The following is a 230,686-nucleotide window of genomic DNA, read 5'->3' as shown; positions in this document are numbered from 1 at the left end:
CGCCGCGATTGGTACTCCTACCTCTCCACCCAAACCTCGTGGAAAGTCCCTTGGGTGGACACCAGGTAAAGCCCGTAACCGGAAAATACGATATCCAATTGTTAAAAAGACTGCTTCTAAACCACGCAAAGAGGAACAAAAATCTGCTTAATCTCAAATATCTTCATTCTTGAAGGTTGTGTTTTATGAACTCAGCACTGCTGGGTCATTTGTTGCTGTCTAGTCTAAACTCAAATGTATAAGCAACTGAAATTTATCCCACAAAGGCTGTCAAAAAATGTGAAAATTTTAATTGATATGGTTTTGGGTACTTTCTAATCATGTTGAATATCAAAGATATTGAAATCAAGAATATTGACCATTTGGGTATAGTGGCAGGAATCGTAGACTCAATTGGTTTGGTGTCAATAATTAATAATTTAATAGGGTCAGAAGCCGGAGAAAAAGTTAGTGCTGGACATGTAGTAAAAGCAATGATTTTAAATGGATTGGGGATGGTTTCAAAACCATTATATATGTTTCCAAAGTTTTTTGAATCGATAGCTTGCGAGCATTTAATTGGAGCCGGAGTCAAACCAGAATATCTGAACGACGATAAACTCGGCAGAGTGATGGATAAATTATTTATAAAAGGTCTAGATACAATATTTTTAGCAATTAGTTTAAATGTGGTGAAAAAATTTGAAATATCTTTAGGGTCATCGCATTTAGACTCATCATCATTCCATCTACATGGAGAATATAAAACTAGTTTACCACAGGTGATATTTCCAAGAATTGGTGATATTCAGTTTCCCGAAGAATCAGAGACAAAATCACCGGAGGCTATAAAAATTACATATGGTTATTCTCGTGACCATAGACCAGATTTAAAACAATTTATTATGGAATTGGTATGCTCCGGAGACGGAGATATACCAATATTTTTGAAAGCAGCATCCGGAAACCAAGCTGACTCAGCATGTTTTGGAGCAATTGCCGTGGAATATCTCAATCAAATAAAAGTCGATAGTTTGATGGTGGCAGATTGTGCATTATATACAGAAGAAAATATCAAATTAATGTCTAATATTAAGTGGTTGTCTCGAGTGCCTTTAACTCTAAAATCAGCAAAATCTTTAGTCACAACCTTAGCAGAATCAGAATTCATTAAAAGTGAACTAGATGGATATTCATATGTTGAAAAAAAAGTCAGCTACGCAGGCATAGCGCAAAGATGGTTAGTAGTACAAAGTCATGCTAGAAGAAAATCAGACTTACATAAATTATCACAAACTATTGAAAAATCTCTCTCTAGTTCCAAAGCCAAGTTAAAAACCTTGTCACAAGAGAAGTTTGCATGTTCATCTGATGCCATGAAGGCATTATCAAAAATATCTAAACAATTTAAACACCATCAAATAGACAAGATTGAAATCACTGAAAAAACACCCGATGCCAAAGATGAAAGGATAGACAAATATTATCAAATTTCAGCAACTGTCTCACAAAACGAAAATGCAATTGCTCTCGAAACCAAAAGTGCTGGGCGGTTTATTATTGCCACAAATGTCTTAGAATCAAAGCAACTTGATAATGCTCAAATGATTAGAGAATACAAAGCACAGCAATCATGTGAAAGAGGATTTGGTTTTTTGAAAGACCCATTATTTTTTACAGATAGTATTTTCCTTAAAGCAAGCGAAAGAATAGAGGCATTGGCAATGATAATGGGGTTATGTTTACTAGTCTATACACTTGCACAAAGACAAATAAGGGCAGCTTTATCAGCGTCAAAATCAACTATTAAAAATCAATTAGGTAAATCGATAAATAACCCCACATTAAGGTGGATATTTCAATGCTTTGAATCAATTCATCTTGTGACCTTAAACCAGGACACAGATATTTCTAATTTAACGAGCGAGAGAAATTTTATTCTGACATTGTTACCAGAAGATTGCCGCCGTTACTACACCTGCATAACTTAATTTTATCTAGATTCTTCAGGGTGCAAGTATGTTTAAATGGACTATCGCTCTTTCATTCTTAGTCCTAAATTATTATGCTGATTTTTTACTTAGTTTTCCCTTTATATAAGTTTTGATTAATAATTTAATGAAAATCATAATATTTGATGATTATCAGTTACTCAAATTGCTTGAATTTTTTATTGCTTCTTATTGAGAATAGTATAAATGCCTCTAAAACTTCTTAAAATATCTTTTTTGCTCATTTAATGTGTTCTTTTATTCTCTATTGATGAATCAACCTCAGTAATAACCGATTGTGACAGTGCTGGGTACGGAAGGAAGGAAACAATTCACTATCAATAAAGATGGAGAACCTGTACTTAAAAGAATTCCATCCCTAGCTCAAACGCATGAAGTGGAAGAATTAGAATCAAAAATTCGGGCTTTAATGCCGGAACGTAGTATCTTAGAAATCCTTTGTAATGTTGAGCATTGGTTGAACTGGACAAGGCATTTTGGTCTGTTTTCAGGAAGCGAACCCAAAATATCTGAGCCTGCTGAACGTTATATTTTTACTACGTTTAGCTATGGCTGTAATCTTGGCCCAAATCAGATGGCTCGTCATTCCCAAGGTGCAGTGACTTCTCACATGATTTCTTATACAAACCGTCGCCATATTAGTGCTGCCAAAATTGAAGCGGCAATTCGGGATATTATCAATACGTACAATCGGTTTAGTTTACCATCTTGCTGGGGTACAGGGAAAAAGGCTGCTGCTGACGGAAGCAAGTTTGAGATATACGAGAATAATTTACACAGTGAGTATCACATCCGCTACGGTGGTTATGGTGGTATTGCTTATCACCATGTCTCTGATAAATATATTGCTTTGTTTACCCACTTTATCACCTGTGGTGTGTGGGAGGCTGTCTATATTTTGGATGGGTTGTTGAAAAATCTCTCAGATATTCAACCGGATACTTTGCACGCAGATACTCAAGGTCAATCTGGGCCTGTGTTTGCTATTTCCTACCTTCTTGGTATCAAATTGATGCCACGTATCCGTAACTGGAAGGATTTAACTTTTGTTCGCCCCAGCGTAGATGTTACCTACAAGCATATTGAACCGTTGTTTAAGGGCGTGGTCAATTGGAATTTAATCAAGACTCATTGGTATGACATGATACGTGTAGTACTGTCAATTAAGGCAGGTAAGGTGATGCCCTCGACGCTTCTACGTAAGTTGGGTAGTTATAGTAAGAAAAATCGACTTTATCAAGCTTTTCTTGAGTTGGGTAAGGTAGTACGGACTATGTTTTTACTCGACTATGTTTCTAATGTGGCTCTTCGCCATGAGATTACAGCGATAACCAATATTGTGGAGATGTACAATGCCTTTCTGGACTGGGTATTCTTCGGTAAGCTGGGAGCGATTACTGAAAATGATCCTATTGAGCAGGAAAAGCGGCTGAAGTATCTTGATTTGGTAGCAAGCGCAGTTATTTTGCAGAATACGGTTGATATGTCGTTGGCTATCCAAACGTTAATGTCACAGGGAGAATTGATTCCTATGCGACACCTTGCAGCAATGAGTCCATACATCACAAGACATATCAAAAGATACGGTGATTATGTGGTGAATTTACATAATATTCCCCAACCATTGGAAGCTGCTATTGATCTGCCACCAGAAATCTTTGAAACTTAGATATATCAAAGGTTTCCAGACCATCTTGCAGGTTTTTACACGTATCTCGGCTCAATACCGTTATGAGTTTGCAGCTGGTTTAAATGCTTGTTTGAATCAGATAAATCAACTGATAACGACGAGTACAGCTGATTTAGTCAACAAAGAAGACCTCGCAACATTGCAAAAGCTACAAGAAGAATATACAGCTGAACTGCAAACTGTACGGGGTCGAGTTGATGCTCTAGAAGCTCGTACCGCAACATTAGAATCACAGCAATTCTCGACAACTACGACACTGCGAGGAGAAGCAATTTTTGCCTTAGCTAGTGTGTTTGGCTCTGATAGAGCAATCAATACCGATGCTCAAAATGCTGGTAATACCAGACAAGGACTTAATGAAAATGCAATTTTAGCCGATCGCGTTCGCTTGAATTTTGATGCCAGCTTTACTGGTAAAGACCGCCTCAGAGTGAGGTTACAAGGGAGAAACATTACTTCATTTAACACAGGTGTGACTGGTACTAACCAAACTCGTTTAGGATTTGATGGCAATGAATCCAACAATGTTAGCATCTCAGCTCTGTATTACCGTTTCCCCATAGGTAACTCTACGATGGCCGCTATAGCTACTGAAGGGTTGGAATATATTGATGAAGTACCTCCCCTCAGCCGCAACTTTGATGCTAGTGGTTCAGGTGCGTTATCTCGTTTTGGACGTTATAACCCCATTTATCGGGCAGCAGAAGGGCCAGGTATCATCGTTAATCACAAGTTCAACAGTGCTTTAACTCTCACTGCTGGCTACGTTGTACCATCTGGTGTTGGTAACGATCCTAATAATGGTAGAGGTCTTTTTAATGGTGCTTACTCCGCATTAGGTCAAGTGACTTTTCAGCCCATCTCTCCATTGAGTTTGGCTTTTACTTATGTCAATGCTTATTACACTGATGGTAGTGGAGTCTCTGGTACAACTGGCACTGGTTTTGCCAATAACCCATTCAACGGTGCGCGCACTTCTGTGAATAACTATAGTTTGACTGCTAACTATAAATTCAGTCCAAAGTTTACCCTGACAGCTTGGGGAGGCTATACCAATGCCAAGGCTGAAAATACAGCCGTTGCTAGAAGTGATGCAGAGATTTGGAACTGGGCGGTTCAGCTAGGCTTTCCCGATTTGGGAAAGAAAGGAAACTTTGGTGGGATTGTGTTTGGTGCGCCACCTTACGTTGCTAGCAATCAATTTGTTAGTGGTGCTAATCGCCGCCGAGACGATGATGTCACCTATCATTTAGAGGCATTCTATAGATATAAGGTGAATGACAACATTGCTATTACCCCAGGATTGATATCCATCTTTAATCCTGAAGGTAACAGCAGTAACCCCAATATATATGTGGGAGTAGTGCGTACTACCTTTACTTTCTAAACCCATCTGCTGATGCGATCGCTTCTCTAATGATAGAGGCGATCGCAATGTGAAAACTCAAGCTAATCTGTGATTGCGTAGATAAGGATCAATAGGCTAGTTCAGCAAATAAAAACACTTTAATACCAATTTAATATGAAGCTGCATATAATGGAGAAAGCAAACTCGGTAAATTAAAATAACCATGAGCCGCCCTTTTAAGATTGAAATCGCAGAGAGCGAAGAAGAACTTAAAAAACGTCTACAAACAGTCAACGTAGGGAACCAGAAAGACAAACTTATGATGCTGTGGTGGATAAAAAGTGGTCAGGTTCAGGAGCAGCAAGACATTGGAAAACGCTTGGCGAAAGATACTTCAACGGTAACAAGGTGGATACAAAAGTATAGGTCAGGTGGGCTAGATGAATTATTAAAAATTAAAAAAGCACTATTGTGCAAAACGCAAAATTAACGAGCTTGCGATCGCAGGACTCTCCGAAGAGTTAAAAACAGGAACGCTCGATACTCCTGAAAGGAGTGGCTGCCGCCATCGCTCCAAATTTTTTCAGGCTTTCGCAAGATGCAGGGGGAGTCGGTTGTAAAAAATAAATTCCAACCACCACCAAGGGAAATATGAAAAGCAGCGATGCTCCAGGGGAGCCGCTACGCGTTCACGAAGTGACTCCGTTGCGTTAGCTTCCCGCAGGGTAGGAGTATCGCCATCTTAGTTTTGAGAACATATAAATTCTAATTTAGGTTAACTTAATATCTTGCACATTTACGTATACATACAGCAAAATCAAACATCTGGGCGATATAGCTACAGTACCTTTGTTTGCTTTTAACACTAAATTACTACTTTTAGCTTTATGCTGAGTATTTAATCTCACCATTTTTGCTTGGAAGATGTGAGGAGTATGTCAGTAGAAAATCCAAGTCCTTTAGAGATCGCACTCACCCTTTGGAGTATTGGCATTGTTTCCGAGCAGAACCTCATCGCTTGGGCTGATGCTCAGATTCTGGCGATTGAAAAACCTGCTGATGATTTACTGGAAATTGCCACTAAAGGTGCTAAAGTGTGCATCAAACAAGGGTTGATTGAAACGCTTCCAATTGCCCTTGGCTACTCAGAGGAATTTTTTATTCGAGCTTATTTGTTGGATATCGAATGCGATACTCCGCAGGAGTCACTTTGCGATCGCGCAACAAAATCTTTCATCGCTTGGGTTGCTCACAACTGCTGTGGGAGTACGGAAATACCTGAAGCTGTACTAGGGTATCATCTAGAACACTTATACTGTGATTGTGAGGATGTTGATGCGGCGATTTCCCTGCTACGGGCTGAACTTCCAAAAATCATGCCTCGTTGTGAATCCTTTGCTACTGTGTTTTTGGAGCAAGTCTCTGGGTTAGAGCTATGCATTTAACCGCCCATCAAACTGCAATGATTGAAGTTGCTAGGGAGATTCGTTTCGCGTTAGATCGCTTGAAATACCTCGATCCAGATGGAATGTGTTTGGCAATAGACTTAAATCCACCGCTTGGCTCAATGGCGATTCTAAAAGCATTGGAAATTCAGCTACCATTCGCCTATGCTGCTTTTTTGCTAGAGGTGGGAAATGGAGGGTGTTGGGATTGTGCCGAGCGCGACTGCTGGATGACAATTGATGAAATCATGCAACATAATTCTACCCAGTTATGGCACCAGTCACCGCCTGATTTCGTTAGTCAATTTCTGTCAACAGGAAAGCAATCTGATGCAGTCGAGTTACCCTATCTCCTGAAGATTAACGCGCTCCCTGGACTATTGCGAATTGGGTTGTATCCTCCAGAGCAAGAGACTTACGGGTTGTTTCTGACGCAAGAAGGACATGAAGTGAAAATTCAAATCTGCTTACAACCGTTGTTGACCTATGTTGTGATGGAACGCTATACACCGAAGCAATGGTTACAAATGCATCTCAATTTTTTAAATAATGAGATTTATGAAATTGAAAAATCTATCTCAATTTTGAATTCTCAGCAAAGTCCGTACCTTCTTTTCAAAGGATATTTCATGGGTTTATCCGAGGCTAGGTTGAAGCTGTTTATTGAAAATTGTCCCGCAATTGTTTTAGAGAGAAAACGAGAATTGCTGGATGAGAGATAAGCATGGAAAAACTTTTGTTCTAATTGATGGGTATACACTAGCGATCGCACAAAGCGATTCAGGTGTGTTATTCTCTGGTCGCCACAGTCGCAAAGCTATAACTAAATATGACGATTCGCTCCTGATTCAGTTTTTGGCACATCATGCCCATCATTTGGATGTTTTTTGATCCACCACTACCTCAACCTGACTTTCATCAGCTTTGCTTACAGCATTTTCAAAAAGCAAAATTGCAGTACCCGTATACAATTCCCTTTGAAGCCGATGGGAAGCAATATCAACTGGTGACAGGAAGTGTATATCACAATGAGATCGGCTTGTTGACGGTTTTAGAAATTACAATGCCGATAAATGCGAATACCTTATTTACCAACGTGAATGAGCCGACATACCTAGAGTTAGTTATCTGGGCTTCGCAGACATCCTGCTTACCTCCGGTTGAAGATTGGGAAATGTCTGTCGATTGGAGAGGACGAGAGGATGAGTTGGTAACTTTAGGAACAGATTCTTCCTTACCCCAAGCTGATTTTTTCTTGAATTGTGTAGCGTCTCACTTAGCAAGATTATGGCAAAATGGCGATCGCGCAGCGTTGAAAAAAGGATTGCTCCCTTTGCGAAGTTATTTCCCCAAAGAAACCTACTTTCTCTACTGTCGAGGTCAGATGCTACTATCCGGGGAACTGCGATTTCACTATGGGGAATGGTTTGATGGGGGCTTTCTCCGGCTTTTTCGGGCAGAACAAGGGGAGTCTTAACAATTCAAAATTCAAAATTCAAAATTCAAAATTCAAAATTAATGGCGATGGCTAGGAGGGCAAGCTACATGGATTGCAAAGCACTAATTTACGACGGGGTAAGGAAACAGGCGATCGCACCAATATACCCCCATTCTTTGATGAAGTGGGATATTTCCCAACAACCCCGGATAATTGGACAAATTGAGTTACCCTATGATTTTGAATCAGTACCAAGTATTGTTTTGTTACCTGATAAAGACAGGTTTGCGATCGCCCCCAGTAATGTTTCCTTAGAGCATGGGATAGAGATTCGTCGCTGGGATGATTTTTCCGTTTTGCAACGAGTTGACTTACCCCATGCACCCTATGAGGAGAATTCCGAGGAGGATGAGTATCATGGACATAGTAAATGTACTCATATTTCCTGGTTGGGATTAACACCTTGCCAGGGCTATTTATTGGTTGGTGAGGGTTGGGGGGATATTTATCTAGTTAATTTAGAAAGCGGTGAGCAAATTCGTTGGTTGCGTCGTTGGCGAGATTATAATGCTGCTTTTGCCATCGATCCACAAATGCAGTTTCTCATTGTTAATTCTGTAGACATGGATGAGTCCCATCAATTTTACAGAATTGACAGTATCCTTGAGGATAAATTGACCTATTTGGGTGAATATTCAGGTGGTGTGCGTTGTCATCGTGGTGGCTTGAGTTTTAGCCCAGATGGTCAGCGTCTGGCTTATACTGCATATCGATATCAAGGTGTTGATTTATTAAGTTTTCGGCTTGAACGCTCGATACTAAGCACTTTATCCCCGAAAACGCAGGAACTGCTCGATCAAGACTGGGACAAATCGGAGCAATATCGGGCGAAAATGTGGGGTCAATTCTTTCGGTTGTACCATGACCATGATGGATTAAATCCTTGGCAAAGTAATATCGTTTGGTTAGATAACAACAGGCTATTGTGTGGTGTAGGGCAAATTCTGGCAGTGCTGTCAGCTCAGACAGGGGAAATAATAAAAACCTATGACGTGGATGCAGTAGTTAATACTTTGGTGTTTGACTACAAATCTTTCCAAGCTATTGTTGCCACCAAGCAAGGGATAAAGGTGGTTGCGATCGCCTAATCAATGTAGCGGGAAAACCCATGATAACAAGTGAAGACATAACTGGCGGTGATTGAGATGGGTGTTTTCAAGGTGAGTAAATGTGGGAATATGTTCAATATCTGAATGCAGAGTTACTCGATCTCAAACTTTGGGGTGAAGGTTGTAGCCTGTATCAGATTCGCCAGATGGGTGATGATGAGATTTGCTTGATTCAAACAGATGATACTCCGCAGGAGTCGCTATGCGATCGCTGGCAAGTGGTTTATACCGAGCGTGGTGCGGTTCAACAACTGCTGTTTGAATTTACGGATGAGGCTGAAGCCTGTGAGTTTATGTATCGGGAGATAAAGAGAATCAAGCATCCCCATCTTGTGGGGCTATTTCCGACTGATGCAGAAGCAGAGCAATTATGTCAGGTGTTGACTCAGTTAGAAATTCAGTTCTCTCACGATCCGAAAAGGAGGGTGACGGTGTACGATCAAGACATTTTTACAGTGGAGCGTCATTTCGGTTGCCAATTACCCCTGCGAAAATGGTTGACCGTTCCCGAACGAATTCACGTCACCCTCGCTCGATTACGAAAATTCGATCCATACAATCGCTATGCCCAAATCACGACTAATCCCCCAATTGCGTCTGAAGCAAAGTTGAGCGCGTTAGAAGCACAACATGGAATTCGACTACCTGACATTTACAGAACGTTTTTGCTAGAAGTCTGCAATGGTGGTAATTGGGAACGACTAGGAAATTACTGGTCGGCTGAGGAAGTTATGGCAAACAATTCTGCCCAAGTATGGAATCAGCCTTTACCTGAGTTCCTCGCAAAGTTGAAAGCGGCAAAGTCGGGGGATTGGCTCAAAAATCCAGAAAGTCGGCAATATCCAGGGTTGTTACGAATTGTCGATTGGGATAATCCTGTGCGGGATTTGTTTCTCACCCAGGAAGGATACGAGGTTGAAATTCAGGGGGATTGGATTCGTTTTTGTGAGTTTTCTCCAGAACAATGGCTCAAGGATTTTCTGGATGATATTCAATATGGGTTATCTACAATTGAAGGATTGCTGGCTTTTCTTCGCTCTGGGGAATTAATTCGAGATTATCCATACTTTCATTCGGTGAATGTTGCCAGACTCCTTGCAGAAACTATCGGAATCAATATCGATCCTGAACTCACAAATGAGCAAGTGAAGATGAGCGATGAAATAGATTATAAAATCAACCAATGGCGAATTGAGAACATGGGTAAGATGCGGTACAACTTTGGCTTTAATGCAGAGCAAGCCGAACTGCGATGCTCCGTAGGAGCCGCTACGCGAACGCAACGAATTTTAGAAAGGTTGGAGTACATATATAATATATTGTATCCCTAAATGACCCATCATCTGGATCTATTTTTCCAGTGTGAGTGTGCTAGACCTGGCGTTCGCTGATTTTTAATTTTTTAATCTGAAAATTTAATTAACCTTTACAGACTTACAATCTAATCTCCGTCGGCTAATTTAAAAATGTGAAACTTGCGCGAAAATAATTATTTTTATGCAGTTGTAGCCACAGTTATATAATTTACGTACAACCACTCATGTCATTTTTTATTTTTCTAAAGTAAAAAATAAATATACATAAAAATGTTGGTGAAAATGGTTTTATAAAAGCTATGAAAAAAATACTTTTATTAGCGATGTTGTCTGCTATCCCAAGCATTATTTTTTCTAGCCCCTCTTGGGCTTCTGTTTATATCAAATATTCCAATAACGACTCGGACAAACATGTAATGAAAGTTCAGATGGATGGTTCAACGAAAGAAGTTACATTCAATGGTCGCACGACTGGAGCCACAACGATACAAGGTAGCGGTAGATCTGCTGTCATTGAAACATCTTGTGGAAAAGTCGAAGTCAAAGATGACTCTAAAATCGAAATCAAAGACGGCTGTATCAAAGTATTATAAACATCAATCTTTAAAATTACATTCATTATCCAAAATCATATTCATATGATGCAGCATCTGTTGTTTGAAATACCTGGATTATACGTTCTATTCTCTTCCTGATAAAAGCTAAATTTTCTTGTTATAAAGTATAGGAATGTAAACAAATCAATTCTTCTAAAATTTTAGGAACATCTTCTACTGAGACGACATTTAAATACCCATCATGAAAATGACTGATTAATTGTAATCCAAGATACTTGCAAGCAGGCAACCAAAATTGGTAAAATATTTCGCTAGTTGCTACAGGAATCACCTCATAATTCCCAGTAGTAATTTGGAGAATTCCCATCTCTATTGTCATCTCATTATCTCGTAATATTTCAGACTCAAAGCTATTAAAAATTATATAATTACTGGGTTGGTTGCCAAATATATTTACCAGTGCGGTCAATATATCCAGATGCTTCTCCAACTTGCACTTCTGCTAACCCATTAGAGAAGGAATAAGCTCTATCAAACTGTGGTGCGATCGCTAATTTTCCAGTGCGGTCAATATATCCCCATTTACCTCCAATTTGTACATCTGCTAATCCCTCGGAGAAATAACCAATTTTATCAAACTTTGGTTCAATCACTAGTTTCCCTGTACGGTCAATATATCCCGATTTTCCGCCAACTATTACTTGCGCTAACCCATTCTCAAAAAGCCAAGTCATATCAAATTGGGGTTTAATGACTAATTTACCAGTGCGGTCAATATATCCCGATTTTTTGCTAATTTGAACTGCTGCTAAATCCTCAAAAAATGACCAAGCGCTGTCAAACTGGGGTTTAATGATTAATTTGCCTTTTGGATTAATAAATCCCCATTTTTTACCAACTTGTACTACTGCTAAACCCTTAGAAAATGACCAAGCAGTATCAAACTGAGGTTTAATTACTAATTTACCTTTATTATCAATAAATCCCCACTTTTTACCAATTTGAACTGCTGCCAAACTCTCAAAGAATGACCAAGCGCTGTCAAATTGAGGTTTGATGACTAATTTACCCTTATTATCAACGAATCCCCATTGTTTACCGATAGCAACTAAAGCAAAACCATTGATCAAATATTCAAGATTATCAAACTGTGGTTTAGCCACAAACTTACTACTACTGTCTATAATTCCCCACTTTTTACCAACTTTGACTCTAGCAAAACCATTCAAAAAGCGATCGCAATTATCAAACTGTGGCTTGATGACCAATTTACCTGTGTGGTCAATATATCCCCATTTCTCACCTACTTGAACTTGAGCTAATCCCTCATAAAACGACGAAGCATAATCAAACTGGGGTTGAACGATTAATTTCCCAGTGCGATCAATATATCCAGATTTTCCGTTAATTTTCACCTTCCATAACTGGGGTAATGAATTCTCCTTTGTAGACTTAACTGTGATAGAAGATATTGATTGATGAGTATCACTAGATATAGATGGTGTTGAAAACAATGTTATCCCAGTTATCGCTACTAGCAAAATCAAGGGATGGTGAATATGAGATTTCATATTTGTGACTGAATAAGTAGTAATGTCACTTATCCATAGCTCAAAACTAGCTAAATTGTCATCCCTAAAAATCATCGGATACACGAAACCAATACCAATCACCGTACAAGTAAAATACTTGGTAATTAGCAGCACCAAATGGACTTCCTTCACGATTAGGTCGATGGACAAAACCATAGGATATGACATCAGGACTTAGAGCATCACCACCCCAGAACACACGAAAATATACACCACCACGAGAATCCATAGCATATTCATCAACTTCATATAAACCGAGTTTGCGGTTTAATGTGATTTTTCCTTTTGCAGAAATAGGAAGTTCCCGAACTTGTTCAAATGCCTGTTGCGATACTATAAATGCTAAACGACGGGGAATGTAGAATTTGAGCAGAACATAACAAACTAAAACTATACCTGCAATGATAGTAACTTCTCTCCAGGGTATAAAAGTGTGCCAGGGAAGCCTAATACTTTGCAAATCCCGTCTTCCTAAAGTTTTCAACCCCCAGAAGAGAATTGCCAATACTGCAAATATTGGTACACAAACAATTGATACCAGCATGACTGGAAAAAAGAAACTATTTAATGCACCAGGATAAATACTGATAATTAGAATTGCGACACAAATAAATAAGGTTATATATATTGCTATTTTGCTAAATATTTTCATAGAACAAGTCATTCATATTTAAAAAATTCATTTTTAGTAAACATTAAATTTTTGTGATATTTCTCCTGAGTTACTATTAGGTTTACTTTGTTTGGGTTCCCAGTTAAAATCATGAGGACAATCGCATTCTTGAGCTTGGTTGCAGTTAATTACCATCATGCTAAAGCAAAAATTTAGGAGAGTCCCGTTGTCAAATTTTACTTGTAAATTGCCTGGACTACGAAAACCAGCACCACCATAACCAATAATTTGATACTTAGAACTTAAGTTTGATACATTAAAGAAATATGGTTTAGGGCTGAAGCTAGAATCACCCTTTAAATCATTTAAACAAAAGGCTTTTGTGATATACCTTTGTGCGATAATTTCTGCTTCTTTTGCAGATGGATCGCCAATTGCACTTATAAAATTATCGGAGATTTTGGTGATTTTATTAGCTTGAGTACAGTCAACTATATAGGTTATTGGAAAAGCAATACGTAATAAATGATATGTCAAACCTAGTGATAGAATTATAATAATTGAGATTTGAATAAGTTTTTTCATTGATGCCAAGGGATAGTGCTGTCCTAACTTTGTGTTGCTGATAGATAAAGTTTGTTCACGAAGTGCTACAGATGATGGTAAGCAAGCTGAATTGTGTATATCCTTCCAAAGAAGACTCTGACAACATCTGGGGTGTATCTGAAACATCCAAACTTACCAATTTATAACGCTTTTTATCAAATTTTAAAGTAATTGCCTCTTGCTTACTCGGATCGTAAATTAGAGTTTTGCAGTTCATCTTGGAATAAATTCGCCAGTTTTTAAGTTAATTTTAATCGTAGATGCTGTTGAATTTCGGTTTGCTTCCAAGGGAATCGTTACCCACTCACCAATGCGATCGGGTGAACCAAAAAGACAATCACAATTAAACTTTGCAATTACAAAAGGAGTAAAACCAAGTCTAAATTTTAATTCCCCGTGGTATGTGTCACATCCTGTAGAAGTATCTGGTGGAGAACATGTATAGTTGTATAAATATACCGTGGTAGGATATTCTTTAGATGTCACAGTTTCAATGTTTGGATCATCAAAAGCAGACGATATCAAAACGATAAATGAGACCAACAAAACTAGCACACTCGATAATAATAAATATAGAGAAATAAAAGTTCGCTTTTTTACAAATGGTAAATATTGAGGCTTTTTAAATAATAAAAACCCAAAAACAAAACTAAGTAACCATGTAATTAGAGAAAATCCCAATTTAACATCTTCCAAAGTTGGAATAATTGGTAAAAATATAATTACAACTGCAATAAATGGGGTAATCAAAAACAGTAGAAAATTAAAATTTCGATGATACATTATCTTACATTTACTAAAATTATTAGCGTAACAGCCACCGCCCTCGCGTCCACTTTCAGGTATGTTTAGGTGCTAACTGCCATGTTTTTTCGACTTACTCACCATGAAAACTAAGCCAGAGGTAACAATTTGATAAGGAATGAGCAAAACTGCCCCAATCATAGCTTTCAAAGTCCACCCAATGCCCATTATCGATCGATAAAGTTGTATAGCTTCGTCTCTGAATTCAGGATCAATCTTTCTGAGTCGATCTTCGTCTGACCAGCCATTAAAATCAAAACCCAGATAATCAAGCCGCATCTGGGCATATAAATCTGGTAAATATGCCAACAAAGTAACTAGAAGTACGCACGTCATAAAAGATAGAAAACTGCTTAATAGCAAACTAGTCACATAACCCTTCTGCCTTAACAGAAAAGGTATTGCAAATGGCGTTATCAAAATTATCGCCAGAATCAAAAAATAAATTCCCGAAGATATATACTGCATTTTTACCAAAAGCGATTCTCTTTCCCAGAGGCTGAGTCGCAAGCGACACGCTACGCGTTTACGCAGTATAGCGAAGCTAACGCCAACGCATAACATCTCCAAAAGGGAAATTGCTTAACACAATCCCACCAATACAAAATAACCACCCCGAAGCAAGGCTTCGGGTTAACCAATAATATTTTTAACTCAGTACACATCCTCAGTTCCACTGAAGTAATAAAACGGCAAGTTTTTACGAATCACTAACTCTACTAGCATTACACCCAGTGGTTCATATTCGTAGTAATATCTAACTTGACTATTGGTTCCAGGAAATGGTGGTTGAGCGCAGGCTGCACCAGGAGAACCGCAAGTTACCTTCACAGGTATAAGTAAAATTCCTACTCCTAATACAAGTATCAATTGTTTCATTGCAACCGTTTACTCATATTGTTTTTAATGTGTTCAAAATTACTATACATATTCTGCTCGCGTAGTTTTATATACTATAAGCTAGAAGACTCCCGCTACATTGCGGAGCAATTAGCGGGGGAGGATGTCAAATGGATAATGTTTAAGTCGCTCGCCTATAAAAATTGGTTATTTTCAGATGGTAGTAGACAGAGCAGTAGTTTCAGTGGTGCAGGGGAGATAACGGTAGTGTGGAGATACATTTTCTTAGCTCTTAAACATCTCCTGTCTACTGGTTTATCAAATCCTTAGTATCTACAATTATGTGCGACTTTGACAAAGGCTTCATTTTATGCACTTGCAAGGACAAAGAAAAACCCATTGTGCATAACAAAAATTCGAGGCGATACAAACAGGAGCAAGCAACGACTCCCAAGGTGTATCGATGGTATTTATCTACATTTAAAAGATATAAAAGCGACGACGAGCCACTGATGGAAGGGCTATACGAATTTCCTGCGGCGGATATAGGCAAGGGACTAACGGACGATTGGGTTTTGCTCAATCTCAATGACAGAAATTGCTTTGATGTTGACTATACACCCCAAGAGGGTGATAACCTTGTCATCCAAGATGCTCATAAGAAATGGATTTATCTATCTTTTATTTTCCAAAATGGAGCCTGGGAAAAAGGACATTACAATCCATTTGATATTATCCAAACTTTAACCATGAACGGAGAAGTAAAACAAATATTTTCCTATTGACATCGACGCATATCTAGCAATCCTAAATAATTCATAATAAAACACCAAATTCATGCAGCTTAGGGAAGTCAAAAATTTGGCAGTTAAGCGACAACTCAAATAAAACCTTGACAATAGAGAAGTAATGACAGAAGAAATAAAACTCTGAAATCAGTCTTTTCCCTGATAAACAAATATCTTCTACAGGGTTCTGTTGGAGTGCATTTGGAGCAAATCTTTCTAGTTGATTTATTAAGTAAATATTAACTTGTAGTGGTAGTTATAGTTTAACTCAAGGCTAGCAGATAAAAATGTATAAATATACTTGGACTATTCTCTGTTTAATCATAATAAATGGTCTATTCGACTCGGATATTCAAAAAGTACAAGCATCTAGTCTTTTTGTTAGACAAAATAAATTAACCAGTCAATCTTCAAAACCTAAACCTGTGACAAGCCCACTATTTCGTATTGTTAAAAATGGCAAGTATGGTTTTATTGACAAAACTGGTAAAATAGTTATCGAGCCGCAGTTTGATTTAGCTTGGAGCTTTATCGACGAGCGAGCGCAGATTAAAATTAATGATAAATATGGGTATATCGAACCTACTGGCAAACTGATTATACCTCCACAATTTCGTTTAGCTTTTGCGTTCTCTAATAAACTCGCCTTAGTTGTAGTTGAAGATAAATATGGCTACATTAATACCAATGGGAAATTAGTAATTCCACCTCAATTTGAGGAAGCTTTAGCTTTTAAGAATGGGTTAGCAGCAGTGAAGATAGATGAGAAGTGGGGTTATATAGACTTGAGCGGTAAATTAGTCATTCAGCCGCAGTATGAACAAGCGCTACATTTTAACGAAGGATTAGCAGCAGTAAAAATTAATAATAGATGGGGCTATATAAATTCTCAAGGACATATAGTTATACAACCCAAGTTTGAAGAAATCTTAGGATTTTCACAAGGATTGGCAGCAGTAAAAATTGGTGATAAATATGGTTATATTAATCAATCTGGTCAAATTGTTATTTTACCAAAATTTGATGAGGCTTGGGAATTTACTGAAAATTTAGCAGTAGTAAAAAGCGGTAATAAATGGGGTTATATTAATCCTAGCGGAGAGAGGGTTATTGCTCCTAAATTTGATATGGTAACCTCATTTTCTGAAGGATTAGCTGCTGTCAAAGTTGATAATAAATATGGCTATATTGATACTCAAGGTAAAATAGTAATTCAGCCACAATTTGATTTGGCTCTGAGTTTTAAAAATGAACTGGCTTTAGTATATCTTGATGGCAAGGCTGGCTATATCAATAAAACCGGAGAGTTTATTTGGACTCCCAGTAATTACTATTACTAAACGACGAGTTTTAATTGCGATTAGTAGTGCTTGTCCTTATAAAGAGAGTTTTGCAACGGTTTATAAGTGTTTATCTCAACTACCTTGTCTTGACTAAAAATGGTCTAATTTAATTAACAAGTAATAACTGAATTATGGTTTTTAATAACTAATTTTTTGGGTTATCTTACTTGATTTAACCCATCAATTGCCATGTCAATTTTTATCACTAAAATTTTTTCGCTTCAGTATTAAGCACTACTAACGTATTTTATCTATCTTCAGGTGCTTCGGCTTTCACCTGAAAATACTCAGGCTGTGAAGGTATTTTGATAATGTATTAATTAAACCATCTTCAATTTGGCTAAACTAAGCGTTTTTTTCCGACTTGTGAGAAATCCGGGTTTACAGTGCCTAAGCTATCTGAGGGTTTTTTTCAACTTCAAATGATTGTTAATAATCTGACTTGCTCAATTTTTCAAAACTTCAATATCCCTTATTTCTATTTTTCCTCTGCCTAGAGTGACAAAAGAGGGTTAGTTCAGGGAATAAGGAAGCTTGATTTTGCAGAATTTCAGTAGACCTAAAAGTTCTGCGATCGCTAAAGAATGGTAGTGTATGATACCGTTTTTTGGAAATGCACAAAAGGTGATTGTGAGATGTGAGTAATAAGATTCACTTATAGATAAACCCCAAAAATCAACCAGATGGTAAACAAACTTCGCAGGCTACCCCATAGTTGCGGTCTACTGTTTGACGTAAAAATTCAAGCATTTGTTTGAGGGTAAATAGATGAGAAAGAACTTGTCTAGAGCTTCTTTTCAAACGGCTAAGATAATGCCATACTAGATAAATCCAAATATTAATAATTAAAAATGATAAAGCTACAAATAAAAGTCGAATAGTAGGATTTTTAATAGTAGTTTTAATTCGACACTGGTTTTTCATCCGATAGCTACTCTCAATCCCAAAACGGAGACGGTAGTCATCATGTATAGAATGTAATGACAGCTTAACTTTATAAATAGCATAAATAAAAAACTCCCGACCATGCGCTCGTCTTTTACCATTTTTATATGTACAAACTATCCACACATTAAAAGTGACTGAGCCATACTTATCGCTGTTTAAAGTATAACTGGTCTTGTAACTACGCCGCCCTCTAATCAATTGTCTAGTCCCGCCATGTTTGCCTCGAATAATTACTGGCATTTCAAAGGGAATGTCGAGAGCTTGCAACCATCTGATGACTGGGACACAGAAGAATTCTCGGTCTAAATACAATCGTTCTACTTTCAGATTTAAAGGTTCAATTAGTGCTAAAAGATAAGTGATAATTGCTGCCGCGCGTATTTTGTTGTTGAACAGCTTTAATAGCTAAAGTGACTCGTTTATTCTTCTTAATTACATAAACAGTAGCGTAAGCATAAAAAGAACAAGTGCCACTTTTAGCTTGACTTCTATAAATATATGGTGCTTCTAATGGTGATGGCTCACCATAATAAGGAATCAAGTTAAAATCGATGGCAATTTTTTGTTGACCTTCTCGGATTGCATCTGGTAAGCGGCTTTGAAGTGCGGTATTTAAATCTAATTCCAGAGAGTTCAAGTCGGAATATTTTTCTAAATGATAACGAATATCGTTACTTGTGGGAACATTTTTTAATACTTTACTCGTGTTTTCTATGCTATCTCTTTGGGTAGCTGCCCTAATTAAAATTTCAAATATATTTTGTTGCTCACACTTACCCTGAGTCTGGATTGGAATGTTTTCAGTTAAACAGTTCACTACTTGGTTCAAGGTTTTACTATCAGTTAAAACCGGCATATTTGCAGTCATAGTCAAATAAATAATCTTTTAAGTCAAAAATTTTGCTTCTTCACTCCAATACTTTACAAAAATTCTAAGACACAGCACCAGAACATACTTCTCCTGCGAGAACTATCCTTAACTTTTTGGCTAATTTATTAGTTTTACTTATATTATATTTACAGATGACTTTTTGAAAAAGCGTATCAAAAATTACAGTTTTTTAGGCAACAATAAGATGTGCATCTATCGATCACAGAGCGATCGCAGAACTTTTAGGTCTACTGAATTTGTATTAGGAATGTGGATTAAAGTAGGGTGTCGTTAGCGAAGCGTAACGCACCATTAAATATTCTTAACTTTGAATAAATTTAGTAAAAATTATTTCTGCTGCTTCTCGCAAGCGATCGCTATTTCCTAGTAATAGTTCGGCATGGATGAATAGCGGGTCTGCAATTTGTTTTTGTTGTGCTTCTAATCGGCTGTAATAGTTTGTATAATTATGAATATTTGCATTTTGATTAACCTGTTCAAAGTTTTGTAAAAAAGTAATATTTCCTTCTGGATTGGGTTTGAGTTTCAGTTTTGCAGCAATTGCGCGATAATTCGCTTGGGGATGAATATGTAAAATTGCGCTAGTAGGAATCAGATAAGATGTTGCGATCGCTGCACCAAGTTCCCCAGCGATTAAAAAATCATATTCGGCTGCTTGTTGAGTAATTTTGTTAGCAATTTCTGTAAATTTACCTGAAAAAACATAGCTAAAACTACCCAATAACAATTTTGGACGTAAACTTTCCGCATAGCCCATTTCCCAGCGTTCCAGGAGTTTTGTATAGTTGCTAATCCGATATTTTCCTTCTGGTTGTTTTTGTAAGTATCCTAATTTGGATAAGTTAGTTAATGTTTTCTTGGTAGTAGCTAATGTCACTCCCGCAGCTTCTGATAAATATTTTTGGGAATCTTTTAATATCTGGGGACATTTGAGCAAAATATAAATAACTTGTAGGCTATTTGCTGTGATTTGGATTAAAGAAGTTTGTTTTTCTTTGATTTATCGTTGACCGCGAATTAAAATATAGACTGCGGGATTATTAAGATAAACATTAACAGCAGCATCAATAAATTCAATCTGGTTTTTAATTAGTTTTTCAATAACTGGTTCGGATAGGTAATTTGTGATTAATACTAATTCTTCGTTTTGCTTCTGTTTATGTAGTTGAAAATAGGCAATTACTAAATCCGCAGTTTTCGCTGTGATATCAGGCTGAATTGTATAGCTGTATTTAATTGATTTTAAGGGACTATGAATTTGAATTATACCGTTTTTATCCGTGTTGATTTGAGTGGGAAGCAGTGGTTTGTAATCAACTTTAATATTTGGTAATGTCTGGAGATTATCTAGACATTGTTGTAATAATTTATCTTCATGTTTCATGCCATTTGTTGAGGTTGTAAAATTTGGCGATCGCAGAAATTATAAAACAAACAAAAACTTAATAATAAGTGCAGTGTGTATAAAAAATAATAAATCTTACTCGTTGTTATCATCGAATAATTGTTCAGGATCGCGTAACCTATCCTGTGAACCATGACGAACCCTATGAATACGAACAATGCCGCTATTTTCGTAAGGATTCAGGTGGCAGAGTATTGACAAAGGGATCGCTTGAGGAGGAGTATCACAGATATGAACCAAAACCTGCCTCAAGATTTAGACCGGGAAAGCTTGAACCAGTTATCGAAACAAGAACTGGTAGAGATAATCATTGAGCAGAGCAAGGTAATAGGTGAATTACAGAAAACAGTATTAGAACTACAGCAAGAAATAGAACGTTTAAAAGTCAGCAGAGATTTAGACAGCAAAACCTCATCTAAGCCGCCATCAGGGGACATCCTCAAAAAGAGTGAAAACAAAAAAGCAGCACCGCAAGAAGAATCAAATCATCCCAAAAGAAAGCCAGGTGGGCAACCAGGGCATCAAGGTAAGACCCGTAAGGGTTTTGGTAGAGTAGATCGTTGTGAAATCTTACGTCCAAGTGATTGTGTCTGTTGTGGTCAAAAAGCGTTTGCGGCTGTGGCAGTAAAAGTAGAAAAACAGTCTGTAGCGCAACTAGTGGAGCGTCCCATTGAAATAGTTGAGTATCAACGCCATACGTGCCAGTGTGAGTACTGTGGCAATATACAAACAGCCTCCTGGTCACAAGATATCATCCCAGGACAGGATTTAGGGATTTCTTTACAGGCATTTTTAGGATGGGCAAATAATTATGCACATATGCCCTATGAAAAACAGCAAGAAATGTTGTGGGAGTTAGGTCAAATTGAAATTGGGCTGGGAACTTTAGTCACCACAAATGAACGAATTCAAACAGCGATTCAACCAAGCATTACTGAGTTAAGTAATTGGGTAAAACAGACACAACCTAACATTCATGTGGATGAAACACCTTGGTCTGTCAAGGGAGTTAAAGAATGGTTGTGGGTAGTTGCCAATTCTGAGTTTTGCCTGTTTACTGCTGCTGACACTCGTTCCAGAGCAGAACTAGAAGCCATTTTAGGGGCTAAATATACAGGGGTAATCAGCAGCGATGATTTTAGTGTTTACAATGGCTATGCGGTGCCTGAGCAGCAGAAATGTTTGGCTCATCTACGCCGTCACTTCAAAAAACTAATTCAACTTCCAGGTCTTCACAACCAAGCTATTGGTGAAGCATTTGTGGATTTAATTGATGAAGCTTTTGGAAATTATGCCCAATGGTTTGAGACTCTTGACTGCGCCAGTTATAACGATTGGGTCAATCAATTCAAATCTAAATTGCAACAAACACTTGATGACTGGATTAACTTAGCCGGAGCTACAGCAGGAAACCTTTTACGTTCCTTGCGCGATAAAGCCTCCCAATGGTGGTATTTCCTTGACAACCCTGAAGTTCCTCCTGATAACAATCAAGCCGAGCGATCGCTGCGTTTGGCTGTGACAAAACGTAAAGTTAGTGGTGGTTCCCGTTCGATGGAGCGGTTTCAACATACTGCCAATTTGTTGACGGTGGTTCAAACCTGTCGTCGTCAAAGTCTGTCTGTTATTGATTTTTTTGTACAAGCACTAATTGCTGACTCTATTAATTCTCAGTCTCGCCCTTCTCTAGTTCCTCAATTTTAGACCTGAATCCTTACGAAATCAAAATGACTCAATATTGCTGATAAATATTCATCAGTCTATTAAAATGCAAAAAATTAGCAATTTTTCATTGATCGAAAATTGCCATGAATTTGCACTAATTTAAAAAACTTTATCTTGTTTTAAACATACTTAAACATACATCGTACTTTATGTTGATAGATTTACCGTATTTAAGACAATATTGATAACCTACCTCTTAAGCAAAAATAAGTCAAGAACCTAGTTGGCTAGCATTAATACTAGTTATGTTGTTATTGTTGACAAATGCTCAACTATTGTGATATGGATGCTTTCTTCTGCCAAGGTTTCTCCTAAAAGCAGCGCTTTTAAATGTTGTTACACATTGTAAGAAAGCGTTAGTGATATGCCATCTCATCTTTAAAAACTTATAGGCGATCGCATTTCAGCGCGTAAATATTATCAAGCAATTTTGCCAGGGATTTCATATTAGAAAATATATGATTTTTGTCCTCTGCTTCTTCACTAGAATATTTCAGAGCATAGATTCCGGCTGAATGTGCGGCTTGAATTCCGACATCACTATCTTCAATCACAACACAATACTCCGGTGGAAATCCCATTTTATTGGCTGCGTATAAGAATAAACCTGGGTCGGGTTTCCAAGAGCCTATCTCATAAGAACTAAACAAGCGCTCATCAAAATAATGCAATAATTTTGTGACATTTAAAGCTTTACGAATTTTTGCTATAGGGGCACTTGAAGCAATACAGAAAGGGTATTCCAAAGTTTTGAGCATCTCTGAAACGCCTGGGATTGGCTGCAAGTTAAATTCAAATAATTCATTCACCCTTTGACGATATGTTGCTTCAAAATCTATCGGCAGCTTTACGCCATATCTTATTTCTATATCCGCTAAAATTAAAGCTAACTTTCTGCCACGATATCGATAAATAAGACTGTCAATTGATTCGTCGATAAAAGGTAGCAAATCGATAAATGCTTGGTTACAAAGCTTCTCACTATCAACTAATGTTCCATCTAAATCAAAAATGATACAAAGATGCTTCATTTATGAAAAACGACAAAAGAAATTATTCCGTTTCAAATTGTTGACGGTTAACAGTTAACAGTCAACCGTCAACAGTGAACTAACTTTGATAAGGGCGTGGTAGTTGGCGCAATTTATGAGCAGTATCTAATTCACTGTTATTTTTTCTGCCATATCCCCAACCTAAAATGCGGCGATATTCACCCATAATCCCACTTTCAATTAAATCATCCTCGTTGACTGCAACATTAGTATGAGATTGGGGTGCAACATAAAGCGCATCTGCTGGACAGTATGCTTCACACATAAAACAAGTTTGACAATCTTCCTGACGCGCGATCGCAGGTGGTTGGTTAGGAACTGCGTCAAAGACATTGGTAGGGCAAACTTGAACGCAGACATTACAATTAATGCAGAGTTGATGGCTGACAAGCTCGATCATGATACTGAAGCTGTAGTTTGAGTTGTTAATACTGGTGCTGTCGTAGTCTCATCTTTAATCCAATCCCGTCTTACCCACAGCTTATCTAAACCGCCAGTAGCTTGATAATAACGCTGATTGGGATCGGTTTCGGGATAATCTATGCGAATATGTTCGCTGCGGCTTTCTGTGCGATGTAAAGCGCTAAAATATCCCCATCTTGCTACAGCCGTCAGCGCAGCAGCTCGTCGAGAAAATTCGATATCGCGCACAGTATCTTGTTTTGGATTCCCTTGTACTTGCTGCCACAATGTTTCTAATTTGGCGAGAGAATCCAGAAGTTTCTGCTCAGAACGCAAATAATTCTTCTCTAAGGGGAATACCTCCGCTTGAACACCGCGCACGATCGCCTGACTATCGAATGTTTCAGAGGTGGAGGATTGGGAACGCATTCCCGCTTGTCCAGTAGGATACACAACTCTTTCATGAGCGTGATCGCCTAAACTTTTTGCAAAGGCGGCTGCACCTTCTCCCGCCCATTGTCCTGTAGAGATTGCCCAAGCAGCATTAGGGCCACCACCCCCAGAAGCTAAACCGGCTAAAAATTCTCGTGATGCAGCATCACCTGCGGCGTATAGTCCAGGTACTTTTGTCCCGCAACTATCATTGATAATCCGAATTCCACCAGTACCCCGAACTGTACCTTCTAAAATCAGGGTTACAGGTACTCGTTCTGTATAGGGGTCAATACCAGCTTTTTTATAAGGTAAATAAGCGATGAAATGGGACTTCTCAATTACTGCTTTAACTTCAGGTGTGGCTCGATCCAAACGAGCATAAACAGGGCCTTTTAAGAGGGCATTGGGAAGGAATGCGGGATCGCGACGACCATTGATATAACCACCTAAATCGTTACCTGCTTCATCGCTGTAACTAGCCCAGCCAAAAGGAACTCCCCTTGTAACTGTGGCATTAAAAGCTGTCGAGATAGCGTAGTGATTGGAGGCTTCCATACTGGAGAGTTCGCCGCCAGCTTCCACCGCCATCAATAGCCCATCACCTGTATTGGTATTGCAACCTAAAGCTTTACTCAAGTATGCACAACCGCCATTTGCTAGAACTACTGCACCAGCGCGAACGGTATAGGTACGATTATTTTGTCGCTGTACGCCTCTAGCGCCAGCTACAGAGCCATCCTCAGCTAATAGCAGTTCTAAAGCGGGGCTTTGGTCAAGAATTTGCACGCCCACACGTAACAGGTGTTTGCGGAGTACTCGCATATATTCCGGGCCATAATAACTTTGGCGCACGGATTCCCCATTTTCTTTAGGGAAACGATAACCCCAATCTTCCACTAAGGGCAAACTTAGCCAAGTTTTTTCAATGACACGTTCAATCCAACGTAAGTTAGCGAGGTTTTTTCCAATGCGGTAACGCTCGGATACAACTTTATCCCAATTTTCTGGAGAAGGGGCCATGATGCCATTACCGCTGGCTGCTGCTGCACCGCTTGTACCCAGAAAACCTTTATCTGCAATGATGACTTTCACACCTTGGGCGGCTGCTGCTGATGCGGCCCATGCTGCGGCGGGCCCCCCACCGATTACCAGTACATCGGCGGTTAGTTGGAGTTCTGTTTCGCTATCGACTGTGAGCAATTGTTTTTCCTCCTTGTTGGTATTTGCACCCTCTTTGGGGAATTCAAAATTAATAACCCCGCAGATGAGTCTGGGGGGTTGAATTTATGTTGTTTGGTAGATTGCGACAGTTATTGATAAACATAAGATTTCAGATATTATGATATCCTAATTATTAGGTTTTCAAAATTAAATATTGCAAATTAATCTCTTATCTCTGTGTTCTCTGCGTCTCTGTGGTTAGATAAATTATTTTTAAACCGCAGAGAGCGCAGAGGCGCAGAGAAAAAACATATTAGACCTCTTGCAAAAGTCCTAATTTTCGCGTTCTTCTTTGCGCCTTTGCGCCTACTCTGCGAGAACGGCTTCGCCGAATGCGTGAGCCTTTCAAATGATTAATCAACAACGCCAAAATATTTATGCAAGAAGTCTAATTTATGACTCACCTGGAAATGGGTGGTTTTAGAGAGGAAGAAGAGAAATCGTAAGTAAAGAGGCGATCGCAATATTTGGCGATCGCCTCTGCAGATTGCAAAAGACCCAAAACCTATTGTTTTACAACCAATTCAGGATTAGTAATCGAAATCGCCACCTAAGCCACCGCCACCGGGTGCAGCAGGTGCAGCATCCTTGGGTTCTGGCTTGTCAACGACAATGGCTTCGGTGGTTAATACCATACCTGCAATTGACGCAGCATTCTGTACGGCGGAACGGGTTACTTTGGCGGGATCAACAATCCCAGCTTCAAACAAATCTACAAAGTCACCGGTGGTTGCATCATAACCAACGTTGAATTCTTTCTCTTTGACTCGTTCTGCAATTACTGCACCGTTTTGACCGGCATTTTCAGCAATCCTCTTTAAAGGTGCAGACAGTGCGCGAGATACAATCAATGCGCCTGTTAATTCTTCATTCACTAGGTTAGACTTTGCCCATTCTTCTAAGCCAGGTGCTAGATGTGCCAATGTCGTACCACCACCAGGAACGATACCCTCTTCCACAGCAGCTTTAGTGGCGTTGATCGCATCTTCCAGGCGTAGTTTACGGTCTTTGAGTTCTGTTTCTGTCGCAGCACCTACCTTAACGACTGCAACCCCACCTGCCAGTTTTGCTAAACGTTCTTGCAGTTTTTCTTTATCGTAGGAAGATTCTGTTTCTTCAATTTGGCGGCGGATTTGTTCTACCCGTGCTTTTACAGCTTGCTCGTTACCTTCAGCTACGAGGGTGGTGCTATCTTTGGTGATGGTGATGCGGCGGGCTTTACCGAGTTGGTCAATTTTAGTAGCATCTAGTCTTAGACCAGCATCTTCGGTAATTAACTGTCCGCCTGTGAGGATAGCAATGTCTTCTAAGATGGCTTTGCGGCGATCGCCAAATCCAGGTGCTTTGACAGCCGCTACATTTAACACGCCACGCAAACGGTTAACAACTAAGGTTGCTAAAGCTTCTTTTTCAATATCTTCGGCAATAATTACCAAAGGACGACCAGCACGGGCTACTTGCTCAAGTACGGGTACGAGGTCTTGTACCAATGCGATTTTCTTATCGGTTAACAGCAAGAAAGGCTCATCGAATACAGCTTCTAAGCGCTCGGCATCGGTGGCAAAATAGGGAGAAATATAACCCTTGTCGAAGTTCAAGCCTTCTGTAACTTCTAGTTCGGTAGTGACTGACTTACCTTCTTCTAAGGAAATTACGCCTTCACGACCAACTTTATCTAAGGCTTCTGCAATTAAAGCACCTACAACTTCATCGTTACCGGCAGAGATTGCCGCAACTTGTGCGATCGCTTTAGAATCTTCCACAGGACGCGCGTGTTCTTTAATCTTGTCCACGAGAAAACCTGTGGCTTTGTCGATACCGCGTTTGATTTCGATGGCATTCGCACCAGCAGCTACGTTCCGCAAACCTTCTTTGACAATGGCGTGAGCCAATACAGTTGCAGTTGTAGTACCATCTCCAGCAGCATCGTTAGTTTTAGAAGCAGCTTGGCGAATTAGAGATACACCTGTGTTTTCCACGTGATCTTCTAATTCAATTTCTTTAGCGATGGTAACGCCATCATTCACGATTTGCGGCGCGCCAAATTTCTTTTCTAAAACAACGTTACGACCTTTGGGGCCAAGAGTAACTGCTACTGCTTCAGCGAGAATATCAATTCCTTTTTCCAAGGCACGACGAGCATTTTCGTTGTAAATGATGCGTTTAGCCATAGTGATGCAAGTTCTCTCTAAATATTGTGTAAGTGAATCAATTTTGTTGACTGTTGATGGTTGACTGTTAACTGTCAACAAGAATAATGTGCAAATGTTTAAACGGATAACTAATACCAATTCTCCAAAATTCAGTAACAGATGCCAACTTAGCCCTGTTTTGTCACTCTGGCAGTAGTATAATAAGGTAAAAATGCTAGAACCAAGACACAGAGCATGGTACAGCCCCGTCCAGCCGCACCAACAGTCAAATTTGTGGACGAATATTGCCAGTGGTATAAAAGTCTGTTTCCAGATGTTAGGAGTTTCGAGGCTTTTAAATATCTCCATGTAGGCTGCATTTCTGATCTAAAACGTAAAACATTGCCAGAAATAGCAAAAATCGTAGGATTAGATAACCAGCAAGGGTTGCATCATTTTCTAACTACATCACCTTGGGATATAGAAAAGTTAAGAACCTTAAGGTTAGAGTTAATTTTACAAGTGCTAAAAGGTAGACCAATCATTTTAATTATTGATGAGACAGGGGATAAAAAGAAAGGGAGCAAGACAGATTATGTGAAACGGCAGTATATAGGAAATTTGGGAAAAACAGATAATGGAATTGTGGCAGTGACAGTATATGGTGTTTTCTGTGGGATGACATTTCCATTACTGTTTGAAGTGTATAAACCCAGGGAAAGATTACAGGCAGGAGATAAGTACCGCACTAAACCAGAAATAGCAGCAATACTGATAAAAAAGCTACAATCAATGGGTTTTAAATTCAACTTAGTACTTGCAGATAGCTTATATGGAGAGAGTGGTAAGAATTTCATATCTGTATTAGATGAACTAAACTTGAACTATATAGTAGCGATTCGGTCAAATCATTATGTAGAAATACTTCCACGACAACATATTCAATATTTAAAGTGGCAGAAGTTTCAAAGGGTATTCTCTGACTTGAGTCGGGAAAATCGATTTATTAGAGAAATTATTCCGGGAAAACGTGGAGAACTTAGATATTGGCAAATTACTACAGATCCAGAAAATTTGCCTGATAACACTACTTGGTATGTGATGAGTAAATATCCAGACATTACGCCAAGAGAAGTTGGAAATTTTTACGGTTTAAGAACTTGGGTCGAGTACGGGTTAAAACAAAGTAAGAATGAATTAGGTTGGTCAGATTTTCGCCTGACTCACTACCCAGATATTGAGCGATGGTGGGAAATTATTTGCAGTGCTTATTTAATGGTTAGTCTGCATTCGGAGCAACTGTTTCAGTCTCCATCACAACGAGAGTCAAAATTTGTTTCACATCCTTGGTGGGATAATGGAAATGGCTGGAAGAACATTCTTAACAATCTTCGTTTGATTATTCAACCTTTTACTTTATTTAATCTGATATATCCCTGGTTAACGGTTTTTCCTATTCCTCAATTAGCTTTGGGTTTTTTTAAACTTCAATCTATTATTTATAGCCTCACCAGTTCAATTTTTATATCCCTGATTCACCCTGATTTCTACTTTTCCTCTGCCTAGAGTGACAAAAGAGGGATAAGCGCCATTGAGTTTCCACGAAGACTTACCCTCAAATGAGAAGTTCTCGTTATCACCCCATAAACGTTGCAGCACTTCGATAAACTCAGCTGCAAGTTCATAACGATGATCATGCTCAATCCGATTCCAACCAAACATTTCATGTTCAACAGCGCGGTGTCCAGTCACCACGTTAATACCCCAGCGCCCCCCTGATATATGGTCTAATGTTGCGCCATATTTAGCTAAGTGCAAAGGATGAATCGGCCCGTACAATATATGAATGGTGGAGATGAGCATAATCTTTTGTGTCACGCTGGTGAGTGCAGCTGTAGTCACAAAAGAATCCAGCGCTTGACCATTAAACACGCCACCATAGCCACCTTTAGGTAACCATTGTGACAGCGCAAATATTAAATCAAAGCCCAGCGCCTCGGTTTTTAGCACCAGATCCTTGTTGTATTCAAAGCTCCAGTCGGTAGTGCGTGGTAATGTAGAAGCACTCCAACCGCCTGCTTGGATGGGGAGAAATAACCCTAATAATATAGGCTGTTGCAACGCTTGGGAGAGCGGACTGTCGGGGAAATCTGTCGGAGCCAAAAAGCGATCGCTTCCGACAATCGAACCAGGATAATGGCTAAGAATCATCGCTCAAATTGGGTAGATAACTAATCTATTGGTTCTGCACCGATCGCACTTAACGCGGCTTTAGCGATCGCAATATCCTGCTCAACAGTACCACCGCCAACCCCAATGGCTCCTACATGAACACCACCAAAGCGAATAGGTAAACCTCCACCGAGATTTGTTAGCAAGTTACCAGAAGCTAGAGGTAACGCCACAGCCAGATGATCGGCAAAGTTTCCTGTAGGGCGACGAATCGAAGCTGCTGTTTGGGCTTTGCGTTTGCTAGTCTCTACGCTGTGAGGCGGTGCGCCATCACCATGTGCAAAGGCTACCAAAGTTAAAAGTGAGTTGTAAACAGCTATCGATACATTAGCGCCTAGATTTTGGCTTTCTTTTAAACCTGCTTTGACTGCGGCTAATGCGGTATCAGCTGTAATTAATTCAACAGTTCTCGTAGATGTAGATGTTTGTACCATAATTGTTATCTCCCAACTGCAACAGCTTGGCGTTCTCGTTTTGCTACTTCTGCACGTACTAGCGGTATGACTTCTCGCCCGTAATCAATAGCATCTTGTAGCGGATCGAAGCCCCGGATTAACAGAGTAGTGACACCTGCGTCATAGTAATCAACTAAAGCCTCTGCAACTTGTTCTGGTGTTCCTACTAGGGCAGTTGTGTTACCTGCCGCACCAGTAGCAGCCGCGATCGGTGTCCATAAACGCTTATCGTAAATCTCGCTTTTAGCTGCAAAATCCAATAACCTTTGCGAACCTACCGCCTGTGGTCTAGCTGGGGGCGCGACTTTTGCACCTCCCCGTTGTTCTTGAATCCGCCCTAAAATATTTCTGGCTTTTTCCCAAGCCTGTTCTTCTGTGACACCCAAAATAGGACGCAGAGATACACTAAAGCGGATAGAGCGATCGGGAGGTAAAGCAGCCTTAACTTGAGCAATTCGTTCTTTAACTGCCGCTATTGGCTCACCCCACAATGCATAAACGTTACTATGCTTGGCTCCTACTTCTACTGCTGCGCCAGATGCGCCGCCAAAGTAAAGGGGAATATGAGGCTTTTGCAGTGGTTTAATGGCAGAGAAAGCATCTTTAACACGATAAAATTCTCCCTCGTAATCGAAGGGTGTATCGCTTGTCCAGACACGACGAACAATTTCTAAATACTCATCTGTACGGCGATAGCGGTTGTCATGGTCGAGCCAGTCACCATCTCTTTGCTGGTCTGCATCACTACCACCAGTGATAATATGCACTGCAATCCGACCATTGGTGAAATGGTCGAGGGTAGCTGCTTTGCGTGCTGCTAAAGTTGGTGCGACAAAACCTGGGCGATGAGCAATCAAAAAGCCTAAGCGCTCTGTAAATGCAGCTGCATGGGTTGCAACGGTAAAACCATCAGGGCTACTAGAGCTATAGCCGATTAGTACTTTATCAAAATCCCCTTTTTCATGGGCTTGGGCAAACTCACGCACATAAGCGGGGTCAATAATATCATCCGCCAAGCTACCTGGCACACTATTTAACTCCGAAGCAGGTTTGGTGCGGATTAAGCCGATAAACTCAACTGGCATGATACATTCTCCTGAACACTACCCTGTTTCCCGTTTCCTTTTAGACTATTTCAACCCTGATACATATAGATTTCGCCCAAGGGCATGGCATTGCCATGCCCCTACCAGCGTCTTTGTATGCATCATAATTAACGTGAAACGGTGTTACTCCAATAAGTCTGGTTGATCGCGGGTAATTTCATCCCATAAATATTGGAATGCGCGCCAACCTGCTTCGTGAGTGCCATTACGTTGTTGAATACTCAAAGCGAGATCATGCTCAATAGGAATGGGTTTACCTACGGATTCGGCTAGCAATTGGGATTTAGTCGCATCTTCTAGCCGGATGAACCACCAAGCCGCTTCATCTACAGTATGTCCTACGGTTAATAATCCATGATTGCGGAGGATTGCCGCTTTTTTATTACCTAATCCTTCAGCAATGCGTTTTCCTTCGCTGGTATCTAACACAATACCTTTGTAATCATCAAATAAAGCATGATCTTGGTAGAAAACCGCAGAATCTTGAGTAATCGGATCGATTAAGCGACCTAGTGCTGACCAAGTTTTACCATAGAAGGAATGAGCATGAGCCGCCGCCACTACATCTGGACGGGCTTCGTGAATTTGGGAGTGAATAGCATAAGCTGCTTGATTGAGTGCGCCGTTACCTTGAACAACTTCACCTTCAGCGTTCACCAAGATTAAGTCAGAAACGCGCACGCGGCTGAAATGAATCCCAAAAGGATTTACCCAAAAATGATCGGTAAGTTCAGGATCGCGGGCTGTGATGTGTCCTCCTAATCCTTGAGCAAAACCTAAGCGGGCAAAAATCCGTAAAGCTGCTGCTAACCGTTCTTTGCGATGACGACGCTCTGTTTCTGTGGAGGTAAAGGTTGGTGGTTTAAGAAGAGTACCATTGCGGACGATGGAAGTTTGTACCATGATTCTCGATTCCTATGAATAGAAGATTATCTAAAATCAATACAGCCATAAAACAGCCTGATATATGAGGCGTAACAATTCAAATGACTGCATCGTCAAACTATTGGCAGAATTATTTGATGAAATTTTTTAACAGACGCGATCGCACTGAATTAATAAAATCTTCCGGCTCATTACTATTTATCCAAAGTTAGGTAGGAAATTATCTAGCACAGCAACTCTTTAAACTCGGTTAGCAACATTTTTTATTAAACTACGGTAAGTCAGTCGAGCTACTGTATTTTATGCAATATGAACCTACCATAGTTCACCTCAAGAAGCAAGCTTAAGAATACTACCCCTTGTTTTTTATCGTCATGTATGCAAATCTCATATTTATAAACTACGGTTTATTGGTCAATTTACCGTATTTTGTGGCTTGAAAAACTCAAGATTAACTGTCACAGACTGGTTACCAAGGTTCTCAAAAACTTTGTCTAAGCCTAGCCATAAGAATTAAATTTCCAATTCCAGGAACTAGGCTCACCTTTTTCTTAAACCCTAGCTAATTATGAGCTAAAGACTATCCCACAGTTGCAGAAAATGTGTGGATAATCACAAATTTTAGATAGCGTAACACATCATTAAATTTTACGAACAGACAAAGAACAGACGCGAAATTACAACTGATAAATTCGCGTTACAAAAATTCAAGATTGGTAGATTAATCGGCTCTGTTCCACATCAGTGAACAACTCACACACAGGAGCAAAATATGACTGCTACTATTAGTCGTCCCGCTTGGACAATTGAATTTGAAAATGAAACAATTGATAGGCTAATTGATAAACACGCGCCCCATATTCCGAAAAAGCGCTTGCAAGAGCCAAAAGCGATCGCCACAGCCGAAGAACTAGAAAATTTCTACCATTTTCGTGTGGGTGGTGCAGCCCATGATTTATTTATTGTGCAAGTTGTCGCCAACGTTATTGATAAAATTCCCGATCCAGAATTGCAGTTATTTTTAAGTCGCCAGTTGGGTGATGATGGCGCACACGCAGAAAATACTCGTCGCCGTGTAGAAGCATTATTTGGTCACGATCCCATTGACGATATTCAAAAGCAAGTACAAAAGCATTGGGATTTTATGGGAGATATACTCCGACGTGGTTGGTTAGGCTTTTTAGCATTTGAACTGCATTATGAACATCATATTGTTGCCATTGGTTCATTAAATCGCCGTTTATCAAGGCTATACGATCCAGAATCCTCCAGCTTTGCAACAGCGAGAATTATCCCAGACGAAACATTCCACCGTGCAGGTGTTGCAGAGTGGTGGTTAGGTAAATTTGACAAAGCTTCGTCAACGGAAAAAGCTGAGTTAGCTGCACAGGTTATCGAAGCAGACGAAGAAGTGCAACGCCGTCGCAATCCCTATTTAAAAGAGCATGAAAAAGTTAGCCGTCGGGCGCTGGGTATTGAAGTTGAGAACACAGGTGTAATTTACGATACTTGGCGACAAGAAGTACTTTCTTACTTCCTAGATATTCCAGTTTCTCAATTACCCAAACTCGTCAGCATTGACGATTAAGACGCAATCTACAATACTTCAAGGAACCTATTATGGCTGCAACTTTAACTCGAAGCTGGAGTGTAGAGTTTGAAAAAGAAAACCTGGAAAAACTCTTTAGCCAGCACGCGCCACACGTACCATTAACTCGCGAACATCCCAGCCGTCCGCCAATTACAGAAGAGGAAAAAGAGCATTTCTATCAATATTGGGCTGCTACTGGTGGTCACGATTTATCTATTGTGCAAGCTGCAAGTAAGGCAATCTTATTGATTCCCGATCCAGATTTGCATTTAATTTTGAGCAGACAAATCGGTGATGACGGCGCACATGCGATCGCTTTTCGGGAAAGAGTCATTGCTCTAACTGGACGCGATCCGATCGACGATATCCGTAAAGAAGCCGAACGCCATTGGGAATTTCTCGAAGATGTACCCTATCGTAACTGGCTAGGATTTATTGCTTGGGAACTGCATTATGAGCATCATATTTTGCCCCAAGTTTGGTTTAATAAGCTGACATCAACAATTGGTGATGCAGTATTAGCCCAACAAAGTAGCGAGGAGGCGATCGCAAAGTATTACCTGTGACTGATGAAGTTCTCTCTGGCTTGCAAAATATGGCAGATAGCTTCTACGAACTCAAAGTTATTCCCAAGAAAATCGATGTCAAAGATAAAAATTTCAATTGGGTTCCTGACCAGAAATGGTAAAGCGTTTCTGAAGTAAAACAATATTCCATTGGTATTTTTGACGGTTGACTCTTCAATATGAAAGGTCAACCGTCAACGACTTTCAGCAGAATAATTTATTTTTTGGAGCCTCCTAACTTGCTTTTTATATTAATTTGTGGGAGATTACTTTTTATAAAATAGCAAATTTCTATCAAGTTACTGTAGTTTAGATAAGTAATTTTCTCGAAACTATGGTCTAGAGGTAGAAATCTGGCTTTTGCTCTGCGAATCAAGTGCTTGCTTATCAAGATTAAAAATGAGCCAAATTGTAGAAGAAGTTCTGACAGCTAATCTTACTTACACTCAAAACTTCGGCGATAAGGGTAATCTCACCATACCGCCAGCTCGTCGGTTTGCAATTCTCACTTGCATGGATGCGAGACTTGACCCAGCTAAATTTGCTGGATTAGCTGAAGGGGATGCTCATGTAATTCGCAATGCAGGTGGACGTGCTAGCGATGATGCAATTCGCTCTTTAGTAATTTCTTACAAACTACTTGGGACTCGTGAATGGTTTGTCATTCATCATACTAATTGTGGGATGGAAACCTTCACTAATGAAATTATGGGTAACTTACTTGCTAGTAGCCTCAAAACAGCCAAACTAGATGAAAATGGTTGGTCTGATATTGGGTCTGAATCAGGATCAAACGAAGGTAAGTTTATCAATTGGTTGACTATTGATGATCTAGCTCAAAGTGTTTACGCAGATGTGCAAAGGATTCGTTTACATCCGTTAGTTCCCCCAGAAATTCCTGTTTATGGTTATATTTATGATGTTAAAACTGGGCAATTAATTGAAGTACCTGAAGCCACAAAAGTTGGTCAAGCTAAGAAATAAATTTAGGGACTTTCAACTAAAAAAATATACTATCATAGTGTGGGCAGAGGGGCAGGGAGCAGGTGAGACCAGCCCCCGTCTTGGCGGTCTCCGTCACGATGGGGGACTGGCGAACCCGAAGGGGAGCAGGGGGAAAAATAAAAATATCTTCTTTCGGAAATGGGATAATTTTTTTCAGAAAATCCCTTAAATAATGTTTGCGGTACATCAATAATATTCTAGAGGGCATGGCATTGCCATGACCCTAAAATTTGTCGCATTCTTTTGTTGAAATTGGTATTAGTATCCTGCTTGTTTATTGACTACATTCCGTAAAGGTTGACCATTTCGGAAACGCTCTAAATTATCCAGAAATAAGGCGGCGATGCGCTCTTTTAATGCTGGGGAAATTGCGGAAGTATGAGGTGTAATTAAAAGGTTAGGTAACGACCATAGAGGGCTGTCTGATGGTAGGGGTTCAATAGAAACGGTGTCTAATGCAGCACCTCCAATCCATCCTTCAGTTAAGGCTTTAGTTAATGCTGATTCATCCACAACCGCACCCCGACCGACATTAATTAAATAACTATGATTAGGGAGCGATCGCAGTACTTTTTCATCAATTAAAGCTTTGGTTTCTGGTGTCAAAGGTGTGGCGACAACTAGATAGTCAACTTCTGGTAATAAGGCGTGCCATTCATTTTGACCAACAATTTTATCAAAATTTGGCAGAGCTTCTGGACGACGACGACCGCCCCAAACTCGCGTTCCGAATGCTTTCAGACGAGATGCGATCGCTTGTCCTATATTTCCAGTACCGAGAATTAATACAGTAGAATTTGCTAACTCTGGTAGTACTAACCAGCTTTTGCGCCAATGCTGCTGATCGTGAGCCGCTTGCAATTCTCGTAACTGCTTGGCGTGATAGAGAATCAAAGTCAAAACAAATTCCGAAATGGGAATTGCATGAACTCCTGCGCCATTAGTCAAGAGAATATCGTGTTCAAGAAAAGTGGGTGTGAGAATATGATTTACACCCGCACTAGGAGTTTGTTGCCAACGTATTCTCGGCGCAGTTTCTAGCACTTTATGTAGAGTCGTGGGCTTTAATTTAAAGCCATTGAGATAAACTTCTGCATCGCTGGGATCGCCATCAAAATTACCATCACTATCTACCCGGACAAATTTTGTATCTGATGGTAACTTTGGCTCAATTTCAGCAGTTAGCTCTATTGGTAAAATTAGTTTTGTCATTTGTCATTGGTCATTTGTTATTAGCTAAACTAGTAGTTCACCACACTAAATCCGATGGGCAAAAAACGAACCGCAAAGGCACGAAGTACACGAAGTGAGAAGGAAAGAAGAGAAATTTAAAATTTGATTTCCCCATCAAAATCAATGTGGTGAACCACTAGGCTGTGAAGTATATCAGCAGCCTAGTTGAAAAATATATGACTTATGAAAGCACGGGTTGTCGCTGTTCGGCTTTGTTTTTCAATACGGTTGGTAATTCGCTAGTTAAAGGCTCACCTTCGACTATTTGCGATCGGAAGCCATCGGGGCCAACGGGGATATCACCAGTAATAGTGGTGCGATAAAGTACGCGCTCGACTTCTATATGATCTAAATCTTGGGGTGCTAAATGTGCGGTGGCGCGGTTGTCCCAGAAGGCAATATCACCATTGTTCCAATGGAAGCGGGTGGTATAAGCAGGCTTTGTGATTTGATTGAAGAACAATTCTAGTAGTAAATCGCTTTCTTGAGGCGATACGTCTAGAATGTGGGAGGTAAAGCCAGGATTCACAAATAATGCACGTTCGCCTGTCTCTGGATGCACCCGCACGACTGGGTGAATGGAAACTTGGGGATTGGCGGCGATGCGTTTTGCAAGTTTGCTGCTGCTGGATAAACGCAAGCGTGCATTGAAGTGATGTTGTGCTTTTAATGTGTCTGCTAGCGCCTTCACTGGTGCGGATAGTCCCTCGTAAGCAGCAACTAAATTAGTCCACTGTGTGTCACCACCAAAGCTAGGGACGTTAACTGCACGCAAAATCGAGCCTGCTGGTGGGTTAACAACTGCTGTCACATCAGTGTGCCAACGGTTTTCATAACTGGAACGACGCAGACCGTTTTTCCGTTCGTAGCGGCTGCGGTCGATTGGTAAGATTTCGGCAAAGCCTTCGATTGGTTCATCCTCGTGGGGATGTGCATAAGTTACTTCGCCAAAACGAGATGTGAAAGCAATCTGTGCTGCGTGGTCAATGTTCTGATTGCGAAAAAATATGACTTTCCACTTCAATAATGCTTGGCGAATTTCGGCTACTGCTTTATCGGATAGAGGACGAGAAAGGTCTACACCACCGATTTCTGCACCGATGTGACCAGCTACTGGTTTGACTTCAATATGCTTGTTGCTCATAAAAATTCTCCAGAGGTTTACCTGGGTTTGTTTGCACTCGTCTACTTCTGTTGCAATACTGCTCGGTTAAGGATTTTTAACTCAGAATTTGGTTTGGGGAAAAGGTGAAAGGGTAAGGGTTAAAGGTTTTTTCTTGCCCCTTTTCCTCTTCCCCTTTTGCCCTTAACCGACAAGTATTGACTTCTGTTGCTATGAAGTGGAAGCGATCATTAGGAAGCGATCGCAACTTTCAATATAATACACTAACTCGATAAATTTACCGTATTATAAAATAATCCAACACAGTATTTCCCCTACCTCATCTCCTCATTCCCCAATTAACTTGGAGTTCACCATGTCAAGACCACGTTATGGTATTTGGGCACCTGTTGGTGGTAACTTTGGCCCTTTAGATACTCAAGAAGAACCCATCGATGCAAGTTATGAGCGATCGCGATCGCTAATTTTAGCAGCTGAACGCTTGGGATACGCTACAACTTTGGTGGCACAGCATCTCGCCAACCCACGCAGTTTAGAGTTAGAGCAGCTAGAAACTTGGACTGCTTCTGCAGCTTTAGCTGAGGCGACAGAAAAAATTGAAATTATCGCCGCCATTAAACCTTTACTATTCCATCCGGCTGTTCTAGCAAAGATGGCATTAGGGATAGATGCAATTAGTCGCGGACGTTTTGCCATCAACTTGATTAGCGCTTGGTTTCGTCCAGAAATGGAACGTACCAATATTCCCTTTCCTCCCCATGATGAACGTTATCGCTATTCTGGCGAATGGTTAAAAGTTGTCAGAGCTTTGTGGAGTGGGGAAAAGGTTAACTTTGAGGGAGAATATTTCAAAATCACAGATTTAAGCTTACGTCCTACTTCCATCGCCAAACCACATCCCCCAATTTACTTGGGAGGTGCATCCGATCCCGCCCAGATTTTAGCGGCTGAACAAGCAGATATATACTTTATCAACGGTCAGCCTATCGAAGATGTACGTCAGGTAATTAAACAAGTATTGAGCCGTCCGCGATTGCTACCTCAACCAGTGCGTTTTGGTTTATCAGCCTTCGTCATTGCTCGACCTACCGACGCAGAAGCCCAAGAGGAACTCCAGCGACTTACAGAACTCCAGAAACAGGAAGAACACTTAAAATTAAGCGTAGCGAAAGGTGTCGATCCAGATGCAGTCATGTTCCGACTCTTCGCTAAAAATCCCGCCGTTGGTGGTAATGGAGGCACAGCCGCAGGCTTAGTTGGCAGCTATGATACAGTTGCTACAAGAATTGCCGCTTTTTCTGATGCAGGTATCGATACATTTATGCTGCAATTCAATCCTTTTGTACGGGAAATGACCCGTTTTGCCGAAGAAATAATGCCACGTGTAAGGCATTTACAGCCTGTATAGGAAAATGGGTAATGGGTAATGGGTAATGGGTAATGGGTAATTGGTCATTAGTTATTTCTCCCTCATCCCCCTCATCCCCCTCATCTCCCTCATCTCTCTCATCCCCAATCCCCAGTCCCCAATCCCCAACCCCCAACCATCTACACAAGGAGACTAAATATTGTCCCAACTGCCAATACAATCTCTGACTTTATCCACCTCTCAAAAATCTTGGGTTTTGTTAGGTGTCGGATTAGGTGTATTCATGTCTACCCTAGATGTGGGCATTATCAATGTGGCATTACCCACTTTGGTGCAAAGCTTTCACACTAGTTTTCCTATGGCCCAGTGGGCTGTATTGAGTTATCAGTTAGTCAGTTCTGGTTTAGTTTTAGGCGCAACTCGTCTAGGGGATATGTGGGGCAAAAAACCCCTATATCAGGCAGGGGTGATTGTATTTACCTTGAGTTCATTGTTGTGTAGCCTTGCACCTAGCATTGAGTGGTTGATTGGCTTTCGGGCACTTCAGGGACTTGGTGCAGTATTTATCTCTGGCCTTGGTTTGGCAATTATCACAGAAGTCTTCCCAGCTTCCGAACGAGGTCGGGCGGTTGGCATTATTGGGAGTGTCGTGTCACTGGGGATTGCTTTTGGCCCTTCTGCTGGGGGGTTGCTGTTGAACTTGTCAGGTTGGCATAGTATATTCCTGATCAATGTCCCTTTGGGGATCATAGCTAGTTTCCTTATGGCGCGGTTAGTACCACCATCTACCCCTAGTGAAAGCAAACAAACATTCGACCCCTTAGGAGCCTTATTAGCTTTATGGACTCTGGGTAGTTTTGGGTTAGGTATGACCTTTGGGCAAAGTGAAGGCTTTAGCAGTATTAACACCATCGTATTACTTGCGATCGCAGCCCTCAGCTTTATCACTTTCCTGGTAGTAGAAGCTATTCTCGAGCAACCATTATTAGAATTGCACCTATTCCGCAATCTTCAGCTGAGTATGAGTTTGCTGAGTGGCTGGCTAGCGTTCACCGTAATTGGCGGTTCACTACTCATTACCCCGTTCTTTTTAGAGCGAGTGAAGAACTACCCAACAGTAAAAGTTGGGTTACTCTTAGCTTTTTCGCCTATACTTAGCGGATTAGTTGCTCCACTTGCTGGTATACTTGCAGACCGCTTTGGTGCAAAATTAATTAGTTCCCTGGGGCTGGGATTGATGATTGGTGGTTGTTTGGGTATCAGTACCTTTGATGCTCAAATTACTGAGTTGGGTTATATATCGCGTTATTTTATTTACGGTATTGGGCTAGGTTTATTTCAATCGCCCAATAACACCACTGTTATGAGTGCAGTATCTCGGGAAAGGCTAGGGATTGCTTCGGGACTACTCTCTTTATCACGCACATCCGGTAATACTGTAGGCGTTTCTCTGATAGGTGCAGTGTTTGGCGGCTTAATCGCCAGTGTAGCAGCAGGTGCAGATGTATCTGTGGCTCCTCCGGATGCGATCGTCACAGGCTTCCAAGCTACCTTTCGGTTTGCAGCGCTAATTCTTTGTATTGCTGCGGCTACTTCTGTGTTGAGATTACGTAATCAAAGTCAGTGAACTCCCCCAGCGTATGAGCAAATGTAGCTTCTAAATTTCTGCTCTAAAATTTTCAATAAGAGTGTTCCAAAAAATAAACGATCCAAAACCTGTCATTGCGAGCGAAACGGAGTGTAGCGTTCGCGTAGCGTCTCGCAGAGAAGCAATCTCAGCCCTTGCGATTGCTTCATTCCGCTTCGCTCCATTCGCAATGACAATTGAGCATTTTTTTACTTGGAGTACTCTAAATACTTTTTTCACTGCTGCTCATCGCCAATGTTTACTCTGAATAACGTATGGGAACCTCAGCATTCAACCATGCTAAAAATTTGTCATTAATATTAGTCGGTGATATCTCCGCAATGAAGTTAGTGTAACTAATGTGCTGGCTAATTAATTGTTCAATTTCATGGCGATAACCTGCTTGAGTTTTGACAATTAGCACGACTTCTGGCTCTTCTGTAATTTCCCCTTGCCATATATAAGCACAGGTAATCGGGAACCAATTAACGCAAACAGCTAGTTTTTGTTCTAACAAAGCACGACCAATCTGGCGAGCTTCATCTGTATTATTTAAGGTGATGTAATATAGTTTCATAGAAAAATATTTTACTATAAAATGCAAAATATAAATTTATTGCTGCGACCCTATCAAGAGCCAGATGAAGAACAAGTAATTAATTTATGGTATCGGTGTAATTTAGTAGTACCTTGGAATGACCCTAAACAAGATATTAAACTTAAAGTGCAAGTACAACCAGAGTTATTCTTTGTTGGGTTAATTGAAGATGAAGTTATTGCCACTCTCATGGCAGGATATGAAGGCCATCGTGGTTGGTTCAACTATTTAGCTGTAACACCAGAGTATCAACGACAAGGTATTGGTAAGTATATGGTTGAGCAAGCAACTATTAAACTCAAGTTATTGAACTGCCCAAAAATTAACATCCAGATCCGTAATTCCAATAAAGATGTTATTCAATTTTATGAGCATTTAGGATTCAAAATAGATGATGTTATAAGTATGGGCAAACGTTTGTAATTAGTAACAAGATTTTGTTGTGTGAATAGCTAAATATATCATCTTATTCAGGAAGTCGTAGAAATCAATATAACTGTATTAAGAAATATAAATGAGCTTGAAATCTTTATACCAATTTGAAAAAGAATGCGACAGATTGTAGGGGCAAGGCACTGCCTTGCCCTCTAGAATATATTGATGTGTCGCAAACATTATTTGAATTGGTATTACCAATGAGGAATGACGAATGACAAATGACTAAACTTACTTAAGGTTTCCAAATAGCATCTTTAACTTGAAATGTTTTAGGAATCAGCTTTTGACTGTAAAACAAATCAACTACTTGTTGTTGTTCAGCAATATATTCATCCTTCATTTCAAAGACACCAAAATAAGGACGATTTTTTAAAGAATATTCCAAAACCTCTGGCTTATATTTAGTTTCTACTGCCAAAAGTTTGGCAACTTCAATAGGATTAGCTTTCGCCCAATCTTCTACTTTTGTTTGTTCTTCTAAAACAATTTTGACTAAATCGGCGTGATTTTTAGCAAAATTTTCTGTGGCAATGTAAAAAGCGCGTTGAGGTGCGACATCAGAACCTCTAACTAATACACGCACGCTACCATTTAATTCTTTAGAAGCCAAATAAGGATCGCCAATAGGTAACGCATCGACATTACCACCTTCAAATGCTGTGGTACTATCGGGAATTTTTAAGTAAACAGGTTGAATATCATTTAGCGTCAGTTTTGCACTTTCTAAAGCTTTGAGGACAAAGTATTGTAGTGCTGTTCCTTTTTGAATTGCTAATTTTTTACCCTTTAAATCGGCAAGGGTTTTAATAGGAGAATCTTTAGGTACAATAATAGCTTGAGCGCCTGCATTTGAACCCGTCGCCGCTACATAGAGGATGGGATTACCACCAGCTTGAGCAAATACAGGCGGTAGATTTCCTACGTTGCCAATATCAACACTACCAGCTGCCATTGCTTCCATCATTGGCGGCCCACCTTGGAAGGATATCCATTTAACTTGGATACCTTCTGGTGCTAGGCGTTTCTCTAATAATCCCTGCGCCTTCAGCAAATTTAGTCCAGGTGTACCGCTTTGGTGACCGATATTAATCACCTTTATCTGTGAACTAGCAGAGGGTTGTGCAACGGGAGAAACTTTACTTTGTGAGGTATTTTGCGAACTACAGCCAGCTAAGGCTAAAAGCCAAGTTAATACACAAGTGGCGATCGCAATTAAAATATAGCGACGGGTTTTCATATTTGCAGATAATTGTAGGTTGGGTAGAGCGATAGCGAAACCCAACAAAGCCGCGATAATGTTGGGTTTTGTTCCTCAACCCAACCTACGTAAAATCATGGTTTTAATGCTAACTGAACCGTATTGAAATATAGCGACGGGTTATCATATTTGCAGTTGAAAAGGTGACAAGTAAATACCCGTCACCGATGAAAATTAATAAAGAGAAGCCAAAACCTTATCAGCAGCAGCGCGGAATGCAGTTGCAGCACCAGCACTCATATCTCTGGGCGCACAGATGCGATTTCGCACATAGGCGAGGGTAATTGCACCAATTGCCGCTATCTTGGGATCGATAGTACTATCTTTACCACCTGTGCGTCCACCTGGTAGGGGTTCACCGTTACCATTGATGAGGTAATCAGCAAGCAATCTCAGGTGGAAATCAACCACCTCTTGTACTGCGGAAACATCACCATCTATAGCTAAAGCTTGAACGCCAGAATTTTTCAAAATATCTGCGATCGCATTTTCTCGATTATCGCTCAATCTTTCCGCCGCTTCTGCACGAAACTCTATAGCTTCGCTTTCTGCTGGATCTAAGGGTAAAGGATTCCCAATCGGTTCTACACCCCATCTGCGGCGTAAAAGTAAATTGTTGGTGATATTATCCGATTTCACCCGATGATAAGCTGGGCGTTGATTGAGTGCGTCAAACCAAGCGTTGATTCGGGGGTAACGGGGATTACCTTTGATATGATACTGTCGATAAACTGGTAAATTAGCCGCCAAGCGATCGAGATGGGGACTGTAGAGGATATCTACCAAGCTAAAGCTGCTGAGAAAATAGGGGCCGGGATATTTAGCTAAAGTTTGTTCAAGTTCATCTAATTTAGCTTCAAATTCTGTTTGTAACTTAACTAATTCATCAGCATCTGTAACTTTTTCTCTGAGGAATTTGTAAGCAATATCTCTAAAACCGTTAGTTTCTGATTCCTCTACCCATTGTCTAGCAACAGCATTTTCTTCTGAATCTTCTGGAAGTAAGGCTGGTGTAGGAAATCGTGCTTCTAAAGCTAAGAGAATATCTTTAGATTCATACACTAACTTGCCTTCAATTTTTGCACCAGGTACAAGGGTAGTCGGTACTAAATCAGTGTACCATTTTGGCTTATTACTTAAATCGATAAACTCTGTCTCAAAAGGAATTTCTTTTTCTTCTAAAGCAAACCAAACTCTCTCACAAAAAGGACACCAAGAATTAGTATCTCGATATAACAAAACAGGTGCTTGAGTGTCTGGGGGAAGTTTATGCAAACTGCTGGGTATAGGTGCAGTAGATGGAGACTGTCCTGGTCTCTTTACCCGGCGCGCTGGGGTATTTTTTCGAGCAGTTTCTAACAGTTGTTCCCAATTAGATACAGCGTCTTGAATAGCCATTTTTGACACCTATTTAAAAATATGTCGGACGACCTCGAAACTTAGAGCAATCCTATTGGATTGGGAAAGGGGGAAAGGTGAAGGGGTAAAGGGATTAAAAATTCGTAATTACGTAATAAATGGTGATTTCAACTGAGGACTCTAACCCTCAATTTAATTACGTAGCGCTTTGCGCTTCCCGTAGGGTATTACGAATTACGAATTACGAATTATCTAGCTTTATGGGGAACGCCAGAAAATACAAATAATTGTTGCTCTTTCGGTGCAGGTAAATTTTCACCAACATAACGATTAATACCTACTCCCATATCTCCAGTGGCGGTGAGTTTAAACTTAACTTCTTCAAATTGAGATGCTTGTAAAACTTTCCGCACAGTATCAGAGTAAGCAGTACCGTTAGAATGTCCGCGAGTCCAGAGAACAAAAGCACCTTTTTTACTGAGAAAACTCAAGTTATCTAGCAAGCGTTTAAGTTCAGCTTCATCAGCTAAATTACCAAACACACCACAGACAATCACAATATCTGCGGGTACTGCGCCTACATAATTAGCGGAGATAGTTGCATCACCGTTGATAAATTCTATTTGCTTGGCTAAACCCAATGATTCTATAGTTGCTTTTCCACGTTCAACTAAATTGGGGTTTAACTCTACCAGTCTTGCATAGACATCTTGGGCGCGGGGGTGATTTGCTAAGGTTCCAAGTAAATCTCTACCATCACCAGCGCAAACACTCACTACACGGATTCTTCCGGCTGGTGATGCATCTAAGCTGTAGGTGATGTATTCCCGCACGATTTCTAGGCGTTGTTGTAATTTTGCTTCCGTATTATAGAGATCGTGCCATTCAAACCAATCTTTTGGCATAAGGGGTGATTCCCATTCCTTGCAAACTGTGGCTTTGCAGCGTACTTGTCACACTGCACAATAATTAACTACGGCAAATCTATCGATTAACAGTATTTTGCAATGAAGGCACAGTATCATAGAAGTAGCTGCAAAATCAAGTCTGCTGACAATACTGTTCCGCGAGCGTATTTATCTTAGTCAGGAGACTTAGTAAGAAAATCTGTTAAGAAATCGTTTCTAAATAAAAGCTGTGAATCAATTGTAGTCTTGTATTGAGTTAACCATTACTGTTCACCCTCCTTGCGAAGCACTGGCTAAGTAAAAAAATGCGATCGCTTTTTTAGGGGCGATCTCGTGGGGGGAGTAGAAAACCGAAGGTTTTAAATAATACTTATGCGTTACGGCGGACGCTTAAGGAAGCATGGCGGTTAGGTTTCTTTACCTTACCTTAATTTCATCTACAAAATATTCTGCTTCCGCAAAATCACTAGTTCGTGGTTACAGCTTTGTAATACACTGATTCTTGTTTTTAAAATTTCTTGCCACATGTTTATTGCACAATAATTTTTGATAGGTTTGTAATAAAACTCATCATCTTCTATTCTGAGAACAACAGCAAAAATACCACCTGGCTTGAGAATCCGAATCAGTTCTTCAAAGCTTTCTAAAGGAACTTGATTGCGAGTAAAAACCCCAGTTGATACTAAAGCATCAAACGTATTATCAGCAAAAGAAAGAGTGCTACCCAACTCTTCCAGATGCAAAGCTTTGTATATATCTAGGTCTTTTAATATGTCTAAAGACTGTTGGCTAATATCAAGACCTTGGAGATTTTTTGAACCGTAAGAAATGAGTTCTCGACCTAATAAACCTGTACCACATCCAATGTCTAAAATTAAATCGTCTTTCTTTAAATACGATATTAAAGTGTAAGCAACATGGTTGAGTAAAATCGTCCAACCGTTATCGTAATGTTCCTGGTCATAAAATGATACCCAATTATCATATTTTCCTCTTACTTCTTCGATATTTTCAAAGTAGTCGGTTAATCCATTTGGATAATCTTGACGATTATCTTCTCTGAGGATTTTATAGATAACATCTTTGATAATATAGCCTATTAAATTGAGATCATTGAAATCAAAAGTTGATGGCAATCTGATATCGCAAGCCGAAGAAATAATCGATTCTGTTTTCTCTAGATTGGGTAATTCTGTAAATGAGTATTGCCAGTTTTTGTAATAGCGAGAATTATCGTCTCTTCCAAAAATTTGGATTGCAACACCCCTCTTGCTAGTTTGCTGAACAAATTCATCAACCTGTGCTGAAGTTAATCCCAAAAGATTAAACTGTAAACTGTCAGGTGCAGGCTTAACTTGTTCTAAAGGCAAGGGAATATAAATATTCCTGACAGAATTGAGAATTTCTACTAACCGATCATACTTTTGTCTGTTTTGAGATATTTTGGTTTCTAAAAATTTTATTTGAGGTCTTAAGACAGAAGCAGTTAGGTTACTCATTCTTAAACTAAAATTGGGAACATAAGGCTTCAGTTTTTCAAATATATTGTCATCCAATGGACGAGCAAGATGTTTCTTGTACAATTTTTCGTAAGAACCAGCCGCTAGAATACAATAAGCTGCCAATTCTTTGTTATTGGTGGCAATCAACCCACCTTCACCAGAGTTAAGTAATTTATAACTTTGGGTACTAAAGCAAGCAATTGCCCCATGATATCCTACTAATTTTCCATCCCATTCAGCACCTAAACTATGAGCGCAGTCTTCTATTAAATAAATTCCCGCTTGCTCGCAAATGTGTTTGATGGTGTCTAAATCTGATATATGTCCTCGCATATGGGACAAAACAAAAAACTTTGCGTCTGGATGAGCTTCTATCTTACGTTTTAAATCTTCAATATCAATTAGATATGCAGAGTTACACTCTACGTAAATAGGGACTCCACCAGCATGAACAATACTACTAGGAACTGCTGTAAATGTAAAAGCATTAGTTAATACTTTATCTCCATACTTTACCCCACCTGCTTTCAGGGCTAAAAAGATAGCACTTCCACATGAATTAACTGCAACAACATACTTGTGTTTCGTGTAAAGACTAAACTCATATTCCAGCTTTGCTACTTCAGTTGCCAATTGATCATCTTGATCATTTAATTCCTTATAATTACTATAATTGATCAAAATATCTGAAAAATTATAACGATAAAGTCTTCCCTTTTGCATCAATTTTATTGCTTGCTCAATACCTTCTTGAGGAATTGGGTCAGGAGTTTTAAAGCTTTTATTAAATTTAAGCACTGATTTTTCTTCGTCTGTTGTTGGGATAGTATTAAATTTCATTGTGAATCATCTTCTGAAGTATAAGTTTCTAATTATTTGAATTCAAGATTTAGGCAAACAATAGCTTAAACCCTGATTTTCCGGTAGAAGCTATTCATCAACTGTCTCTACCACGTTCAGTCTTGCGTAGGAATTTTTTCAATTATTGCTGCCTGCCATACTCTGTTTAAACTTTTCTGGGCTGCTTTCTAATTCCACATATAAGAAATCAATCCCCTCTTTTTGTAGCAATTCTAATATTGCTAGATTTAAGTTTTTCTCAGCATCAAAATAGAGATTATCATCATTCACGAATGCCATCACTTCAATGACACGGGCATTATTTTCAATTTTTTTAAACCGAACCGTACATGATGGAGCAAAACCAGGAATAAATTTAGGCATTTCTTGAATAGCATCACAAATTCTGGCAGTTTGCTGTGCTGAGATACCATCAATTTTCAAAATTAAATTAATTCCCCATATTAATTCTTTGCCAGGATTTTGTGACCAATTTTCAACTACTCCAGAAATCATTTTAGAATTGGGCATTTTCATAATTGAACCCCACTTAGTGATATGCAGGGTTGTGGTTCTGAATCCAATATTGAGTACCTGCACAAAACCATCTACTCCTGATACTCCCACCCAGTCACCTTCTCGATAGAGATTATCTGAGTAGATGATCAATGTACAAAACCAATCATAGACAATATCCTTTAACAACAAACCTAAAGTGATACCAGCACCACCTAATAGACCAACCAATGCAGCCGCAGATTGACCTAAAAATATCTCACTTATCTTGATTGTTAATATAATAATTGCTGCTGATTGAAAAATCTTCGGCATCAAAGGTCTGAGCAATTCATCAAGCTCAGTTTCGGTGTGTAGCACTATGTTGGCTATTAACTGACCCAAAATAGAAGAGCTGCGGTAAACAATGTATGCAACTATAAAAACAACTATTAAATTGAGCGTCTTACCGATTGTTTGGCTCAGTTGCAACCCTAAATTCTCTGCCAGAACTTCCTTGATTAGCCAAAATGCACCAATCTGAATCAGCCAACTTAAAGAAGGCTTGATAACTATTATCAATTCATCATCAAGTGTACTTTTCGTTTTGCTAGTAAAACGCTCAATGCTCTTAATAACGACTCCAACAAAAAATCGTCTCAACAACTGTGTCAGCGTTAGGATAACGATAACAGTAGCAATTTTGGCAACGGGTATGCCAGAGTAGTTGAGATTTTTCAAGGTGTTCCAAAGTGCTTCCATCTATTAGTTAAAAGGTAGGGGAGTATTTTTTATGTCAATCAGTAAATGACATGACTTTTGAATTCTGCTAAATGAAACGTATCCATCAAAAAAACTAAGGGCAAACAATGGTGCGAAAACCGATGTGATTTGTGGAGGTATCAATATCTTCTGGATGTCGGGCGGCGGGACGGTAGCGGGCGCAGTAGTTAGGCGCACAGAGGAAAGACCCTCCTTTGAGGACTTTACGTGGTTTCCGCATTGAGGGTAATATTTTTTGGTCATAGCTATCTTCTTCTGTTCCCCCTTGAGGATTTTTGGGGGTGCAGCAAGCTTTAGCCGGATTTTCTGGATGTTGCTCCCGATACCAATCCTTCGTCCATTCCCACACATTGCCAATCATGTCATAAAGTTCATAGCCATTAGGAGGATAGCTACCAACAGCCTCTGTCCCTGGCGGTTGGGATTTGAGATTTTCTGAGGGAAACCTTCCTTTCCAGATGTTTGCCATTACCTTACCCTTGGGCATAAATTCATTCCCCCAAGCAAATGTAGCTCCTTCTAAGCCACCTCTAGCTGCTAATTCCCATTGAGCTTCAGTAGGCAATTCTTTTCCTGCCCATTGAGCATAGGCCAGAGCATCTTCATACACGATATGCACTACTGGATGATTTTCTCGATTTTTAATGGAACTATTTAGACCTTCAGGATGTCGCCAGTAAGCACCAGGGACGTACTGCCACCAGCATGAAGTTTGGGGATTTACAGGGCGATCTGGTTTAATAAATACTGCTGACCCTGGTACTAACATTTCGGGAGTAGCGTCAGGATAGTGTTCGGCTTTGGGTGGCTTTTCAGCAAAAGTGATGTATCCTGTTTCTTTGACAAATTTTTGAAATTGTTTATTTGTGACTAAATACTTATCCATCCAGAAGCCGCTAACTGTTACGGTGTGAACTGGACCTTCTTCTGGATATTTGCGGCTGTCAGATCCCATCTTAAAGGTGTTACCAGGAATCCATACCATGTCATTGTCAGGTGGCTTACCAGGATTTGAGGAGGCTTTTTTAGATACTTGTGAATTTGAAATCATTGAAATGAATTTCTCTTGATATTTTTAATATTTGTCAAAGGTAAAGTTTGTTTTTTTTAGGGGCAATTTATGAATTAATTACCCCTAAATATAAGTCCTGACAAGATAGTTTTGATTGCAAACTAAGGACTATGCTATCAAATCAAGAGATTAGTCACGCATTAACATACCCATGAATTCTTTATCAGGATCTTGTGCTTCAGCATCATTCTTGATAGTGATTATGACTTTTTTAAGAGTCGCTCCCTCAAACTCATAGGGTATATCTTCTGCGTAGTCTGAAGAAACTGGCTGACCAGCATCTTTACCAATGTTGAATCCTTCTCCAGATAGGGCAAACTTACCTGGTTGAGTCAAGAACTGACCAGAATATTCCTCAAAATCATTCTCAATTAGAGATTTATTTATTGTTTTTCCATTGATTGATAGGGTGATATTTCCAACAGTGCTACTACCAAGTTCTGGATTTGCAACGCCTTCTTTGGGATCTAGTGTCTCTTTTTTGGCAAATTCAACTTTGAGTTTTACCTCATTACTGAACTGTCCGAGAGAACAGGAAATCTTCTGTTCCTGTTGTCCTAGCCAGTTATAGACGTAACAAAGCTGATCTTTATGAATATAGAAACTGTGTCCACCAAAGCGTCCTCCATGTGCCAAGAGAACACCTTTTGGAGTTCCTTTAGCAGAGAAATCAACAGTTGCTTCAATAGCATAAGAACGAGTCCGAATATTGGGTGCTACTGCTTCAGGAATTTCTGATCCTCCTGGGTAGTAGGTATAGCTGAATGTGTCAGTTTCCAGACTATTCTCATTAAATGGAGGTTCTGCTAACTGGGGACGTTCTGAACCCAACACCTCAGCAGTTGAGCGATCGTCAAGGGGAAGTCCATTATACATCCCTGCTTGTAGGAACGTAAGGATTCAGGTCTAAAATTGAGGAACTAGAGAAGGGCGAGACTGAGAATTAATAGAGTCAGCAATTAGTGCTTGTACAAAAAAATCAATAACAGACAGACTTTGACGACGACAGGTTTGAACCACCGTCAACAAATTGGCAGTATGTTGAAACCGCTCCATCGAACGGGAACCACCACTAACTTTACGTTTTGTCACAGCCAAACGCAGCGATCGCTCGGCTTGATTGTTATCAGGAGGAACTTCAGGGTTGTCAAGGAAATACCACCATTGGGAGGCTTTATCGCGCAAGGAACGTAAAAGGTTTCCTGCTGTAGCTCCGGCTAAGTTAATCCAGTCATCAAGTGTTTGTTGCAATTTAGATTTGAATTGATTGACCCAATCGTTATAACTGGCGCAGTCAAGAGTCTCAAACCATTGGGCATAATTTCCAAAAGCTTCATCAATTAAATCCACAAATGCTTCACCAATAGCTTGGTTGTGAAGACCTGGAAGTTGAATTAGTTTTTTGAAGTGACGGCGTAGATGAGCCAAACATTTCTGCTGCTCAGGCACCGCATAGCCATTGTAAACACTAAAATCATCGCTGCTGATTACCCCTGTATATTTAGCCCCTAAAATGGCTTCTAGTTCTGCTCTGGAACGAGTGTCAGCAGCAGTAAACAGGCAAAACTCAGAATTGGCAACTACCCACAACCATTCTTTAACTCCCTTGACAGACCAAGGTGTTTCATCCACATGAATGTTAGGTTGTGTCTGTTTTACCCAATTACTTAACTCAGTAATGCTTGGTTGAATCGCTGTTTGAATTCGTTCATTTGTGGTGACTAAAGTTCCCAGCCCAATTTCAATTTGACCTAACTCCCACAACATTTCTTGCTGTTTTTCATAGGGCATATGTGCATAATTATTTGCCCATCCTAAAAATGCCTGTAAAGAAATCCCTAAATCCTGTCCTGGGATGATATCTTGTGACCAGGAGGCTGTTTGTATATTGCCACAGTACTCACACTGGCACGTATGGCGTTGATACTCAACTATTTCAATGGGACGCTCCACTAGTTGCGCTACAGACTGTTTTTCTACTTTTACTGCCACAGCCGCAAACGCTTTTTGACCACAACAGACACAATCACTTGGACGTAAGATTTCACAACGATCTACTCTACCAAAACCCTTACGGGTCTTACCTTGATGCCCTGGTTGCCCACCTGGCTTTCTTTTGGGATGATTTGATTCTTCTTGCGGTGCTGCTTTTTTGTTTTCACTCTTTTTGAGGATGTCCCCTGATGGCGGCTTAGATGAGGTTTTGCTGTCTAAATCTCTGCTGACTTTTAAACGTTCTATTTCTTGCTGTAGTTCTAATACTGTTTTCTGTAATTCACCTATTACCTTGCTCTGCTCAATGATTATCTCTACCAGTTCTTGTTTCGATAACTGGTTCAAGCTTTCCCGGTCTAAATCTTGAGGCAGGTTTTGGTTCATATCTGTGATACTCCTCCTCAAGCGATCCCTTTGTCAATACTCTGCCACCTGAATCCTTACATATAAAAACAGCCATGTCTTCCATTTTATTTAAGCTTATTAGAAATACAAATAACAAGAGAAAGCAAAACCTTTAGCTATTACCGAATTTGAAATTTTAAATGTTGAATTCAACCTAAAATCGACAATCTAAAATTGATTCCCCAGCATTCATGCATAGGGTTAATCTAAAATCCAAAATCCAAAATTGATTGACCCTTTTCCCTAAATCACCCGCTTAGATGTATTGTAAAAATACTAACCTTTTACAGGGGTGAACCCAGCATGAAACGAAATCGCAAGTCTCTGCTGTTAACCTTGAACTGGGTGTTACTGTCATTTGGCACATCAATATTAATTATTCTTACCCAGCCTACAGCACCCGTCCCTGCACAAGAACCTGCTGCAAATAGCCAACAACAGCTGAGGGAAATACTGCAACGTTCCACTCCCAATCCTACGGAAACGCCAAAGCCTGTAATCATACCACAACCTACACCCAGCCCCAGCCCAGAAGTTACAGAACCAAAAAAGCCAGATGCGGCGACAGAACCAGAACCAACTCCTGAAGAAATTGCGCGTCAGCAAAAATTTATCGAAGCAGACAAGCTTTATCAGGCAGGACAAATTGCAGAAGCTGAGAAAATTTACCGTGAGGTAAAAGAACCTTTTGCGAAAACTAGTCAACCTCAAGAACGTAAAGCAGCTATTACCGATCCAACGCAACTATCCCCAGCAGGTAAGGTATACTGGCGAGAAGCCGAGGCGGGGATAGCGAAGAAGCTAGAATCTCGGACTTTAATCCCACTACAACTATTAGTTGAGCAGTATCCGGAATTTATTCCCGGACATATCAAATTTGCAGAAGTTCTCAAACAATATAATCGCTCTCCACAAGCTTTAGATATTTTAGAACGGGGAGCTTCCCTTTATCCAGACCAACCAGAACTGATTAAAGCCAGAGTTACAGCACTTGCAGAAGCTCAAAAATGGATGGAAGCTTCTTTAGCAGCGCGTCAATTTGCCATTCTCAACCCTAAAGATCCCCAAGCACCAGAGTTTGCTAATTTAGCAGATGTGCATCTCAAGCGTTATAAATCTCATATTCAAGCAGAAATTAGAGGCAATGCGATCGCTAATATTCTCACGGGTGCATTAGGTTATGCTGTTAGCGGTAGTTTGCTGGGGCCGTTTTCGGCACTAGATTCCACGATTATGCTACTACGCGGTGAAGAATCTATAGGAGAATCGGTAGCCAAGCAAGCAAAACAAGAACTCAAACAAATTACCGATGAGACAGTAGTCGCCTACGTCAATGAAATTGGACAGAAACTCGCCAAAGTTGCAGGACGTAACGAATTTAAATACGAATTTTTTGTAGTCCCCCAAGAAGAACTCAACGCTTTTGCGCTGCCTGGTGGCAAAATCTTTATTAATGCAGGTGCGATCGCTAAAACAAACTCGGAAGCTGAATTAGCTGGGTTAATCGGTCATGAGTTATCCCATGTGGTGTTATCTCACGGCTTTCAATTAGTTACCCAAGGTAATCTCGTTGCTAATGTGACGCAGTATATTCCTTTAGGTGGCATCATTGGGCAACTTTCAGCCCTCAGTTACAGCCGCGACATGGAACGTCAAGCAGATAGCCTCGGTACACGTTTGATTGTCGCCACAGGTTATGCGGCTGATGGCTTACGTAATTTGATGGTGACACTAGAAAAACAACAGAAAAATGCTCCTCCTAGATGGTTATCTTCTCATCCTGGCGGTAGTGAGCGAGTCAGTTATCTAGAAGCTATGATTACCAATAGCAAATACAACCGCTACGCCTATGAAGGTGTAGAAAGACACGCACAAATTCAAGCCAAAGTCAAGCAGCTTCTCAAAGAGAAAAAATCACAAGAAGAAAAAAAGCAGCGTTCTTAATGAACCAAAAACAAAATTTTTCGTCACGGAAAGTATCAATATCCCTACAGATTTTCCCTAGAGGATGATTTATGTCATCGCACGCTTTGAAATTCCTGCTTTTAAGTGGTTTAGGTTTATCCTGTTTCTTGGGTAATTCGGTAGCATTTGCCCAAGTTAACGATAGTGTTGTTGTACCCACAGAACCATCGGGTACATCCACAACCACAACTACACCGATACCAACAGGTACAGCAACTAACACTACAACTTATCCTACCGCTGAGGGTACGAGGTTTAGTTGTCAAACATACAACGGTCAATATACCGTGATGTATCAGCCGGAAAGTCAACCAGGTCAATACTTTGCTTGGGCTGCACCTCAGAATTTAGGTGGTGGTTGGGATGTAAACAGACGCTGTCAAACAATTTCCCAACGCTTAGAATCCTATCGTCCAGATGGCTTACAAGAACTCCAAGTTGCTCGGTTAAATAACGAGAACATTGTTTGTGTAACCACTGAGGCTGATCCTAGCTGTCGGATTGTCCTCACAGTACCCCGCGATAAAGACCCCTATACTGTCCGCAATAGCATCTTCCAAAACCTTACCACTGCGGATAGCGGTCAACAAACCATTGCTGTTAACACCTACCGCAACAATCAAAATATATTAGGTGATTTATATAACTTAGGTCGTACAGGAATAGGTGGTAATCGCGCTTCTGCATCTAAAAGTGGTATTAATCTCAAACCTTTCCTCGATCGCAAAGATGGTGGTAATGGTAGCGGGTTAAAAAATGGTGTCGCCTTACGTAACCGTTCCAACACCCAAACCACTGTCCGCCCACAACCAAATGGCGTTCGCCTCGACCCCAATAGATTCCGTCGTTAATTACCGAATTTCAATTTCGTGATTCTCCTTATTCCCCAATCCTTTGAAATTGGGAAATAAGGAAAATCAACTAACGACTAATGACTGTTGAGTACAGACGCGATTAATCGCGTCTCTTTGATTTTTGACGACTCTAGAACCCAATACGCTTGGGTTAAGCTCATTAGTGATTGATTTGTCACTTAATTAAAAAGCCAGATCAATTGGGGGATTCTCCCCCAAACCCCCGATTGGGTGACGGTTGCGTCCCCCAAACCCCCTCCAAAATTATTGTTCTGTTTTTTTTGTTGAGTAACTAGTTTTTTGGTTTTGTGATCAATTAATTTTCTTAACCCAAGCGTATTGCTCTATAACCGTTAACCTATCAATCAATTTGAATTGAAGTTGGTCTACTTGCAGATGAGGTAGTACCAGTTAAGGGTTTGCGGAATTGGGCATAAATGCGATCGCGCCATTCAAAGAACGGTGCATAATCTGGATTATCTCCTAAACCAGGCAAACCTTTACCTTTAAGCTCTGCTGGTAAATCTAAATAAGGCCCTTCGGGAAATTTCAGTAAAATTGATAAACCAGCCACTGCCAGATCAGCTAAACTCGGTTCATCTCCAAGCAAATAAGGGCTATCTGCCAATAGCAGTGTCAGCGCTTCTAAGTCTTGCTTTAAATCTGCGATCGCAGATTTAATTACATCTGGACTATAACCAACTCCCACACCTAAAACCGTTAAGAAATCACGCGGTACTCCCTCAATTAGATTTTTGAGAATATCTGGTGTAGAAGTGGGTAACAAGGATTTACGAAAATTTTGGTCTTGACTAATAGCAGCAAATAGTGCTTTCCGCCCTTTGATACCTATCGATTCATCTGCCCATTCTTCTATTAATAAACATGCACCTCTTTTCTTGGGATCTTTCGGTATCAATGGGCGTTCTGGATACTCTAAGTCTAAATATTTAGCTATTTCTGTTGAATCAGCAATATATCTGCTTCCATCCTTTAAAACTGGTACTTGTCTTTGACCAGTCAGGCGAAACAGTTCTACCTGACCAATTCCTGGTGTAACCTCTATTTTGCGATAATTTAGCTCTTTATAATCTAAAATCAATCGCACTTTTTCTGAGTATTGGGATAGTTCCCATTGGTATAATTCCAGCATTTGAATACCCTATAACTAGTGAATTGAGAAATTGTACTAATTGTATCTTTAGTTGCTGTAATCGTTTTGGTAATTCAATTTTTACTTACGAAGTTCATTGCCAACAAAATTAAATTTTCAGATATTTTTTAGCAAATCTATAAGCTTATCAAAAAAATCTTTCTTTATGGATGCAATTATCAAATAATTAAATTGCTTACCTACTCACGTATAAATTAACTTAACATCTTATTCCTGAGTTTGCACTGATTATTTTAATTTCTCATACTTTAAAATCACTGAAAATCTTTCGTATAAAAAATCACTTTATATTTTACTATAAGTATTGTTTGAATTCCTGCCTTTAGTCAGCTAAACATAAAAATCGTTCTTCTCCAATCCCCAACTCCTAGCCCAGCACGCCAAATTATGTACCTCTGGTTGATAATCCTGCGGGGAAGTGGGGTTATTTTCTCAAAGATTAACTTCTAAGTATGTTGACAAAGTAAAAATAAAATATTCCAGAATTTTTCGCAACTGTTCGCCCAAAACCAGGAACAGATTCAAACTCAGAATTCCTTTTGTTATCTGGCTTTTCTAATTTTGAATTGAAAAATTAGAATATGTATTACCTCTTGCATTGAAATAGGAAACTCTGGAAATAAGCGAGCAAATTTTTTAGCTAGTTTAATCTTACTAAAGATAAAGTATAAAATGTAACAACACTTTGAATAATGATGATTTAAGTTGATAACTAGAGTTGCAAGATTTTTATCTAAAAAATTTATCTCACGACCCACTAGCACCTTTTGGATACTGGCATTGTCAAATGAGTAACTTAATCATCGCACTCAGCAATATTCACTCAGGCAAATAAATTAATTCACTTCATGCACATTATTTGAGCCTGCAAGATAGCTGGAAATTATTACCACAACTATTGTTCACTAATTATGACGTTCTCATGGAATGTGATATTAGATATGTTTGGAAAAAATTTCTTACGTCTTAGATGAGATTTTGTGCGTAGCAAAATGTTATAAGTCTTTATGTAACCTGTGCAAAATAAAAACAAACAAAATTTATGAAGGTCAATTACAGCCAATTGCTAACTAATCTTGCTGGTATAGTAGGAATAGCTGGATGCAGCCTTGTGATTACATTACCTTCACAAGCAAAGGAAGCAACAAATCCTAACCCTAGCATTTTTAGCGAGGCTCCCTATAGCCGTAGTCAACGCATTGAGGCAAACAGTAACTATACACCTGCTCAGGCTACACAAGATACAGCAAAAGGCACAACTGCTAACAGAAATTTGGTAGCACAGAAAACCAAAAAAAGAGGACTCAATCCTAACCCCAGTATTTTCAACGAGCCTCCCTATAATCGCGGTGCTAGCAGTGCAAACACAAGCAGTGGAGAAACTGCACCAACCCCCACCACTCCTGCTGAAGCTGCACCCACTACACCTACAACCGAAGCACCTTCTGCAACACCTACAGCACCTGCAACAGAAACACCTTCTGCAACACCTTCAACACCTTCCAACACAGCTCCTACCCAAACTCAGCCAGCACCAAATTCTAGCAGTACCCAAAACAAGAACTTGGTAGCAATTGCAGAGTCTAATGGATCTTTTAAAACCTTGACTCAAGCGTTAAAAGCAGCTGGATTGACTGCAACTTTAGAAGGAAAAGATAATTTCACGATTTTTGCACCCACCGATGCGGCATTTTCTAAATTGCCTCAAGATGCAGTCCGGGATTTGTTAAAGCCTGAAAACAAAGAAGTTTTGATCAAAATATTAACTTACCATGTAGTACCCGGTAAGGTATTATCTAGCGATTTGAAATCAGGCGAAGTGAAAAGTGTAGAAGGCGGTGCTATCAACGTCAAAGTTGATCCAGCTACAGGTGTGAAAGTAAATGAGGCTACTGTAACTCAGGCCGATATTACAGGCTCTAATGGTGTGATTCATGCAATCGATCAAGTAATTTTGCCTCCGGATTTGTAATGCTGAAGTCGAAGTAAATTCAGAGCCTGCAACTATTTTTATGGGGTGGGTAATGTCTAGTTGCGTTAAGTTTATCTACCCATTCTCAAATAGAAATTAAGCTCATAAAAACCCCGTTAAACGGGGTTTTTATTTCAATTGAAGAAATACTAGTCCATAGCTTCTAATTTCTATAGATATCTGATTTGATTTCTAAAAAAATTTCATACCATTTTAAAAACACAAGGCGACAGTAGATATGGGCACGGCACCAGTAAGATAATTTGACATACCACAAGATTGTGGATGCCGTGCCCCTACAAAGAATTTATTTGTCGCAAATATTATTTGAATTGGTATCAGTACTTAACGCATGATAGGGCTACCGTGATGATGAATTAAATACCATTTACCACCTAGTAATTGAAATATATTTGTGGCGATTGACTGTGCTTCTAGTCTTTGACCCCGAAATACTTGGAGGATATTTTCTCTCAAAATCACATAAGCAATATTGTCAGTTACTTCAGTAGAGATGATATCTAAATTAACTTCTATATAAGCTGTATTTTTAAATATCTGCTCCCAAGAATATTTAACTTCCTTCCAGCCACGCAACGCATTGCGTCCTGGATGAATACAAGTACTACCTGTTCCTTGTGACCAGACTAAACTCATAGCTTCAATATCTTTTTTTTCAAAAGCTCGATAAAAAGCTGTGTTGACTGCTAAAATTTCATCAGATGTCATAAAAAATAGCTAATTAATTCAAAACTAAATGTAGGGTTTTCAACAATTCCTGTACTGTATAAGGTTTAGGTAAAAATGCTGCCTTGGGAACTGTTTGATTGATAGGTGATTTTTCGCGTGTATCTATGCCGCTGACAGCAATAATCGGTAATTTTGGATTCATTGTTTGTAATGTACGAATGGTAGTGGCTCCATCCATATTTGGCATCATCATATCAATAATTGCCGCTTTAATTTTATCTGGATTTTGGGCATAAAGTGCTATTGCTTCAATGCCATCACGAGCTGCAATAATTTGATAATTATGGCTTTCTAAAGATGTTGCTGTTACATCACGAATTGCCGCCTCATCATCTACAATTAAAATCCATTCTCCTCTGCCATGCTCAATTTTACTATCTTCTAATATCTGTGTTGCACTTGTATGTACGGCTGGTAAATATACTTGAAATTCTGTACCTTGATCTATGCAACTTGATACAGTAATAAAACCACCATGTCCTTTAATAATTCCCATCACAGTTGATAAACCTAAACCAGTTCCTTTACCAAATTCTTTGGTGGTAAAAAATGGTTCAAAAATTCTATCTAATACTTCGCTCGGAATACCACATCCTGTATCCGCAACTTTCAGAACTATGTAATACCCAACTTGAGCATCAAGATTCATTCTGGCATAGTTTTCATCAATGTAAATATTTGCTGCTGAAATAGTAATATTGCCACCACTGGGCATAGCATCACGAGCATTAAGGCATAAATTAATTAATACTTGATGTATTTGTGTACTATCACCATAAACAGGTGATAATTCAGCCGTTATTTCTGTAGAGAATGTAATTGATTTAGGAAAAGTTTCTTGGATAATTTCGTTGACTTCTAATAAAATATTTCGCAACTGGATAACTTGGCGATCGCCTTCAATTCCGCGTGCGAAAGATAGTACTTGCTTAACTAAGTTAGCACCACGTTTGACATTATTTTCCACTATCGAGAGCATTTGCGAACTTTGGCGATCGGGTAGTTTATTTTTGAGGAAATGTACCGACATCAAAATTGGTGACAAAACATTATTTAAATCATGAGCAATACCACTAGCAAGAGTGCCAATACTTTCCATACGTTGAGCGCGGAAAAATTGCTTTTCTAGTTGCTTTTTATGGGTAATATCGGTGTCAACAATTAAAATTGATTTGGGTTGAGAATGCTCGTCTAAGACTAGCATCCAGCAACTTTCCACAATAATTTCTCTGCCTGATTTGCTAGTTTTTTGTAATTCCCCTTGCCAAGAGCCTGTTGATAACACAGTTTGACAGATTTCTTGATATTGTAATAAAGGTTCATTATCAAACAGTTGACAAGCATTTTTACCAATAGCTTCCTCTGTCTGCCAACCGTAAAGCTGTTCAGCACTTTTATTCCATAACAAAATATTATTAGATAAATCCCGTAAGACGATCGCATCCGTGGAAATATCCAGCAATGCTGCTTGTTCGCGAATTTGTTGTTCTACCTGTTTGCGGCTGGTAATATCTTCAAAAATATATAAACGTCCAAAATATTGATCATTGCGATCGCGTACTTGGGTAGAGAAGCGTCTAATAGTACGTCCATCGTTAAATTTAATCTCATCTTCGACCACAGCACGGTATTCTTCGCTTTGCAAAGGTTGACATGAAGCTGCAAATGCGGGAATATCTAAGATTAATTTGGCACAATCGGGAATAATATCCTGATTTTGCAATTTTCCCGTTGCCATTTGCGTTTCTAGGTGTTGAATGCCCCAAATCTCGCAAAACTGCTGGTTAAAATAAAGTATATTATCAGTACGGTTATCTACCACATAAAAGGCTAGGGGCGAAACACTAGTCATAGAGCGTAAAAGCGCCTCTTTCCAGCGTAATTCGGCTTCAGCTTGCTGGCGATCGCGCAATGCTGCTTGCTTCTCTTTAATACCGTCAACCAGGTAAGCTAATTGTGGATTTTTCCGGATCTCTAGTTGTCTAATAACTAAGCGACTTAAAGCTTGTAGCGATTCTATTTGTTTCTGGGTTATTTCATGGGGAATGCGATCTACTACACATAAAGTCCCAATCGCTTGTCCTCCTGGTGCGAGCAAAGGAACACCAGCATAAAATCTTACATAAGGTTCGCCAGTGACAATTTCTGAATTAGCAAACTTTGCATCTGCCAAGGTATCAGGAATAATCAAAACATCACACTGTGCTACACAAATTGGACAAAACCCTAAATATCTAGGTAATTGCTCAAAATCCAATCCCACTTTGGCTTTAAACCATTGACGATCAGCATCTACTAAATTAATTACAGCGATCGGTGTATCACAAATCTGCGCGGCTAAGAATACTAAATCATCAAATGTTGGCTCTGGTTTTGTGTCCAAAATTTGATACTGATAAAGAGCCTCAAGCCTTGCTACTTCTGGGGAATACACTGAATATTTCATTAAATTCTGCCTAATCTTGTTGAAAATAGGGATTGGAAGCTAGGGATTGGGGATTAGTTTGTGCTGATCCCACTAACTTGAAAGTGCTGAGTGCAAATCCTATTCCGACTTTTATGCAAGGCTTGTGAAACTTGTTTCATCAGAACTGCTTCTTTTCGCATCAAATTGGATATCTTTTGGAAATCCCTTCAGGGTGACACATTACAGTGTCGCCACAGACAACAATCTGTAGCCAGATATTTGAATAACTGCTGTGACTCATGATTATTGCAATTCATCAAACCAGGAAGATTTAATGCTACTTTCTATGCAGTCTGCTTTCAAAAGCCATGTAAATCATAGCTTACACAACTAGCATCTTATTTAATTCCCTAGTCAGGACTTTAGTCCTCAACATTAGGGATAGAGCGGTTGTCTTCAAACAAAAACTTGAATTTTTTGTGACACTTGCGTAAGCCTTATTAAGTACATTTGCTAATTGGTAACCAATTAATAATTACTTGCCGATTAACTCAGCCTTGCTGATACTTAATACCAATGCACTCGCAAACTATGGGATGTCCGAAAAAGCTAGCTAATAACTTTGTCACTTTTAATTATAGTGATCTGCCTTAAGATGGATGACTACAGAACTGAAGATTGACGTAATTTTACGTAAGATTACAATTTTTAACTTCCATATGACTTTAGCAATCCTCAATCGTCCTGAACCAGAAGATACAGGGCTTGTCCAAGAGATTTGAGTATCTTTGCCCTGTAATTCCCCAAACCAGATAGGATTGCTATATTGGGTTTCAGTTACATAAACTTTGTTGTGACAAATACACTGAACTTTCGCGTTAAACCAAGAGCCGAAGATAGCTTTGCTATTACCCTTGCGCCTTTATCTTTAGAAGAAATCTACGCCAAAGCTGACGATCCTGCAAATGGTGCAGTGGTAGTAATGAGTGGTATGGTTCGCAATCAAACTGATGGGAAACCAGTAATTAGCTTAGAATATCAAGCTTATGAACCAATGGCATTGCTAGTATTTTCCCAAATTGCCGCAGAGATTCGCTCTCTATGGCCTGATGTCAAGCGGGTAGTCATTCATCATCGCATCGGCCGTTTGCAAGTTGGCGAAATCAGTGTTTTAGTAGCGGTGGGTTGTCCTCATCGCAGTGAAGCTTTTGAAGCTTGCCGTTATGCTATTGATACTCTCAAGCACAATGCGCCTGTTTGGAAGAAAGAACACTGGCAAGATGGTTCCAGCAGTTGGGTGAGTATAGGAGCTTGTGAACAGCCAGGACAAAATTGTTAAAATTCCGGAAGTTATCGTCTATGCCCGTGTTTCGTCTAGGGAACAGGCAGAAAATTCGGCGGCGTTAGGAGGACATAGCAGCAGAAATAGACAAGTGGAATAATTAAAAATAAAACTTATAACCTACACATGAAGCCACTAAAACGAATCACATTTAACCCAGAAATCATGGGTGGCAAACCTTGCATTCGAGGTATGCGTGTTACTGTAGGTACAATTGTCGGTTTAATGGCAGCAGGAAATACCCCAGAAGATATTCTCAACGCCTACCCATACCTAGAACGCGAGGATATCTATGAAGCTTTAGCTTATGCTGCATGGCGGGTAGAAGAAATTGAAGTACCCCTTGCTTCTGCATGAAGATTTTAATTGATATGAATCTTTCTCCTGACTGGGTTCCAGTCCTAGAAAGTGCGGGTTTTGAAGCTGTCCACTGGTCAACAATTGGTAATCCCAGTGCTACAGATAAAGAAATCATGGCATGGGCATTAACAAACGACTACATTGTTTTCACTCATGACTTAGATTTTGGTACACTGCTGGCAATGACTCAAGCTGATGCACCCAGTGTCATTCAAGTGCGATCGCAAGACATCCTACCAGCTAAGTTAGGTAATTTAGTTATCAATGCCTTGCGTCAATTTCAGCAAGAACTAGCAATGGGTGCTTTGGTAACAGTGGATGAAGCAAAAGCAAAGGTAAGAATTTTACCAATTCAAGACAACTAGTGAAAAACATATATCTTAGCTGTGTAGGGTTCTAGATCTGTAACTAAACCATCTTGACCTACTTCTACCTCACTGTGGCTAAAGTAATCTTGCCAATTTTCAGCGTTTGGGAATTTGGGAATGCAATAGTTAGTCAGCTTCTGCTCATGGAAATTTACCACAACCACAACTTGAGAACCTTGCTCATGCCAACGGAAGTATGCTAGAAGTTTTGCGTCTGCATCTTCATAGAAAAATTCTATATTGTCACTTTGCAGGGCTAAATTATGTTTCCGTAGGGCAATGAGTTGTTGGTAATAGTGCCATAAATCACGATTTTCCGCATTTTCTAACAAAGGCCAGGCTATTTTCTTAGGTTGAGTTACACTTTCGCTTTTTTTCTTGTGTTCGCCAAACTCTTCACCCATCCATAGCATCGGTATACCCTTTGCTGTCATTAACAGCGCCGCCGCTAATTTAGCCCTTGTAAATGCAGCTTCCCCAAAGATACCTCGGTTACCTAATTCTCTGAATAAACGATCGCGATCGTGAGTTGATAAATAATTTATGACATTTCTACCAGTTTTATAACCCTGCTGTTTGGGATCTAAAACTTGCTTGAGATGATCTAACTCAAATTTTTCACTACAAACATGGGGAACTATAAAATAGTGAAAACTTTCGTGCCAGCAAGCATCAAGTGGCCCCTCTGGTGTTGTGACTTTGCTGGTATCGGGAATATGTTCTGCAATATTATAAAATGGCTTAGGTGCAGTATTCTTTTTTGCTTGTTGAGCCAGCCAGTGCAGAAATTCAAAGTTAGCTAATTGGCGCACGGCATCAAAACGAATGCCATCAATGTGATATTCTTGAACCCAAAAACGCACCACATCTCCAACGTATTTCCAAGCAGGTTTAACGTCTAATTTTTCATTATAGTTATCATAGTTAAACTCTGGCCCCCAATAATTATCCGGGTCTTCTGGATAATGCATATATTCGTAGTACCAGTAGTTTCTATCTATCAGCATTAACGGGCATTCTTCATCCGTATGGTTATAAATTCCATCCATGAAAACCCGAATACCTCTACTATGACACTCATCAATGAACAGTTTTAAATCTGCTGTTGAGCCATAGCTAGATTCTGTGGCAAAAAAATGCCGGACTTTATAGCCCCAGCTATAATCGCCTGGATACTCATTCACAGGCATTAATTCAACTGCATTGATGCCTAAATCACGCAGATAATCTAGCTTTTCAATAGCATTTAAGTATTTTCCTCTTTTGTCACTATCAACTTCACCTCCAGTAAAATCAGCAACATGCATTTCATATATGACTAATTCCTGATTTTCTGGCAGAGGAATATCATCATGTTGCCAAATGTAAGTATCTACTATAGGTTTACCATCTTTAATTTGTACTATGCCTACTTTTTGTTGCTCATCAACATCAGTAGCGTAGGGGTCAATTACTTCTACCCATTCATCGGGGGAAAAATTGGGGCTTTTGGTTTGGACGCGAAACTTATATTGATAAATACCATCTTCTAAGTTTAATTGAGTATAAAAATAACCATCTTCGCCTTTTTTCATTGGCATTTCTTGCCAATCAGAAAAAGAACCTATTAATGAGGCTTGATTGTTACGGGGCGCGAACAATTTAAATTCAATTACAGCAGACATTTTGTCACCTCAGAAGATGTTTAAAAACGACCCCAAAAACCATGTAATTAATCCCCTAACTGCTTGAGAATCAGGATGCTGTTTCTGCTTCTTCAAGATAGTTGGGGGATTTATAGAAGATAAACATTACTAAAGGATATTTATTCTCTAGTTAATTCATCGGCATCTTATAAAAGTTAGCTATTTGCTGAACCAACTGGTACTGATGCATCTGCAATTGAGGCGTTTTGTAAAATAGGCTGGCGAGTTTTTATGTCAAATTTATAGCCATGTGGAAGAATATGTAATTTGGCTCCGAAAATTGCCAACGGTTCATCCTTCAAAATTTCGTCAATATTGTTGTGTGTGGCTTCTGATTCATCAACAATTGTCACCGCACCTTCACCAATTACTTCAATTTGGTGATCGGTAACTACCATAGCAGTATTTTCGTCAATACCAAATCCTAAGTCAGCGGGTTCTTGTAACAAAGCAGAAATTAAACGTCCCAAACGACCACGTTGTGAAAAATGTTGGTCGATGACTACCCCTGGTAAAAAGCCCATTCCCGGCCCCATATCCACAATTTCAATTCGCGGATTTGTTTCGGAATCACCTTCTACAATCATTTTATCAGGCATTACTGCTGCGCCAGCACTTGTACCTGCTATCACAACACCTTCAGCAAGTCTATTGTGAATAGCTTTATCAATTTCAGTATCCTTAAGAATGCCAGTGATGCGCGCTTGGTCGCCTCCAGTAAAAAATATCCCGGTGGCATCATTAATTGCTTGTAAAGCTGTTGATGAAGATGCATCTTCGCGAGTTTCTGTATCAACTATCCGAACTTTTTCTGCTCCTAAGCGTTCAAAAACTCTAATATAATTTTCTCCAACTTCTCTAGGCAGTTCTGTTGCTGCTGTCATAATGACAATATGAGCTTTTGTACCTCCAGCTCGCCGTAGAAACTCGCGCAGGATTTGGCAATCCCCTTCTTTATCTTCAGCACCACCAATAATTACCAACTGCCGTTTAATATCGGTCGTCACCATGATCTCACCTAAAATTTTATGTAAGTATTTTCAATAAAGCATGACAATTACAGATATCAAATCATCCATTTGGTAGATTAATAAATTAAAATTATTGACAAGCTTAAATAGTCTCAATTGTAAATATTTTATACTCCAAATAAATACGAGGATATTTTTATATTGCAAACAATATATATCAGCCTCTAGATACTAGTTCTAGAGGCTAAAAAATCATTTTCTTATTTGAATTTAAGTAACATCAGAGTATTTGTTAATTGCTAAGAATTGCACGAAAAAATGAAACTTGATTTCTCTATCCAGAGTTATCTAATACAGGCGGCTGCGATAAAGTAAGTTAACTAAAAAAAGACGTGCTTGTTCTAGTGGGAGATGTCGAGGTTTACCCTGGTAGACAATTTGATATTCGTTGCTGTCTGGGCCATCTCCATGACCAGAAATTAGCTTTTGGTGAAAAGCTTCATCAGCAAGTTGCCGAACTTCATTTCTTAAGGAAATTTGTGTATTGTTCATACTTTGCTGTCTATGACGATCCGTATTCTAGATATATAAAATTAAAAAGTAATTTGCACCTTTCAAAGGTTATATTTTTGATGACAGAGAACTTAAAGTAAAAATATTCGCTGTATACTCCATACTGAGTAATAAAAATTGAAAAATTGTGATTATACCCTGGGATAGCTGAAAAAGTCTTGCAGTAGAGTTAGGCTGTGCCAGTAAGGGTTGAGTTTTATACTCTGAACAGTCGTTAAGCGATCGCTTCCCAGCAATACACAAGAATCAATTGACCATCGATAGGTCTGGGTAAACGCAAGTCAGCGTCCGGACTTCAGGGTGTTTAGCTAGAGGTTTATTATCAATGCTTCAAGAAAAAAGCACCGATGCAGTCCGCATCAATGCCAGAAAAACCGACGTATTCGATATTTTCAAGTTCAAGCATTACCAGGGCCCTAATCCCTATTTAGAAGTAGGGGCGCTAGTATTCAACTTTGTGCTAACCGAGTATAGAAAACCTCTACCCATTGAGGACTTAGTTTCAATTATTAGCGATCGCTATCCAACTTTAGCCAATCAAGAATATGAATCCTATGCCCATCTGTTTGCCAAAACTCTATCGGAAGTAGGCAAGCTGGAGATGGGTTTGCACCTCACCCGGTGGAATGTGCAACCAAATTCCAATTCTGTGTATATCGCTATCCAATCTCTACATGAACGCACAACTAGAGGGGTAGTCTACTTTGTTTGGGATTGGTTTGAGGCTATCAACCGAGATGCAGATTTCCTGTTTGAGGATGAGTTAGCACGTTTACAAAATAGATTTAGACAATCTGTCTACGGTGGCCCTACAGTTTACGCCTTATTGCGAACAGCTTACGAAAAAGCTATTCCCACTTTTTATCTCTGGGAAGAAGGATTGACGCAGTATGGCTATGGTAAAAAACATATTCGTGGTATAGCCACAACTTTTGACTGCGATAGCCATATAGATTCTGACTTTACTACTCGCAAAGACGATTGTAAGGCTTTCTTAAAAACCTTGGGCTTCCCTGTACCGGAAGGTGATATTGTCACTACTGAAAAGGACGCTTTAGCAGTAGCTAGAGAAATTGGCTATCCAGTCGCAGTGAAGCCTGTAGTCGGACACAAAGGAATTGGTGTGACAGCCGAAGTTCAAGACTCGGAAGAACTAGAATCTGCCTATAGTAGGGCGCTGGCGGCGATTCCTGAAGAACAATCTACAAGGATCATTGTAGAGAAAAGCATATCCGGCGCAGATTTTCGCTTGCTATGCGTAAACGGCAAATTTGTCGCCGCTACGGAACGCCGTCCTGCTTCAGTTGTTGGTGATGGTTACTCCACTATTGATGAGTTAATTCGCGAAGAAAACCGCAAACCTGCACGCTGGGATACACCCACTTCTCCTATGAGTAAAATCCAGCGTGATGAAGCAATGGAATTGTACTTAAGAGAACAGCGTTTAACATTAGATAGTGTGTTGGAAAAAGACCGCACTGTTTATCTTCGCAAAGTAGCAAATCTCTCGGCTGGCGGTATGAGTATTAATGCCACACATACCGTTCACCATGACAACATTATTTTGGCACAGGATATTGCCCAACACTTCCGCTTAACTTGTCTGGGTATTGATGTAATTACCAAAAGCCTCTCGGAATCTTGGAAGGATGGTAATTTTGCTATCTTAGAAATCAACGCTGCACCTGGTATTTTGATGCATTTAAATCCGGCAGTTGGTGATAGTGTGGATGTACCTTCTCATATTTTAGGAACATTTTTTGAGTCAGGTGCAGAAGCAAGAATCCCAATTATTACCTTTAACAAAATATCAGTTCAAGAGTTGCAAGAAACGATAGACCATATTCTTTTGCAACATCCTGATTGGACAGTGGGTGCTGTTTGCCGTGATGGGCTGTTTGTGAATCGGTCGAGAAAGATTTTAAGCAAAAATTACAACAGCAATCTTCAAAGCTTGTTACGTAATCCCAAACTCGATTTACTCATTGCTGAATATGGAGATGAGATTTTAGAAGAGGATGGAATGTTTTATCAAGGTAGTAACATAGTTGTTCTTGATAACCCCAACGAGACTGAAATGATGTTAGCGCGAGATGTCTTAGAAGGCTCGACTGTAGTAATTAGAAAAGGAGACAATATTTCAATTAGCCGTAAAGGGTTAATTGAAGATTACAGTTTAGGCGAGGATGAACCATTTACAAGGGTTTATTTGAAAGAAGTCGGCACAATTTTGTAAGTTTCATCAATGTAGTGGCGTGACCAGGCTAAAATGTTGCAATAATTTTTCTTGTGGGGTGGACATCTTGTCCGCCCCGGACGGGTGAGACACCCATCCCACAAGAGTTTTTTCATGCACTATTTAGTCTTGTCAGTCCACTAGATTAATTACTATTTCAGCTTGTCATAGGCTGCTAAAATAACTTTTTCTGTTTCCTCCCAGCCAATGCATTTATCTGTTACAGAAACACCATATTTTAATTCTGATTTCTGGCAATTGACTGATTGACTACCTTCAAATAAATTCGATTCCAGCATCATACCGACAATTGAAGTATTGCCATCAACTACTTGTTGAATCACATCTTCTAAAACCGCAGATTGTAATCTGTAATCTTTATTCGTATTACCATGACTACAGTCAATCACAATTCTGGGTGGTAATTTTGCCTCTTTCAATTTTTCTTCTACGGTTTTGACACTGGCTGCATCAAAGTTAGGTTGATTTCCACCTCTTAAAATCACGTGTCCGTATGCATTACCTCTAGTTTGAAATACACTCACCTGTCCATCTTGATTAATTCCGAGGAAATTGTGAGGCATTCTCGCAGATTGTAAGGCATTTAAAGCTACTTGGATATTACCATCTGTACCGTTTTTAAACCCTACAGGCATGGAAAGTCCACTTGCCATTTCTCGGTGAGTTTGTGATTCAGTGGTGCGTGCGCCAATAGCAGACCAAGCTATAAGTTCACTGATATATTGAGGGATGATTGGGTCAAGTGCTTCTGTCGCTGCTGGTAACCCTAATTCGGCAATTTGTAGCAGCAATTCTCGCGCAATTAATAAACCATTTTCTACATGAAAAGAATCATCCATTTCGGGATCGTTGATTAATCCTTTCCATCCTACTGTGGTTCTGGGTTTTTCAAAGTAAACCCGCATTACTAGTAATAGTTTATCTTTAACTTTCTCTGCTAAATTTTTTAATCGTTGCGAATATTCTAGTGCTGCTTTGGGGTCATGAATCGAACAAGGCCCCACAACTATAAATTTTCTTCTGTCTTGAAAATCTAGAATTTGTTCTAGTTCTTCGCGATATTTCAAAACAGTTTCTTCGGCTGATTTAGTTAATGGTAATTTTGATTTTACTTCGTTAGGAGTTAGTAAGACGTGAGAGTTCTCAATGTTGGCGTTGAATAATATATGGTGCATGGAGCGGAAATTGTGATTTATGCTACTAAATTGAGACTTAAAAATTATACACATTTATAGTCAAAAAATACACCAAAATATCATAGAACGCTCAAATTACCAAGGCTTATAGCTGACTAATTTTTGACTCAAGTGTATTTTATTAGACCTAATAAAACCTCCTCATAACTCAGGTGATCAAGCTAAAGAAAAAGGGGGGCAATATTTCCCCCCTTTCATTAGGATTTGGAGCGTTTTCTCAGTACCAGTGTAATCAATTACTGCCAAACAAATACTTTAGCTTCATAGGGGCCGATATCGGTGATGATACCATCGTCGCCAGCTTCCACATCATAATTAGCTGTCCACTCGTGCCATGTACCACCATTGGGGAAATTAGGAACATGATAACCAGAGAGGAAGTTTTCGGAGAAATTTGCCACAACTACTACACGGGAACCTTCGTCATTCCAACGGCTGTAAGCTAGCACTTTGGCTTCTGGATTTTCGTGAATAAAATCGATATTTTCTGTGTAGAGTGCATGGCTATTTTTACGCAGATTAACTAGGCCCTTATAGTAATCAAACAAACTAGAATTTAGTTCATTACCTAATAGCGTCCAATCGATTTTAGCTGATTCTGGTTGTTTGGGTTTATACTCACCAAACTCTTCACCCATCCAAATTAAAGGCACACCAACAGCAGTAAATAGGATAGCAACTCCTAATTTAACTCTTCTAAATGCTTCCTCATCAAAAATATTGCGATCGCCTAAGTCCACCATCAGGTGGTTATGGTCGTGGTTAGTTAGATAATTTACCACATTGGTAGCACCCATAAAACCTTGACGCTTACAATCAATTACGTCTTTGAGGTTTTCTAAATCAAAGGTTTCGCCATAAATATGTGCAGTCACAGTATGATAAAAACTATCATGCCAGCAACCATCCATAGGGCCATCAACGTTGGTAATGCTGGTAGTTTCAGGAATGTGTTCGGCAATATTATAAAAAGGTTTGGAACCAGCAGCGTTCTTCGCTTCCTGCACAATCCAATGCATAAAATCGTAGTTAGCAATTTGGCGCGCTGCATCATAGCGAATACCATCTATATGATATTCTTCAATCCAATATCTTACTGTATCACCAGTAAATTTGCGGGCGGGGTAAGTTTCTAAATTTTCATCATAATGTTCATAGTTAAACTCAGGCCCCCAACTATTATCAGGGTCGCGAGGCGCATGGTGATACCAATAATCGTGGTCAATTTGAGTTAATGGACTGGAAGCTTCTGAATGGTTATAGATACCATCCATAATCACGCGCATACCCCTAGCATGGCATTCATCAATTAATTTTTTTAATCCCTCTGTAGCACCATAACTAGATTCTGGTGCAAAGAAATGACGAGGATTATAACCCCAACTATAATCACCAGGATATTCTTTAACTGGCATCAACTCAATAGCGTTAATTCCTAATTCACACAGATAATCTAATTTTTCAACAACATGTTTGTACTTTCCGCGCGCATAGGGATCATCTTCTCCACCGGAAAAGTCACCAACATGTAATTCATATATGACTAATTCATGGTCAGCAGGCAAATGTTGATCATCATGTTGCCAAACATAGGTATCAACAATTCTTTCACCATCTTTAATTTTGACGATACCGTTATCTTGACCACTTAATTCATCAATATCAGTTGCATAAGGGTCTGTAACATCAACCCATTGTTCTGGTTCTAGAAACCATGAATTTGATTGGACACGGAATTTATATTGATAAACGCCATCTTCTAATTCAACAGAAGTGCGGAAATAACCATCTTCACCTTTTTCCATTGGAATATCTTCCCAATTAGAAAAAGAACCGATTAATGCTGCTCCCTTGTTATAAGGTGCAAACAGATTAAATTCAATTTTCGCCATATAATTGCATCAGGAGTAGAAAATGTTGGTAAATGTATTTTCTGATCTCCACCTATATTTAGCCAATCGCCCAGGGGAAATAATTAACTCATGATTTCCTCTATCTGTGGGAGTAAATTGAATATTTATTGCATATTAAATTGAATATTAGTTTGAAATTGATTATTTGAATATTTAGGAAATAATTATATTTTTTGACAGAGGTAGTCAAGAGTCAAAAAGACGCGATTATTCGCATCTCTACTCAAAATTCCAAAAATTTAGACTTTTGACCCTTGACTTTTGACTCTTGTTAAACCGACTCTAAATTGCTGCTAACAGGATTCATATAACTATATAACCAATTTGCAGCAGTAGCCCTACGAGTTTGCCGAGGGCCAAATTCACCAATTTTGTAACCTTTAAAACCCAACTTTTCTTTAAGAATTTGTTTGTTTTCTTTCGGTATAGAACGAGTCAATTTGACTGTAGCGGGGCGACTATCAATGAAATCTGGTGGTTGTGGGTACTCATCCCGCCATTCTGCTGCAACTTCGCTATTGTCCCATTCTCCAGTTGATGAGTTGTAGCGATAACCTAAGCAATGCCATACCAATTGGTTGACTGTTGCATCATCAATGGTTTCGTTGAGGATTGCCCAAATAGTATCTGTGTTGAGTGGTGGCAAATTAGACATAAGCGAGTTGAACTTCCAAGTTGACGCGTTGAATAATTGGTAATTGTGGCGAATCAAGAATGCGATCGCACTCTTAGTGCAAAGCACTTTATCACTATATAATCCAATAAACTGCCAAATCTAGTGATGATTTTCAGCCTGTCTACATTTTGGAATAAAGTCATCAGCCAAAATTCGGTAGATTAGAAATTGTCAAATATTGACCAGTCAATGCAAAATTCTACTCCACTGTCAAAACTCATCCGTGCCCATGTTTTCGTTTCTGGTCGCGTCCAAGGGGTTGGCTATCGCTACGCTACAGTAGATACAGCAAGTCAGTTGGGATTAACTGGCTGGGTGCGAAATCTTCCCGATAGTCGAGTGGAAGCAGTTTTTGAAGGGGTGCAAGAAGTGGTAGAAGAGATGGTGCGCTGGTGTCATAGTGGCCCTCCAGCAGCTATTGTCAAAAATGTTGCAGTTGACTACGAAGAACCGGAAGGTTTGCTGGGATTTGAAGTTAGACGTTGATCACCTTAACTTCCAATACTTGTCGGTTAAGGGCAAAAGGGGAAGGGGAAAAGGGACAAGAAAAAACCTTTAACCCTTACCCTTTCCCCTTTTCCCCAAGCCAAATTCCGAGTTGAAAATCCTTAACCGAGCAGTATCACCTTAACTTCTTCCCTCCCAGATCAAAAGTTGTCGTGAAGCAGCAACAAAGCAGTTGAGATGCTTGGGAGGATACAGAAAATGGTCATAGGCTAATGCCATTAATCTAGCAGCCTCATTATATGGTACTCTACCAATACCTGTACCCAAACCAGGACAAGCAATCGTATTAATCTTGTACTGAGCATGTTGGTTGTGGTGGCGCACAGCTAAAAGCATAGCCCACATGGCTATATAAGGAATGTCAGTCCCCATAATAGACATAGGAACTCGCATTGTCGGTGTATGTGCTAGGAACGGATGCTGAAGATGACCAGTTTCCACAATCATTGACGTTCCTACTGGCTGTTCACCCAAATAATCTGCAAGTATACGTTGCTGTACCGTTGTCATCAAAGAACTACCAAAAAATTTGATAATGGCAGCATCCATACCACCATCCATCATGCCAAAAGAGTTAGCAGGACTAACTAAACAGTCAAAATTAGGCAACCACTCAAAGTAGTCATTGACTATTTCAACATTAGGTAAATAGTTAAAATGTTCTTGAAATGCTGCTGCTAATAATGAATTTGGCGCTACTAATACCAATTTCAAGCTTTATTCCTCCGCTTGAATACTTATTGTAGACCCACAATTAAACCTTTGGCGACGGGAATTGGGATAAAATGTGATTGTTAGACCCAATTGATTGTTGACCTTGGGGCATTAAAGATACTGTCCATGCAGCTACTTCAAACAACCGACAAAGATTTTTCTACCAAATTTAAAGCACTTGTAAATGATCGCCGGGAAGCAACTGTTGATGTTAGCGGGACAGTAAGAGAGATTCTGGCTGATGTCAAAGTGCGTGGTGATGCGGCAGTCCATGACTATACTAGCCGCTTTGACCATTATCATCCTGAGTCTTTGCGTCTAAGTGAGACATTTATTGCCGAACTTGCAGCCCAATGTCCCAAGGATGTGACAGCAGCCTTAGAATTGGCAGCAGAGAGAATTGCCGCATTTCACGAAAAACAACTACCCCAAGATATCGGCTATACCGATACAGTTGGTGTCAGGCTGGGATTAAATTGGGTAGCACTGTCAAAGGTGGGAATTTATGTACCTGGCGGACGTGCTAGTTATCCTAGTTCGGTATTAATGAATGCCCTACCCGCCAAAATTGCTGGTGTGGATCGGATTGTGATGACAGTGCCAATGCCTCGCGGTGAGATTAATCCCGCAGTACTCGCAGCCGCTAAAATTGCTGGTGTCACAGAAATATATGGTATTGGTGGGGCACAAGCGATCGCAGCTCTAGCATACGGTACTAAAACTATTGCCCCTGTTGATAAAATTGTTGGGCCTGGTAATGCCTATGTTGCCGAAGCCAAACGCCAAGTATTTGGCACAGTGGGAATTGACAGTATTGCTGGCCCTTCTGAAATTCTTGTTGTTGCAGATGACAAAAATAATCCCGAATGGATAGCTTGGGATTTACTATCGCAAGCAGAACATGATCCTAGCGCCCAATCTATTTTAATTACCGACTCAGCAGAATTCGCCCAAAATGCGATCGCATCAGTTGAGCAAGTTTTAAATCACCTAGCTACCAAATCAGTAGCCACCGCCAGTTGGGAAAAACATGGGGCTGTAATTATTGTCAACGATTTAGCCGAAAGTATTCCCCTCATCAACCAGCTAGCACCAGAACACATAGAATTGTGTATCGATAATCCTCAATTACTAGCTAGCGAAATCAAATGTGCTGGTAGCCTATTTTTAGGACGCTATACACCAGAAGCCATTGGCGATTATTTAGGCGGGCCAAACCATGTACTCCCAACTTCTCGTTCCGCCCGTTTTGCTTCCGGCTTAAGCGTTTACGACTTCTTAAAACGCATTACCTACCTGGAATGCAATCAACAAGCACTACAGCAAATCGGCCCAGCCGCAGTCACCCTAGCACAAGCAGAAGGCTTACCAGCCCACGGCGGTAGTGTAGCTATACGGTTGCGGGATTAGGGATTGGGTACTGGGGATGAGGGAGATGAGGGAGATGAGGGAGATGAGGGAGATGAGGGAGATGAGGGGGATGAGGTAGAAAATACCAAATGACAACTGACAAACCCCAATTACCCATTACCCATTACTCATAACTCATTACCCATTACCAAACCCAAACAAAAAAACCAGGTAACTACACGCTACCCGGTTCATGTCTCTTAAAATCACAATTTCCAGACTGATAGGAGCAAAGCCCTGCTATGCTCCTAATGATTGTTCAACCAAATTAGACTTTAGCAGCTGACTTAGTAACAACGTTGAGTTCGCCTTTAGCGTACTTAGCCGCAAAATCTTCCAAAGAAATTTGCTTAATCTTGCTAGCGTTACCAGCGGTACCAAATTGCTGATAGCGTTCTGCACAAACCTTCTGCATATAGACAATAGAAGGCTTGAGGAAGTGACGGGGGTCAAATTCCTTGGGGTTTTTTGCTAAAGCTTCACGTACCGCAGCAGTAATTGCCAAACGGTTGTCGGTGTCAATGTTTACCTTACGTACACCGCTCTTGATACCTTTTTGAATTTCTTCTACAGGTACGCCGTAGGTTTCAGGAATTGCACCACCATACTGGTTAATCAGAGCAATTAAATCTTCAGGTACTGAGGAGGAACCATGCATTACCAAGTGAGTGTTGGGCAAACGGCGGTGAATTTCTTCAATGCGGCTGATTGCCAAAATTTCGCCAGTTGGCTTACGGGTAAACTTGTAAGCACCGTGGCTAGTACCAATAGCAACTGCCAAAGCATCTACTTTGGTTTGCTCTACAAAGCTAACAGCTTCGTCGGGATCGGTCAGCAATTGGGAGTGATCCAGTGTACCTTCAAAACCATGACCATCTTCAGCTTCACCCGCACCAGTTTCTAGAGAACCTAAGCAACCGAGTTCGCCTTCAACGCTGACACCTAGAGAATGAGCTACATTCACTACTTCGCTGGTAACACGGACGTTATACTCGAAGCTTGCAGGTGTTTTAGCATCAGCTTCCAGCGAACCATCCATCATGACGCTGGTGAAGTTGTTCTTAATTGCTGAGTAGCAGGTAGAAGGAGCATTGCCATGATCTTGGTGCATGACAATGGGAATTTGAGGATAGGTTTCTACAGCAGCCAAAATCAAATGGCGGAGGAAGTTTTCTCCTGCATAGTTACGAGCGCCACGAGAAGCTTGAAGAATTACAGGGCTATCTGTCTCTACAGCAGCCTTCAGGATCGCCTGAATTTGTTCCAAGTTATTAACATTGAAAGCTGGGATGCCGTAACCGTTTTCAGCCGCGTGATCCAACAACAGCCGTAAGGGTACAAGCGCCATAGATAGTCCTCCTAATGTGGTTGTCAGCTAGTCGGGGTGAGAGAAGCGTAATTATTTACTATTAATGTAATTGTTACGCTAATCTTAAGAGTTTTTTCAACATATAGGAAATTATAACTATTGATGAGTGTTTATGTTGAAAAAGTTTACGCTACAACTCATAAATGTGCCCCATATTCGCAATAGCAGACTGTACAGTCTGCTACGCTACAGTTTGAGGCTTTGGTAGTCTTGTATCCAATACGATCAACCACAGCCGATTCCTATAACTGCCTATGCTAAGGTTTTTCTAGCTCTGCCACTCACTTAAGGTGCTAATTGCTGGGTAAATGCTGCGTGTTCAGCAGATTGCAAGCCTGTTTGTAAAACAGCTAAGACAGATTGCATATTCCCTGCTAATACTTCTGCTACTGCTAACCACAATCCTGGGAAGACTCGACTTCGCAGAATTCCACGCTCATCAGGTACTAATTCCAGATATTCACCCTGTTCTAAACAAAACCAACTCAATTTTTGCTCTAGAACTTGCCAAACAATATATTCTTTTACACCATTACGGCGATAAGCTTGTTTTTTAGCATGAAGGTCAATAGCTGCGCTACTAGCAGCAATTTCGACAATTAACTCTGGTGCGCCTTCAATATAATCATCTTCACTCAGCTTTGCTTGGCCTCCTGCTTCTGGATTGATCAGCAGAACTGCATCTGGTTGAGGTTCATTATCCAAATCTAGACGCACTGTTGGTTCAACCCCCAAAGCTACACCAGGCGTAGCTGCTTCATAAGTACCAAGCCATGTAAGAATCCAGCCATGAGGTTGACTATGACTTCTAAAAGGCAAAGCAGCAGGCATAATATAGACAATTCCCTCAATTAATTCGGCTTTTTTCAAATTGAACATGGCGTTGTAGCGACGCTCAAATTCATAGCGGGTAAGTTTGTCGCCATTTTCCAAAAAGGGAATTGCCTGATGTTGTGCAGGTGTTTTCACCATAACGTCTAATATTTGGGTTAGCCTAAGCCTATCCTACCGAACTGCGAAAATTTATTTTAGGGAGAGTGCGATCGCATTTACTTTATTTAGGCAATCTCAATTCAAATTAATTAATCTTGATAACAGAATACCTTCTAATTTCTAATTTTGCAGGAAATTAGACTATAATCAGATATAAATTATTTAAATAAAAATCTATGCAAAGCAAAATATTTGATATTAATCAATTACAAATAACTGTCAGCGAGTTACTGTCTTTGATGCGAGATGATCAAGAAATAGTCATCACTAAAGGTAATACTCCTGTTGCTAAATTAACTATACTTAATTCTCCTGAAAAAATTATCTTTGTATCAGAAAAACTTCCCCAGCCTGGATTAAATTTAGGCGCAATGGTAATGAGTGATGATTTCGATCAACCTTTACCAGATGAATTTTGGTTACAAAATCCATGAAGCTACTGTTAGATACACATACGTTTATTTGGTGGGATAGTGACCCTGCAAAACTTTCTCAAAAAGCATTAGATTTACTAACGGATAAAGATAACATCAGGTTATTGAGTGTTGTCAGTCTCTGGGAAATTCAAATTAAACACCAGTTAGGTAAACTCACATTAAATAAAGCTTTAAGAGAAATTATTGCTAGTCAACAAAATAATCATATTGAAATATTACCAATTAATATTGATCATATTTTAGCTTTAGATAATTTACCCCTTTATCATAAAGATCCTTTTGATAGGTTACTTATTGCTCAAACTAATATAGAAAATGCTGTGATGATTAGTTGTGATGCTATTTTTGCTAATTATTCAGTCCAGGTAGAATGGTAATCTATTTTCTGGTTTAGATGCATTAAATTTGACTAATACTGTTTCTGGATGAAGAAAAGCTTAATAAAGCCCACAGAGGTGGGCTTTGTTTGTGTAACTCCAGCCTTGAGGATGAAGGCGAATATAGCGCAACTTCACATAGAATCAATTCAATTGAATCCTCAAATACTAGTTGCCAATTGTTTTTTATTTGCAAACTACAAAATTTATGCTTATGCGATCGCCTATTCTACATGGTGAGCATTTTCCAAAAACAGCGATCGCACTCAGGACTTATCCACAAAATAAGTAATTACAAACCAAGCGAAGACGTACTCGCAATTTCGCCCTAAAAATAAAACTCGCTTCAGCTTTCAAGTCGAGGCGAGCGTTGTTTCCTTTTATATGGGTCGCCCGGGATTCGAACCCGGAACTAATCGGTTAAAAGCCGAGTACTCTACCGTTGAGTTAGCGACCCGTTAAGTTGTGTATCGCAACTTTGCAATTATAGCACAAACATCTGTAGATTTGTAAAGGGGTTTCTAGAAGAAATTTGCCGTTAGGCGTACAGATGCTTGGTAACTCTCACCTGGGGCTAACAAAATCAGATGCTCGCCAGTATTCAGGGAATTACGAGGCGCACTCCAAGGCTCTAAACAATAGAATTCTTTACCTTTTAGCGTCCAAAATACCAAGATGGGATATTCATTGCCGTACTCTAGGGAGACACTGAGCTTTCTGCTGTTGTCAACCACAGAGGCAGATTGACTGGTGAGTTCCTTAAAGGCAACGTCAATTTCATCCTGACTAAAATCAAAATTACCATGAAATTGATAAATTTCTTTAGTTTTTTGATTTTGATATTCACCAGAGGGAATGGCAAACTCTAATTGATTTTTGTCACCTAACTGAAAGTAGGGATGGAAACCCATAGAAAAAGGTAATGGAGTCGATGACAAATTTTGATACTGTTGCTTAATCTCTAAAGTATTGCCTTGCAGTTCGTAGGTAAAAACTAGCTGAAAATCAAAAGGATAAACAGCTTTTGTTTGCTCGTTGCTGTTGAGAACTATAGTTAGGCTAGCTTGATCGTGGGTTACTTGGTCAGTCACTTGCCAAGGTAAATCACGGGCAAAGCCATGCTGTTTCAGGGAATAATTTTTACCATCTACGGTGTAAGTATTATCAGGCAAGTTACCGCAGATAGGAAACAAAATCGGAATTCCACCCCTAACACTTAAATCAGGATTGGCAAACCTTTCCGCATCTAAATAAAGGATTTCTTCTCCTTGAATGCGCCAACGGGTAATAATCCCGCCCCGTTCTGGCACAACTTCCAGTTGGGAACCTGCGCTTTCATCAGAAAGAATATAGGTTTTGTATTGCTGCTGTTGAATCGCTATAGAAAACACAATATTTACTCCTCATTGCTAATTGGGCATGGGGCATGGGGCATGGGGCATAGGGCATTGATTTCCTCCTTTTCCCCAGTCCCAAGTCCCCAGTCCCTTGTCCCCAATCCCCAACTTACTCGTCTTCTGCAAACACAAAGCGATATAACTCGCTAGGATCTGGTTCGGGGCTACTTTCGGCGAATTTCACCGCATCGTCGATGACACCCTGAATTTTGCGATCGATGCCTTTGAGTTCTTCTTGATCTGACAAATTGTGTTCAACTAAATAAGCTGCTAGCTTCTTAATTGGATCGCGGGCAAACCAGAATTCTTTCTCAGCTTTGCTGCGTAGTTCGTCTGGATCTGCTAGGGAGTGACCGCGGAAACGGTAAGTTAATGCTTCAATTACAGTCGGGCCTTCTCCAGCACGGGCACGGGCGACAGCTTCTTGGGCAACAGCACGCACAGCTAGCACATCCATACCATCTACTTCTACACCCGCCATGTTAAAGGCACTAGCTTTTTTGTAAATTTCTGGGTCAGAAGTAGCGCGATCGTGAGCCATACCAATTGCCCACTTGTTATTTTCGATCACAAATAGAATTGGCAGTTTCCATAAAGCTGCCATATTGAGGGTTTCAAAGAACTGACCGTTATTAGCAGCACCATCGCCAAAAAAGCAAGCTGTAACTTGGTCAGCACTTTGATCGCCTAATACCTCGCGGCGGTATTTGCTTTGAAAAGCTGCACCAGCTGCTACAGGGATACCTTCAGCCACGAAAGCATAACCACCTAGTAAGCGATGTTCTGCAGAGAACATATGCATGGAACCACCACGGCCTTTGCTACAACCTGTGGATTTGCCAAATAACTCTGCCATGACTTCTCTGGCTGGAACTCCCGCACTTAAAGCGTGGACGTGATCGCGGTAGGTACTGGAAACATAATCTTCTCCAGGTCGCATCGCCCCTTGAATCACGCCAGTGGAAACGGCTTCTTGACCGTTGTACAAATGGACAAAACCAAACATTTTGCCTCTATAGTACATTTCGGCGCATTTGTCTTCAAAAAAGCGCCCTAAGACCATGTCCTCATATAACCGCAAGCCTTCTTCTTTGGTTATCTTGACATTAGCGGCATTAAAGGTGGGTAACGTGCGTTCTTGAACCATTATTTGTATAGTATCCCTGTCGCGTCAAACTGCAATTTACGATTTTTAACTGAGTCAACAATCAAAATTTTTGTACCAAAAATCACATTTGTAAATGAGTGATTTTTGATTTTTAATTTTTGATTTTCAATTTTATGGCCCATTTACTAGGCGGCTATTACCATCAAAGCAAAAGCCGTACTAAGAGTTAAATCCACACCCCTTTATAGGCTATCAATCAGGATAGCTTGCTTTCTGCATATCCATTAACAATTTGGCAAAAATCAAGCTGTTAAATCCTGCTCTAGCTAAATACTTAGTTAGATAATTGTAATTCAGGTCTAGGAATGATATGATTTCTTTCTCTAGCTATCAATAGGGAAATCTACCAAGCGGTGATTTTATTGCCGTACTATTTTTAGATGTAGTTAGTGAGAAATTCTTAAAAAAATCTAACACTAACTCACGTGAACACAAAACAAGATCCTTGTCTACCTTCAAGGCAAGTTTCAGTCAGCAACAGCTTTGTTGTAGTGGACATTTGGTAGCTGCTAAAAATTAACACGTCTGTGTTGACAGATTATCATCAGCAATGTTATCTGAGTTAATTTAAGGTTTCTAGACCCTAAATATACCTCAAGATACAAGACAGCAATAGTCAAAATTTGAGAAGTCAATTATAAATATAGCGGTTGTCTTTATGGTGCCAACCGTAAAATTGGGGTAAGTTAGCATCGCTATGATTGCTGACTCCTGCTTGATACTCATCTACAAGTATGAGTATATAAGTATTGATACATCTACCATATAAGTAGGATATATCAAGCTAGCTTGTTTTACTAAGAAAATAATTACTAGAATACACGGAGATTAAAGTGTTTTAAAAAATACAATTATTGTACTAATTAGAAAAGCGGAATTTGTAGTTTATAGTATCCAAGGCTCATAGCCTCTGGTAAAAAATCAAAATACTAAGAATTAAAACAAAAAGCTGACCCTTTCTAGGCGAAGGCAAAATATAGGTACTAGAATATGACTCAAATTTCGGGAGGATACAAAACAAGTTGTTGCAATATACACTTGTGGTGTAAAGTCAACACGGTGTTATTATGGCACGGTTTTACATGCCTGGGACGCTTTAAGTGAATTATGTTGATCGCGGTGCAGGGGAAGTAGGCTGTGCGAATTCCGCTAGATTACTACCGAATTTTAGGACTACCGTTAGCGGCAAGTGAAGAACAATTGCGGCAAGCATATAGCGATCGCATTGTACAGTTGCCGCGACGAGAGTATTCTCAAGCAGCAATTTCTTCGCGCAAACAACTTATAGAAGAAGCTTACGTGGTTTTATCAGATCCCAAAGAACGTAGCAGTTACGATCAGCTGTATCTTGCCCATGCTTATGACCCTGATGGTAATGCTTCTACGTCCGTAGCAGTTGAAAACCGCTCCGGACAAACAAATGGTGCAATTGACAACCAAAGTCTAAGTATTGAAATTTCTCAGGAGGAGTTAGTTGGTGCTTTACTAATTTTGCAGGACTTAGGCGAGTACGAAATAGTACTGAAATTAGGAAAGCCATATTTAGTCCATAAAAATAATGGGGGAGAAGGCAAAACAGCCAATAATTTAGCCGACGCAGAAGCCAGAGAAAGCGATCGCCCTGATGTGGTACTCACCATTGCTTTAGCCTGCTTAGAATTGGGGCGGGAGCAATGGCAGCAAGGCCATTACGAAAACGCCGCCAATTCTTTAGAAACTGGTCTGGAAGTTTTATCTCGCGAAGAGTTATTTCCCACCGTCCAGGCGGAAATTCAAGCAGATCTTTATAAATTGCGACCATATCGGATTCTGGAATTACTAGCATTACCAGAAACCAACGTCGCTGAACGTCGCCAAGGTCTGGAATTATTGCAAAACATCCTAGACGATCGCGGTGGCATTGATGGCAATAGTAATGATGAATCAGGTCTGAACATTGATGACTTTTTGCGATTTATCCAGCAGTTACGTAACCACTTAACCGTCGCAGAACAGCACAAGTTATTTGAAGCAGAAAGCAAACGTCCTTCTGCTGTTGCTACCTATTTGGCTGTTTATGCCTTGATAGCACGGGGTTTTGTGCAACGTCAACCAGCATTGATTCGCCAAGCCAAGCAAATGCTGATGCGTTTGGGTAAGCGCCAAGATGTGCATTTAGAACAATCACTCTGTGCGCTGTTACTTGGGCAAACTGAAGAAGCCACCCGCGTTTTAGAACTCAGCCAAGAATACGAGGCTTTAGCTTTTATTCGCGAAAAATCTCAAGATTCTCCAGATTTGTTACCTGGGTTGTGTCTCTACGGAGAACAGTGGTTACAACATGAAGTGTTTCCCCACTTCCGAGATTTAAACAAGCAGACAGCTTCTTTAAAGAGTTACTTTGCTCAACCACAGGTACAAGCCTATTTAGAAGTTCTGCCCTCGGATGCGGAAACAACTGATGAGTCGGCTGTAATTAACCGTCAACCTTTATCGCCACCACCAAATAACAATACCCAGAACCGTAACAACAGTCCTGGGAGTTCTCGACAATTCCGTCATAGCAGACCTCCTGACCCAGATTTACCAGAAACCCCTAGATGGAGATCATCTACCCCCATATCTGGTAGCTATCGCACACCCGATGCGCCAGCAACGCAGTTTTCATCTGGCGAACGCACAGCTAAAGAACCCCAGCAAAACTTAAATGGTGCTGCTAGAGTTTCCCCACCAGAGCAAACTTCTGGGCGCAGGCGGCGCAAGCCAACTCAAAATACTAACCGAGAACGTGCATTAGAACCACGACAACGTTATCCGCAAAGACGGCGTAATTTTGCCAACTCCCTAGAAGGTAAAACCCGCCTTGTATGGACTGTGCTGGTTTCTTTGATTGTCATAGTTGTTTTTTGGTTGATCGTTTCCACAACCTTTGGATTTGTCAGAAGTCTGTTTCATCCGTCGCCAAGGTTAGAAGGCGAACAATTATCAATAGAAATTAATCAACCTATTATCCAGATTCCTGACCCCAACAGCAAACCACAATCGCCAGACGGGCCTTTAACAACTACGACAGCCGAGGAAATCATTGGGAGTTGGTTATCTACCAAAGCTGCGGCTTTAGGGCCAAATCATGAGGTTGATAATTTACAACAAATTCTTACTGGTTCATCTTTATTGCAATGGCGCTCAATTGCCCTGCAAGATAAATCTGAGAATCGTTATCGGAAATACGAGCATAGCCACAAGGTAGAATCTGTAGAGAAAATTGATAACGATAGCGATCGCACAGCCGTGGAAGCTACAGTCAAGGAAATCACTCAGTTCTATCAACATGGTCAACTGAAGAAGGCTTCTGACGAAACTTTGCGTGTTAAATATAACTTGGTTCGTCAAGAAGGTATTTGGCGCATCCAAAGTATGTCAGTTATCAATAAAATCACTCTGAACTTTTAAGCTGTTGAATGTTGAAGTTGTATGTTCCCTATAAGTAGAAATTTTCTGGAGTAGGCTGTAAAGCCCACTCTGGCTACACAAATTAAAAGTACTTTAACTAAACAGAGGCACTTAGGCTAAAGATTTCAGCACTCAGCACTCTTTCTAGATATGTCGTAGGGACACCAGTATTACTGGTGTCCCTACAAAGTTTTTTAGTGCCAATTTTAATGTCATGAAATCTTGATATTACCGTTGATTAGCCTTCAGCCCGATCGGCTTAATGTTATGAAATCATGACATTATGATCCCCAAAGGGCTTATAGATTCGTCAAATAGCCGAAAAAGCGTCTTCAGACCCCTTGATCCCAACCCAGGGTTATTGCTTAATATTTATTCAACAACTCCACTTGATCCCAAAAAGATGCTGATCTTGGCATGAGAAGGAATTGAAAGGGAGTGACTCTCAATTTAATAACCATTTAACAAACTACAACACTGGGCAATACCAGAAGTCAGGAATAAGAAATTCATCTGGAGTTGGATGAAATGTTACTCAGCATTCTGTAACCCGGAGAAATCATTTACCTTTCAAACTACTGGAGGCCAAATTAATGGCAAAAGAACGCCCGCCGCTAGAGGAGATGACATTGCGGCAATTACGCAAAGTAGCGAGTGAATATGGCATTTCTCGCTATAGCCGGATGCGTAAATCACAATTACTGGCATCGATTCAGGAAGTTCAGCGCAGCAAGTTTTCACTTAGTCCATCTCGTTCACTGGAGGCACAGGAAACCGTGGAAGCAGCAAAATTCGAGTTAGGTCAAGAAGATCGCAATGGTGGTTTGCTCATTGATGTTGATGAGGAACTAGGAGATCTACCTGCTGGTTACGGTGAAAGCCGGATTGTACTTTTACCACGCGATCCCCAGTGGGCTTACACCTACTGGGATGTTCCCAATGAGCATAAAGAAGAACTACGGAGACAAGGGGGACAACAGTTAGCGCTGCGGATTTATGATGTTACCGACATCAACATTGATTTCCAAAGTCCCCACAGCTTGCAAGAATATCCTGCTGATGAATTGGCTAGAGAATGGTATCTACCAATTCCTGTGAGCGATCGCGACTATGTAATTGATATTGGCTATCGTGCTGTTGACGGACGCTGGTTAGTTCTAGCACGTTCTGCACGTGTACATATTCCTCCTGTCTATCCTTCAGACTGGATTGAGGATGTATTCGTCACCGTCAACTTTGAAGAAGACTTGCGTGGTAAGACTGTTTACGAATTGGTTCCCCCAGCCAAGAAAATTGCTACCACAGCTTATGCTAACGGTAACCCCATTTACGACCAAATCTTTGGTATGGCGGAATCTGCTGAAGCACAACGGGTTGCAGGTTCTCTGTTTGGTTCCATGCAGCACGTACCTGGCTCTGTAACACCAGAACAGGCTATCAGCTCCTACATTTTCCCATCTGGTGTAGGTATGTGGGCAGTTCCCACCACCTCTGGTTTAAATATGTCTGGTGTAGGAATGTCTGGCGTTGGCTTCTCCGCCTCTGCTGTACCAGTACGTCCTCGCAAGTTCTGGTTAATTGCTGATGCTGAATTAATTGTCTATGGTGCAACTGAACCAGATGCTACCGTTACAATTGGCGGTCGTCCAATTAAGCTGAATCCAGATGGTACATTCCGCTTCCAAATGTCCTTCCAAGATGGTTTAATCGACTATCCTATCTTGGCTGTTGCTGCTGATGGCGAGCAAACCCGCTCAATTCACATGAAGTTTAATCGTGAAACCCCATCCCGCAATACCAATACTAAAGACGAAGCCGTTTTAGAATGGCTGTCTTAATAGGAAATTTTGCATCGACTCCAGATTGAATAAATTTTTACCCGCTATAGTAATTCTGTAGCGGGTTTTTTGTGTCAATGGGATTGGGGATTGGGGAACTCGGGGCCCCCTCTGGGGATAAGGGGTAATGGGGATTGGGTAATTAGTAATGGGTAATTAGTAATGGGTAATTGGTAATTGGTCATGAAAAACACTAAATACCAAACACCGAACACCAAAAACCGAACACCAACTAACAAATGAAAAAATTATTTTTATTATCTATTTTTGTAATCGCACTCAATCTATTATCTGGCTGTAGAGATAATACATCCAATGCAGCTCAAGAATCAGCGAAAATTGCTTGCATTGGCAAAAATGCTAATTTTAGTATTGAGTTCTTCAAAGCTAATAATCTAGGGAAAAAATTTGATAGAGGGATCAATCATGTGGTTGTGTTTAACCCCCGCTCAGAAAAATTAGATTTTAAGGTAAATGTTGGACTTGCTCATAAACTTTACGCCAAAAATAGTCAAGGAAAATTGCGTAAGGAATATGTGCCAAAAATCTTTCGGGAAATCATTGCTGATGAAAATTCTAAATTAAACGGACAAACTCCCATAGCAGCAATTAATGCTGATTATATAGGCACTGATAACAAACCCCAAGGTTTAAATATTTCTCGCGGATTTGAGTATTCTGGAGACTTTAAAAATAAACGTTCTTCTTTTGGTGTATCTGGAGGTAACCCAAAAAATAGAAAAGCCACTATCCAGGCTGGTAGAAGAAAAGAGGAAATTCTTAATTACAACTTGGTAGGAGGTAATGGGAGATTTTATCGGGACGGAAAGTTTAAAGATATTTGTAATGATTTGGGAGAGTTTGCTTGTAAACAGGCGACGAATCGCTCTTTAGCTGCTATTACCGATAAAGGATATGTAATTTTGTTAGTGAATGATGCAAAAGCTAATTCTAATATTGAATTTTCTCAAAATAATCAAGAATTATTACCCGAGAATTTTGATGATGTTTTAGCAGGCATTGCCAGTAATAATTGTTTAGGTAAAATTCAAGAAGGAATATTATTTGATGGTGGGATGTCTCCCGGATTATTTTATAATAATAAAATATATGTAGAAAATGCAGGGCCGATTGGTTCAGTGTTTTTAATATATAAAAAATAAAATATTTACAGATAATGCTAAAGGTCTAGAAATCCGATTTTATTTCTGCAAAAATTTTATCAATTTAGCGTGCGTTATACCAATTCTAGAAAAAAATGATACAGATGCGTAGGTTGGGTTGAACGAAGTGAAACCCAACTATTACAAGACTTTGGAGTGTTGGGTTTCGTTCCTCAACCCAACCTACATCCACATCATATTTTTTGTGAAATGGTATTAGGCGTAGCTGTAAAGCAGGAAAAGCTAGCTTTGACAATGATGCGTTACGCTATCGCTAACGCATCCTACGTGAACGGATATTCTATTTTAGAAGGCTTATTTAACATCAGCGAAAGGTTTCTGCAATATGCCAATTGTGAATCAGCTAATTGAAATTCCAACCCAAGCAGGAATTAATATTCATAACATTACGCCCCAGATTCAGGATTGTATTGCTTCTACATCGATTCAAAATGGACAGGCTTTAATATTTTCTCGCCACACAACAACGGCCTTAGCTATTAACGAAAATGAAGAAAGACTGTTAGAAGATATCAAAGGATTCTTGCGGAAATTAGCACCAGAATCTGACCGATATTTACATAATGATTTGCATTTAAGAGTTGTCCCAGAAGATGAACCAATGAATGCTCATTCTCATTTGATGGCAATGATGCTCAGTACTAGTGAAGTAATTCCGATTGTGGATGGAAAATTAGCTTTAGGAACTTGGCAATCAGTTTTATTTTTTGAATTAGATGGCCCGCGACAAAGAACAGTTTTTGTACAAATTTCTGGAGAGTAAATAAAGATAATACAAATTCAAAATTAACATTGCCATACATAAAAATTTGGCAGTTCCAAAATCTAAAATCCCAAATTGGTATAATCTCGAATCCCCGGCTGACAGCAAGGTACAATAGGTTTGTTTGCAAACTCTTCTAGTCCAATATCCCTGAACAATTTTTGCCAATCTGTGAGTAAGATTTGTGTTTGTGGTTGGCGACGGCGCATTTGGGCTAATAAAGTTATAGCGTCGTACCAAATGCCATTTTCGGCATAGAAAATAACTCGATTGCGTTCAGTTGATTGCTGTGGGGGAAGACTATTGCTCAATTTAACTCGTTGAATCCAGCCGTTGACATTGACAGCTTGCGCTTCGCGATCGCAATTCATATTCAGGGTTAAATACCAATGGTAGTTTTTACCTGGTTCTAATTTTACTGTCGATGGGAGAGTGAGAGCGATCGCTCCTGGTGTGTCGGTAACTTTGAAAGTTCCTTGATAAGTTTGCTGATAATTTCTCGGATCTGGATCGGTTTCGTCCCAGATTTCTAATTCACCAACCTTGATATCTTGCGGTTGATAAGGAACATAAAACCAAAGAGTGGGAGAAGCTTCCAGGGTTAATCCCCAAACATGGCTGATTCCTGGCTCTGATTCTACAGCCGGAACTAAAGCCATCAGCCGTTCTTTAATTTCCAGCGCTGAACAAATATATCCGTCACGAGTTCCGCCGCCTTTGCGATTACCTGGTGCGCCGCGTGGTGACAGTGGCGGGCGCTTAAACTTCACTGGGGAAGCAGTTGCGGGTTTGGGTTGGGACTGCTGTGAGGAATTTTGCTTAATCGGGGATGTAGTCGAAGCAAGGATTTGTTGGCGATGTTGAAAAGGTTGGGCTTTTCCTTTACTCGCACCAAAACCAATGAAAGCTAAGGCTAATGCCAAAGCTAGTCCCATTTTCCAGCGATAAAACTTCATACTTTATACTTCATCCTTCATCCTTCATCCTTTTCCCTATTACCGTCTTAGTTGTAATTATGTAGCTAATCACCAAAGCAATTACTGAAGGAACTAAGGGCGCACAAATGCCGATACTGAACAAAGACAAGCAGAGGCTACCAAGAATAATCATGGCTGAGGCGATCGCAATCCGCCGATAAACCAGCCCATGAAATACCCAGACGCATAAACCCCCCGTAAGTGCCCAACTCCCAATCCAAACTGCATCTAAGGTTTGGGGCCAAAACTGTAGTAAGGGGCGTTCTTGTTTGGCGATACTCAGCATTTGACTCACCATTTGGGCGTGAATCACTACACCAGGCATTTTCTTGTCAATTTCGTTACTAAAGGGAGTAGAAAAGCGATCGCCTACTGATTGAGCGACAACGCCAATCAACACAATCCTGTTTTTCACCCACTGGGGTTTAAAATCATTTTGGAGAACTTCTGTGAGCGTGACTTCCCTAGCGACTTTTGTGAAAGAACGATAACTGAGCAAGACTTGATGACCGCGAGGGTCAATGTTGTGATAAAAACCTGTATGCTTTTCTAATGGTTGAAAAACGGTAGAGCCAAGCTGTAAATTGCCATCTGATGTTGCTTCTGGTTGAATACCTTCAGCATCGAGGTAACGTAAGGCTAATTCCGCACTGAAAGCATAAGGGACTTGGCAAACTGAATCGCCTGGATTTAAATGCAACAAATAACGGCGCACTGTTCCATCTGGTTCAACTGCGATATCGCTAAAGCCGACATTCTCAGGGGGACTAGCTGGGGGTGAAGCAACTCCAAATTTGTTGGCTTTGGCTTCTGGATGGCTGACTTCGCAGATTGTTACCAAGTTTGAGTTTTTTTTGATATGTGCAGCTAGCTCGCGATATCCTGGTTCTACAGGAAAATCGCGGTAGATATCCAAGCCAATGGCTCTAGGTTGATGCGCCTGAAGTTTTTCGAGAGTTTGTAAAATGACGCGATCGCTCAGGGGATATTGTCGCTGCTGTTGAATATCTTGTTCTGTAACTTTTACAATCAGTAGACGCTCATCAATACCGCGATCGCTTTGTAAGCGTGTCATCTGGTCAAAAGCCCACAATTCCACAGGCTGAAGTCCCCCAACAAAACGTACTGCCATCACTAAACCAGTAGCTACCAAGCTTTTCACCAAGATATTTGGCAAATGCTGCCAGTCAAGCCCAAAGCGATGCTGACGCTTTTTCGGGCGTAAATCCTGCCAAGTCGGCGGCACCTCAGCCGGATTTTGATAAATCATTGGTAACCAAGTAGCCCCAGGTAACTCCGTAAATTCCTCTAGTCGTTCCTGGGCATGGCGTACAGCACTATATAAAGGTTGTCCGCCAGCATATTCTCGCAGAAATTCCTTGAGAAACGATTGCGCGACGACATCGGGGACAATCTCCTGCATGACAATAATAATCGGGACGTGCAAATCAGCTAACTGCTGGGCTAATCCCAATCCTTCACAAGAATTAAAAATGGCGATTTTTAAGCCTTTTTGCACTGCTTCTCGCAAAGCGTGTTTAAATTGGTCAGTTTCAATACTTTCTCTAGCGCTGAGACTAATTCGCCCCCTTTGTTCTATCGTTTGGCTATGCCCAGCAAAAAAGAAGATATCCCAGCCTTGGGGATTTCGTAGCTGGGCGATTAAATCTCGCGCTTGGGGTTGATGGTAAAAAACTGACTCTGTTTCCTGGAGATTGTCAATTGCTTGACGATCCGCAGCTAAATCTAGGTTTTGATTATCCCCGAAAATCGCCAACAACCGCACGCGATCGCTTTGAGTTTGATGTTTGGCAATTTCCCAAGATTCATATTCTACCGGACTGTAGCTCACCCCCACATTGGGATAACTTGATAGCAAATCCCAGCTATGCCAAGGTAGTTTCCAGAGGATCGGATCTCTAGCTTTGATAGCTAACCGCAGCGTATCAGCCTGAGTAGCGAGTTCCTTGCTTAACCTTTCGCGGATTTTTTGCCACCCCAGTTCCCCAGAAGGTTGCAGCCATTCGTTCAGGTTAGCTTCCACCTGTCGCATTCTTTGCCAGCAGTCGTCAGTAATCTCCCTAGTAGCGCGATTTGTTGGTAAACTTGACTCAATTTCCCACCCATCATTGCGAGCAATCGCGCTGAGACTACGAAAGGACTGTTGCCATAAAAAATACAAGCCTTCAATATCTGTATTAGCGCCAAGTCTACCTTCAATTTCCCCTACAGGCAAACCGCCATCTTCTCTCAGTTCTAGGGATACTTCAAACCCTTGGTGAAAGTTTCCTCTGCCAATTTTTAGAACTGCTACCCTGGGCATGGTTACTTACCGATTAATTGTTGCTCGCGCAAAGAAGAATATAAGTCAATAAAGTTCAGAGAAGATCACTTGTGGAAACAGCTAGATCAATTGGGGGATTCTCCCCCAAACCCCCGATTGGGTGACGGTTGCGTCCCCCAAACCCCCTCCAAAATGATTGTTTTGTTGTCAATTTATTTTTTAAGGGACTTCCAGAAAATAAATTATCCAATATACTCCAAGAATATTTTCTTTCTGCCCCCTGCTCCCTGCTCCCTGCTCCCCTGCTTCTTTTGACCTTTCCCCATCGATTTTTTGGCGGTTCGTTACCCTACAAAATTCTCACACACCCTAACCTCATTCAATGTTACTTGTACCTGAAATTGCGTTCCTGGTGGTGGGCTAAAGCCTAATTGGAGAACTTTATCTTTCCCTTCACCTTGTTCGTCACTTCTTGTTTGGGCTTGCAAGCGAGTTTCTCCACCGGAAATCACACTTAACATGAGATTTGGTGGTAGCTTGTGTTGCTGGCTAATCGGTTGCACTTGTAGCCGTACGCCGATTTTCTCCTCAGTTTTCGGTCGGATGGTGATAATTAGCGCGACTTTGCAATCTCCTAGCTGCATTCCCAAATCAATTAGCCTGGCTCTACTAATACCAGCTTGGGGATGATGGGGAGCGATTTTACCTAAACTTAAAGCAGCTTCCCAACGGGTTTCCTCATCATTGGCAGTATGTAACAATTCTATCAACGCTGCGATCGCTTCGGGATGACCAATGCCGATTTGTCCTAACACCCCGGCGGCTTGACAGCGTTCTTTCTCTGGGCGATTGGATTTAATCAGGCGGATGACGGGTGCGATCGCTTCCGCAGAAACGCTCATTTCTGCACTCCGCACTGCACCTAACTCTGGTTGTGTTAAAAGCGCATCAACTGCTTGCCAGATTTCCGTAATTATGCTGTCTGCTTGCTGTAACCACTGGCGCAAGTTAACTGTTGCTGAATTTGCTGTTGGGGTTGTAGCTAATTTTAGGCGTTGCTGGTATAGTTTTTGCCGCGACTGCTCGTCTACAATTAACGCTGCCCACTGTTCAAAAGGCACTGCTAGTCTGGGGGAATATATGGAAGGATTGCTTAACTGGGTGAAGAACTCCTCAGCTACTTGTGTTGATAACTGCGATGGTGCGGCTTGGGGGATAACATCTGACTGGGGAAGGAGTAGCATTTGGGTGATATCTTCCGCCAAAGCTTCCTGATGAATATAGTAAGTGCGATCGCTCTCATCATATATCCCCTGACTCTTGAGTTTTTGATAGCTTACATATCCCCATAATCGCAGCCAAGATTGTTCAGGATTGCCTAAATTAATTTGCACGGCGAGGTAATAATCTTTGCGCCAGCTAGGAATATCAACCCACTCGCAAGGAACAGCAAATTCTCCTAAATCGCTGGTGTCGCTAGGAATTAAAACTAAGCGGATTTCTCCTAAATCAATGGGAGTCCCATTGACAAATTCCCAGAGAGAATCCCACTTTGTAGGAGAAAAAATACTGTTTTTATTGTTAGCTTGGGGGTTGTCTTCTGCTAACCAAGCCTCCAGCCAGGGAATAAAAGTTTTTACGCACAAATAATTGAGATATGCTTGACAGCAAGCAGCAGCATTAGCGTGAGATTGGGATTGCTGCCAAGCTGCTTGTTGCAGCTCTTGTGATAAAGTCAACCAGAGATGGTTAGGATATGTAGTGACAAGTTTTCGCAAATTTAGCATATTCTCTCCTTAATTTCTCTGGATTTCTTGGTAGAGCAAGTTGGTTGACAGCCAATCCTCAATAATTTCCCCGATTTGTTGAGTTTCTGTCTCTAGGGAAAGTCCAAAGCTGGTATCAATCCACAGGAGAAACAAACGCTGTAATTGCTGCTTGGCTGCGGCGAGCAGTTGGTCGGCATGAGAGTGAGATGTGATAATTTCAATATTATTTATGTCTTGTTTTTGAGCATATCTGAGTAACAAAATTTCTTGCTGCGGTGCTGCTAATTGCTCAAAAGACTTTAATAATCCTGATTGAATCAGATTTTGATAATAGCTTTTTAACCAAGATTTGATATAGTTAATTTGCCATTGCTGGAGTAAATTTAAAAAGCTCTTTTCTAATTGATTGTAAGCTAAAGTTAACTTCTCTTGTACTTCTGCTGGAGTAATTACTTTATCTTGGCTCAGAGTTTGAGTTAATTCACTAATATTTAGTTTTTGACCGTAACTAAGCTTCAGAATATGTTGTAATTCGGCATCTAAATCAGCAATTGCTGCCATTAATTGCGTTTCAATGGGATTAACTCGTTGCAGACGAGCAAATTTTTCCGTTAAAAAGGTTTTAATATAATCTGTAGGGTGAAATTGTTCGCTGGTTAACTGCTGAAATTTTTCGATTAATGGCGTTTCCACATATTTAGAAATGTAGCGGGAAATCGTTCCCTGATGCACGCTCATCTTACTCGCAAACTGTTCTTGAGTTAACAGCGCCAAGGGATGAGGATAACACAAAGCCATGACAGCTTGGCGGTAAGATTTAGGAATTTGGCTGCGAGTTTTATCGAGGTTTTGCTCAATAATTTCCAGTTCGCTTGTTAAAGCCAAATCTACTGCTGGTAAAGATAAGCTCTGTTCTTCATCCTGTTCTATTGCTTCCCCAGAATCAGCCGGTTCGTTACTATGAGCATCGTAAGGAACTTCAATAATTTGATCGGATTGCTGTAAAGCATCAATACATAAATTCATCCATTTTTGGATCATTGCAGGTGCGACATCTGCACCCACAGCTACTTGCAGAGGTGCGCCTGGCTGGAATCTTTGCGAGTTGTAATCCTTAGCTGTGGCGACAAAATCAGCAAATTCTGGTTCCGGCCATTTTCCCCTTTCTCGTCTTTGGGGATTGTAGACACGGTTGTTTTTGTAAATCGGAATAAAATATCGCCAAGCAAAAAGATACTGAGAAATTTCCGGTTCTCTTGCTCCCGCGTTGTTGAGTGCGGATCTGAGTCGTTCTTCCGCCTTTTGCAATTTTCTGTGACTATTGATGTCTACATCACACAACAAATGCCATCTCGATTCCCAGTTTACATGGTCGCGGGTGACATTTCGCAGCACCCCTACCATGTAGCTTTTTAGACTTGCTCCACCATAGCCGCTAGTTTGATATTTACTGAGATATTGCCGTAATTTCTCCCGATTACACAGGTGTTCGTTCGTCAGCGCATACAAATTTTCCCCATAAGTAGCGTAAAACGGGAGACGACACCAACTGCGCCAAATTAGATAACAGCGATCGCGATCGAAGTAAGCTAATAAGTGCCAGTGAGCTAACCGCTTTTCGGTTTCCGGTTGAGAATCATCATTGAGAATTTTGACAAAATAATTTGCATAGTCGTTCTCATCCCATTGGGGATGCAACTTAACTAGCTTTGCCATTCTCTCCCGCAAGCGATTTTCAATTAACCGTTTAAAGGGAGGATAACCGTTAGTTGCAGCGAAGTCATACAAAGTCCAGAATTGCTCGCTCATTTCATACTCCCAGAAGACTCCCCCTTGCTCCCCTGCTGTTTTACCATAAATTGCCCATTCAAAATCAAAAATTAGAGCTAAAACCCTTTCATCGGGTTATTGGGATGGCATTTCATTATTTATGCACATCGGAGTTTTTGGGCATTGTATTTCTTTCCCATGTCCAATACCCGAAGCTGTGGGGCGCACAAGAAAGTGCACTCACAAGAGAATGGAGTTTCCTGCCGCTTTCAATAAAATAATTGCAACCTAGTCAGAGTAATATTTTCAGCTATTTCATGGAGTAGAAAAACAGCTATTACATCGGGACAAGTGCATAAATCCAAAAAGCCTATCCCATTAACTTGAGTGAAAGGGTTCAAACCCAACGAGGTAAAGCAAGCAAGCTCAATTCAATGTTGTTCATTACATTGTTAAAGCTGTGGTTAATTACTGTCTCTTTGCTTACTTCTCTATTTGGGAAAAAGACCTCCTTTCAAAAAACTTACATCATTTAAATTAAGGAGAAACATCATGTCTAACTTTGACATTATTCGTGCATGGAAAGATGAAGACTATCGTAATAGCTTGAGTGAAGAACAACGTTCTCAATTACCTGAAAATCCTGCTGGACAGATTCAACTCTCAGATGAGGAAATGGAAGCTGTAGCTGGCGGATATGTCGGTAAATTTAGGCTTCCTCCTGAGTTTTTTGCCGCACCTTCTACCTACTTCCTAACTGGTTGCGACGTTTTTCCTAATGGTTAATTTTTTGGCGTTGCTGATTGATGGGATAATTTTTGTCTCACGCAAAGCCGCAAAGGCGCAAAGAATCGACTTTTAGCTTTTTCCAGAAGTCTGAATTCATCCCGCAAATATGCAATGCCAATTTTTCTAGTGTAATCACACCTTTCTAATCAAGATGGGTGAGCCTTTTTGGTTCACCCTTAAACACTTACTACCTGACTTCATACATCAAGATGCTGTAATGAATAAACAATGGTTTCAAGCTCTGACATTAGATGAACGTATTGCCTTACTAAATATATTTAATTCTCAAGTATCCCAACAGCAAATTAATCGCAAAACAGCACAAGAAAGAATGCAACGCTGGCGGAAACAAAACTTATTTATGAGTGATGCTGATTGGGCGCAGCGTCTAGAATTGGATGGAGTCACTGAGTCAGAATTTCTCAACATTTTAGGTACGCCAATGGAGGCGATAGGCGATCGCGTTTCTCCTCCGGGATGGATGTCACAAATCGAACAAGTATTTACTGAATTTGCTAACTCTGATTCTCATATATTTTTGCCTCCAGAAATTCTCAAAGAAAGCACAACTGGTTTTTTGTATGCCGTCGAGCCACTTATAAAACAAGGCTTTGAGCAACTACATCAAGAATTACAGCAACTAATTCAGCGCCAATCAGAGCTAGCTTTTGATGCTGATACTGTGATGGAGATATTACTAGCAAATGTAACAAAAAAATTGTTGCAGATGCTACACAGAACAATGGTTTTGGAAATCAATGTGGCGCGACTGCAAGGATTATTAAATGGGGATACGCCACAAGAAAGATTTCAAAACTTCATTGCCAATTTAAGACAGCCTTCTCAAGCATTGGCTTTGTTGCAAGAATATCCAGTTCTCACACGCCAAATCAAAATTTGTATTGATCATTGGGTGCTATTCAGTTTAGAGTTCCTGCGCCATCTTTGCGCTGATTGGAGCGATATCTGCAAGCTGTTTAGTCCCGAAAATCAGCCAGGAGTACTGATAGAGTTACAAGGTAGTGCTGGGGATAGCCATCGGGGTGGACGTTCCGTTTTGATTGCTAAATTTAGTTCTGGATTGCAGATTGTTTATAAACCGAGAACCCTAGCTGTTGATGTGCATTTCCAAGAATTACTCACCTGGCTCAACGATCGCGGTACTCATCCACCATTTCAAACTCTCAAGATTCTACAACGTGATGATTATGGTTGGGTGGAATTCGTTAGTGCGGCTGGATGCAACACAAAAGCCGAAATTGAGCGTTTTTATGAACGTCAGGGTGGCTACTTAGCTTTACTCTACGCCTTGCAAGCAACTGATTTTCACAGTGAGAACTTAATCGCCGCAGGTGAGCATCCTATTTTAATTGACTTGGAAGCTTTGTTTCATCCTTGCTTTGAGCGAGTGGAACTTGTCAAATCAGATTTACTGGCTTACAAAAAGATGGCTTTCTCAGTTTTGAGCATTGGATTATTGCCACAGCGAATTTATGGTAATGCTGAGTATGAAGGCGTTGATTTAAGTGGTTTGGGATCTGCACAAGGTCAACTCACACCCTATCACGCTCTATATTTGGCAGGACAGGGAACTGATGAAATGTCTCTGAAACGCAAGCGGTTAGAAATGCCAGAAAACCAAAATCGACCGACTTGCAATGGTGAAGAAATTAATGTATTGGATTATACAGATTCTCTAATTACAGGATTTACTAATATATATCGATTACTTTTAAATCATCGAGACGATTTATTGGCAGAAAATGGTATTTTAGCTCGTTTTAGTCAGGATTATGTGCGGGCGATTATTCGTTCTACTTATATCTATAGTTTACTATTAACTGAAGGTTTTCATCCCGATGTTTTGCGTAATGCTTTAGATCGCGATCGCCATTTTGATCGTCTCTGGCTAGAAGTTGTCCAAAAACCCCATTTGGCTCAAGTAATTACTGCTGAACGCAATGATTTATGGCAAGGTGATATTCCCCTATTCACAACTCGTCCTAATTCACGGGATTTGTGGACTAGTTCTGGAGAGCGAATTGCCGATTTTTTTGCTGAATCAAGTATGGCTTCAGTTCAACGTCGTTTTCAGCAACTTGATGAAGCTGATTTAACACAACAACTGTGGTTTATTCGGGCTTCTCTGACTACATTGGTAACGGCAAAACAGCAAAGACAATCGCCCAGTTACTCTGTCACGGAAGTGCATCATTCTGCCAGTCGGGAGGAATTACTAGTAGCAGCACAGGCAGTAGGCGATCGCTTAGAAGCGTTAGCATTATCTAGCGAACAGGATGCTAATTGGATTGGTTTGCAGCTTACACCCCAAGAAACATGGTTGCTGACTCCACTAAATATGGATCTGTATAACGGATTATCAGGAGTAGCATTATTTCTGGCTTATCTGAGTGCTGTTACTGGCGAGGAACGCTATAGAAATTTAGCTAAATCTGCATTAAATACAATTCTCCGCCAAGTAGATAACAACCGATCTCATGTCACATCCATTGGTTTTTTTGAGGGTTGGGGAGGAATTATCTATACTCTCTCTCATATCAGTATGCTGTGGAATCAACCAACGCTGCTGAAAGAGGCACAAGAGATTGTTAAACATCTACCTGAGCTAATTGAAAAAGACGAACAATTCGATATTATTAGCGGTGCAGCTGGGTGCATAGGTGGTTTAATTGCTCTGTATCGCTGTGCGCCATGCGATCGCACATTAGCTGCTGCCATTCAATGTGGCGATCGTCTCATCGCCTGCGCGCAACCCATGCAGCAAGGTATTGCTTGGAGTACGAAGATATTAGATACAGCACCGTTAGCAGGGTTTTCTCACGGTGTAGCAGGGATAGCTTGGGCGCTGTTAGAGTTGGCATCTTTGACAGGTGAGCAGCGTTTTTACACAACTGCTTTAGCTGCTATTGAGTATGAGCGTAGCCTGTTTGTGGCGGAAGTTGGCAACTGGCTAGACTTACGCAATTTTACTGCTCAATTAATGCAAAAATATGACAGCAAACATAGCTGTATGACAGCATGGTGTCACGGTGCGCCAGGAATTGGGCTGGCTCGCTTGCGCTCTCTTCCACACCTGAGCGATCGCCAAATTCGTTCCGAAATTAACACAGCCCTGAAAACCACAATAGCTCAGGGTTTTGGCAGCAATCACTCCCTCTGTCACGGAGATTTAGGTAACCTAGAATTACTATTGCAAGCCAGTCTCACCCTCAACGATCCGCAATGGCAAACTCAAGTTGATCGCTTTGCTACCATGATTCTTGCAAGTATAAACCAACACGGATGGCTTTGTGGCGTACCTTTGGGAGTAGAGACACCAGGACTGATGACAGGACTAGCAGGCATTGGTTATGGATTGCTGCGACTAGCCGCGCCAGAGCTTGTTCCCTCAGTTTTAGTGCTGGAGCCTCCTCAGCTTAACAGCCCAGTGCAGACAAATGAAGAGTATGCGATCGCCTTTGGCGGGCGTTTCGCCATCGCACCTCATAACTGACAATGAAATACCAGCTTGTGAAACAACATAGTGAAGAAGACTGTGGTGCTGCCAGTCTTGCTTCTATTGCCAAATATTATGGTAAAACTTTCACCATTAGCCGCATTCGAGAAACTGTAGGCACTGGGCAACAAGGAACCACATTACTAGGACTGAAACGAGGCGCAGAGAGCCTTGGTTTCAACGCCAGGGCTGTGAAAGCACCTCTAGAAGCCTTCAACGAAAAGATTATACCCCTACCAGCAATTATTCATTGGAAAGGCTATCATTGGGTAATTTTATACGGCAAGCGGGGCAATAAATACGTTGTTGCTGATCCGGCTGTCGGTATCCGCTATCTAGAAAAAAAGTGGCTTCTGGAAGCATGGACAGATGGAGTCATGCTGCTCCTGGAACCAGATGCAGTCCGCTTTTCTGTTCAGGAAGATGAAAAAGAGAAAATTGGTGGTTTTGGACGCTTCCTCAAGCGTTTGTGGCCATATCGCGCTATTCTTGCTCAAACTTTATTACTCAACTCGGTTCTCGGTCTACTGTCTCTCGCTTCGCCCTTTTTGCTGCAAATCCTCACCGATGACGTGCTAGTTCGTGGAGATACCCAACTCCTCACCAGCGTTGCCATTGGGGTGATTGCTATGCGTTTAGTTAGCAGCAGCTTGCGATTAGCGCAATCAAATCTCGTGGCTCACTTTGCCCAACGTCTGCAACTCGGATTAATTTTTGAATTTGGTCGGCAAATTCTCCAGTTACCTTTAAGTTATTACGAATCTCGTCGCAGTGGTGAAATTGTTAGTCGTTTAGAAGATATTCAACAAATTAATCAGTTAATTTCTCAAGCTGTTGTTAGTCTACCTAGCCAACTATTTATCGCTCTAGTTTCTCTAGGTTTCATGCTGTTTTACAGTATCAAACTCACAGTTCTAGCAGGTGCGATCGCGCTTTTAATGACTCTCTCTACAATAGCTTTTTTGCCCACCCTCCAGCAAAAAATTCGCAGTGTTTTGGTATTATCAGCCGAAAATCAAGGGGTTTTAGTCGAAACTTTCAAAGGCGCGATTACCCTCAAAACTACTGCTGCTGCTCCCCAATTCTGGGAAGAATTTCAAGGTAGATTTAGCCGCCTGGCTAACTTTACCTTCCGCACTATTCAAATTAGTATTATCAACGGTATTTTTTCAAATTTAGTTTCCAGCATTGGTAGTATTGCTTTGCTTTGGTTCGGCAGTACTCTGGTGATTAGTCAGGAATTAACTATTGGGATGCTACTAGCATTTAATAGTATGAATGCTAACTTTACCACTTTTATTGAAACTACTATCGACTTTATTGATGAATTCACCCGTGCTAAAACTGCTACCCAACGCCTCACGGAAGTTATTGAAGCTACCCCAGAAACTTTAGATAATTACCAAAAGCCTTGGGTAAAAATTCCCACGAATGCAGATATCACCTGTAGCAACCTCAACTTCCATCATGCAGGTAGAGTTGACTTACTAGAAGATTTCTCTTTGACTATTCCTGGTGGTAAAGTTATTGCCCTCATCGGTAAATCTGGCTGCGGTAAAAGTACCCTAGCAAAATTAATTGCTGGTTTATATCAGCTTCAGTCGGGTAATATTCGCTTTGGAATTTATAATCTGGAAGACCTTTCTTTAGAATGTCTGCGACAACAAGTAGTGCTAGTTCCCCAAGAAGCGCACTTTTGGAGTCGGTCGATCATGGAAAATTTCCGTTTAGGCTCGCCTCACATTACCTTAGAGCAAATTGTCCAAGCTTGCCAAATTTCTGGGGCTGACGAGTTTATCAGCCAACTCCCCGACAAATATCAAACAGTCTTAGGGGAATTTGGGGCTAATCTTTCAGGTGGTCAAAAGCAGAGATTAGCGATCGCTCGTGCTATTGTCAATAATCCCCCAGTCTTGATTTTAGACGAATCGACTGGCGCACTTGACCCCGTCAGTGAAGCCGAAGTCTTAAACCATCTGCTAACCCATCGCCAGCATCAAACCACAATTTTAATTAGCCATCGCCCCAAAGTCATCCAACAAGCCGATTGGATTGTCATGTTAGAGCAAGGAAAACTCAAAATCCAAGGTTCTCCAGAAACCCTCAGCCATCAACCAGGCGAGCATCTAAACTTTCTCGAAAGTCGGCGGGAAAGCTCACTCTTTCAAGGGGTAGGATGAACTGTCACCCGCCGACTTTGGGCATAGGGCATAGGGCATGGGGCATTAGGTAATTGGTAATGGATATTTCTCCCCTACTTCCTCATCCCCCTCACCCAGTCAACAGTTAACAGTCAACAATCCCCATTAAAATGGTTAGCTACTTAAACCCCAACTCTCTACCCCCAGTTGAAAGCAGTGAATTTCTCCCGCCGATTGGTAATTGGGCGAGACTAGGTAGTTTAGTACTTGTTGGTGGTGTAGGAGGAGCGATCGCACTTGCTTCTGTGATTGAATATAAAGTCACGGTTAAAGGCCAAGCCAGCATTCGCCCTGCTGGAGAATTACGGCTTGTACAAGCAGCCACCGAAGGACAAATTACCAACGTTTTTGTTAAAGAAAATCAGGTGGTGAAAAAAGGAGATGTACTAGCCACTATTGATGACTCCCGCCTGCAAACGAAAAAAAGTCAACTGCAAAGCAATATTCAACAAACGCAACTGCAACTACTACAAATTGACGCTCAAATTAAGGCTTTGAATCGCCAAATCAAAGCGGAAACCGAGCGCAAAAACCGGGCGGTGACTTCGGCTCAAGCGGAACTTAATCGTGTGCAACGCAATTATCAAGAAAAGCAAATTACTGTCAAGGCGGAAGTTGCAGAAGTCCAGGCGAACTTAAACAGAGCGCAACAAGAATGGCAGCAAGCACAAATCGAATTACGTTCAGCTCGTGCTAATTTACAATCAACAGAAGCAGCGTTAAAAGCAGCTCAAACAAAACGCGATCGCTATCAAAAGGTAGTTCAAGCTGGAGCTTTATCTCTCAATCAATTAGAAGAAGTGCAGTTAGAAGTTGCTCAACAACAACAAGCTGTTGAGGTGCGACGAGCTAGTATTGAAGCGCAACAGCAAATTATTGCCCAACAAAAACAAGCTGTAGCCGCAGTGCGAGCCAAACTACAACGCGCTCAAGCAACTCTTAACCCCAGTAATGCAGAAATTGTGATCGCTCAAGAAAATATTGCCCAAGAAAGTGCAGCCGGTCAAGCTACTCTCGCCACACTCAACCGCGAATGGGAAGCACTATTCCAACAGCGAATTCAAATGCGAAATCAGCTGCAACAAGATACTAGGGAACTGCAACAAGTGGAAAACGACCTCCACCAAACCAAGATTACAGTTACCGAAGATGGGATAATCTCTGGGCTAAATTTACGCAATCCAGGCCAATCGGTGCGGATGGGCGAAGAAATTGCTCAAATTGTCCCTAGCAATGCTCCCTTAGTAATTAAAGCTGCCGTTGCACCAGAAGATGTGAGTCAGTTAGAAATAGGTCAACAGGTGCAGATGCAAGTTTCTGCCTGTCCCTATCCTGATTACGGTACTCTTAAAGGTGTCGTCAGTCACATTTCTGAAGATACCTTTAAATCCCAAAAGGGTGAGGCTTTGCCCAAGGTTAGCAATTCTTCTTTCTACGAGGTGACTATATTGCCCGATACCTTGTCCTTAGGTAGCAGCAACCATCACTGTACTATTCAGCCGGGAATGGAAGGCAGAGCTGATATTATTTCTCGACGAGAAACAGTCCTGAAATACATGCTGAGGAGAGCTAGGTTAATTACAAACTTGTGAACTTGTAAAGGATTTTTGATTAAAAAGATAATAGCTATAACTTAGTCAGTATAAGCGTTGCATAGAAAGCGGCTGTCCCTCTCCATCCCCTTGTGGGTGAAGAAGGACAGCCGCTTGGGGCATGTGGCATTGATAGTTTCTTCCCCATGCCCTAGCGCTCTTCCAGAAATTAAATTATCCAATTTACTCAGATCATATTTTTCTTTCTCCCCCTGCTCCCTGCCCCTCTACTACTTATGTGTAGCCATATTTTGAAGAATTGGTATTAGTTGGAAGTCCCCTATGCCCAAAAACTCCATCCCCTGGCGATGTTCTGAAGCTCAAGAAGTGTGGGTGGAGTTTTTCATGGGTTAGAAAAACATCTGTGCCAATAGAAGAAGTGCATAAATCAAAAAAAGCTATCCCATTAACTCTAATGTAAGGCTTAACACCCTGAACAACATAACTTCAATTAAATAACGTAGGAGAAAAATAATGTCGGTTCTACCATCCAAATTAGTAGTTGTTAGTTTGATTTCTAGTGCAACTTTATTCGGCACTTTGGCGTTTGGATCTATTGCTAAAGCAGCGCCCACAGTCAACTGTTCTATCCCCAATAATGTTCAATGTACTATTTCCAGTTCTAAAGGAATTAAATCTGTCAAAATTCAGACTCAAGGCCCTGGTGGGCCAGTCTATATAGTCAACGAAAGCTATCAAAATTGCCCACGTTCGGTGAATGTCCATTGGGATTCTGCCTATCAGGCTTCAAACACCGATATTGTCGAATGTCAAAGTGTTTCTGGCGGTGGCCCTGGCCGGACTGGAAAACCGGGCGGTATCAAAACTCATTAAGCTCGACTAAAGTTGCTAGTTACTGAAGTGTCAATCAATTTTGAATTTTAGATTTATTACCCGAAGAAATTCGGGTGCTTATCACTTTTTTAAATTTTGGATTTTGGATTGAAAATTCAAAATCCAAAATTTAAAATCTAAAATTCGTTCAATGACTTCCAGTCGTGGTTAATCCAGAACGATATTCACAGTCTAATTGCAATTCTATCTGCGGATATTTTCTGCTTCGAGCTATCTAGATAATTTCAGCAGATTACACAAAAATTATCTCAAACATGGAGTATAAATATGTCAACTAAATTTTCAATTATTACAGCGTCCATCGCCGCAATACTCGTGTTAAATCATAGTGCGATCGCTAATGCCGCCGAAGCTTACAAAACCACTAAAGGTGAAGTCGTAATCACAGGGTTAACTCCTACCAAACGATACCAAATCAGATATATTAATGAGCAAGGAAAACCAGGATCGCGCCAAGATAAATCAGTCAATAGCTGTGGCGAAATTATAATCGATAAAGCTGCTAATTATCAAACGCTGATTGTCGGGCCAGAAAATATCGCTCCATCTAGCTTAGAAACTAAATCACACGAAAGATGTCAGCCGAAACCAGGAAACTTCAAAAAAAGACAACCTCAGGGTGTCGAACCAGCAAATTTTCCAGGGTCGAATTAATTTCCTGTTGAGCAATTATGTAGTCTGCTTGAGCCTACATCCATTACCCTCAAGCAGTAATTGAAACTTACAGCAAATGCACTATTATCGCGCTATTTTAAAGCAGGTTGGTATTGTGTTGATCGCGATGGGAATGCTCGATCTGATGTATATGGTTTATCGTGTATTCACGGTTGGAAGCAATGCATCAGATCAGAGTTATTCATCCCCTGGTATCTTAATTGTAGTGGCAGGTGTTTATCTCATCAGGGGTAGCTTGCGTACTGCTAATATCGTCAGATGGATCGCTGCATTCGGGATTGCTAGTGGGCTTGGCTCCATCTTGATGCGGTCTTTTTCAACCCCAATCGCACTCTTGACGCTGGAATTTCGCCTCGAACCTAGTGGGTTTTCGATGTGGTATCTCTCTAGAATTGTGGAGACTGCCGTTGCCTATTGGATTTACAGGCAACTGAGTGCTGCACCTGTGATGTCTGTGAGCCGTAACTCCAGTCTTGCTGTCTCTATCCCGAAACAAGCATTCTTTCTTGGGGCAGGATTAACTGTATTAATGCCTATTCTCTTATACATTACAGGAGATGGTTTACTGGGAAGGAAAGCAGTGACTCTAGCCCGTGCAAAATACGGAACAAGCTACAACTATCATGTTACAGCCCTGCGTTGGTCGAGCAAAAATGTATCAGCAAACATCACTGCGTACAACGACAAGGAGATAAAAACCGTTCGAGTAGAATTGAAGTAGGGGAAGAGGAGCGCACGCCATGACAATTACGATCGCAATCCCAAATAAAGATGATATAGATATCCTCAAAAATATCGATCCAGATGTGTTTGACGATGCGATCAATCTACCACGCGCTATCGAATTTCTCGCCGATCCCCGCCATCATTTAGTAGTCGCAATCGATAATAACTTAGTCATTGGGTTTGTCTGTGCTGTTCATTACCTCCATCCTGACAAACCCCTCCCCGAACTATGGATTAACGAAATTGGTGTCGCTGCAATTCATCAACGGCAAGGTATTGGCAAACGGTTGATGAATAGGGTGTTGGAGTTGGGGCGGGAATTGGGCTGTGAGGTAGCATGGGTATTAACCGAACGAGATAATACCGCAGCAATGAGCTTATATGCGAGTGTGGGCAATCCTCAAGCACCAAGCGATCATGTAATGTTCTCATTCGATCTGGAGTAGATAATATGCGAGAAATAACCTACTACGTCGCTTGTAGCGTTGATGGCTTTATCGCGCACACAGACGGCTCACACGATGGATTTTCCCAAGATAACGAATATTTTGCCGATTTATTTGCTACTTTTCCCGAAACGGTGCCATCTCACCTCCGCGATGCAATGGGCATCCACGCTGAAAATAAATGGTTTGATGTTGTTTTGATGGGGCGAAAAACTTACGATATCGGTTTGAAAGATGGTATCGCCAGTCCCTATTCGCACATGAAACAGTATCTTTTTTCCCGCAGTATTAAAGTAAGTCCAGATCCCAATGTCGAACTTGTTACTGAAGATGCGATCGAGTTAGTTACGGGTTTGAAAGGTGAATCTGGTAAAGGTATTTGGCTCTGTGGTGGTGCTGATTTAGCCACAACACTGTTTACTAATCAGTTAATTGATCGACTCATTCTTAAAGTAAACCCATTTTTGATGGGTGCGGGTATTCCACTTTTTGCTGGAGCGATCGAGCAAACCGCTTTAGGACTTACCAATCGCAAGATATATGACAATGGAGTTTTGCTACTTGACTACAGAGTGCCTTCAACAGAGATAGGGTAGGGGTAGTTTCAATCTGTATTAGCAACCTTAGGATTCTGGTTTTTATTTTGGTATAGTGCAGTTATTCCCGTAACATTGATAGGTACGATGCCTAATCAGATGGCTCCACTATTTGTAGGAATGCCTATACTGGTGCTGATTATCTTTTATGTAGCTTTTTGGTTAGAAGCAAATCGCAGTCGGACTGAATTGTCCCAAATTATTCAGGGACAATTATAGTTTAATTGATGACTAAAGTCGGAATATCCCACAATTTGTATATCTTCTAAAATAGGTTTTTATTATCTTAGGTTTCTCGTCATTTTCACCTTTATTACTATCATGAATATTTTTGGAAAGTTTAGAATTTGTAAGCCTAGTTCCTATACTTTGCTCATTCATCAAAATGCAGGATTAGCTTTTTGGCTATTTTTTATACACTATTTTGGGGTCGTTATTTTCATCAATTCAGTCTTGGGAGTTATGATTTGGGAAGCCAATTTACCTCGAACCCTTACCTGCTGGCGACAGCAACAAACTACGACCTGTAATTATCTAGTTCCTGGCAGAATAAATGGCAAGACAATTCAAATTACAGATGTCAAAAAGGCGATATCCTCCCAGAGTGTGAACCAAGAAAATATTGTCCTTACTAGTTCACAACCTTGGGTTGTCCTAGAATCAACATCTAATAATATTGAAAATGTTAAATCCATTAATCAAGGTTTAGGACGATTAAACAGTGGTGATCAAACATGGGAGATGAATCTGTATGCATCTGCAAATCTGAGTAAATTTCTGATATTTTTCCTTCTACCTTCTGGGTTATTGCTGTTTATCTTAGGTCTGATAATAATTTTTCATCAAGGATACAACACCTTAGAAATAGATGCTAATGCTAATACAGTCACCACGATCAAGCTGAGACGATTTCGTTCGCAATTATCCCTCTTCACTCAACTGATTGCAGCCGATACTCAGATTGTAGGGCATTTAGGAATACTTTCCGAAAAATTTGGAATTTATGGTGGCGATGCTAAAAATCGACGCAGAAATTACCAAAATATCCGCCTGCTATTTGCGAACCGCCGACCGTTTATATTTCATCAACAGAAATTTTCTCAAGATGGCAGCCAGGAAGTAGTAACTGCAATTAACTCGTTTATTTCTGAACACAAAACATAGATGTTTTCATAAATATTTTTTTCATGATGGTTTCGTTAGTTCTACAATTTTATGAATTGCCTTTTGTGCATATATACTAACCTCTCTATCGGGATCATCTAGTGCTTGTTGTAGGGCATTGATAGCTTCAGTTTTACCCAAGTTACCCAGAGCGATCGCAGCTTCTTTTCTCACATCTGAATATTCATCTGTTAGGGCTTCAATTAGTGCAGGTAAAGACTGTGCATCAGGTATTTTCTGCAATACTTGAATAGCAAATTTTCTCACCTGCCAATGTACATCTTTTAAGGCAATTAATACAGTCGGAATAATTTTAGCATCCCCATGAAGGGCTAGAGATTTGGCAGCATTGCGGCGTACTTGCCAATCGGTATCATTAGTTAATGCATTACCAAGTAAATCTACTATCTCTGCATCTGCCAAATGCCCCAACGTCAGTGCCGCTGCACGACGCACATTTTCATCGCGATCGCCCATTAAAGATAAGGCAGGGGGGCATATCTGCACTTGATTGAGATAGCTAAGAGTAGTCACAGCCGCTTCTCGTAGTTGGGGATGTTCTGAATTCAAGAAGGCTAGCACCGCCGGGAGCGACTGAGCATCATGTATCTTTCGCAACAGAATTAACACGTTCAGTTGCAGGTTAATATCCGGTTGTTGTAAAGCATCTAGCAACAACAGCAAATCTTCTGAAGATACCAACTCACCCAAAGCTGACAGCGCCTCGCTGCGAATTTCTGCATCTGCTGAAGCTAGACAAGGTATTAAGGCGGGGACAGCCACAGGATTAGCAATTTCCCAGAGTGCGGTGACAGCAATTTTTTGCACGGTGGTGCTTTCATCTTGCAAAGCGATAATTAGCGCATCAATCGCCGCCTCATCCCCCAAGTGTTGCAGGGTTTTTACCGCCACTAAGCGATCGCTGACATCAGGCGATCGCAACATTTCCAACCATTCATTTAATTCAGAATCTATATTTGTTGACATTGAAGAAATAATTATTAAGTAGAGTATTTACCATTAATTTCTACATAACCTTCTGAAAGGTCACAACCCCAAACTGTTGCAATAGCTTCGCCAATATTCAAGCTTACATGAATATTTACTTTATCTTGGGACATTACTTGTCGTAATGCTTCCAAATTATCCTCATTTAAAGTATTTGGATAAACTTGAATATCATCAAACCTAATTACAACATTTTCTGGATTTATTGTCAGTTCATCTTCACATTTACCTATAGCCATTGCTACTCTACCCCAATTTGGATCTGCACCATAAACAGCAGTTTTCAGCAAAGGGGAATTGACGATTGCTTTCGCAACTTTTTTAGCTTGTGAATAATTGAAAGCTGAATCTACATTTACCTCAATTACCTTAGTAGCGCCTTCGCCGTCTCGCGCTATTTTCAAAACTAATTCATGAGCTATTTCTTGCAGTGCAATAGTAAATTCTGACTCGGAAACTGCACCTGCCAAACCATTAGCTAAAATGATGGCAGTATCACTAGTAGAAGTATCTGTATCAATACTTAAACAATTAAATGTTTTATCTACTGTAGAACGAAAAACTGAACGCAACACATCAGCATAAATCGCTGCATCTGTAAAAAAGAAAGCTAGCATTGTCGCCATATTCGGCTCAATCATCCCTACGCCTTTGGCAATTCCTACAAGTTTGGCATTTCCAACTTGTCGCGCTGCTAGCTTTGGTACAGTATCGGTTGTCATAATACCGCGTGCTGCTAAATTAAAATCAGCCACAGTTAATTTCTTGCCAATTCCTAACAATCCAGAGCGAATTTTTTCTATAGGGTAACGTCTACCAATTACGCCTGTAGAAGCTATGACAATATTATCTGGAGAAATGCCAGTTTCAGTGGCGACAATTTGAATAACTTCTGCTGCATCAGCCGTACCAATAACACCATTGGCTACATTGGCATTTTTAGAAATCACAACAATTCCCTGTGCTTGATTATCTTTTAAGTTGCGGCGGCTAATAGTTACACTTGGCCCAGCAAAAAGACTTTGTGTAAATACTCCATCAGCAATACAGGGAACATCAGATTTAATCAATACAAAATCATCGGTGGAGTCTTTGATACCTAAGTTAGTAATAAAAGTCTGAAATCCTTGCGGAGTTAAAGATGGAGTTAAGGACATTTTTAATATAAAACTCCTATAATTGCATAATTTGATTATAGTTGAAGTTGAGTGAAGCACTAATCATACTGAAGGGTAGGCATTACTATTAACAATTGGGCATAATGTCCCAATTTTTTTTGAAACTATCTTCTTACCTTAACAAGAAAGGAATTTGCACCTTAATGGCATTTGTTGGACATTCCCTTTCGCAAGGAAGACAAAACCAGCATTCGTCATATTTCATATATGCTTTGCCAGTCTCCGGATTTTTGGCTAGTACATCCAACGGACAAACTTCAATACAAACCCGACATTTTTCTAAACATTTAGACTCATCCACAATCACGGGAACATCTACTCTTTGATTAATTAAAGCCATCTGGTACCTCTGTAATTGTTAGTATCTTATTCCTATCAGCAATGCCCACCCTACAGAACGATTAATATTTCTCGAAAATTTAGTATGATATTTTTAGTTGACAATCGTTGCTTTAAAAAAACGATAACCAGCATCAATTGCTGTTATCTGGCGAATATCTCCATATTTTGCATCCCATTTACCACTACTTAAATCTGCTGCAAGAGATTTAACACCAGATGCAATTAAATCAGGATTACCTAAAGCAAAAGAAGATATTCCAGCGCGCACTTCTGGCTGAAGATATAGTTCAGGTCTTTTCCAAGCAGCTGCAGCAAATAAATCAGATAAATCGTCAGGTAACATCAAAGGTATGACTTCAATTTTCCTTTGAGTATTCTGCTCAATTAAACTGGTAATTTCATGTAGTGGTAGAAATTTTAATGCATCTTCCCACATCCAAGGAAAATAATCATACAACCATATCCTTTGAGCAAATCTAATATCAAAACTTAGCAAGATAATTGGCCCATCCTGAATAATCCGGTGCATTTCTCGGAAGGCTTTATCTAAATCCGAAAAATGATGAATTGTCAAAATACTGATTACTCCATCAACAGATTTATCGGCTAAAGGTAAAGCTTCTGCATAGCCATTAAACCATTGCACCTGTGGATGTGCTGATGCTTGTTGACGCATTATCGATGATGGTTCAACCGCATAAACAGAAAATCCTCGATTAGCTAGCGCTTGTGAGTAACCACCAGTCCCCGCGCCAATATCAGCAATCAGACTACCTGTTGGTAGATTGAGTAAGTCGATTATCTTTTCGACAATACGATAGTCAGGGATGCGAGTTGTTGTATATTGTTGACCAATGGAATCATAAAGAGGCATTAGCACACTGATTTTTTTGAGGTTAATTAACTTAGGTAATCTGGCAAATTGGCAACAAAATTGTTACGTCATTACGATAATTTAGGTTTCAAAGCTTATATTCTATATACATAAAAATCGCGGCGTATTTTTCTTATATCTAGCCTAAACTACTCTGAAGTAATTTTCTTATAAAATGTCATCGACTGTTTAGTATTCGCATAGCCAATTTTTTCATAAAAAATGTGCGCCTCTTTACGCTTAATATTAGAACGGAGAATAATTCCTTCACATCCAACTAAATCAGCCCACTCCTCAATATATTGCATTAATTTACGTCCAATTCCGGCATAACGATAATCTGCATCCACAACTAAACCAAAAAGTAATGCTTGATTTGGCATAATTATCAAATCACAAGTATGAGCTTGTGCCCAACCTACCACATAATCATTTGCTAAAGTAGCAACATAAACAACGTGACTTTTATTATCTTGAATTTTCACAAGGCGTTGCTCGATTTGCTGCGGCGTAGTGGAATATCCTAACTGCTCACAAAGAATTGCAATTCGCTCTACATCTTTATCTTTAGCCAATCTAATTTGGATTGTATCTTCAGTCATTAGTAGTAAGTTTTGTATCTGGGTAAATCAGCATTTATCGTCTGTAAATTATTCATGATTTCACAGCCACATCATAAACCTCTCTACCCAAATCCACATCCACAATATAAGGTTCAACAGCACGCTTAAATAACACCATTTCCCCTACTCCATTTTTCTTCAAATTCACATGACAAAACCACTCTTGATTATTCTTCTCAGGAAAATCTAAGTGATAGTGATAAAGTCCCCAGCGACTTTCGCGACGATATATTGATGCTCTTGCAGCCATCTCCGCACAATCTCTAATAAAATGCACCTCCATACAGCGCATCAGTTCATGGGGATCGTGCGCTCCCATTTGCGCCAAAGCATCATGATAACGCACAAAACTATTCAGCCCAATCTCCATTTTGTAATTAGATTTTGGCGGTTGTAAATAATCATTAACTATTCGCCGTAACTTATATTCAACCTGAGTATGGGGAATACCATTTGGCTGATTTAATGGTGCATAAATTCTCACTTTTTCTGCATCTAAAAATTCAGTATCAGGTTCTAAATGCTCTAAATCTTTGATGTAATCAATTGCATAAGTTCCTGCCAAACGACCATATACAAATGCCCCAATCATATAGTTATGAGGAACGCTTGCCATATCTCCAGCTGCATACAATCCTGGTACTGTGGTTTCAGCTTTTTCATTCACCCACACACCAGAAGCACTATGTCCGCTACATAAGCCAATTTCCGAGATATTCATCTCAATTCCATGAGTGCGGTAGTTCTCGCCTCTACCTTCGTGAAACCTTCCCCGGCTTGGTCTTTCATTTGACCATAAAATAGACTCAATTTCAGAAATTGTGTCTTCATCTAAATGAGTCATTTTCAATTGAATTGGCCCTTTACCAGAGTTCAATTCTTTCCAAATTTCTAACATCATTTGCCCGCTCCAATAATCACAATTAATGAAGCGGTGTCCTTCAGCGTTAGCAGTATATGCACCAAAAGGCCCGGCAACATAAGCGCAAGCTGGGCCGTTGTAGTCTTTAATTAAAGGATTAATTTGGAAGCATTCAATATTACTCAACTCTGCGCCTGCATGGTAAGCCATTGAGTAACCATCACCAGCATTCGTGGGGTTTTCATAAGTTCCGTAGAGGTAGCCTGATGCTGGTAATCCCAACCTTCCGCAAGCGCCAGTGCAAAGAATGACAGCTTTAGCTTGGATGACAACAAAATCGCCACCACGCACATCAAACCCAACCGCACCGATCGCTCTTCCTTCTCTTACCAAAACCCTCGTCGCCATGACGCGGTTAGTAACATTAACTTTATGGCGCTTTACCTGTCGGGTAAGAATCGTTTTTAAATCTTTACCTTCAGGCATTGGCAATACATATTTACCTACCCGATGCACTTGCTTCACATCGTAATTGCCTTGGGGGTCTTTTTGGAACTTCACACCCCAACTTTCTAGTTCTTGAATAGTTTCATAGCCTAGCAAGGCGGTTTGATAGACAGCTTTTTGATGGAGAATCCCATCATTAGCAATTGTGACTTCGCGGACATACTGTTCTGGCGTTGAGTATCCAGGGATGACGGCTGTATTTACGCCATCCATTCCCATTGCGATCGCACCACTCCGACGAATATTAGCCTTCTCCAAAATCAACACATCCGCCGCCGGATTAGCCTGTTTCGCCTTAATTCCCGCCATCGTCCCCGCCGTACCACCGCCAATCACTAGTACATCGGTTTTTATCAATTGCGTAGTTATTTCCATATAATCACCCGAGTTAAATATTGGGAAGGGAAGAGGGACAAGGAAGATAAATAACTATTCCCCCATGCCCAATGCCCAATGCCCTAATTCCCTAATTCCGCCAAACTATGTCCTTAACATTAATTTGCTTCGGTATAAGTTTGATTTTGTAGAATGCATCAGCAATCTCTTGCTGTTTTGCAATTACTTCATCGGTAAGTGTCAGCACACCATAATCACGCCGCTTTTCTGCTACCTCTAAAACAGCTGCATCAATACCCAATGTAGGCGAGAGGAATTTCGCTACTTCACTAGGATTATTCTTGGCCCAGTCACTAGTCTTTTTCAATTCATCTAAAACTATTTTCAAACTATCAGCATGAGCATCTACAAAAGATTTAGCAGCCAAATAATAACCACGATTCGGCGCTAATCCAGTTGCGTCGCTGAGGATACGTGCGCCTGTGGCTTTTTCTGCTAAAGCTAAGTAAGGATCCCAAATTGCCCAAGCATCAACGTTTTTACCTTCAAACGCAGCACGTCCATCAGCAGGTTGGAGGGTAATGGCTTGGATGTCAGTATATTGCAATCCGGCTTTTTCTAGGGCTTTTACTACTAGGTAGTTTGTGTTTGAACCTTTGGCGAAAGCCACTTTTTTACCCTTGAGATCCGCTACTGTTTTAATTGGAGAATCTTTGTGAACAAGGATGGCTTCAGCTTTCGTACTCCAAGGATCGTAAGCTACATAAACTAAAGGCGTACCTGCAGCTTGGGCAAATATTGGTGGCGATTCTCCTGTATAGCCGAAGTCTATACTACCTGAGTTGATAGCTTCTAACATTGGCGGGCCTGATGGAAATTCACTCCAGGTAACAGAAGCACCAGAAGCCGCCAAAGCTTTTTCTAAATCGCCTCTGGTTTTCAATGCGCTTAAGATAGTTCCCGCTTTCTGAAATCCAATTCTAACTGTATTACTACTAACTGCTGGACTTTGATTAGGTGTTGATGTTGCCTGTTCTGTGGGTGTTGTTGTTGCTTGCTGCGTTGTGCTGGAAGAACAAGCGGAAACAAATAAAACTAAACCAAGACCCACCGCAAACAGTAAAGAAAAAATCCGGATTCTTCTGTGTTGAAAGTTTTGGAAAAAGCGGAGAAAAATGTTCAATATTCGAGATTGAAAGCGCTGGGACAACATAAATACTTTGCTTCTAATGGTAAACACCTATGCCACAACAGTAAATCTACAGTAAACGGATTTAATCACCGTAGATTAAAGTGATAAAAATATCACACAACAAAAATTTATCTCTCAGGCATAGCCGAGAAACTGGGGAAATATTGCTTACTTTTGTCAGCAATATAATTATTTCAAAATAATACTACGGTATATTTACCAAAATATAGTAATTTACGGTAAAATTTATCAGGAGATGTAAAGCCTAGCAATGAGCGAGCAAATTTTACAACAACAAATTGCCTACTATAGTGCTAGAGCCAACGAATATGATGAATGGTTCTATCGCCTAGGCCGTTATGATCGCGGCGTGGAAATCAACCAGCGTTGGTTTCAAGAAGTTGATATTGTCCAACAGGCTTTACAACAAATTGGACAATTCGATAAAATTTTAGAACTAGCTTGCGGAACGGGAATTTGGACGCAAGAACTGTTAAAAATTGGCAAGAAAATTACTGCCATTGATGCTTCAGAAGAAGTAATTGCGATTAATCGTAGTAAGTTAAATTCACAGAATGTAGAATATCAGCAAATAGATTTATTTACATGGGAACCTAATGCTGAATATGATTTCGTATTTTTCTCTTTCTGGTTATCTCATGTACCACCAGAATTATTAGAATCATTTTTAGTAAAAGTATATAAATCTGTACGTGTTGGTGGACAAGTCTTTATTGTTGATTCGCGCTTTGAACCGACATCTACAGCTAATAACCATATTCTTAAAGATGATGGCAATATTTACAAAAGCCGTAAATTAAATGATGGGCAAGAATTTCAGATTGTGAAAGTTTTTTATCAACCAGATGCACTACACAAACATTTAGCGCAAGTTGGTTTTAAGGCTGATGTAAAATTTACAGAGCATTATTTTACCTATGCTCATGCTACGAAGTTTTATAGTTAATTCTTGAGAATATTAAGCTGACAAGACGTGATGTCTAAAAATCTCCAAAGATATCCAGGACTTACGCAACTAGCACAGCGATTCTCTCAAATAAGAGTTGCAACAGACGCGATCAATCGCGTCTGTACAAATGTCAAGAGTCAAAAATTTAGGTTTTTTGGACTCTTGACATTTGAACGCCAGTTCACTCAACGGAGGGAATCTCCGCACGTGACTGGCTCCCCTAGACAAACCTAAACGGAAAAAATATGACATTTGCGTAAGTCCTAAATAAATTATTCCGTTTAAGTCGTTGACTGTTAACTGTAAACCGTCAACAGTCAACAATAGCCATGAAATATAGCTGATTATTTTTGAGCCGCACCAACTGCGGTAGGTTCACCTAGCACTTTGCTAAATCTTTCGATGTAGAAGCTAACAGGATTTTCTACTGCGCGAATGGATTCGCGATCGCGCAGTGTGTTCCACCATTGTTGGATACGTGGTGTTTCTGCTGGTAAGCTAAATTTGCGGAAGTGTTCGAGAATGGGTAAGCGTTCAAACCAAGGATAGAAGCTGATATCAACTAAACTTACTTTGTCTCCTAACCAGTAAGGGCCATTACCAGACAGTTTTCCTAATCCTTCTTGCTCAATATATAACAGGGATTCGATAAACTCTCTGCGTCCTTGTTCTTGTTCGGTGCTATCTTTACCGCGTAGGAATTTGTTAAACGCAGGAACAAAGCGGGTATTAGCATAGTCAATCCAAATCCGGGCGATCGCTTTTGCTCCTGGTTCGCTGGGTAATAAAGCAGGCTCAGGAAAAACTTCTTCTAGATATTCATCGATGATGGCAGACTCATAGATATTGATATCGCCATGTGCGATCGCAGGGACTTTACCATAGCGCGAAATCTGCGTATAGCCTTCAGGCTTATTTTGCAAGTCTATTTCAATCGGTTTGACATACTCCCCAGCCTGAAGGCATGGGGATTCTAGCTTCAGACAGCGATTGCTGGCGTAGCCAGTCTGACATCACCTAAGCCAACAGTCGATGCCCCGACTGCACAAATATTGCGACTAGCGTTTTCGTCTCTTCCATTAACTGACTGACAGGAAGGACAACGCCACTCTCTAACTGACAAATCAAGACTTTCTAGAATATGTTTACAATTAGAGCATGTCTTGCTACTTGGATACCACTGGTCGATAAAGACAACCAGTTTATTCTTCTTCTTGGCAACCCATTCTAGGATTTGCAGAAACTCACCAAACGCTAAGTCTGATATTTGCCTGCCCCAAAGACGTTGCATTCCTTTGAGATTTAAAGTCTCAAAACAGAGAATATCGAACCTATCTGTTAGCTCATGAGCTAATTTCCAGAACCAATCACGCCGACGGTTGGAAATATCTTCATGCTTGCGTACTAAATTCTTTCTGGCTCGTTCTCTGTTAGATGAGCCTTTTTAGCTTTTTGGAATGCCGCGAACTTGCTTTTTTAATGGCGCTTAGGGATTGCTTGAAAAATTGGGGCGATTCAATTTTAGTGCCGTCTGAGCAAGTGAGGAATGTCTTTAACCCAAAATCAAAGCCAGCGATTTTACCCGTCTTAACTTCAACTTCTGAGCTACCCTCATCAACAACCAAAACCATAAATAACTCACCTAACGGGGTGCGTTTAATAGTTAGGGTTTTGACTGTTCCCTCAATTTCTCTGGACTTCCAAAACTGGTAAACTCGACTACCAATTTTTACCCTATTTCCACCCAAAAACTTATAACCTGCCTGCTTAAGGGTGAACGATTTGTATTTCTTGACCTTCTTAAATCCTGGTGGTCTTACTCCTTTGTTATTGTGTTTGAAAAACAATTGGTAAGCTTTCTCAATGCGTTGACAAATATCTTGTGCTGCTTGAGAACCTACTGATTGCCAAAAAGAATTACGCTTTCTTAATTTGGCGATATGAGCCTGAAGTTTTGCACAGTTTAAATGCTTGCCAAACATCCGGTAATACCTTTTATGTAGAGCAATGCAATGGTTATAAATCACTCCAGCAGCGTTGATTGTGCGCTTGAGGTGTCTATTCCTTTTGTGTTCGTACAATTTAAACTTCAGTGTTTTCATGCTAGTATTATACCATAAAACGACGGCAATATGACGGCATGAAGAAATTAACAGTTCGATGCTCTAATGAAGAGTATGAAACGCTTTTGAAATACTGCGAAGAAACAGATCGCACTCAAAATGACGTACTTAGAGAGATGATCCGGAAGTTGAAGAAAAGCCGTGCTAGAAGCACGGGGCTTTAGACCCAATTTTTTGGTAAATTCAATTCCTTTTTCTAGCAAAACAACACGGGTTCTTTGGGAGAAAGTCGAGGCTTTGGCGTAGTAAAGCTTGAGATTACTCATGAGCTGCTTTCCTTGTGTTGTAAGTAATTCAGTATTAGGGATGATAAATTCTGAGATGACTTTCAATACTTGTCGGTTAAGGGAAAAAGGGAAAAGGGGTAACAAAAAACCTTTAACCCTTACTCTTTCTCCTGCGGAGACGCTACGCGTAGCTTGCTTAAGCGCAGGGGTACACCTTTTCTCCAAACCAAATTAAGAGTTGAAAATCCTTAACCGAGCAGTATTGAGATGACTTTGGCTAGTGTCTATAAAAGCCACAAAACAAAGTCCGGTTAGTCGCTCGTCTTACCGTATAATATTTATGTCATGTTGTCAATACCAGCAAAAGCCTTGTCAGGCTCATGAAAATGACCAGGAGATAAATTTAGCTAACCTAAAAATTAGTAATTAATAAATTTAGGACTACGTATACTTTGTTTACTGAAGACTTGTATTGTCGAGAGGGTTATGCAATACTGCTAATTAATCAACGGTAAATTGGTCGATAAACAGTATTTAATCTGATGCACACACTTTAATAATCCAGCAACAAGGCATTGCTGGTGAAAAAATTATTGTGTTGAAAAAGTGTCCCTCCAATTAATCCTCTTACTATCTACAGAGTTTAGACAAATAGGCACTTATGGTCATTGTTTGTCTGTTGGAGGCTTAGTCAAATATTGAGAAATTTTCTGTACGAGGTCATCATTCTGAGCAAACGCCATCTTTACAGTATTGCTTGCAGATGTCAGACTTCAGCCTCACCAATTCAATGATGTAACTGTGGAGAAACTATCATGACAATTGCTCTTGAACGTCCCACGAAAAAGACTCGGTCAGCACAAATTCGGGAACAACTAGGTTATCCCATCATTGATACTGATGTACATACTCAAGAATTTGAGCCGGCTTTTCTGGATTATTTAGAGCAGGTAGGCGGTTCTAAAATTGTTGATAGCTTTAGAGAACATTTACCTGGTGCTGGTCGTTTTCGTTGGTTCCAACAATCTTGGGAAGAACGCCATAAATACCGGACTGCGCGCCCACCTTTCTGGGGTCGTCCCACAAAAGACACCTTAGATTTAGCAACAATTACCCTACCAAAGCTGTTACACGAACGCTTGCAAGAAGCAGGAACAGACTTTGCTGTGTTGTATCCCAACTTGGCGACCCTCGCACCGCAAATCAAGAACGACGAAATGCGGCGGGCGGTTTGTCGGGCGGCGAACCTCTATCATGCAGATATCTTCCGTCCTTATAGCGATCGCCTCACCCCTATCGCCACAATTCCTCTCAACACACCAGAGGAAGGGATTGAGGAATTGGAATATGCAATTAAAGAACTGGGGCTGAAAACAATTCAAATTCCTGGTTACGTTACTCGTGTAATTCCTGGCTTCGAGAAATATCCCGAAGAAGTGCAACGGGAAGCAACTTGGATTGATACCTTTGCTTTAGATAGTGCTTACGATTACGATCCCTTCTGGGCGAAGTGCGTTGAGTTAAAAGTCGTCCCCACCACTCATGCTTCTGGTATGGGTTGGACTTCACGGCGCTCAATTTCCAATTATCAATACAACCATATTGGACACTTTGCCTCCGCAGGCGAAGCATTCTGCAAATCCCTATTTTTTGGTGGTGTTACCCGTCGTTTCCCCACCCTAAAATTTGCCTTCCTCGAAGGTGGTTCCGCTTGGGGTGCTAGCCTCTACACAGATATTATCTGGCATTGGGAAACCCGCAACCCAGAGATTTTACAAAATAACAATCCCGCCAATATCGATAGAGAAGGATTAGCAGAACTCTTCCGTGTTTATGGTGGAGCTGAATTCCAAGGTCGTGCAGAGCAATTTGGTAGTGGTTTGGGCTTCCACGGTCAACATCTCTCACCTCCAAATCCTGGTGAATTAGATGAATTTGCCGCAGCTGGGATTACCAAAGCCGAAGATGTGCGCGATCGCTTCTTGAATCATTTCTACTTCGGGACAGAATCCGACGATACCAGGGCTGCTTACGCCTTCCATCAAAAAGCCAACCCCTTTGGCGATAGAGTTAAAGCTTTCCTCGGTTCCGATTCCGGTCACTGGGATGTGCCGGATATTACAGCCGTTACATCTAACGCTTACAGCTTTGTCGAACGCGGCATTTTCAGCGAAGAAGACCTGCGCTACTTCTTGTCTATCCATCCTCTAGAGTTGTACACCAGTCTCGACCGCGACTTCTTCAAAGGTACAGCAATAGAAAAAGAAGCAGAAGAATATTTGAATAGGGCATAGGGAATAGGGCATGGGGCATTGGGCGTAACATTGCCCATACGTGTCAACTTAACACCAAACCCGCTTTGTGCAAAGGTTTTGCCCTCACCCCCACTCCCACCAGGAGAGGGGAGCAAGAGATTCAATTCCCCTTCTCCCTCAGGGAGAAGGGGTTAGGGGATGAGGGCACGAGGTATTTGTACAACGCCCGCCCTATATAGCTTTTAGCTTAAGTTGATACCAATGAACATTGCCTCCCTCATCCCCAGTCCCCAGTCCCCAGTCCCTAGTCCCCAATCCCAGCCTCACTTGCTTGCCAACAAACAAGCTGAAAATTTTTTATAGAAAACCTATGGTTGCTACAGTTAAACCTGCATATATCAATATTTTTCGCCGCTTTACACTGCTTGTAGTGCCTGGATTGTTAACTCTGGCAACTTCATTAACTTTAGTTAGTTGTACTCAACAAAGCCAAAAAGCAGATAATCAATCTCCTGCTAGTAATGTAGCGGATGCTAATACTTCAAAAATTAAAACCAAAGTACTCCGCATGGGGTATCAACAAGCTGGCGACTTGGTAAGGGTAACTAAAGTATTAGAAAAGCGGCTAGAACCCTTGGGTGTCAAGGTGGAATGGGCACAATTTGCCCAAGGGCCGCAGCTGATGGAAGCGATGAATGTCGGCAAAATAGACTTAGGTTCTGTAGGTGAAACTCCCCCCATCTTCGCCCAAGCTGCTGGCGCTCAAATCACTTATGTTGTTGGTCGGCGACGCACAGAAAATTCTGGTAAAGGAAGTGCGATCGCAGTACCACCAGATTCTCCCATTAAGAGTATCAAAGATATTAAAGGACAAAAAGTCGTCTTCCAAAAAGCTTCTGCATCTCATTATTTTATTCTCCGAGCTTTGGAAGAAGCAGGCTTAAAATATAGTGATATTCAAGTTTTAAGTATACCGAACGTAGAAGCTGCGAGTGCATTTATTGAAGGTAAAATCCCCGTTTGGGTAACTGGTGATCCTCATCTAGCACGCGCTGAAAAATTAGGGAAAGCGCGGGTAATTAAAACTAGCGAAGGACTAGATTCACCTGGTGGATATTATATTGGCTCCAAGCAGTTTGCAATTGATAATCCAGAACTGCTGAGAGTTGTAATTGAGGAGATTGATAAAATTGAGCGCTGGGCTGAGGCACATCCCAAAGATACAGCCAAGTTGATTTTACCATTTCAAAAACTACCTCCAGATGTGATGGACTTGGTCATTAGCCGTCGTAGTTTTGGATTAAGAGCTATTTCGCCAGATTTAATTAGCGAACAACAAAGAGTTGCAGATTACTTTCATAAAAATGGCTTGATTCCTAAAGCAATCAATATCAAAGAAGCGACGCTTACAGATGAACAGTATGCTGCAATTACTCCACCAACAATCAGTCAGAAATAGTGTGGGGATTGGGGATTGGGGATTGGGGATTGGGGACTGGGGACTGGGGACTGGGGACTGGGAAAATTTGAATACAGACGCGATTAATCGCGTCTCTACAACTTTTGACTCAAAATATTTACTTTAAATCTCAAGGAGTTCTATATCTATGGCGCTGACAGCATCAACAATGCTACCTGTAGGTACTTTAGCACCAGATTTTTATTTACCAGATGTGGTTACAGGCGAAACAATTTCACTCTCTACCTTTGCTGATAAAAAAGCGTTGCTGGCGATATTTCTCAGCCGTCATTGCCCTTTTGTGCAGCATATTAAATGGGAATTAGCAAAATTAGGTCAAGATTATCGCGATCGCAATTTGGGAATTGTGGCGATTAGCGCTAATGATGTCACTACTCACCCTGATGATGCACCGGAATTACTCAAAGCGTTTGCCCAAGAATTGGATTTATCCTATCCTCTGCTTTACGACGAATCACAGCAATCTGCGAAAAATTTCTTTGCTGCTTGCACTCCTGACTTTTTCCTTTTTGATAGCGAACGCAAGTTGGCTTATCGCGGACAATTAGATGATAGCCGTCCCAAAAACGATAAACCTGTAACTGGTGCTGATTTACGCAGGGCTATTGAAGATGTGTTGCGCGTAGACGCGAAGCGGCTTGTCCCCGGACATAGCATAATTATTTGGGAACAAAAGCCAAGTATCGGTTGCAATATTAAATGGAAGCTAGGTAACGAACCTGCCTATTATAAAGTACCAGCAGTTGCAGTATAAAGTTTATCTGTGATATCAATTAATCTCTCTAGGAATTAGGTTTGAAGAGGTGCGGAAGCGCACCTTTTTTTATTACTACATTGTTCTACTTATAGCAATTTAATAAATAACTGTTCTAGATGGACTGCAAGTGATAACTAATTTTTAATTACCCATAAGGGTGGATTGCAGCTTGAGTAATCGCTCTCCTGCTTCTGATAAGGTTTTTTGTTGTTTACTAAAACAAAATCTAATAAAATTTTTACCTAATTCTGAATGCGAGAAAAAGCTAGAACCAGGAACTACTGCTACACCGATTTCTTTAATTAAATATGTGGCAAATTCCACATCATTTGGATAACCAAACTTGGAAATATCTGCAAATACATAGTAAGCTCCTTGAGGCACAAAATAAGGAATTCCTACCTTATCTAAAATTTGCAGGATTTCATGGCGTTTTTGTTGATATAAATTGGCTAATTCCTGATAGTAACTCACAGGAAGTTGCATTGCTGCTACACCAGCCCTTTGCAAAGGTGCGGGTGCGCCGACGGTAAGAAAATCATGCACTTTGCGAATTGCACCTGTTAATTCTGGATTAGCTAAAATATAGCCAACTCGCCAACCAGTCACACTATAGGTTTTAGAAAGTCCATTAATAGTAACTGTTCGTTCTGCCATTCCTGGCAAAGTTGCCATTGCAATATGCTGTGTACCGTCATAAAGAATATGTTCGTAAATTTCATCTGTGAATACCAACACATCCCACTGCTGACAAAGTTCTGCAATTAAAGTTAGTTCTTCACGAGTAAATACTTTTCCTGTAGGGTTGTGCGGCGTATTAATAATAATGGCTTTTGTGCGTTCATTAAATGCCTGACGAAGTTCTGTTTCGTCAAATGTCCACTCAGGGGGATGCAAGGATACATAACGAGGAGTTGCACTAGCTAAAATTGCATCGGGGCCATAGTTTTCATAATAAGGTTCAAAGACAATGACTTCATCACCTGGGTTCAAGGTTGCTAACATCACCGCAGCCATTGCTTCTGTAGAACCGCAAGTAACTGTGATTTGTCGTTCTGGATCGATATTTAAATCTAAATACCATTTAACTTTATCTGCGATCGCATGACGAAAAGCTTTATCCCCCCAAGTAATCGCATATTGGTTAATGTCTTCTTCAATCGCCTCAATTGCTGCTCGTTTTAACTCTGGTGGACAAGGAAAATCAGGAAATCCTTGCGCCAAATTCACCGCACCATATTGTAATGCAACTCTCGTCATTTCGCGAATGACTGACTCTGTGAACTGGTTTGCCTTATCTGAAATTCTTTGCTTTCCTACCTGAGTCACGTCTATTCCTCTAGATAATTGAGTAAAGTACTTTAAACCGATGTGCTTATAGGATATTTTACCAAATAACTAGGATGCGTTAATAACGCATCCTACTTGATGAACAATTCAAAAGTTAATAAATTCTATTTATCGTTTAGAAAAAAAATAGTATTTGCTTCCCTTGGTTAGTAAATCATAAGATTAAATCCATAGATAGCCGAGCTAGCTGACTGCGCTAACAAAACATCTAGATGTGATTGCAATCGCCATCAATAAATTCAAGATTTGATTTCACAATCTACGGAACTATTTTGAATTCTTCTCTCAGCAGAGCAGAAATAGTCGCACATCATTCAACTATTGCAGGTAAAGATTTATGAATTGGCTGATTGGGACATCACTTATCGGTATATCTGCGGCTATTGCCACTACATTTGATGACAATATATATTTAACGGCTTTTTTTGGCAAAGTTAATCATACCTTCCGTCCTAAGCATATTATTCTGGGTGAATTTGTTGGCTTTACAGTATTAGTTATTGCCAGTCTTCCAGGATTCTTTGGTGGTTTAGTTCTGCCAGAAGCTTGGGTAGGATTGCTCGGTATTCTCCCGATTACTATTGGTATTAGTAATCTCATGAGCCGTGAAGATGACGGAGAAACTGTACAAGATGTCTCATTAGACTTTCGTCATGCAGTCAAATCTCGAAGGCAGAAAAAATCATTACTAGCAACTCTACGTGACCCTCAAACCTACCGTGTATCTGCTGTGACGATTGCCAATGGTGGAAACAATATTGGTATCTATGTACCTTTATTTGCTAGCACTAATCTTCCCAGTTTAGGAGTGATTTTGTGTGTGTGTTATATAACAGTTGGTCTGTGGTGTTTGCTGTCTTATAACTTGACTCGTAATCCTTGGATGGCTCCTATTCTTAACCACTATGGTCGGAAAATCTTTCCTTTTATCTTGATTTGGCTAGGTATCTCTATTATGTCGAAGAGTGGGACGTTTCAATTAATACCTAGTTTTGCAACGCTTTTTCACTAAAATTTTGACGCTCATGTAGAGCGTCTCCCTGCCACTTTCAGTAATCTAAAAAATATCAATTATTAAATTAAATTAGCAAATTATTACAATGTGAACCTGTAAAACTAGCAAGTATTAATTTTGATACAAATAACTCAAATTATCATGAGGAGAAAAATATGAAGAAACCAAATTCTCAAAATATGGCTTCCTGGATTTTATCAGTTGTCTTTATAGCATTTGTGGCTGTCTTTTCGTTATTCGATCAACCTAACGCCCTAGCGCAAACAGAAACACCAGCTATACCTGCTATTCCTACGCAATCAGTACCAGCGCCGATGAATTCTCCCACAATTTGGCCAGTAGATTCTGTAGCAGCCAATGTCAGACGTTTATTAACAACTAATGAATGTGCAGGATGCAATTTGATTGGTGCACAATTAGAAAGAGCAAATTTACAAGCAGCTAATTTGGAAGGTGCAAATCTCCAAGATGCAGAACTAGAAAAGGCGAATTTGCAAGGAACTAATTTACAAACAGCTAATTTGCAAGGAGTAGATTTAAGCAAAGCAAATATCACAGGCGCAAATTTGCAAGGTGCAAATCTATTTGATGCTGATTTAGAGGGTGCAAATCTCCAAGGAGTCAACCTACAAGGCGCAAATTTACAAAAGGCTGATTTGCAAAAAACTAATCTTTTAACGGCGAATATTCAAGGCGCAAACTTGCTAGGTGCTGATTTAGAAGGTGCAGCAATACCCCCAGGAATGATGAATAATTACTAATTCGTAATTCGTAATTAAATAAGCGGGTGGGATGCGTTGTAACGCATCCTATTTGGCATTAAATTTGATAATCTAACCTCACTAAAACTTTGCCTCCGCGTTGGTTGGCGGGTACGGCTTCCGACATCTTTTGCGGATAAGGAAGGTTTAAATTGTTCATTAGTTCAATAAATTGGCTGCGGGTGCGTCCTAAAAACCGGGGATTCCAGCGTTTCTCTTCACCAATTGTCGATACTGTTCTCCCTTGATAGTCGTGTCCGGGAAATACCCATGTGTCATCTGGGAAGGTAAATAACTTTTGGGTGACGACATCATACAATAATCCAGGATTACCGTTTTGAAAGTCGGTACGACCACAACCCCCGATAAATAAAGCATCTCCGGTTAACAAGTGAGTACCGTTAACGAGGTAAGCCATGTGAGAATCGGTATGTCCGGGAGTGGCGATCGCTTGAATTTGTACAGAACCTAATTGTAAAATTTCACCATCAGCAATATAGCGATCGCTCGGCACAGTCTTATCCGCTAAAACACTCCAACAACCTGTAAATTGTCGTAGTTGAGCTGTTCCGGTAATATGGTCAGCGTGAATATGGGTCTCTAAGCAGTAAAGTAAAGTCAAATCCAGTTTTTGCAAGACTTGTAAGTCGCGTTCTACCTGTTCTAGTACCGGATCTACCAAAATTGCTGCTTTGGTTTGGGGATCAGCAATTAAGTATGTATAGGTACTCGATTCTCGATCAAACAGTTGACGAAATAGCATGGCAGGTTTGGGGAAATCGCTCAATGGATGGAGAGCGAACCAATCTCTTTCCATAGCGTAGGCTCTGGGATTGAGAGATTTCAGTAACTCCTGAGCCAAAGCTGCTGCTTGAGAGCGAATTTCTGGAACAGCTGTAGTTTCCCAAAGGTTGCCTTTGCGCGGTGTTCCTAGTGTATAAAGTATGTCGGAAACTTTTCCTTGGGCATTAATTACCGCACCGTTAGCAGCCGTATCAATCCCCATTGACAAAGCATGAGGGCGAATCAAACCTTGTGCTTGTAAGCTGGTAATCAGTGGATGTTCTAATCTTTTATAGTTGCAATTTGAACCTGTGCAATTAATAATGCGGTTCACCTGCAAAACAATATCTGCTTGGGTTCGCCGTTCACAAATTTTTACTTCAATTGCATTGTCCACTTCCTGACAACTCTGAATCCTCCCACCATAATAATTGAGTTGACCAGATTGGAGTTTGCTATCTAATAGTTCAGCAATTTCTCCTGCAATCCGGTGGCGATAAACTTCCCAATAAGCTTTGACATGGCGGAGAAAGCGTTTCTGTTCTGCAAGTGGTAGTGTTTGCCAAAGTTGTTGAGTGAGTGGGCGAATAGCATCAATTATCGCCCGCCAATCATAACCGTAAATAGCTGCTGTTTTAATTTCTCGGCGTACTAAGTGCAGTAACCCCCGCGCTGTTTTTGGTGCAGTTGCTAAGTCCAGATATTCAGGATAGTAAGTTGTAGTTTGGTGACGTTGGGGGGTTAATCCATGACGAGAAACAGCATGAATTTTTCCCCGGAATCCTTGCTGATTTAAAGCCACAACTGCATCCACCATCGTTAACCCAGTTCCTACTAACAGAATAGAATCATCTGGGTGCAGATTGCTAATTGCATCAGTTGACCAAGCATCTTTAACATTGGCATGATTATTTCCTAACGCTGCAATAGGTTGTGGTAGGGAAGCTGGAAAATTCCCCAAGGCGAGTACAACTTTTTGCACGTGCAAAGACTTACCGCTACTTAGTTGGATTCTGGTGTTGTATGTGGTGGTTTCAATTGCGATCGCTTCATCGCAAATTCTCTCTAAGCTTACATGAGTCGGCGCATTGGCTTCAGCTTCATTTAAAATCGCCTGTATATACTCTCCATACACCCGACGCGGTGCAAATGTCGATGCAGTAGCGTCGGTATATCCATTTCTCTGCAGCCAAGTTAAAAAGTGTTGAGGTTTATCTGGAAAAGCGCTCATCTTTCCGGCTGGGACGTTCAGCAAGTGTCCCGCAACTGGCGTACTATATGCAACTCCTTTACCAATTTCTGCTTTCCGTTCAATTAACTTAATGGAAATTGGTATGGTTGCATTTCGCAAAATATGGGCTGCAACAAGAGAACCACTAAACCCACCCCCAATAATTGCGATCGTGCTAGGAGAAACAGTTAGGTTCAAAATATAGTTGTACATAATATCTATGAAATAGGCTTGTTGCTACATATTTATCAATTTAGGATAGTTAAATTCCCTTGTATATCTGTTTTTTAGAGTAAATATATTAAGGAAATATAAACACCACCTATACTATGGAAAAAGGTGTCATTTTCTATAAATCTGTAATTTTCATCTGAGATATTCTGTATTCATAAATTGCTGACTCTGAAAATTCCATTAAATCAGTAATTACCAGTTTTTTGGCTATAATTTCTCATCAAAGACGATGGACATAGGGGGGTTTTTAACTAAGCAGCCATTAACTGATTTTGACGTAAAATTTTTTTACTGTAATTGTCACAATTTGCTGACAAAATACTAGCTCAATCTCTGGGGAAGGGAAAAATGATTCAAGGTATTAGCCACATTACATTTATAGTCAGGGATTTGGACAAGATGAGCAAGTTTCTTACAACTATATTTGATGCTCAAGAAGTCTATGCAAGTGGAGACAAAATTTTCTCTATCGCCAAAGAAAAATTTTTCTTGATCAATGGCTTGTGGATTGCGATTATGGAGGGTGAATCTTTAGTAGAAAAAACCTATAACCATGTAGCTTTTAAAATATCTGCAGAAGACTATGAAATCTATGCTGCAAGAGTGAAGAGTTTAGGAGTTGATGTCAAAGAAGATAGAAAACGTGTTGAAGGTGAAGGACGTTCTCTATATTTTTATGACTACGACAATCACTTATTTGAGTTGCACACAGGTACTTTAAATCAGCGCTTGCAAAAATATTTAACTACCCAATAAATGGTATGCGATCTCCCAAATTTTCTGGTAATGTAATGCTAACTTCACTAACCTAGAGTAGGCTAATGCGTCTACTCTAGGTTAAAAGACTAGCTTTGCTGTACTAGCTCCTATGTTGTCATCGCAATTATCAGGAAACGTCTTTCTCTAGTAGGCTATTTCTAGCTCACTCAATCGATAGAGTTGGAAATTAGATATACCCCCATAGATATAAATCAGCAAAATTTTCATTCTTGGTTGGTAAGAAACCAAACCAGAAAAAAACAAATCAGTAAAATTATTAATGAGATGATTTCATGAATCATTTGTCAAAGGGAACAGGGAACAGCAAAAATTGAATCTGAAAGTAGCACTATTTTGAATTTTTAATTCTTTAGTCCCTAATCTTCATTAACTATGAGTCAGGTAACTCCAGGCGAACATAACTGCTATCGTCACCCTAGGTTAGATATTCATATTTTGAAACATTTAATGACTCAACTACTGTGAAGAGCAGGTTTTTATTCAGCTAAATTTCTTACCTCACAGCTATTTGTACCAGATATTAAATCCTGACTAAAATTAATCTCAGTTTATTTACTAACAGTATTTAATACCTATATCTTTTGATAATGACATAGAATACTTTGACAATCAACTCCAGTACAAAGTTTTTAACTATACAGCTAGGTTTGCAAACTATTATCCAAATCCCATAGTTGACACGATGCACTAGCAACTATTCTCCAGCCAGCATCTCACAAAGATGGCTACGGCTATACCAAGTGGCGTAAAGCTTGATATAGATAGATTTATGCTTTGGGCAATGCTGTAAATCAAAAAAATATTGGCTTGAGTGTTATCGTCAAGCAATAAAGATGATATGCTTAGTTTAAACTACGATAAATCAATCAACTTTAAGTATTTTGCGCTTATCCGCTTACATAAAATCAATATGGCTGCTGCTTTAACTCTCAAGAAATGGACTTGTCCTTAAAGAACTTATGGGACGAGATAGAGAATTGGTAGGGAGATCAAGGGAATAACAAAGCCGCCCAACGCAGTGGCTCCTCTTTTTAAGGGGGATTTAGGGGGATCTAAATATGTGCAACTTCACATGAAATTGGTATTACGTGCGTTTGTGGCGATCGCTAAACAAATTATCTCTCTGCTGTAACTATTCTTTCTTTTGACTTTCGCCTTGTTGTAATAGCTTCCGATATTTATTTTGTAGACCTTATTAATATGAGATTTGAGGAAAATATTATGTTTGATAGCATAGAAAGGGAGTTGTCAAACGGAGAAATTTGGTCAGTTGGGCAATATTCTCAGTTGCCAATTCATATTCAATTATTAGTAGAACAAGAAGATGGACAGCGAGATATTTGGGAATTACCTGAAGCAAAAGCAGAAACAGAAAGAAATATGAAAGTTAACAGACTATTCCAATATTTTTAAAAATTGATTAAGGTAATGAAAGTAGTTTGGAGCTAAATATAGCTTGAGCTAAAAGTTGTCAAAATCGGACAGTTATGCGTTGAAGTGAACCAGGAAAACTTTTAGCTAGTTTTCTACTTCGAGATAACTTTTGACTATAGGACTCATATTTGATTTTTGAAAAAACCTAAGTACACTTTTATTTCTTCTTCCCTGTTAAGAGTTCCCTGTTCCCTGTTCCCTCCCTACGCAAATAATTTCAGGAATCAAAGCGGATTCCTATATATTAGTTTTATAACAGAATAATTTTGGCGGCGATCGCATCGCACAGTCTAGGGATTCAAGTTCCTGGAGTGAAGGAAACACAGTCGAGAATGTCAATAAACAAAAATGTCTGGCATGAGTGAAGGTTTTCGCAATACACTATGCAGACTACGTGGAGTTGATGTTTTTGACTGGCTGTAGACCTGGAGAAGTAATCGGACTACAGTGGAAGCACCTTTCAATGGAGATGCTCTTACCCTGGGGTAGCGATCGCTATAATTACTTATGTAAAAATATGTATCTAGATTTAACTTTTCTCAGTTTAATTCGCAAGGGAATGTTAACCTAACATTGATTCAAAACTCAAGGAAGTTTTAGAATATTAAAACAGGGGCATTTCCAGCTAATGTTAACAGAAAAATAAATTTCTGCTGCAAAAAAATGGGTAGTTTTTAGATGCCATCCCAAAGAATTCAGCTAATTACGCTTGCTACTTTCTTAACCACCTTTGCAATTGGTAATGGATTGGTAAGCTTTTGTGTTGCTCAAGAACAAGTTTCAAAAGAGCAATTAGCAGTAAATCGCCAAGTATTAGCTCAAACCCCAAATCCCTCCAAAGCTAAAGCAGAGAAATTTTTCGAGCAAGGGAATAAACAGCTGGAGCATGGGCAATTCCCAGATGCATTACAGTCTTTTCAACAAGCTTTAAATATTTATCGGGCAATTGGAGATAGTACTCACGCAGCCGCAACCCTCAACAAGCTAGGAGAAGTTTACACCTGGCTAAGTCAATATCAAAAAGCCCAAGAAAGTTTGCAGTCAGCTTTAACTATTTTCCGCACCCAAAAACATCGCTTAGGGGAAGCATTAGCGCTCAATCAACTGGGGGAAGTTTATCGCCATCAGGGTGAGACTCAAACGGCGCTGAAGTATCACGAACAAGCTTTGGCAATTGTACGAGAATTGGGCAACCGTGCTGAAGAAGCCGCATCTTTGCATGATATCGCCGCAGTTTATGAAACCCAAGGAAAGTATGAAAATGCCCTCAAATTATACGAGCAAGCTTTATTGATGCGGCGCGAGGTTAAAGATAGATATGGGGAAGCTTTAACCTTGATTGGATTGGGAAATACTTACTTGAGTTATATCCAATTAAAGCTGTACTACCAGGCAATTAAGAAGCCGGAAGAAATCAAACCTTATAAAGATGTCCTCAAGTATTACCAGCAAGCATTAGCTATTATGGGCTCTGTGGGCAACCGTGCGGGCGTTGGCTGGAGTCTTAACGGCATTGCTATGAGTTACGGTGCTTTAAATAAGCAGGAAGAAGCTCTGAAATTTTACGAGCAAGCCTTAGTCAAGATGCGTGAAGTGGGTAACCGCTCTGGGGAAGCAGCTGTTATCTTCAATTTGGGCAAAGATTATGACTGGGGATTCGATCCGCAACGGGAATTTAGACGGATTTCACTGGATTTGTATGAGCAAGCTTTAGCCATTACCCGTGAGATTGGCGATCGCCCTTTGCAAGCTAAAATCCTCTCTAAAATGGGGTTTGTTTACAACACTAAAGGGCGTGAACGTCCGGAAACTGCTCTGGAGTATTATAAACAAGCTTTACCGATAGCGCGACAGATAGGCGATCGCTTTCTCGAAGAAAAAATCCTTGATAGTATGGGCTCTATCTACACTAGCTTGGGCTACCCTCAAACTGCTCAGGAATATCAAGAGCAAGCTTTAGCAATTAGGCAAGAAATCGGTATGGGTGTGAATTTTCCCACAGATATTGTCAAAGTGGGAACTCTTATTACTTACAGCACACCAAAAAAAAGACCGACTTTAATCACTCTGTTGGATGGAGAAGCACTCATCCATTACAGAAATGGCGAAGCTCATGCAGACAACCGACGATACCAAGCCGCCTTAGAATCTTATCAGCAAGCCTTGGCAATTGTGCGCCAACAACAGAATCGCCCTTGGGAATGGGTAATTCGCAATCAAATGGGGACAATTTACGAAACCTTGGGACAATTACCCGCAGCTTTAGATAGTTACAAGCAAAGCTTGGCAATTCGGCGGGAAGTAGATGAAAGTGCCGCAAAACAGCCGGTTCCCCACACTATTCGCGTAGCTTATGGCACTAATGTAAATTTTCACAACCAAACAGGAATGGCATTGGCGGAAGGGATTACCAAGGGTGTAATTAGGATAGGGGAAGGAGAGCCGATTACTACTCCTATCACTACTGTTACTAGTAATAGTCCCGGAATAACGATGCAGGAGGATAAGGTAACAGGTTTGATCTCTACCAACTTTACTACTTTTGGACAAAAAAAAGTAGAGGTAATTGCAGGGTTGGCTGGATGGACGGGCTTTACAGAAAATGAAGAGGAAGATACCCTCGCTAACATGGGGGATATTTACAAAGCTTTAGGACAATACCAAGCTGCATTGAACTCCTACGGCGAAGCCTTAAAAATTATCCGCGCAGAGATGGAAAACCAGGAAAGCGAAGAATCTCGATTGCGGAGATTAACAATAGAGGGAGCTTACTATCAGCAAGAACAGAGAATTAAAAGAAGCATAGGGGAAGTTTACGCAGCACTAGGACAACACCAAGCTGCTTTAAAGTTTTATCAGGAATCTCTGGCAATTGCTAATAAGGAAAATAGCGGTGATCGCATTGTGAGTCAAATACCTATTCTTCTAACGCAGATTGGCAAGGCTTACGAAAATTTAGGACAGTATCCAGCTGCCCTACAAGCTTATCAACAAGCATTGGCGATCGCTCGTGACCCTAAAAATCAAGGCTACTATTCTTTTGAAGAATATCTGATTCGTCAGTATGGGCAAGAAGAATCTTTTCGTCGGTTTAGAATAGCTTATGCCAGGCCAAATCCAGAAGCAATCCTCAACAGTATTGGCACAATTTACGAAAAGCTAGGACAACCTCAAGCGGCGCAGGAACATCGACAGCAAGCAGTTGCATTTAAACAAGAAGTTAGCAACCGTAGTGAGGAAGAAATCACTGGTAAGAAGGCAATTTTGATTACTGAAATTGGCAAAGATGAAACTAAAAAACCCATTGTGCAAATAAATAGGTTGGAGGGTGAAGCAGTCGTTCTGTTTGCGGCGGGAAATAGTTACACTTCCCAAGGAGAATATCTCAAACAACAATATCAATTTGCTTTGCAATCTTACCAACAAGCTTTGGCAATTGTTCGTCAACAAAAAAATCGTCCTTGGGAAGCAGTAATTCTCATTCAAATGGGATTAGTTTACGAAAAGTTAGGACAAAATCAAGCAGCTTTAGAGTCTTATCAGCAAGGGTTGGCGATTAAACAAGAAATTGAGAAACTGACTGAAAAACAGGCAACTCTCCTCAGTAAACCTCCCCTCAGTGGTTTTGTTAATTATGAAAGTGTAAAAATTCGTTTTGATTCTGGTCAAATTACTACTTTTAAAGCGGAAGGAGGAGTAATTTTCTTTGGTCAAACAAGAGAAAAACTTAAAGCCGATCAAATATTTAAAGAAGGTAGAGAGCAATCTACAGACAAGAAGTATGCCAGAGCTATTAAAACATTAGAGACAGCTTTATCGGTTTATCAGCAGCTAGAAGATAAAGCAGGTATTGCGAATGCTTTCTATGAAATTGGGCAAATTTACGATGCTCAACAAGATGAACAACAAGCATTGAAATACTACCAGCAAGCTTTGTCAGTTTACCAGGAACTAGGGGATAAATATGGAGAAAAATCTAGCCTCCAATTGATGGAGAGAATTTACTATCAGCAAGGTAGTCAACTTTCCCAGCAAGGTCAATATAGTGAAGCTTTAGAGAATTTACGCCAAGTCTTAGAGATTGCCAAAAAACTTGGTCATCAAGAAACAGTATGGAGAACTCTCAACCAAATTGCTATAATTTACAGCAGTTTGGGAGAGTATAAATTAGCTTTAGATTACTATCAACAAGCCTTACCAATTCGCTACGAAGTTTTAGGGGATTGGGTAGGAGTTGAGTTCAATATGGCGCGAATTTATGAAGTACTAGGACAATACGAACTAGCTTTAAAATCCTATCAAGAAGCCTTAAAAACTGCCAGAAGACCTGCAGAATTAGAGATCGATGTTGGTAGGATTGGGGATATTGCGGGGGAAGCTAGAGCGTTAAATGCTATAGGGAATATTCACTCTAGGCAAGGCAAGTATGAATTAGCATTGGATTTACATCGCCAAGCCTTAAAAGTTATTAAAAAGGTTAAGGATAAAAAAGAACAAAAATTATTAGAAGGAAGTACATTCTATAGTATTGGACAGGTGTACTTCAAACAAGAAAAATATCAATTAGCGTTAGATTTTTTGCAGTCAGCTTTAGCTATTTATCAACAACTTGGTTCCAGGCGTTCCGAAGGCATAACTCTCCACGCTATCGGCAAGGTTTACTTTGAGCAAGGGCAATATGAATTAGCTAAAAATTTCTTGCAGCAAAGTTTAGTGATTGCTCAAGAAATTGGTAATAAAGAAGGTGAAGGACATACTTTAACTACTATCGGTTACTTACTAGAAAAACAGAATCAACCAGAATTAGCAATTATTTTCCTGAAACAATCTGTGAATGTTAGAGAAGCGATTCGCAAAAATATCAGGGAACTTCCCAAACAACAACAGCAGTCTTACACCCAAACCATTGCTCAAGATTATCGCCACCTAGCCGATATTTTGCTGCAACAAAACCGAGTTTTGGAAGCGCAACGGGTACTAGATTTACTCAAAGTCCAGGAAATTGAAGACTATCTCCGCAATGTTCGGGGGAGTGATAAAACTGCAACTGGTATTGCTGAACGTCCCCAAGAACAGCAAATACGCCAGGGGATGACGACGGAAATTGATAAAGCGATCGCATTAGGTAAAGAACTCGCTCAACTCGAAAGCCTTCCCGTGACTAAGCGCACACCAGCCCAAACCCAGCGGATCATCGCATTGCGAAAAACTCAGCAGGAGATTGCCAAACAGTTTAACGCCTTCCTCAAAAGCCCCAAAGTGCGAGAATGGATTGGGCAACTTCAGCAAACCACCCAAGGACAGAGTTTTAATTTAGAGTCCTCCGCCAGCGCCTTACAGGATAACTTGAAAAAACTTCAGCAAGATGCTGTGATTATCTATCCTTTGGTGTTGAGCGATCGCTTAGAACTAATTTTAGTTACCCCCTATGCGCCGCCACTGCGCCGTACCGTTGCTGTCAAACAAGCAGAACTTAACCGCGCGATCGCGGAATTTCGTTCGGCGTTACCAAAACGTACCCCAGGGGTGAAAGTTCCGGCTCAACAGCTTTATGATTGGCTAATTAAACCCCTAGAAAATGATTTAGCTCAAGCTAAAACTAAAACCATCATCTACGCCCCAGACGGACAACTGCGTTATATTCCCCTAGCTGCCCTGTATGATGGTCAACAATGGTTAGTCGAGCGTTTCAGCATCAATAATATCACTGCCGTTAGCTTAACTGACCTCAACACCAAACCGCAGCAGCAATTAAATGTGTTAGCAGCAGCCTTTACCCAAGGAAACTATAGCTTTGAGGTAGGAACTCGGCGGTTTAAATTCGCCGGCTTACCCTTTGCAGGTGTGGAAGTAGAAAATCTGGCGCAAACTGTTCCTCAGACAAAAAAACTCTTAGATGAGCAATTCAATCAAGATATTGTGTTACAGATGAATGATTACTCTGTCGTCCATTTGGCTACTCACGCCGCATTTACCAATGGACAACCAGAAGAATCTTTTATTTTATTTGGTAATGGCGATCGCGCTACACTACGAGATATTCAAAATTGGCGATTACCAAATGTTGATTTAGTAGTACTTTCCGCTTGTGAAACTGGATTAGGAGAGCAGTTAGGCGACGGTAGGGAAATTCTCGGTTTTGGCTACCAAATGCAACAAACAGGCGCAAGAGCTGCGATCGCTTCTTTATGGTCGGTAGATGATGGCGGTACGCAAGCTTTAATGAATGCTTTTTATACTAAAATAATGCAAGGGAAAACCACAAAAGCCGAGGCTCTGCGTCAAGCGCAAATCGCTCTCATTACTGGTAACTATGCAACCATAAGTCAGGAAAGAGGCATCAACGATAATTTATCACCACAGGTAAGGCATCACCTCAGTCACCCTTTTTACTGGGCTCCATTTATTCTCATTGGTAATGGCTTGTAAATCACCCTAGTATTCGGTTAAGGATCATTAGACTTGTTGCAGAAGTCAGGAAAAGGTTAAGGGGGAAGGGGGAAAGGTTTTGTATTTTCCCTTTAACCTTTAACCTTTCCCCATCTCTTGTAAAAGTGCTTTTTGCAAGAGATCTATTGTAGTAATTGTCAAGCGATCGCTACAAATTTTCAGCTTTTTGAGCTTAACTGAACAGTAATAAATTGGACTATTCACAATACTGCTCGGTTAAGGATTTTAAACTCTTAATTTGGTTTGGGGAAAAGGTGAAAGGGTAAGGGTTAAAGGTTTATTTCTTGCCCCTTTTCCCCTTCCCCTTTTCCCCTTAACCGACAAGTGTTGGGACTATTCAGGATTGTAAATTTCGTAATTGTAAATTACCTCACGAGCTTTGAGATCTTCTAGTAAATCCGGAGAAATCTCATCACCAAAAAATATATGCAGAAAACCATCGTAAGCAGAAAATTGAACACTACCATTTGCTTCAATTTCTAGGTGGAAGATACTAGAACCCAATCCCCTCTCAAGGGTATCTGTTAATGCTTCAACTTCAGTAGGATCTAATTTAATTAATAAACCATCACCAGCCAATTTACTATTGCTATCCTTAAATGGAGAGTGAGATCCAATAATTTGATAATTAAATTGCGATAGGTCAAAATTGTCAATTGTCCAAATTGCCAGTCGAGCTTGTTTCTCAGACAATTTAGTTATAATCGCATAAAATAGTTCCCTAAACCGATCTGGATTTGATTCGAGCCAACCTGTAGCATTCATTTGGGGTAAATTAGCATATCCGGTACTTGGAATATTCTCTATCAAAATTTGCTACTTGCAGTACTAAGACTATGCTGCAAACTTTGTATTTTCTTTGTAAGTAGCTCAACCTAATTAAACGTGAAATGTCATTACGTAGGCGGAACACCTTCCCGTAGGGTACGTAACGCAGTGAAGCGTAAAGCTGTAGCATCTCCTGTAATTGCAGTTAGTTTATGAGATACACCCTCTAATTTTTGGTGCAGTTCAGCCAACATCTTTTCTGAGACATCTATACCAGTGTAAGAATAGCCTTTTTTAGCAATTGGGACAGCAATTCTGCCAGTACCAATACCCGTTTCATAAAATTTGGTATCTGCGGTTGGGGAAACCAAATTGAGGATAAAGTCTGTGACTTGCTCAGAGATTCCGGGGGGAAATCCTCTGGTAGCATCGTAAATATTAGAAACTCGATCAAATGAAACAGTTGTAGTCATATATTTGTTCTTTGTTATTTGTTAGAAACGCGATTAATCGCGTCTGTACAATGGTCATTTGTCGTTGCTAAATACAGATGACTGATGAGTGTTAGAGGGAAATAGGATAATTTCATCATGGATTAAGTCCCCAAATTAAAATTCGCTTGTAGGGGAAAAAGAATGGACGCTCATCGGGTAAAATGCTGAATAATTTTTGTTGATACCTGGCTACAAATCGCTCATAAGTTTGGGTATCTAGCTGTGTTTCATAGGCGGTGAGTAACGTTCCCCGATACCATTCCAATACAGCTTCTCGCGATGGTAACAAATGCCCGTAAATTTGCAACTTTACTTGTTGTTTAACAAAGCCTAACTTATAAAGTATTTTAGCATAATCTACGGGAGAAAGTACTTCTAAGCGTCGTACATATCCCTTTAATTCTTGACTAAATTCTTGTGCTGTCTCTACAGCTAACTGATGCACTGGCTCATCATCCATTGCCGGAATTTGTATTGCTAATTGTCCGCCTGCTTGGAGTTTATTTCGTAATTTAGCAAATAATGTTTCGTGTTCTGTTAACCACTGTAAAGCAGCGTTAGAAAACACAACATCAAATTTACCTTCTCCTGGGTTATCTTCAATTCTTCCTTGCTCAAACCGCAATCCATTACCTGCAAATTGACTCGCTACAGATAACATTTTTTCAGATGCATCGATTCCCAAAGTTTCTTTAGCTGCTAATGTTTCATGCAGATACTTGGTTAACTTTCCGGTTCCACATCCTAAATCTAAAACTCGTAAATTTTCTTGGGGATTTACCAAATCTACTAAATCGTAAAAAGGACGACTTCTTTCAGCTTGAAATCGTTCATATTGCTCTGGGTTCCATTTATCTGGCATTTTGATAACCTATTTTTAATTTATGTGTAAGGAATTGGGCACAAATTGATTTATTTAAATTGGATTTTTATATTTATTAATAAAAGTGCAGACGTAGGTTGGGTTGAGGAACGAAACCCAACATCCGAAAACTTTGGTATTGTTGGGTTTCACTCCGTTCAACCCAACCTACATTTATTTTTATCTTCTCCAAGTGATATAAGATAGTTATTCATGAAAGTGCAGCTTTCCTAGTTTCCTTAAAGCGAAAAATAATGAACTGATATGAAATGATTGCAGCAGTATAGCGTTATCGATGTTTTGAATTAAATTATCTAATGGTAATAGCTTTACATTGATAATTTCAGTTGGATTTAAATTTAAATCGGCTACAAGCTCTACATTTGTTGCTAAAAAGCAATGGATCAAGTTATTATGAGTTGCTGGGTTCGGTGAGATTATTCCTGTCTCAATAAAATTGTCGCTTGTGTATCCTGATTCCTCTAATAATTCGCGTTTTGCTGCTTCTAGTGGGGAAATATCTTCTGGTTCCATACAACCACCAGGTAATTCTAAAACTGTTTGTTGAATACCGTGGCGATATTGTTCAACTAACACAATTTCCTGATTTTTGGTTAACGCGACAACATTCACCCATGTTGAAGATTCAAAAACATAAAAATGCTCGACTATTTGTCCATTTGGCGTTTGATAAGTGTCAGCACGGAGTGTAAGCCATTTATCTTTTACTAGATATCTTGACTTTAATATATTCCAATTTAAGGAATCCACATTTAAACCTCTTTTTGCTTCGGTACAAATTTGGTAATGTTAATCATACTGGTAACAATGAAACATGAGCAGAAACTATCTTCCATCCTTGCGGAAATCTATACCAAGTTTGGCTTTGTCTCCCAAAACGTTCTACACTATTGATAATGCGGCGAAATTCTAAAGTTACAGTTGCCGTATCCTTGCCAAAAGTCACAACTTTAAGATGAGAAATTTCGCGCTCAATTTTTGGGTTTAGTCGAGAGGCGCGAAAATTGCGAATCTCTTCACTACCGTAGAGGTTTTCTGTTACACCAAAGCGCACTACTTCAGGTGCATCCCAAAATAAACTATCCATCACATCTAAATTGTTATTAGCCAAAGCCTCTTCGTATTTAAGGTATAAATCAGTTACTTCAGCTATAACAGCAGGGTCATTTACTGTAGTCATTGTTGTTAATAATTTACTAACTCCGAATTATTGTGTCATAAAATGACCTATGTAAAACAGGCGAAAATTCATAGCATGAAAAACACGAAGCATAGATTTTTTGATGTCTGTCGGCATACATCATCCCTAACCGTGAATAAAAAAGTAGATAGTCATACTGAAGGCAACAAATATGACAAATTTACGAATTAATTGGGGTTTTAATTTACGTGCATAATGGGCGCTGAGATATCCGCCTAAAGAACCACCCACAGCCATTAAAATAGCTTGTTCCCAAGCAATTACACCTGCAAAAATAAAAGGAATAATGGCAATTCCATTAATACAACTACCTAAAAATGCTTTAAAGGCATTAATTGTATGAATATTTTTGATACCTAAAAATGATAGAGTTGCCAACATTAAAATTCCTAAACCTGCACCGAAAAAACCGCCGTAAATAGCGATCGCTAATTGTGCCAAGGCAAGGTTAAATATAGGTACAGACTCCGGCGTTGACTTCTGGCTCTGAAACTGCAACCATCCTCTGAGAGTGTCGCCAAAGGTAAATACGAGGGTTGCTGAGAGTAATAGATAGGGGATGAGCTTTTTAAATACATCAGCCGAGGTATAGAGTAAAGCTAAAGAGCCAATAATTCCACCGAATAAACTTATGCCACATAACAGCAAAAAAACTTGCCGTTTAATCCCCAAATCTTTGCGGTAGGCTCCAGCACTAGCTATAGAAGCCACCCAAATAGCAGTATTATTTGTAGCATTAGCAATAATTGGCGGTACTCCTGTAAAAATCAGCGCGGGAAATGTAATAAAACTTCCACCACCTGCAACAGCATTCAATCCGCCTGCAATAAAAGCGGTGCTGAATAGAAGTAAGGTATGGAGAATAGTTAAAGATGGTGGCTGATTTTGAGTCAGAAATTAGGAATTATCAATTTGGGAATATCTTCTGGAGAATGAGCAATAAAATCAGCACCGTGAGTTGTCAATTCTTCCTCGGTTCCGTAGCCATAGGTAACGCCAATGGTTGCAACTTGATTTTTCTTGGCTCCGATCATGTCGTGTTTGCGATCGCCTATCATGACAACGGTAGAGGGTGAAAGATTCTCTGTCCGTAAAATATGCCCAATTAAGTCGCCTTTAACACTGCGGGTTCCATCCAGTTCGCTACCATAAATCCCATCAAACAAAGGCGATAAGCCAAAATGTTCAATAATGCGGATGGTATAAATATAGGGTTTAGAAGTAGCGATAAAGGTTTTATAACCATAGGCGCGCAGAGTTTTCAGGGTTTCGGGAATTTGGGGATAAAGCAGATTTTCAAATAATCCAATCGTGGAAAAGCGATCGCGGTACAGTGAAATAGCCTGTGTCAGTAACTTCTCATCTGTAGTTTTCAGTAACACCGAAAACGTCTCTGTGATTGGCGGGCCGATATACCAACTCAACTCATCAACATCTGGCGGAGTGTAACCCAGTTCCGAAAGAGCATACTGAATACTACGAGTAATACCAGGTTTGGCATCGCTTAAAGTTCCATCTAAATCAAATAGGATGTTGGGCATAGGGCATAGGGCATTGGTAGTTGCTATTCTCGCATTATCTCCCTCATCCTCCTCATCTCCCTCATCTCCCTCATCTCCCTCATCTCCCTCATCTCCCTCATCTCCCTCATCCCCTAATTCGCTTCCCCATAAACTTCTCTCGGCTCAACAAAGCGATTCCCAAGGTGACGATACCAATCCCCACACATTGAATCAGGTTTAAAGTTTCGCTAATTGTTGCCCATGCAACTAAGGCTGTCATGGCTGGGCTACTCGCGCCAATAATAGAGGCGGTAGTTGCACCAATCGAGCGAATCCCTAAATTATTGAGAGTATGACCGAGAAAACTGACTAAACCCGAAAAAATACTGCCAATCCACATAGGTGTCCAGTCAAGCTGGGCGCTGGGAAGGGGAAATAAGAGTAAACTCAATCCAGAAAGTATTAGAGTTGAGGCAAAACTAATCCAAGTAAAGGGAACTGGATGGAATTTTTCTAAACATTTTTGGGCGAGGACGTTATAGAAGGCGTTAAAAATTCCCGCAATTAGGCTGGCGCAAATGCCGATCGCAATGGTATTACTGCTGTTGGTAGCAGAAGATTGGGGAACTGTAAGAACGCTGCCTACGAGAATAATACCCATAACTAGCCAACTAAAGGAAGTGGGGCGATCGCCAAAGAATTTCCAAGACAGCAGGGCTGTAAACACCGGATAGGTGAAAAATATAGTGAGTGCAATTCCTGTGGGTATCAAGCCAATGCCAATGTACAGCGCGGTAATGTACAAAAACATGAGTACTCCACAGCCCAAGGCTTGCAGCATCACATCTCGGCGTTCCTGTCTGAATAAGCTGAGGAATTCTTGCGGAGCAGATGGATATAGCTTGAATGATACAGATGCCATTAGTGGAACCACTAGCAGCATCCGCATAAACATTAGTAAGAATGAACTTTGTAAATCTGGTTTAACGTAACCACCAAGTAAAAATAAACTCAGTACGAGATGTTCTGAAAATAAAACTCGGACGGTAACGTTGTGAAATGACAAAAAAAAGGAGGATAGAAGAACTGTCAGGATGCCCAACAAGGTAAAAAGTTTCCTTAGCAGCTACTCTTGTGCTTTAACACAGCCAAAGATATTAAGTCAAAACACTGGCTAATTCTCGAGCAGCTGCATTTGCGGTGAACTGATTTACCGGACGGGGTAAACCAAGATGCTCACGCAGAGTTTGCCCTTCGTATTCAGTGCGGAATAAACCTCGGCGTTGCAATTCGGGGATGACAAAATCAACAAATTCATCTAAACCACCAGGTAACCAAGGCGGCATAATATTGAAGCCATCAGCCCCATCATTTAAAAACCATTCTTCCAACTGGTCAGCAATTTGCTCTGGTGTACCCAAAATTGTCCGGTGTCCCCTTGCGCCTGCAATCCATAAATATAGTTGGCGGATGGTTAAATTCTCTCGCTGTGCTAAGTCTTTAAGTAGTTGTAAGCGGCTTTTACCGCCGTTCGTATCTAGTAAATCTGGTAACGGCCCATCTAGGGGATATGATGATAAATCATGTCCAGTTAGTCCGGAAAGCAGACCTACTCCCACAGAGGGATGAATCAAATCTTGTAGTTGCTGGTATTTTTCCTTCGCTTCTTGCTCAGTGCTACCGATTATCGGAAAGACACCAGGCATAATCTTGAGATTTTCGGGAGAACGTCCATATTTTGCCAGTCTTCCCTTGACACTTGCATAGAATGCTTGTGCGTCTTTGAGAGTTTGCTGGGCGGTAAATATCACTTCTGCGGTGCGTGCAGCCAGTTCTTGCCCAGCTTCCGAAGAACCAGCTTGCACAATTACTGGATATCCTTGCACCGGACGGGCGACATTCAACGGGCCGCGCACTGAGAAATGTTTACCTTTATGGTTAGGAATGTGCAATTTATCAGGATGGAAATAAAGGCCTGATTCTTTGTCACGAATTAAAGCATCATCTTCCCAACTATCCCACAGCTTAGTGACAACCTCTAAAAATTCTGTGGCTCTTTCATAGCGTAGTGAGTGTTGTAAATGCTCTTCCTGGCTAAAGTTTTTGGCTGCGGCTTCGGCGGCGGAGGTAACGACATTCCACCCAGCACGGCCACCACTGAGATAATCTAGCGAGGCAAACTTACGGGCGAGGTGAAAAGGTTCTTCATAGGTAGTTGATGCTGTTGCTACTAACCCAATTTTCTTTGTCACCACAGACAAAGCCGACAATAAAGTTAGCGGTTCAAAGTGGACGCTAAATTGTCCCGAACGACTAAAAGCTTCTTTTCCCTGTCCTCTATCCCAGACGGCTAAACCATCTGCGAGGAATACCATATCAAATTTACCCCGTTCTGCTGTTTGTGCTAGGTGGGTGTAATGCTGAATATTCAACCCTCCGTCTGCTTGGGCTTCGGGGTGTCGCCAAGCTGCAACGTGATGGCCTGCGTCTGGTAAGAATGCACCTAATCTCAGTTGTTTTTTCTGACTCATATTCTTCTCTATACAGATACACCTGCTAATTCAGCAGAGTTAGCAATATTGTTGAATTGGTTGGCTGGCCTTGGTAGTCCCAAATTTTCCCGCAGTGTTTGCCCTTCGTATTCTGTGCGGAACACACCCCGGCGTTGTAATTCGGGAATTACCAAATCAACAAACTCTTCTAAACCACCGGGTAAGTAAGGCGGCATAATATTGAAACCATCAGCCCCATCATTGACAAACCATTCTTCCAACTGGTCAGCAATTTGTTGTGGTGTACCCCAGATAGTTCTATGACCTCTTGCACCTGCGATCGCCAAGTATAATTCTCTGAGTGTCAAGTTCTCACGATTTGCCAAATCAGATACCAGCTTCAAGCGGCTTTTACTACCGTTAGTATCATCAGGAAATTCTGGTGCAGGGCCATCTAAAGGATATCCAGATAAATCTTTGCCACCATATACCCATCCCAATAATCCCAAACCTACTAACGGATGAACTAACTCCTGAAGTTGGTCGTATTTTTCTTTGGCTTCTTGCTCAGTACTACCAATTACCGGAAATATCCCTGGCATAATTTTGAGATGCTCAGGAGAACGTCCATATTTTGCTAATCTCCCCTTGACGCTGGCATAAAATTCCTGTGCTTCTTTGAGAGTTTGTTGGGCGGTGAATATTACCTCTGCGGTTTGGGCGGCGAGTTCCTGACCAGCTTCCGAAGAACCAGCTTGCACAATCACTGGATATCCTTGCACCGGACGGGCGACATTCAACGGGCCGCGTACAGAGAAATGTTTGCCTTTGTGGTGCGGAATGTGCAGTTTATCAGCTTCAAAGTAAACTCCTGATTCTTGATCACGGATAAAAGCATCATCTTCCCAACTGTCCCACAGTTTGGTAACTACATCGACAAACTCTTGGGCGCGTTCGTAGCGTGTAGCGTGTTCTAAATGCTTTTCTCTGTTAAAGTTCTTCGCTTCGGCTTCCGTTCCAGAAGTAACCACATTCCAGCCAGCCCGACCGCCACTAAGATAATCTAAGGAAGCAAACTTGCGGGCGATATGAAAAGGTTCGTTGTAAGTTGTGGAGGCTGTTGCCACTAAGCCAATATTGTCTGTCACCGCAGACAAAGCCGACAGCAGGGTCAGGGGTTCAAAATGTACAAGCTTCCCGTTACGGCTCCAACCCTCAACATCAGAACTGTGATCTCGCACCGCTACCCCATCCGCCAGGAAAATCATATCAAATTTTCCTCGTTCGGCTGTCTGTGCCAACTGCTTATAATGCTTAAAATTCAAAGGATTTGCTTGCGCTGCGGGATGTCGCCAAGCCGCAATATGATGTCCAGTCGGATGTAAAAACGCACCCAGTCTCAGCTGTTTTTTACTCATTCTCTTCTGTTTCTCCTGTTCATAGACGTGTTAGATAGATTCTCGTACCTGGCGATTTGCTCTGAAGAAGAGAATAGGTTCTTCTAAATTGTTGTTTTTCACTAAGGCATCAATATGCTGCATAGGATTTGATTCTGCAAAATAAATTTTTTGTGCAGCATGATAGCGCTGACGATACAAACGGATGGCATTTTCCCAAGACCCAAGTCGAGCCTCATCTCTTTTAACCCCACGCTGCTCGGCTACCTCAAAATCTGTATCTAGGTAAACACGATAATCAAAGTAAGAAACTAGTTCTGGTCGCAGTAAAAAGCTAGCAGCAAAAAGAAAGATGTCTCCAGGATTGGCTGACTGCGGCTCCTCTACTACCAAAGCATCTGTTTCTAAGTCAAAACCCCGTGCTTGGTAAATAAGATTACTTCCAGACCCAAGTGGGTCAAGCACCAGTTTTTTGAGCAACGGATAGTTGTAAGCATCGAAATAATAGCCTTCGGCGGAATCACGACCCTGGCGGTGACGCAAAGAACGAGGGTTATGGAAATCATCAACAGCAATGTTGACACAGTTTCGCCCACGACTGGTTAGGACTTGCTCTAGCTCCTTAGCAAAGGTGGATTTTCCACTGGCAGTAATACCTGTTATTGCTACCAGCAAAACACGAGAAGGCACAGACGCAGCACGTTCAATCAGAGTATCAGCTATTATTGCGAGAACAGTTGCACGTGTAGGAGTCATAGACGACGGTAATCAGCCCAGAAAAATCAGAAGAGGTAGGGTAAAGGAAACAGAGAAATTTCCAGTTCCCAATCGCTTATGCTAAAGCTGGTTCGCGGCGGTTATATACAGAAGAATCACCTTTGATGGCTTCGCTTTGTTTACCATCAATACCAACTGGGATATCGCCAACGATGGTGATTCGCTGAACATGGCGGGGTTGATCGCCGTAATCTGCGATCGCATAATGTTGAGTAGCACGGTTATCCCAGAAAGCTACGTCACCAACTTTCCAGCGCCAACGCACTGTATTTTCTGGGCGAGTCACATAAGCCTGCAATAATTTGATGATTTCGTCGGATTCATTTTGTGATAAACCCCGAATGCGGCGCACAAAACCACCAATAAATAATCCCCGTTCACCAGATTCCGGATGAACGCGTACAACTGGGTGCAAGGTTTCGTATACAGTTGAAGTGAAGACATCACGGTAAGCTCTGACTGCTTCTGGTAGATCCACTACAGCTGCTGCATAGTCATAGGCGTTGCTATGTACTGCCCAAAGTTGATCTGCAAGGTCACGCAATGGAGTTGGTAAATCTTGGTAAGCTGTAACGGAGTTTGCCCAAATCGTATCACCACCCGATGGAGGAATAACCAACGCCCGCAATACAGAACCAAGCGGCGGACGGTCTACAAATGTCACATCTGTATGCCAGTTATTCGCACGTGCTACAGTTTTGCTGTAGTTCAGGTCAAGAATTTCTGGGTTATCTGGAAGTGAGGGTACAGTGGGGTGAGCTGTAGTCAATTCCCCAAACCGACGAGCAAAAGCTATTTGCTGGTTAGCATCAATATTCTGTTCCCGGAAAAAGATAACTTTGTATTTAACTAAGGCTTTGCGAATATCGCTGATAATTTCATCGCTGAGATTACTACTCAAATCTACACCGATAATTTTTGCACCGATACGTCCGGCGATTGGTTTGATATCAAAGTATTTTGAAGTCATTGTTTTTATCTTTGTATTGGGGATTGGGGACTGGGGACTGGGGACTGGGGACTGGGGACTGGGGATTGAGGGCTAGGGGAGAAATTCAATTATCAATGCCCCATGCCCTATGCCCCATGCCCAATTCCCTACACCCCTGGCGTACTTCCACCATCAACAATAATCTCTGCGCCTGTAATTGAAGCAGCGAGGTCTGAGACTAAAAATAGTGTCAATGAGGCAATGTCTTCTGGTTGGGCGATTCTCTTGAGGGGAATAGCTTGTAGAGTTTCGGCTTTTGCTTGCTCAACTGTAATTCCTCGTGCTTGGGCATTTTGTTCTGCCAAGCGTTCAGCGCGTTCGGTAGCAGTAGCACCAGGCGAAATGGCATTAATCCGAATGTTGTACTCGGCTAATTCTTTAGAAATTCCCTTTGTGAAGTTGAGTAAGGCGGCGTTGGTTGTACCACCAGGAAGGAAGCTGGGGCGAGGTGTGCGTCCAGCACCGCCGATAATATTGACGATTCTTCCATCCCCTCGGCTCTTTTGATGGGGAACAACTGCTTTAACTAGGCGAATGTAGCCCAACAGTTTTAAGTTCCAAGCATCTAGAAATACATCATCGCTGAGGTTGAGGAATGACCCAGCACGGGCTGACCCAGCATTATTGACTAAGATATCAATCTGACCAAACTGTGCCAGTGTGGTTGAGACAACTTTATCGACGCTTTCTGCCTGAGTCAAATCTGCGCTGATAGAGATGACTTTCGCCCCTGGTGTCGGTAGGGACTGGATTGCACTCACAGCATTCTCTAATCGTTCGGGGTTACGAGCTGCAATAACCACATTCACACCTTCACTATAAAGGGCTTTGGCGATCGCTAATCCAATACCCGCACTACCACCTGTGACAATTGCTGTTTTACCTGCTAGCTTGAGTTCTAAGCTCATGAGATGAATTCCTAGATTTGTTGGTCTGGCTATGTACTGTCTGCAACAGATAACCTAGTGATTCTCAACTCCACATAGCTGTGGCTAGGTTAATGAATTACCTAAATACGGTAAATCAGTAGATTTAATGTATTTTATAACTGTAGAAGAAATTATCATAGACAATCTTAATAATCAAGCACCGTATAACCGGACTTTTTCAAGCATAATTTTACACATTTAGCTTTTCTAAATATTTGCAAATTGTCTGGTAAACGTTCAAATTTACTATCTAAATTTCGATTTTTTATTAAAAATAAAAATCATTTGTGAGGATTATATATTTATCAAAAATATACAGTTTAATATTTATATTTGAATTAGTAGTAATTAAAAATTAATGAGAAAAGTATACCTAAAATATCAACTTTATTAACTATAATTACACAGTATGAATAATGTATAGTGCATTTTCGTCTAGCGCAATGCACCAACGCAATATAATACCAATTTTAAAAAGAATGCGACAGATTGTAGGTGCAAGGCACTGCCTTGCCCTCTGGAATATATTGATGTGTCGCAAATATTATTTGATTTGGTATAAAGATGTATTTGCATCTCATAATACCCAGCGAGATAACTTTTTTAGCTGTAGAAGAAGCAAAGACCCTTGTCCTCAATAAAGTTCCGAGAGATGTTTTCCATCGCTCAAAATTATTTATTATTTGGCAAAGATGACGAAATACTTTTACATTTTCAAACCATTTAATAGATATTTTTCTAGAAAATGATTCACTTCATCAGCACATAACCCGAGATGAACCTTTTTCCCTGCTGCTTGGAGAATATCTAATCCCTTACCTTGATTGCGCGGATCTGGATCAACTAGCGAGACATATATTTCTTGAATGCGTGGATCTTTTGCGATCGCCAAAGCACAAGAGGGTGTGCGTCCTTGAAAAGAACAAGGTTCAAGAGTAACGTACATTTGCAAAAACGGTAAATCTTGACCTTGAATGTAGCTGAGTGCATCAGCCTCAGCATGGTGCTTTCCTGGTGAATGCGTATATCCTAGTGCTACTATCTCGCCAGTATGGACTATGACACAACCTATCGGTGGATTAGGTAAGCATTTTGGTAAAGCTTTTTTGCTGTGAGCTAGAGCAGCCAGCATATATTTATCGTTCATATTCTTGAATATCTGTTTGACATCCTCCCACCACTGATTCGGAGTACCGAATGCAGTGGGGGATTCCAAAAATCACTTCTTGGATTTCCTCTTTCTTGGACTCGACTTACTTGAGGGAGTTTCCTCACTCACGCAGAGGTCGATGTCTCCAGAGGCGTTAAGCGTTCCCGTGTGCCCCACGGTACGGGAGCCACTCTCGTGGGCGGCTCCGCCGACTTGAGAGAAGTGGCGTAGTCCAATCTCAAGTATGTTTCGTGCAGCATTATGGTCGCGGTCTAATAAGGTTCCACAATGGGGGCAAATATGAGTTCTAGCGCTAAGGGATTTTTTCACAATCTCACCGCAATTAGAGCAATTTTGGCTAGTTCCATGAGGTGGCACGGCGACCGTGACCACACCAAAAACTTTGCCAAAATACTCAACCCATTGGCTAAACTGCGTCCATGCTGCATCACTAATCGACTTGGCAAGGTGTCTATTCCTCACCATGTTCCGCACCTTCAAATCCTCATAGGCTACCAAGTCGCTAGACTGGACTACGCACCTTGCTGTCTTCACTGCAAAGTCTTTACGCTGCCTACTGACTTTGAGGTGTTTACGAGCCAATTTATTTGTGAACTTGGCTCTATTTTTGGAACCTTTCTTTGTTTTGGAAAAACGGCGTTGCAGTCGTTTCAAAGACTTCTCGCTCTTGCGAAGGTGTCTAGGATTATCAACTGTATTGCCTTGACTATCGGTCAAAAAGTGGTTGAGTCCAACATCAAGCCCAAGAGTTTTACCTGTTGGTTCTCGCTTTTCAATTCGTTCTTGGTCAATGCAAAACTGCGCGTAGTAGCCATCAGCGCGACGCACAATCCGCACTCGCTTGAACTGTTTCAACTGGTAGAAGTGCAAATCACGGGTTCCCCAGAGTTTGAAAGTTCCTGCTTGAAAACCATCGTTAAAAGTTATATAGCGACGGTCATCAGAGAGCTTCCATCCAGATGTTTTATATTCAACACTCCCATGCGTCTGTTCTTTTTTGAACCGTGGATAACCTTTCAAACCTGGTTTGGATTTCTTGCAATTATCAAAAAATCTAGCAATTGCACTCCACGCTCTTTCGGCACTAGCTTGTCTAGCCATCGAGTTGAGTTTGCTCGCCCAAGGAAAATTTTCGTCGGCAGCGAGTACAGCGCAATAAGCACTCAACTCATATCTGCCGATATCCCGGTTGTCCATCCAGTACCTCAGGCAAGCATTACGGACAAAACGAGCAGTTCTAATCGCCTCATCCAGCGATTGATACTGCTCGTTTGTTCCTTCAAGTTTTGCCTCAAATACCAGCATTATTACGTTAAACTTATTGACGTAATGATATCACAAATATTGCTAAAAACTCAACTACCCTTTGCCCTGTCAAACCTACGGTTTGATTCAGTTAAGGGTGTTTCGTTTTTAGCCAACAATTCATCTCGCCGCCACAACGAAGTTTGGCGGCGAGATGAATTGTTGTTTTTAGGTAATCAACTGATAACCCTCTAATCCCTGCTCCCAGATACTTTGCAATATTTAATGTTTGATAACCTAATTATTCGTATATCATATACTTGTGTTTGCCAGCACATATTTTTTTGGATGTATTGTGTAAGCTTTATGTTTAGTGTCTGGTAATTAGGTGAATACCTGAACGCCTCACACAACTAACTCAAAGCTTTACAGGAAAAGGATTTTATAAATCAGCCATCCAAAATACAAGGCTATCAAGCCAATAGATAAATTTTGAGCAGTTAAGAATCAGCCAAACTTTTGTAGCAGCAGTCAAAGACTGATGTTACTAAAGGAGTGATTTGCTATGCGCTGTATGAGCGATAGCACTATTAAGAATAGAGAAAAGCGGATGAGCAAAAAACGTCAGTTTCGTTTAGGTGCATTTATTCAAGCCACTGGACATCATGTCTCTGCATGGCGACATCCTGATACACAAATAGACGCTGGGTTGAATTTCGAGCATTACAAGGAAATTACCCAGACAGCCCAACGCGGCTTATTTGATGCAGTTTTTCTCGCAGATAGTCCAGGAGTTTGGGGTAGCGCTCCCGAAAATCAGAGTCGTAATGGCAAGATTGTCCATTTCGAGCCTGTGACTCTTTTCTCTGCTTTGTCTTCCGTAACTCAAAACATCGGTTTCATCGCTACCGCCTCGACTACATACGAAGAACCCTACACCCTCGCTCGTAAGTTCGCTTCTTTAGATTACTTGAGTAAAGGACGCGCCGGTTGGAATGTAGTCACCACAGGTAATGATAACGCCGCAGCTAATTTTGGACTTGAGCATCACCCAGATCACAGCCTGCGTTATGAACGGGCGGAAGAATTTGTCGAAGTAGTCAAAGGACTGTGGGATAGTTGGGATGATGATGCCTTTATTCGTGACAGAGAATCAGGCATTTATTTCGATACAGATAAGCTGCATGTACTCAACCATAAAGGTAAACATTTCTCTGTTAAAGGCCCCTTAAACGTTGGTCGTCCGCCTCAAGGCTACCCGGTGATTGTGCAAGCTGGAGCCTCGGAAGCTGGGCGAGATTTAGCTGCGCGTACTGCTGAAGTAATTTTCACCGCTAATCAAACCCTCGCAGATGCTCAGGAATTTTATGCCGATGTCAAAGGTAGATTGGCGAAATACGGACGCTCTCCCGATGACCTGAAAATCATGCCTGGTGCTTTCCCCATCATTGGACGCACAGAGGAAGAAGCTCAAGAAAAATACGAGTTTCTGCAATCTTTGATTCATCCCGATGTTGCTTGGGGCATTCTCAAAAACTATTACAAAGGTGTAGATCTGTCGAAATATTCTTTAGATGATATAGCGCCAGAACTACCCAGCGATACCAACACTAATAAGAGCCGTCTGAAACTAGTTAAGGATTTAGCTACTCGCGGGAGTTTGACACTGCGTCAGTTGTACCTCTCTCTCTCTACTGCAAGAGGTCATCGCACCATACTGGGTACTCCCGAAACCATTGCTGATCAACTAGAAGAATGGTTTAACAACGGTGCGGCAGATGGCTTTAATATCATGCCTCCTATACTACCTACAGGATTAGATGAGTTCGTAAATTTAGTTTTCCCCGTCCTACAAAAACGCGGCCTATTTCGGACTGAATACGAGGGTAGTACTTTACGTGAAAACCTGGGTTTGCGTCGCCCAGGTAATCATTTTGCTGCTCAAAAAGCCAATGAGCGACTGGTGTCGGTCTGATATACCTAACTTGCATAATGACGGGCAAGATACTTACCACACAAGATTTATAAACATTTGATCAATGCTTAAGCTCAACTGCTTCAAGCCCTCTGTTTGCAGACCGCCACCATTTTGAGGTGCGCCTCATGTTCTGCATACCCTAAAAATCTTAGCCAAAAATAAGGAAAGAAAATGACTGAATATAGCAGACTAAAAACCTCACCCTCCGCAGCCATCAGAGCCACTCTAGATTATCCTGTAATTGATACCGACGTTCATACCAACGATTTCACACCAGCGCTGGAAGATTACATTGCTAAATATGGCGGTGCAAAACTTGTAGACGAATTATGCAAGGCGGAATCATCTCGTCTGAACTCCAAAGCAAATGGTAAAGACTGGTATCAACAAACTCCAGAAGAACGTCAATACAATCGCACAATTCGTTCGCCTTGGTGGGCGAGAGTAACTAAAAATACTCTCGATTTAGCTACATATATCCTGCCAGAATTACTGTATGAACGTCAGGCAGAACAAGGTTCAGATTATTCTGTACTGTTTCCTAATAATGTCCTTGCGCCTGCTGGAGCTAGCCCAGAGAATCGCCAAGCACTGCAAAGAGCCGTTAACCACTATCATGCCGATTTATACCGCAAATATAGCGATCGCCTGACGGTGGTAGCTGGTATCCCCATGACTACTCCTCAAGAAGCGATTGAGGAATTAGAATTTGCAGTAAATACACTAGGCTTAAAAGTAGCAAATATTCCTGGTGGTGTAAAACGACCAATTAAAGCGATCGCAGATAAATATCCCGCTGATAAATTCCCAGAAGTTGCTAGATATGCTTCTTACATAGACTTCTTTGGTTTAGATAGCGAATATGACTACGATCCATTCTGGGCGAAAGCTGTAGAGTTGGGTGTGCCCATTACTACCCACTACGGCAGTCAAGGTTGGACTGGTCGCTCCTCCATCAGTAACTACATGAATAACCATATCGGTCACTTTGCCGATGGTTCCCAAGCTTTTGCGAAGGCGTTGTTCTTTGGTGGTGTTACCAAACGCTTCCCACAATTGCGTATCGGAATGCTTGAAGGTGGTGCAGATTGGGGCGCTCATGTCTACATTCATTTAGTAGATCGTTACTCTAAGCGTAATCTTCAGGGGCTACAAAACTACAACCCAGATTTGGCAAATGCTGATGAGTTATTCGAGTTGTTTGCACGCTTCGGTGGCGAAATTACACAAGGGTATTCCTTCAACAAAGAAGAATTAGCCAAGATTGTGTTGGGTTCTTCCTTTGCGCGTCATAGCCGTCAACCAGTGGGTAAGGAACTAGAAGATTTTGCCGCAGCTGGAATTGAAAGCATTGAAGATATTCGCGATCGCTGGGTGAATAGCTTCTTCTTTGGTTCTGAATCTGACGATCGCACCATCGGCGCAGCATTCAACGATAAAGCCAATCCCTTAAACGTGAAAATTAACGCCATCTATTCCTCAGATGTCGGTCACTGGGATGTACCCGATTTGACAGATCCTCTGGCAGAAAGCTGGGAGTTGGTGAAAGAAGGCGTAATTTCCGAAGCTGACTTCAAAGCTTACGTATTCGCTAATCCCTACAAGTTCTACACCGAAGCTAACTCCAACTTCTTCAAGGGCACAGCTATCGAATCCCAAGTAGCTCAAATCCAATCACCACAACTAGATAAAAGCTTTGCTAGAGCATAGGGAATAGGGCATGGGGCATTGGGCATTGGAATTTCTCTATTTGTCCTCCTTGTCCCCCAATCCATAACGGGAAATCGACATGACAACAACAACTGACCTAGATTTTCGCGCTCGTGAGGCACTACGTCTCATCGGCTCCGATCCGGAAAACTGGGTGAGCGATCGCCCAGGTATCGATCATAATGTCACAATTGTTGGTGGTAGTGGTAGCGGTAGTGTCTTTGCGTTTGCGCTCCGGCGTGCAGGTATCGGTCGCGTAACAGTAATTGATGCCGCCGAAGATGAAAGCCTTGCTGGCGTGTGGTTAACACGAGCCAGAATGAAAAAGCTCCGCACGCCGAAGAACCTACCAGGCCCGGAATTAGGTATTCCGGAATTATCCTTTCAAGCTTGGTATGAAGCGCGACATGGTGCTGAAGCCTACGCAGCAATTGACCGGATTCCCAGAGTACTCTGGGCTGAATATCTGAGTTGGTATCGGCAGTTTCTCGGTATTTCAGTACGTTACCGGACAAAGTTAGTCAGAGTTGAGCCTGCTGAAGGTTTCTTGCGCCTACACCTTGAGGTAAACGGTGTATCGCAGATAGAAACTACCCGCAAAATTATCTTCGCTAACGGTGTGGCTGGTACTGGTGGCGCGTATATACCGCCTGTACTGGCTGATTTACCTTGCAATTTGTATGCACATACCTCCGAGTTGATTGACTTTGAAGCACTGCGCGGTAAGACTGTAGCGGTGCTGGGTGCGGCGGCTTCAGCTTTCGATGCTGCTGGGGTAGCGCTGGAATCGGGAGCCAAGGAAGTACATTTGTTTGCACGAAGAGAGGCGATCGCATCTTTACCAATCAATCGCGTGCGTGGCTATCCCGGTGCTTACTTCAACTATCCAGAACTATCCGATTCGGCTCGGTGGTTTCAAGCTTGGCGATTTCGGCAAGTAGGTTCCACACCGCCACCTGATGCAATAGAAAGGGTAATCGCCTTTCCTAATTTTTACCTGCATCTATCTGCACCTTGGAAATCAGCCCAGGAAAAAGGCGATCGCATTGTTGCCCAAGTGAAAGATGATGTTTTCGAGTTTGATTTTGCGATCGCTGGTACTGGTTACTTTGTCGATCCCACAAAGCGCCCCGAACTAGCCGAGTTTTCGCAACATATTGCTTTGTGGCGCGATCGCTATCAGCCACCAACAGAACAGCACGACGACGATTTAGGAACGCACCCTTACCTTGGCAAAGCCCACGAATACCTAGAGAAAGTACCTGGTACTGCGCCTTACCTCAAAAACATTCATGTCTTCAATCCGGCTGGTTTTGTCAGCTTCGGCTTGCCAATTGGTGATGTACCCAGCATTCGCCGTGACATCCCTGCAATAGTTTCCCGCATCAGCGAGGATTTATTCTTCGCTGATTGGGAACAGCATGAAGCACGGATTACTGGTAATAACATCGCCCCCGACTTTGAAGACTCATTGTACGCCGCCGCAGTATGGAAACAGCCAGCTAAGGTTGCCGTTAGCTGAGTCTGGGTAGTCCCTCTTTCCTCTGTGTTCTCTGCGTCCTCTGCGGTAAATAAATTACTTTTAAACCACAGAGGCGCAGAGTTCGCAGAGAAAAAATAATCAATGCCCAATGCCCAATGCCCCATGCCCAATCATCACTATGACATTACCTACCACAAATCTCGGTAAAACTGGCTTGACAGTTTCGCGCCTTGTTCTTGGTACGATGACCTTTGGATTGCAGAAAGAAACTTCCAGAGTAATTCTCGATACAGCCGCCGATGCTGGTATCAATTTTTTAGATACAGCCGATGTTTATCCATTGGGTGGCGGAATAGCCACAGCCGGACGCACTGAAGAAATAATTGGTCGCTGGCTCAAAGGTAAACGCGAACATTTTATACTGGCTACCAAAGCTGTAGGCAAAGTAGGCTCTGCACCTTGGGATCAGGGTGCTTCACGCAAACATCTTTTAGATGCAATCGATGCTTCCCTCAAACGCTTGGGAACCGATTACGTTGATTTGTATCAATTACACTCTGATGATACGTCAACTCCCTTAGATGAAACTCTCGAAGCCTTAGACATCATAGTTCGTTCAGGTAAAGCACGTTACATCGGGGTTTCTAATTTCTTAGCTTACCGACTCAGCCGTGCTTTAGGTCGGGCTGATGTGCGAAATTTAACTCGCTTTATCTCGATTCAGCCCCGCTATAATTTATTGTTCCGCGAGATTGAGCGCGAATTGTTACCCCTAGCGCAAGAAGAAGGACTTGGTGTAATTCCTTACAATCCTTTGGCAGGAGGATTACTGACTGGTAAACATAATCTTGCTCAAGGCCCCACCCAAGGAACTCGTTTTACCTTGGGTTTAGCCGCAGAACGTTATCAAGATCGTTATTGGCGCGATCGCGAGTTTAATACTGTAGAAGAATTACGTACAGTCGCAGATTTAGCTGGATTATCCCTCACTACTTTATCATTAGCTTGGGTTTTGGCTAATCCGATTATTACTGCTCCCATTATTGGCGCTAGTCGTCCAGAACAATTGAATGACACTCTCAAAGCAATTGAAGTCAAACTCGATGACAATTTGAAACAAAAATTAGACGATATCACCGCAGAATATCGCAAAGGTGATGCTGTGCGTTAGTTATAAATTGATGTAATATCAGCAGACGGTTTGTTCAGCCGTCTATTTTTTTCTTTTTGTCACCCTTGAGCTACTGTAGCCAGAATGTTTTCCATAGAAACAAAACGCTTAATTCTGCGAGAATTTCAGCCAAAAGATGTAAGTCAAATTGTTTGTCTTTCCATCATCAGTACGAATCTTTGCGATCGCAAGGATCAATACCGGAGCATTTTTCGCCCATCCTTGATTAAACTCTACTAAAGTACTGAGTAGACGGTTGTATTCTGTTGTATCATCTTTGGTAGCAATAATAAAGCTCCAAGGCTGATGGTTGAAAGAAGAAGGTGCCCAACGCGCCGCTTCTAAAAAAGATAGTAGTTTCTCTGGTTCAACAGCGCGATCGCTAAAAGCTCTAGGACTCCAACGACTGCGAATGAATTCATGAACAGGGTATTGCGTAGGAGCAAGTTTCTGCGTCATTTGAGTGAATTTCCTGGGTAATGAACTGAATAGATCTACATCACCGATTCATATTTGATTGCTGCTTGCCAAAGGCTTGGAGCAGTTAAAAAACTTGTTTAGAGAATAAATACTCAATACTACGGCAAATCTGTGTAATAACCGAAGTTTAATTATCCTACTGCATCCATCAGCAGTTAATCAAGTATCAGCGAATCAAAAACCGAGAAGTTACGGAATATTGCAATTAATTGCAACTATGAAATATTTATTCAAAAATTTTGATTTAGGGAGCGATCGCTTTTTGTAGGAGATTGTCAAAATGCTCTCAGATACATCAAAGTAAGAAACTCAAAATGAGAATTTCTTACTTGAAATGTTAAAATCAAAGTATATCAATGCTTATAAGAGCCATTATCGCCCACTGTTCTTGCGAAGCACTGGCTTTTTCTCCTGTATACGGCGATCAATTGCATCCATTTTTTAGTTGATAGGGAATCCCATTGAAGATATCTCGCTTTGGCCAGTTGGTCAGTCGAGTCTGCTTCTTAGTCGGTAATATCTCTTGCAATAAGGGTTCAAAAATTTCCCATTCTGCATCAGTGAGGTTGCTGGAATACGCCATTAGCATTGGATTTTAGATGCTGAGGAGTACCTTAATTCAAAACCTCATAAGATGTCAAATGGGTTCTATAAGGCTTTTCATCAAAAAGCATGACTTCGTAGTGTTTCTGATGGCAACTCACCAAACATTTCTTTGTAACTTACCGTTCGCGCAATCGAGGATGAGTTTGGTGAAATAGATGAAATAAGGGAGAGTCTCTAAGCAGGCGATCGTTTTTGGCATCCCTTATGCCAGAAAGAAAGTTGTGTAGGGTGTAACGGTTTAATGGTAAGTGTGAGAAATGGCACATTTACCCCAACAAATAATCTCAGAACGAATCGACGATGTGGTTCTGCTGCTAGAGGTGATGAAAAAAATGGGACTGCCAGAAATCCTCAACCAAAATTTGCCACGTCATTGGAAACAGGAAGGGCTGGATTGGGGATGGGTAGCTTGCATTTGGTTATCATATATCATCTCACAGGGCGACCACCGAAAAGTACGTGTTCGGGAATGGGTGGAACAACGACACTACACCATAGAGCAAGTATGCGGATTCAACATTCGAGAAACCGACTTTACAGATGACCGTTTAGGAATACTGTTGAAGCGTTTAAGCAAGCCCGAAACTTGGGAACAAATAGAACGGTGTCTCACGCAAAACACTATCCGAGCCTATGACTTAGCGGTGGAGCAAGTGCGTTTAGACGCAACAACAATTAGTGGACACCATCTCGTCAGTGAGTCAGGTTTATTCCAATTTGGACACAGCAAAGATGATCCAAACTTGCCACAGGTAAAACTCATGATGGGGATGATAGACCCATTAGGGATGCCTCTTGTCACTCAGGTAGTATCTGGAGAACAAGCAGATGATGGGTTGTACATTCCCGCCTACCAACAAATTGCTGCCACACTGAACAAAAAAGGGTTGTTGTTTGTTGGCGACTGTAAAATGAGTTCACTATCAACACGCTGCAACATACATATTCAGGGAGATTACTACCTATGTCCATTATCCCTAGTTGGTAAAACTCCAGAACTTCTTGTAGGCTGGGTAGATGATGCTGTTGCAGGTAAATTTCCCCTGATTGATATCAAGCGAACCAGTGTTCATCACAACAGTGAAACCAGCCCAGACTTGGATGTCCTTGAAACAACTATCGCCACTGGCTATGAGGTGTGTCGTCCTGTCGAGGTGGTTGATGAACAATTGCCATTACTATGCTGGCAAGAAAGGGTGTTGATTGTTCACTCACCAACACTTGCAAAACAACAGGTTCAGGGATTAGAGAAGCGACTTCACAACGCACAGCAGAAGTTGATGGCGTTAACTCCACAAAAAGGTCGTGGTAAACGACAAATCAACGACCTACAGGTTTTATTGCAAAAAGCTACAGAAATTCTGCACCTTTATCGAGTCGAAGGCTTACTGAGTTTCGATTATGAGTGCCAAGAAACTGTTGAAGAAACCTATATTGGTCGAGGTCGTCCCACATCTCGCCCCAAGCAAATTACTCGAAAAATTAGGTATCAAATTCAGACTGTTATCCGCAATGAAGATGCTATTGCCCAAACTCACAAAACTTTTGGCTGGAGAGCTTTTGTCACCAATGCTCCCAAGAGTCTGTTAGGAGTTGAACAAGCTGTACTGACTTATCGAGACGAATGGATTGCTGAACGTGGTTTTCATCGTCTCAAGGGTGCGTCACTTTCGATTGCTCCCATGTTTGTGCAACGTGACGACCAAGTTACCGGGCTGATTAATTTACTGAGTCTAGCCCTACGTTTGCTGACAATTATCGAGTTTGTTGTCCGACGGCAATTAACTGCTATTGAGGTCAACTCTCTTGCTGGACTGTATCCCGAACATCCAAAAAAAAGGACTGCTCAACCTACTGCTGAACGGTTGTTACGTGCTTTTTCTAATATCACTTTGACGATTATTGAAGCCCGTGGTCAGCGTTTTGGTTATGTTCCTCCTTTAAACCCTCTACAACAGGAAATTATGAGTTTGCTTGGTCTTCCTTCGGATATTTATAGCAATCTTGTAGATAATTCCTCTTAGTCAAATTCTATTACGCGAACGGTGAGATATAAGGACATACTTGACCGCTTGAAAAGTATGTGGTTCCTACGTAAGGATTCAGGTGGCAGAGTATTGACAAAGGGATCGCTTGAGGAGGAGTATCACAGATATGAACCAAAACCTGCCTCAAGATTTAGACCGGGAAAGCTTGAACCAGTTATCGAAACAAGAACTGGTAGAGATAATCATTGAGCAGAGCAAGGTAATAGGTGAATTACAGAAAACAGTATTAGAACTACAGCAAGAAATAGAACGTTTAAAAGTCAGCAGAGATTTAGACAGCAAAACCTCATCTAAGCCGCCATCAGGGGACATCCTCAAAAAAGAGTGAAAACAAAAAAGCAGCACCGCAAGAAGAATCAAATCATCCCAAAAGAAAGCCAGGTGGGCAACCAGGGCATCAAGGTAAGACCCGTAAGGGTTTTGGTAGAGTAGATCGTTGTGAAATCTTACGTCCAAGTGATTGTGTCTGTTGTGGTCAAAAAGCGTTTGCGGCTGTGGCAGTAAAAGTAGAAAAACAGTCTGTAGCGCAACTAGTGGAGCGTCCCATTGAAATAGTTGAGTATCAACGCCATACGTGCCAGTGTGAGTACTGTGGCAATATACAAACAGCCTCCTGGTCACAAGATATCATCCCAGGACAGGATTTAGGGATTTCTTTACAGGCATTTTTAGGATGGGCAAATAATTATGCACATATGCCCTATGAAAAACAGCAAGAAATGTTGTGGGAGTTAGGTCAAATTGAAATTGGGCTGGGAACTTTAGTCACCACAAATGAACGAATTCAAACAGCGATTCAACCAAGCATTACTGAGTTAAGTAATTGGGTAAAACAGACACAACCTAACATTCATGTGGATGAAACACCTTGGTCTGTCAAGGGAGTTAAAGAATGGTTGTGGGTAGTTGCCAATTCTGAGTTTTGCCTGTTTACTGCTGCTGACACTCGTTCCAGAGCAGAACTAGAAGCCATTTTAGGGGCTAAATATACAGGGGTAATCAGCAGCGATGATTTTAGTGTTTACAATGGCTATGCGGTGCCTGAGCAGCAGAAATGTTTGGCTCATCTACGCCGTCACTTCAAAAAACTAATTCAACTTCCAGGTCTTCACAACCAAGCTATTGGTGAAGCATTTGTGGATTTAATTGATGAAGCTTTTGGAAATTATGCCCAATGGTTTGAGACTCTTGACTGCGCCAGTTATAACGATTGGGTCAATCAATTCAAATCTAAATTGCAACAAACACTTGATGACTGGATTAACTTAGCCGGAGCTACAGCAGGAAACCTTTTACGTTCCTTGCGCGATAAAGCCTCCCAATGGTGGTATTTCCTTGACAACCCTGAAGTTCCTCCTGATAACAATCAAGCCGAGCGATCGCTGCGTTTGGCTGTGACAAAACGTAAAGTTAGTGGTGGTTCCCGTTCGATGGAGCGGTTTCAACATACTGCCAATTTGTTGACGGTGGTTCAAACCTGTCGTCGTCAAAGTCTGTCTGTTATTGATTTTTTTGTACAAGCACTAATTGCTGACTCTATTAATTCTCAGTCTCGCCCTTCTCTAGTTCCTCAATTTTAGACCTGAATCCTTACTTTTATATTGGTGATAATAAGAATAAAAAAATAATTGCAGTAGTAGTAGGATGCGTTACGCTATCGCTAACGCATCCGCGTCAAATCTTTTCGTACATTACGGCTTCCTGAAATTTTTTCAGAAATTAAATCTGATTCCTATATCTTAGTGAAAATAAGAATAAAAAATTAACCGCAGATGAAAGAGGATGAACACAGATAAACGCAGATAAGTTTGTAATGAATCTAATTAGCAACCGCTAAAAAAAGGAAAAGGTTTAAATTCACCCTTTCCCTTTTTTCCGGTTTCCTTTTCTTCTTCGATAATGAAGATACAATTCTTAACTTTCCATCACAGCATTTGCTAATCCATCAGAGACTAAAAAACCGTTTTTAACTAGTCTAGTATCAACTACTTCTGATTCAGAGTCATAATTATTAATTAATGGTAAGATTTTGTCTTGTAAATGCATTGATTGTAAATGGCTATTGATGCCAGAGACTGATAAATTATAGGCAGCAATTTTCTGGAGAACTAGACTCATAACCCTTTGATTATTCAGAATTTTTTCTTGGGCTTCTTTTTCTAGTGTATTTTCTAAATAAGCTCTAGCATGAGGGTACTGCTGTAATATTTCATCAGCTTGCTTTTCTGCCATTTCCAACAACTGATTTTTAACTATTTGGTTAATAGTTTGACGGAAAGATTTGCGAATAGTATTAGAAACTTTTGGCTCAAAATCTAACTTTAGTAATTGTCGAATTGCTGGTTCTGCTTCTACGATGCTTTCACAGTCGTAACTTTGAGAAGTTTGCTGCAATGTTTGCCGGAATTGATATATCGAAAAAGTGCCTTCGTCGTAAAATCGGGGGCTTTCTCTCACAAAGCGATCGCACTCTACACTAGCTGCACTAATTAAGGCTTGGGAAACTAGTTTTTCGACAATTTTGATTTCTATTTCAATACCGCCATCATTACCTAATAAACGATATAATTGGCGATAATAATCTGATTTGCGAATTTTCTCGATTAACTGCTGAAACAAATTAGCGACTAATTGCTGTGAAGATAAAATCAAAATATCTTCTAACTGATTCGCTAAATAATAAAATGCTTCTACTAAAATTGCTAGTAAAGGTGCAGTCGCATTCCTGGGATGGCTGAGGGTTGCACGCCGATAAGCATCAGCCACAGAAAAAGTATCTAGCAATTCATCCAAACGGCGAATCATCCGAGATTGCAATTGCCGAAAATCAGCTTCAAAGCTATCACAATTATTATTAATGACTAGGTTAACCTCTTCATTAATATGCTGAACCCAGTCTTTACTAACTTGCTGTAATTGTTGGTTGAGACGTTGCAATTCCTGCACCTTCATTGTCTCAATTTCTCGCGGCTGACTATCTAAGTCCTGATATAATGCTTGATAATGTTTTTTCAAGTTTATACAAATATCTTGCAAATCCTCAGCCAAATTTTGAAAAAGTTGAGGGCGCTTTTCTTCTGTGAGATAGCGAGTAATCGCAGTTCTAAATTCTTCTATGCCACTATCTTTAATTAACTGGCTAATTAATGGCATACCCTGTTCTTTAATAATTCTGATATAGTTTTCATTTGGCGTTTCAAAACTATTCACAGAAATGCGGAACTGAGTAGCTGATAATTTTCCAGAATTAGCACAATAACGGTTAAATTCATTGACAAATTGTGGTGTTTCTTCTCCTCCGTCGAAACCTCTTGCACTTGTAGCAAAGATAGAATCTAAGCCAAATCTATCTTGCTCCGTTGTTTGTTTAATTTGGCTGCCATAAAATCCTAGTAAGCCACTAGTTTTGTAAACCCTATTCGTATCGCGGAACTGTCCGGTAATTAAATCTTCTAATCGTTGCCTTAACTGGGCATTGTACCAGGTTTCATCAATGCGGTTAAAAATATAGAAAACGCGATCGCGGATTCCACCGTTTCCCCGCATAGTTTCTAAAAGTTCCGTTTCTTCTTTTGTCATATCGCCAGCAGAGGCGGGTTTCAATACGCACATCACAGCCGAAGTTTCGGGATGTTGAATTCTTTGATAAGTTAGCAGTGCATCCTTAGCTACTGGCGCATCAATTCCAGGAGTATCAATAATGACGTTACCATCTTGTAATAAAGGATGATGGCAATAATATTCAATCCTTTTCAACACCGAACTATTGCTACCACGTCTTGCATAACTAGCAGCTTCTTTAATATTGGCAAAATTAAATTGTGCCATTGAATATGTAGCATTATTCACTGTATGGATATGTTGGCGATTTGCTACATAACCTTCCAGTAATAAAATTAATGCTTTAGCTTGTTTGGCACGTGCAGATTTACTTTCACCTCCCTCTTGCTGTAAAATAGCTTGACAACCTTGATTAAGCAAATTAATCACATCGGTCTCATTAATATTTGCGACTGTCTTAAATCCTAATTGTTGACATAATGCAACGGCTTGTTCGCGGATTTCGGCTTCACTTAAAAATGTTAAAATAACCCGTTCTTCATCTGCATTTGCATATTCAATTTTGCACTCTGTACCTGTAGCGTGTCCTTCAGCACTGTATAATAATTCTCTTTCTAAAAGTGCATTAATGAGCATCGATTTACCCGCACTAAATGCACCCGCAAACACAATTTCAAATCTTGGAGAAATAACTTTCGCTAGAGAAGTTTTGACAGGTGTAATATCATAAGCGCGTAATGTCGGTTCTTGTTGTAAAAGATTTAATATATATTCAACTTGTTCTTTTAAATCTATAGCTTGATAAGACAAGTCTGACATATTTATAAGCCTGATAAAATTTAAGTATATTTTACTAAAAAATGTATAAAATCTAAAACAGTAGTATTACTGAGAAAGTATGATCAAGCTTTGATGTCATGCAAGAAAAATCAATGATCAACGATAAAAATCCCACCCCCAGAAAGAAGGTAGGATTAGCTGATTATGATTTATTAATTGATGCTCTAGGGAAACTCCAAAAAATCAATTATTCCCTTCAAGTCGTTGACTGTGAACCATCAACAGTCAACAGTCAACGAATATTTGTTTACTTGGAAGTCCCTAGTAGTGAGTACCTGTTTTACGATGGTTGATAGCAGTCACCGCATCAGGTTTGAGTAATTTACCGTTATCAACAGTTGCATAAACTACCCAATGATCACCACATTCTAGACGTTGGCTAACTGAGCATTCCAAATAGGCGATCGCATCTGTTAACACAATACAACCATTGTCAGCAACCGCCGTACTAAAGCTAGCAAATCTATCTTCCCCAGGAGCAAAAGATTTGCGGAAATGCTTCATGTAGTCTATATGATTGCCTTCTTCCAAAACATTTAAGGTAAATTTACCACCTGGATACATCAAAGATTCAATCGCGCGTTCTTTCGCGATCGCTACTGTAATTCCCGGTGGGTTAAATGTGGCTTGAGATACCCAAGCACCTAGCATTCCTGTGGAAACATCTCCTTGCTTGGCGGCGATGACGCAAACAGAACCAACAATTCGACCCACGGCTTGTTCTAAAGGAGTAGCAGCTTGTTGTGGTACGCGCACTTTTTTCGCTTTCTTAATTGCTTGAGCAAAGTCTGTGCCGACTTCTTCACAGTACTTGAGCGTCACATCATCTGGTTTAAACTTGACTTTGAGAGTTTCAAAACCAAATTTATAACCAGCATCCCGGAGTTTACCTTCAATTAAATCAAAGGCTTCACCACTCCAGCCATAGGAACCGAAAACTCCCGCCAGTTTATTGTTATCACCAACGCTGAGAACAATACCTAAAGCAGTATGAATGGGGGTAGGTGCATGACCACCGATAGTAGGAGAACCAATAATGAATGCATCGCACTCTTGCAAGGTGGTGCGGATTTCATCAGGGTCAGCAAATTCGCAGTTGATGGATTTGACCGCGACTCCGCCTTTAGTCAGTCCCAGTGCGATCGCCTGTGCTAAAGTTGCGGTATTTCCATAAGCAGAAGCAAACAACAACGCCACAGATATTTCCCTGGTTCGTTGTGCGTGGCTCCATTCGCCATAAGATTTAGTCAGTTCAATTAAGCTAGTACGTACCAAAGGCCCATGACCAACACCATACATTCTCACCTGCAAATCAGAGATTTTCTCTAAAGCAGCTTCTACGTGTAATGCATGGGGAGCCATCAAACAGTTGTAGTAGTAGCGCTGGTCTTCCTTAAAGCTTTCCCAATTATCATCAAATACTTCATCGCCACAGATATGAGAACCAAATAACTTATCTGTGTAGAGAATTTGCGTTTGTTGGTCGTAGGTACAAAGCGCTTCCGGCCAGCGAGGACTAGGAATCGGGAAGAATTTTAAAACATGACCCTTACCTAAATCCAGAGTCTCTTTCCCCCGCATTACTAAGATATTTAAGCTGTCATCAGGAAAAGCATTCCGCAAATTAGCAGCACAAGGAAGCGAACAGACAAATGTAATTTGAGGCGCTAATTCTAAGAGGGCTTTATATGTTACTACCCGGTTAGGATTAAAGTGACCCAAAATTACATAATCTAATTTTTTTAAATTCAGGGTCTGCTGTAAAGCATCCAGATAAATTTCCGTAAAACTTTCTGCAGGTGGATCAGTAATTGCTGTTTGATCGCCTTCAATTAAATAGCAATTGGAGGTAGTTCCCCTTTCAAGTGCATATTCGATTTCAAACCGCAAACGTGACCAACTACGCGCTCTCAGAACTTTAGTATTTGTCGCAATGGGCAAAACTTGTACGTCACGGGGTTTGGAATTGCTCATAGATTTCGGGTGATTTTTATCAAAAAAATGGAAAAACCGGGTAGAATTAACCCAGTTTTTAGCTAATTCAAAAACGCGGGTGAAGCTATTGGAAAATCTCATATCGTTCTGAGTCCTGAGTACTAAGTGCTTAGTCTTGAGCGATATTCCAGAGCAAAATATAAAGATGAAAAAAGATAGCTTGCTTGATACCAATTCCTCAAAATTCATGACCAATCCAAACTTATAAATCCAGGATGTACCAGGGTTTATTAATTTTGAATTTTGAATTTTGAATTTTGAATTGATATGAGTAGTTCTGAGCGCTATTTACATCCTCATTACTCAGCACTCGTTACTCAGCACTCAGAACTTTTGTGTTTAGTAGTAGTTACCTACTTTGCGATGACGAACGGCTGTCAGTCCCTCTGGTTTGGATACACGACCTTCTTGGACAGTGCAATATAAAATCCAGTGGTCGCTACATTCAATGCTGCTTTGTACTTCACATTCCATGTACGCCAGCGCATCTGTGAGAATCGGAGAACCATTTTTCGCGGTTTGAGTTTTCACACCAGCAAATCGGTCAGCACCAGGGGTTAAGCGCTTGAGGAAGTGCTTTTTAAGTTCTTGATAATTTCCTTCTTCCAGGACATTCAGCACAAAGCGATCGCCTACTTGCATCAATGTATCTATGGCGCGGTCTTTGGCTATTGCAATGGTCAATCCTAAGGGTTGTAAGCTTGCTTGGCTCACCCAAGATGCCAGCATTGCACCATTAACATTACCTTTTTTGGTGGTGACAATATACAAGCCACTGCTAATCCGACCCAACGCTTTTTCCATATTCACGTCGAGGGACTTGAGTTGCTTGAGATTGCGATCGCGCATCAGCACTTGTCCCAAATCTGTACCAGCTTCTGCACAAAGCTTATATGTAGAAGCGTTGGGAGCCTCTTTAATCCGAATCGCTGGGAAGGCTTCCTTAATACCTGAGTCAATAAATTTACGGCGTAGTGTATCGATGGGTTCATCATCCCCACCGTAACACTCAAATAATCCTACTAGTTGCTTGTTATTAACTACAGCCAACAGCGAACTTATACCAGCTATAGCTGCAGCATTGGTACTTGGTGGCATACCAATTACAATACCAGCTGCTCTACCTGCTAATTCTTGGATTTCTTGGGGTTCAGCTGTGCTGAGATCAATCATTTCGATCCCCACACCAGTTTTTTGGATACCCTCCCCAATAGCCTGAATCAGCTTTTCTCCAAAGCCGTATTCGGAGACATAAAACAAGCCAACTGTTGTTTCTGCTTTTGCTTGTCTTTGGCTCCAACTTTGGTAACATTCGGTCAGAATATCCAAATGGTGATGCAGTAAGGGCCCGTGACCGTTGGCAATAATTTTAATTTTTCCTAAATCATTCATCCGCTTCATTGCTGTTAGCAAAGAGCGGGCATTAGGCCCCATCAAGCAATCATAATAAAATCTAAAGTCAGCCTCGATGGCTTCTAAATCTTCATCAAAAGTACGCTCATCACAGAAGTGCATCCCAAAAGCATCGCAAGTGTAGATCACTTCAGTTTTGCGGTCATAGCTAAAGATGGTATCTGGCCAATGCAGATTTGGCGCACTCACAAATTCGATTTCATGTCCTTTGCCAATATCGATGCGATCGCCACTTTTGACAATCCGCTTAGAAAATGGCTCATGTACCAAACCTTCTAAAAATTGCAGCGCAATTTTAGAAGCTAAAACAGTGGCTCTCGGAGCTAACTGCAGAACATCCTCCACCAAGCCGCTATGATCTGGCTCAGTGTGGCTGACAATAATGTAATCAATAGTCTTGGGGTTGACCAGACTTTTCAGCGTTTCTAAATACAGTTCGCGAAACTTCTGGTGAGAAGTATCAACCAAAACTGTTTGCTCACCCCTAATTAAATAGGAATTGTAAGTAGTTCCATTTTGCAGTCCGAATTCGATATCGAAGCGATCGCGATCCCAATCAAGAGAGCGAATCGCCGTGGTGTTAGGGGCAATTTCTACAGTTTGTATAGTTAGCCGATGCTGAACGTTCTCTGCGATCGCTACCATTAATTCGTCTCCGAGCGCAAAACAACAATATTTCTGTCTGCACCCATTCTCCCTATAAGTGTACCTTTGCGTTGTAATGAAGATTAGTTTTTACAAAAATCGACTTGTAGCAATTGTTGCTCTTTTTCAGCATATTTTTTAACTCAAAAAATATGCTGAAAACTCCAATACTTTCCAAGTATCAAGTATTAAATATTGATATTTATTGGCTTAAATTAACATCTCCAATTATCATACATATCAATTTGATATTGACAATAATTTCGTAACAAAAAGCATAAAACATCTAACAAATGTCTCGATTTTTACATTACTGACTATGCATTGAGTAAATCAGAACTTTCAAATACTTAAATAGAAACAATAACAGAGAAATCTTTTACAATTGCTTGGGAATCATTGCTGTTTTCAGATAATGTACTTACTACTAGTGGTCTGTCGTAAAAGTCTTGATGAGTAAATTAACTCTTCCATTTCTCTTCTTTTCTCTCTTCGCGTACTTCATGTCTACCCTGCGGGAACGGCTACGTCGAATGCGGTTCGTTATTTCTTAACATTCAAAATTCATGGGATATACCACTAAAAATTTAATGCAGGTAAATTATCTACCTACAGTTTTGAGCTTTTCTCATTCTCAATGCGACAGAACATTAATTTCAAATAAGATAATCAGCCTCATTACTAAAGTGGGATTTTCATACTTAAATCCAACCACTTAGACTGTGTAATCGGTGCGCTACTAGAAATATAATCCACACCAGTCTGTGCTACAGCACGAATCGTTTCCAAAGTAACATTACCTGAAGCTTCAATTTTAATGTGACTATATTCTTGGCGAATCAACTGCACTGCAATAGACATCATCTCTAAAGACATATTATCCAACATAATAATGTCAGCCTTAAACTCTAGCGCTTCCTTCACCTGCTCTAAAGTTTCCGTTTCTACCTCTATTGTCAGAGGATAAGGTATCTGCGAACGGATGCGCGTAATTGCTTCGCCAATTCCCCCAGCCGCCGCAATGTGATTATCCTTAATCATCACCGCATCATCTAGTCCCATGCGATGATTAATCGCTCCTCCCACAGCCGTTGCGTATTTTTCCAACAACCTCAGCCCTGGTATAGTTTTGCGCGTATCCACTAACTGAGCAGGTAAATCCGCAATTTGCTCTACATATTTATTAGTGAGGGTTGAAATTCCACTCAAACGCATAGCCAAGTTAAGAGCAACTCTTTCCCCCATCAGCAACGCATCTAAAGGCCCATGAATTTCCGCCACTAATTGTCCAGGCTCGCACCATGCACCTTCATCTGTAATTGACGCAAAGCTCACTTTCTCGTTCAAAAGCTGAAATACCCTAGCTGCTACAGGTAACCCAGCAATAATTCCAGGAGCTTTTGCTACCCACTTAGCTGTTCCTAGCTTGACATCTTTAAATAGTAGGCTGTTGGTTGTGCGATCGCCTCGACCAATATCTTCCAACAACCAGCTATGCAACAAAGAGTCAAGGACGAGCCAAGGGGGCAAGATAGCGAAATTGCTCACAGAGTTTATGGATTCCTACGCAACATCCAGGAACAGTATAGGCGAAAAGGCTGACTGTACAAGGGATAGAAGGGCGAACAAAAAAAATGAAACTTTTCCCGAAAAAAAGTTGACAAACGGAAGTAGGCTCGATATATTAGATAAGTGCCTGAGAGCGGAGCGCGAAAAGCGGCGCTGGTAGGGACACCGAACCTTGAAAATCATATAGTTTGAAAGCCAGTATATAACATATACCCTGCGTCAGTAAAGAGAATTACCGGACTGAGGTATAAATCAGTCGATTAAGAGCTAAACGAACTTTATCTACAAAATGGAGAGTTTGATCCTGGCTCAGGATGAACGCTGGCGGTATGCTTAACACATGCAAGTCGAACGGTCTCTTCGGAGATAGTGGCGGACGGGTGAGTAACGCGTGAGAATCTAGCTCTAGGTCGGGGACAACCACTGGAAACGGTGGCTAATACCGGATGTGCCGGAAGGTGAAAGATTTATTGCCTAGAGATGAGCTCGCGTCTGATTAGCTAGTAGGTGTGGTAAGAGCGCACCTAGGCGACGATCAGTAGCTGGTCTGAGAGGATGATCAGCCACACTGGGACTGAGACACGGCCCAGACTCCTACGGGAGGCAGCAGTGGGGAATTTTCCGCAATGGGCGAAAGCCTGACGGAGCAATACCGCGTGAGGGAGGAAGGCTCTTGGGTTGTAAACCTCTTTTCTCAAGGAAGAAAAAAATGACGGTACTTGAGGAATAAGCATCGGCTAACTCCGTGCCAGCAGCCGCGGTAATACGGAGGATGCAAGCGTTATCCGGAATGATTGGGCGTAAAGCGTCCGCAGGTGGCAATGTAAGTCTGCTGTTAAAGAGTGAGGCTCAACCTCATAAGAGCAGTGGAAACTACATAGCTAGAGTGCGTTCGGGGCAGAGGGAATTCCTGGTGTAGCGGTGAAATGCGTAGAGATCAGGAAGAACACCGATGGCGAAAGCGCTCTGCTAGGCCGCAACTGACACTGAGGGACGAAAGCTAGGGGAGCGAATGGGATTAGATACCCCAGTAGTCCTAGCCGTAAACGATGGATACTAGGCGTGGCTTGTATCGACCCGAGCCGTGCCGGAGCTAACGCGTTAAGTATCCCGCCTGGGGAGTACGCACGCAAGTGTGAAACTCAAAGGAATTGACGGGGGCCCGCACAAGCGGTGGAGTATGTGGTTTAATTCGATGCAACGCGAAGAACCTTACCAAGACTTGACATGTCGCGAATCCTCTTGAAAGGGAGGAGTGCCTTCGGGAGCGCGAACACAGGTGGTGCATGGCTGTCGTCAGCTCGTGTCGTGAGATGTTGGGTTAAGTCCCGCAACGAGCGCAACCCTCGTTTTTAGTTGCCAGCATTAAGTTGGGCACTCTAGAGAGACTGCCGGTGACAAACCGGAGGAAGGTGGGGATGACGTCAAGTCAGCATGCCCCTTACGTCTTGGGCTACACACGTACTACAATGCTACGGACAAAGGGCAGCGAGCTAGCGATAGCAAGCAAATCTCATAAACCGTGGCTCAGTTCAGATCGCAGGCTGCAACTCGCCTGCGTGAAGGAGGAATCGCTAGTAATTGCAGGTCAGCATACTGCAGTGAATTCGTTCCCGGGCCTTGTACACACCGCCCGTCACACCATGGAAGCTGGCAACGCCCGAAGTCATTACTCCAACCATTCGTGGGGGAGGATGCCGAAGGCAGTGCTGGTGACTGGGGTGAAGTCGTAACAAGGTAGCCGTACCGGAAGGTGTGGCTGGATCACCTCCTTTTTAGGGGAGACCTACCCAACTTTGAAATCAATTGCAAACAGTCAATAGAGACAAAGATGGTCTACTCTAGGTCGGTCGCAGGTATAGTGAAGGCTTTCAAACTATAGAGAGGTTCTCAATTATGGGCTATTAGCTCAGGTGGTTAGAGCGCACCCCTGATAAGGGTGAGGTCCCTGGTTCGAGTCCAGGATGGCCCACCTGAACAAGTAAAAAGAGCAAAGTAAAAAGTAAAAAGAAAGTGTAAATTCTTTTGAATTTTTCCTTTAAACTTTTACCTTGTGGATGGGGGTTTAGCTCAGTTGGTAGAGCGCCTGCTTTGCAAGCAGGATGTCAGCGGTTCGAGTCCGCTAACCTCCACATGATATCTGTTGTGACAGCAGCAAAAGTGAATATATCACAGGTAAAAATTAGCCAAAAGTGATAGAGTGAGTAGTTTTTGTGTTCATAGCAGAGAATGTGGTAAGATAAGAGATTGTGGGTAAATTCAGCAATTGACGTCAAAAAGAGTCAAACTGCTGGAAATAGTCCAGCCAGAACCTTGAAAACTGCATAGTAACGCGAAAAATAGCAGGCAGACGAAATTTCAAGTAATGAGTGCTGAGTGCTGAGTGCTAAGTGTAAAACACAAAGGCTCCCATGAAAGTAGTCAGGAAAGAGAAAGAGTTTGCAGATGTGAAACCAAATGTATTGTGGTCAAGCTAATAAGGGCTGATGGTGGATACCTAGGCACACAGAGGCGAAGAAGGACGTGGTTACCGACGAAATGCTCCGGGGAGTTGGAAGCAGACTATGAGCCGGAGGTATCCGAATGGGGCAACCCTATGTACTACCTGCTGAATATATAGGCAGGAAAGAGCCAACCCAGCGAATTGAAACATCTTAGTAGCTGGAGGAAGAGAAATCAATTAAGAGATTCCCTCAGTAGTGGTGAGCGAAAGGGGAAAAGCCTAAACCAGTTGGTTTACTGACTGGGGTAGTGGGACAGCGATATCGAATCTAGAGGTTAGACGAAGCAGCTAAATACTGCACCAAAGAAGGTGAAAGTCCTGTAGTCAAAAGCTGAAGGATAGTAGCTGAATCCCGAGTAGCATGGGGCACGAGGAATCCCATGTGAATCAGCGAGGACCACCTCGTAAGGCTAAATACTACTGTGTGACCGATAGTGAACCAGTACCGCGAGGGAAAGGTGAAAAGAACCCCGGGAGGGGAGTGAAATAGAACATGAAACCATCAGCTTACAAGCAGTGGGAGTCCGATTCAACGGATGACCGCGTGCCTGTTGAAGAATGAGCCGGCGACTTATAGGCACTGGTAGGTTAAAGCGAGAATGCTGGAGCCAAAGGGAAACCGAGTCTGAAAAGGGCGATAATCAGTGTTTATAGACCCGAACCCTGGTGATCTAACCATGTCCAGGATGAAGCTTGGGTAACACCAAGTGGAGGTCCGAACCGACCGATGTTGAAAAATCGGCGGATGAGGTGTGGTTAGGGGTGAAATGCCAATCGAACCAGGAGCTAGCTGGTTCTCCCCGAAATGTGTTTAGGCGCAGCGGTAATGATTATATTTGGGGGTAAAGCACTGTTTCGGTGCGGGCTGGGAGACCGGTACCAAATCGAGACAAACTCAGAATACCCAAAGCACACATTGCCAGTGAGACAGTGGGGGATAAGCTTCATTGTCAAGAGGGAAACAGCCCAGACCACCAGCTAAGGTCCCCAAATCATCGCTAAGTGAGAAAGGAGGTGAGAGTGCATAGACAACTAGGAGGTTTGCCTAGAAGCAGCCACCCTTGAAAGAGTGCGTAATAGCTCACTAGTCAAGCGCTCTTGCGCCGAAAATGAACGGGGCTAAGCGATGTACCGAAGCTGTGGGATTTGTTGAAAAATAAATCGGTAGGGGAGCGTTCCGTGGTAGGGAGAAGCAGTAGCGGCAAGCAGCTGTGGACGAAACGGAAGTGAGAATGTCGGCTTGAGTAGCGCAAATATGTGTGAGAATCACATACCCCGAAACCCTAAGGGTTCCAGAGCCAGGTTCGTCCGCTCTGGGTTAGTCGGGACCTAAGGCGAGGTCGAAAGGCGTAGTCGATGGACACAGGGTGACTAATCCCTGACTAAGGTATGGGAGCATTGCTAGGGACGCATGAAAGATAGCTACACCCTGATTGGTTTGGGAGGAGTTTACGAACTCCGAGTAGTGATTCGATTGTGCCAAGAAAAGCTAGGAATGTGATGAACATATCTTACCCGTACCCGAAACCGACACAGGTAGGGAGGTTGAGAATACCAAGGGGCGCGAGATAACTCTCTCTAAGGAACTCGGCAAAATGGCCCCGTAACTTCGGAAGAAGGGGTGCCCACGAGAGTGGGTCGCAGTGAAGAGATCCAGGCGACTGTTTACCAAAAACACAGGTCTCCGCAAACTCGAAAGAGGAGGTATGGGGGCTGACGCCTGCCCAGTGCCGGAAGGTTAAGGAAGCTGGTCAGCGAAAGTGAAGCTGGCGACCGAAGCCCCGGTGAACGGCGGCCGTAACTATAACGGTCCTAAGGTAGCGAAATTCCTTGTCGGGTAAGTTCCGACCCGCACGAAAGGCGTAACGATCTGGATGGTGTCTCAGAGAGAGACTCGGCGAAATAGGAATGTCTGTGAAGATACGGACTGCCTGCACCTGGACAGAAAGACCCTATGAAGCTTTACTGTAGCCTGGAATTGTGTTCGGGCTTCGCTTGCGCAGGATAGGTGGGAGGCAAAGAGATATTCCTTGTGGGGAATATGGAGCCAACGGTGAGATACCACTCTGGCGAAGCTAGAATTCTAACCTCGCACCCTTACCGGGTGTAGGAACAGTTTCAGGTGGGCAGTTTGACTGGGGCGGTCGCCTCCTAAAAAGTAACGGAGGCGCGCAAAGGTTCCCTCAGCACGCTTGGAAACCGTGCGGCGAGTGTAAAGGCATAAAGGGAGCTTGACTGCAAGAGTGACCACTCGAGCAGGTACGAAAGTAGGCCTTAGTGATCCGACGGCGCAGCGTGGAATGGCCGTCGCTCAACGGATAAAAGTTACTCTAGGGATAACAGGCTGATCTCCCCCAAGAGTCCACATCGACGGGGAGGTTTGGCACCTCGATGTCGGCTCATCGCAACCTGGGGCGGAAGTACGTCCCAAGGGTTGGGCTGTTCGCCCATTAAAGCGGTACGTGAGCTGGGTTCAGAACGTCGTGAGACAGTTCGGTCCATATCCGGTGCAGGCGTAAGAGCATTGAGAGGAGTCCTCCTTAGTACGAGAGGACCGGGAGGAACGCACCGCTGGTGTACCAGTTATTGTACCCACAGTAGACGCTGGGTAGCCAAGTGCGGAGCGGATAACCGCTGAAAGCATCTAAGTGGGAAGCCCACCTCAAGATGAGTGCTCTCACTACAAATGTAGGTAAGGTCACGGGCAGAACACCCGTTGATAGGCTCTATGTGGAAGTGCAGTAATGCATGAAGCAGAGGAGTACTAATAGACCGAGGGCTTGACCTCATCAATCATTGGTTATTTCGCGTTACTTGCAGTCTTCAGGGTTTTGTTGACAGTTAACTGTTAACCGTTAACCGTCAACCAACCACAAGTTTTCCTGGTGTCTATTGCGCTGTGGAACCACACTGACTCCATCCCGAACTCAGAGGTGAAACGCTGCTGCGGCCACGATAGTCTAGGGGTTGCCCTACGCCACAATAGCTCGATGCCAGGTCTATTCATGAAACAACACAAATTGCCTCTCCAATAACATAAGGAGGGGCTTTTTGTTTTATAGCCATAGCCATGTTCTTTAGGACTTTAAGAGGATGTTTGAAAAGTCGGTCAGGCAGTAAAAAAGCCCTCAGGGCGTCATCCCTCTTTTGTTACCTTCGGCAGAGAATAATCCCCAAAGGGGCGTAAAGGGCGATCGGTTTTGTTGGAGTGGTTGAGTTCACAAGAATAATGCTGAGGGAAAAAATGCTACTTTACAGGGTCGATGTGTACTGTTTTTTTTTAGTCATGCTCATGTGAGATTATATTTTGTGTGATGTCTCGTTTGATGTCTGTGTTGCTATTTGCACCTTGCTTGAGGCGATCGCCTAGCGATAATCATGCTACAATCGCATAGGATATGTTATAACATTTCTTCAAATTCACAGGTTTTAGATAAACAAAAGATACTTCAATCTGTGGATCAATAGCTGGAGAGGTGGCAGAGTGGTTGAATGCGACGCACTCGAAATGCGTTTTGGGGCAACTCAACGGGGGTTCGAATCCCCCCCTCTCCGTTTTACTACCGCCAGGGTGGTTTCATACAAAGAAAGAAAAAACTCTATCGAGTTGATGGGAGAGCGCGCGTTGTGTTTGAGGAATAGTTCGGAAACCGAGTGTGCGCGCGATCGCTCCGGAAAAAGTTGTGTAAAATAGACCAATTCACAGGGGTATTGCCACCACGGCATGGTGGAAAGTCTTCTTTGAATGTGACATCTCTTACCCAATGGAGTCGATTTTCGATTCTCCAATGCCCTTGAATGTCGGCAAGTAACTGTTGATCTGAGAAATATTAGACCTCTTGCAAAAGTGCTTTTTGAAAGAGGGGTAATAAAAAACCCACACCTGACCGGGTGGGTAGGTGTGGGTAGGTTATTCAACCACTGATGTTGAAGCTCCTTCAGCAGATGAAGGTACGCTAGGTAATTCAAGACAATATCCTGCTCCGTATACTGTCTTGATATAGCGGGGATGACGGGGATCTGGTTCGAGTTTGGTTCTTAAGTGGCGAATATGAACTCGAATTGTCTCAATGTCATCGTCTGGATCGTAACCCCAAACTTCCCGCAGGATTTCGCTAGGAGAAACTGTCTGTCCGTGGCGCTGGAGCAAGCAATGAAGTAACTCAAATTCCAAGTGAGTCAGTTTAACTGTCTCATGAAACCATATGGCCTCAAATCTTTCGGGAACGAGGGTAAGCGGGCCATAATTCAGAATTTCGCTATGCTTTGCTGCTTGAGGAATACGATCGGTGCGCCGCAAAAGCGCTCGCACTCGTGCCAGCATTTCTTCAACTTCAAAGGGCTTGGTAAGGTAGTCATCAGCTCCAGCATTGAAGCCTTCTACCTTATCTTGTGTTTGGCTTAAAGCCGTCAACATTAACACAGGAATTTCAGCGGTGCGCTCGTCCCGACGCAGCCGTTGGCAAACAGTAAATCCATCTACCCTGGGCAACATCAAATCGAGCATGATCAAGTCTGGTTGTAGCTGGAGAGCTAGCGCTTGACCTTTTATTCCATCTTCCGCTTGACTAACATCGTAGCCAGCCATTTCCAAGTTGACGGCAACGAGTTCTGAAATTGCTGGGTCATCGTCTATGACAAGAATCCTCGGCATTCTTAAAAAATTATTACTACTTATTAAGGATAAATAAGAACCTTTGGTAGATACAAAGATTTCTGTATTGATTATAAAAAAGATTTGAAATATAACATAAATCTTAAAATAAACAAGCTGAAGAAATCTCCCTCAATGTACACGAAAGACTCTATATGATGTGTTACGCTCCCTACAATCCGCCTTGGTTCCTACAAAATGGTATAGCAATGACTGTATACACCGCTTTGTGGGGAATTCGTTATTGGGAAAGTACAATTAAAAATCCCGAGCCGCAATATCATAAAACAGTTTTGACTGGTGGGCAAGATGTACCAATTTTTTGTTGGGTAGCGATACCAAAAAATGCTCATAGTACGATTATTGGCACTTATGGTATTACAGGAGAGTTAGGTACGCAATGGTTTTTAAGAATTCTCGGACGTAAAGCTTACGCCGAAGGATATGCTGTGGTGTTATTTGATTGGCGCGCTCATGGCAAAACAGCTGATTTGTCACCAACTTTGATGTCCGATGGGTTGTATGAGGGGGAAGATTTCGTCCGTCTAGCCGCGGCGGCTGCGGCAATGGGATGTCCAAAGAACTTTTGGTTTGTGGGGTTTTCCTTAGGGGGACAATTGGCGCTGTGGGGTTTAAAAGCTGCTATGGAGTTAAGTAGTAGGGATCAAGATTTAGGAATCACAGCCAGTCATATTGGCGGTGCTGCGGTTATTTGCCCAAATTTGGATTCTACACGATCGCTAGCTTATTTACTTCAATATCCCTTTGGTAGGTATTTAGAGGCTAATATAGCCCGAAAATTAGAACAACTGGCATGGCAGATCCATGATGCTCATCCTGGTAGCCTCGATCCAGCAGCGATTAAACGGGCAAAGAGCATCTGGAATTTTGATCGGGAACTGGTAATTGAAAAATTAGGTTTTTCTTCTGTGGAAGCTTATTACCAAGCTAGTAGTCCTTTGCAGTTTCTACCACATCTCTCAAAACCCACATTGATTATCTATGCGGCTGATGACCCATTTTTTGACCCAGAAATTATTCCTGATTTAGAAGCTGCTTGTACTAACAATTCAATGATAGATTTGATGCTCACCCGCTACGGTGGACATATTGGCTACCTGAATAGTGCCAAAGGTCAGCTTCAAGCCCAAGATTCAGACCCTTGGTGGGCTTGGAATAGGGTTTTGCAGTGGATTGAGCAGCAGAGGAAAGAATAGAGATTATTTTAAAACCAAAATTTTGAAGTTAGTGAACTTAAAACAAAAAATATATAGCAGATTGCAAGTTGGTGAGGTACAGATAATTGTAAGGGCATGTCCCGAAGCGCGTACCTCATTTGCCTGAAATACTCTGTATCAAGTTATACCACCATCTCATGCAGCAGTCAACTCAAGACAATAACCGCGATTTTCTCCGCCAGATTGTCACCCTAGTTGCAATTATTGGCGCTTTTGTAGTGAACGTATTATCAAATATTTTTCCGATGAATGGGCTGAGTATTGGGCAAATTTCCAATACTTTGTTCAAAAATGTCTTGATTATCCCTGCCAACTATGCATTTGCGATTTGGGGATTGATTTATCTTGGTTTATTTGCTTTTGGTATTTACCAATTTTTACCCAGCCAGAAATATGATTCTGATTTACGCAATACAGGATATTTCTTAGTTATTGCCTCTATTGCTCAAAGTATTTGGGTATACCTATTTCTATCTAGGCTGTTTGTCTTTTCTGTTGTAGCAATGTTGTTGATTTTGCTACCTCTAATTGTCATATATCTGCGATTAGATATTGGTAACCAACTTGCACCTAGACAAAAAAAGTGGTTTATCTACCGACCTATTAGCATTTATCTCAGTTGGATTAGTGTAGCAACTATTGTTAATGTTGCCTGTGCTTTATATTTTCAAAGTTGGAATGGTTGGGGTATTTCTGGGGAAATTTGGACTGCGATTTTGTTGTTCATAGCAACTGTAATTGCTGTAGTTATTGTTATGCAACGCCAAGACATTGCTTATACTGGAGTCACGGTATGGGCAATCTTGGCGATCGCTATCAAGCACTGGAATAATCCTCTACTTAGAAATGTGGCTTTAGCTTTGATAATTGCCCTTGTTTTGATTACTATATTTAAGATTAGCCGTAATTAAAGACAGGTGTATAAATGGGGCATAATTTTAATAGTTTTGTAGGATGAGCATCTTGCTAGCAATTTGTATTTATAAGCCAGGTAAGATGCACAACACAATAATTATCTATAAATTCAGCAATGCCGAATTTTAATTAAACAGGTTGAGATACTGAACTGTAATATTTAGGTGCTGAAGCAAATTATTCTGTAACTAAATCCTTGCGTAGAAAAGTTTATACCAATTCAAATAATGTTGGCAATACATCAATATATTCTAGAGGGCAAGGCAATGCCTTGCCCCTACAATCTGTCGCATTTTTGCAAATTGGTATCATTACAGATGTAGTATTAAATTTAATCTATTATTTTATTATCCTTATTGTTTTCTTAACCAGTCAGTGAATATATTGTTCAGACTAGTTAAGTTGGGTATATTTTAACTATTTGTTTTATCTAACTTATATTTTTCTTAATCTTGCACAGACAATATGATTAGCGATAAGGCAATCATCACGATTTAGATGCATTGCCTATATCAAGACAAAGTTTTACAGGGAATTAGTTTAGTGATATCTCAATTATGGTGACTTTAGTAGATAAGTTTCTAGAGTTAATTGCTACGTTCAATAAATGACATATTTGAACTTAAAAACTATTAGCTTTGGCTCTGAAACATATTCAAGTTAGTAGCTTGAATATGAATAATGCTAGTCAGTTTTTTGTGCTTAATTAAACGATTTTCCGGATAGGAGAAAGGGTGCATCAACCTTTTCTAGATATTACTTATTGAATCAGTAAATCTTGCAATCATAAATTGAGGAAATTCATGGCTAATACACCATTCGATACAACTCAACCTGCTCAAGTGAAGGGTTTGGGCGGTTATACCGTTAACCCAATTTTTACTGTTGGTGAAACCATAGATGGTTATACTCCACCAGGAATTCTCGATGGTGCAGGTGCTTATAAACTGAATGACACCACGGTTCGAGTACTGGTTAACCACGAAGTAGCTAACAATGTGGGCTATGCTTACACCCTCAAAAGTGGTGCTTCTTTACCGGGTGCGCGCATTAGCTATTTTGATATTGATAAGCGCACTCTGCAAATAGTTGATTCTGGTCTAGCTTTTGACACAATTTACAACCGCGCAGGGAAGGTTGTAGAGAAGGCTGCTGACTTAGAATTTGCAGGTCTGAACCGCTTTTGTTCCGCACAATTGGTAGAAGCTAATCAGTTTGGCGCTGGTTTGGGATTTAGCGATCGCATTTATTTTACTGGCGAAGAAACCGATGGTGGTACCCAGTTTGCCCTAGATACTGCTACTAATTCACTCTGGGCTGTACCTTGGATGGGTCGGGCGGCTTGGGAAAATGTCACTGAGCTGAACACAGGCCGCACTGATAAAGTAGCTTTATTAGTCGGTGACGATCGCGGCCCGGCTCCCTTAATTCTGTATGTTGGCGATAAGAATGCTAAGGGTGACGGTAGCTTTCTAGATCGCAATGGACTAGCTCAAGGAAAACTATACGTTTGGGTAGCTGACGATCCAGCAGATGTTTCTGACCCGATTGAAGCAGATGCAAGAGACTTTCAAGGTAGTGGAAAAAGTCGCGCTGGTAAGTTTGTGGAGATTGACTACTACCGCCCTGACTTAGCAGATACCGCTAAAGATGGTGCAGATGCAGATACCAGTATCCAAAATGAACTGGGTTATGATGCTCAAGGTTTTGCTACCCAAGCTCAACAAGATGCGCTGGCTAAGGAAGTCAAAGCTTTCTTATTCTCTCGTCCGGAAGATGTCGCCACTAACCCGGCTGATGGGACTCAAGCAGTATTGGCTTCTACTGGTCGTACAGGTTTATTTAATGATGTTGATACCTGGGGTACAACCTACAAAGTTGATGTTGATTTCGGTAGCAACCAAATCACAGCTAAAATCGATATCCTCTATGACGGGAATGATCCAGGTAACAAAGATTTCGGTTTGCGTAGCCCCGACAACCTAGACTGGGCTGATAATGGCAAAATCTATATCCAAGAAGACCGCGCCATTGGTGCAGACTTATTTGGTGCAACTTCAAAACAAGAAGCCTCAATCTGGCGCATTGACCCCGCAGCTACTAACCCAGCCGCAACCGCAACCCGTGTCGCGCAAATTGATCGTTCTGCTGTACCCTCCGGTCAAACCGACTCTAGTCCCACAGATTTGGGTAACTGGGAATCCTCTGGTATCCTTGATGTTTCTACACTGTTTGACTACGATCCCGGCGAACTACTACTTTTTGATGTGCAAGCGCACAGCCTTCGGGATGGTGCAATTATTAATGTTCCTGGTGTCGATACCAATAAAAATGGCAAGATTGAGCGTGAAGATAACCTGGTAGAAGGCGGTCAACTAGCTTTCCTGATTGCTCCTAATGCTGTTCCTAAAGTTGAGTTAGTGGGGTTTGCTTCTCTCCCTGCTGATACCTTCGCGGAAGGCCCGGCTTCTGGTAAGGGAATTTCTGCCAATGGGAGAACCGGGCCTTTCCCAGGACAACCAGTACAAGGTTTGAGTGGCGTACAATTCGCTAACAATAACTCTTTCTACTTCCTTTCAGACAATGGTTACGGCGCTAAAGATAACAGTGCAGACTTCTTGCTGCGTATCCAACGTCTAGACCCGAATTTTAAGGGAGCGGAAAATGGCGATGGTAGCGTCAAGTTTTTAGACTTCATCCAACTTTCTGACCCAGATAAAAAGGTTCCTTTCAAAATTACTAATGAAGGAACTACAGAAAGACTGCTAACTGGTGCAGACTTTGATGTTGAGTCATTGATTGTTGATCAAGATGGTAGTTTCTGGATTGGAGAAGAGTTTGGCCCCTACCTGCTACATTTTGACAGCACTGGTAAGTTATTAGAAGCTCCCATTGCGACACCCGACGAATTCAAGACTCTAGATGGGAAAGCACCAAAAGTTTTAGGCCATAGAGGTGCAAGCGGCTTTCGTCCAGAGCATACCCTGGAGTCATATAAACTAGCTATTGAGCAAGGCGCTGACTTTATTGAGCCTGACTTAGTAGTGACTAAAGATGGTGTGTTAATTGCTCGTCATGAACCTGCTTTAGCAATTTTGAATGCTGATGGCACTTTAAATACTGGCAATACCACCACCAATGTAGCTGAGATTGCCAAATTTAGCGATCGCAAGAAAACAGTCACCCTAGATGGTACCCAAATTACAGGTTGGTTTGCTGAAGATTTCACTTTAGCGGAAATCAAAGAATTAAAAGCAATTGAGCGTCTATCTTTCCGCGATCAATCCTACAACGGTCAATTGGAAATTCCTACCTTAAAGGAAATCATTGACTTAGTTAAGGATGTGGAAGCTAAGACTGGTAAAAAGATTGGCATCTATCCAGAAACCAAACATCCAACTTACACTGCTAAAGAAGCTACCTATGTAGGCACTGACACCAAAATTAACCGGAATTTGGGTCAGATACTCATCGATACTTTGAAGGCAAATAACTTCACCGATCCTAACCGCATTTTCATCCAGTCTTTTGAAGTTGGCAACCTCAAAGAACTGCATGATGACATCATGCCTAAGGCTGGGGTAGATATCCCACTGATTCAACTTCTAGATGCAAGTGACATCGACATCAACGGTAAGTTGATTGAAAGTCAGCCTTATGACCTCAAAGTTAGTGGCGACAAACGCACATACGGCGATTTGCGAACCCCCGAAGGCTTGGCGGAAATAGCTAAATATGCTGATGGTATTGGCCCCTGGAAACGCATGATTGTTAGCGTCAAAGGTACTGATGCTAATGGTGATAGCAAAGCAGATGATGTCAATAAGGATGGGGTAGTTAATGATGCTGACAAAACAACTTTACCACCTACAACCTTAATACAAGACGCTCATCAAGCGGGGTTACAAGTTCACCCTTACACCTTCCGCAATGAAAGTCAGTATCTAGCAGCAGATTACAAAGGTAATCCTGAACTAGAGTTTCAACAGTTCATTCAACTAGGTGTTGATGCTTTCTTTACAGACTTCCCAATTACAGGGGATAAAGTTAGGGATCTATTGAGCGATCCTCAGAATAATTTAGTACGCTCTCCCCAAAACCCCGATGTTCTCTCAGGAAAAGCTTTTGCCAACTTAGGCGGCTCTAAAGGCTTTGAAGGTGGTACAATCAACGCCAGCCAAACCAAGCTCTATATGCTGTTAGAGGGAACAGTTCAGGGCGATCCCACTGGTGCATTGCGGATTAACGAATTTGACATTGCTAGCCGCAAGTACACAGGTAAAGAACTCTACTACAAACTAAATAATCCAGCAAATGCGATCGGGGATTTCACAGTTATTAATGACAATGAATACCTGGTCATTGAGCGGGATAATAACCAGGGAGCAGCAGCTAAATTCAAGCGGATCTATAAAGTAGACTTGTCTAAAACTGATGCTCAAGGCTATGTCGAAAAAGTAGAAGTTGCAGACCTGTTAAATATCCAAGACCCTAACGACCTGAATGGAGATGGTAAAAAAACCTTTGACTTCCCATTCCAAACTATTGAAGATGTCTTAGTGATTGACAAAAATACCATTTTGGTAGCTAACGACAACAACTATCCCTTCTCTACAGGTCGTCCTGGGAACGATCCCAAAAATCCCATCATTGACAATAACGAAATTCTACTGCTGAAGTTGGATAAGCCGCTGAATTTGGCTCCTGGTGTAGGTCAGCCAAAAGCTGAAGAAATCAAGTTTGGTTCTAGCAACAGCGATGAGATTACCACCCAACCGAATCAAACCTTATTCACAGGTGATGGCGCGGATATTGTCACTGCCAACAAAGATAATAAAATCTTTACTGGCAATGGTGATGACATTGTCTTTACTGGTAGCGACGCTTCTATCTCTACTGGAGATGGTGATGATCAAGTTTTTGTCGGTGTCACTGGCCCTGCTAGCAACATCAACGCTAATAGTGGTGCTGGTAACGATGAAATTACAGTAGTAGAAGCCAAGGGTACTAATAACCTGTTTGGTGCTGCTGGTGCTGATACCCTCAAAGTGGTGGAAGGTTCTAGTCAATTGCTGTTTGGTGGTTCTGGTAACGACACCATCACCAGTAACGGTAAAAATAACCGCCTCTATGGTGGTTCCGGCGATGACAAACTTTTCTCTAATAGCAATGACACCATAGTTGGTGGCGATGGCGATGATGTGTTATTTGCTGGTGCTGGCGGTGGTAACCGCTTGACTGGTGGCGCTGGTGCTGACCAATTCTGGATTGCTAATGGTAGTCTACCTACTAGCAAGAACATTGCTACTGACTTTACCGCAGGAATTGATGTGATTGGATTGGGTGGTATTACACAAGCCAGTAAGTTCAGTGACCTAACGCTGTTACAACAAGGTAGCGATACTTTGGTGAAAGTAGGAAGTTCTGAGTTAGTTTCTTTACTAGGAACTACAGCAAACAGTCTCACAGCCAATAACTTCGTTTTCTCTGCTAGTGTGGTTTAATTTGCAAATGCAAATTAGGAGAGAAAATTAGTTAGCAGTCATCTAATCTGTAATTTTTTTTTCAGGCGAGGGAATACTACTTCCTCGCCATTTTCTATTTTATTAATCTCGTCTTTATCTTCAAGAAACTTCAAGAAATTGTTAACGTTAACTTGTTGATAACCTTTCTTAAACTTTGAGCTATTATTTTTGGTATTTAGTAACTAAAATTACCCCATATTATTTGTCCACATTAATTTAGAAGATTCCAGAAAATCATAATCCAAATTTTTTAATGGATAGGCATTTTATCCTGTATATGAATATGTGCTGTGCAGCTTTATTCACCAAATGGATTATTTCTGGAAAAGCCTTGAATGTGGATTGAAAGCATTTTGTCGCCAATTACTACTTAAGTCTGGCTATCTAGTCAAAAAGTTGAAATTTGACATCGGGAGCTAGGAGTAATTAATAACTTAGTCCTATCAAGGTGTGTTACTAAAATTCTGAGCAAACAGGGATATAAAAGCCAAAAATCTGCATTTATCTCTGGCTATTACCCTAATTTGATGGAAAAATACACACAAAACATTGCTAGCTGATGTTGGCAATTAAATTTACTATGAAACCTCACTAGGACTATAGTTAGCTACCCAATCTCCTGATGAATTGCAAAAACAAATACTTAAGGAGTATGAGGCATGGCTGATACAAACAGCAACGGTAGAAATGTGATTATTTTTGTTGCTGATGGTTTACGAAATGGTTCTGTAAACGCTACTGATACACCAACTTTATATAGCATCCGTCAGCAGGGAGTTAATTTTACTAACAGTCATTCCCTATTCCCTACATTTACCACTCCGAATGCTTCTGCGATCGCAACTGGACATTACCTCGGTGATACGGGTGATTTCAGCAACACTGTATATACTGGTTATCCAGTAATGAACTCCAATGGTAGTGTTACACCATTTATTGAAAACGATCCGATCCTTGCTGATCTCAATGCCAATTCTAATCTTGCCGATCCAGATACCAGTTTCAGCAAAAATAACTTCCTGACAGAAGAATCACTTCTAGCTTATGCCCGTGCTAGTGGGTATTCTACAGCGGCGATTGGTAAGCTTGGGCCAGTAGCAATTCAAGATGTTACTCAAAATAGCCGTACTGGTGGAACTACAACTCCGAATATTACGCCTGAGACTGTCATCATCGATGACAGCACATATATCAACAGCATTGCTAACGCTACAAATCCACCTGTTAACAGTGTTGGTTCACAAAGTGCAATTCCATTGAGCCAAGCGATCGCAACTGACCTGAATAATGCGGGTTTGATTGGTCAAAATGTCCCCGGTACAACCACTGTAGCCACTACTATCGGTAGCATCAGAAGCAATCAGCCTGCGGGGAGCTTAACAACAGCCGGAACCCTGAATCCTAATGCTCAACAACAGCAATACTTTGCAGACGCTACTACCAAAGCTGTCCTACCTCAGTTTGTGGCTGACATTGCTAGCAAAAATTCCCCAGGATTTGCCCTAGTTTATTGGTCTAGAGATCCTGATGGTACTCAACACAACAATGGTGATGCCTTTAACCCTGCTGATCCTGGCAACAACTCCCTCACCATTGGTATCAATGGCCCTACTTCCAAGAAGGGTATTCAAGATGCTGATGCCAACTTAAAGCAGATTATTGATTATTTGAAGGCGACACCAGACCCGGCAAATCCTGGTCATACGCTCTACGAAAATACAGATATTTTTGTGACAGCCGACCACGGGTTTTCGACAATCAGTAAGCAGGCTGTAGGGGTAAAATTTGATGCCGCAGGTACACCAACCTACATCAACACAACTAGCTATGCTGCATCCTTGAGCTATTACACAGTAGATGCTACTACTGGTGCGAAGACTCCGACTGTTCACGCTGGATTTTTACCCCCTGGTTTTGTAGCGATCGACCTCGCCCATGACCTTGGCGCGACTCTCTACGATCCTAATAAACCCACAGCCCCTGTTACTACCGCTAATATCAATAATATTCAGTACAGCGTAGTTGACCCAACCGCAGGTCAAAACCCTCTCAGCGGTAATGGTGTTATTGGTGGTAGTGGCAAGGTTGTCAATGGTGTAATTGACCCTAATACCCAAGTCGTAGTTGCTGCGAACGGTGGCTCAGATTTGCTGTATGTTCCCAGCAAGGATAAGGCCTTAGTGGCTAAGATGGTTTCGTTCTTGGCACAAAAAGATTACATCAGTGGTATTTTTACTGATGATACTTTTGGTGATATTCCTGGGGCACTCAAACTTAGCACTATTGGGTTGGTAGGTACTTCAGAACTTCCTACTCCTTCGATTGTCATTAACTTCAAAACCTTTAGCACCAACCCGAATAATCCTAACGATCCTCAAGCGCAAGTAGAAGTTGCTGACACGACTCTCCAGCAAGGACAAGGGATGCATGGCAGCTTTGGTCGCGGTGATACTTTCAATAATATGGAAGCGATCGGCCCTGACTTTAAAGCGAGTTATGTAGATTCTGCGCCTGTGAGTAATGCTGATGTTGCACCCACACTAGCTAAAATTCTGGGTTTCAATATTCCTAGCATTGGCGATTTAAAAGGACGCGCAATTACAGAAGCATTGGTAGGCGGGCCTGATACAGTTGCCTATACTACAGGAACTTCAATTTCTGACGCGGCTGCTAACGGTCAAACAACAATCCTGAATTATCAAACTGTAGGTAATACTCAGTACTTTACAGCCGCAGGATTTAGCGATCGCACTGTGGGACTTCAGGGACTACCACCAGATATTCAATTTGGTTCTAGCAACAGCGATAATATCACTGCTAAACCAGGACAAATATTATTCACAGGTGATGGCGCAGATACGGTAGATTCCACTAAAAACAACATCATCATTGCTGGAAATGGTGATGATACTGTGTTTGCGGGTAGTAATTCTTATATATCTACTGGAAATGGTGACGATCAAGTTTATGTCGGTGTGACTGGCCCTGCTAGCAATACCAACGCTGATGGTGGTGCTGGTAACGACGAACTCACAGTAGTCGAAGCCAATGGTAGCAATAACCTATTTGGTTCTGCTGGTGCTGATACCCTCAAAGTTGTCGAAGGTTCTGGTCAATTGCTGTTTGGTGGTTCCGGTAACGACACCATTACCAGTAACGGTAAAAATAACCGCCTCTATGGTGGTTCCGGCGATGACAAACTCTTTTCCAATACCAATGACATCATAGTTGGTGGCGATGGTGATGATGTGTTATTTGCTGGTGCTGGTGGTGGTAACCGCCTGACTGGTGGCGCTGATGCAGATCAATTCTGGATTGCTAATGGTAGTCTACCTACTAGCAAGAACATTGTTACTGACTTTACCCCAGGAGTTGATGTGATTGGGTTGGGTGGTATTACACAAGCTAGTAAGTTCAGTGACTTGACGTTGTTACAACAAGGTAGTGATACTTTGGTGAAAGTCGGTAGTTCAGAATTAGTTTATTTAATAGGAACTACAGCAAATACTCTTACAGCAAATAACTTTGTGTTTGCTGCTAGTGTGGTTTAATTTGCATCTGCAAATCAAGAGAAAAAAATAGCTAGAATTTATCTAAGCTGTACTTCTTTTTTCCTAGCGAGGGAATACTACTCCCTCGCCTTTTCATGTTTTATTAACCTCATCTTAATATGAAAAAAATTGAACAGTTGTCTATCAATAATTACTTGATAGAGATGAAAGGTTAAGGAATAATTAACTGCCACTAATTTTTTAGATAATGTCACAGGTCTATGCTGTAGATTGAATATCTTTTGAGATTGTCGGTTTGCCAAAACTAGAATTTTCTCGGCTTAACTTTTTGATAACCTTTCTTAAAGATTAGATACTCGAATTACCTCTTGCAGTGATTTGCTGTTTTCCTCTTTGCTCACTGGGGATGGTTTTGCGATCGCCTGCAACGGTAAACATCTCAATCAACGTCGGGTAAGGCTGCTGCTTAGGTTGTTTGGAGTGGCGATATCATCAATATTGCTATTTGACTATAAAAGCATTTAAGTAGAAGTATTAAATGTTATGTCGCTTTCACCGTTAGCTATTGATACTTTGTAGAAAGTAGAAAATACTGAGTTATCTTCATTCCCAGAAATGATATTCAACCCCCTGGCAGCAAATAACCTTACATTAATAGCTTAAAATTTGTTACAAAAAAAATTAATTAAGTTGTAATAATATCACCCAGAAGTGAGGGTATCAGTTTCTCAGCTTTTGGATCGATTAATAATTAAATTTTATGAATACAACACATTACTGAGTCAACCCGCATAAATCCTATCTAGCAACAGCTTTAGCTGCATAATTGAACAATATCAAGCCTAAATTATCAAATTATCACAGGATCTATAATGGAATTTCTAAGTATGCTAATGTATCGTTTTTAGACGAGTTGTAGCGTCTATGTGATGGTCAACATTAGCTAAATAGAGGTGATAAAATAAACCTGTTTTCCTAAAATACACCTAAGTAAAAATATAATCATGATTATTAACGGTACTGCTAATCCAGATGAGTTATTTGGCAATATTAATGACCAAGTATTTGGCCTTGAAGGAAATGACACATTAGATGCTGAGGCTGGGCAAGGGAGTAATACCCTTGATGGTGGGCCTGGTAACGATAAACTTTATGGAAACACTAAAGACACTCTCAAAGGTGGTGCTGGCAAAGACAGCTTATATGCTGTTGGGATTGGAGGCTCAAATAGCCTGGATGGGGGAGATGACAACGATGAGCTGTTTATCGTGGAGGGCAATAATAATACACTGGAGGGTGCCCTTGGAGACGATCAACTGTGGATCATTGAGGGTAGTCTTAACTTTCTCCGAGGAGGCGATGGTAATGATTCCCTCTATGCTGGTAAAAAGGGTGGCAAATTTACAGGCGGTGCGGGCAATGATATCTTTGACCTGACTAGTCAAGGTGTTCCCGATGTTCCTGTAGAAGTCTTGGACTTTACCAAGGGTGAAGATAAAATCCAGATTACCACCATCCCCGAAGTTAAGAGTTTTCAAGACTTAAAAATAGAGCAGATTTTAGTAAATGGGCAACCAGGCCCAGATACGGTAATTAGAGCCACAATCAATGGTGCATTAAAAGATTTAGGCATTTTAAGAAATGTCCAAGCCAACACTCTCACCGCCGATGACTTTGATTTATCCGTAGCGATTTTCTCGATTACTAATGCTTCAGCTGGAGAAGGAAATGCGATCGCTTTCACTGTAACTCGCTTTGCAGGTGCACAACTTGAGCAAAGCGTGACTGTATCTACATCGAAAAAAACAGGGGATACAGCCAGTGACACAGACTTTAAAGCGAAAACTGAAACCCTCACCTTTAAAACAGGAGAAACCCAAAAAACCTTTACAGTTGAGACAATACAGGACTCATTGGTAGAAAAAGATGAGACTTTCACCGTAACTTTAAGCAATCCCACCAATCAAGCCATCGTCAGTTCTACTCAAGGTACAGCCCAAGGAACCATTATCGATGACGATAAAAAATCTTTAGAGTGTACTACTGATGGTGATGTCTTCACCATCAGAGGCGAGAGTGATAAAGCCAGATTGAAAGTCAATCTCACAGGCTACAATTCTAAATCTGTCAACGAACTGGGAGTATTTGTTGTTGACGATACTCAAGGGAGAATTAACGGAATTGCGCCAGGTGCCGCAGGTTATGCTGAAGCCGCTTTAGCTCGTGCAAAAGTAATTTTCTCTGCGATCGCCAATCGTCCCAATGGCTTTAATATCAATAGCATCAAGAGCTTACTAGAATTTAGTTCTGGAGAGAATATCAGATTCTATTTAGTAAAAAATGGCACCATTGATGGTGTAAAGAATGGTAAAAATTCGATTGCAGATATACTATTTTCTGGTAGTACAACCCAAAAAATTACAGACTTAGGCTCTAATAGTTTTTCTCTGGCTTGGCAAGATGGTTCTGGTAGTAGCACTACTAGTTTCCAAGATTTGATTGTCCAGATTCAAACCACAAATGAATCCCTATCTTTAGGTACAAGTCAGCAAAGCCAGTCTCAAGGTGAATGTATTGATTTACGCAGTGTCACCCAACAAGTAAAAGCCAGCTTTGAACTGCATCGAGAAGCTAAATTCAATAACTATATTGGTTTCTTTAAAGCAGTTGATGAGAAAGGTGGTATTGACACCAATGGCGACGGTAAAGCAGATTTACTACCCGGACAAACTGGTTATACTCAAGCTGCTATTGGTGGTAGAGTTGGAGGCATTGACTTAACAGTTGATAACCAAGGTACAGCAACTTTTAACGGCAGTTTTCAAGGTGGTTCTGTCTTTGTACCATTTATTATTGTAGATGGCAAAATTGACGCATTTTTAGATAATAATGCCAATAACGATCCAGCTATTTACTTCCCGTTCTTGGGTGCTAACTCTGATAAAGTTGACCATATTCGCCTATTAGGAAATAACACCTTTGGCTTTGAAGATTTAGCCAACGGCGGCGATATGGATTATAACGATGTCATCGTCAAAGTTGATTTGACTATTGCGTAGTAACGTTTCTAAAACTACTGGGTGGCGGGCAATTTGCCCGCCATATTTATATATCAATACAGTTCAGTTAGCGTCAAAAACCTGATTTGCCGTAGGTTGGGTTGAGGAACGAAACCCAACATTTTCGGCGCTTTGTTGGGTTTCACTTCGTTCAACCCAACCTACATTTATCTGCCTTCTTCAACCTTAACTGAACCGTGGGCAAAGCAATGTAAACTACATCAATTTCGCCACTTCTTAAGCAATTGTCGTACTCTTCGTAAGAGAAAGCTTTGACTCCATATTGTTTACCTAGTTCGTCACTCTTAACTTGGTCTTCAGAAAATAATACCACTAATTGCGAATTTTCAGTTTGAGCAAAAGCAGGTAGCACAGTTTCTTGAGCAATCCAACCTAGTCCTATAACTGCGTAACGAATTTTGGGCTTCCCATTTGTAGCTGTCATTTACCAATCTCCTGATAGATTACTGAGCTTTAAACAATTGCTACTTGATAGCGATGTTGATAGGTTGGGCACTAGCTACAAAGTCAAAATCAAGATGAGCAAACAACATTCTTTCATCTACAGTTATTGAGTATGCTGTCAGATATTTCCTATAAGCAAAGAAGTCCAAACTGATTTCTACCCTGACAATGTTGCAAAGGTTTGATCATTTGGAGTAGGTTTTGCCCAGCTGGAATTTTCTACATCACTAAAAAGTTGTCACTTATTTTAAAGTTAAAAATTTACAGTCTTAGCTCCATCCTCCTACCGATTGATTCAGGTAGCTGCTACCATTTGGGATTTTACTGTGAGATTATCAATGATGTTCTGCGCTAGCATAAACTGCAATCTATGTATTGCATTTATTTTTATCAATATTAATAAAATTTTGTCAGTATAAATAACCAGATTGTTGTTAATTAGTGAAAAAATTAGTCTCTAGATGGATGCTCGAATATCTAAGGGGCTGAAGATATATAATTCTTCATTCATTAGAATTATAAAAATAGAAATCTCACAATACAGGAGTTGATATGACTTTACCAATTAAAGAAATTATATTAGCGCCAGGAGAAGGTAATCACTTAATCATTGGTGACAGCCAAGTGACCTTCAAAGTTATTGGGACTGATACTAACGGTCACTTGGGATTGTTTGAAAACTTGATACAACCTGGGGGAACCGCACCCATATTGCATATTCATCGCCAGATGGAAGAAATGTTTTATGTTTTAGAAGGAGAAGTAGAAATTATAGTTGGTGAGCAAACAATACAGGGTCTACCAGGAGCTTTTGTATTAGTTCCTCCAGGAACTCCTCATACATTTAGCAATCCAGGAAGCAGACCTGCGAAGTTATTAATTATGTTTTGTCCCGCAGGAGAACGCGAAAAGTATTTTGAGGGTTTAGCTAAACTGCTTAAGGAGGGACAACCAACGGATAAAGATGCTCTCCTACAATTGATGCGACAATTTGACCAAGAGCCAGTAGAGAGTTAATACTAATTCAAAATTTAAAATTCAAAATTAGGAAAGCCAGATGTTCTTGGGTTTGGAAGTTTACATCTGTTGCTGAAGTTTTTGAAAAAATTTTAGTAAGCCGTAACGCACGAAAAGCTTTGGGTTTGATGCGTTACGCTATCGCTAACGCATCCTACGTACGCGATTTTAAAACTAAAATATGAGTCCTATAGTAAATAGTTAAACACTAATTGCGATCGCCAGTATTCAAAATCTTCAAAATCGCATTCACAATGATTTCAGGTTGGTCTATCCAAACAAAATGTCCGCTTTTCTCAGCCTGAATTTGTACGCAATTTGTAGATAAATTGAGGATTTCGCTATGCATCTGCTCTCTTAATTTATTAGCAGCCTTGATAGGTAGAAATATAGCCCAAAGAGAAGGATGGAAAAAAGTCTTGGCTTTAATACTAACTATGGGTAAAGCATCAAAGTAATTAGCTAGTTCAACCTGGCGGCTACTAATATCTAAATTTAATATTTCTCGACTCATCGTTATCCAGTGCTTGGGACGGCAGAAAGAACGCTTGACTGGTTTTAAAATCAATTTAGGAAATTTAATTAACTCGCGTTTGATTAACTCAAATACCCCCATGACTTTGAGTAATCGCACAATACCCAGAATGGAACCAATAAAGGACATCACAAATCCTGATAAAAAAAACAGTTTCAACAACTGTAAAGGGATGGGCATTTTCAGCATCGCGGTTTCGTGAAGTCCATCGGTAAGCACCATTCCCATAACTTTTTCGGGAAAGTATTGTGCATACAGCCGCACGTTGTAGCTACCGAAAGAATTTCCCACCAAAATATAGGGTGGCTGAATATTTGCTTGAGTCAGCAGATAATCCAGTTCTGCAACTATTTGGGCACTAGTGCGCGGATATGGACTATGATCGCTCCAACCGTATCCAGCGCGATCGTAGATGCAAACCCTTGTATGTTTGGCTATCTCTGGTAGCAGTAAATAACCTTCTAAACCGCCTAAACTGTGTTCTACGATCACTGTGGGGCCAGACTCGCCCGCAGTGTAAAGGTGCAAGCTATAACCACCCACATCAATCAGTTTACCTGGTGGAGGTTGACGATTTTCCATTAAGCAAGCGATCGCACCATAGCAAGTTGTAGCCAACAGCAAAATACTGTTGAAAGAGGATAACATTGTTTAAATATGTAGTCTTGTTAGTTCTTTAACCAGCGCCAATTATAACGGTTCCATTCGTAAATTCCTTGAATTTCATATTCAGTACCGTTATAGAAGCGGACGACACAATTGCTAACCCAATCATCGCCATTATTAGTTTCATCAACTTGCAAGACTACGCAGGAATACCATTCTCGCTTACAGGGGCCATCGTCTTGTACCCATTCCCATAAAGCATTGGAAATTTCAATGCGATCGCCTACTCTCAGCTTTAGTGCATCTTCACAATAAGTATATTTTTCAAAATGATATGGTTGAACGCGATTTAGCCACTGTACGCCATAGCGTTCGCGGATAAATTGTACTTCTCCAGAGTCTTTCTCGTGCAACCAATCGTTAAGTAATTTTGTTTTCCAAATTTTGTCTTCTGCTTCTTGTGTTCTCACAAACTGCAAAAATGCAGCCAATTCCTCTGAAGTCAGTTCATCCAAGGGATTAGCAATCTCTAACACCCCAAATTTAGAATTTCCTTGGATTTTCTCTACCACTTGCAGTAATATCTGTTTTTGCGTATCAGTGAGAGGACAGCTGGCTGCATCACAACTTTTAAAGGCTGCTTGCAAAGCTGCTTGAATCTCATCCGGAGTCATAAGTTAATAGCAAGTTAAGGGTTGTTTTCCCTAATTATTACAAAAGTGAAATGCAACTCTCCAATATCTTTGGTCAGGAAATTCAGGTAAGCTGGGGTTAAAAACAGTTTTAGTTACCAAGTCCTGAATTATTCAGTAGTGCAGAGTAGCCCTATAACTATGAGCGTTTAGCAATGCTCAACCCTTCAGGGTATGGAACTAGAAATGAGTACTAATGTGCTTTGTTTTACCTAATAGCCAACCCTACTGAAGTCATAAATTCTGTCTTTGGTATCAATGTTACGGAGATTTCGTTACAACTATTTTTAGATATGAAAAATAACAGCCGCATCACTTATTGGTTTCATTTGCTAGCTTTAGGTCAGCTAAACTACTCTTTGCTCAAGGAATTAATTGCACGCTTAGTAACTGTGTGGTTAAAACCAATTAAGGTAATATTTATTTCTTGCCTCTTGGGAGCTTTATTATTGGTGTTGACTCCCCCAGCTTTAGCGCTGACACAAATTAAATTATTCGATATTTCTTATCAGGATTGTCCGCCAGAATTAGCAGAAGGTGCTGTTATTAGTAGCGGTTCTGCGGCTGCTAACTGTTTTATTGTTACAGGCAAAGCCGAGAATGGTACTTATAAAACCGTCTACGATGCAGATATTTTTGGACGCATCTATGATGCTAACAACGACCCAGTGCTACAAAACCGCACGCGTTTGGGATCTATTGCCGAAATTCCCCCAGGTGTGAGCGATTTTGAATTAAGAATCTCTGTACCTGCAAATCAACCCACTCCATTAAAGCTGAAGCAGTTTAAGGCTGCTGGGTTTAGCGGTCAGGTGCGGAAATAAGGGATAGGGAATGGGGAACTCGGGGCCCCCTCTGGGGATAAAAAATTGGAGAGCAATTTTAGAGTTATTGTCCCTTGAGCGAGCCACAGGTAACGAAAATATTTTGTTGAATGCGATCGCCTGCGGACAACATTTTACCAATTACCCCATGCCCAATGCCCCAAGTATGCAAGAAAGTTGAGGCAAATGTCAAAATTGGGACTAAAGCCTCGTACAATTGATATCACTTATGCTTAACTCAGGAGAGTGTAGCCATGCCGATGGCGGTTGGCGTAATTGAAACTTTAGGTTTTCCTTCAGTCTTGGCAGCGGCAGATGCAATGGTTAAATCTGCGGCAGTCACACTAGTGTATTATGGGCAAGCGGAAAGCGCTCGCCTGTTGGTTGCAGTTCGGGGACAAGTTGCTGAAGTTAGAACAGCAGTGGAAGCAGGAATTGCTGCTGGAGAACAAGTAAAGGCTGGTACAGTTATCACCCATTACATCGTTCCCAATCCTCCAGAAAATGTGGAAACCATCCTTCCGATCCACTTTACTGAAGAATCTGAACCTTTCCGTATCTTCTAAACAAGTTCATCATAAAAATTTGTGGTTAAGCTTCGTACAATGTAACTTGTAGCGCCACATAAGTTAATTCATACAGGAGATTGTTAATGTCACTACAGGCAGTTGGAGCATTAGAAACTAAGGGTTTTCCTGCTGTTTTAGCCGCAGCCGATGCGATGGTAAAAGCCGGTCGAGTTACCCTTGTTGGTTATATCAGAGTAGGTAGCGCTCGTTTTACAGTCAATATTCGTGGCGATGTTTCTGAAGTTAAAACCGCGATGGCGGCTGGTGTGGAAGCAGCGGAAAATGTTTATGGTGGAACTTTGGAATCTTGGGTGATTATTCCTCGTCCCCATGAAAACGTTGAAACTGTTTTACCTATTGGTTATACAGAAGCAGTACAACAATATCGGGAATCTGTAGAAAACCCCATCATCAGAGGTAACGGGCGGTAAGGGATTGACAACTCAAAAAGTATCCTAACGCATTTAGGCAGGGGAGCCAGCGTCGTGGAGGGGTTTGTTTGCCGACTTGTACCCCTGCGCTTAAGCAAGCTACGCGTAGCGTCTCCGACAGGAGAGGCGACTGGCGTGACAGGGAGCAAGGGAAAGAAAGAGTCCTGTTAATTCCCAAAATTGGCATAATTGATTGTTTAGATGTCAAAGCGGCCTACACTTACAACTAGTGCAAGTGTAGGTACTTTCGTGATAGCTGCTGATAACAGAATTACCATTGAGGTGCTTTGGTGAGTAAATGGATGACTGATTGCTGTTCTATTGGTTGAGAAAACAGAAATCCTTGAGCAAATTCACAGTTTAAGCTTCTCAATTGGTCTAACTGTTCTCTAGTTTCCACACCTTCTGCGATCGTTCTCATGCCCATTGAGTCTGCAATCCCAATCATAGCCGGCACTAAACCCATGTCTTCTTGATTTTCCTGCATCCGTTTGACAAATGACTTGTCAATTTTTAGCGCACTCAGTGGAAAGCTATGCAGGTAACTTAAAGAAGAATAACCTGTACCAAAATCATCCATCACTAATTTAATGCGACGCTCTTGTAATTGCTGGAGAATTGTTTTCACAGCATGAATATTCTCCATAATTACGCTTTCTGTAATTTCTAGTTCTAAGTTCTCGGGATTGACTTTGGTTTCATAAAGAATTTCATCAATTTGAGCAATTAAGTTGGGTTGTGAAAACATCCGCGCACTTAAATTGACACTCATCGTAATGGGTTGGGTAATTTCTGGGTGATTTTCCCACAAATGTAATTGTTGGCAAGCTGATTGCAATACCCAGGTGTTGATATCACTAATCAAACCTGTTTCTTCTGCTACCGGAATAAAATCGGAAGGTGGAATTAGTCCCCGCTGGGGATGTTTCCACCGGACTAGGGCTTCAAAACCAGCGATTTTACCTGTATAGAGGGAAACTATGGGTTGATAGTAAACAATAAATTCTTGTCTAGCTACAGCTCTGCGTAAATCATTTTCTAGCTCTAAAAGTTGGATAGCTTCTTGATACATGATCGGGTCAAAAACGTGATACCTGGCTCTCCCTAAAGCCTTGGCCCGATACATGGCTGTGTCAGCATCGCGGAGTAAATATTCGGGAATATCGTATTCTTTATTACCCCAAGCAATGCCAATACTGGCATTCATAAATACTTCATATCTAGTCAGTTTAAATGGCAGTGATAGCTGCTGCAGAATATTTTCCGCAACTTCCAATACCATATTCATATTTGTGGGGTCTTCTAGCAAAATACCAAATTCATCACCACCCAATCTGGCCAGAGTATCATTTTCTCTTAACGATATTTTGAGGCGGTGAGCAATGGCTAATAGTAATTCATCTCCTACTAAATGACCTAAAGAATCATTGACAACTTTAAAGCGATCGCAGTCTAAATAAAGTAGAGCGAATTGATAATCAGAATTTTGTTTGGCTCTGTTTAAGGCTTTCTCTACGCGCCTAATAAATAAAACTCGGTTGGCTAAACCAGTTAGAGAATCGTGCAATGCTAAATCTAGCAGTTTACTTTGTAATTGTTGGCGCGAAGTAACTTCGTCTTGGAGCTTGTGTAATGCGTTCTCTAGCTCCCAAGTACGTTGTTTGACTCTTTCTTCAAGTTCAATGTTGAGCTTGATTATTTCTAGTTGTGCAGATCTGAGTGCCAGTTGATTTTGTACGCGAACTAATACTTCTTGCAATTCAAAAGGTTTAGTGATGTAATCTACACCTCCTACCTGAAAGGCTTTGATTTTATCGAAAACATCATCTAAGGCACTAATAAAAATTACCGGAATATTTGTAGTCATATCCCAGGCTTTCAAACGTTGACAGACTTCGTAGCCATCAACTTCTGGCATCATAATATCTAGTAATATCAAGTCTGGCAAGACTGTTTGGCAAGCAGTCAAAGCCATTTGCCAGTTCAAAGCTTTACGGACGTTATATCCTTCTCTAGTCAGGAGCGAGGATAAAACTCGGAGATTATCTGCCATATCATCAATGAGCAGGATATCTTTTTTGTCAGGTTCTAACCGCTCGTAGTTCATTCTGCGTTTGTTGTAAGTAATTCCATAATTTTTTCAAACTGATAGTTGTTAGCTAAATCCCGCAGCAGTTGAAAACAGGGGCTTTTTTCTGGGGGGATTTGCTCAAGCAACTGCAAAATCATGTCATCGCTACAGCTAGCTGCAGCATGACGTATATTAGCTAACCACTGCGGTGACATCTGTGATAAATGCCACATAAGTTCAGCTTCTGTGGAAAATATTTCTGTTGTTGGATTGATAACTGCTGTTTGTAAGCTATCTACTTGATTGATATATTCTACACCTAGATGTTCGCTGACTTTTTTGAGTAAGACTTCTTTGGTAAATGGTTTGCGAATAAAATCATCACAACCTGTTGAGAGGATGTTCTGTCGTTCTTCCTCAAAGGCACTAGCAGTCAAAGCAATAATAATAGTATTGCTATTGATGCCCAGAGGCATTGTGGAGCATTGGCAAGCTAGTTGCAAGAGTGGATTGAAATAATTTTTTTCTTGAGCTTTGATCACTCTTGTGGCTTCATAACCATCCATAACTGGCATCCGCATATCCATAAAAATCAGATGGGGTTGCCATTCCATCCATTGCGCGATCGCTTCTTGTCCGTTTGTCGCCTCCTTCACGACAAATCCTATGGATGTCAGTAATTTCACTAGTACCAGCCGATTATCTCTAGCATCGTCAACTACCAAAATGCGGTATTCTGGTTGACCTGGTGCTAAACCAACGATTTGGTCTTGACATTGTTGCTGTTTGACTTCGCTGGCTGAGGCGGGGTGAATTTGAATATCAAAGGTAAATTTACTACCCTCCCCTAAAGTACTAGTTACAGTAATATCGCCATCCATGAGTTGCACATATTTGCGGCTAATTGCCAAGCCTAGCCCTGTTCCCTGTTGGGAGTTTCTGCCAGTTTCGGTTTGCCCAAAGGCTTCAAATAATAAATCTATTTCTTGCGGTGCAATCCCAGGGCCAGTATCTTGAATTTCAAAAATTAACGATTGGCAAGATTGATGCTCGTTTTCTATTCCCCAATCTCCAGACTCCAGCCTGACGCGCAGTGTCACTATACCTTGTTGAGTAAACTTAATGGCATTACCCAAGAGATTGAGCAAGACCTGCCGCAGTTTGCTTTCATCTGTTTGCACATATTGGGGAATATTCGGCGCATATTCAAATACCAACTGTAAATCTTTGGCAGCAGCCCGGAAACGCAACATTTCTTCCAAGTTGCCTAAAAATCGAATAAAGTCAAAACTGTTGATATTCAAGGTCGTTTTGCCAGCTTCGATTTTCGACATCTCCAAAATGTCGTTAATTAAATTGAGGAGATGCTCGCCAGCACGATTGATAATGGCTAAATTTTCTTGATGTTCAGCCGATAAAGAACTGTCATGGCTCATGACTTGGGCAAATCCCAAAATAGCGTTCAGTGGGGTACGTAATTCATGGCTCATGTTAGCTAGAAATTGGCTTTTAGCACGGTTTGCCCGTTCAGCAGCGATTCTGCCTCTAGCGGCAATTTTTTGGGATTGAATCAGCTGTTTTTGGGTAGTTTGCAGCTTTTGAATTACCTTGAGCAGTTCTTGGGTACGTTTTTTGACTTGTGATTCTAACAGGCGATTGTATTCTGCTAATAATCTGTCGGCTTGTTTGCCTTGGGTAATATCAGTAGCAGTGGCGATCGCTAAATCAATCTGCTCTGATTCTCCCATGATGGGCATTGTTAAAGCCTCTGGTGCAATCATCTGTTGTGGTTGGGGAATTTCTAAATTATCTAAGTTGATACTTTCCCCTGGTAATGCTCTTAAACCAGACAGGCGTTCTCTAACAACCAGCCGCTTACCATCACCACTGCGGTTTTGCTGCTTAGTTTCAGCCAGATAAATCCGATAAATTTCTAATAATTGTTCAGCAGAAAATTCAGCTACCATTCCTTCAGCCAGCATTTGTTGACTAATGTAATTCATATGAGCATGATGAGCTATTTCTACTGGTGTGACTGCTAATAATTTACTAGGTTGAATCTGACTGTTCCCTAAGCTTTTATTTAAAAATCTCTGTTTTGCTTGCCAGGTAGTAATCGACCTTTGCAGTTGCTTTTCCATATAATTAAATGGGTAAGTCAGTATCCCGAGTTTTTTGACTGGAGAAATTTCTCCTGTTGGCTCCCAGATGCTGGAAGTAATTTTTTTGGTTGATTGATTTAATCGCAGAATTTGCTTGAGCAGCCAACGAGTAGTTAAAATACCTAATTGGGTAACCGCTAAAAAGGCGGCTATAGATAATAAAAAAGAAGTGTTGTTGTTAGCATTAATTTGTTGGATGACATCGGCTTCGGAAACTACTACGACAATCAACCAATCCAAGCCAATATCGTCGCGCCAATTTTTTACCTGTACAAAATAACGTCCTTGTGTGGTGGAAAAGCTAATCTGTTGTTTACCAACAATGAATCCTAGACTGCCAAAACGTTTGAGTAAATATTCTGTGGTCAATTTGATTAATTCATCTTGACTATCTACTGCTAATAACCGTTTTGCCTGACCTTGAATCATACTGTATGGTGGTTGATTTTTGGAGTCAGCTACTATTAGCCCAGAACGCTCCAAAATAAAGATTCTTCCTCCTTGCCCAACGTTTAAGTTACCTAAAAAATTTCTAATATGTGACAAAATTAAATCTATACCCACCACTCCTACTAGCTTATGAGTGTGATCGTAAAGTGGTGAACTCGAAGAGATAGATAAAACTTCTGGTTTCTTCTCCCATGCCGAAATTTGACTCCAGTATGGCTTCCCCAGATTCACTGCATTGATATACCAAGTTTCTAGGCGAGGATCGTAATTTTTGACTTCTTGAAGATGGGTATGATTTTTTTGGCTATCTGTGGCATAAACATACAGTTTACCAATACCCTTTTTTTGAGAAACCTCCTTAATCAAGAGTCTACCGTTATCTAGCCTTTGAACACCGATAAATTCACCTTTGGGGTTGGCAAATTTATTGTAATGAATATGAAAAAACTGCATTTGTTTCCCCAGGTAATTTTCGGTTGCTTCCACATCAGTATGCTTGAGCAAACCTACCTGCATCAAATCCCAGTTAACTTGGTTAATTTGCTGGGGAGTAATTAAGTGTTGTTCGAGGTGGTGTTCAATGCGATCGCAGATTTCCTTTTCTAACTGAATTGCCAGATCTTTTACCGCTTCTTGTCTACTATGCAACCACACATAGCCTATCAGTCCTACCGATCCACAAAATTGCAACACCAAAGGCACAATTAATATAGATTTGAAGGGCATCCTATTGATATAGGCCTGTTCAAATAAGCGGTTGAGAGATTTGACGTGATGAAGTTTAGATAACATTGTGGTGTAATTTGATCCCCATTGTTAACCTATGGGTCTTCTTGCCATATAAATTACAAGGAATATAAGCATTAGTACTACTCTTTTTAGGAAAAGTTATTATGCACTTAACCTAATTTTGTATAAAAGTAGATCGTACTAGTGTTTTTAATACTATAGTTTTGCCCGATGCGGTTCCTCCCCAATTAAATTTTTTCTGTGTGGTTATTACACTTGAATTTGGTGACTTTTCAGCGGCAATACATTAGCATTTTTTCTCTGGTGAACTACAAAATATACTTATAGTCATGCAGATGAGCATATATATTGGTTTAAATTTAACCAATAGACTACAGTATGGGGTTAAATCATGATTGTCACAATAGACACAATAACCCAAATAAAAGTTTGTCTTGTTTACCCGTGAAGTACTCAGTCTTTAAATCTTGGTTTTAGGCAAACAATCATACATATTCAATTACAAAACCGTGAAAATTACTAGATAAATTTTCGATTCAAAAGTAAAGAAATTTAGGAGATTTTTACTTTTTGATTTTCTTTTTTAAGAAAAATTAATTTTTCAACCTATAATTGTAACTTCATTACCAATTTGTAACATTGCTTTAAATGATGAAACAGAAGCAATAGTATTGACACTCAATTTATAAAAATGATTAAAGTGAGATATAGCTACCCAATCGGGTAAGGTTGCTTGTCGCTGTGTCACAAATATTTTTTGAAAGTTAGCATCAGCTACCCCAGAGTCAGGATTGCGTGTTGGTACTGCACAGCGTTGACAAGGCTGAATTCCCACAAAGTTAACGTTTCCTATCCGAAAAGATACTGTCGCATCACTTTGTGAACTAAATAATTGGTCTTCCCAAAAAGCTGGTACACCACCAATTTCTAGATTGGCGCGCATTCGGCGGCGCATTTGTTCTACAGTTACACCCGGAAACCAGGAAGCCACTGCCGTTAACGTTGCGGTACTAATTATCGTTGGCCCAAGACGCTCTGTATCATCAGGGAATCCTTGAACAGAATTTTGTTGTAATTTCACAGGGAACCCGAAAAAATCACTTAAAGTTGCTGCTAGCGCCTGTTTGTCTCCATCGAGATGAAATACTTGTTCTGATTGGCTTCCAGGTATTTGCAGAGATAGAGTTCTATGGGAGAGTGCAAATTTAGCTCGCAAAGAATGAATTTTGGCATGGCGTTTGCCATTAACGAAATTACCGCGCTCGTCAAAGAGGGCAAATTCACGGTCAAATTCTAGGGTACCGCTAGAGAGAACTCTAGCTTTCTCTACTTCCACACCATCAAAAGACTTAATCGGGTAGAGTAAAATTTTGGCTAAGTAGGGCATCATGGGGATTTTAGATTTTGGATTGTGTGACAAACATCCCGCCAGGAAACCAGTTCTAGGCGGGATAAACATCAATAGTTTTTGGTTTAGCGGGAAAAGGCGAAATGCAAACTAAGTGCGTTTGAGCCGATCCTTAAGCTAGAAAATGCAACTGAGCGATTACAGCATTAATCAGATGATGGGTAATGGGGAGGCTATCGACTACCATCGCTAAACACAACAGCATCATGTAAGAGATGGAATAGAGAAATAATTCTCTAGCAATTGTCCTGTCTTCTGGATTTTGCAATAAACGCCAAGCTTTGCGGATAAAGACATAGCCTAAACTAATTGCGATCGCAGCATACAAAATCCCACTAGCGTTTAAGGGATAAACCAATACTAGTGTTGTTGCGACCGTCGCCAGAGTGTAATACCAAATTTGCTTCACAGTTGCGGGATCGCCCACAACTAGAGGTAGCATCGGAATCCCGACTTTAGCGTATTCATCGCGAATCATCAAAGCTAAAGCCCAGAAGTGAGGCGGTGTCCACAGAAAGACGATCGCAAAAATTACCCAAGCCGGCCAGCCTACCGTACCTGTCACAGCCGCCCAACCTACTAACGCTGGAATTGCCCCAGCCGCACCACCAATCACAATATTGTTAGTGGTATGGCGTTTCAGCCAATGGGTATAAACTACAACATAGAAAACTATGCCAGAAAATGCTAGTAGGGCGGCTAGGAGGTTAGCAAAAACAGTCAGTAAAGTAAAAGAAATCACAGCCAGAGCGATCGCAAAAATTAAAGCGCCACGCGGCTGTACCTTACCGGAAGGCATAGGACGATGGCGTGTCCTCTCCATTTCGTAATCAATATCGCGATCGTAGATACAGTTAATTGTTTGGGCGCTAGCAGCAGCAAAAGTGCCACCAATCATAGTTACTAGCAACAACCAGATGTCTACTTGTCCCTTAGCGGCAATCCACATACTACCAGCGGTGGTAATTAAGAGCAACGGAATAATCCGGGGCTTGGTCAACTGGTAGTAGCTTTGAATTACCTGTAGAAAATTTTCGTGGTGGCGAGAGACATTAGTCTCAATCATTTTGGCTCGATTTCCTTATGTTTCAACTTATGTGCAGCCCCTGCTCATACTGAATCGCTGTTAAAAAGAACTAAGGGAAGATGAGGGAGATAAGGGAGATGAGGAGGATGAGGAGAATTACTACCTCTGTTCTTCCTGCTCCCTCATTGCCTGTACTCAGTCTGTCTCTCTGAGACTAGCGAAAACATCCACTTGTAGTGAGGTATAGGTAGAGACAAGGGTTTATTTTTGGTTCCACCACTTCTAGTTGCTAAGGTGGGGATTGGGGATTGGGGAACTCGGGGCCCCCTCTGGGGATAAGGGGTAATGGGGATTGGGGAACTCGGGGCCCCCTCTGGGGATAAGGGGTAATGGGGATTGGGGAAAGAATAAACTATAATTCCCAATTACCAATTACCTATTACCAATTACCCAATGCCCAATGCCCTATGCCCCTTATTTGGTTATAGATGCGACCCCTTTGCTGGTACAGCTACAGGGTAGGTATTGGTTTCACGACTAGCAACCCAGTCGCGTAATGCTAGGACTGTGAAAGCGACTAAAGTACCGAGTAAAGCTGCGCCTACAGCTTGGTGAGAGACGGTAAGCGGCTCAACTTGCAGGCGTAATTTGAAAGTAGCAACTCCCAAGAGAATTTGTAACATTAATAACCCACCAGCCATATTTGCCAAGCGGCGCAAAGCTGGGTGGAGTGCCGGTGTCAGCCAAGATATCAATACCACTGCTAAGGTTGCGACTGTTGGGGGTACTAAGCCAAAGATGTGGCTGTACATGACAGTACAGAGCTGGGACGTGCCCAAACATTGGTGGAACGCCCAACGAGATCCTACCAATGCGCCCAGAAGACTTTGTAGATAAACAAAAACGGCGGCAGTTAAACCCAACCACGGCAAACTACCAACATTGCCGGTTCCTTGATAAGGGGTGAGTGCCGTACCAATAACTAGGAGGGTGGTGAAAAACAACAACGCCGTTCCCAAGTGGGCAGTCACGATATCAAACCGTAATAGTTCAGTGACAGTCAGCCCTCCCAAGACTCCTTGGAAGACAATTAAAAACAAGGCGAACGTAGATGCCCAAGGCAGCCAATTGGGTAACATACGACGATACCACCAGGATAGACCGGCAAGTGCGATCGCGCTCAGACCAATCAAAGCTGCGTCCAATCTATGAAACCATTCCAAGAAGACTTGAAAATTCATTTGCTTGGCTGGCACTAATTCTCCATAGCATAAAGGCCAGTCTGGGCAAGCAAGTCCAGCGTTCATTACCCGCGTGGCACTGCCTATTGCCATCAAAATTAAGGTGGCGATGCAGATCTTCCAAACAAAACGACGAATTATTTCCTGGGGCTTTTGCTGGGGATCTGTTGCTTCATTTTGTTGTTGTAGGACAAATTCGCTCATGAACGATACCTTCTGCCCGCTCTTGGTAGAGCTATTTAAAATTATCAGTTTGTCAATCACGACCCATATAAACCCTAGCGTATACGACCAAGGTTGATAGATTAGCTTTCAGTTATACGTTTTACTTACACTTTGAATCACTCGAGCTACTTTTAGCCAAAAGCTTTAGGTATTTTTAAGTTCTGAATTTTTTGTTAATGGCAACTAATTTTACTATCTAAATTTTTTCTTAAATTTTGACCATGATTCACATCTATCCGTGGCTATATCTGATAAAACTCTTGTACTCAATATTATTTGTGTAGCTAAAAAAATTAATAAAAATTTCAGACATTGGAAGACCATAATTGATGACCTACACTACCTTAGTAAGTGGGTACCTTTGAGATAACGTAGTAAATTCATTTAAGTGAGCCGTGAAAATTCCAAGTTCGATCTGGACATTACTAATTGGCATTGTGTTAACACTTGCCAGCCTTTGGTACGGTCAAAATCACGGTCTGTTGCCAACAGAAGCCTCTGATGAAGCCGTCTTGGTTGATGGTCTGTTTAACACGATGATGGTCATCTCTACAGGTATCTTTCTCATTGTCGAAGGTGTCTTAATTTACTCTGCATTTAAATATCGTCAACGACCTGGTGACAATGAAGACGGGCCTCCTGTAGAAGGAAATGTGCCTCTAGAAATCCTCTGGACGGCGATCCCAGCAATTATAGTTATTGGTATTTCTGTTTACAGCTTTGAGGTTTATAACGAAATTGGTGGCTTCGATCCCCATGCCATCCATGATGCCCCGGTGACTCAAAATATGTCGATGAAAATGCCAGGGGCAGCAATTGCCGCAACGTTAAACGATACACAATCCAGTAACGAACCTAACCTTAATCAAGAAAAATCTGATGCGGCGATGCAAGATCCTGGCACCGCCGCAGTTCGCAACGCCGATCAAATTCCTCAAAAAGTCGATGCGCCGGGAGTCGGTAGTGTAGCTCCTACCATTGGCGAAAGTCCTGACAAAGCAGGTAAACCTCCAGAGTTGTTGGTTAATATAACGGGTCTGCAATACGCCTGGATTTTCACCTATCCAGAAACAGGCATAACTACCGGGGAAATGCATCTTCCCATCGGACGGGAAGTGAAAATCAATATGACAGCTAACGATGTCATCCATGCTTTTTGGGTGCCCGAGTTTCGCTTAAAGCAAGATGCTATTCCTGGTAGACAAACAGAACTTCGCTTCACACCTAGAACAGCAGGCGATTATGCCTTAGTTTGCGCCGAACTTTGCGGCCCCTACCACGGTGCCATGAGAGCGCCAATCGTGGTAGAAACAGCAGAAGCCTTTGACAAATGGCAAAAAGAGCAGCAAGTAGCTAGCCGCGAAACCCTCAATCAAGCTGTTGCTTATAACCCTGCAAATCTCTCCCCCGATAAATTCCTCGCTCCTTACACCAAGGACATGGGAATTAATACCGCAATAATTCATCAAGTTCACTCTGCTCACCACTCTTAGTCATTAGTCATCAGTCATTAGTCATTAGCCCTTAGACAAATGACAAAGGACAAATGACAAAGGACAAATAAATTTCCTATGACACAAGCTCAAATCCAAGAAACAGCCAATACCCCCGCCCTGGCTGAAGAACCAGGGGTCAGGCATTGGCGAGACTACTTTAGCTTTAATACTGACCACAAAGTGATCGGGATTCAATATCTAGTCACTTCGTTTATTTTTTATTGCATTGGCGGCGTGATGGCGGACTTGGTTCGCACAGAACTAAGAACTCCAGAAGTAGATTTTGTTACCCCAGAAGTCTACAACAGCCTATTTACCCTGCACGCCACAATCATGATTTTTTTGTGGATTGTACCTGCAGGGGCAGGGTTTGCTAACTTCCTCATTCCCCTGATGATTGGGGCTAAGGATATGGCATTCCCTCGGCTCAATGCTGTCGCCTTTTGGATGATCCCCCCTGCTGGCGTGTTATTAATTGCCAGTTTAGCTGTAGGCGACGCACCCGATGCCGGCTGGACTTCTTACCCACCCTTGAGCTTAGTTACAGGTCAAGTGGGTGAGGCTATCTGGATTATCAGTATCCTGCTGCTGGGTACATCATCGATTTTGGGGGCGATTAATTTCCTCGTCACCTTACTGCGGATGCGTATCCCTAGTATGGGAGTGCATCAAATGCCTTTGTTTTGCTGGGCGATGTTTGCGACATCAGCATTGGTACTGTTATCTACCCCTGTACTCGCAGCTGGTCTGATTCTGCTGTCTTTTGACTTAATTGCCGGCACAACATTTTTTAACCCAACTGGGGGCGGAGATCCGGTGGTTTACCAGCATATGTTCTGGTTTTATTCCCATCCAGCCGTTTACATCATGATTTTGCCCTTCTTTGGGGCAATTTCTGAGATCATCCCAGTTCATTCTCGCAAACCGATTTTTGGTTATAAAGCGATCGCCTATTCTTCCCTGGCGATTAGTTTTCTCGGGTTAATCGTATGGGCGCACCATATGTTTACCAGCGGTATCCCTGGTTGGCTGCGGATGTTCTTTATGATCACCACAATGATCATTGCCGTACCTACAGGGATTAAGATTTTCAGCTGGTTGGCGACGATGTGGGGCGGCAAAATTCGTCTCAACAGTCCTATGCTGTTTGCCATTGGCTTTGTCGGCACCTTTGTGATTGGCGGCATTAGTGGCGTAATGTTGGCAGCAGTACCCTTTGATATTCACGTTCACGACACTTATTTTGTCGTCGCACACCTCCACTACGTCTTATTTGGTGGTAGCGTTCTGGGAATTTTTGCAGCCATCTATCAGTGGTTCCCGAAAATGACGGGAAGGATGCTGAACGAATTTTGGGGTAAAGTTCACTTTGCCTTGACAATAGTTGGTCTGAATATGACCTTCTTACCCATGCACAAGTTGGGTTTAATGGGTATGAACCGCCGAGTTGCTCAGTATGACCCCAAATTTGCATTGCTCAATGAAATTTGCACTTATGGTTCTTATATCCTGGCAGTTTCTACAATTCCCTTCATCATCAATGCCATCTGGAGTTGGTTATACGGGCCCAAGGCAAGTAATAATCCCTGGAATGCATTAACCCTAGAGTGGATGACAACCTCACCACCAGCGATTGAGAATTTTGACAAAACCCCAGTGTTAGCAACAGGCCCCTACGACTACGGTTTGGAAAATGCTCACAAGGGCGTACCCCTCTCCGATCCCGATCCAGTCTTATCTGCTGGCGTAAACTCAGTGTTACGCGCCCAACCAGACGAACCATATCCAGGTATCACAGCAGAAAAAGAATAAATAGGGCATGGGGCATGGGGCATAGGGCATTGGGTAATAGGTAAATTGGGATTTATAGTTTATTCTTTCCCTTTTCCCCTTTCCCCTTTTCCCTTTCCCCTTTCCCCTTTCCCCTTTCCCCAATCCCTTTACACTTATCCTTTTTAATATTCATGCAAAGTCAAACTATTGACCCAGCAAAAGCTGAACTGAATCATCACCATAGCGCGGAAGCTGCACATGCGGGTCACGAAGAACATCCCGACCATCGTTTGTTTGGGCTAATTGTGTTTCTGATTGCTGAGGGCATGATTTTCATGGGGTTGTTCGGAGCTTATCTAGCTTTCCGTTCTACCTTACCTGTATGGCCGCCAGAGGGAACACCTGAATTAGAACTTTTGCTACCAGGCGTTAACACCGCTAATCTAATAGCTAGCAGTTTTGTGATGCATAATGCTGACACTGCTATCAAAAAAAATGATACCAAGGGGATGCAGACTTGGTTGGCAATTACTGCCGCAATGGGTGCAATTTTCTTGGTAGGTCAGGTTTATGAATATACCCATCTAGAATTTGGTTTAACTACCAATTTATTTGCCAGTGCCTTCTACGTCTTAACTGGGTTTCACGGTTTACACGTAACCATCGGCGTATTAGCAATTTTAGCTGTATTGTGGCGATCGCGCGTTGCCGGTCATTACACTAACGAAAAACGCTTCGGTATTGAAGCTGCGGAAATTTACTGGCATTTTGTTGATGTAATTTGGATAATTTTGTTCGGATTGTTGTACATCCTCTAAGTATTAATAAGTAGTTGTTCACTCCACGCGAATAACTACCTAACCCCCACTGGGGGTTTTTTTATGGTTAATTTCCGTCACTGGATAATCACTGAGTGTTTATAGCTGCTGGCTCCGTTGGTGTTATCTCTGTGATATCTCTAGAATTTCCGCCTTTAGAGGCGTAGATTTGACTAAGGAAATAGTAAATCAAAAAATATCCTCAATTTTCTTATTTAATGAGCATCTTGCTAATTGCATCCTCTAGTTGATATTTATCTGCGACAGTATCTGGATAGCAAGCTCATCTATATTCTGATTTATAGTATTATTTTTTACTCTGCTCTAAATCAAAGTGAAACAAGCTTTGTTTTTTTTATACATTCATAACCATATTGAATTTTAGCTAGATTGTATACTAAAGTGTGTTTACTAAGATATTTTGAGATTTCAAGACTATTAACTTTAGTCCGATATAGGTGCAACTACAGCAATAATAAAAATTCAAAGGATAAAATATTTGGTTAAAATTATATTGTGATATTAGCGCCCTTAAAATCTCTAAAAAATTATAGAATTTCGCTACTAAACTAAATATCTAGCCTGGAAAATTTTTAAATTTAAATATCAAGCAACTACGCAGGTATTCAGGCAGAATCTCAAACACAATCTAACACCAAAATTTAACTTGTCAGCTATTTTAGATAGGTTAGGATATGTCCCATGCGTCAGTACCCTCGCATTAGAAAAACAGTCAGAAATCGCTACAATCATGTGACGCACTTAAAAAGTAAATTATCTGGTGGCATTACTTATTTACTATCTGGTGATGCAGGAAATAAACAAGAGAATAGACAACAGCAACAGTATCCTCTGATTAAAAAAACACTGCGGAATCGTTTTAAGATTGTCCAACTTTTAGCTAGAGGTGGTTCGGGCGATACATACCTAGCAATTGATTTAGATTTACCGGGTAACCCATTTTGTGTTGTGAAGCATTTTTATCCTAAACATCATCATCCTGCTGTTTTACCGATAGCCAAAAACCTTTTTGATCGCGAAGCAGAAATTTTATATCAGCTAGGCAACAATCATAAGCAAATTCCTACCTTGTTGGCTCACTTTCATGAAGATGGAGATTTTTATTTAGTTCAAGAATTTATTGATGGTTATGACTTAACCCAAGAGATTATCCCTGGTAAACCTCTCAGCGAAGATGTAGTCTTAAATTTATTGAAAGATATCCTAGAAGTGTTGGACTTCGTTCACCAACACCAAATAATTCACCGGGATATTAAGCCGCAAAATATTATGCGGCGGAACTGCGATCGCAAGATTATACTCATTGATTTTGGCAGTATTAAAAAAGTAGGTAATCCGGGCAATACCCTGACTGTTTCTGTCGGTACTCCTGGCTATATGCCAACAGAACAAGCTAAAGGTAAGCCAAAACTTAGCAGCGATATTTATGCAGTAGGTATGATTGGGATTCAAGCTTTGACTGGTTTAAAACCCGAAGAATTACCAGAAGATCCCGATACTGGACAATTAATCTGGCGGCACAAAGCAAAAGTTAGTGATTGGCTAGCAGATGTTTTAGACAGAATGATTAGCGAACGCCATAACCAGCGTTACCAATCTGCAGGGGAAGCTTTGCAAGCACTGATTCCCGATATAACTCTACCAAAGTACTCAGAATTGAGTGTTCCAAATGAACATACTGATGAGGATTCTTTAGTCGTTTACCGCAAGTTTATGTTGCTGCTGGGTCTGGGTTTTGGGGTTATTACTAGTGTATTACTAATAGCTTTGATATATACATTTTTGAGTACAAGTTTATCGCCACAAAAACAACCAACTCCATCACAAACATTCATCGAAAATTTTAATAATCGTTCATCTAGTCATATAGATATGTCAGTAGGTTAGAGATATCTAACTAATACTAATTCTCCAAAATAACGCTACAAATAAACAGTAGGGTTAGGAGGAGAATTATCTGTAGTCGGAATTTTATCAACTAATAATTAAAAATGTGTTTTATACCTTGCATCTACCACCAATTGTTTCAAAATAACAAATAAACAAAATTAAAAATATGGACAACACAAACCAAAAAAAAGTTTTGATTAAGGAAGATATTAGTATCTTCCTCAAAGGTTTAATTATTGGTAAAGTCCTAACACTGATGGTGATAGGAGGATTGCTTTGGTGGTTGCTTAAGCCTGAGTTCATGGCTCGCAATAATACTGATTCATCTAATCCCAGTGTGGCTGATTCTTCTAATCAAAATTTACAGCCCACCTCGAATGCTGTATCCACCTTTGGGTCACTTACGGATGTGCCCAATGATTCATTCAACTATGGTGGTAGCACTGCTTGGGCACCGATTAGACAAGTTGTAGATTCTCAAATCCTCAGCGCGCGCCCTGAACTAAAATTGCGCTACTTAGACCCTGTAGATGGTAGCCCTGGTTCTAGTTCCGGTATCCGAATGTTGTTGGATGGAAAATTGGACTTTGCTCAGTCTTCTCGCCCCCTCACAGATGCAGAAAAAGCCATTGCCAAAGAGAGAGGTTTCACCCTTGAGCAACGTCAGGTGGGTATTGATGGGATAGCGGTAGTAGTTAATCCATCGTTGAACTTGCCAGGTTTAACAGTTGACCAATTGCAGCAGATATATGAGGGAAAATTAACTAACTGGAATCAGGTAGGAGGGCCTAATCTACCCATCACAGCTTTTTCTCAACAACCAGAGAATGCAGACACAAGCATCTTCTCTAGTAATGGTGAGTCAACAAAACAAGCACTGGGTTCTAATGTCAAATATGTCTACTCCACTACAGATGCAGTACGTCAACTCAGCAAAACTCCTGGTGGAATATATTATGCTTCTGCCCGTGCTGTTGTACCTCAATGTAGTGTGAAACCTTTATTATTAGGCCGGACTGCTACTGATTTCGTTTCCCCTTACCGTCAACCTTTTGTATCACCCGAACAATGTCCGCGCCAACGCAATCAGGTGAATACGGAAGCTATTAAGAACGGTAGCTATCCCATAACCTCTAAGTTGTTTGTGATTATTAAACAAAACAAAGGTCAAGCACAACAGGCTGGCAATGCTTATGCCAATCTTGTACTTACCGACCAAGGACAACAGGCGATTGAGCAAGCTGGGTTTGTTAGAGTTCGTTAGTTAATACTTGAATAGACTGCTGGCGAAATTTGATGAGGTTATCTTGTTTCGCCAGTGGTGAAATGCGATCGCACTACTTCTCTACAAAAGATGATATAGTTTCAACGACATTAATTTGTCTTCAAAGACAACAATTTGTCAACGCAGACAAATAAAGTGTTAATCGACATTTACACAAGCCAGCAGTCGGATTTGAACCGACGACCTTCCGATTACAAGTCGGATGCACTACCACTGTGCTATGCTGGCGGGCTGAGGTATTGCTCATAAGCACTAACCGATTTCTAATCATAGCATAAGTAAAAGATTTGTCAAGGAATACAATTAAAAAATTTTTTGAACCTACAAGAGGCAGGGAAAATCTGAGGAATTTATTCGATGCAACCTCTGTATTTTGCCAAGTTTTCACATTCGAGAGCGGTTTGCAAGTGTGACATTTGTAGGACAACTAACAAAAATCAAGCATATTAATCATCCATAAAGTTGATAAATTAATAGTCATAGCAAAAGCTAACTTTAATCCTGGGCTAGACACAAAAACATCTGGTAGAGTTTTAAGGCGATACTTTTTTGGTAGGACTGGCTAAAGGAACACAAAGACATCATTATTATTTACAGATCACAAGCATGGCAGCGTTGAACGGACGAGATTTATTAAGTCTGGCGGATCTGAGTTCTACAGAACTTCAGGAACTCCTACAATTAGCAACTCAACTCAAGTCAAAACAGCTAAAGCTACACAGTAATAAAGTCTTGGGATTATTGTTCTCCAAAGCTTCAACTCGCACACGCGTGAGTTTTACTGTGGCTATGTACCAACTAGGTGGACAGGTAATTGATCTCAACCCAAATGTTACTCAAGTGAGTCGTGGGGAACCCGTGCAAGATACAGCTAGGGTGTTGGATAGATATCTGGATGTGTTGGCAATTCGTACGTTCGCTCAACAAGAGTTGGAAACTTTTGCTAACTATGCCAAGATTCCTGTAATTAATGCGCTGACTGATGCAGAACATCCTTGTCAGGTATTAGCAGATTTAATGACAATTCAAGAGTGCTTTGGTACCCTCAAAGGGTTAACTTTAACCTACGTAGGTGATGGCAATAATGTCGCTAACTCTTTAATGTTGGGTTGTGCTTTGGCAGGAATGAATGTCAGAATTGCGACACCTCAAGGCTATGAGCCAGATAATAAAATTGTAGAACAGGCAAGAGCGATCGCTAATAATCAAACTGAAGTTCTCCTGACTAACGATCCAGAAATTGCTGCTAAGGGGGCCGCTGTTCTCTACACTGATGTTTGGGCAAGTATGGGTCAAGAATCAGAAGCAGACGATCGCTTCCCAATCTTCCAAGATTACCAAATTTCCGAGCAGTTATTGAGTCTGGCTGACCGCGAAGCTATTGTTTTACACTGCCTACCAGCCCATCGTGGTGAAGAAATTACCGAAGCTGTCATTGAAGGTTCGCAATCACGGGTTTGGGATCAGGCCGAAAATCGAATGCACGCCCAAAAAGCTTTATTAGCTAGTATTTTAGGAGCAGAGTAAGGAGAGGATAGAAATTTTTCGGTTGAGCAGGGGGAGAAAGAGTTATTGTCTACTTTTAAGTAGGGCGGTGCAACTAAAGATAACTGGCTAGGGCTGTCATTTGTCCTTTGTCATTGGTAAAGGTTTCAAAGCTATTTACATTCTGTAACATAGTTTGGTTTATTTCCACCGACTTACTTAACCCCTAGTTTTTTAGCATAGAGTTTTCTGCTTAAATCTCATACTCTTCCCTGTTTGCTTTTGAGGAACCTATTTTTCAACCTGGATGAGGTTTAAATGTATTTTTCATCCTCAAGCAAGTCATAAAAAAACGACCTCATCCTTTATTTCCTGCAATTATTGTTCGCTATATAGCATTTCTATTTCATTTGTGAAACCAAAAGTACATTTGTACCTACTTTCTTCCTAATTTTTACCTTAACCAGTAATTTCACAACTCATAGAGAATCCCTATATTTACAAATCAATTCCAAAATTAAATCGGATTGCCATATATTCTTTTTAGTTTTATCTTGCTTATATGGGATTTTATGTAGTACTAATGTTCTAGGGACATTTGTAATTACTTCCCAACAAAATTATGGAACGTTTAACCGAAGCTCAACAAGAACTTTATGAATGGCTGGCAGAATACATCCGAACGCATCAGCATTCGCCTTCAATTCGGCAAATGATGCAAGCGATGAATTTGAAGTCACCAGCACCAATTCAAAGCCGTTTAGAACATTTACGCACTAAAGGGTATATTGAATGGACTGAAGGGAAAGCGCGCACAATTCGGATTTTACGTCCTGTAGCAACAGGTGTACCAATTTTAGGTACTATTGCTGCTGGAGGTTTAATAGAACCTTTCACAGATGCTGTCGAACATTTAGATATTAATAATTTTTCCTTACCTCCCCAAAGTTATGCTTTGCGGGTAGCTGGCGACAGCATGATTGAAGATTTAATTGCTGATGGTGATTTAGTATTTTTGCGTCCAGTACCAGAACCAAATCAACTGAAAAATGGCACGATTGTTGCTGCCAGAGTTGAAGGACATGGTACTACATTAAAGCGTTTTTATCGCAGTGGCGATCGCGTGACTCTCAAACCTGCAAATGCTAAATACCAACCGATTGAAGTTCCGGCGATGAATGTACAAGTGCAAGGTTCTTTAGTCGCCGTTTGGCGTGATTATAACTAGAAATTAGGGCATAGGGGATGGGGCATGGGGCATGGGAGGTATGAGGGAGACAAGGTGAGACAGCGCTGCAGGAGGGTTTCCCTCCGTAGGCGACTGCGAACCCGAAGGGGGACAAGGGGAGAAATTACCAATTACCAATGTCTAATTCCCAATGACAAATGACAAATGACAAATGACAAATTATGTACCTGACGCTAAATAGAGTGCAGCAACTGCCCGGTTTTCGCTTACGATTGCCATTGTTAAGGGAAAATCAGGGCAGTTATCAAACTCAAAAATCATTACCAGGATGCCCAAAAATGCCGCAATCTTTACAATTGCGGCAATATCAGCGCCAAGCTATGACAAGCTGGTTTGCTAATAATGGCAGAGGTACGCTGAAAATGGCTACTGGTAGTGGTAAGACTATCACGGCATTGGCGATCACTTGTGAATTATATCAGCAGATTAATTTACAAGTTTTGGTGGTGGTTTGTCCCTATCGTCATCTTGTCACCCAATGGGCACGAGAATGCGAAAAATTTAACTTGCAGCCGATTTTAGCATTCCTTGATGTCCGCAATTGGCAAAGTCAACTCTCTACCCAAATCTATAATCTGCGTTCTGGTTCCCAAAGATTTGTCACGGTGATTACTACCAACTCCACTTTAATTGGCGATGGTTTTCAGTCACAGGTGAAATATTTCCCCGATAGAACTTTAATTATTGGCGATGAAGCCCATAATTTAGGCGCACCAAAGTTAGAGGAAAGTCTACCACGTCGCATTGGACTAAGGCTGGCATTGTCTGCCACCCCCGAAAGGTACTTTGATGATGATGGTACCCAATCTTTGTTTGATTATTTCGGCCCTGTGCTGCAACCAGAGTTTACCTTGAGAGATGCGATCGCTCAAGGTGCTTTGGTACATTATCTGTATTACCCGATTTTGGTAGAATTAACAGAAGCCGAAAGTATTGCCTATTTAAAATTAACTCGCAGAATTGGGCGTTCATTACTATATCGGGAAAGAGAAAATGGCACAGTCGGGGATTTTGAAGATAACGAAGATTTAAAACCATTGTTAATGCAACGCGCCAGATTAATTGGTGCAGCAGAAAACAAGTTAACGGCTTTGCGGGAATTAATGGCAACTCGCAAAGATACTACTCATACCCTATTTTATTGCAGTGATGGTTCGCAAGAGGCTGGACAACGTTCATCTTTGCGTCAACTGAAAGCCGTTGCCAAAATTCTCGGCGTAGAATTGGGGTACAAAGTTAGTACTTATACTGCTCAAACTTCCTTACCAGAAAGAGAAGTTTTACGCCGTCAATTTGAAAGCGGAGAATTGCAAGGTTTAGTCGCCATTCGCTGTTTAGATGAGGGTGTCGATATTCCTGCAATTCAAACTGCCGTAATTTTATCAAGTTCTGGTAATCCTCGGCAGTTTATCCAACGGCGCGGGCGCGTTTTACGTCCCCATCCCGGCAAAGAACGCGCCATTATTTACGACATGATTGTTCTGCCGCCAGATTTAGAAAGGGAAGCTATAGAAGTAGAACGAAATTTGTTAAAAAAAGAATTGCGGCGCTTTGTAGAGTTTGCCGATTTAGCTGACAACGCCGGCGAAGCGAGAATGAAGTTACTTGCTTTACAAAAACGGTATGGTTTATTAGATATATGAACCGCCGATGGACGCAGATAAACGCTGATTATTTATCTGTGTTCATCGGCGTTTATCTGCAGTTTTTTATTGCTTTTTGTAAAAATTTTGGTAATAGTGAAGAATGAGGTTCAGAGGTATGGGATAATCAAATTATCTTCTTTATAATGGGATGTTAACAAAATTTTTAAAGCTACAAATATTCCATTATATTATATACTCCCAGTATATCAGCAAAGCACTTTTAAATAAAGCCCTTTATACTAAAAATTTTCTTATTTACACCGCCAATTTGTGAAAAATTAAAGATAAGACAAAGGGTAGAGCAGAAGATGCGATCGCACTCGAAGATACAGGTAAAATAAAAAAACAATTATCTACCATCCGCAATGTCACCAGAGCAAAATATCGATGATGTGCAGGAGCCAATTACCAGCGCCCCGCCGGAAGTACGGCAGATTATTGAGCGGGTATGGAAGCTGGAAAAAGGCAGACTAGATAAGAGAATTAACAGCCACATTAACGATGAAATTTTGGTGATTATCAAAGAAGAGGTGCGATGAAGCTGACTTCAATTAAGCTGTGCAATTTTCGCTCCTTTTATAGTACAACACCAGAGATAGTACTTTCCGGGGGAGATGTTCTCAACACTACGATTATTCATGGCAATAATGGCTCTGGAAAAACCAGTTTACTCAATGCCTTCACCTGGGTATTATATGAGAAGTTTAGCGCAGCATTTGCATCGGTAGAACAGCTAGTTAATAAAAGAGCGATCGCCGAAGCTAAACCAAAGCAAGCTATTGAATGTTGGGTAGAAATTGGTTGGGAACATGAAGGTAAGCGCTACCGTGTAAAACGTTCCAGTCGGGTTTATAAAAACGAGAGTGATTTTGAAGCTGGGAAAACTCAATTAACCATGTGGGTAGGTGGCGATGATGGTAAATGGTATTTCCCACCCCAGCAACCAGAAGATATCATCAATCAAATTTTACCTGCGAGTTTGCATCAATATTTTTTCTTTGATGGTGAAAGAATTGAAGAAATCGTCCGTTCTGATAAAAAAGCAGAAATCGCCGAAGCGACGAAAATATTTTTGGGGGTAGAGGTAATTAACCGTTCAATTAAACATTTGAGTGAAGCGAAAAAAAGTTTAGAGAATGATTTAAAAGCGATTGGCGATTCGGAAATCAAACAGCTTTTGCGCCAGCAAGAAAAAATAGAACGGGAAATTGAGACTATTAGTAATAAGCAAACAGAAATCCAACAAGAGTTAGAATATCAACAAACTTTAAAAAAAGAAACGAGTAACCGCTTACGGGAACTGAGTGCGGCGAAGGAACTACAGGAACGCTGTCAAAATTTAGAAGCGCAGAACCAAGCATATAAAGAAGAATATAAGAAAACCCGTGAAGCCCTGAAAAAAATTATTTCCGCACGAGGTTATATAGTTCTCCTAGCTGAAACTACCGCCCAGTTTAGGCAGACTATGTATGATTGGAAGCAGCGCGGTGAATTAACGGCGGGAATTTCGCGGGAGTTTATCAACGAGTTACTTAATTCGCAACGTTGTATTTGTGGTACAGATTTAAATGTTGGTAGCCATCCCCATACAAATGTGACTCTCTGGTTAAATCAAGCGGGTTCTTCTGCTGTGGAAGAAATGGCTTTTCGGATGAGCGCCCAAGTTGATGAAATTGATAAGCAAGCAACCGCATTTTGGGAAGAAGTTGACAGAGAACAAGGGAGAATTAATCAATTAAGACAAAATATCTCGCAAATTGAAAGCGAATTAGATAACATTCAAGACAGATTGCGTAAAGATGCTAACGAAGAGATTAGTAGTTTGCAGAAACGCTTAGACGGAATCGAAAATAAAATAGATGAGTTAAACCGAGAACAAGGCGCTAACCAACAACAAATTGCCCACTTCACCACCGAAATCGAAGCTTTCGGTAAACAAATCGCCAAGCAAAAGCTAAACGAAGAACGTCAAGCATTAGCACAGCGACGAATTAAGGCTACCCAAGATGCAATTGAACGGTTAACAGAAGTAAGAAACCGTCAAGAAAAGCAATTTCGTCTGCAATTAGAAAAGCGAGTCCAGGAAATATTCGCAGAAATATCTTTCACTCCTTATATTCCCAAAATTAGCGATAAATATGAACTGACGCTAGTAGAAAATACCGCCGGAATAGAAGCACCAGTTGCAGCTTCCACTGGCGAAAATCAAATTCTCAGTTTATCTTTTATCGCCAGTATTATTGATAGAGTCCGGGAATGGAGCGAAAAGCGGAAAATGCTGATGTTACCAGAAAGCAGCACCTTCCCCATTGTCATGGATTCACCTTTTGGTAGTTTAGATGAAATTTCTAGAAGACATATTGCTCAAACAATTCCCAAGTTAGCAAATCAGTTAATTGTGTTGGTGACGAAAACTCAATGGCGGGGTGAAGTGGAAGAGGAAATGGCAGATAGAATTGGCAGGGAATATGTGCTGACTTACTTTTCTTCTAAGCCAGATTGCGAACAAGATTATATTGAATTGGGTGGGGAAAGATATCCTTTGGTAAGGCAAAGTCCTAATGAATTTGAGTATACAGAGGTTGTAGAGGTGAAGCGAGATTGGTGATGAAGAGAAACAAACCGCAAAGTACGCTAAGGAAAGAGGTAAAAGAGAGAATATCAAGATTTTTATCTCTACTTCTCTGTGCTTCAGGGGTTCGTTATCCTTGTATGCTTTAATAGCCTAAGTTTATACTAACTACTATTAATGCTTCTACCATTAATACTCGCCTCGCTTTTCACTTTACCCAACTCCATCACTCTCGCCTTTTCTGATACACAAAAACATTGGGCTAATAATTGCATTCAAGAACTAGGAGCAAGAAAATTAATTACAGGCTATCCGGATGGCAGCTTTCGCCCAGAAGCAACAGTTACACGCGCTGAAGCCGCAGTCTTAATGTTGAATGCTTTCCCCGATGCACCAATCAAACGCAGTGCGACTACATTTAAAGATGTACCTGCGAATTATTGGGCAAACAAAGCAATTACTACTGCTTACCAAAAAGGCTTTTTCTCTGGTTATCCTGGGGGAATTTTTCAACCTAACCAAGCAATTCCCCGCGCCCAAATTATCGGTGTTGTGGCTGGGGGTAAAAATTATAGTCCTGTATCTAACCCAGCCCAGACATTACAACAATATTTTGAGGATGCAGCACAAATTCCTAACTATGCCCAAAGTGCGATCGCATCCGCTACAATCAACAGTATTGTCGTCAACTATCCCCAAGTTAAACAGCTAAAACCCCAGCAAAGCGCCACCAGAGGAGAAGTTGCAGCTTTGATGTGTCGGGCGTTAAATATCTACACCGTACCCCCACAATATATTGCTGGTGTGGAAATACAACCGCAAGAAGTCCGCCCTTTACCCGGAAAACTCGATACTATCCCTACGTTTAATAGTAATAGTCCAGAATTAGTCACTACTGAAGGAATTTTACTTTCTACCTTCCCCCCAGATAGCAAACAAGCTCCAGAAGCACACCTTAATTATCCCTTCTCGGGGAGATTTGATGTATTTGCCCATCATATCGTCAGGGCGGAAACACCAGCCCAAAACCGCACTGTTTACCAAGGAATTATTGTCCACAATCCAGGGAATCAACCTGTCACACTGCAAGTATTACACGCCGCCAGCTACCTTTCTACTGAAGCACCGTTTATTGCTTTACCAGATATGGTAGATAATTCCCAAAGTACAGTTTACGCTGGCCCTGGTAGCAGGACAATGAATGATGTACTACGGGGAATTCGACAGAGTAATTTTCCCGAAAAGCTGGTGATTGAACCAGGAAAAACCCAAATATTAGCGAATTTACCCATACCTGTACAAGCTCCCTCTTCTAATGGTCGCACAACAATGATGCGATTAGCGAGCGATCGCCCAATTTATCTGGCAAACTTAGCCAAAAATAGCCCTACGCCTCCCACTGTCGCTGAATGGCAAAGGCTGTTAGATACAGGCAGTTTAGCAGGAAAACGCGACCCCATTCCCACCCCTCTCGATCCGCCTAGAGAACCTACGGTATTTAGCCGCGTTGCTGGTGTCTCTCAAGGGACGCAATGGCAAGCTAATCTGACAGATAATGCTAATGTGTCCGAGTTAACGATACCCCAACCCGGAAAAGCTTTTGCTTATCCTTTAGGCACTGTGCATTTAATCACTCTTAGCACAGGACAAATACAGAGTGCGCCAATGCTAAAACGCTATCCTGATACAGCATATTTTGCTCACAGTAACTATGGTGTAGAGTACAATCTGACTTTACCGTTACGTAATAGTAGTAATCAAAGCCAGATAGTTACCGTATCAATGCATACACCTTTAAAAGATGAAGGGGGAACCGATAGACTACTATTTTTAAAGCCAAGGGTGGAACAGATATTTTTTCGCGGTACTGTGAGGGTGCGTTACACCGATGATAATGGCGAGGAAAAGACGCGCTATGTACATTTAGTACAACGTCGGGGACAAATGGGTGAACCTTTGGCGACGTTGAAAATGTTAGCGGGAGAGAAGCGACAAGTACAGATAGATTTTTTGTATCCACCCGATTCTACGCCGCCGCAGGTGGTAACGGTGAGGACGGAGAGGTAAATATCTCACGCATTCGACGAAGTCGTTCCCGCAGGGTAGGCGCAAAGACGCGAAGGTTTTTAGGTAGAGTTAAAAAAGGTGGCTTTTGAGAGGGAGCTAAGTTGCAAGTATATGTCTCCTCAAGAATATCTGGAATGGGAAGTACGTCAAGAAATTAAATACGAATACATTGATGGTGAAGTTTTCGCCATGACTGGGGTTACTCTTCCTCATAATGACATTGCTTTAAACTTGGCTTCAGCGTTAAAAAGCCACCTGCGGGGAAGTGGGTGTCGTGTAAATATAGCGGATGCAAAAGTAGCTATTTCAGAAAATGGGCCTTTTCATTATCCCGATGTTGTGGTGAGTTGCGATGAACGGGATAAACAAGCGATTCAATTTCTTCAGTATCCTTGTTTAATTGTGGAAGTTCTTTCCCCAAGTACGGAGGGTTATGATAGAGGTGCTAAATTTACGCGGTATCGCCGGATTGAGACTTTGCGAGAATATGTCCTTATTGATGCTGAAAAAATTGGTTTAGATTGTTTTCGCTTAAATGATAGAGGAATTTGGGAGTTACATCCTTATGAAGAGGGAGATGAAGTGCATTTAACCAGCGTCGATTTCCACTTTTCCATATCTTTGCTGTATGAGAACGTGCAATTTCCTACGTAGGGTTTTTTGAACCACTCCAGACGCAGAGGAAACAGAGAAGAGAAAGAGCGATCGCTTAGATGTAGACATGAAGTAGTGCAATGGCTATTTGGTTTCGGTTAAAATTGCCACAATTGTAGATATGCAAATCAATGGCTGAAACTGGTAGAATCAGGGTTGCAAAAGATAAAGCTGAGTTAGTCAAAGCTTTAACATCCTCCGACGGGGAAACAGGGCCTTTTCAAACTTTTGCTGATGTAATTGTGTTTGCAGCCGCTTTGGGTGTAAAGCATAAAAAGCGTGTTGCCTTGGGGGAGATTTCTAAAAGAGAACCTTCACCAATTCGGCTAGAATCTTTTGCTTCGGTGGGAAATGATGTGGTGATTAAATTACTAGGGATTGCTGAAACTCAGGACATTAATATTTTATCTGCTTATGAAGAAGAATATGAAACTCAACGCAATCATATTTTTGAAGAGTATGCTAATGGTGGACTAGAAATTTTACAAAATGAATTGCGTGGCGCTGTAGATTATTCTGAGCGCATTTTATTATTTCTCAGTTATGAACGCATCAATAAACAGGAACAAGAAGAAGAATTTGATTTAAGCAAATTCCTCTCTTGATTTTTAATTTCTAACACTGTTTTAATGCTAATTCTTATAAAATTGGTGGCAGTCCTACTGCTTGAGGTTCAACGAACTTACCATCAAAGCCGATAGTTTGGTTTTCGATAGTTCTAGCATCAGCTAGCGCCTTACGAAGTTCAGCAGATTCCATGTGATCCTTAATTCCACCTAAGATGTAAATTAGTAGCTTCGCTGCTAAATCTCGCCCAGCAACTTGTACGCGCTTTTTATTGGGATCGTATAAAACGCCATACCAAAGAGATTGTGGATACTCCATACCACTAAAGCCTCCTTGCTGATCAAATTTGCGTAATTTCTTAAAAATATCTGCCAGAGAAAACCCTTTTTTAACCCTGTTTTGTCACTCTGGCAGTAGTATAATAAGGTAAAAATGCTAGAACCAAGACACAGAGCATGGTACAGCCCCGTCCAGCCGCACCAACAGTCAAATTTGTGGACGAATATTGCCAGTGGTATAAAAGTCTGTTTCCAGATGTTAGGAGTTTCGAGGCTTTTAAATATCTCCATGTAGGCTGCATTTCTGATCTAAAACGTAAAACATTGCCAGAAATAGCAAAAATCGTAGGATTAGATAACCAGCAAGGGTTGCATCATTTTCTAACTACATCACCTTGGGATATAGAAAAGTTAAGAACCTTAAGGTTAGAGTTAATTTTACAAGTGCTAAAAGGTAGACCAATCATTTTAATTATTGATGAGACAGGGGATAAAAAGAAAGGGAGCAAGACAGATTATGTGAAACGGCAGTATATAGGAAATTTGGGAAAAACAGATAATGGAATTGTGGCAGTGACAGTATATGGTGTTTTCTGTGGGATGACATTTCCATTACTGTTTGAAGTGTATAAACCCAGGGAAAGATTACAGGCAGGAGATAAGTACCGCACTAAACCAGAAATAGCAGCAATACTGATAAAAAAGCTACAATCAATGGGTTTTAAATTCAACTTAGTACTTGCAGATAGCTTATATGGAGAGAGTGGTAAGAATTTCATATCTGTATTAGATGAACTAAACTTGAACTATATAGTAGCGATTCGGTCAAATCATTATGTAGAAATACTTCCACGACAACATATTCAATATTTAAAGTGGCAGAAGTTTCAAAGGGTATTCTCTGACTTGAGTCGGGAAAATCGATTTATTAGAGAAATTATTCCGGGAAAACGTGGAGAACTTAGATATTGGCAAATTACTACAGATCCAGAAAATTTGCCTGATAACACTACTTGGTATGTGATGAGTAAATATCCAGACATTACGCCAAGAGAAGTTGGAAATTTTTACGGTTTAAGAACTTGGGTCGAGTACGGGTTAAAACAAAGTAAGAATGAATTAGGTTGGTCAGATTTTCGCCTGACTCACTACCCAGATATTGAGCGATGGTGGGAAATTATTTGCAGTGCTTATTTAATGGTTAGTCTGCATTCGGAGCAACTGTTTCAGTCTCCATCACAACGAGAGTCAAAATTTGTTTCACATCCTTGGTGGGATAATGGAAATGGCTGGAAGAACATTCTTAACAATCTTCGTTTGATTATTCAACCTTTTACTTTATTTAATCTGATATATCCCTGGTTAACGGTTTTTCCTATTCCTCAATTAGCTTTGGGTTTTTTTAAACTTCAATCTATTATTTATAGCCTCACCAGTTCAATTTTTATATCCCTGATTCACCCTGATTTCTACTTTTCCTCTGCCTAGAGTGACAAAAGAGGGTTAAAAACCAAGATTCCCAGAGCTTGAGCTAATGCTACTTGAGCAATAGGGCGGAAAAGCATATTTCCTTCACCCCCATCCTTTTCAAAGCTGAAACGTCGTAATTGCGGCGTATCTTCATGTTCGAGAATTTTATAACTGGGAAGGCTCGCTAAAGAATCAAATAGTTTTCTAAATTCATCAATTCCCTCTTCAATTTCATTATCTTCTGGGCGCATAGGAATTAAACCTTTTTCTAAAGGTTTCCAATGAGGAAATTTTTGCCCTAAATATCTCTCTGACATATCTTGAATAGCTTGCAAAGTTGTTAAAACTGTGGAATTTGCTGCAACTGTTGCACTATTCCAATTAACACGAGGTTTACGATCTGACTGCTGTGCTAAAAGCGGATGATTTGTGGCAATTTTTCGGGCGACAATTGCAAAACCATCATCTTCATTTAATTGTACTAACTGACCTTTAGTTAAAGGTGCAGCCATGAGGTTAACATGGACAAAAATCGATCTCACCCTTCGCCTTGCTTGGGTGCGAGTTTCCCCAGGCGCAACTGCACAAATAAATTCAATCCCGATTTTTTCTTTAGGTAAGCTTTGTAAATAAGCAGGGTCTACCTGATATTGCTTAACTAAATCATCTATTTTAATGAAACTATCGTCAGCAGTTTTATCTTTTTTATAACGCTGAAGTTTCCCCGTTTTAATTAATTCCATTAAACCCTGTACACCCATTAATCGATGTTGACCATCTAATGCATAAATAGTGACATTATCTTCGGAAATATTCAGTAAACCTACTTTACCGTCTTTATCTAGAGGGATAAAATCGGTAGTCGATTTAGTTGCTTGTCCTTCTCTGTTCCATTCAGCAGCTTTGGGATTATCCACCCAAGATTGATTAATTACTGCTAAGACTGGGGGAAACTTATGATTTTTTCTTGCTGATAAATACTGTACCAAAGGTGCTTGACGCGACCAATCTAAGGGACGTTGCTGTATTTCATCAATGCTATCTGCGTCAATTTCGATGTTATCTGTGTCGGAATTGTACTTATTTTGAAACAGTGGTAACCCAGAAGCGAAGTGAACCCTACCTGCGAACCATTCCAAGCTGACAGAACCAACATAAGCTTCCGTTCCCCCCATTTCGGTTTTTTGAACGAGAATCTGATCCTTCTTCTCCAAGAATTTTTCCAAAAGTAAAGCCAGTACCTGTTTATCCTTGGTTTCCCGTTCTTGATATTCTCTAGCGATGTCAGCAGTGAGGTCAGATTTACTGTCTTGCATGTTATTTTTAAAAATTGCAGAATTTGCTATCAACTAATTTTCTATAAAATTCAGTTAATATATAAAAGTTTTTAAAAACTTTACGCTTTACAATACTAGGGTTGCTCTTGCAGTACAGATAACAGGGGTGACTGAAACCCATGTCTAGATAGGAAAGGAGCTATGGCTACAGCACAACAGCCAGAAAATAAAAGCCAGCAACCACGTACCGTTGCAGATTTAGTAGAAGACATAGAGAATCTTACCAAAGAAATCCAAGATTTATATTGCTCAGATCAAATACCTTGGGTGCTAGGAGTCTCCTGGGGAAAAGATTCAAGTGCAACGCTACAGTTAGTCTGGAATGCGATCGCTCTTCTTCCCCAAGAAAAACGAAATAAGCAAATCCATGTAATTACTACAGATACTCAGGTAGAAAATCCTATCGTCTCTGCTTGGGTACGCAAATGTTTACAACAGCTAAAGTCTGCAGCACAAGCACAAGGAATGCCCGTAGAACCGCATTTGCTGCAACCAGTTGTTCAAGACACATTTTGGGTAAACCTGATTGGTAAAGGTTACCCAGCACCGCGTAATCAATTCCGTTGGTGTACCCAAAGATTGAAAATTAATCCAGCCAACCACTTCATCCGTGAGATGGTGCGTGCAAACGGCGAAACTATCCTAGTTTTGGGTACTCGCAAAGCTGAAAGCGCAAAACGTGCGGCGACAATGGAAAAGCATCAAATGGGGAGAGTACGCGATCGCCTCAGCCCCAATGCTAGTTTACCTAACTCTCTGATTTATACGCCGATTGAAGACTGGAGTAATAATGATGTCTGGATTTATCTCAATCAATATGACAATCCTTGGGGAAACAGCAATAAAGAATTATTTAGCATGTATCGAGGGGCAACAGCAGATAATGAATGCCCCCTAGTTGTTGATACTTCTACACCTAGTTGTGGTGATTCTCGCTTTGGTTGCTGGGTTTGCACATTAGTTAATAAAGATAAATCAATGGAGGCGATGATCCAAAATGATGAAGAAAAAGAATGGATGCAGCCTTTATTAGATATTCGCAATGAATTAGATATTAAAGACGATCGCGAGAAAAGAGACTTCCGCCGCATCTGGGGGGAAGTGCAATTATTTGAGCGTAATAAAGATGGGGAAATTTCTGTAGAACCAATACCTGGCCCATATACTAAATATTGGCGTGAGTATTGGCTAAGAAAATTATTAGCAGCGCAAACTCAAATTCGTCGCACAGCACCAGAAAATATGCGTGATATTACCTTAATTACTCTTGAAGAAATGAGTGAAATTAGGCGCATTTGGTTAGAAGAAAAACACGAATTCGATGATAGTTTACCCCGCATTTATCATGAAGTAACTGGTGAAGTCTTCCACGATCCCCGTCCTGGGGCTGATAATAGTTTACTGGGTAGCGATGAATGGGCGGTATTAGAAGAAATCTGTGCAGATGATGCTATGCACTTAGAACTGATGGCGAAATTGTTAGACACAGAGCGTCAGTTTCGCAAGATGGCGCGGCGTGTGGGGATATACGATAGTTTAGAGAAATGTTTTAAGACAAGTTCACGTTCCCAGAAAGATGCAGTTGAATACGCTCGTTTAACTCGTGATTTAAAACAAGCTGTTGATCAGGGCAATGTGGAAAAGGTTAAGCAGCTAACTTTAGGAGATTTTGCAGTTCCATCTGAACCAGTAGAAGTAACTACAGAAAAAGCAGAAGTAACCAGTGAGTTATCTTCTGACAAATCAAAAACTTGGGGAGACATGAAATTTCAGAATAAGGAAAAAAAATCTAAAAGAAATTCTAAATGAACATAACTATTACGACTAGCGGAATTCAAAATTAATACAGCAATTGATTTACGCCATACTGTACCAGCATAAAAATCCTTACCAATTACCTATTACCTATTCCCCCAATAGCAGCTAATGCCATTTGATATTCAACTGCTACCAAAAATTGATGCCAAATCTTTGCGAGAATCTGGTAAGCAATATTATGTAGATGCTCAAGGAAATCGTTTACCTAGCGTCACGACAATACTTAATGCTACAAAACCTCAAGCAGATCGTGATAGATTACTAAACTGGAAAGCGCGTGTGGGTACAGAAGAAGCAAGCCGCATTACTACGGCTGCTAGTCGCCGGGGAACGAAAACACACAAGCAAATTGAACGCTATCTACTGGGGGAAAATCCTGTTTGTTCGGAAGCTAGTCTTCCTTATTGGGAAAGTATCAAGCCTGTTTTAGAAAAAATCAACACAATTAGACTCGTGGAAGGTTCAGTTTTTCACTACGATTTAAAGTATTCTGGCAAGGTAGATTGTATTGCTAGCTATCAAGGAATACCTTGTGTTTGTGAGTGGAAAACTGCTGATAAACCTAAAGGGTCAATTGAGCGTTTATATGAGTATCCTCTGCAATTGGCAGCATATATAGGAGCAGCTAATAAATATTATGGTGATTTTGGGATTGAGATAAATCATGCGCTTTTGGTTGTGGCGATTCCTGAGATGGTGGCTGAGGTTTTTTGGTTGGAATCAGATACAATTAAATCTTATTGGCAGCAGTGGGAAGCTAGAGTTAGTGAATATTGGCAGCGTCAAAAATATTGGTCTTCTTGATAAGAAACACTGAACCTTATTGATTTATGGTGAAGCAGCGCTGCGGGAGGGTTTCCCTCCGCAGGCGACTGCTGAACCCGAAGGGTGCGTTGCGCTACGCGACAACACACCCTACATTTGAATACCACTTAATTTATGATTCCATGACTGCTAGCACCGATTTGGGTAATAATTTATCTTTAAACCAAATAATTCTTGCTGGAACATCATTTAATTTCACGCCAGCTTTTTCTAAATTCAATCTTTCAGAAATAGCCAAAATTAAATCATCTCTTCCCGCACGTCGTACTTGCGAGAATTTCTTTTGTAAATATTCTGGTCGCCAATAACCGACAATTTCTAATAGGAATGTGCGTCCATCAGGATGGACTAGGCGAAAATCGGGAATCATCACACTTCCCGGAATCGGAATTAAATCAACTTCTCGCTCTAATACCCACTCCGATTTCAGCGCATCCCATTTATCAGCAAAGGATGCTTCTAGCATACTATCGTAGGGTTTACCTGGGGAGTAGTGTGTTACTAAACCACATTCAGAATTGAGGGTAAAACGTCCAGTGCGCCAAGTGTTAGTGTAAGCGTCGCGGGTTTGCAGGGTGGAAGCGAGACTCCAGCGAGTTACATGGAGTAAGGCGGGGATAAGTTTAGCGATCGCTAACCCGTAACGCGTACTAGGATTAAATAAACTAGTAGGGCCGTCAATGGTAATTGTAAACCCATGATCGGCATCGCCTTCAATATAAGCCATCAGTTGAAATAACTTGAGATAGCGAAATAACAGCTTATATTCCCCCGGAACGTTGCGATGAGCATTTAATATTAATTGACTGGCTTTATAAAATACTCCCTGTACTTGTGATAGGTTATAGCGATGCAATAAATCTTGGGGTGTGGGTGCATCAAAAACCGTCAAAATTTTATTTTCATTTAAATCAGCATATAAGCCATTATGAACTTGTTCGGGTAAAACTTCTCGCTCAAGTTCATGAGTTAATTCATCAGCAATTTTATTCAGGGTAAGTTGAGTCGCTTCCTTGCTAGGAACAGATTTTGCAGCTAAAGCAAATACCCGTTCTCGTAACATGGGTGGTTCAAGGGGACTCACCACTTCAAAGGTGCAAAAACTGCTTTTAAGAATATAAGCCAAACCTCGTTTGACGCGGTAATCTGTGGTATCGCCTTCAAAATCTGTAAGTTGGCGTTCTAGCATCCCTTGAGTTTTGCCAACTGCTGCTTGGAAGTAGGCGATTAATTCGTTAGCTAAATTGATATGTTTATCATCAATTTTTAAGCGCTTGGGGATGATTTCTTCCCCGTTGTGGCGGTGCATTAAAAGTTCTGTGGGCAACATCTTCTAATTCGTAATTAATAATAAATAGTACGCAGATGGAAAAGGATGAACACAGATGGACGCTGATAAAGGCATGAGTTGATTATGTTAAATCG

The 230,686-nt window shown here is 41.0% G+C and carries 183 protein-coding genes, 5 tRNA genes, 3 rRNA genes and 8 pseudogenes (2 of these 199 running past the window's edge); 101 read left to right on the top strand and 98 right to left on the bottom strand.

Going from position 1 to position 230,686, the window contains the following annotated elements; translation table 11 throughout:
- From HG267_RS33180 to HG267_RS33125, 12 genes are all read left to right on the top strand, one after another.
- Nucleotides 1–151 carry the end of an NF041680 family putative transposase gene (locus tag HG267_RS33180; RefSeq protein WP_045868498.1) on the top strand. It extends 1,157 nt beyond the left edge of the window, so the window shows 151 of its 1,308 coding nt (coding positions 1,158–1,308); its start codon lies off the left edge, out of view; its stop codon occupies nucleotides 149–151.
- 169 nt (nucleotides 152–320) lie between these two features.
- A complete protein-coding gene (locus HG267_RS33175) occupies nucleotides 321–1,970 on the top strand; it encodes an IS1634 family transposase (RefSeq protein WP_081584055.1) in 1,650 nt (549 codons plus the stop codon).
- 298 nt (nucleotides 1,971–2,268) lie between these two features.
- Nucleotides 2,269–3,660, top strand: a complete 1,392-nt coding sequence (locus tag HG267_RS33170) for a Tn3 family transposase (protein ID WP_052335248.1) — start codon at nucleotides 2,269–2,271, stop codon at nucleotides 3,658–3,660.
- Nucleotides 3,650–5,068: an iron uptake porin gene (locus HG267_RS33165; protein WP_228045624.1), complete on the top strand. Its 1,419-nt coding sequence runs from the start codon at nucleotides 3,650–3,652 to the stop codon at nucleotides 5,066–5,068. The genes HG267_RS33170 and HG267_RS33165 overlap by 11 nt, the downstream gene beginning before the upstream one ends.
- A gap of 184 nt (nucleotides 5,069–5,252) precedes the next feature.
- Nucleotides 5,253–5,519 (top strand): helix-turn-helix domain-containing protein, encoded by a 267-nt coding sequence (locus HG267_RS33160; RefSeq protein WP_096621733.1) that lies wholly within the window; start codon nucleotides 5,253–5,255, stop codon nucleotides 5,517–5,519.
- A 445-nt stretch (nucleotides 5,520–5,964) separates the two neighbouring features.
- Nucleotides 5,965–6,474 carry a hypothetical protein gene (locus tag HG267_RS33155; RefSeq protein WP_045871510.1) on the top strand — a complete coding sequence of 170 codons (510 nt, stop codon included), beginning with the start codon at nucleotides 5,965–5,967 and terminating at the stop codon, nucleotides 6,472–6,474.
- Nucleotides 6,465–7,196: a hypothetical protein gene (locus HG267_RS33150; protein ID WP_045871509.1), complete on the top strand. Its 732-nt coding sequence runs from the start codon at nucleotides 6,465–6,467 to the stop codon at nucleotides 7,194–7,196. Before HG267_RS33155 ends, HG267_RS33150 begins: the two co-directional genes overlap by 10 nt.
- On the top strand, nucleotides 7,186–7,365 hold the full coding sequence (locus HG267_RS33145) for a hypothetical protein (protein WP_045871508.1): 180 nt from the start codon (nucleotides 7,186–7,188) through the stop codon (nucleotides 7,363–7,365). The genes HG267_RS33150 and HG267_RS33145 overlap by 11 nt, the downstream gene beginning before the upstream one ends.
- Nucleotides 7,340–7,951 carry a hypothetical protein gene (locus HG267_RS33140; RefSeq protein WP_045871507.1) on the top strand — a complete coding sequence of 204 codons (612 nt, stop codon included), beginning with the start codon at nucleotides 7,340–7,342 and terminating at the stop codon, nucleotides 7,949–7,951. Before HG267_RS33145 ends, HG267_RS33140 begins: the two co-directional genes overlap by 26 nt.
- Before the next feature lie 68 nt (nucleotides 7,952–8,019).
- Nucleotides 8,020–9,060 (top strand): hypothetical protein, encoded by a 1,041-nt coding sequence (locus HG267_RS33135; protein ID WP_045871506.1) that lies wholly within the window; start codon nucleotides 8,020–8,022, stop codon nucleotides 9,058–9,060.
- A gap of 80 nt (nucleotides 9,061–9,140) precedes the next feature.
- The gene (locus HG267_RS33130) at nucleotides 9,141–10,412 is read left to right on the top strand and encodes an SMI1/KNR4 family protein (RefSeq protein ID WP_045871505.1); all 1,272 of its coding nucleotides are present in this window, start codon (nucleotides 9,141–9,143) and stop codon (nucleotides 10,410–10,412) included.
- Between the two features lie 401 nt (nucleotides 10,413–10,813).
- Nucleotides 10,814–10,990 (top strand): hypothetical protein, encoded by a 177-nt coding sequence (locus HG267_RS33125; RefSeq protein WP_228045623.1) that lies wholly within the window; start codon nucleotides 10,814–10,816, stop codon nucleotides 10,988–10,990.
- A gap of 121 nt (nucleotides 10,991–11,111) precedes the next feature.
- Here HG267_RS33125 and HG267_RS33120 read toward each other — a convergent pair whose 3' ends face one another.
- The 8 genes from HG267_RS33120 to HG267_RS33085 all read right to left on the bottom strand — a co-directional run bounded on the left by HG267_RS33120 (nucleotide 11,112) and on the right by HG267_RS33085 (nucleotide 15,448).
- Nucleotides 11,112–11,333 (bottom strand): hypothetical protein, encoded by a 222-nt coding sequence (locus HG267_RS33120; protein ID WP_228045622.1) that lies wholly within the window; start codon nucleotides 11,331–11,333, stop codon nucleotides 11,112–11,114.
- 49 nt (nucleotides 11,334–11,382) lie between these two features.
- Nucleotides 11,383–12,600 carry a WG repeat-containing protein gene (locus HG267_RS33115; RefSeq protein WP_235623075.1) on the bottom strand — a complete coding sequence of 406 codons (1,218 nt, stop codon included), beginning with the start codon at nucleotides 12,598–12,600 and terminating at the stop codon, nucleotides 11,383–11,385.
- Nucleotides 12,590–13,198 (bottom strand): hypothetical protein, encoded by a 609-nt coding sequence (locus HG267_RS33110; protein WP_045871503.1) that lies wholly within the window; start codon nucleotides 13,196–13,198, stop codon nucleotides 12,590–12,592. Before HG267_RS33110 ends, HG267_RS33115 begins: the two co-directional genes overlap by 11 nt.
- A 33-nt stretch (nucleotides 13,199–13,231) precedes the next feature.
- Nucleotides 13,232–13,744 (bottom strand): hypothetical protein, encoded by a 513-nt coding sequence (locus HG267_RS33105; protein ID WP_045871502.1) that lies wholly within the window; start codon nucleotides 13,742–13,744, stop codon nucleotides 13,232–13,234.
- Between the two features lie 55 nt (nucleotides 13,745–13,799).
- A complete protein-coding gene (locus HG267_RS33100) occupies nucleotides 13,800–13,982 on the bottom strand; it encodes a hypothetical protein (protein WP_045871501.1) in 183 nt (60 codons plus the stop codon).
- Nucleotides 13,979–14,548 carry a hypothetical protein gene (locus HG267_RS33095; RefSeq protein ID WP_045871500.1) on the bottom strand — a complete coding sequence of 190 codons (570 nt, stop codon included), beginning with the start codon at nucleotides 14,546–14,548 and terminating at the stop codon, nucleotides 13,979–13,981. Before HG267_RS33095 ends, HG267_RS33100 begins: the two co-directional genes overlap by 4 nt.
- 72 nt (nucleotides 14,549–14,620) lie before the next feature.
- Nucleotides 14,621–14,941, bottom strand: a complete 321-nt coding sequence (locus HG267_RS33090; protein WP_263420000.1) for a hypothetical protein — start codon at nucleotides 14,939–14,941, stop codon at nucleotides 14,621–14,623.
- A gap of 282 nt (nucleotides 14,942–15,223) precedes the next feature.
- Nucleotides 15,224–15,448, bottom strand: coding sequence for a hypothetical protein (locus HG267_RS33085; protein ID WP_045871498.1), 225 nt, complete (start codon nucleotides 15,446–15,448; stop codon nucleotides 15,224–15,226).
- A 362-nt stretch (nucleotides 15,449–15,810) separates the two neighbouring features.
- Between HG267_RS33085 and HG267_RS33080 the strand changes: the two genes are divergently transcribed.
- The gene (locus tag HG267_RS33080; RefSeq protein ID WP_235623074.1) at nucleotides 15,811–16,194 is read left to right on the top strand and encodes a hypothetical protein; all 384 of its coding nucleotides are present in this window, start codon (nucleotides 15,811–15,813) and stop codon (nucleotides 16,192–16,194) included.
- Between the two features lie 31 nt (nucleotides 16,195–16,225).
- Here the strand turns inward: HG267_RS33080 and HG267_RS33075 are convergent.
- A pseudogene (locus HG267_RS33075) lies at nucleotides 16,226–16,414 on the bottom strand (IS630 family transposase); the annotation flags it as partial.
- 208 nt (nucleotides 16,415–16,622) lie between these two features.
- Between HG267_RS33075 and HG267_RS33070 the strand changes: the two are divergent.
- Nucleotides 16,623–17,537: a WG repeat-containing protein gene (locus tag HG267_RS33070; RefSeq protein ID WP_235623073.1), complete on the top strand. Its 915-nt coding sequence runs from the start codon at nucleotides 16,623–16,625 to the stop codon at nucleotides 17,535–17,537.
- Between the two features lie 678 nt (nucleotides 17,538–18,215).
- Here the strand turns inward: HG267_RS33070 and HG267_RS33065 are convergent.
- The 4 genes from HG267_RS33065 to HG267_RS33050 form a co-directional block, all read right to left on the bottom strand.
- Nucleotides 18,216–18,800 (bottom strand): transposase, encoded by a 585-nt coding sequence (locus HG267_RS33065; protein ID WP_235623072.1) that lies wholly within the window; start codon nucleotides 18,798–18,800, stop codon nucleotides 18,216–18,218.
- Nucleotides 18,801–18,825: 25 nt separating this feature from the next.
- Nucleotides 18,826–19,344 carry a hypothetical protein gene (locus tag HG267_RS33060; protein ID WP_155539350.1) on the bottom strand — a complete coding sequence of 173 codons (519 nt, stop codon included), beginning with the start codon at nucleotides 19,342–19,344 and terminating at the stop codon, nucleotides 18,826–18,828.
- Between the two features lie 337 nt (nucleotides 19,345–19,681).
- Nucleotides 19,682–20,257, bottom strand: coding sequence for a type IV toxin-antitoxin system AbiEi family antitoxin (locus HG267_RS33055; RefSeq protein ID WP_155539348.1), 576 nt, complete (start codon nucleotides 20,255–20,257; stop codon nucleotides 19,682–19,684).
- 123 nt (nucleotides 20,258–20,380) lie between these two features.
- A complete protein-coding gene (locus HG267_RS33050) occupies nucleotides 20,381–20,764 on the bottom strand; it encodes a hypothetical protein (protein ID WP_045871492.1) in 384 nt (127 codons plus the stop codon).
- A 252-nt stretch (nucleotides 20,765–21,016) separates the two neighbouring features.
- Between HG267_RS33050 and tnpC (HG267_RS33045) the strand changes: the two genes are divergently transcribed.
- The gene (tnpC, locus tag HG267_RS33045; protein WP_045868690.1) at nucleotides 21,017–22,489 is read left to right on the top strand and encodes an IS66 family transposase; all 1,473 of its coding nucleotides are present in this window, start codon (nucleotides 21,017–21,019) and stop codon (nucleotides 22,487–22,489) included.
- A gap of 407 nt (nucleotides 22,490–22,896) precedes the next feature.
- On the opposite strand, the gene HG267_RS33040 is transcribed toward tnpC (HG267_RS33045), so the two are convergent.
- The 4 genes from HG267_RS33040 to groL form a co-directional block, all read right to left on the bottom strand.
- Entirely contained in the window at nucleotides 22,897–23,541 is a 645-nt protein-coding gene (locus tag HG267_RS33040) for an HAD-IA family hydrolase (RefSeq protein ID WP_045871490.1), read from the bottom strand.
- Nucleotides 23,542–23,620: 79 nt separating this feature from the next.
- On the bottom strand, nucleotides 23,621–23,962 hold the full coding sequence (locus HG267_RS33035) for a 4Fe-4S binding protein (protein WP_045871489.1): 342 nt from the start codon (nucleotides 23,960–23,962) through the stop codon (nucleotides 23,621–23,623).
- Nucleotides 23,959–25,599: an FAD-binding protein gene (locus HG267_RS33030; RefSeq protein WP_045871488.1), complete on the bottom strand. Its 1,641-nt coding sequence runs from the start codon at nucleotides 25,597–25,599 to the stop codon at nucleotides 23,959–23,961. The genes HG267_RS33035 and HG267_RS33030 overlap by 4 nt, the downstream gene beginning before the upstream one ends.
- 551 nt (nucleotides 25,600–26,150) lie before the next feature.
- Entirely contained in the window at nucleotides 26,151–27,791 is a 1,641-nt protein-coding gene (gene groL / locus HG267_RS33025; RefSeq protein WP_045871487.1) for a chaperonin GroEL, read from the bottom strand.
- 216 nt (nucleotides 27,792–28,007) lie between these two features.
- Between groL and HG267_RS33020 the strand changes: the two genes are divergently transcribed.
- A complete protein-coding gene (locus HG267_RS33020) occupies nucleotides 28,008–29,318 on the top strand; it encodes an IS701 family transposase (RefSeq protein WP_096621593.1) in 1,311 nt (436 codons plus the stop codon).
- Here the strand turns inward: HG267_RS33020 and HG267_RS33015 are convergent.
- The 4 genes from HG267_RS33015 to HG267_RS33000 form a co-directional block, all read right to left on the bottom strand.
- Nucleotides 29,268–29,963 (bottom strand): LLM class flavin-dependent oxidoreductase, encoded by a 696-nt coding sequence (locus HG267_RS33015; protein ID WP_228045753.1) that lies wholly within the window; start codon nucleotides 29,961–29,963, stop codon nucleotides 29,268–29,270. The genes HG267_RS33020 and HG267_RS33015 overlap by 51 nt on opposite strands.
- A gap of 20 nt (nucleotides 29,964–29,983) precedes the next feature.
- A complete protein-coding gene (locus HG267_RS33010; protein WP_045871486.1) occupies nucleotides 29,984–30,418 on the bottom strand; it encodes a GlcG/HbpS family heme-binding protein in 435 nt (144 codons plus the stop codon).
- Nucleotides 30,419–30,423: 5 nt separating this feature from the next.
- On the bottom strand, nucleotides 30,424–31,524 hold the full coding sequence (locus HG267_RS33005) for an LLM class flavin-dependent oxidoreductase (RefSeq protein ID WP_045871485.1): 1,101 nt from the start codon (nucleotides 31,522–31,524) through the stop codon (nucleotides 30,424–30,426).
- 144 nt (nucleotides 31,525–31,668) lie between these two features.
- The gene (locus HG267_RS33000; RefSeq protein ID WP_045871484.1) at nucleotides 31,669–32,448 is read right to left on the bottom strand and encodes a class II aldolase/adducin family protein; all 780 of its coding nucleotides are present in this window, start codon (nucleotides 32,446–32,448) and stop codon (nucleotides 31,669–31,671) included.
- Nucleotides 32,449–33,202: 754 nt separating this feature from the next.
- Here HG267_RS33000 and HG267_RS32995 point away from each other — a divergent pair.
- From HG267_RS32995 to HG267_RS32980, 4 genes are all read left to right on the top strand, one after another.
- Nucleotides 33,203–34,018, top strand: a complete 816-nt coding sequence (locus tag HG267_RS32995) for a hypothetical protein (protein WP_045871483.1) — start codon at nucleotides 33,203–33,205, stop codon at nucleotides 34,016–34,018.
- A gap of 32 nt (nucleotides 34,019–34,050) precedes the next feature.
- Nucleotides 34,051–34,587 (top strand): hypothetical protein, encoded by a 537-nt coding sequence (locus HG267_RS32990; RefSeq protein ID WP_228045754.1) that lies wholly within the window; start codon nucleotides 34,051–34,053, stop codon nucleotides 34,585–34,587.
- Nucleotides 34,584–34,709, top strand: a complete 126-nt coding sequence (locus tag HG267_RS32985; RefSeq protein WP_255325243.1) for a hypothetical protein — start codon at nucleotides 34,584–34,586, stop codon at nucleotides 34,707–34,709. Before HG267_RS32990 ends, HG267_RS32985 begins: the two co-directional genes overlap by 4 nt.
- 277 nt (nucleotides 34,710–34,986) lie before the next feature.
- Nucleotides 34,987–35,571 (top strand): beta-class carbonic anhydrase, encoded by a 585-nt coding sequence (locus HG267_RS32980; RefSeq protein WP_045871482.1) that lies wholly within the window; start codon nucleotides 34,987–34,989, stop codon nucleotides 35,569–35,571.
- Nucleotides 35,572–35,850: 279 nt separating this feature from the next.
- On the opposite strand, the gene HG267_RS32975 is transcribed toward HG267_RS32980, so the two are convergent.
- Both HG267_RS32975 and HG267_RS32970 read right to left on the bottom strand, forming a co-directional pair.
- Nucleotides 35,851–36,804 (bottom strand): D-2-hydroxyacid dehydrogenase, encoded by a 954-nt coding sequence (locus HG267_RS32975; RefSeq protein ID WP_045871480.1) that lies wholly within the window; start codon nucleotides 36,802–36,804, stop codon nucleotides 35,851–35,853.
- 202 nt (nucleotides 36,805–37,006) lie between these two features.
- Nucleotides 37,007–37,969, bottom strand: coding sequence for a TauD/TfdA dioxygenase family protein (locus tag HG267_RS32970; protein WP_052335245.1), 963 nt, complete (start codon nucleotides 37,967–37,969; stop codon nucleotides 37,007–37,009).
- A gap of 334 nt (nucleotides 37,970–38,303) precedes the next feature.
- Between HG267_RS32970 and HG267_RS32965 the strand changes: the two genes are divergently transcribed.
- Nucleotides 38,304–39,356: an LLM class flavin-dependent oxidoreductase gene (locus HG267_RS32965; RefSeq protein WP_045871478.1), complete on the top strand. Its 1,053-nt coding sequence runs from the start codon at nucleotides 38,304–38,306 to the stop codon at nucleotides 39,354–39,356.
- Between the two features lie 160 nt (nucleotides 39,357–39,516).
- Complete coding sequence (locus HG267_RS32960; RefSeq protein ID WP_045871477.1) at nucleotides 39,517–40,944, top strand: MFS transporter; 1,428 nt, start codon at nucleotides 39,517–39,519, stop codon at nucleotides 40,942–40,944.
- Between the two features lie 259 nt (nucleotides 40,945–41,203).
- On the opposite strand, the gene cutA is transcribed toward HG267_RS32960, so the two are convergent.
- Nucleotides 41,204–41,521 carry a divalent-cation tolerance protein CutA gene (gene cutA / locus HG267_RS32955; RefSeq protein ID WP_045871475.1) on the bottom strand — a complete coding sequence of 106 codons (318 nt, stop codon included), beginning with the start codon at nucleotides 41,519–41,521 and terminating at the stop codon, nucleotides 41,204–41,206.
- 21 nt (nucleotides 41,522–41,542) lie between these two features.
- Here cutA and HG267_RS32950 point away from each other — a divergent pair, with 21 nt between their 5' ends.
- Nucleotides 41,543–41,965, top strand: a complete 423-nt coding sequence (locus HG267_RS32950) for a GNAT family acetyltransferase (RefSeq protein ID WP_045871474.1) — start codon at nucleotides 41,543–41,545, stop codon at nucleotides 41,963–41,965.
- Nucleotides 41,966–42,212: 247 nt separating this feature from the next.
- Here HG267_RS32950 and HG267_RS32945 read toward each other — a convergent pair whose 3' ends face one another.
- The 8 genes from HG267_RS32945 to tnpC (HG267_RS32910) all read right to left on the bottom strand — a co-directional run bounded on the left by HG267_RS32945 (nucleotide 42,213) and on the right by tnpC (HG267_RS32910) (nucleotide 52,576).
- Nucleotides 42,213–43,217: an aliphatic sulfonate ABC transporter substrate-binding protein gene (locus tag HG267_RS32945; protein WP_045871473.1), complete on the bottom strand. Its 1,005-nt coding sequence runs from the start codon at nucleotides 43,215–43,217 to the stop codon at nucleotides 42,213–42,215.
- Between the two features lie 195 nt (nucleotides 43,218–43,412).
- Nucleotides 43,413–44,636: a glutathione S-transferase family protein gene (locus HG267_RS32940; RefSeq protein ID WP_045871472.1), complete on the bottom strand. Its 1,224-nt coding sequence runs from the start codon at nucleotides 44,634–44,636 to the stop codon at nucleotides 43,413–43,415.
- A 209-nt stretch (nucleotides 44,637–44,845) separates the two neighbouring features.
- A complete protein-coding gene (locus HG267_RS32935) occupies nucleotides 44,846–45,502 on the bottom strand; it encodes a class I SAM-dependent methyltransferase family protein (RefSeq protein ID WP_045871471.1) in 657 nt (218 codons plus the stop codon).
- A gap of 440 nt (nucleotides 45,503–45,942) precedes the next feature.
- The gene (locus HG267_RS32930) at nucleotides 45,943–47,847 is read right to left on the bottom strand and encodes an aminotransferase class I/II-fold pyridoxal phosphate-dependent enzyme (RefSeq protein ID WP_052335244.1); all 1,905 of its coding nucleotides are present in this window, start codon (nucleotides 47,845–47,847) and stop codon (nucleotides 45,943–45,945) included.
- 138 nt (nucleotides 47,848–47,985) lie between these two features.
- Nucleotides 47,986–49,104 (bottom strand): mechanosensitive ion channel family protein, encoded by a 1,119-nt coding sequence (locus HG267_RS32925; protein WP_045871470.1) that lies wholly within the window; start codon nucleotides 49,102–49,104, stop codon nucleotides 47,986–47,988.
- A 94-nt stretch (nucleotides 49,105–49,198) separates the two neighbouring features.
- On the bottom strand, nucleotides 49,199–50,176 hold the full coding sequence (locus HG267_RS32920; protein WP_045871469.1) for a formylglycine-generating enzyme family protein: 978 nt from the start codon (nucleotides 50,174–50,176) through the stop codon (nucleotides 49,199–49,201).
- Nucleotides 50,177–50,326: 150 nt separating this feature from the next.
- The gene (locus HG267_RS32915) at nucleotides 50,327–51,073 is read right to left on the bottom strand and encodes a hypothetical protein (RefSeq protein WP_045871468.1); all 747 of its coding nucleotides are present in this window, start codon (nucleotides 51,071–51,073) and stop codon (nucleotides 50,327–50,329) included.
- Between the two features lie 30 nt (nucleotides 51,074–51,103).
- On the bottom strand, nucleotides 51,104–52,576 hold the full coding sequence (gene tnpC / locus HG267_RS32910; RefSeq protein WP_045868690.1) for an IS66 family transposase: 1,473 nt from the start codon (nucleotides 52,574–52,576) through the stop codon (nucleotides 51,104–51,106).
- Between the two features lie 324 nt (nucleotides 52,577–52,900).
- On the opposite strand from tnpC (HG267_RS32910), the gene HG267_RS32905 reads away from it, so the two are divergent.
- The gene (locus HG267_RS32905; protein WP_045871465.1) at nucleotides 52,901–54,541 is read left to right on the top strand and encodes a M48 family metalloprotease; all 1,641 of its coding nucleotides are present in this window, start codon (nucleotides 52,901–52,903) and stop codon (nucleotides 54,539–54,541) included.
- A gap of 71 nt (nucleotides 54,542–54,612) precedes the next feature.
- Complete coding sequence (locus tag HG267_RS32900) at nucleotides 54,613–55,413, top strand: COP23 domain-containing protein (protein WP_045871464.1); 801 nt, start codon at nucleotides 54,613–54,615, stop codon at nucleotides 55,411–55,413.
- A gap of 364 nt (nucleotides 55,414–55,777) precedes the next feature.
- On the opposite strand, the gene HG267_RS32895 is transcribed toward HG267_RS32900, so the two are convergent.
- A complete protein-coding gene (locus tag HG267_RS32895) occupies nucleotides 55,778–56,569 on the bottom strand; it encodes a glutathione S-transferase family protein (protein ID WP_045874586.1) in 792 nt (263 codons plus the stop codon).
- A gap of 1,063 nt (nucleotides 56,570–57,632) precedes the next feature.
- On the opposite strand from HG267_RS32895, the gene HG267_RS32890 reads away from it, so the two are divergent.
- Complete coding sequence (locus tag HG267_RS32890; protein ID WP_096621743.1) at nucleotides 57,633–58,562, top strand: fasciclin domain-containing protein; 930 nt, start codon at nucleotides 57,633–57,635, stop codon at nucleotides 58,560–58,562.
- Between the two features lie 345 nt (nucleotides 58,563–58,907).
- Here the strand turns inward: HG267_RS32890 and HG267_RS32885 are convergent, their stop codons facing one another.
- Both HG267_RS32885 and HG267_RS32880 read right to left on the bottom strand, forming a co-directional pair.
- The gene (locus HG267_RS32885; protein ID WP_045874584.1) at nucleotides 58,908–59,291 is read right to left on the bottom strand and encodes a nuclear transport factor 2 family protein; all 384 of its coding nucleotides are present in this window, start codon (nucleotides 59,289–59,291) and stop codon (nucleotides 58,908–58,910) included.
- Nucleotides 59,292–59,304: 13 nt separating this feature from the next.
- On the bottom strand, nucleotides 59,305–61,758 hold the full coding sequence (locus tag HG267_RS32880; RefSeq protein ID WP_045874583.1) for a PAS domain S-box protein: 2,454 nt from the start codon (nucleotides 61,756–61,758) through the stop codon (nucleotides 59,305–59,307).
- 620 nt (nucleotides 61,759–62,378) lie between these two features.
- Here HG267_RS32880 and HG267_RS32875 point away from each other — a divergent pair.
- From HG267_RS32875 to HG267_RS32855, 5 genes are all read left to right on the top strand, one after another.
- Nucleotides 62,379–62,501 (top strand): hypothetical protein, encoded by a 123-nt coding sequence (locus HG267_RS32875; protein ID WP_255325381.1) that lies wholly within the window; start codon nucleotides 62,379–62,381, stop codon nucleotides 62,499–62,501.
- Nucleotides 62,502–62,572: 71 nt separating this feature from the next.
- Entirely contained in the window at nucleotides 62,573–63,058 is a 486-nt protein-coding gene (locus HG267_RS32870; protein ID WP_045874582.1) for a molybdenum cofactor biosynthesis protein MoaE, read from the top strand.
- Nucleotides 63,033–63,161: a hypothetical protein gene (locus HG267_RS32865; RefSeq protein WP_255325380.1), complete on the top strand. Its 129-nt coding sequence runs from the start codon at nucleotides 63,033–63,035 to the stop codon at nucleotides 63,159–63,161. The genes HG267_RS32870 and HG267_RS32865 overlap by 26 nt, the downstream gene beginning before the upstream one ends.
- A gap of 26 nt (nucleotides 63,162–63,187) precedes the next feature.
- A complete protein-coding gene (locus tag HG267_RS32860) occupies nucleotides 63,188–63,418 on the top strand; it encodes a DUF433 domain-containing protein (protein ID WP_045874581.1) in 231 nt (76 codons plus the stop codon).
- Entirely contained in the window at nucleotides 63,415–63,786 is a 372-nt protein-coding gene (locus HG267_RS32855) for a DUF5615 family PIN-like protein (RefSeq protein ID WP_045874580.1), read from the top strand. The genes HG267_RS32860 and HG267_RS32855 overlap by 4 nt, the downstream gene beginning before the upstream one ends.
- Here HG267_RS32855 and HG267_RS32850 read toward each other — a convergent pair.
- The 3 genes from HG267_RS32850 to HG267_RS32840 form a co-directional block, all read right to left on the bottom strand.
- The gene (locus HG267_RS32850) at nucleotides 63,783–65,453 is read right to left on the bottom strand and encodes an alpha-amylase family glycosyl hydrolase (protein WP_045874579.1); all 1,671 of its coding nucleotides are present in this window, start codon (nucleotides 65,451–65,453) and stop codon (nucleotides 63,783–63,785) included. The two genes, HG267_RS32855 and HG267_RS32850, sit on opposite strands and share 4 nt — an antisense overlap.
- A gap of 176 nt (nucleotides 65,454–65,629) precedes the next feature.
- Nucleotides 65,630–66,484, bottom strand: coding sequence for a cyanophycinase (locus HG267_RS32845; RefSeq protein WP_045874578.1), 855 nt, complete (start codon nucleotides 66,482–66,484; stop codon nucleotides 65,630–65,632).
- Between the two features lie 309 nt (nucleotides 66,485–66,793).
- A complete protein-coding gene (locus tag HG267_RS32840) occupies nucleotides 66,794–66,997 on the bottom strand; it encodes a hypothetical protein (protein WP_045874577.1) in 204 nt (67 codons plus the stop codon).
- 346 nt (nucleotides 66,998–67,343) lie between these two features.
- Here HG267_RS32840 and HG267_RS32835 point away from each other — a divergent pair, with 346 nt between their 5' ends.
- Nucleotides 67,344–69,254, top strand: a complete 1,911-nt coding sequence (locus tag HG267_RS32835) for an acetate--CoA ligase family protein (RefSeq protein WP_045874576.1) — start codon at nucleotides 67,344–67,346, stop codon at nucleotides 69,252–69,254.
- Between the two features lie 152 nt (nucleotides 69,255–69,406).
- On the opposite strand, the gene HG267_RS32830 is transcribed toward HG267_RS32835, so the two are convergent.
- The 3 genes from HG267_RS32830 to HG267_RS32820 all read right to left on the bottom strand — a co-directional run bounded on the left by HG267_RS32830 (nucleotide 69,407) and on the right by HG267_RS32820 (nucleotide 73,039).
- Nucleotides 69,407–70,450 carry a 3-deoxy-7-phosphoheptulonate synthase gene (locus HG267_RS32830; RefSeq protein WP_045874575.1) on the bottom strand — a complete coding sequence of 348 codons (1,044 nt, stop codon included), beginning with the start codon at nucleotides 70,448–70,450 and terminating at the stop codon, nucleotides 69,407–69,409.
- Between the two features lie 257 nt (nucleotides 70,451–70,707).
- Entirely contained in the window at nucleotides 70,708–72,363 is a 1,656-nt protein-coding gene (locus HG267_RS32825; RefSeq protein ID WP_045874574.1) for an alpha-amylase family glycosyl hydrolase, read from the bottom strand.
- 292 nt (nucleotides 72,364–72,655) lie between these two features.
- Entirely contained in the window at nucleotides 72,656–73,039 is a 384-nt protein-coding gene (locus tag HG267_RS32820; protein WP_045874573.1) for a DUF1823 family protein, read from the bottom strand.
- Nucleotides 73,040–73,249: 210 nt separating this feature from the next.
- Between HG267_RS32820 and HG267_RS32815 the strand changes: the two genes are divergently transcribed.
- Nucleotides 73,250–73,546 carry an acylphosphatase gene (locus HG267_RS32815; protein WP_045874572.1) on the top strand — a complete coding sequence of 99 codons (297 nt, stop codon included), beginning with the start codon at nucleotides 73,250–73,252 and terminating at the stop codon, nucleotides 73,544–73,546.
- A gap of 141 nt (nucleotides 73,547–73,687) precedes the next feature.
- Here HG267_RS32815 and HG267_RS32810 read toward each other — a convergent pair whose 3' ends face one another.
- Nucleotides 73,688–74,281 (bottom strand): macro domain-containing protein, encoded by a 594-nt coding sequence (locus tag HG267_RS32810; protein WP_045874571.1) that lies wholly within the window; start codon nucleotides 74,279–74,281, stop codon nucleotides 73,688–73,690.
- A 126-nt stretch (nucleotides 74,282–74,407) separates the two neighbouring features.
- On the opposite strand from HG267_RS32810, the gene hisD reads away from it, so the two are divergent.
- Nucleotides 74,408–75,691 carry a histidinol dehydrogenase gene (gene hisD, locus HG267_RS32805; RefSeq protein ID WP_045874570.1) on the top strand — a complete coding sequence of 428 codons (1,284 nt, stop codon included), beginning with the start codon at nucleotides 74,408–74,410 and terminating at the stop codon, nucleotides 75,689–75,691.
- A 268-nt stretch (nucleotides 75,692–75,959) separates the two neighbouring features.
- Here the strand turns inward: hisD and fba are convergent, their stop codons facing one another.
- Entirely contained in the window at nucleotides 75,960–77,039 is a 1,080-nt protein-coding gene (gene fba, locus HG267_RS32800; protein WP_045874569.1) for a class II fructose-bisphosphate aldolase, read from the bottom strand.
- Nucleotides 77,040–77,345: 306 nt separating this feature from the next.
- Complete coding sequence (locus HG267_RS32795) at nucleotides 77,346–78,032, bottom strand: Uma2 family endonuclease (RefSeq protein WP_045874568.1); 687 nt, start codon at nucleotides 78,030–78,032, stop codon at nucleotides 77,346–77,348.
- Nucleotides 78,033–78,229: 197 nt separating this feature from the next.
- On the opposite strand from HG267_RS32795, the gene HG267_RS32790 reads away from it, so the two are divergent.
- Together HG267_RS32790 and HG267_RS32785 are read left to right on the top strand one after the other, a co-directional pair.
- Complete coding sequence (locus tag HG267_RS32790) at nucleotides 78,230–78,487, top strand: type II toxin-antitoxin system Phd/YefM family antitoxin (protein WP_045874567.1); 258 nt, start codon at nucleotides 78,230–78,232, stop codon at nucleotides 78,485–78,487.
- A complete protein-coding gene (locus tag HG267_RS32785; protein WP_045874566.1) occupies nucleotides 78,484–78,867 on the top strand; it encodes a type II toxin-antitoxin system VapC family toxin in 384 nt (127 codons plus the stop codon). The genes HG267_RS32790 and HG267_RS32785 overlap by 4 nt, the downstream gene beginning before the upstream one ends.
- 385 nt (nucleotides 78,868–79,252) lie before the next feature.
- Here HG267_RS32785 and HG267_RS32780 read toward each other — a convergent pair.
- The 3 genes from HG267_RS32780 to pdhA all read right to left on the bottom strand — a co-directional run bounded on the left by HG267_RS32780 (nucleotide 79,253) and on the right by pdhA (nucleotide 81,411).
- Nucleotides 79,253–79,324, bottom strand: a tRNA-Lys gene (locus tag HG267_RS32780).
- A gap of 64 nt (nucleotides 79,325–79,388) precedes the next feature.
- Nucleotides 79,389–80,258, bottom strand: a complete 870-nt coding sequence (locus tag HG267_RS32775) for an aldose epimerase (protein ID WP_045874565.1) — start codon at nucleotides 80,256–80,258, stop codon at nucleotides 79,389–79,391.
- A 115-nt stretch (nucleotides 80,259–80,373) separates the two neighbouring features.
- The gene (pdhA, locus tag HG267_RS32770) at nucleotides 80,374–81,411 is read right to left on the bottom strand and encodes a pyruvate dehydrogenase (acetyl-transferring) E1 component subunit alpha (RefSeq protein WP_045874564.1); all 1,038 of its coding nucleotides are present in this window, start codon (nucleotides 81,409–81,411) and stop codon (nucleotides 80,374–80,376) included.
- 1,158 nt (nucleotides 81,412–82,569) lie between these two features.
- Here pdhA and HG267_RS32765 point away from each other — a divergent pair.
- The 4 genes from HG267_RS32765 to HG267_RS32750 all read left to right on the top strand — a co-directional run bounded on the left by HG267_RS32765 (nucleotide 82,570) and on the right by HG267_RS32750 (nucleotide 88,649).
- Nucleotides 82,570–84,864 carry an IMS domain-containing protein gene (locus tag HG267_RS32765; RefSeq protein WP_045874563.1) on the top strand — a complete coding sequence of 765 codons (2,295 nt, stop codon included), beginning with the start codon at nucleotides 82,570–82,572 and terminating at the stop codon, nucleotides 84,862–84,864.
- Nucleotides 84,865–85,457: 593 nt separating this feature from the next.
- A complete protein-coding gene (locus HG267_RS32760) occupies nucleotides 85,458–86,702 on the top strand; it encodes a DUF4912 domain-containing protein (protein WP_045874562.1) in 1,245 nt (414 codons plus the stop codon).
- A 239-nt stretch (nucleotides 86,703–86,941) separates the two neighbouring features.
- Nucleotides 86,942–87,865, top strand: coding sequence for a phosphodiester glycosidase family protein (locus HG267_RS32755; protein WP_045874561.1), 924 nt, complete (start codon nucleotides 86,942–86,944; stop codon nucleotides 87,863–87,865).
- 346 nt (nucleotides 87,866–88,211) lie between these two features.
- Nucleotides 88,212–88,649, top strand: coding sequence for a secondary thiamine-phosphate synthase enzyme YjbQ (locus HG267_RS32750; RefSeq protein WP_045874560.1), 438 nt, complete (start codon nucleotides 88,212–88,214; stop codon nucleotides 88,647–88,649).
- A gap of 62 nt (nucleotides 88,650–88,711) precedes the next feature.
- Here HG267_RS32750 and HG267_RS32745 read toward each other — a convergent pair whose 3' ends face one another.
- From HG267_RS32745 to HG267_RS32730, 4 genes are all read right to left on the bottom strand, one after another.
- On the bottom strand, nucleotides 88,712–89,605 hold the full coding sequence (locus HG267_RS32745) for a DUF928 domain-containing protein (protein WP_052335458.1): 894 nt from the start codon (nucleotides 89,603–89,605) through the stop codon (nucleotides 88,712–88,714).
- Nucleotides 89,606–89,615: 10 nt separating this feature from the next.
- The gene (locus HG267_RS32740; RefSeq protein ID WP_045874559.1) at nucleotides 89,616–91,949 is read right to left on the bottom strand and encodes a CHASE2 domain-containing protein; all 2,334 of its coding nucleotides are present in this window, start codon (nucleotides 91,947–91,949) and stop codon (nucleotides 89,616–89,618) included.
- 305 nt (nucleotides 91,950–92,254) lie between these two features.
- Nucleotides 92,255–93,697, bottom strand: coding sequence for a DUF1822 family protein (locus tag HG267_RS32735; protein WP_045874558.1), 1,443 nt, complete (start codon nucleotides 93,695–93,697; stop codon nucleotides 92,255–92,257).
- Nucleotides 93,698–93,706: 9 nt separating this feature from the next.
- The gene (locus HG267_RS32730; RefSeq protein WP_045874557.1) at nucleotides 93,707–95,488 is read right to left on the bottom strand and encodes a hypothetical protein; all 1,782 of its coding nucleotides are present in this window, start codon (nucleotides 95,486–95,488) and stop codon (nucleotides 93,707–93,709) included.
- A 513-nt stretch (nucleotides 95,489–96,001) separates the two neighbouring features.
- Between HG267_RS32730 and HG267_RS32725 the strand changes: the two genes are divergently transcribed.
- From HG267_RS32725 to HG267_RS32680, 10 genes are all read left to right on the top strand, one after another.
- Nucleotides 96,002–96,235, top strand: coding sequence for a mersacidin/lichenicidin family type 2 lantibiotic (locus tag HG267_RS32725; RefSeq protein WP_081584166.1), 234 nt, complete (start codon nucleotides 96,002–96,004; stop codon nucleotides 96,233–96,235).
- Between the two features lie 220 nt (nucleotides 96,236–96,455).
- Complete coding sequence (locus tag HG267_RS32720) at nucleotides 96,456–99,752, top strand: type 2 lanthipeptide synthetase LanM family protein (protein ID WP_045874596.1); 3,297 nt, start codon at nucleotides 96,456–96,458, stop codon at nucleotides 99,750–99,752.
- Between the two features lie 2 nt (nucleotides 99,753–99,754).
- Complete coding sequence (locus HG267_RS32715; protein WP_045874556.1) at nucleotides 99,755–101,935, top strand: peptidase domain-containing ABC transporter; 2,181 nt, start codon at nucleotides 99,755–99,757, stop codon at nucleotides 101,933–101,935.
- 131 nt (nucleotides 101,936–102,066) lie between these two features.
- Nucleotides 102,067–103,548: a biotin/lipoyl-binding protein gene (locus tag HG267_RS32710; RefSeq protein WP_096621745.1), complete on the top strand. Its 1,482-nt coding sequence runs from the start codon at nucleotides 102,067–102,069 to the stop codon at nucleotides 103,546–103,548.
- A gap of 474 nt (nucleotides 103,549–104,022) precedes the next feature.
- Nucleotides 104,023–104,382, top strand: coding sequence for a hypothetical protein (locus HG267_RS32705; protein WP_045874555.1), 360 nt, complete (start codon nucleotides 104,023–104,025; stop codon nucleotides 104,380–104,382).
- A 288-nt stretch (nucleotides 104,383–104,670) separates the two neighbouring features.
- Nucleotides 104,671–105,057, top strand: a complete 387-nt coding sequence (locus HG267_RS32700) for a hypothetical protein (protein WP_045874554.1) — start codon at nucleotides 104,671–104,673, stop codon at nucleotides 105,055–105,057.
- Nucleotides 105,058–105,133: 76 nt separating this feature from the next.
- Nucleotides 105,134–105,799, top strand: a complete 666-nt coding sequence (locus tag HG267_RS32695) for a hypothetical protein (protein WP_045874553.1) — start codon at nucleotides 105,134–105,136, stop codon at nucleotides 105,797–105,799.
- 19 nt (nucleotides 105,800–105,818) lie between these two features.
- A complete protein-coding gene (locus HG267_RS32690; RefSeq protein ID WP_045874552.1) occupies nucleotides 105,819–106,250 on the top strand; it encodes a GNAT family N-acetyltransferase in 432 nt (143 codons plus the stop codon).
- 5 nt (nucleotides 106,251–106,255) lie between these two features.
- Nucleotides 106,256–106,846 carry a dihydrofolate reductase family protein gene (locus HG267_RS32685; protein ID WP_045874551.1) on the top strand — a complete coding sequence of 197 codons (591 nt, stop codon included), beginning with the start codon at nucleotides 106,256–106,258 and terminating at the stop codon, nucleotides 106,844–106,846.
- 462 nt (nucleotides 106,847–107,308) lie between these two features.
- Nucleotides 107,309–108,010, top strand: coding sequence for a hypothetical protein (locus HG267_RS32680; protein WP_228045342.1), 702 nt, complete (start codon nucleotides 107,309–107,311; stop codon nucleotides 108,008–108,010).
- A 21-nt stretch (nucleotides 108,011–108,031) separates the two neighbouring features.
- Here the strand turns inward: HG267_RS32680 and HG267_RS32675 are convergent, their stop codons facing one another.
- The 7 genes from HG267_RS32675 to HG267_RS32645 form a co-directional block, all read right to left on the bottom strand.
- Complete coding sequence (locus tag HG267_RS32675; RefSeq protein WP_045874549.1) at nucleotides 108,032–108,997, bottom strand: HEAT repeat domain-containing protein; 966 nt, start codon at nucleotides 108,995–108,997, stop codon at nucleotides 108,032–108,034.
- A 14-nt stretch (nucleotides 108,998–109,011) separates the two neighbouring features.
- Complete coding sequence (gene argJ / locus HG267_RS32670; RefSeq protein ID WP_045874548.1) at nucleotides 109,012–110,175, bottom strand: bifunctional glutamate N-acetyltransferase/amino-acid acetyltransferase ArgJ; 1,164 nt, start codon at nucleotides 110,173–110,175, stop codon at nucleotides 109,012–109,014.
- A gap of 133 nt (nucleotides 110,176–110,308) precedes the next feature.
- Nucleotides 110,309–110,536, bottom strand: coding sequence for a ferredoxin family protein (locus HG267_RS32665; protein ID WP_071989493.1), 228 nt, complete (start codon nucleotides 110,534–110,536; stop codon nucleotides 110,309–110,311).
- A 93-nt stretch (nucleotides 110,537–110,629) separates the two neighbouring features.
- Nucleotides 110,630–111,412 carry a class I SAM-dependent methyltransferase gene (locus HG267_RS32660; protein ID WP_045874547.1) on the bottom strand — a complete coding sequence of 261 codons (783 nt, stop codon included), beginning with the start codon at nucleotides 111,410–111,412 and terminating at the stop codon, nucleotides 110,630–110,632.
- A 149-nt stretch (nucleotides 111,413–111,561) separates the two neighbouring features.
- Entirely contained in the window at nucleotides 111,562–112,014 is a 453-nt protein-coding gene (locus tag HG267_RS32655) for a GNAT family N-acetyltransferase (RefSeq protein ID WP_045874546.1), read from the bottom strand.
- Nucleotides 112,015–112,066: 52 nt separating this feature from the next.
- The gene (locus tag HG267_RS32650; RefSeq protein WP_071989492.1) at nucleotides 112,067–113,779 is read right to left on the bottom strand and encodes a fumarate reductase/succinate dehydrogenase flavoprotein subunit; all 1,713 of its coding nucleotides are present in this window, start codon (nucleotides 113,777–113,779) and stop codon (nucleotides 112,067–112,069) included.
- 91 nt (nucleotides 113,780–113,870) lie between these two features.
- The gene (locus HG267_RS32645) at nucleotides 113,871–114,953 is read right to left on the bottom strand and encodes a sulfonate ABC transporter substrate-binding protein (RefSeq protein ID WP_045874545.1); all 1,083 of its coding nucleotides are present in this window, start codon (nucleotides 114,951–114,953) and stop codon (nucleotides 113,871–113,873) included.
- Between the two features lie 250 nt (nucleotides 114,954–115,203).
- Between HG267_RS32645 and HG267_RS32640 the strand changes: the two genes are divergently transcribed.
- The gene (locus HG267_RS32640; RefSeq protein ID WP_045874544.1) at nucleotides 115,204–115,899 is read left to right on the top strand and encodes a class I SAM-dependent methyltransferase; all 696 of its coding nucleotides are present in this window, start codon (nucleotides 115,204–115,206) and stop codon (nucleotides 115,897–115,899) included.
- Nucleotides 115,900–116,246: 347 nt separating this feature from the next.
- Here HG267_RS32640 and HG267_RS32635 read toward each other — a convergent pair.
- Together HG267_RS32635 and HG267_RS32630 are read right to left on the bottom strand one after the other, a co-directional pair.
- A pseudogene (locus HG267_RS32635) lies at nucleotides 116,247–116,840 on the bottom strand (glutathione S-transferase family protein); the annotation flags it as partial.
- Nucleotides 116,841–116,881: 41 nt separating this feature from the next.
- Nucleotides 116,882–118,004 (bottom strand): annotated as a pseudogene (locus HG267_RS32630) (RNA-guided endonuclease InsQ/TnpB family protein).
- A gap of 38 nt (nucleotides 118,005–118,042) precedes the next feature.
- Here HG267_RS32630 and HG267_RS32625 point away from each other — a divergent pair.
- A complete protein-coding gene (locus HG267_RS32625) occupies nucleotides 118,043–118,189 on the top strand; it encodes a ribbon-helix-helix protein, CopG family (RefSeq protein ID WP_045868487.1) in 147 nt (48 codons plus the stop codon).
- Between the two features lie 12 nt (nucleotides 118,190–118,201).
- Here HG267_RS32625 and HG267_RS32620 read toward each other — a convergent pair.
- Nucleotides 118,202–118,291: pseudogene (locus tag HG267_RS32620) on the bottom strand (glutathione S-transferase family protein); the annotation flags it as partial.
- Between the two features lie 776 nt (nucleotides 118,292–119,067).
- On the opposite strand from HG267_RS32620, the gene HG267_RS32615 reads away from it, so the two are divergent.
- From HG267_RS32615 to HG267_RS32600, 4 genes are all read left to right on the top strand, one after another.
- Nucleotides 119,068–120,546, top strand: coding sequence for an amidohydrolase family protein (locus HG267_RS32615; protein WP_045874541.1), 1,479 nt, complete (start codon nucleotides 119,068–119,070; stop codon nucleotides 120,544–120,546).
- Nucleotides 120,547–120,877: 331 nt separating this feature from the next.
- The gene (locus HG267_RS32610; RefSeq protein ID WP_045874540.1) at nucleotides 120,878–121,966 is read left to right on the top strand and encodes an aliphatic sulfonate ABC transporter substrate-binding protein; all 1,089 of its coding nucleotides are present in this window, start codon (nucleotides 120,878–120,880) and stop codon (nucleotides 121,964–121,966) included.
- Nucleotide 121,967: 1 nt separating this feature from the next.
- On the top strand, nucleotides 121,968–122,093 hold the full coding sequence (locus HG267_RS32605; RefSeq protein WP_255325377.1) for a hypothetical protein: 126 nt from the start codon (nucleotides 121,968–121,970) through the stop codon (nucleotides 122,091–122,093).
- Nucleotides 122,094–122,114: 21 nt separating this feature from the next.
- Nucleotides 122,115–122,741: a thioredoxin family protein gene (locus HG267_RS32600; protein WP_045874539.1), complete on the top strand. Its 627-nt coding sequence runs from the start codon at nucleotides 122,115–122,117 to the stop codon at nucleotides 122,739–122,741.
- A 144-nt stretch (nucleotides 122,742–122,885) separates the two neighbouring features.
- On the opposite strand, the gene HG267_RS32595 is transcribed toward HG267_RS32600, so the two are convergent.
- Nucleotides 122,886–124,073, bottom strand: a complete 1,188-nt coding sequence (locus HG267_RS32595; RefSeq protein WP_045874538.1) for a pyridoxal phosphate-dependent aminotransferase — start codon at nucleotides 124,071–124,073, stop codon at nucleotides 122,886–122,888.
- 358 nt (nucleotides 124,074–124,431) lie between these two features.
- Between HG267_RS32595 and HG267_RS32590 the strand changes: the two genes are divergently transcribed.
- Entirely contained in the window at nucleotides 124,432–125,106 is a 675-nt protein-coding gene (locus tag HG267_RS32590; RefSeq protein ID WP_045874537.1) for a cadmium resistance transporter, read from the top strand.
- Nucleotides 125,107–125,264: 158 nt separating this feature from the next.
- Nucleotides 125,265–125,870, top strand: a complete 606-nt coding sequence (locus HG267_RS32585) for a pentapeptide repeat-containing protein (protein WP_045874536.1) — start codon at nucleotides 125,265–125,267, stop codon at nucleotides 125,868–125,870.
- Nucleotides 125,871–125,928: 58 nt separating this feature from the next.
- Here the strand turns inward: HG267_RS32585 and HG267_RS32580 are convergent, their stop codons facing one another.
- Nucleotides 125,929–128,097: an FAD/NAD(P)-binding protein gene (locus HG267_RS32580; RefSeq protein WP_045874535.1), complete on the bottom strand. Its 2,169-nt coding sequence runs from the start codon at nucleotides 128,095–128,097 to the stop codon at nucleotides 125,929–125,931.
- A gap of 369 nt (nucleotides 128,098–128,466) precedes the next feature.
- Between HG267_RS32580 and fosX the strand changes: the two genes are divergently transcribed.
- The 3 genes from fosX (at nucleotide 128,467) to HG267_RS32565 (ending at nucleotide 136,761) form a co-directional block, all read left to right on the top strand.
- Complete coding sequence (gene fosX, locus HG267_RS32575; protein ID WP_045874534.1) at nucleotides 128,467–128,874, top strand: FosX/FosE/FosI family fosfomycin resistance hydrolase; 408 nt, start codon at nucleotides 128,467–128,469, stop codon at nucleotides 128,872–128,874.
- A 1,245-nt stretch (nucleotides 128,875–130,119) separates the two neighbouring features.
- Nucleotides 130,120–130,311, top strand: coding sequence for a hypothetical protein (locus HG267_RS32570; RefSeq protein ID WP_045874533.1), 192 nt, complete (start codon nucleotides 130,120–130,122; stop codon nucleotides 130,309–130,311).
- 699 nt (nucleotides 130,312–131,010) lie between these two features.
- Nucleotides 131,011–136,761, top strand: a complete 5,751-nt coding sequence (locus HG267_RS32565) for a tetratricopeptide repeat protein (protein WP_045874532.1) — start codon at nucleotides 131,011–131,013, stop codon at nucleotides 136,759–136,761.
- Between the two features lie 354 nt (nucleotides 136,762–137,115).
- Here HG267_RS32565 and HG267_RS32560 read toward each other — a convergent pair whose 3' ends face one another.
- The 15 genes from HG267_RS32560 to HG267_RS32490 all read right to left on the bottom strand — a co-directional run bounded on the left by HG267_RS32560 (nucleotide 137,116) and on the right by HG267_RS32490 (nucleotide 150,692).
- Nucleotides 137,116–137,592: a hypothetical protein gene (locus tag HG267_RS32560; protein ID WP_045874531.1), complete on the bottom strand. Its 477-nt coding sequence runs from the start codon at nucleotides 137,590–137,592 to the stop codon at nucleotides 137,116–137,118.
- An 86-nt stretch (nucleotides 137,593–137,678) separates the two neighbouring features.
- Complete coding sequence (locus tag HG267_RS32555; RefSeq protein WP_081584164.1) at nucleotides 137,679–138,023, bottom strand: class I SAM-dependent methyltransferase; 345 nt, start codon at nucleotides 138,021–138,023, stop codon at nucleotides 137,679–137,681.
- 115 nt (nucleotides 138,024–138,138) lie between these two features.
- Nucleotides 138,139–138,906, bottom strand: a complete 768-nt coding sequence (locus tag HG267_RS32550) for a methyltransferase domain-containing protein (protein WP_045874530.1) — start codon at nucleotides 138,904–138,906, stop codon at nucleotides 138,139–138,141.
- 207 nt (nucleotides 138,907–139,113) lie between these two features.
- Nucleotides 139,114–139,677 carry an NUDIX hydrolase gene (locus tag HG267_RS32545; protein ID WP_052335455.1) on the bottom strand — a complete coding sequence of 188 codons (564 nt, stop codon included), beginning with the start codon at nucleotides 139,675–139,677 and terminating at the stop codon, nucleotides 139,114–139,116.
- A gap of 43 nt (nucleotides 139,678–139,720) precedes the next feature.
- Entirely contained in the window at nucleotides 139,721–140,107 is a 387-nt protein-coding gene (hpxZ, locus tag HG267_RS32540) for an oxalurate catabolism protein HpxZ (protein ID WP_045874528.1), read from the bottom strand.
- A gap of 126 nt (nucleotides 140,108–140,233) precedes the next feature.
- Entirely contained in the window at nucleotides 140,234–141,022 is a 789-nt protein-coding gene (locus HG267_RS32535) for a sulfite exporter TauE/SafE family protein (protein WP_081584163.1), read from the bottom strand.
- Nucleotides 141,019–141,669 carry an HAD family hydrolase gene (locus tag HG267_RS32530; protein ID WP_045874526.1) on the bottom strand — a complete coding sequence of 217 codons (651 nt, stop codon included), beginning with the start codon at nucleotides 141,667–141,669 and terminating at the stop codon, nucleotides 141,019–141,021. The genes HG267_RS32535 and HG267_RS32530 overlap by 4 nt, the downstream gene beginning before the upstream one ends.
- Nucleotides 141,670–141,775: 106 nt before the next feature.
- Complete coding sequence (locus tag HG267_RS32525; protein WP_255325382.1) at nucleotides 141,776–142,732, bottom strand: DMT family transporter; 957 nt, start codon at nucleotides 142,730–142,732, stop codon at nucleotides 141,776–141,778.
- A gap of 55 nt (nucleotides 142,733–142,787) precedes the next feature.
- On the bottom strand, nucleotides 142,788–144,161 hold the full coding sequence (locus tag HG267_RS32520; protein ID WP_045874524.1) for an LLM class flavin-dependent oxidoreductase: 1,374 nt from the start codon (nucleotides 144,159–144,161) through the stop codon (nucleotides 142,788–142,790).
- An 8-nt stretch (nucleotides 144,162–144,169) separates the two neighbouring features.
- Nucleotides 144,170–145,540 (bottom strand): LLM class flavin-dependent oxidoreductase, encoded by a 1,371-nt coding sequence (locus tag HG267_RS32515; protein ID WP_045874523.1) that lies wholly within the window; start codon nucleotides 145,538–145,540, stop codon nucleotides 144,170–144,172.
- Nucleotides 145,541–145,570: 30 nt separating this feature from the next.
- Nucleotides 145,571–146,275 (bottom strand): hypothetical protein, encoded by a 705-nt coding sequence (locus tag HG267_RS32510; protein WP_045874522.1) that lies wholly within the window; start codon nucleotides 146,273–146,275, stop codon nucleotides 145,571–145,573.
- Between the two features lie 76 nt (nucleotides 146,276–146,351).
- Nucleotides 146,352–147,266, bottom strand: coding sequence for a TauD/TfdA dioxygenase family protein (locus HG267_RS32505; protein WP_045874521.1), 915 nt, complete (start codon nucleotides 147,264–147,266; stop codon nucleotides 146,352–146,354).
- 128 nt (nucleotides 147,267–147,394) lie between these two features.
- On the bottom strand, nucleotides 147,395–148,195 hold the full coding sequence (locus tag HG267_RS32500; RefSeq protein ID WP_045874520.1) for an SDR family oxidoreductase: 801 nt from the start codon (nucleotides 148,193–148,195) through the stop codon (nucleotides 147,395–147,397).
- Between the two features lie 727 nt (nucleotides 148,196–148,922).
- Nucleotides 148,923–149,432 (bottom strand): bifunctional diaminohydroxyphosphoribosylaminopyrimidine deaminase/5-amino-6-(5-phosphoribosylamino)uracil reductase RibD, encoded by a 510-nt coding sequence (locus HG267_RS32495; RefSeq protein WP_263419999.1) that lies wholly within the window; start codon nucleotides 149,430–149,432, stop codon nucleotides 148,923–148,925.
- Nucleotides 149,433–149,435: 3 nt separating this feature from the next.
- Nucleotides 149,436–150,692 carry an RNA-guided endonuclease InsQ/TnpB family protein gene (locus HG267_RS32490; RefSeq protein WP_045874518.1) on the bottom strand — a complete coding sequence of 419 codons (1,257 nt, stop codon included), beginning with the start codon at nucleotides 150,690–150,692 and terminating at the stop codon, nucleotides 149,436–149,438.
- 24 nt (nucleotides 150,693–150,716) lie between these two features.
- On the opposite strand from HG267_RS32490, the gene HG267_RS32485 reads away from it, so the two are divergent.
- The 5 genes from HG267_RS32485 to HG267_RS32465 all read left to right on the top strand — a co-directional run bounded on the left by HG267_RS32485 (nucleotide 150,717) and on the right by HG267_RS32465 (nucleotide 156,974).
- Nucleotides 150,717–150,887, top strand: a complete 171-nt coding sequence (locus HG267_RS32485; RefSeq protein ID WP_155539662.1) for a hypothetical protein — start codon at nucleotides 150,717–150,719, stop codon at nucleotides 150,885–150,887.
- A gap of 355 nt (nucleotides 150,888–151,242) precedes the next feature.
- Complete coding sequence (locus HG267_RS32480; protein ID WP_045874590.1) at nucleotides 151,243–152,607, top strand: LLM class flavin-dependent oxidoreductase; 1,365 nt, start codon at nucleotides 151,243–151,245, stop codon at nucleotides 152,605–152,607.
- A 174-nt stretch (nucleotides 152,608–152,781) separates the two neighbouring features.
- Nucleotides 152,782–154,320, top strand: coding sequence for an amidohydrolase family protein (locus HG267_RS32475; RefSeq protein ID WP_045874517.1), 1,539 nt, complete (start codon nucleotides 152,782–152,784; stop codon nucleotides 154,318–154,320).
- A 79-nt stretch (nucleotides 154,321–154,399) separates the two neighbouring features.
- Nucleotides 154,400–155,842, top strand: coding sequence for a SidA/IucD/PvdA family monooxygenase (locus HG267_RS32470; RefSeq protein ID WP_045874516.1), 1,443 nt, complete (start codon nucleotides 154,400–154,402; stop codon nucleotides 155,840–155,842).
- A 139-nt stretch (nucleotides 155,843–155,981) separates the two neighbouring features.
- Complete coding sequence (locus HG267_RS32465) at nucleotides 155,982–156,974, top strand: aldo/keto reductase (RefSeq protein ID WP_045874589.1); 993 nt, start codon at nucleotides 155,982–155,984, stop codon at nucleotides 156,972–156,974.
- Between the two features lie 108 nt (nucleotides 156,975–157,082).
- Here HG267_RS32465 and HG267_RS32460 read toward each other — a convergent pair whose 3' ends face one another.
- On the bottom strand, nucleotides 157,083–157,433 hold the full coding sequence (locus HG267_RS32460) for a nitroreductase family protein (RefSeq protein ID WP_052335454.1): 351 nt from the start codon (nucleotides 157,431–157,433) through the stop codon (nucleotides 157,083–157,085).
- Nucleotides 157,434–157,878: 445 nt separating this feature from the next.
- Nucleotides 157,879–158,037 carry a transposase gene (locus HG267_RS32455; RefSeq protein WP_045874587.1) on the bottom strand — a complete coding sequence of 53 codons (159 nt, stop codon included), beginning with the start codon at nucleotides 158,035–158,037 and terminating at the stop codon, nucleotides 157,879–157,881.
- Nucleotides 158,038–158,317: 280 nt separating this feature from the next.
- On the opposite strand from HG267_RS32455, the gene HG267_RS32450 reads away from it, so the two are divergent.
- The gene (locus tag HG267_RS32450) at nucleotides 158,318–160,084 is read left to right on the top strand and encodes a hypothetical protein (protein WP_263419997.1); all 1,767 of its coding nucleotides are present in this window, start codon (nucleotides 158,318–158,320) and stop codon (nucleotides 160,082–160,084) included.
- A gap of 130 nt (nucleotides 160,085–160,214) precedes the next feature.
- Nucleotides 160,215–161,688 (top strand): annotated as a pseudogene (gene tnpC, locus HG267_RS32445) (IS66 family transposase).
- 334 nt (nucleotides 161,689–162,022) lie between these two features.
- On the opposite strand, the gene HG267_RS32440 reads toward tnpC (HG267_RS32445), so the two are convergent.
- Nucleotides 162,023–164,488, bottom strand: a complete 2,466-nt coding sequence (locus HG267_RS32440; RefSeq protein ID WP_045873140.1) for a dynamin-like GTPase family protein — start codon at nucleotides 164,486–164,488, stop codon at nucleotides 162,023–162,025.
- Between the two features lie 113 nt (nucleotides 164,489–164,601).
- On the opposite strand from HG267_RS32440, the gene HG267_RS32435 reads away from it, so the two are divergent.
- A complete protein-coding gene (locus HG267_RS32435) occupies nucleotides 164,602–164,802 on the top strand; it encodes a hypothetical protein (protein WP_155539526.1) in 201 nt (66 codons plus the stop codon).
- On the opposite strand, the gene HG267_RS32430 is transcribed toward HG267_RS32435, so the two are convergent.
- From HG267_RS32430 to nadC, 3 genes are all read right to left on the bottom strand, one after another.
- Nucleotides 164,771–166,483, bottom strand: a complete 1,713-nt coding sequence (locus HG267_RS32430) for a diflavin flavoprotein (RefSeq protein ID WP_045873254.1) — start codon at nucleotides 166,481–166,483, stop codon at nucleotides 164,771–164,773. The two genes, HG267_RS32435 and HG267_RS32430, sit on opposite strands and share 32 nt — an antisense overlap.
- 360 nt (nucleotides 166,484–166,843) lie before the next feature.
- Entirely contained in the window at nucleotides 166,844–168,562 is a 1,719-nt protein-coding gene (locus HG267_RS32425; protein ID WP_045873142.1) for a diflavin flavoprotein, read from the bottom strand.
- 681 nt (nucleotides 168,563–169,243) lie between these two features.
- Nucleotides 169,244–170,110, bottom strand: coding sequence for a carboxylating nicotinate-nucleotide diphosphorylase (gene nadC, locus HG267_RS32420; protein ID WP_045873143.1), 867 nt, complete (start codon nucleotides 170,108–170,110; stop codon nucleotides 169,244–169,246).
- A 307-nt stretch (nucleotides 170,111–170,417) separates the two neighbouring features.
- Here nadC and HG267_RS32415 point away from each other — a divergent pair.
- From HG267_RS32415 to HG267_RS32390, 6 genes are all read left to right on the top strand, one after another.
- Nucleotides 170,418–171,906, top strand: a 16S ribosomal RNA gene (locus HG267_RS32415).
- A 123-nt stretch (nucleotides 171,907–172,029) separates the two neighbouring features.
- A tRNA-Ile gene (locus HG267_RS32410) sits at nucleotides 172,030–172,103 on the top strand.
- An 87-nt stretch (nucleotides 172,104–172,190) separates the two neighbouring features.
- Nucleotides 172,191–172,263: transfer RNA gene (locus tag HG267_RS32405), tRNA-Ala, on the top strand.
- A gap of 334 nt (nucleotides 172,264–172,597) precedes the next feature.
- A 23S ribosomal RNA gene (locus tag HG267_RS32400) occupies nucleotides 172,598–175,422 on the top strand.
- 93 nt (nucleotides 175,423–175,515) lie between these two features.
- A 5S ribosomal RNA gene (gene rrf, locus HG267_RS32395) occupies nucleotides 175,516–175,633 on the top strand.
- Together the 16S, 23S and 5S rRNA genes with 3 tRNA genes alongside form the textbook arrangement of a ribosomal RNA operon.
- A 471-nt stretch (nucleotides 175,634–176,104) precedes the next feature.
- Nucleotides 176,105–176,189: transfer RNA gene (locus HG267_RS32390), tRNA-Ser, on the top strand.
- 355 nt (nucleotides 176,190–176,544) lie between these two features.
- Here the strand turns inward: HG267_RS32390 and HG267_RS32385 are convergent.
- On the bottom strand, nucleotides 176,545–177,288 hold the full coding sequence (locus tag HG267_RS32385; RefSeq protein WP_045873179.1) for a response regulator transcription factor: 744 nt from the start codon (nucleotides 177,286–177,288) through the stop codon (nucleotides 176,545–176,547).
- A gap of 155 nt (nucleotides 177,289–177,443) precedes the next feature.
- Here HG267_RS32385 and HG267_RS32380 point away from each other — a divergent pair, with 155 nt between their 5' ends.
- The 5 genes from HG267_RS32380 (at nucleotide 177,444) to HG267_RS32360 (ending at nucleotide 191,537) form a co-directional block, all read left to right on the top strand.
- Nucleotides 177,444–178,505: a YheT family hydrolase gene (locus HG267_RS32380; protein ID WP_045873180.1), complete on the top strand. Its 1,062-nt coding sequence runs from the start codon at nucleotides 177,444–177,446 to the stop codon at nucleotides 178,503–178,505.
- Nucleotides 178,506–178,663: 158 nt separating this feature from the next.
- Entirely contained in the window at nucleotides 178,664–179,437 is a 774-nt protein-coding gene (locus HG267_RS32375; protein WP_045873181.1) for a hypothetical protein, read from the top strand.
- Nucleotides 179,438–180,244: 807 nt separating this feature from the next.
- Entirely contained in the window at nucleotides 180,245–184,945 is a 4,701-nt protein-coding gene (locus tag HG267_RS32370) for an esterase-like activity of phytase family protein (RefSeq protein WP_155539530.1), read from the top strand.
- A 680-nt stretch (nucleotides 184,946–185,625) separates the two neighbouring features.
- A complete protein-coding gene (locus HG267_RS32365; RefSeq protein WP_045873183.1) occupies nucleotides 185,626–188,517 on the top strand; it encodes an alkaline phosphatase family protein in 2,892 nt (963 codons plus the stop codon).
- A gap of 965 nt (nucleotides 188,518–189,482) precedes the next feature.
- Nucleotides 189,483–191,537, top strand: coding sequence for a DUF4114 domain-containing protein (locus tag HG267_RS32360; protein WP_045873184.1), 2,055 nt, complete (start codon nucleotides 189,483–189,485; stop codon nucleotides 191,535–191,537).
- Nucleotides 191,538–191,736: 199 nt separating this feature from the next.
- Here the strand turns inward: HG267_RS32360 and HG267_RS32355 are convergent.
- Nucleotides 191,737–191,982, bottom strand: a pseudogene (locus HG267_RS32355) (Gfo/Idh/MocA family oxidoreductase); the annotation flags it as partial.
- Between the two features lie 572 nt (nucleotides 191,983–192,554).
- Between HG267_RS32355 and HG267_RS32350 the strand changes: the two are divergent.
- Entirely contained in the window at nucleotides 192,555–193,019 is a 465-nt protein-coding gene (locus HG267_RS32350; protein ID WP_052335349.1) for a cupin domain-containing protein, read from the top strand.
- Between the two features lie 208 nt (nucleotides 193,020–193,227).
- On the opposite strand, the gene HG267_RS32345 is transcribed toward HG267_RS32350, so the two are convergent.
- Nucleotides 193,228–194,202: an alpha/beta fold hydrolase gene (locus HG267_RS32345; protein ID WP_045873186.1), complete on the bottom strand. Its 975-nt coding sequence runs from the start codon at nucleotides 194,200–194,202 to the stop codon at nucleotides 193,228–193,230.
- Between the two features lie 20 nt (nucleotides 194,203–194,222).
- Complete coding sequence (locus HG267_RS32340) at nucleotides 194,223–194,834, bottom strand: hypothetical protein (RefSeq protein WP_045873187.1); 612 nt, start codon at nucleotides 194,832–194,834, stop codon at nucleotides 194,223–194,225.
- 311 nt (nucleotides 194,835–195,145) lie between these two features.
- Between HG267_RS32340 and HG267_RS32335 the strand changes: the two genes are divergently transcribed.
- The 4 genes from HG267_RS32335 (at nucleotide 195,146) to HG267_RS32320 (ending at nucleotide 196,676) form a co-directional block, all read left to right on the top strand.
- Entirely contained in the window at nucleotides 195,146–195,676 is a 531-nt protein-coding gene (locus HG267_RS32335; protein ID WP_369792191.1) for a biotin carboxylase, read from the top strand.
- Nucleotides 195,677–195,686: 10 nt separating this feature from the next.
- Nucleotides 195,687–195,857 (top strand): hypothetical protein, encoded by a 171-nt coding sequence (locus HG267_RS32330; RefSeq protein ID WP_155539532.1) that lies wholly within the window; start codon nucleotides 195,687–195,689, stop codon nucleotides 195,855–195,857.
- Between the two features lie 73 nt (nucleotides 195,858–195,930).
- Nucleotides 195,931–196,242, top strand: coding sequence for a carbon dioxide-concentrating mechanism protein CcmK (locus HG267_RS32325; RefSeq protein ID WP_045873188.1), 312 nt, complete (start codon nucleotides 195,931–195,933; stop codon nucleotides 196,240–196,242).
- An 86-nt stretch (nucleotides 196,243–196,328) separates the two neighbouring features.
- Complete coding sequence (locus HG267_RS32320; RefSeq protein ID WP_045873189.1) at nucleotides 196,329–196,676, top strand: carbon dioxide-concentrating mechanism protein CcmK; 348 nt, start codon at nucleotides 196,329–196,331, stop codon at nucleotides 196,674–196,676.
- A 271-nt stretch (nucleotides 196,677–196,947) separates the two neighbouring features.
- On the opposite strand, the gene HG267_RS32315 is transcribed toward HG267_RS32320, so the two are convergent.
- From HG267_RS32315 to HG267_RS32295, 5 genes are all read right to left on the bottom strand, one after another.
- Entirely contained in the window at nucleotides 196,948–198,783 is a 1,836-nt protein-coding gene (locus tag HG267_RS32315) for a GGDEF domain-containing response regulator (protein WP_045873190.1), read from the bottom strand.
- Nucleotides 198,780–202,151: a hybrid sensor histidine kinase/response regulator gene (locus tag HG267_RS32310; RefSeq protein ID WP_045873191.1), complete on the bottom strand. Its 3,372-nt coding sequence runs from the start codon at nucleotides 202,149–202,151 to the stop codon at nucleotides 198,780–198,782. Before HG267_RS32310 ends, HG267_RS32315 begins: the two co-directional genes overlap by 4 nt.
- 559 nt (nucleotides 202,152–202,710) lie before the next feature.
- Entirely contained in the window at nucleotides 202,711–203,496 is a 786-nt protein-coding gene (locus HG267_RS32305) for an MOSC domain-containing protein (RefSeq protein ID WP_045873192.1), read from the bottom strand.
- Nucleotides 203,497–203,629: 133 nt separating this feature from the next.
- Nucleotides 203,630–204,583 (bottom strand): heme o synthase, encoded by a 954-nt coding sequence (locus tag HG267_RS32300; RefSeq protein WP_045873193.1) that lies wholly within the window; start codon nucleotides 204,581–204,583, stop codon nucleotides 203,630–203,632.
- Nucleotides 204,584–205,026: 443 nt separating this feature from the next.
- Nucleotides 205,027–205,989, bottom strand: coding sequence for a COX15/CtaA family protein (locus HG267_RS32295; protein ID WP_045873194.1), 963 nt, complete (start codon nucleotides 205,987–205,989; stop codon nucleotides 205,027–205,029).
- 416 nt (nucleotides 205,990–206,405) lie between these two features.
- On the opposite strand from HG267_RS32295, the gene HG267_RS32290 reads away from it, so the two are divergent.
- The 5 genes from HG267_RS32290 (at nucleotide 206,406) to HG267_RS32270 (ending at nucleotide 213,272) form a co-directional block, all read left to right on the top strand.
- Complete coding sequence (locus HG267_RS32290) at nucleotides 206,406–207,503, top strand: cytochrome c oxidase subunit II (RefSeq protein WP_045873195.1); 1,098 nt, start codon at nucleotides 206,406–206,408, stop codon at nucleotides 207,501–207,503.
- 78 nt (nucleotides 207,504–207,581) lie between these two features.
- Nucleotides 207,582–209,318 carry a cytochrome c oxidase subunit I gene (gene ctaD / locus HG267_RS32285; RefSeq protein WP_045873196.1) on the top strand — a complete coding sequence of 579 codons (1,737 nt, stop codon included), beginning with the start codon at nucleotides 207,582–207,584 and terminating at the stop codon, nucleotides 209,316–209,318.
- Between the two features lie 152 nt (nucleotides 209,319–209,470).
- Nucleotides 209,471–210,097 (top strand): heme-copper oxidase subunit III, encoded by a 627-nt coding sequence (locus HG267_RS32280; RefSeq protein WP_045873197.1) that lies wholly within the window; start codon nucleotides 209,471–209,473, stop codon nucleotides 210,095–210,097.
- A gap of 702 nt (nucleotides 210,098–210,799) precedes the next feature.
- A complete protein-coding gene (locus tag HG267_RS32275) occupies nucleotides 210,800–212,005 on the top strand; it encodes a serine/threonine-protein kinase (protein WP_081584107.1) in 1,206 nt (401 codons plus the stop codon).
- A gap of 169 nt (nucleotides 212,006–212,174) precedes the next feature.
- A complete protein-coding gene (locus tag HG267_RS32270; RefSeq protein ID WP_045873198.1) occupies nucleotides 212,175–213,272 on the top strand; it encodes a PstS family phosphate ABC transporter substrate-binding protein in 1,098 nt (365 codons plus the stop codon).
- Nucleotides 213,273–213,449: 177 nt separating this feature from the next.
- Here HG267_RS32270 and HG267_RS32265 read toward each other — a convergent pair.
- Nucleotides 213,450–213,521, bottom strand: a tRNA-Thr gene (locus HG267_RS32265).
- A 378-nt stretch (nucleotides 213,522–213,899) separates the two neighbouring features.
- On the opposite strand from HG267_RS32265, the gene argF reads away from it, so the two are divergent.
- The 8 genes from argF (at nucleotide 213,900) to HG267_RS32225 (ending at nucleotide 223,571) form a co-directional block, all read left to right on the top strand.
- Nucleotides 213,900–214,820, top strand: a complete 921-nt coding sequence (gene argF / locus HG267_RS32260; RefSeq protein WP_045873199.1) for an ornithine carbamoyltransferase — start codon at nucleotides 213,900–213,902, stop codon at nucleotides 214,818–214,820.
- A 580-nt stretch (nucleotides 214,821–215,400) separates the two neighbouring features.
- Nucleotides 215,401–216,006: a transcriptional repressor LexA gene (gene lexA, locus HG267_RS32255; RefSeq protein ID WP_045873200.1), complete on the top strand. Its 606-nt coding sequence runs from the start codon at nucleotides 215,401–215,403 to the stop codon at nucleotides 216,004–216,006.
- Nucleotides 216,007–216,188: 182 nt separating this feature from the next.
- On the top strand, nucleotides 216,189–217,670 hold the full coding sequence (locus tag HG267_RS32250; RefSeq protein ID WP_045873201.1) for a DNA phosphorothioation system restriction enzyme: 1,482 nt from the start codon (nucleotides 216,189–216,191) through the stop codon (nucleotides 217,668–217,670).
- Nucleotides 217,671–218,038: 368 nt separating this feature from the next.
- Nucleotides 218,039–218,212: a hypothetical protein gene (locus HG267_RS32245; protein ID WP_167727186.1), complete on the top strand. Its 174-nt coding sequence runs from the start codon at nucleotides 218,039–218,041 to the stop codon at nucleotides 218,210–218,212.
- Nucleotides 218,209–220,281: an AAA family ATPase gene (locus tag HG267_RS32240; protein WP_096621751.1), complete on the top strand. Its 2,073-nt coding sequence runs from the start codon at nucleotides 218,209–218,211 to the stop codon at nucleotides 220,279–220,281. Before HG267_RS32245 ends, HG267_RS32240 begins: the two co-directional genes overlap by 4 nt.
- 141 nt (nucleotides 220,282–220,422) lie before the next feature.
- The gene (locus HG267_RS32235) at nucleotides 220,423–222,312 is read left to right on the top strand and encodes a DUF3370 family protein (RefSeq protein ID WP_045873203.1); all 1,890 of its coding nucleotides are present in this window, start codon (nucleotides 220,423–220,425) and stop codon (nucleotides 222,310–222,312) included.
- Between the two features lie 111 nt (nucleotides 222,313–222,423).
- Nucleotides 222,424–222,966 carry a Uma2 family endonuclease gene (locus tag HG267_RS32230; RefSeq protein WP_045873204.1) on the top strand — a complete coding sequence of 181 codons (543 nt, stop codon included), beginning with the start codon at nucleotides 222,424–222,426 and terminating at the stop codon, nucleotides 222,964–222,966.
- Between the two features lie 131 nt (nucleotides 222,967–223,097).
- Complete coding sequence (locus HG267_RS32225) at nucleotides 223,098–223,571, top strand: DNA phosphorothioation-associated protein 4 (protein WP_045873205.1); 474 nt, start codon at nucleotides 223,098–223,100, stop codon at nucleotides 223,569–223,571.
- A gap of 34 nt (nucleotides 223,572–223,605) precedes the next feature.
- On the opposite strand, the pseudogene HG267_RS32220 reads toward HG267_RS32225, so the two are convergent.
- A pseudogene (locus tag HG267_RS32220) lies at nucleotides 223,606–223,923 on the bottom strand (hypothetical protein); the annotation flags it as partial.
- A 65-nt stretch (nucleotides 223,924–223,988) separates the two neighbouring features.
- Between HG267_RS32220 and HG267_RS32215 the strand changes: the two are divergent.
- Nucleotides 223,989–225,299 carry an IS701 family transposase gene (locus HG267_RS32215; protein WP_096621593.1) on the top strand — a complete coding sequence of 437 codons (1,311 nt, stop codon included), beginning with the start codon at nucleotides 223,989–223,991 and terminating at the stop codon, nucleotides 225,297–225,299.
- Here the strand turns inward: HG267_RS32215 and HG267_RS32210 are convergent.
- Nucleotides 225,299–226,597, bottom strand: a pseudogene (locus tag HG267_RS32210) (DGQHR domain-containing protein); the annotation flags it as partial. The gene HG267_RS32215 and the pseudogene HG267_RS32210 sit on opposite strands and share 1 nt — an antisense overlap.
- Nucleotides 226,598–226,759: 162 nt before the next feature.
- Between HG267_RS32210 and dndC the strand changes: the two are divergent.
- On the top strand, nucleotides 226,760–228,427 hold the full coding sequence (gene dndC / locus HG267_RS32205; RefSeq protein ID WP_045873207.1) for a DNA phosphorothioation system sulfurtransferase DndC: 1,668 nt from the start codon (nucleotides 226,760–226,762) through the stop codon (nucleotides 228,425–228,427).
- Between the two features lie 117 nt (nucleotides 228,428–228,544).
- A complete protein-coding gene (locus HG267_RS32200) occupies nucleotides 228,545–229,240 on the top strand; it encodes a PD-(D/E)XK nuclease family protein (RefSeq protein WP_045873208.1) in 696 nt (231 codons plus the stop codon).
- Nucleotides 229,241–229,373: 133 nt separating this feature from the next.
- On the opposite strand, the gene HG267_RS32195 is transcribed toward HG267_RS32200, so the two are convergent.
- Nucleotides 229,374–230,591 (bottom strand): DUF790 family protein, encoded by a 1,218-nt coding sequence (locus tag HG267_RS32195; protein WP_045873209.1) that lies wholly within the window; start codon nucleotides 230,589–230,591, stop codon nucleotides 229,374–229,376.
- 82 nt (nucleotides 230,592–230,673) lie between these two features.
- Nucleotides 230,674–230,686: the 3' end of a DEAD/DEAH box helicase gene (locus tag HG267_RS32190; RefSeq protein ID WP_045873210.1), read on the bottom strand. 1,523 nt of this gene lie beyond the right edge of the window; the window shows 13 of its 1,536 coding nt (coding positions 1,524–1,536); the start codon falls outside the window, past its right edge — the gene reads right to left on this strand; its stop codon occupies nucleotides 230,674–230,676.

This window comes from Tolypothrix sp. PCC 7601, from assembly GCF_025677855.1.
GTDB classification, from domain to species: Bacteria; Cyanobacteriota; Cyanobacteriia; order Cyanobacteriales; family Nostocaceae; genus Aulosira; species Aulosira diplosiphon.
Note: the sequence above shows the minus strand (reverse complement) of the source record. Positions and strands in the feature narration are given on the sequence as shown.

Bases quoted from the DNA above. Each gene is read 5' to 3' on its own strand.
- HG267_RS33175 (WP_081584055.1), top strand. From the start codon at position 321: ATGTTGAATATCAAAGATATTGAAATCAAGAATATTGACCATTTGGGT.
- HG267_RS33160 (WP_096621733.1), top strand. From the start codon at position 5,253: ATGAGCCGCCCTTTTAAGATTGAAATCGCAGAGAGCGAAGAAGAACTT.
- HG267_RS33155 (WP_045871510.1), top strand. From the start codon at position 5,965: ATGTCAGTAGAAAATCCAAGTCCTTTAGAGATCGCACTCACCCTTTGG.
- HG267_RS33150 (WP_045871509.1), top strand. From the start codon at position 6,465: ATGCATTTAACCGCCCATCAAACTGCAATGATTGAAGTTGCTAGGGAG.
- HG267_RS33145 (WP_045871508.1), top strand. From the start codon at position 7,186: ATGAGAGATAAGCATGGAAAAACTTTTGTTCTAATTGATGGGTATACA.
- HG267_RS33140 (WP_045871507.1), top strand. From the start codon at position 7,340: ATGCCCATCATTTGGATGTTTTTTGATCCACCACTACCTCAACCTGAC.
- HG267_RS33135 (WP_045871506.1), top strand. From the start codon at position 8,020: ATGGATTGCAAAGCACTAATTTACGACGGGGTAAGGAAACAGGCGATC.
- HG267_RS33130 (WP_045871505.1), top strand. From the start codon at position 9,141: ATGTGGGAATATGTTCAATATCTGAATGCAGAGTTACTCGATCTCAAA.
- HG267_RS33125 (WP_228045623.1), top strand. From the start codon at position 10,814: ATGAAAGTTCAGATGGATGGTTCAACGAAAGAAGTTACATTCAATGGT.
- HG267_RS33120 (WP_228045622.1), bottom strand. From the start codon at position 11,333: ATGACAATAGAGATGGGAATTCTCCAAATTACTACTGGGAATTATGAG.
- HG267_RS33115 (WP_235623075.1), bottom strand. From the start codon at position 12,600: ATGATTTTTAGGGATGACAATTTAGCTAGTTTTGAGCTATGGATAAGT.
- HG267_RS33110 (WP_045871503.1), bottom strand. From the start codon at position 13,198: ATGAAAATATTTAGCAAAATAGCAATATATATAACCTTATTTATTTGT.
- HG267_RS33105 (WP_045871502.1), bottom strand. From the start codon at position 13,744: ATGAAAAAACTTATTCAAATCTCAATTATTATAATTCTATCACTAGGT.
- HG267_RS33100 (WP_045871501.1), bottom strand. From the start codon at position 13,982: ATGAACTGCAAAACTCTAATTTACGATCCGAGTAAGCAAGAGGCAATT.
- HG267_RS33095 (WP_045871500.1), bottom strand. From the start codon at position 14,548: ATGTATCATCGAAATTTTAATTTTCTACTGTTTTTGATTACCCCATTT.
- HG267_RS33085 (WP_045871498.1), bottom strand. From the start codon at position 15,448: ATGAAACAATTGATACTTGTATTAGGAGTAGGAATTTTACTTATACCT.
- HG267_RS33060 (WP_155539350.1), bottom strand. From the start codon at position 19,344: ATGCCGGTTTTAACTGATAGTAAAACCTTGAACCAAGTAGTGAACTGT.
- HG267_RS33050 (WP_045871492.1), bottom strand. From the start codon at position 20,764: ATGAAACATGAAGATAAATTATTACAACAATGTCTAGATAATCTCCAG.
- tnpC (WP_045868690.1), top strand. From the start codon at position 21,017: ATGAACCAAAACCTGCCTCAAGATTTAGACCGGGAAAGCTTGAACCAG.
- HG267_RS33040 (WP_045871490.1), bottom strand. From the start codon at position 23,541: ATGAAGCATCTTTGTATCATTTTTGATTTAGATGGAACATTAGTTGAT.
- HG267_RS33035 (WP_045871489.1), bottom strand. From the start codon at position 23,962: ATGATCGAGCTTGTCAGCCATCAACTCTGCATTAATTGTAATGTCTGC.
- groL (WP_045871487.1), bottom strand. From the start codon at position 27,791: ATGGCTAAACGCATCATTTACAACGAAAATGCTCGTCGTGCCTTGGAA.
- HG267_RS33020 (WP_096621593.1), top strand. From the start codon at position 28,008: ATGGTACAGCCCCGTCCAGCCGCACCAACAGTCAAATTTGTGGACGAA.
- HG267_RS33015 (WP_228045753.1), bottom strand. From the start codon at position 29,963: ATGATTCTTAGCCATTATCCTGGTTCGATTGTCGGAAGCGATCGCTTT.
- HG267_RS33010 (WP_045871486.1), bottom strand. From the start codon at position 30,418: ATGGTACAAACATCTACATCTACGAGAACTGTTGAATTAATTACAGCT.
- HG267_RS33005 (WP_045871485.1), bottom strand. From the start codon at position 31,524: ATGCCAGTTGAGTTTATCGGCTTAATCCGCACCAAACCTGCTTCGGAG.
- HG267_RS33000 (WP_045871484.1), bottom strand. From the start codon at position 32,448: ATGGTACAAACTTCCATCGTCCGCAATGGTACTCTTCTTAAACCACCA.
- HG267_RS32995 (WP_045871483.1), top strand. From the start codon at position 33,203: ATGACTGCTACTATTAGTCGTCCCGCTTGGACAATTGAATTTGAAAAT.
- HG267_RS32990 (WP_228045754.1), top strand. From the start codon at position 34,051: ATGGCTGCAACTTTAACTCGAAGCTGGAGTGTAGAGTTTGAAAAAGAA.
- HG267_RS32980 (WP_045871482.1), top strand. From the start codon at position 34,987: ATGAGCCAAATTGTAGAAGAAGTTCTGACAGCTAATCTTACTTACACT.
- HG267_RS32975 (WP_045871480.1), bottom strand. From the start codon at position 36,804: ATGACAAAACTAATTTTACCAATAGAGCTAACTGCTGAAATTGAGCCA.
- HG267_RS32970 (WP_052335245.1), bottom strand. From the start codon at position 37,969: ATGAGCAACAAGCATATTGAAGTCAAACCAGTAGCTGGTCACATCGGT.
- HG267_RS32965 (WP_045871478.1), top strand. From the start codon at position 38,304: ATGTCAAGACCACGTTATGGTATTTGGGCACCTGTTGGTGGTAACTTT.
- cutA (WP_045871475.1), bottom strand. From the start codon at position 41,521: ATGAAACTATATTACATCACCTTAAATAATACAGATGAAGCTCGCCAG.
- HG267_RS32950 (WP_045871474.1), top strand. From the start codon at position 41,543: ATGCAAAATATAAATTTATTGCTGCGACCCTATCAAGAGCCAGATGAA.
- HG267_RS32945 (WP_045871473.1), bottom strand. From the start codon at position 43,217: ATGAAAACCCGTCGCTATATTTTAATTGCGATCGCCACTTGTGTATTA.
- HG267_RS32940 (WP_045871472.1), bottom strand. From the start codon at position 44,636: ATGGCTATTCAAGACGCTGTATCTAATTGGGAACAACTGTTAGAAACT.
- HG267_RS32935 (WP_045871471.1), bottom strand. From the start codon at position 45,502: ATGCCAAAAGATTGGTTTGAATGGCACGATCTCTATAATACGGAAGCA.
- HG267_RS32930 (WP_052335244.1), bottom strand. From the start codon at position 47,847: ATGAAATTTAATACTATCCCAACAACAGACGAAGAAAAATCAGTGCTT.
- HG267_RS32925 (WP_045871470.1), bottom strand. From the start codon at position 49,104: ATGGAAGCACTTTGGAACACCTTGAAAAATCTCAACTACTCTGGCATA.
- HG267_RS32920 (WP_045871469.1), bottom strand. From the start codon at position 50,176: ATGATTTCAAATTCACAAGTATCTAAAAAAGCCTCCTCAAATCCTGGT.
- HG267_RS32915 (WP_045871468.1), bottom strand. From the start codon at position 51,073: ATGTATAATGGACTTCCCCTTGACGATCGCTCAACTGCTGAGGTGTTG.
- tnpC (WP_045868690.1), bottom strand. From the start codon at position 52,576: ATGAACCAAAACCTGCCTCAAGATTTAGACCGGGAAAGCTTGAACCAG.
- HG267_RS32905 (WP_045871465.1), top strand. From the start codon at position 52,901: ATGAAACGAAATCGCAAGTCTCTGCTGTTAACCTTGAACTGGGTGTTA.
- HG267_RS32900 (WP_045871464.1), top strand. From the start codon at position 54,613: ATGTCATCGCACGCTTTGAAATTCCTGCTTTTAAGTGGTTTAGGTTTA.
- HG267_RS32895 (WP_045874586.1), bottom strand. From the start codon at position 56,569: ATGCTGGAATTATACCAATGGGAACTATCCCAATACTCAGAAAAAGTG.
- HG267_RS32890 (WP_096621743.1), top strand. From the start codon at position 57,633: ATGAAGGTCAATTACAGCCAATTGCTAACTAATCTTGCTGGTATAGTA.
- HG267_RS32885 (WP_045874584.1), bottom strand. From the start codon at position 59,291: ATGACATCTGATGAAATTTTAGCAGTCAACACAGCTTTTTATCGAGCT.
- HG267_RS32880 (WP_045874583.1), bottom strand. From the start codon at position 61,758: ATGAAATATTCAGTGTATTCCCCAGAAGTAGCAAGGCTTGAGGCTCTT.
- HG267_RS32875 (WP_255325381.1), top strand. From the start codon at position 62,379: ATGACTACAGAACTGAAGATTGACGTAATTTTACGTAAGATTACAATT.
- HG267_RS32860 (WP_045874581.1), top strand. From the start codon at position 63,188: ATGAAGCCACTAAAACGAATCACATTTAACCCAGAAATCATGGGTGGC.
- HG267_RS32855 (WP_045874580.1), top strand. From the start codon at position 63,415: ATGAAGATTTTAATTGATATGAATCTTTCTCCTGACTGGGTTCCAGTC.
- HG267_RS32850 (WP_045874579.1), bottom strand. From the start codon at position 65,453: ATGTCTGCTGTAATTGAATTTAAATTGTTCGCGCCCCGTAACAATCAA.
- HG267_RS32845 (WP_045874578.1), bottom strand. From the start codon at position 66,484: ATGGTGACGACCGATATTAAACGGCAGTTGGTAATTATTGGTGGTGCT.
- HG267_RS32840 (WP_045874577.1), bottom strand. From the start codon at position 66,997: ATGAACAATACACAAATTTCCTTAAGAAATGAAGTTCGGCAACTTGCT.
- HG267_RS32835 (WP_045874576.1), top strand. From the start codon at position 67,344: ATGCTTCAAGAAAAAAGCACCGATGCAGTCCGCATCAATGCCAGAAAA.
- HG267_RS32830 (WP_045874575.1), bottom strand. From the start codon at position 70,450: ATGCACCATATATTATTCAACGCCAACATTGAGAACTCTCACGTCTTA.
- HG267_RS32825 (WP_045874574.1), bottom strand. From the start codon at position 72,363: ATGGCGAAAATTGAATTTAATCTGTTTGCACCTTATAACAAGGGAGCA.
- HG267_RS32820 (WP_045874573.1), bottom strand. From the start codon at position 73,039: ATGTCTAATTTGCCACCACTCAACACAGATACTATTTGGGCAATCCTC.
- HG267_RS32815 (WP_045874572.1), top strand. From the start codon at position 73,250: ATGCAAAATTCTACTCCACTGTCAAAACTCATCCGTGCCCATGTTTTC.
- hisD (WP_045874570.1), top strand. From the start codon at position 74,408: ATGCAGCTACTTCAAACAACCGACAAAGATTTTTCTACCAAATTTAAA.
- fba (WP_045874569.1), bottom strand. From the start codon at position 77,039: ATGGCGCTTGTACCCTTACGGCTGTTGTTGGATCACGCGGCTGAAAAC.
- HG267_RS32795 (WP_045874568.1), bottom strand. From the start codon at position 78,032: ATGGTGAAAACACCTGCACAACATCAGGCAATTCCCTTTTTGGAAAAT.
- HG267_RS32790 (WP_045874567.1), top strand. From the start codon at position 78,230: ATGCAAAGCAAAATATTTGATATTAATCAATTACAAATAACTGTCAGC.
- HG267_RS32785 (WP_045874566.1), top strand. From the start codon at position 78,484: ATGAAGCTACTGTTAGATACACATACGTTTATTTGGTGGGATAGTGAC.
- pdhA (WP_045874564.1), bottom strand. From the start codon at position 81,411: ATGGTTCAAGAACGCACGTTACCCACCTTTAATGCCGCTAATGTCAAG.
- HG267_RS32760 (WP_045874562.1), top strand. From the start codon at position 85,458: ATGGCAAAAGAACGCCCGCCGCTAGAGGAGATGACATTGCGGCAATTA.
- HG267_RS32755 (WP_045874561.1), top strand. From the start codon at position 86,942: ATGAAAAAATTATTTTTATTATCTATTTTTGTAATCGCACTCAATCTA.
- HG267_RS32750 (WP_045874560.1), top strand. From the start codon at position 88,212: ATGCCAATTGTGAATCAGCTAATTGAAATTCCAACCCAAGCAGGAATT.
- HG267_RS32745 (WP_052335458.1), bottom strand. From the start codon at position 89,605: ATGAAGTTTTATCGCTGGAAAATGGGACTAGCTTTGGCATTAGCCTTA.
- HG267_RS32740 (WP_045874559.1), bottom strand. From the start codon at position 91,949: ATGCCCAGGGTAGCAGTTCTAAAAATTGGCAGAGGAAACTTTCACCAA.
- HG267_RS32735 (WP_045874558.1), bottom strand. From the start codon at position 93,697: ATGCTAAATTTGCGAAAACTTGTCACTACATATCCTAACCATCTCTGG.
- HG267_RS32730 (WP_045874557.1), bottom strand. From the start codon at position 95,488: ATGAGCGAGCAATTCTGGACTTTGTATGACTTCGCTGCAACTAACGGT.
- HG267_RS32725 (WP_081584166.1), top strand. From the start codon at position 96,002: ATGTCTAACTTTGACATTATTCGTGCATGGAAAGATGAAGACTATCGT.
- HG267_RS32720 (WP_045874596.1), top strand. From the start codon at position 96,456: ATGAATAAACAATGGTTTCAAGCTCTGACATTAGATGAACGTATTGCC.
- HG267_RS32715 (WP_045874556.1), top strand. From the start codon at position 99,755: ATGAAATACCAGCTTGTGAAACAACATAGTGAAGAAGACTGTGGTGCT.
- HG267_RS32710 (WP_096621745.1), top strand. From the start codon at position 102,067: ATGGTTAGCTACTTAAACCCCAACTCTCTACCCCCAGTTGAAAGCAGT.
- HG267_RS32705 (WP_045874555.1), top strand. From the start codon at position 104,023: ATGTCGGTTCTACCATCCAAATTAGTAGTTGTTAGTTTGATTTCTAGT.
- HG267_RS32700 (WP_045874554.1), top strand. From the start codon at position 104,671: ATGTCAACTAAATTTTCAATTATTACAGCGTCCATCGCCGCAATACTC.
- HG267_RS32695 (WP_045874553.1), top strand. From the start codon at position 105,134: ATGCACTATTATCGCGCTATTTTAAAGCAGGTTGGTATTGTGTTGATC.
- HG267_RS32690 (WP_045874552.1), top strand. From the start codon at position 105,819: ATGACAATTACGATCGCAATCCCAAATAAAGATGATATAGATATCCTC.
- HG267_RS32685 (WP_045874551.1), top strand. From the start codon at position 106,256: ATGCGAGAAATAACCTACTACGTCGCTTGTAGCGTTGATGGCTTTATC.
- HG267_RS32680 (WP_228045342.1), top strand. From the start codon at position 107,309: ATGATTTGGGAAGCCAATTTACCTCGAACCCTTACCTGCTGGCGACAG.
- HG267_RS32675 (WP_045874549.1), bottom strand. From the start codon at position 108,997: ATGTCAACAAATATAGATTCTGAATTAAATGAATGGTTGGAAATGTTG.
- argJ (WP_045874548.1), bottom strand. From the start codon at position 110,175: ATGTCCTTAACTCCATCTTTAACTCCGCAAGGATTTCAGACTTTTATT.
- HG267_RS32665 (WP_071989493.1), bottom strand. From the start codon at position 110,536: ATGGCTTTAATTAATCAAAGAGTAGATGTTCCCGTGATTGTGGATGAG.
- HG267_RS32660 (WP_045874547.1), bottom strand. From the start codon at position 111,412: ATGCCTCTTTATGATTCCATTGGTCAACAATATACAACAACTCGCATC.
- HG267_RS32655 (WP_045874546.1), bottom strand. From the start codon at position 112,014: ATGACTGAAGATACAATCCAAATTAGATTGGCTAAAGATAAAGATGTA.
- HG267_RS32650 (WP_071989492.1), bottom strand. From the start codon at position 113,779: ATGGAAATAACTACGCAATTGATAAAAACCGATGTACTAGTGATTGGC.
- HG267_RS32645 (WP_045874545.1), bottom strand. From the start codon at position 114,953: ATGTTGTCCCAGCGCTTTCAATCTCGAATATTGAACATTTTTCTCCGC.
- HG267_RS32640 (WP_045874544.1), top strand. From the start codon at position 115,204: ATGAGCGAGCAAATTTTACAACAACAAATTGCCTACTATAGTGCTAGA.
- HG267_RS32625 (WP_045868487.1), top strand. From the start codon at position 118,043: ATGAAGAAATTAACAGTTCGATGCTCTAATGAAGAGTATGAAACGCTT.
- HG267_RS32615 (WP_045874541.1), top strand. From the start codon at position 119,068: ATGACAATTGCTCTTGAACGTCCCACGAAAAAGACTCGGTCAGCACAA.
- HG267_RS32610 (WP_045874540.1), top strand. From the start codon at position 120,878: ATGGTTGCTACAGTTAAACCTGCATATATCAATATTTTTCGCCGCTTT.
- HG267_RS32600 (WP_045874539.1), top strand. From the start codon at position 122,115: ATGGCGCTGACAGCATCAACAATGCTACCTGTAGGTACTTTAGCACCA.
- HG267_RS32590 (WP_045874537.1), top strand. From the start codon at position 124,432: ATGAATTGGCTGATTGGGACATCACTTATCGGTATATCTGCGGCTATT.
- HG267_RS32585 (WP_045874536.1), top strand. From the start codon at position 125,265: ATGAAGAAACCAAATTCTCAAAATATGGCTTCCTGGATTTTATCAGTT.
- HG267_RS32580 (WP_045874535.1), bottom strand. From the start codon at position 128,097: ATGTACAACTATATTTTGAACCTAACTGTTTCTCCTAGCACGATCGCA.
- fosX (WP_045874534.1), top strand. From the start codon at position 128,467: ATGATTCAAGGTATTAGCCACATTACATTTATAGTCAGGGATTTGGAC.
- HG267_RS32570 (WP_045874533.1), top strand. From the start codon at position 130,120: ATGTTTGATAGCATAGAAAGGGAGTTGTCAAACGGAGAAATTTGGTCA.
- HG267_RS32565 (WP_045874532.1), top strand. From the start codon at position 131,011: ATGCCATCCCAAAGAATTCAGCTAATTACGCTTGCTACTTTCTTAACC.
- HG267_RS32555 (WP_081584164.1), bottom strand. From the start codon at position 138,023: ATGACTACAACTGTTTCATTTGATCGAGTTTCTAATATTTACGATGCT.
- HG267_RS32550 (WP_045874530.1), bottom strand. From the start codon at position 138,906: ATGCCAGATAAATGGAACCCAGAGCAATATGAACGATTTCAAGCTGAA.
- hpxZ (WP_045874528.1), bottom strand. From the start codon at position 140,107: ATGACTACAGTAAATGACCCTGCTGTTATAGCTGAAGTAACTGATTTA.
- HG267_RS32530 (WP_045874526.1), bottom strand. From the start codon at position 141,669: ATGCCCAACATCCTATTTGATTTAGATGGAACTTTAAGCGATGCCAAA.
- HG267_RS32520 (WP_045874524.1), bottom strand. From the start codon at position 144,161: ATGAGTCAGAAAAAACAACTGAGATTAGGTGCATTCTTACCAGACGCA.
- HG267_RS32515 (WP_045874523.1), bottom strand. From the start codon at position 145,540: ATGAGTAAAAAACAGCTGAGACTGGGTGCGTTTTTACATCCGACTGGA.
- HG267_RS32510 (WP_045874522.1), bottom strand. From the start codon at position 146,275: ATGACTCCTACACGTGCAACTGTTCTCGCAATAATAGCTGATACTCTG.
- HG267_RS32505 (WP_045874521.1), bottom strand. From the start codon at position 147,266: ATGACTTCAAAATACTTTGATATCAAACCAATCGCCGGACGTATCGGT.
- HG267_RS32500 (WP_045874520.1), bottom strand. From the start codon at position 148,195: ATGAGCTTAGAACTCAAGCTAGCAGGTAAAACAGCAATTGTCACAGGT.
- HG267_RS32490 (WP_045874518.1), bottom strand. From the start codon at position 150,692: ATGCTGGTATTTGAGGCAAAACTTGAAGGAACAAACGAGCAGTATCAA.
- HG267_RS32485 (WP_155539662.1), top strand. From the start codon at position 150,717: ATGATATCACAAATATTGCTAAAAACTCAACTACCCTTTGCCCTGTCA.
- HG267_RS32480 (WP_045874590.1), top strand. From the start codon at position 151,243: ATGAGCAAAAAACGTCAGTTTCGTTTAGGTGCATTTATTCAAGCCACT.
- HG267_RS32475 (WP_045874517.1), top strand. From the start codon at position 152,782: ATGACTGAATATAGCAGACTAAAAACCTCACCCTCCGCAGCCATCAGA.
- HG267_RS32470 (WP_045874516.1), top strand. From the start codon at position 154,400: ATGACAACAACAACTGACCTAGATTTTCGCGCTCGTGAGGCACTACGT.
- HG267_RS32465 (WP_045874589.1), top strand. From the start codon at position 155,982: ATGACATTACCTACCACAAATCTCGGTAAAACTGGCTTGACAGTTTCG.
- HG267_RS32460 (WP_052335454.1), bottom strand. From the start codon at position 157,433: ATGACGCAGAAACTTGCTCCTACGCAATACCCTGTTCATGAATTCATT.
- HG267_RS32455 (WP_045874587.1), bottom strand. From the start codon at position 158,037: ATGGCGTATTCCAGCAACCTCACTGATGCAGAATGGGAAATTTTTGAA.
- HG267_RS32450 (WP_263419997.1), top strand. From the start codon at position 158,318: ATGGCACATTTACCCCAACAAATAATCTCAGAACGAATCGACGATGTG.
- HG267_RS32440 (WP_045873140.1), bottom strand. From the start codon at position 164,488: ATGTCAGACTTGTCTTATCAAGCTATAGATTTAAAAGAACAAGTTGAA.
- HG267_RS32435 (WP_155539526.1), top strand. From the start codon at position 164,602: ATGATCAACGATAAAAATCCCACCCCCAGAAAGAAGGTAGGATTAGCT.
- HG267_RS32430 (WP_045873254.1), bottom strand. From the start codon at position 166,483: ATGAGCAATTCCAAACCCCGTGACGTACAAGTTTTGCCCATTGCGACA.
- HG267_RS32425 (WP_045873142.1), bottom strand. From the start codon at position 168,562: ATGGTAGCGATCGCAGAGAACGTTCAGCATCGGCTAACTATACAAACT.
- HG267_RS32385 (WP_045873179.1), bottom strand. From the start codon at position 177,288: ATGCCGAGGATTCTTGTCATAGACGATGACCCAGCAATTTCAGAACTC.
- HG267_RS32380 (WP_045873180.1), top strand. From the start codon at position 177,444: ATGATGTGTTACGCTCCCTACAATCCGCCTTGGTTCCTACAAAATGGT.
- HG267_RS32375 (WP_045873181.1), top strand. From the start codon at position 178,664: ATGCAGCAGTCAACTCAAGACAATAACCGCGATTTTCTCCGCCAGATT.
- HG267_RS32370 (WP_155539530.1), top strand. From the start codon at position 180,245: ATGGCTAATACACCATTCGATACAACTCAACCTGCTCAAGTGAAGGGT.
- HG267_RS32365 (WP_045873183.1), top strand. From the start codon at position 185,626: ATGGCTGATACAAACAGCAACGGTAGAAATGTGATTATTTTTGTTGCT.
- HG267_RS32360 (WP_045873184.1), top strand. From the start codon at position 189,483: ATGATTATTAACGGTACTGCTAATCCAGATGAGTTATTTGGCAATATT.
- HG267_RS32350 (WP_052335349.1), top strand. From the start codon at position 192,555: ATGACTTTACCAATTAAAGAAATTATATTAGCGCCAGGAGAAGGTAAT.
- HG267_RS32345 (WP_045873186.1), bottom strand. From the start codon at position 194,202: ATGTTATCCTCTTTCAACAGTATTTTGCTGTTGGCTACAACTTGCTAT.
- HG267_RS32340 (WP_045873187.1), bottom strand. From the start codon at position 194,834: ATGACTCCGGATGAGATTCAAGCAGCTTTGCAAGCAGCCTTTAAAAGT.
- HG267_RS32335 (WP_369792191.1), top strand. From the start codon at position 195,146: ATGAAAAATAACAGCCGCATCACTTATTGGTTTCATTTGCTAGCTTTA.
- HG267_RS32330 (WP_155539532.1), top strand. From the start codon at position 195,687: ATGGGGAACTCGGGGCCCCCTCTGGGGATAAAAAATTGGAGAGCAATT.
- HG267_RS32325 (WP_045873188.1), top strand. From the start codon at position 195,931: ATGCCGATGGCGGTTGGCGTAATTGAAACTTTAGGTTTTCCTTCAGTC.
- HG267_RS32320 (WP_045873189.1), top strand. From the start codon at position 196,329: ATGTCACTACAGGCAGTTGGAGCATTAGAAACTAAGGGTTTTCCTGCT.
- HG267_RS32315 (WP_045873190.1), bottom strand. From the start codon at position 198,783: ATGAACTACGAGCGGTTAGAACCTGACAAAAAAGATATCCTGCTCATT.
- HG267_RS32310 (WP_045873191.1), bottom strand. From the start codon at position 202,151: ATGTTATCTAAACTTCATCACGTCAAATCTCTCAACCGCTTATTTGAA.
- HG267_RS32305 (WP_045873192.1), bottom strand. From the start codon at position 203,496: ATGCCCTACTTAGCCAAAATTTTACTCTACCCGATTAAGTCTTTTGAT.
- HG267_RS32300 (WP_045873193.1), bottom strand. From the start codon at position 204,583: ATGATTGAGACTAATGTCTCTCGCCACCACGAAAATTTTCTACAGGTA.
- HG267_RS32295 (WP_045873194.1), bottom strand. From the start codon at position 205,989: ATGAGCGAATTTGTCCTACAACAACAAAATGAAGCAACAGATCCCCAG.
- ctaD (WP_045873196.1), top strand. From the start codon at position 207,582: ATGACACAAGCTCAAATCCAAGAAACAGCCAATACCCCCGCCCTGGCT.
- HG267_RS32280 (WP_045873197.1), top strand. From the start codon at position 209,471: ATGCAAAGTCAAACTATTGACCCAGCAAAAGCTGAACTGAATCATCAC.
- HG267_RS32275 (WP_081584107.1), top strand. From the start codon at position 210,800: ATGCGTCAGTACCCTCGCATTAGAAAAACAGTCAGAAATCGCTACAAT.
- HG267_RS32270 (WP_045873198.1), top strand. From the start codon at position 212,175: ATGGACAACACAAACCAAAAAAAAGTTTTGATTAAGGAAGATATTAGT.
- argF (WP_045873199.1), top strand. From the start codon at position 213,900: ATGGCAGCGTTGAACGGACGAGATTTATTAAGTCTGGCGGATCTGAGT.
- lexA (WP_045873200.1), top strand. From the start codon at position 215,401: ATGGAACGTTTAACCGAAGCTCAACAAGAACTTTATGAATGGCTGGCA.
- HG267_RS32250 (WP_045873201.1), top strand. From the start codon at position 216,189: ATGTACCTGACGCTAAATAGAGTGCAGCAACTGCCCGGTTTTCGCTTA.
- HG267_RS32245 (WP_167727186.1), top strand. From the start codon at position 218,039: ATGTCACCAGAGCAAAATATCGATGATGTGCAGGAGCCAATTACCAGC.
- HG267_RS32240 (WP_096621751.1), top strand. From the start codon at position 218,209: ATGAAGCTGACTTCAATTAAGCTGTGCAATTTTCGCTCCTTTTATAGT.
- HG267_RS32235 (WP_045873203.1), top strand. From the start codon at position 220,423: ATGCTTCTACCATTAATACTCGCCTCGCTTTTCACTTTACCCAACTCC.
- HG267_RS32230 (WP_045873204.1), top strand. From the start codon at position 222,424: ATGTCTCCTCAAGAATATCTGGAATGGGAAGTACGTCAAGAAATTAAA.
- HG267_RS32225 (WP_045873205.1), top strand. From the start codon at position 223,098: ATGGCTGAAACTGGTAGAATCAGGGTTGCAAAAGATAAAGCTGAGTTA.
- HG267_RS32215 (WP_096621593.1), top strand. From the start codon at position 223,989: ATGGTACAGCCCCGTCCAGCCGCACCAACAGTCAAATTTGTGGACGAA.
- dndC (WP_045873207.1), top strand. From the start codon at position 226,760: ATGGCTACAGCACAACAGCCAGAAAATAAAAGCCAGCAACCACGTACC.
- HG267_RS32200 (WP_045873208.1), top strand. From the start codon at position 228,545: ATGCCATTTGATATTCAACTGCTACCAAAAATTGATGCCAAATCTTTG.
- HG267_RS32195 (WP_045873209.1), bottom strand. From the start codon at position 230,591: ATGTTGCCCACAGAACTTTTAATGCACCGCCACAACGGGGAAGAAATC.